Below are 224,531 nucleotides of genomic sequence, written 5' to 3'. Positions count from 1 at the left end.
GAACAGCGCGTCAGCGTCCGGCAGGCGCGGCGTCTGGCGCTCGACCATCAGCTCGGCGAGCCGCTTCTGCAGCTGCTCCACTTCGCACTGGAGCATTTCCAGCTTCTGCTTTTCCGGGTCGAAACAGTCGGAACAGGGGGTGCCATAGGGCACGAACTCGCGCTGATAGGCGGTGACGTCGACCAGCATCTGGCGCGCGGGGATGCCGACCATGGTCGCGCCTTCGGGCACGTTCTTAGTCACCACCGCATTGGCGCCGACGCGGGCGCGCGCGCCGACCTGCACCGGCCCCAGAACCTGCGCGCCCGACCCGACGATCACGCCGTCATGCAGCGTCGGGTGGCGCTTGCCCGCGATGCCGTTGGCGGGATCGGTGCCGCCCAGCGTGACATTCTGGTAGAGGGTGACGTCGTCGCCGATTTCCGCCGTCTCGCCGATCACTGTGAAGCCATGGTCGATGAAAAAGCGCCGGCCGATCCGCGCGCCGGGGTGAATGTCGTTGCCGGTCAGGAAGCGGGCCAGATGATTGACCGCTCGCGCCAGGAAGAACAGCCGCGCGCGATACAGCCGATGAGCGATACGGTGGAAAGCCAGAGCCCAGACGCCCGGATAGAGCAGGATTTCGGCGCGAGACCGGGGCGCGGGGTCCCGCGCTTTCACCGAATCGAGATAGCCGATAAGATTGCGCAGCATGCCGCGTCCCTGAAATCCTGAACCCTGTTCGCGTCTACATAAGCGTCTGGCGGCCATTTTTCCAGTGCAGCGCCAGTTCCCGCTTTCGCGCTATAAAGGGAAACTTGCTTTGCACCGCGAGCTATGACTATCAATAAAGTAGACAATCAAACCTCAGGACAATGGATGATTGACGCTCTGATGGCCAATTTCAGCGATATTCTGCCTTTCATCCTCATCGGATTCGGCGCGCAGATGATCGATGGCGCGCTGGGCATGGCCTATGGCGTCATTTCCAGCACGCTGCTGCTGGCGATGGGGGTGCCGCCCAGCCGCGCCTCGGCCAGCGTCCATGCCGCCGAAACCTTCACCACCGGCGTTTCCGCGATCAGTCATATCCTGCACCGGAATGTCGACTGGCGGCTTTTCGCCCGGCTGATTGTGCCGGGCGTGATCGGGGGCGTGACCGGGGCCTATCTGCTGTCCAACATCGACGGCGCGGTCATCAAGCCGTTCGTTCAGGCCTATCTGGCGGCGATCGGCCTGTATCTCATCTGGCGCGGCTTCCACCTGCCGCCCAAGCCGCGCGATCCCAAATGGGTGACGCCGCTGGGCCTGGTCGGCGGCTTCATGGATGCGAGCGGCGGCGGCGGCTGGGGGCCGATCGTCACGTCCAACCTGCTGCTGCAGGGGGCCAGCCCGCGCCACACCATCGGCACGGTCAACAGCGTCGAATTCGCGCTGACCCTGTCGATCAGCCTCACCTTCCTCATCCATCTCGGCTGGGAAACCTTCACCACCTACACGATCGGGCTGCTGATCGGCGGCGTCGTGGCCGCACCCTTCGGCGCGATGCTGGCGCGGCGGATCGCCCCGCGATTCCTGTTCACCGCCGTGGGCATCATCCTGACGATCACTTCGGCGTTCGGCATCGCCAAATGGCTTGGATTTATCGGCTGAACCGCTTATATTCTGCTTTCTGATCGAGGAAGCCGATAAATGTCCAGTTACCTGCCTACGCTCAAACAGTTGCAATATCTGGTCGCGCTCAAGGAGCAGGGGCATTTCGGCAAGGCCGCCGATGCCTGTTTCGTGACCCAGTCGACCCTGTCCGCCGGCATCCGCGAGCTGGAGTCTCTGATCGGCGTGACCCTGGTGGAGCGGACCCGGCGCGTGGTGCGCTTCACCGCGCTGGGCGACCGGATCGTGGAAAAGGCGCATCGCGTGCTGCGCGAGGCGGAGGAACTGGCGGCGATCGCCGAAGCGTCGGGCAAGCCGCTGACGGGCGAGCTGCGGATGAGCGTCATCCCGACGATCGCCCCCTTCCTGCTGCCGCGCCTGCTGCCGCGCCTGCGTGCCGACCGGCCCGAACTCAAACTCTATCTGCGCGAGGAGACGACGCAGGCGGCGATCGAATCGCTGCGCCATGGCAATGTGGATTGCGTACTGCTGGCCCTGCCTTTCCCGATGGGCGAGCTGGACAGCGAAATCCTGTTCGCCGACCGCCTCTATGTCGCCTTCCCGCAGGACGAGCCCACCAACCCGCCCGAATGGATCAAGCCGGGCATGATCGACGAAAGCAAGCTGCTGCTGCTGGAGGACGGCCATTGCCTGAAGGATCATGCGCTGGCTGCGTGCAATCGCCCCGACCTGCGCGCCAGCGCGACGATGATGGGCACGTCGCTGCACACGCTCATCCAGATGGTCGACAATGGGCTGGGCGTCACCATGATCCCGGAAATGGCGATCGCCGGCGGCATATTGGACCATACCCGCATCACCGCGCGGCCGCTGGAATCCGAACGCTCATCGCGCGATATCGCGCTGGTCTGGCGCCGCAACAGCCCGCGCGAAAAGGAATTCCGCCTGCTCGCCGGCATATTGCGCGACGCCGCAGCGCAGAGCTGCCGCTTGCCCGAGGCGGCGTGAGGGGGAGGCGCACGGGTTGAAGGCAGGCTTTAAGAGCTGAAAGGGTGGATTGCGGACTGGCGGCGCCAAGAGCCTAAGACTGGAAGAAGCTATGTCTTTATGTTGACAGACCTCAAGAGAAACTATGTGATAATTTAGCATCGGTGCATTGTTGGTGGAGGATCATCAGATGATGGCGTTCGCATTAGCAGGTTATGCGTTTGCCATTGGCACTGCGGCAACTCCCTCCCAGCACCCGCCTAACAGTTTGATGGGACATTGGATTTCCAAATGCCAGCCAATCGGGAAAGACGGGAGGCACGGCATCATCACTCACATAAATCTCGCTGACGGCCAAATAGACGCCGAAACTCGGATGTTCGCGACGAGCAAGTGCGAGACGCCTGTGTTAAAGGTGAAATATCACGGCACTGCCATGATCCAACATACAGACTCCGGCTCATTTTCCATCGACCATATCCTCCGTCAGATTGATTTGACCCCCCAAGCGTCGGACGTTGTCGCTCAATATAATCTCGGTGATGACCATGGCTGCGGCTTGGACGGATGGCAAATCGACGTACCGAAATCAGTCGCAGGGAGGCGTTGCAATCCTTTTTCTTTCCCTGTGACGGGCACCGTTCTTTTCGATTCTGCTTGGATGGATGGTGATGAGTTGCGCTTAGGTGCGTTTCCAATGATCTGGACGAACACTACGGCGGACAATCGTCCTGACGAGGCGCTACCGATCATCTACCATCGTATCAAAGATTAAGCATTCTTCGGTCGGATCACGGAGAACAGGCGAAAGCCTTCAGCAATCGCTTCGGTATTCGGGAACTTCCAGAATTAGCGTCTCCAAATGGACGTAGTCAGCCATCCTCCCCTAGCAGGGGAGGTGGCAGCACGAAGTGCTGACGGAGGGGTGTCCCGCCATCGTGAGGGTGACACCCCTCCATCCCGCGCTCCGCGCGCGACACCTCTCCTGCCAGGGGAGGACGATAAGGGCCGCGCATCGCCGACAGCGGTGCCACGCCTGCGCCCAAATCTGCTACGCCCTGTCGAGCGCGAGTTCGGCATCGCCGCTATGTTCCTAGGTGCCGGATCGCGTGCGCCTCGGCTGGAGACGGACGACGAATTCATCGCCCACCCTCGACTTGCACACTATCCGGGCGCCTTCCATCCTGCCTCTGCCGCTACGCAGCTCATCCCTCTATAAATGTAGGAGAATCTCTGATCTATCCGGTGGTATGACTGCTTTGCCCTTTCATGCCGGTTTGCCGCCCCCTCGATCCTGCGTCCCGTCACGGTCGCGCGACCGGCGCGTCTCCGTGCCCTCGGCGATGCGTCGCAGGCGCTTCGCTGTCGCGTCCCAGGCGCGTCCTTGTCGCTTCGGTGGCGCGTCCGCCCGCGATTCCGGGGATTTTGCGGTTCAACGACGGTGTGAACTTCGCCGCTGTGACTTCGTTGTGACCTTGCGATGGGCATGGCCATGCCCACATCATCCCCGAATCATCTCATCCGGAGCCAAGCATGAAGAGCATCAACCCCGCCACCGGAGAAGAGATCGCCACGCATGAGGAGCTGACCCAGGCGCAGATCGATGCCGCGCTCGATCGGGCGACGGCGACCTTCGCGACCTGGCGGAATTCCGCGATGGAGGAGCGCACCGCCTTGCTGTCCGCGCTCGCCGACGCCTATCACGGCCATCGCGACCGGCTGGCGCGCATGGCGACGCTGGAAATGGGCAAGACGCTCAAATCCGCGCTGGCGGAGGTCGACAAATGCGTCGCCGCCTTCCGTCATTATGCCAAGGAAGGCCCGGCCATGCTGGAGGGCGGCAGCATCGCCTTGTCGTCGGGCGGCAAGGCCGACCTGGTCTGGCTGCCGATCGGGCCGGTGCTGGCGGTGATGCCGTGGAATTTCCCCTATTGGCAGGTGGTCCGCTTCCTCGCGCCCTGCATCCTCGCGGGCAATGTCGGGCTGCTCAAACATGCCAGCAACGTGCAGGGCGTCGCCGCGCTGATGCAGGAGATGATGGGCGTGGCCGGCGCGCCGGAGGGGCTGTTCCAGAATCTGCCGATCCGGTCCGACGCCGTGGCGGGCATCATCGCCGACGACCGGGTCGCCGCCGTAACCCTGACCGGCAGCGAGGGCGCAGGCCGCGCGGTGGCCGAGCAGGCGGGCCGGGCGCTCAAGAAGGTGGTGCTGGAACTGGGCGGCTCCGACCCCTTCATCGTCATGCCCTCGGCCGATCTGGACGCGGCGGTGAAGCAGGCAGTGACGGCGCGGGTGCAGAATAGCGGCCAGTCCTGCATCTGCGGCAAGCGAATGATCGTCCATGCCGACATTTATGACGCCTTCCTGGAGCGCTATGCCGCCGCGATGGCGGCGGTGAAGGCAGGCGATCCGTTCGATGCGGAGAGCGACATGGGGCCGCTCTCCAGCGCGGAGCAACGGCAGACCGTGCAGGACCAGATCGAGACGATGAAGGCGGCCGGCGCGACGCTGATCGGCGGCGAGATCATGCCGGGGCCGGGCGCCTATATGCGGGCCGGTATCCTGACCGAAGTTCCCGTCGATCCGGCGCTGATGGGCGAGGAAATCTTCGGGCCGATCGCGATGCTGTTCAAGGCGGCCGACATCGACGACGCCATCGCCATCGCCAACGCCATACCCTTCGGCCTTGGTTCGTCGGTCTGGACCGAGGACGCGGCCGAGGAAGCGCGCTTCGTGCGCGACGTGCAGGCCGGCATGACCGCGGTGAACCAGATGCTCGCCTCTGCGCCCGAAGCCCCGTTCGGCGGCGTGAAGCGCTCCGGCCATGGCCGCGAACTGGGGCCGTTCGGGCTGCATGAATTCATGAACTTGAAGAGCGTCTATCGGACATAATCTCACCTTCACGGCCGGTGGGTGTGAGCCTGCCGAAGCGCTCTACTGCCTTGGAGGCAAAGTGGCGCGCCGTGCGACTGGCGGATTGCAGCCGTCGCTCGGGATGGGCGTCGACAGGCTCGGGGCCGAACGGTTGAGAGGCGGGGCGTCACGGACTAGAGACAGGACCCATGCCTCATCTCTCCACCCTCGCCATTGTCTGCGCCGTGCGCGCGCATGGCGAACATGGGGCGATCGCCCGGCTGCTGACGCCCGACCATGGGTTGACGCCGGGCTATGTGCGCGGCGGGCGGTCGCGGGCGATGCGGCCGGTGCTGCTGCCCGGCAATGTCGTGAAGGCTGAGTTTCGCGCCCGCACCGAGGAGCAGCTGGCCGGGCTGACGGTCGAACTCGCCCACAGCCGCGCGCCATTGCATGGCGAGCCGCTGCCCGCAGCGGCGATCGACTGGAGCTGCGCGCTCACCGCCGCGTCGCTGCCGGAGGCCACGCCCTATCCGGCGCTGCACCAGGCGCTGGCTGGGCTGCTCGACGCGGTGGAGGCGGCCCCGGCGGCGCGCGGCTGGGCGGTGGCGCTGGTGCGCTATGAGCTGCTGCTGCTCGCGGAACTGGGCTTCGGCCTTGATCTTGGCCGCTGCGTCGCGCTGGGCGATGCCGAGGACCTGGCCTATGTCAGCCCGCGCAGCGCGGCGGCGGTCAGCCGCGCGGGCGCGCTCGGATATGAGCAGCGCCTGCTGCCGCTGCCGCCCTTCCTGATCGAAGGCGGCATGGGGGACTGGGGCCAGATACTCGACGGGCTGCGCCTGACCGGCTTCTTCCTGGAGCGGTCGGTGCTGACCGATCGCCGCGCCGACGTGCTGGCGGCGCGCGAACGACTGGTGGAGCGGCTCAAAAGGGCGGTTGCGTGAAACCTCCTGTCTCCATAAGGCGCTGCCACGCAAGATAAGGAGTGTAGCCATGTTGATCGCCCTGTTCCCCGGAGACGGCATCGGACCCGAGATCGTGGCCGAGGCGAAGCGCGTGCTCGACGCGCTGGCGATCGAGGACCTCACCTATGAGGACGGGCTGGTGGGCGGCGCGGCCTACAAGGCGGTGGGGCATCCGCTGCCGCCCGAAACGCTCGACATCGCCCGGCGCGCCGACGCGATCCTGTTCGGCGCGGTGGGCGACCCGGATTGCGACGCGCTGGAGCGGCACCTGCGGCCCGAACAGGCGATCCTGGGGCTGCGCAAGGAACTGGGCCTCTTTTCCAACCTGCGCCCGGCCAGGGTCTTTCCCGAGCTGGCGCATGAAAGCGCGCTCAAGCCCGAAGTGGCCGGGGCGATCGACCTGTTGATCGTGCGCGAAACCAATGGCGACGTCTATTTTGGCGAGAAGGGCTTTCGCACCACGGCCGAGGGCTATCGCGAAGGCTATGACATCATGTCCTATAACGAAGCCGAGGTGCGGCGCATCGCCCATGCCGGTTTCCAGGCCGCACGCGCGCGGCGGGGCAAGCTTTGTTCGGTGGACAAGGCCAATGTGCTGGAAACCAGCCAGCTGTGGCGCGACGTGGTGATCGCGGTGTCGGCCGACTATCCCGACGTCGCGCTCAGCCACATGTATGTCGACAATGCCGCGATGCAGCTGGTGCGCAATCCGGGCCAGTTCGACGTCATCGTGACCGGCAACCTGTTCGGCGACATCCTGTCGGACCAGGCCAGCATGTGCGTGGGATCGATCGGCATGCTGGCGTCCGCGACGCTCAATGGCAGCGGCCAGGGCCTGTACGAGCCGATCCATGGTTCGGCGCCCGACATCGCCGGGGAGGGCAGGGCCAACCCGCTGGCGACGATCCTGTCGGCGGCGATGATGCTGCGCTATTCACTTGCCCTGCCAGAGCAGGCGGACCGCATCGAGGCGGCGGTGGCGCAGGCTCTGCGCGACGGCGCGCGCTCGGCGGATCTGGGCGGCGCGATGACCACGGTGGAAATGGGCTACGCGGTGCTGGCGGCGCTGCGTTAACCCTCCTTTCGTCGCAAAAGCAGCCCATTGGCTTAAGTTTGGCGGCCCCATGCCGATTTAAGGATAAAATGGGGTCGCTGAACATGATGATGGATTTACGGCACGACCATGATGGTCTGCGCCGACAGATGCAGGAATTCGCCCAGCTGATGGCGGGCGCAGGGCCAAAGGACATGCCCGACCTCGCGCGCCGGCGGATCGCCTTCGCCCAGGCGTTTCGCGAACATATGGGCCGCGAGGACGAGGCGGTGCAGCAACTGCGCCGCCGTCCGCTCACGCCTGAGGCGAACCAGGCGCTGCGCGAGCATGGCCGCGCGATCGTCGCGCTGTTCCTGCGCTACAGCGACCATATCAAGCAATGGACCCCGGCGCAGATCGATGCGGACTGGCCCGGCTACCGGACCGCCGTGTTGGCCTTGCAGGACGGTTTGCGCGAACGCATGGCGTGGGAGGAAAAGCATCTGCACCCGCTGCTGGCCGGCGACGTGCGCAAGGCGGCCTGACAGGGCCATTCTCTGCCCATCGGTTCTGTCCTATCCCGCGCCGACCCCATAAGCGCGCTGGATGACCGATCTCTCGCTTCCCTCGCTCCGTTCGGCCGCGGCCATGGTCCATGCGCAGATGCCGCCGACGCCGCAATATGCCTGGCCCCTGCTGGCGGCGCGCACCGGCTGCACGGTCTGGGTGAAGCATGAAAACCACACGCCGACGGGCGCGTTCAAGGCGCGCGGCGCCATTCCCTATATCGACTGGCTGCGGCGCACCCATCCGGACGTGATCGGCATCATCACGGCGACGCGCGGCAACCATGGCCAGGCGCAGGCGCGCGCCGCGCGCGCGGCGGGCCTGTCCGTCACCATCGTCGTGCCGCATGGCAATGCGCTGGAGAAAAATGCGGCGATGCGCGCCTTTGGCGCGACGTTGATCGAGCATGGCCATGACTTCGACAGCGCAAAGGCGGAGGCGCTGCGCCTGGCGGATGAACAGGGGCTCTACATGGTGCCCGCCTATCATGGCGAACTGGTGCGGGGCGTTGCGAGCTATGGACTGGAACTGTTCGAGGCGGTGCCGGACCTCGACACCGTCTATGTGCCGGTCGGCTGCGGATCGGGCCTGTGCGGGACGATCGCGGCGCGCGACGCGCTGGGCCTTCGCACACGCGTCGTCGGCGTCGTGTCCGCGCATGTCGACGCCGCTAAACGCTCGTTCGAGGCAGGCAAGCTGCTGGCCAGCCCCACCGCCCACACATTTGCCGATGGCGTGGCGGTCTGCACCCCGGTGCAGGCGGCGCTCGACTATTTCGGGCCGCGCGCCGACCGGTTCGTGGCGGTGACCGATGATGAAGTGGCGCAGGCGGTGCGCATATATTGGGAGGATACGCACAATCTGGCCGAAGGCGCGGGCGCGGTGGCGCTGGCGGCGCTGATCCAAGAAAAGGACCGAATGCGCGGCAAGACGGTTGCGGTAATCCTGTCGGGCGGTAATGGCGACAGGAGCCAGATGGCCGAGATATTGAGCGGCGCGACGCCGCGCGTTCAGCAGGATATGCGAAGGGCGATATGAAGCGGAAAAGCGGGCAGGATCCGGAAATCACGAAGAGTTGGAAGCCGGCAACGCTGGCCGTGCGCGGCGGCACCGTCCGCAGCGAATATGGCGAGACGTCCGAAGCGCTCTTCCTGACGAGCGGCTATTGCTATGACCGGGCCGAGGACGCCGCTGCGCGTTTTGCCGGCGAACAGGTCGGCATGACCTACAGCCGCCTGCAGAACCCCACGGTCGAAATGCTGGAGCAGCGCATCGCCCTGCTGGAAGGGGCCGAGGCCTGCCGCGCGACCGCCACCGGCATGGCGGCGATGACGGCGGCGCTGCTGTGCCAGCTGTCCGCGGGCGATCATGTCGTCGCGGCCAAGGCGGCGTTCGGCTCCTGCCGCTGGCTGGTCGATACGCTGCTGCCCAAGTTCGGCATTGAGACGACCACGATCGACGGCCGGGACAACGCCGCCTGGGAAGCCGCGCTGCGGCCCAACACAAAGGTGTTTTTCTTTGAGACGCCGGCCAACCCCACCATGGACGTGGTGGACATCGCCGCCGTCTGCGCCATCGCCAGGGCGCATGGCGTCACCACCGTCGTCGACAATGCCTTCGCTTCGCCCGCGCTGCAGCGGCCGATGGCGTTCGGCGCCGATGTCGTCGCCTATAGCGCGACCAAGATGATGGACGGGCAGGGCCGCGTGCTTGCCGGCGCCATTTGCGGCACACGCGAATGGATCGACGGGGTGCTGCTGCCCTTCCACCGCAATACCGGCCCGACGCTGAGCGCCTTCAACGCCTGGGTGGTGCTCAAGGGGCTGGAGACGCTGGACCTGCGCATCCGGCGGCAGAGCGACAATGCGCTCAAGGTCGCGCGCTTTCTGGAAACGCGCCTGCCCAAGGTATTGTATCCCGGCCTTGAAAGCCATCCGCAGCATGGCCTGGCCATGCAGCAGATGGAAGCGGCGGGGCCGATCTTCTCCCTCTATGTCGGCGGTGGCCGCGCCGAGGCGCATGGGCTGCTGAACGCGCTGCAACTGGTTGATATCAGCAACAATATCGGCGACTCCCGGTCGTTGATGACGCATCCGGCTTCCACCACCCATTATGGCATGGCGGAGGAAGCGCGGCTGGAAGTGGGCATCACAGAGGACATGCTGCGGCTGAACGTCGGCCTGGAGGATCCCGATGATGTCATTGCGGATTTCGACCAGGCGCTGCGCGCGATAGGCCGTTGACCTTGCCAGGTGCAGGGCGCATCTGTCACCCATGATGACCAGCTTCGCGCTCTTCCCATTTCATGCGACGACGCGCGACATCGGCGTGCACGTGGCGGTCACCTACCTGCCCGAACAGTCGGAACCCGACCGTGGCCGCTGGTTCTGGGCCTATCATATCCGCATCGAAAATATGGGCGACCATCCGGTGCAGCTGCTGACGCGGCACTGGATCATCACCGACGGGCGCGGCAACCAGCATAGCGTCGATGGCGACGGCGTGGTGGGGGAACAGCCGGTGGTGCAGCCAGGCAGAAGCTACGACTACGTCTCCGGCTGCCCGCTGGGCACGCCGACGGGTTCGATGAAGGGCACTTATCGCATGATCGGCCTGGATGGCGAGACGTTCGACGTGAAGATCCCGCATTTCGCCCTGATCGCGCCGGCGGTGGCCGAATGAAGCGGACGCATTTGCCGCTCAACGGGCTGCGCGTGCTGGATGCGGCGGCGCGGCACCTGTCCTTCACGCGCGCGGCGGACGAACTGGCGGTGACGCCGGCGGCGGTCGGCCAGCAGATCCGCGCGCTGGAGGACATGCTCGGCGTGGTGCTGTTTCGACGTACGCCCAAAGGGCTGGAGCTGACCCCGGAAACGGAAGCAGGGCTGGAGGCGCTGCGCGCGGGCTTCCTGCAGTTCGAGGAAGCGGTGCGGGCGATGCAGGCGGGGCAGTCGAGCAGCGCGCTCACCATCGCCGCGGCGCGCGACATCACCGCCAAATGGCTGCAGCCGCGGCTCGCCGCTTATGCGGCGAGCCAGCGCGACCTGACGTTCCAGCTGGTCGCGGCGGACGAAGCGCTCGATTTCACCGAGGCCAATCTGGACATCGCGCTGCGGCTGGCCGACGGACCGGGCGAACATGAAGGCGTCAAGATCGGCGAATCCGCTTATGTGACGGTGGAGGCCGCCGCAGGCGGTCCCGATCTGCGGATCGACTGGCCGGGCTGCCCCGCCGGCGATCGGCCCGCGGCGATCCGCGTCGCCGATGGCGGCCTGGCCATCGAGGCAGCGGCGAACGGCTTTGGTCGCGCGCGCGTGCCGCAGCTGCTGGCGCAGGCCGACATCGCCGCAGGCCGCGTGCGGCAGGTGGGCGACACGACGCCGACCCTTCTGGCCTATTGGCTGATCGCGCCACTGCCGCAATGGCGGCAGAAGAAGGTCAGGGCGCTGGTGGAGGCGCTGACCGCATGAGGTAGAGCCGTGCGAGGGCACGAAGTGGAGCAGAGCAAGCCTAGACTGGCCGCGTGCGCCACATGGCGATGGGGATCATCGTCATCACCGGTTCGTCATGCTGGTTGAAGATGGTGACCTTGTTGCGGACGATGCCCATCTCCGGCCGACTCTTCGAGATTTTGGTGTCGATCACTTCATTGGTGCCGCGCAGCGTGTCGCCGGGGCGAACGGGGCGGAGCCAGCGCAGTTCGTCGACGCCCATCGCGCCCAGGCTCGCGGCCTGACGCGCGGGGTTCTTCTGCATTTCGGCGACGAACATCTTCATGAACAGCGCGGTCGTGTGCCAGCCGCTTGCCGAAATGGTGCCGAAATGTGTCTGCGCCGCCGCTTCGTCCGAAAGATGAAAGGGCTGGGCGTCGAATTCCGATGCGAAAGCGATCACTTCGTCGCGCGTGACGGTGAGCGGTCCGAAGGCGAAGCTGTCGCCGACCTGCAGATCCTCGAAATAGAGTATGTCCTGCGCCATCATCCGTCTCCTTGTTCGATGATGATGGCGTAGAACCGCTTTCCGTTTACGTCAATGTCAGGCGATGGTGAGCGAGGGCTGGCCGCGCGGCACGGTGATGCTGGCGCGCGTGGCGATCGTCCCGCCGGGGGCCGAGACCTGATCCATGACGCGGAACCGAGTCGTCCAGGCGTCGGGCGTGACGTCGCAGACCAGATAGCCGCGCTGGTCATTGATGAACTTGAGCTGCGGGTTGTTGCGCAGGAGCATGTCGCTGCCCGCGCGCAGATCCGACCCGTCTCCGCCCGAGGAAATGGAGGTGGAGACGAACTCGGCCGCCACCGGCCTGCCTTCGCTTTCCAGCAGCCCCGCATAATTTTGATGCTCGTCGCCGGTCAGGACGACGACATTGTCGAGCCCGCGCATCTTCGCCAGCAGGCGGTCGCGCTGGACGCGATAGCCGGCCCAACTGTCGAGATTGTAGATGGTTTCCTTTTCGTCGGCATAGCGCCGGCGATCGAGCGACATCATCATCACCTGCTGCGCCAGGCAGTTCCACTTTGCCTGGCCGCGCGTCAGGTTGCGCGTCAGCCAGCTTTCCTCCTCGGGCGAGAGGACCTGCGCCTTGCCGTCACCGATGCCCGGGCAATAGGGCTTGAAGCCGTCGCCGCAGGGCTGGTTGGTGCGGAAGGACCGCGTGTCGAGGAAATCGATGGCGAGCAGGTCGCCGAAGCGCGCTTCGCGATACATGTCGGTGATGATGCCGTTGCGCGGCAGCATCGCGGCGCGGACGGGCATATATTCATACCAGGCCTGGAGCCCGGCCTGCCGGCGCAGGCGGAAGATCTCGGCCGGCGACTGGTCGCGGCCGTCATTGTCGCTGACCCAGTTATTCTGGACCTCATGATCGTCGAAGGTCGGGAACCAGCTGTGCCGGGCGCGCGCGGCCTGCAGGTCGTAATCGCTCAGATATTGGGCGTAGCGCAGGCGATAGTCCGCCAGGTCGTAGCAATCGAGGCCGACATGGTGGCGCACCTGATCCACCGGCAGGCCGTCCTTGTCATAGTCCGGCCCCCGCTGCTTATATTCGTAGATGAAGTCGCCATAATGATAGACGAAGGCGAGATCATCCTCGTTCGCCAGATGGCGGAAGGCGGTGAACAGGCCATCCTCGTAATTCTGGCAGCCTGCGACGCCGAACTTCAGGCGCGCAGGGCTGGCGGAGGCGAGCGGCAGGGTGCGGGCGCGGCCGCGCGTCGACTGATCGCTGCCAAGCGCGAAGCGATACCAATAGGGACGATCGGGCTGGAGGCCAGTCACCTCGACATGGACGCTGTGGCCAAGCTCCGGTCGGGCAGTCGCTTCGCCGGTCGCCACGATGGTCTTGAAGCGGTCATCGCTCGCGACCTCCCATGTCACCGGCAGCGCGACCATCGGCATGCCGCCATGCGGCTCGAACGGCTTGGGCGCAAGCTTGGTCCAGATGACGAAGCCGTCGGGCGCGGGATCGCCCGAGGTGACGCCAAGTGCGAAGGGATAGCCGGCGAACCAGCTTTGCGCGCGGACAATGGCGGGCGCGCCGATCAGCGGCGTTGCGGTGGCGGCGGTCAGGATTTGGCGGCGCGTGAACATGATGGGCCCCTTCATTGCGCGACAATGCCGGAAAGCGTGGCGGGATTGCCGTCCGACGGCCGCGGCGCGATGGCGAGCAGCCGCGCGAGCAGCGGATAGACATCGACATTGGCGAAGTCGGGCGCGGGTTTGGCGCCGGGCGTGAAGGCCGGGCCGTTTGCGATGAACAGCGCCTGCATTTCGGGCGCGCGGTCATCCCAGCCATGGCTGCCGCCGCTGATCGACTTGGTGGGCGCGGTCGGCTGGATTTCCCATCCGGTTTCGCCAAGGCACAGATAGGGCGGGATGCGCCGGTGCGTGCCATAGTGGAAGCGGGCAGGAATATCGCCCTTGCGCCAACATTGCATATGGGCGTGGGGCTTGAGCAGCGCGGCTTCCAGCGCCTTCTCGCGACCCGGCGCGGCGGCGAGCGTCGCATAGGGGCCGGATTCGACCACGCGGTAATTGGCCGGATCGGCGACCTTGTCCAGCGCCACGACTCGTTCGCTGGAACTGGCGGCCATGCCATGGTCCGCCACGATGACGAGATTGGCGGGCTGGCCCATCGCCTTCAGGCCGGCGACCAGATTGCCGATATGCCCGTCCACTCCGGCCAGCGCCTTTGTCGTTTCCGGCGCATCGGGGCCATATATATGGCCGGCGGTGTCGACCATGTCGAAATAGAGCGTCACGAATGCCGGCCGGATGTCGGCCGGGCGGCGCAGCACGTCCAGCACCATGTTGACGCGCTGCGCGCCGCTGATCGCCTGGTTGAACTGCGCCCAGTCGCTCGGCCGCGTGCCGCCGGTGATGGCGTAGGGCCAGCTGGACGCCTTCGTCCCGCCCCAGGGCACGTTGGATCCCGGCCAGAACATGGTGGCGGTGCGCACGCCCGCCTTTTCCGCGGTCACCCAGATGGGCTCGGCCTCATTCCACCAATAAGGGTCGTCGCTCGCCATGGTGAATTTTTCGTCCGGGCGGCTGGCGTCCTCCATGCTGTTGGCGACGATGCCGTTGCGGTCGGGCCGGTCGCCCGTGACGATCGCCCAGTGATTGGGGAAGGTCTTGGAGGGGAAGGAGGGACGCATGGGCGCTTCGACCCCGTTGGCGGCCAGCGCTGCGAGCTGCGGCGTCACGCCGCGCTGCAAATAGTCGGCGCGGAAGCCGTCGATCGAGACGAGGATGGTGACGGGCGCGCGCTGTTGCTCCTGGGCCATCGGCGCGGACGGCTGGGCGGGCAGGGTGGCGCAGGCGCCCAGGCACAGGAGGGCAGGAAGGAGGAAGGGGAGGCGAAGCATGGCGACTCTGTTCTTTGTCTTTGAGGCGATGCGTCGCGCTTAGCAGCAAGCATGTGACGGTAAAGTGACGTTATGTCCCAGGGGATGACGCCAGATGCTCGCGCAGCGTCATCCAGTGCTGGCGCTTCGCCTCGCGCGAAAGGCTGGCATAGGCGCCCGAGGTCGAGGGGAGGTCGATAAGCGTCAGGTCGGACCGGGCGTTGAGCTGGCGCCGGCCATGAATCGCGGCGGTTTTCCCGTTGAAGGCGATCGCGCGGAGCGCCGGCAGGCGGGCGGCGAACAGGCCAAGGTCGCGCAGTTCCGCGCCGCGGATGCGGCTGTCGAGGCTGCCTTCGCGCTCCGCTCTCTCCATCACGTCCCACAGGCCGACGCCCCGCGCCCGCAGCCGCTTGAGCCGCAAGGGGTAGGGCTGGCCGCGCAGATCCTCCTCCAGCACATCGCCGATCAGATGCCAGAAGGCATTGCCGCGATGGGCATAATATTCGCCCTGCCGGATCGAGGCGTCGCCAGGAAGGCTGCCCAGGATCAGCAGCCGTGTGTCAGCATCGACGCTAGGCGGGAAGGCGGATTTGAGCGCCATGCGATCTCACTCCGGGCGCGTCACTGGCGCAAGAAGGACCAATGGCCAATCGAACGCCAGAAGGCCGAAGCTGAACCGGGTTCCATCCTTGGCAGGAGCCCGGTCCGGCCAATCGCCATGTCAGACGTTGAACCGGAACAGCATGATGTCGCCATCCTGGGTGACATAATCCTTGCCTTCGGAGCGCCACTTGCCCGCTTCCTTGGCTCCAGCCTCGCCATTATACTGCACATAGTCGGCATAGGCCATGGTTTCGGCGCGGATGAAGCCCTTTTCGAAATCGGTGTGGATCGCGCCGGCGGCCTGGGGCGCCTTGCTGCCCTTGGCGACGGTCCAGGCGCGCGCTTCCTTGGGGCCAACGGTGAAGAAGGTGATGAGGCCGAGCAGTTCGTAGCCGGCGCGGATGATGCGGGCGAGGCCCGCTTCGGTCAGGCCCAGCGCCTCCAGATATTCGGCGCGCTCCTCGACCGGCATGGTGACCAGTTCGGCCTCGATCGCGGCGGATACGATGACCGCCTTGGCATTTTCGGCCGCCGCTTTCTCGAACACGCGGGCGCTGTGGGCGTTTCCGGTGGCGGCGCTTTCTTCCTCGACATTGCAGACATAGAGGACAGGCTTCGACGTCAGCAGTTGCGCCTGCGCGAAAAGACGTTCCTCCTCCGGATCCCGGGGCACGGTGAGCCGGGCGGGCTTGCCGTCGCGCAGCAGATCGAGCGCCTGGCCAAGGACCGACGCGGCGGCCTTCGCCTCCTTGTCGCCCTGCGCCGCCTTCTTGGCGAAATTGGGAACGCGCTTTTCGAGGCTTTCCAGGTCCGCGAGCATCAGTTCGGTCTCGACCGTCTCGGCGTCGGCGATCGGATCGACCTTGCCCTCGACATGCGTGATGTCGTCATCCTCGAAGCAGCGCAGCACATGGACGATGGCGTCGACTTCGCGGATATTGGCGAGGAACTGGTTGCCGAGCCCCTCACCCTTGGACGCACCGCGCACCAGGCCGGCGATGTCGACGAAGCTCAGTTGCGTTTCGATGATCTTGGCGCTGCCGCCGATCCTGGCGATGGTCTGCAGCCGATCGTCGGGCACCGCCACGCGGCCCTCATTGGGTTCGATCGTGCAGAAGGGATAGTTCGCCGCCTGCGCCGCCTGCGTTTCGGTGAGCGCATTGAACAGGGTGGACTTGCCCACATTGGGAAGGCCGACGATACCGCAACGAAAACCCATTGGAATGCCTTATACGATCAAAGTGATGGACGCGCCGATAGCGCCTTGCGCGCGCAAAGGCCAGCCTTGGGCAAAAGGCGCAGTCGACAGCGGCGAAGGCGCAGGCGATAGGGGAGCGATGACACAGGACAGCAGCGATCAGGATGAGGCCTTCTGGACCGACGGCCATGGCGGGCGCTGGCCCAAGCGGCCGCCGCACGAGACGGGCCTGCGCGGCCGCTGCCCGCGCTGCGGCGAAGGGCATATGTTTCGCGGCTTCCTGACGATCCGCGATCATTGCGAGGTATGCGGGCTGGACTATGGCTTCGCCGATCCGGCCGACGGGCCGGCGGTTTTCGTGCAGCTTTTCGCCTGCGTGCCGGGCGTCATCTTCATCCTGATGCTGGAGATCATGGCGCGGCCGCCCTGGTGGGTGCATCTGGCGGTCGGCCTGCCGGTGGTGATGCTGACCACGGTGCTGCCGTTGCGCCCGATCAAGGGCTGGCTCGTCGCCGCGCAATTCACCACCCGCGCGCAGGAAGCGGGCACGGCCGATCTGTGGGCGAAGCTGCACCGGAGCGATCGTCCCTGATATTCCCGGCTCAGCCGATCCAGTAGGGAACGATCTGGCGATTGTCGGGATCGACATGGATCGGGCGGTCGGCGGGCGGGAAGGCGCGCTGGTCGCAGCTCTGGCGCGGACAGAGGCGGCAGGTGATGCCAATCGGCGTCGCGGCGCCTTCCTCGGCCAGATGGAGCCCATCGGCATAGACGAAATTCGCGGCATGGGCGACTTCGCAGCCCAGGACGACGGCATAGCGGCGCGGCGTGCGCTTGTAGCTCCCCGACGGCTTCACCAGACCCTTCGCCATCGAAACATACCGCACGCCATCGGGTGTTTCGCCGAGCTGGACATTGATGCGGTCGGGCACCGCGACGGCTTCATGCACGTTCCACAAGGGGCAGGCGCCGCCGAAGCGGGCGAATTGCAGGCGCGTGGCGCTGTGGCGCTTGGTGATGTTCCCGGCCATGTCGACGCGGCAGAAGAAGAAGGGGATGCCGCGCAGCCCCGGCCGCTGCAGGGTCGACAGTCGGTGGCAGGCCTGTTCGAAGCTGACGCCGAAGGTGCGGGCGAGCCGGTCGATATCGTGTCGCATCGTGCGCGCGGCTTCCCGAAAGGCAGCATAGGGCATCAGCAGCGCGCCGGCGGCATAATTGCCAAGGCCGATCGCCAGCAGCCGATCCGCGCCCGGCACGGGTAGTGCGGCGTTGCGCACGACATCGGCGATCACGGCCTGGCCTTCCAGCATCATGAGCTGGTGCCCGAGCATGAACTTGCGGCTTTCGGTCGGCAGCGCGGCATTGATGAACAGGCGGCGGTCGGCGGCGCGATAGGCGCGCAGCGCGCTGTCGGGCGTTTCGGCGATCAGCGTCTCGATGCCGTGCCGCCGCGCCAGCGCCTCGACCAGCATGCCTTCGTCCAGCACCTGACCGGCGGTGAAGCTTTCGGCCATGTCTTCGGCCAGGCAGTCGAGCGCATGGACATAGTTGCCGGATTCGTGGAACCAGTCGCGTGCCGCTTCCCAGGGGAGTCGGGCCTGAACCTCATGATCGTTGGCGATCGCCTCCTCGATCATGTTGATCCGTTCATTGGCCCGCATATGCGCGTTGTAGAGATCGACATATCGGGCGGCGAACTCAGGGAACTGCAGGTGCAGCTTCTCGATCCGCTCGGGCTCCATCGGCGTGCCCGGCAATTCGGGATGCGCCAGCGCATAGGTGAAGGCGCCCAGAAGCTGTTCCTCCTGCCGGCTGTCGAAACTCGCCCAGTCGGTCGGAAAAGCGCTGGCGACGGCGGCCTTCACCTTGGCGGTGAGGGGGCGATCGTCATTCTCAAGCTGACTGAGATAGGATACGGAGATGCCCAGCGCCTGCGCCATCGTCGCCTGGTCCATCCGGTGGTCCAGGCGAAGCTGACGCAGGCGCGGACCTGCGAAGATACGGTTGCCGCGTGCCATGATCCCGTCCCTAATTTGCGAAGTCGTGATTTGCAAATTGGCAAATTCGCATTTGCGGAAGTGGGGACGAGCTGGCTAGGGATGGGGCAACCGGTCAGAGCCGCCTTTTGGAGAGATGCCTATGTCGAAGCTCGCCATCATCGAACAGCTGGAAGCCAAGCGCGACGCAGCCCGCCTGGGCGGCGGCCAGCGCCGCATCGACGCGCAGCATGCCAAGGGCAAGCTGACCGCGCGCGAACGGCTCGAAGTGCTGCTGGATGAAGGCAGTTTCGAGGAAGTCGACATGTATGTCGAACATAATTGCGTCGATTTCGGCATGGACGATGCGCATGTGCCGGGCGATGGCGTCGTCACTGGATCGGGCACGATCAACGGCCGGCTGGTCTTCGTCTTCAGCCAGGATTTCACCGTCTATGGCGGCGCGGTGTCGGAACGGCACGCCATGAAGATCTGCAAGATCATGGACATGGCGATGAAGGTCGGGGCGCCGGTCATCGGCCTCAATGACAGCGGCGGCGCGCGTATCCAGGAAGGCGTCGCGTCGCTGGCCGGCTATGCGGAGATTTTCCAGCGCAACGTGCTGGCAAGCGGGGTCGTCCCGCAGATCAGCGTCATCATGGGGCCGTGCGCGGGCGGCGCGGTCTATTCGCCCGCCATGACCGACTTCATCTTCATGGTGAAGGACAGCAGCTTCATGTTCGTGACCGGCCCCGACGTGGTGAAGACCGTCACCAACGAAGTGGTGACGCAGGAGGAACTGGGCGGGGCGATTGCGCATACGACCAAGTCGGGCGTGGCGGACATGGCGTTCGAAAACGACATCGAGGCCCTGCTGGCGGTGCGCGATTTCGTCGACTTCCTGCCCGCATCGAACCGGGAGCCGGTGCCGGAGCGGCCGAGCGCGGACCCGTGGGACCGCATGGAAGAAAGCCTGGACACGCTGATCCCGGCCAACGCCAACCAGCCCTACGACATGCACGAACTGATCCGCAAGGTCGTGGACGAAGGCGATTTCTTCGAGGTGCAGCCGGCCCATGCCGCGAACATCATCTGCGGTTTCGGCCGGGTGGAGGGTCGCACCGTAGGCATCATCGCCAACCAGCCGATGGTGCTGGCCGGCGTGCTGGACATCAACTCGTCCAAAAAGGCGGGGCGGTTCGTGCGCTTCTGCGACGCGTTCGAAATTCCGATCGTCACCTTTGTCGACGTGCCAGGCTTCCTGCCGGGCACGGCGCAGGAGCATAACGGCATCATCAAGCATGGCGCCAAGCTGCTCTTCGCCTATGCCGAGGCGACGGTGCCCAAGATCACCGTCATCACGCGCAAGGCCTATGGCGGCGCCTATGACGTCATGTCGTCCAAGCATTTGCGCGGCGACCTCAACTATGCCTGGCCCACCGCCGAGATCGCGGTGATGGGCGCGAAGGGCGCAGTCGAGATCATCTTCCGCGGTCGCACGGCCGAGGAGATCGCCGAGCGGACCAGGGAATATGAGGATCGCTTCGCCAACCCCTTCGTCGCGGCGAGCAAGGGCTTCATCGACGAGGTGATCCAGCCGCATTCAACGCGCCGGCGCATCGCCCTGGGGCTGCGCAAGCTGCGCAACAAGGCGCTGGAGAACCCGTGGAAGAAGCACGACAATATTCCGCTGTGACTGAAAGTTCCCCTCCCGCTTGCAGGAGGGTTAGGGGAGGGCTTGTCTCTCCCGACCATTGATACCGCTGCAGGATCGGACAGGCCATCCCCCGTCCCCTCCGCAAGCGGGAGGGGTGACAAAGTTATGAAACTCGGCCGTCTCAACCATATCGGCATCGCGACGCCCTCGCTGGAAGCCTCGCTCGCCTACTATCGCGACGTCATGGGCGCGACGCTGACGCATGAACCCTTCGACCTGCCGGCGCAGGGGGTGAAAGTGTGTTTCGTCGACACACCGGGCGAGGACGGCACCGCTGGCACGCAGATCGAACTGATCGAGCCGCTGGGCGAGAACTCGCCCATTCACGGCTTCATCGCCAAGAACCCGGCGGGCGGGCAACATCATATGTGTTATGAAGTGCCCGACATTCATGCGGCCAAGGCCTGGTTCGAAGGACTGGGCAAGAAGGTTCTGGGTGAGCCCCGCATCGGCGCGCATGGCACGCCGATCTTCTTCGTGCATCCCAAGGATATGAACGGGGTGCTGACCGAGATCATGGAAACGCCCAAGTGCGGGCATTGAGACTTATAGGCCGTTCGTTTCGAGCAGCTTCGAGCGAAGGCGAGAAGCGTTGGTCGAGTAAGGTCTCGACTGGCTCGAACCGAACGGAGGTGGGTGACAAGGACTGGACTGCATGACCGAGAAGCCAACGCTGGACCAGTGGGCCGCCGCTGCCGCCAAGGAAGTCAAGGGCAGGGACCTCAACTGGGATACCCCCGAGGGTATTCGGGTGAAGCCGCTCTACACTGCCGAGGATGTGACCGTCGATCCGGGCCTGCCGGGCTTCGCGCCATTCACGCGGGGCGTGCGCGCATCCATGTATGCAGGCCGGCCCTGGACGATCCGTCAATATGCGGGCTTTTCGACCGCAGAGGAATCCAACGCCTTCTATCGCCGCAACCTGGCGGCGGGACAAAAGGGGCTTTCCGTTGCCTTCGACCTGGCTACCCACAGGGGCTATGACAGCGATCATCCCCGGGTTGTCGGCGATGTCGGCAAGGCGGGCGTGGCGATCGACACGATCGAGGACATGAAGATCCTGTTCGACGGCATTCCGCTCGACCAGATGTCGGTGTCCATGACGATGAACGGCGCGGTGATTCCGATCCTGGCCTTCTTCATCGTCGCCGGGGAGGAACAGGGGGTCGAGCGCAAACTGCTCGACGGGACCATCCAGAACGACATTCTCAAGGAGTTCATGGTCCGCAACACCTATATCTACCCGCCCGAACCCTCGATGCGGATCATCAGCGACATCTTCGGCTACACCTCGCGCGAGATGCCCAAGTTCAACAGCATCTCCATTTCCGGCTATCATATGCAGGAAGCCGGGGCGACGCAGGTGCAGGAACTGGCCTTCACCATCGCGGACGGCGCGGAATATGTGCGCTATGGCGTGGCGAGCGGGCTCGATATCGACACATTCGCCGGGCGGCTCAGCTTCTTTTTCGCCATCGGCATGAACTTCTTCATGGAAATTGCCAAGCTGCGCGCCGCGCGCGTGCTATGGCACCGGGTGATGACGAAGCTGGGCGCGAAGGACGAGCGATCCAAGATGCTGCGCACTCACTGCCAGACATCGGGCGTCTCGCTGACCGAGCAGGACCCTTATAATAACGTCATGCGCACCACGATCGAGGCGATGGCGGCGATGCTGGGCGGCACCCAGTCGCTGCACACCAACGCGCTGGACGAAGCGATCGCGCTGCCCACCGACTTTTCCGCCCGGATCGCGCGCAACACGCAGATCGTCATCCAGGAAGAGACAGGCATGTGCAATGTCGTCGATCCGCTGGGCGGCAGCTATTATGTCGAGGCGCTGACGCAGCAACTGGTCGACGCCGCGCAGGAGATCATCGACCGCGTCGAGTCCGAAGGCGGCATGGCCAAGGCCGTGGCGGCCGGCTGGCCCAAGGCGATGATCGAGACGGCCGCCGCCGCCCGTCAGGCCCGCGTCGACCGGGGCGAGGACGTGATCGTCGGCGTCAACAAATATCGACTGGCGAACGAGGATCTGCTCGAAACGCTGGAAGTCGACAATAGCAAGGTGCGCGAGGCGCAGATTGCGCGGATAAACCGGGTGAAGGCGGACCGGGACGAGGCGAAGTGCCAGGCCGCGCTGCAATCGCTCCGCGATGCCGCTGCTGCGCCGCAGTCGATCGAGACGAACCTCCTCGCCCATGCCGTCGAGTGCGCCCGTGCGCGCGCCACGCTGGGCGAGATTTCCGCCGCCATGGAGGATAGTTTCGATCGCTACGGCACGCAACCGACGCCGGTGAAGGGCGTCTATGGCGCGCCCTACAAGGATGACAGTCGCTGGAAACAGGTTCTCGATGGCGTGCAGGCCGTCGAACGGCGCCTCGGTCGCAAGCCTAAACTGCTCGTCGCCAAGATGGGACAGGACGGTCACGACCGGGGCGCCAACATCATCGCGTCGGCCTTTGGCGACATGGGTTTCGATGTCGTGTCCGGGCCGCTGTTCCAGACGCCGGAGGAAACGGTGGTGCTGGCGCTCGACAGCGGCGTCGATGTGGTGGGCGTATCGTCGCTCGCCGCCGGGCACAAGACGCTGATCCCCGAGCTCATCCAGAGACTGCGGGAAAAGGGGCGCAGCGATATCAAGGTGATCGCGGGCGGTGTGATCCCGCCGCAGGATTATGACTTCCTCCGTGACGCGGGCGTTCAGGGCATTTATGGACCGGGATCCAATGTCGTGGAATGCGCCGCCGATGTGCTGCGCCTCCTCGGTCACAACATGCCCCCGCTGGAGGAAGCCGCGTAAATGAATGCCCCCTGCACCCTGACCGCCCGCACCGACTGGACGCGCGAGGAGATCGCTGCGCTGTTCGACCTGCCGTTCAACGACCTAATGTTCGAGGCGCAGTCGATCCATCGTGCGAACTTCCCGCGCAATGAGGTGCAACTGTCCACTTTGCTGTCAATCAAGACGGGAGGCTGCCCGGAGGATTGCGGTTACTGCAACCAGTCGGCTTCGGCGGAAAGCGGCCTCAAGGCGGAAAAGCTGATGAGCGTGCAGGCGGTGATGCAGGCAGCGGCGCAGGCGAAGGACGCCGGTTCCTCGCGTTTCTGCATGGGCGCGGCCTGGCGCAACCCCAAGGATCGCGACATGCCCGCCATCGTCGAGATGGTGAAGGGCGTGCGCCAGATGGGCATGGAAACCTGCATGACGCTGGGGATGCTCAGCGAAAGTCAGGCGGAGATGCTCGCCGATGCGGGGCTCGACTATTACAACCATAATATCGACACCTCGCCCGAACATTATGAGAAGGTCATCACGACGCGGACCTTTGACGACCGGCTGGTGACGCTGGAAAATGTTCGCAATTCGGGCATCAACGTGTGCAGCGGCGGTATCGTCGGCATGGGCGAGACGCGCGAGGACCGCGTCGGCTTCCTCCACGCGCTCGCCGTACTGCCGCGCCATCCGGAAAGCGTGCCGATCAACGCGCTGGTCCCGGTCAAGGGCACAGTGCTGGGCAACATGCTGGCCGACACCCCGCTCGCTAAGATCGACGAAATCGAGTTCGTACGGACCGTTGCCGTCGCGCGGATCGTGATGCCGCAGAGCATGGTGCGGTTGAGCGCTGGCCGCGAGAGCATGTCGGAAGCGTGCCAAGCGCTCTGCTTCATGGCTGGCGCGAACAGCATCTTCACCGGCGACAAGCTGCTCACCACCGCCAATGCCGGCGAAAACGCCGATGCGGCGCTGTTCGCCAAGCTGGGCGTTGTGCCGATGCAAGCGGAAGTCAAGGTCGAGTTGGAGGCAGCGGAGTGACATTCGCGCCCACCCTCGTCGCCCCGGCCTTGAGCCGAGGTCCCGCTTCTTCGCCATCTTGCGGAAAGAAAGTGGGATGCCGGATCAAGTCCGGCATGACGAAAGTAGGTGAGGAGAGTGCATGACTGGCGGTACAGTCATCGCTCTTTCGTGGCTGACATTCGCTGCGCTTATCCTGAGTTGGGGATCAGCCTGGCTTGGTTGGTGTTGCTCGCCTGCTCTTGTCGAAGGGCCTTACTTCTTTTTGAGAGGAAGAAGGGGGCTTGGACAGGCTCAGCCCGAACGGGGTGAGAGGAACTGAAGGACTGGGACAGGAAACAGAATGGCAATCACCAAGATCCTGATCGCGAACCGGGGCGAAATTGCGTGCCGCGTCATGCGCACGGCCAAGAAGATGGGCATCAAGACCGTGGCGGTCTATTCCGATGCCGACGCCCGCGCGCCGCATGTGCGACTAGCCGACGAGGCTTTCCATATCGGCCCGTCGCCCGCCGCCCAATCCTATCTGCTGGCCGACAAGATCATCGAGGCGTGCAGGGCGACGGGCGCCGATGCGGTCCATCCCGGCTATGGCTTCCTCTCTGAACGCGAAAGCTTCCGCGAGGCGCTCGACGCCGAAGGGATCATCTTCGTCGGCCCGCCCGCCAATGCCATCGCCGCGATGGGCGACAAGATCGAGTCCAAAAAGCTCGCCAAGGAAGCCGGCGTCAATGTCGTTCCGGGCTATGTCGGCGTGATCGACGATACCGAGCATGCCGTCCGCATCTCCAACGAGATCGGCTATCCGGTGATGATGAAGGCATCGGCCGGTGGCGGCGGCAAGGGCATGCGGCTGGCCTATAGCGAACAGGATGTCCGCGAAGGCTTTGAAGCGACGAAGCGCGAGGGCCTCAACAGCTTCGGCGACGACCGGGTCTTCATCGAGAAGTTCATCGAAAGCCCGCGCCATATCGAAATCCAGATACTGGGCGACCAGCATGGCAACATCGTCTACTTGAACGAGCGCGAATGCTCGATCCAGCGCCGCCACCAGAAAGTGGTCGAAGAAGCGCCGTCCCCTTTCGTCAGCCCAGACATGCGCCGCAAGATGGGCGAGCAGTGCGTCGCCCTGGCCCGCGCGGTTGGCTATTTCAGCGCCGGCACGGTCGAATTGATCGTCAGCGGCGAGGACAAGACTGGCGAGAGCTTCTACTTCCTGGAAATGAATACCCGCTTGCAGGTCGAGCATCCCGTTACCGAGGAAATCACCGGCGTCGACCTGGTCGAACAGATGATCCGCGTCGCCAATGGTGAGAGGCTTGCCTTCACGCAGGACAATGTGAAGATCAACGGCTGGGCGATCGAGAACCGCGTCTATGCCGAAGACCCTTATCGCGGCTTCCTGCCATCCACCGGCCGGCTCGTTCGCTACAATCCGCCGCAGGAAGGCACGGACGAAACCGGCGCGAAGGTGCGCGTGGACGATGGCGTCACCGAAGGCGGCGAAGTCTCCATGTTCTACGACCCCATGATCGCCAAGCTGGTCACCTGGGCGCCGACCCGGCTGGAGGCCATCGACAAGCAGATCGAGGCGCTCGACCAGTTCGAGATCGAGGGGCCGGGCCATAACATCGATTTCCTCTCCGCGCTGATGCAGCATGAGCGGTTCCGGTCCGGCAACATCACCACCGGCTTCATTGCCGAGGAATATCCCGATGGCTTCCAGGGTGCGCCCGCGTCGGCGCAACTGCTCCAGCGGCTCTCCGCCGTGGGCGCCTTCGCCGCCATGGCCCAGGCCGACCGGGCGCGCCGGATCGACGGCCAATTGAGCAAGCGGCTCAGCCCACCGACCGGCTGGCAAGTCAAGATCGGTGATGTCGTGCATGACGTCGTGATCGACGGCGACGATGTGACGGTGGATGGCGCGCCCATCGACATGGCGCTGGAATATACGCCGGGCGACCGCCTGATCGAGGCGGAGTTTGGCGACGATCTGCTGAGCATGCGGATCGCGCCCTCGCGGTCCAGCTTCGTGCTGACCTGCCACGGCGCGAGCCATCGCTTGCGCATCCTGCCGGCCCATGCGGCACCCTATGCGGCGCACATGATCGACAAGGTTCCGCCCGACCTGTCCAAATATCTGATCTGTCCGATGCCGGGCCTGCTCGTCGCGCTGCACGTCAAGCAAGGCGACAAGGTCGAGGTCGGCCAGCCGCTCGCGGTCATCGAAGCAATGAAGATGGAGAATATCCTGCGCGCCGGAAAGGCGGGCACGGTCAAGAGCGTGTCGGCGGCGCAGGGCGAAAGCCTGCCAGTGGATGCGGTGATCTTGGAACTGGCGTAACCATTCCTCCCCATTAGCGGGAGGGGGACCACGAAGTGGTGGAGGGGGCCTGCCTCTGGACGCGGGCTTGCGTTTGCGGCAAGCCCCCTCCGTCGTCTTCGCCGACACCTCCCCGCAAGCGGGGAGGAACAGGAGTCCCCGCATGCACCTGACCCACGACCCCAGCGCCCCCGCCGCTGATCCGATCAGCTTCGATGATTTCCTGAAGGTCGATATCCGGGTCGGCACGATCGTCAGCGCCGAACCCTATCCCGAAGCCCGCAAGCCCGCCTATAAGCTGCTGATCGATTTCGGACCGGGGATCGGCACCAAAAAATCGAGCGCGCAGATTACCGAAAATCATGCGTTGGCGGATTTGCCGGGGCGGCAGATCGCTGCGGTCGTCAACTTCCCGCCTCGCCAGATCGGCAAGTTCATCTCCGAAGTGCTGACACTGGGGTTTGCCGACTCCACGGGCGCGGTCACGCTCTTCGCGCCCGACAAGCCGGTGCCGAACGGATCGCGGCTGTTCTGACCGCAGCCACAGCCCTCTCGACGGGGGAAGCGCGGGGCGCTATCCGCGTCGCGATGCACGGCTATACCGCACCGCTGCGCCTGCGCCTGGACGGCGACGCGCTCGTTTCCAACTGGCGCTGGCTGGCGCGCGAGAGCGGCGCCGCCGCCTGTGGCGCGGCGATCAAGGCGGACGGTTACGGCCTTGGCGCAGCCGAGGTGATGCGCCGGCTGACCCGCGCGGGATGCCGCGACTTCTTCGTATCCAATTGGGGCGAGGCGGCGGGATTGGAACCGCTGCTGGAGCAGGGCGTCAGCCTGTCCGTCCTGCATGGCGTGCGAACGGAGGACATGACCCAGGCATTGCAGTCCCGCGCGCGGCCGGTTCTCTCCACGCCGGAGCAGGTGGCGCGCTGGCGGGCAGCGGGCGGTGGCGCCTGCGACCTGATGGTCGATACCGGCATGAACCGGCTGGGGTTGGACTGGCGCGATGATCTGTCCGCCTTGGTAGCGGAGCTGGACCTCGTCACGCTGATGAGCCATCTGGCATCGGCGGATGAGGATGTAACGCTCAACGCCGTCCAATGCGCGCGCTTCCGCGACATCCGGCAGGCCATTCCGGCGCGGCGTTACAGCCTGGCGAACAGCGCCGGCATCTGTCGCGGCGCGGATTTCCACTTCGACCTGACCCGGCCCGGCCTCGCGCTTTATGGTGGTATCCCGCACCCGGCTGCGGCGGAAAGGATCCTTCCCGTGGTCTCGCCCCAGGCGCAGACCCTGCAACGGCGGCGGCTCTTCGCCGGGGACAGCATCGGCTACAACGCCACTTTCACCGCTGAACGCGACCATGAGGTGGCCATCCTGAACCTGGGCTATGCGGATGGGTATCTGCGCGGTTTTTCGGGTCGAGGCGCGGCGTTGGTCGGAGGGGTGCGGCTGCCCGTGCTCGGGCGCGTGTCGATGGACCTGGTCGCGATTGACGTTAGCGCGAGGCGCGAAGTAGCCGAAGGCGACTGGGTGACGATCGACTATGCGCTGCCGGCCGCCGCGAGCCTGTCGGGCCTGTCGCAATATGAACTGCTGACGGGCCTCGGCGCGCGCTTCGATCGCGTCTGGCACTGAACCATCGCTGGCCTCTACGGGCCATGAAAAAGGCCGCCGATTTTGCGATCGACGGCCTTTTGCGAAAGCGCGCCTGGCTTTAGCGTTCGATGCACATGGCGACGCCCATGCCGCCGCCGATGCACAAAGTGGCGAGGCCCTTCTTCGCGTCGCGCTTGTCCATTTCGTAGAGCAGCGTCGTCAGCACGCGGGCGCCCGACGCGCCGATCGGGTGGCCGATCGCGATGGCGCCGCCGTTCACATTGACCTTGTCGGGATCGAAGCCCAGTTCCTGGCTGACCGACAGCGCCTGCGCGGCGAAGGCCTCATTGGCTTCGATCAGGTCCAGGTCGCCGACCGACCAACCCGCCTTTGCCAACGCCTTCCGGCTGGCGGGTGCCGGGCCGATGCCCATGATCGACGGATCGACGCCGCAGGTAGCGAAGCCGGCGATGCGGCCCAGCACGGTTGCGCCGCGCTTGGCGGCTTCGTCAGCGCTCATCAGCACCAACGCCGCCGCGCCATCATTAAGCCCGCTGGCGTTGCCGGCGGTCACGGTGCCATCCTTCTTGAAGGCGGGCTTGAGGCCGCCCATCGCCTCGATCGTGGCGCCGTCGCGGATATATTCGTCGGCATCGACAATGGTGTCGCCCTTGCGGCCCTTGACCGTGACGGGGACGATTTCATCCTTGAAGCGACCGGAAGACCGCGCGGCCGACGCCTTGTTCTGGCTGCCGACGGCGAAGGCGTCCTGCGCCTCGCGGCTGATCTGATATTTCTCGGCCAGATTTTCGGCGGTGATGCCCATATGATAGGCATTGAAGGCGTCGGTCAGACCATCGACGATCATCGTGTCGACCAGGCTGACATTGCCCATCTTCTGCCCGGCGCGCAGGAACTGGGCGTGTGGGGCGAGCGACATATTCTCCTGCCCGCCAGCGACCATGATGCGCGCGTCGCCCAAGGCGATCGCCTGCGCGGCCAGCGCGACGGCGCGCAGGCCCGATCCGCAGACCTGATTGATGGCGAAGGCGGTACGATCCACCGGCACGCCGGCGCCGACGGCGGCCTGACGAGCGGGGTTCTGCCCAAGGCCGGCGGTCAGCACATGGCCCAGGATGACTTCATCCACCTCTTCGGCCGAAACGCCCGCCTGCTCCAATGCGGCGACGATCGCGGTCTGGCCCAGGACATGCGCCGGCGTGGTGCTGAAGGCGCCCAGGAAGCTGCCGACCGGGGTGCGCTTGGCGGCGGTAATGACGATGTCAGACAAAGCCTTGATCCTCTTTCGATGGTGGACAGGTTTTTTTTCGCGGCCGCAATAGCATCAGCCGCCATGGGTGGAAAGCCAAAGGGACAGCGGCTCCCACAGCGATGCGCGTGCGCGCCCGCTCACGACCATCCCGACATGGCCAAGGGACAGGCTGCGCTTCTCCCGCAGGTCGGGACTTGCTACTGCGGGCACGATGCGGTCCGTGGTGGAGCGGATGGAGAGGGAGGGGCAGGCCAGGCGCGCGGGGTCGATGATCATGTCTCCAACACGCCATTGCGCGCGGCCCGGCGCATCGGCGGCGTAGAAGGTTTCGAACAGGTCGCGCCCCGCCGCGAAGGTGAGCGGCGCGCCCTCATTGGCCCAATCCTCCACCGCCAGAAAGGCGCGCTCCGCTTCCGACCCCGGATCGGCATCGGCGAAGGCCGCGAATTTGCGGATGGTGCGTGCGGGATCCATCGCCCAGAAGCCCGATTGCAGCACCTCCATCGGCACATAGCCGATCCGCGCGCACATGGCTTTCGCGCCGCGCCAGAGGGAACCGATCAGTTCCAGGTCAGCGGCCGGAAAGCGACTGAAGCGCCAGGGCGCCGCGATGGTCGCCACTGCGGACATGGGGGAGAGGGCCGCCGCGCCCAGCGCCAGGCTGCCGCCCAGGCAATAGCCGACCAGGATCGGCGGACGCGGCAGCGCGGCGAGCAGCGGCAGCAGCCGGTCGGTCACATGCGCGTCCAGGCCGAGCATCGCATCCTCGGCGCGCGGCATGCCCCAATCCACCAGATGGGCGTCATGTCCTGCTGCGGCCATGTGGCGCAGCAAGGAACGCTCCTCCGACAAGTCCAGGACGCGCGGCGGATTGATCAGCGACGGGATGAAGACGACCGGAAAGCGGGCGTTTGCCGCGCCATGCTGCAGCAATCGCGCCGGGCCCGCCGTGGCGACGCAGCGTCCGGATGGCAGCGGCACGGGCCGCTGCGCGGTCTGGTATTTGCGCAGGCCCTGAAAGGCGCGGCGACGAAGCTCTGGATCACCCTCTGTCTCGCGCCATAAAATATTGAGAAAAAGGGGCAAAGGGCGGGGGCCATGTTGCGGTGCGGCAATGCCCTGTGCTATTGCGGAAGGTGCAGGTGTGGGAGAGGTATCCATGTCCAAATCAAAGGCCGCCAACAGTTCGGAACCGGTCGTCATCAAGAAGTACGCCAACAGGCGGCTCTATAACACTGAAACATCCAGTTACATCACGCTCGACCTTTTGTCGCAGATGACGCGCGAGGGGCGGGAGTTCGTCGTGGTCGACGCCAAGACCGGCGAGGACATCACGCACAATGTGCTGACCCAGATCATCATGGAGGAGGAGCAGCGCGGCAAGAATATGCTGCCCGTCAACTTCCTGCGCCAGCTGATCGCCATGTATGGCGATTCGATGCAATCCATGGTGCCGCAATATCTGGAAGCGTCCATGGACGCTTTCCGCAAGAACCAGCAGCAGTTCCAGGAAGCGATGAAGGGCGCGTTCGGCGGCGGTCCGCTGGCCGAGATCGCCAAGCGCAACATGCAGATGTTCGAAGCAGCCGCCAGCGCGTTCGGCACCGGCGTTCCGGGGATGCCGGGGGCGACGCCAGGCGCGCAGCCGACGCCGGGCAGTATGTCGGAAGGCGCGAAGGATGACGAGATTGCGGAACTGAAGGCGCAGCTCGCCGCGCTCAACGCGAAGATCGACAAGCTGAGCTGATCGGCATGGCCAGGGCGGATCGGCTGGAACGGCTCGACGCGCATCGGACCGAGCTGGAAGCGAAGTATCGCGCGGCGCTGATCGCGGCGCTGCGCGTGACCGCCGCCGGGCGATGGGGGCTGTTCGGCCACCAGAAGGACAAGGCCGCAATCGCGCGAACTGCGCCTGTCCTTGCTGCCCTGACGGACCTGGCGGACGAGATAGACGGCATGCGCGACGCTCTGGGTATGGCGCCATTCGATCTGCATCAGCAATTCATGGAGGCGCGGGGCCCTGCCGCGGCCGATGCCGTCGGCGAACCCCGGCAGGCGCAGGCCTGGCTCCAGAAGATGGATGCTGGAGACTGATCGCGGGTCGGACCGCCGGTTGCGAGGGGGTCGACAGGCACGGCGGGTCTGGCCTATGGCGCGCCATTCCCAACTGACTAGCCAAGGCCAGCCCTCGTGAAGCACGCTCTTTCCGTTACCCGCGAACAGGATTTCGCCGCCTGGTATCAGGCCGTCATCGCCGAAGCCGACATGGCCGAGGAAAGCGGCGTGCGCGGCTGCATGGTCATCCGGCCATGGGGCTATGGCATCTGGGAGCGGATGCAGAAGCTGCTGGACGCGCAGATCAAGGCGACCGGCCATGAAAATTGCTATTTCCCGCTGTTCATCCCGCTGTCCTATTTCGAGAAGGAAGCCGAGCATGTCGATGGCTTCGCCAAGGAAATGGCGGTCGTCACTCATCACCGGCTGATCCAGCAGGATGGCAAGCTGGTGCCCGATCCCGAAGCGAAGCTGGAGGAGCCGCTGGTGGTGCGGCCGACGTCGGAAACGGTGATCGGCGCGGCGTTCAGCCGCTGGGTGCAGAGCTGGCGCGACCTGCCCGTGTTGATCAACCAGTGGGCCAATGTCGTGCGCTGGGAAATGCGCACCCGCATGTTCCTGCGCACCGCCGAATTCCTCTGGCAGGAAGGCCATACCGCACATGCCACCGTCGAGGAGGCAATGGAAGAGACGCTCAAGATGCTGGAAGTCTACCGCGCCTTCGCCGAAGATTGCGTGGCGATGCCGGTCGTCGCGGGTGAAAAGCCCGAGAATGAGCGCTTCCCCGGAGCCGTCGCCACCTATTCGATCGAAGCGATGATGCAGGATGGCAAGGCGTTGCAAGCCGGTACGTCGCACTTCCTGGGCACCACCTTCAGCCAGGCGCAGAATATCCGTTTCCAGAATGCCGAAGGCAGCCAGGAACTGGCGCAGACGACCAGCTGGGGCGTGTCGACCCGCATGATCGGCGGGCTCATCATGACCCATGGCGATGATGACGGCCTGCGCGTCCCGCCGCGCGTCGCGCCCCATCAGATCGTGATCGTGCCGATGCTGCGCGACACCGAAGAGGATGCGGCGATCGTCGATTATTGCTTGGACCTGGTCGACCAGCTGAACGGTCTCGATGCGTTCCGCGAGCCGGTGCGAGCCCTGCTCGACAAGCGGCCTACCAAGGCTGCGAACAAGCGCTGGGGCTGGGTAAAGAAGGGCGCTCCCATCGTGATCGAGGTCGGCGGGCGCGATGTCGCCGGCGCCAATGTGTCCGTCATCCGTCGCGATCGGCTTTATCGGGAAGACGGCAAGCTCGACAGCCGGATCATCGCCAAGAGCGATCTGGTGGCGACGGCCGTGACGATGCTGGAGGAAATTCAGGCGGGGCTGTTCGCAGATGCGAAAGCCCGACTGGACGGCGCGATCGACGCGTCCATTACCGACCTGGAGGCGCTCAAGGCCTATTTCAACGCGAGCAAGAAGCCGGGCTGGGCACTGGTGCAGTGGGCCAAGCCCACTGGTGCGGAGCTGGACAAGGTCGTCCAGTGGCTGAAGGGCGAGAAGCTGACGCTGCGCAACGTGCCGGGCGATGCGTCGGCGGCGGATGGCGCCTGCATCTTCACCGGCAGCCCGGCCGTCGAGCGCGTGCTGGTCGGCCGCAGTTACTGACCCTCAATCCGCTGTCCCTTCGGAGCGGGCGAGGTCGAACATTCCGTCTCGACCTCGCCCGCCCCAATGGCGTCACAGCACATATTTGCTGAGATCGGTGTCGCGGGCGACGGCGCTCAGCTGCTTTTCCACATAGGCGGCGTCGATAACCAGCGTTTCGCCGCGCCGGTCCTCCGCGTCGAAGCTGACATCCTCCAGCAGCTTCTCCATCACCGTCTGCAGCCGGCGGGCGCCGATATTCTCGACTTCGCTATTCACTTCGGCAGCGATCTTCGCCACTGCGCTGATGCCATCGGGCGTCAGGTCGATCGTCACCTCCTCGGTCGCCAGCAGTGCGCGATATTGCGCAACAAGGCTCGCCTTGGTGTCGGACAGGATGGCCACGAAATCGGCTTCGGTCAGCGCCTTCAACTCGACGCGGATCGGCAGGCGGCCCTGCAATTCGGGCAGCAGATCGCTGGGCTTGGCGACGTGGAAGGCGCCGGACGCGATGAACAGAATGTGGTCGGTCTTGAGCGGACCATATTTGGTCGCGACGGTGGTCCCCTCGATCAGCGGCAACAGGTCGCGTTGCACGCCTTCGCGGCTGACCGACCCGCCGCGCACGTCGCTGACGGCGATCTTGTCGATCTCGTCGAGGAAGACGATGCCATTCTGCTCGGCGCTGGCGATGGCGACCCGCGCAACATCGTCCTGATCCAGCCGCTTGTCCTGTTCCTCCTCGACCAGCTTGTCCCAGGCATCGGCGACGCGCATCTTGCGGCGCTTCTTCTGGGCCTGGCCAAACGCCTTGGACATCATGTCGCTCAGGTTGATCATGCCCACCTGGCCGCCCATGCCGGGGATTTCCATCGGCATGGACGGGCTGTCGGCCACTTCCACCTCGACCTCGACATCGTTCAGCTGGTCATTCTCGATCTTCTGGCGGAAGGAGAGGCGCGTGGCTTCGCTCGCTTCCTTGCCGGTGAGTGCATCGAGCAATCGGGCCATCGCAGCCTCCGAAGCGGCTTCGCGCACGGCTTCGCGGCGGCGGTCCTTTTCCAGCCGCACTGCTTCCTCGACCAGGTCGCGCACGATCTGCTCGACATCGCGGCCGACATAGCCGACCTCGGTGAACTTGGTCGCTTCGACCTTCACGAAGGGCGCGTCGGCGAGCTTCGCCAGCCGGCGGCTGATCTCCGTCTTGCCGCATCCGGTGGGGCCGATCATCAGGATATTCTTGGGCGTCACTTCGTCGCGCAGATCCGCGGAAAGTCGCTGCCGGCGCCAGCGGTTGCGCAGTGCGACCGCAACAGCGCGCTTGGCGTCCTGCTGCCCGATGATGTGCGCGTCCAGCGCAGCGACGATGGCTTTAGGCGTAAGATTGTCGTTCATGATCTCTTCTTGGCAAACAGGGAGGTCAAGCGGCGCTGTCGAGCGTCTCGATCGTCAACTTGTCGTTGGTGTAGACGCAGATGTCGGCCGCGACGGCCATGGCCTTGCGCGCCAGCGTTTCGGCGTCCTGCTCATAGTCGACCAGCGCACGCGCGGCGGCGAGCGCGAAATTGCCGCCCGATCCGATCGCGGCGACCCCGTTCAACGGCTCCAGCACATCGCCATTGCCGGTCAGGATCAAGGTGACGTCCTTGTCGGCGACGATCATCATCGCTTCCAGATTGCGCAGATACTTGTCCGTTCGCCAATCCTTGGCCAATTCGACAGCGGCCCGCATCAACTGACCGTTATGCCGTTCCAGCTTGGCTTCCAGGCGTTCGAACAAGGTGAAGGCGTCCGCCGTGGCGCCGGCGAAACCGCCGATCACGCTTCCGTCATGCAGGCGGCGGACCTTCCGGGCGTTGGGCTTCATCACGGTCTGCCCCATGGAGACCTGTCCATCGCCGGCGATGACGACTTTGCCATTCTTGCGGACGGACATGATGGTGGTGCCATGCCAGACGGGCATGGATGATGCGCGAGAGTGGTCGTTCATGGCGCGGCATATGGGACGCAGGGCCTGAGCGCGCAAGGGAGGCCAGCCCCGGCGAGTTGTGTCATTTTAGTGACGATATCCTTGCGATGGCGCGAAGGAACAAATCTGCGTCAATTGACATTGTGCATCGCACAACGAATGATCGTCGATGATGCGACAGGGAGCGAAGTGCATGACTCTCAAGGCCAGAGCCAGGGAGAAGGTGGAGCGAGCGGGAATATCCAACTATTCCTTCGACCAGGACATTTTGGTCATGTGCGGCGTGCGCTATACCGTGGAAGCCTGTGACTGCGGCGAGCCTGATTGCGACGGCGTGCGCCTGACCAAGCATCTGAACGCCATCAATCGCAACTTCCAATGAGCGCCGCCGCCGCTGTTTCCGATCAGTGCATCGCCTCCTTGCCGGCGCGGCCGACCGATTCGATGTCCCGGCCGACACCCTGCACCGTATTGCAGGCAGCGAGCAGCGACAGAAGCAAACCGCCCAGAACAAGCGCGCGAATGGAAGGCATCGAGGGAACTCCAGCAGACAGAGGGCTCGCTATAAGCGGCGAGGCGGGCGCGGAAAAGCATTTTGAGGCAAATGCGCGCCGAGGCGGTTGACAGTACGCGCCCGCGATGTCAAAGGCCGCCTCCTCCTTACAGGGGGCGCGTAGCTCAGCGGTAGAGCACACCCTTCACACGGGTGGGGTCACAGGTTCAATCCCTGTCGCGCCCACCATCATCCGACGGATGATGGCAGGACAGTTTGTTTCCCGGCATTGATCTTTTCTTGTTCGCCGCGCTAAGTCCGCGGCATGAAGCGGTGCGTAAGCGCGCCGACCGGAAAGGACGACCATGCCCCCTTATCTGAAACTCGGCGCCGCCTTGGGTGCTCTCCTGTCGGTTCACGGCGTGCCTGCCCGGGCGCAGGCGGCTGGCGGCGAGACGCTCACGCTGAAGCGGGTATTCGCCAGTCCGGACCTTGCCGGCCTGCAACCGCGCGCGCTCAAATTGTCGCCGGACGGAACGCTCGTCACGCTGCTGAAGCCGCGCGCCGACGAAAAGGAGCGGCTCGACCTCTGGGCGATCGACACGCGCACCGGCGCGGAGCGGCTGCTGGTCGATTCGAAGAAAACGGGCAGCGGCGCGGAACTGAGCGAAGCGGAAAAGATGCAGCGGGAGCGTGACCGCTCCGTCGCCGGCAGCACCGGCATCACCAGCTATGACTGGTCGCCCGACGGCAAGTCTATCCTGGTGCCGGTCGATGGCGACCTCTATCTCGCGGCGCTCGATGGGCAGGTGAGGAGGTTGACCGATACGCCCGGCGGCGAACTCAATGGCGTCGTCAGTCCCAAGGGCGGCTTCGTGTCCTTCGTGCGCGATGGCAATCTCTTCGTCCAACCTGTTGCGGGCGCGGAGCGGCAAGTGACGCAGGGGGCCAGCGACACGGTCAGCTGGGGCGTCGCGGAATTCGTCGCGCAGGAGGAGATGGATCGCCGTACGGGCTATTGGTGGTCGCCCGATGACCGGATGATCGCCGTGGCGCGGGTCGATGAGAGCCCGGTCGGCATCGTCACTCGTACCGCCATTGGCGGCGAAGGGACGAAAGTCTATCAGCAGCGCTATCCGGCAGCCGGCACGCCCAATGCGATCGTCGACCTGTTCGTGATGAAGCCGGACGGATCGGGCCGGGTTAAGGTGGATCTGGGCGTAGACAAGGATATCTATCTCGCACGAGTGGACTGGTCGAAGGACGGGCGCACGCTCTACGTCCAGCGCGAAAGCCGCGACCAGAAGCGGCTCGACCTGCTGGCGGTGGACCCCGCCACCGGCAAGGCCAGGGTCGTGCTGCGCGAGACCGCGAAAAGCTGGATCAACCTGTCCAACAATTTCCACCCGCTCAAGGATGGCAGCTTCCTCTGGTGGTCGGAGCGGTCCGGCCATGGCCATCTCTATCGCGTGAGCGGCGACACTTGGACAGCCCTCACCAGCGGGGACTGGGAAGTGCGCGACGTCGTGGGCGTCGACGAGGATAAGGGCCTCGTCTATTTCACGGGGAATCGCGAGACGCCGCTGGAGCAGCAGCTTTATGTCACCGCGCTTGCCAAGCCCGGTAAGGCCCGGGCGCTCACCAGCGCGGGTTGGTGGAATGATGTGGTCATGGACGATGCGGCCAGCAGGATCGTCGTGTCGCGCCAGAATAGCGACCAGCCCAAGCAACTCTATCTCGCCGACGCCGATGGAAAACAGTTGCAATGGCTGTCGCAAAACGCGCTGAGCGGTGATCATCCCTATGCACCCTATGTCGCCAGCCATGTGAAAACGCAGTTCGGCATGGTCAAGGCGGCGGACGGCACGACGCTTTATACCAAGATGCTGACGCCGCCGCTGGAACCGAGGAAACGCTACCCGGTCTTCATGATCCATTATGGTGGGCCGGGTGGCGGGCGGCAGGTGACCAACACATGGTCGGGCGCGCTCAACCAATATCTGGTGGATCGCGGCTGGATCGTCTTCGCCATCGACAATCGCGGCACGCCCGATCGCGGCAAGGCGTTCGAGGATCACCTTTACCGCGCCATGGGCACGGTAGAGGTGCAGGATCAACTGACCGGCGTCGAATGGCTGAAGAAGCAGCCCTTCGTCGATGCCGATCGCATCGCCACCTATGGCTGGTCCTATGGCGGCTATATGTCGCTCAAGCTGCTGGAGAAGGCGCCGGGGGTCTTCGCTGCTGCGGTCGCTGGCGCGCCGGTGACGAAGTGGGAGCTCTACGACACCCATTATACCGAGCGCTATCTCGGCCAGCCGCAGGGCAAGCCGAGCGCCTATCCCGCGTCGGGCGCAGTGGAGGAGGCAGTGAAGATCCGCGATCCGCTGCTGCTGATCCATGGCATGTCGGACGACAATGTCGTGTTCGACAACGCAACCGCCCTGATGGCCAGGATGCAGGGGGCGGCGGTGCCGTTCGAGATGATGGCTTATCCGGGCCAGACGCACCGTGTCGGCGGGCCGGGCATCAGCGTGCATCTGTGGCGCACGATCGAGCAGTTCCTGGCCAAACATGCCGGCGGCCCGGCCCCGGAATGAGGATGGGCGCTATCGCCAGGCGTGGAAGACCGCCCGGCGGTAGCGGTCTTCACACGAATGACGGGGCGCGGTGCCTAATCTGACGCGGCAGCGCGCACTATCGGATCGAAAAGCCCGGTAGTGTCTCAGTTTGAATTTTGATCGCGTTTTGCAAACCCATCCGCAAACCTATATGCTTAGCGGTATGCAAAACGAGACGCCCCATGCCTAAAGGCCCACACGGAGAGAAGCGCCCCGCCGATGTGATCGGCAACGCCATCAAGATCGCCCGGATCGCTACAGGCGAGGAAGAGGATGATCGCGAGCCGACCAAATCAACCGCCGCTGAGCTTGGCAGCAAGGGTGGCAAGGCGCGGGCGCGATCCCTGAACGAAGCGGAGCGCAGCGCAATCGCGAAGAAGGCTGCATCTGCTAGGTGGAAAAAAGATTCCCCTGCTCCGGTTGAGAAAGAGCGTTCATAGCGTCCTCGGAAAGGAAACCATCTGTAATTCCGCGCATAATGACGTAAGGCTGCATCGCAGGATTGCGAAAGCGATAGCGATGGGTTCGCGCGCCGCCCTGTTGAGTTAACACGTTGCCTCTTTTGGCACTCGCCAATTCTTTTAGATTATCGTTAAAATACTCAACTTTAGTCTCTTTCTTGAGAACAGATGACAGCGGAATTTCAACTTCCTTCGGCGTAAAGTAACCTACCTCATCAGACTGCGCCATCGCACACGCCATTAGAATCTGTCTATATCTTGCACGTGCATGATTGCTGTGAGTAGCCACTTGATATTCTGTCTTTAGGCTATTTTGGTTACTATTCACGACAGCATCAATTGCGGCGTCTGCATCGGCCTCACTAATTCTTAGCGACCTGCGATTTATCGCAGATAGAACAGCTTCCCGGCCTAAGCCATGAGCAAAGGCTGGCAAGCCTTTGGTGAGATTGATGATCTTCCATTTCGCATCGCCTTCAATCGTCATTCCCAGTTGCCGAATGCGACCTTCCACAATGTCTCTGGTTTCTTCGGTGTCCATGCGGGGCATAAGCACCTCCTCTGTGCACCGAGTTATGGATTGATGGCCTTCAATGAGATCGGCAACGCTATCACTGATGCCGACTATAATGACGGTGGCTTTGATGCCATCATCCGATAAAGCCTTGACAGTTTCTGCCATCAATCGTGATGTATCTTTGTCTTGAACAAGATTAAACTCATCTATTACGATAATAGGAATATCATTATCATTAAATAATGATAATTCACGCACGACATCTGATGGCTTAACCCCTTCTGAATAAAGGTCAGATACAGTGTGCATTCTCTGGCCATCGTCAGTATCTGCGATGAACTTTATTTCTCTAAAAACTTCCATCCATATTGATGAAAATGTATCTGATGAGAATGCTGCCTTTCTAATATAACGCACTACAGAGGTTCGAACCGGCACCATTAGTTTGATAATTTGGGATATGGAGGTTTTACCAACGCCCGGTTCGCCATAAATAATGGCGTGGCGACCGCGTTCTCCAATCACATCAAGTAGCTTTATTATCTGTTCACGACGCCCGGCGAACATATCAGCCAGGGTGATCGGGGCAGACGGCGTGAATAGCTCCGACGCCTCAAAACGCTTCGCTCGCCAATCATCCTCGGTCATCGTCTGCTTTGCCATATAAATACCCTTACTTCTCTTAGTAAGGTGCATACTAAGGGAAGTGACGGTTGAAAAGGGTGAAATATGCTTGCAAATTTGCAATAAGTTCAGTATGAAATTCATATGAACAAACTTCCTCACGCCAAGCGCACCCAAATCCTTGCAATGCTCTGCGAAGGCTCGTCCATGCGCTCGATCAGCCGCGTTGCGGACGTGTCGATCAACACGGTTTCAAAGCTGCTGGTGGAAGCCGGGGAAGCCTGCCTTGCTATCCATGATGAGATGGTCCGCAATGTGAAGGCATCGCGTATCCAGTGCGATGAAATCTGGTCGTTCTGCCATGCCAAGGAAAAGAACGTCGCCACGGCGAAGGCTGCGCCGGAAGGCGCTGGCGACGTATGGACGTGGACCGCGATTGACGCCGATACGAAGTTGATCGTCGCCTACCATGTCGGCAATCGTTCGGGCGAGGATGCTATGTATCTCATGGATGATCTGCGCGGTCGGCTCGCCAATCGCGTCCAACTCACCACGGACGGGCATCGCGCCTATCTGGAAGCCGTGGAAGTCGCTTTCGGCGCGGACGTGGACTTTGCCCAGCTCGTGAAGCTCTACGGCCCCACGATTGCCGCGCCGGGCCGCTACAGCCCCGCTGAGTGCATTGGCGCGAAGAAGGTCCGCGTTGAAGGCAATCCTGACATTGCCCACGTCTCGACCAGCTACGTCGAGCGCCAGAACCTCACCATGCGTATGTCCATGCGCCGGTTCACCCGCCTGACTAATGCCTTCTCAAAGAAGCTGGACAACCATATTCACGCGTTGGCGCTCTACTTCGTGTTCTACAACTTCACCCGCGTTCACAAAACGCTACGCATGTCGCCCGCGATGGCTGCTGGCGTCACTGATCGCCTGTGGTCGCTGGATGACGTTGTTGCTAAGATTGATGCAATGGCTCACACCCCCGCAAAGCGCGGCCCCTATAAAAAGCGCGCGTTAAATTCAAACTGAGACACTACCAAAAGCCCTTCTTTCTGGACAAACGCCCCAGTATCGTTATGCCGCCCACTCCGCAATATGTGCATTGGAGTGGAGTTTTCAGTCATGGGTTATAAGGTCGTCGTCGTCGGAGCCACCGGGAATGTGGGCCGCGAAATGCTGACCATTCTCGCCGAGCGCGAGTTCCCGATTGACGAGATTGCGGCGGTCGCCTCGTCGCGGTCGCAGGGCACCGAAATCGAATTCGGTGAAACCGGCAAGATGCTCAAATGCAAGAATATCGAACATTTCGACTTCACCGGTTGGGACATCGCATTGTTCGCCGCGGGCTCGGGCCCGACGGCTGAATATGCGCCCAAGGCGGCGGCGGCGGGCTGCATCGTGATCGACAACAGCTCGCTCTACCGCATGGACCCCGACGTGCCGCTGATCGTGCCCGAAGTGAACCCGGATGCGATCGACGGCTATACGAAGAAGAACATCATCGCCAACCCCAACTGCTCAACCGCGCAGATGGTCGTGGCGCTCAAGCCGCTGCATGATGCAGCGACGATCAAGCGCGTCGTCGTCGCCACCTACCAATCGGTATCGGGCGCGGGCAAGGCGGGCATGGACGAGCTGTTCGAACAGAGCCGCAACATCTTCGTGGGCGATTCCGCCGAGCCCAAGAAGTTCACCAAGCAGATCGCGTTCAACGTGATCCCGCATATCGACGTGTTCCTGGACGATGGTTCGACCAAGGAAGAATGGAAGATGGTCGCGGAAACCAAGAAGATCCTCGATCCCAAGGTGAAGGTGACCGCGACCTGTGTGCGCGTGCCGGTGTTCGTCGGCCATAGCGAGGCGCTGAACATCGAGTTCGAGAAGGAGATTTCGGCCCAGGAAGCGCAGGATCTGCTGCGCGAAGCGCCTGGCATCATGCTCGTCGACAAGCGTGAGGATGGCGGCTACGTAACCCCGGTCGAATGCGTCGGCGACTATGCGACCTTCATCAGCCGCGTCCGCGAGGACTCGACGGTAGAAAACGGTCTCAACATCTGGTGCGTCAGCGACAATCTGCGCAAGGGCGCGGCGCTGAACGCTGTCCAGATTGCCGAACTGCTGGGCCGCCGCCACCTCAAGAAGGGCTGAACCGCCCGATGCTCTCCGGCGCTGTCGCGGCGTGGTTTCAGGTGCCACGCCCGCAGCGCCGGATGATCCTGTTGCTGCTGGCCGCCGTCGCGCTCGCCAATGTGGCGCAGCCCTATCCCGATCTCGCGCCGCTTCAGCATGGCCCGACGATCGCCTTGGCGTTTGCCGCGCCGGCACTGCTGCGCCGCTGGCCGCTGTCCGATCGCGCCGTCGCCTGCATCTGGCTCTTCCTGCTGCTCCACACATTCGCCGCGCGGTGGATCTACAGCTATGTGCCCTATGACGACTGGGCGCGGGCGCTGACCGGCCATGATCTTTCCAGCAGCCTGGGCCTGCGTCGCAACGGGTTCGACCGCCTCGTCCATTGCGCCTTTGGCACGCTGCTGACAGCGCCGCTGGCGGAGATTGCGCGCCGCCACGGAGGTCTTTCTCGCTGCTGGAGCCTCGGCTTCGCCTTTGCGGCCGTTGCCCTTGGCAGCGCTCTGTATGAAATCTTCGAATGGCTTCTGACCATTGCCCCGGCGGGCGACATGGCCGACTATTATAACGGCCAGCAGGGAGACCCTTGGGATGCGCAGAAGGACATGGCGATCGCGCAAGGGGGCGCTGCGCTGGCGCTCATCGCGCTCTTGCGCCGGGGGCATCGACGCCATATCGGCATGTCGTCCCCGCCGCACAAGGAACAGCCCTGATGACCGACCTGCCGATCGAACGCCGTGATATCGCAGGGTTCGACGGCTTGCCGATCGCCGTGCATATGGTGGGGCAGGGGCGGGACCTGGTGCTGATCCACGGCTATTTCTCCAACGCCTGGACCAACTGGATACGCTATGGCCATGCCGCCAGGCTGGTGGAGGCGGGCTTCCGCCTGATCCTGCCGGACTTGCGTGGCCATGGCGACAGCGCCAAGCCGCATGATGCCGCCGCTTATCCCGCCGACGCGCTGACCGACGACAATCTGGGGCTGATCGAACAGCTCGGCCTGAGCGATTATGATCTGGGAGGCTATTCGCTGGGCGCCCGCACCACTGTGCGCATGCTGGCGCGCGGCGCGACGCCGCGGCGGGTGATCCTGAGCGGCATGGGCCTGCGCGGCCTTACCCAGACGCTCGACAATGGCGGCTATTACACCAATGTCCTCACCAATCTCGGCAGCTTCGCGCGCGGCACGTCCGAATGGATGACCGAAGCGTTCCTGAAGACCACCAAGGGCGATCCGGTCGCGCTGCTCCACATCCTCAAGACCTTTGTCGATACGCCCGCTGACGTGATTGCAGGCTTTGCGCAGCCGACCGCCGTCATCTGCGGCGCGGATGACGACAGCAACGGCAGCGCGCCTGAACTAGCCGACATATTGCGCGACGGCCGCTATTATGAAGTGCCGGGCAATCACATGAACGCCGTCACCCGCAAGGAGCTGGCGCAGGCGATGGTGGACTTCCTGACTGCTTGACTGGATCGGCCGACCGGGCCACCTTTCCCGCCATAAAATGATCAGGGGACCATCCATGAAAATCGCGATTTCGCTGGCCGCGCTTGCGGCCGCCCTCGTTGCTTCGCCGGTCATGGCGCAGCAGGCGCCCGCCGCCGCGCCTACGGCGGCGCAAGCGGAAGCCTTCCTGGCCAAGGCCGAAAAGGCGCTGTTCGACCAGTCGATCATCAGCGGCCGCGCCGCCTGGGTCAACGCCACCTACATCACGGACGACACGGACGCGCTCGCTTCCTATTTCGGAGCGATCGACACGAAGCAGCGCGTGGATTATGCGCTGGAGGCCGCGAAATATGCCGCCGCCCACGGTCTGTCGGCTGAAACGAAGCGGCGCCTCAACCTGTTGCAGACGGCGCTGACGCTGCCCGCGCCGACCACGCCGGGCGCGGCCGAGGAACTCAACCAGCTCGCGACCAAGCTTCAGTCCGCCTATGGCAAGGGCAAGGGCACGCTCAAGGGGCAGCCGATCAACGGCAGCGACATCGAAGAGCAGATGGGGATTAACCGTAATCCCGCAGAGCTGAAGGAAATGTGGGTCAGCTGGCACGACAATGTCGGCGCCCCGATGCGCGAGGATTATGCCAAGCTGGTCGGCATTGCCAATGCAGGGTCGAAGGAGCTGGGCTTTGCCGACACCGGCGCGATGTGGCGGTCCAAATATGACATGCCTGCCGACGATTTCGCCGAGCTGACCGACAAGATCTGGGCCGAGGTGAAGCCGCTATATGACGAACTGCATTGCTATACCCGCGCCAAGCTGAACGAGAAATATGGCGACGCCGTCCAGCCCGCCGCCGGCCCGATCCGCGCGGACCTGCTCGGCAATATGTGGGCGCAGGAATGGGGCAATATCTATGACATCGTCGCTCCGGCCGGCGCAGGCGACCTGGGCTATGACGTCACGGAACTGCTGACCGCCAAGGGCTATGACCCGGTCAAGATGGTAAAGGCGGGCGAGGGCTTCTACAGCTCGCTCGGCTTCGATCCCCTGCCTCAGACCTTCTGGGAACGATCGCAGATCGTCAAGCCCCGGGACCGGGAAGTCGTGTGCCATGCCTCGGCCTGGGACATCGACAACAAGAACGACATTCGCATCAAAATGTGCACCAAGGTCAATGGGGACGATTTCGTCACCATCCATCATGAACTAGGCCATAATTATTATCAGCGCGCCTATCAGATTCAGAAGCCGCTCTACCTCGATGGCGCCAATGACGGCTTCCATGAAGCGATCGGCGACTTCATCGCGCTGTCGATCACGCCCGACTATCTGGTGAAGATCGGCCTGCTCGATCCCGCCAAGGTGCCGGGCGCGGACAAGGATCTGGGCCTGCTGCTGCGCCAGGCGATGGACAAGGTCGCCTTCCTGCCCTTCGGCCTGCTGATCGACAAATGGCGCTGGGGGGTGTTCGACGGGTCGATCCCACAGGGCCAGTATGAAAAGGGCTGGAACGACCTGCGCCTGCAATATCAAGGCATCGTCCCCCCGGTGCCGCGCGACGAAGCCAAATTCGATCCGGGCGGCAAATATCATATCCCCGGCAACACGCCCTATACGCGCTATTTCCTTGCCCGGGTGCTTCAATTCCAGTTCTACGAAGCCGCCTGCCGCCAGGCTGGCTGGAAGGGGCCGCTGCATCGCTGCTCCTTCTACGGCAACAAGCAGGTCGGGGAAAAGCTGAATGCGATGCTGGAAATGGGCGCGTCCAAGCCCTGGCCGGACGCGCTCCAGACCTTTACCGGCAGCCGGGAGATGTCGGGCAAGGCGCTGGTCAGCTATTTCGCTCCGCTGCAGAAGTGGTTGATCGAACAGAATAAAGGCAAGTCCTGCGGCTGGTAAGACAGAGTAAAAGTTGGTAAACGGCCGGCCCATGAGTGGGCCAGCCATCCTTCTTTCGCTGCTGTTCGGGACCGCCGCCGTGATGACGGTGGCCCTGGCGATCGCCTGGGCCCATTTCGGGCGGCGCAAGCATGTCCTCACCTGGACGGCGTCCTACGGCGTCGGCGTTCTGCAGTGGCTGGCCAATGCCGCCGGCTTTTTCCTGCAGAGCCCGGCGCTGTATATCGTCACCGGCATCGGCCTGATCACCAGCGGATCGCTGCTGGCGATCGGCATTCGTCAACGATCGGGACGGCCGCTGCACGTGGCTGCCTTCGCCATTCCCGCGGCGGTCGTCAGCCTGATGATGGCGCTCGCGATCGGATCGTTGGGCAACCAGATCATGCAGGGTATGATCATCCCGACTTATGTGGGGACGCTCCTGCTGGTCAGCGCCAAGTCGCTATGGCCGCGCGGGCGACCGCTGACCCCGCCGGAAAAAGCGCTGTTCGCTTGCCTTGTCGTCTTTGCCCTATGTCAGTTGGCCCTTGCCATCTCGGCAACCTTCATCCGCAGCCCGACTGAAGGCAAGGAGCTGTATCGCAGCATATTGGGGCTCTTCATGCCCACTATCTACGTGGGCACGGCCGTGTCGGCCGTGCTGGTGGTGGCGGGCGATCTGGCGCAGCAACTGCGCAGCCAGATGCGGCATGATCCGCTGACCGAAGTGTTGAACCGCCGCGGCCTGGAGGAGGCGGCCGCCACGGCCATCGCGCAGGCACGGCGTCATGATCGGCCGCTTGCGCTGGTCATCTGCGATCTCGACGGGTTCAAGGCGCTCAATGACGATTTCGGCCATATCGCAGGGGACCAGGCGCTGAAGGGCTTCGCGCGGCTGTTGATCCTGGCGGTGCGGCGCGGCGACATCGTCGGGCGGATGGGCGGCGACGAATTCGGCCTGCTGCTGCAGGACAGCGACGCGCAGGCGGCCGCCGATGTGATGGAGCGGGTCCGCCTGGAAGTCGCGCATCTCGCCTTGCCGCGCGTGCCGGATGGCGCCCTGCGCGCCAGTTTCGGCGTCGCCGCGCTGCAGCCGACCGATCGCACGCTGGAGGACATGGTCCACCGTGCGGACGAAGCGCTCTACGCCGCCAAGAAGGATGGCAAGAACCGGGTCAGCATCGCGCGCGCGATCGCCTGATCCCGGCCTCAGCGGAAGGGCGGCTCGTTGAACGCCCGCAACTTGCGGCTGTGCAGCTTCGCCCCCTCCTGCCGCAGCAATTCGCAGGTCATGATCCCGACGCGCAGATGCCCGCCGATCGCTTCCTCATAGAAGCGGTTGGCCTGTCCCGGCAGCTTGAGTTCACCATGGATCGGCTTGTCGGATACGCAAAGCAACGTGCCATAGGGCACGCGGAAGCGGTATCCCTGCGCCGCGATTGTGGCCGATTCCATGTCGATGCCGACGGCGCGCGAAAGGCTGAAGCGCAGCGCCGAATGGGAATAGCGCAGTTCCCAGTTGCGATCGTCGGTGGTAACGACCGTGCCGGTGCGCAGCCGCCGCTTGAAATCCTCCGGGTCATTGCCGCCCAGCACCGTCTCGGCGGCTTTCGCCATCGCCACCTGCACCTCGGCGATGGCGGGGACGGGGATTTCCGGCGGCAGCATGGCGTCCAGCACCTTGTCGTCGCGCAGATAGGCGTGCGCCAGCACATAGTCGCCGATCCGCTGACTGGGGCGCAGCCCGCCGCAATGTCCGATCATCAGCCAGGCCTCGGGGCGAACGACCGCCAGATGATCGCAGATCGTCTTGGCGTTCGCGGGGCCGACGCCAATATTCACCAGCGTGATCCCGCTGCGATCGGGCGCGATCAGATGATAGGCCGGCATCTGATGCTTGCGCCACGCCCCCTCGGCGATAGCCGCATGCGGATTGGCGGTGTCCTTCGTCACATAGACGCCGCCCGCGCCGGACAAGGCGGTGAAGCGGCTGCCTTCGCGTTGCAACTCGCCGCACGCCCAGGCGACGAATTCATCGACATAGCGGTGATAGTTGGTGAAGAGGATGTAGCGCTGCACATGCTCGGCCGGCGTGCCGGTATAATGTTTCAGCCGCGCCAGCGAGAAATCGGTGCGCAGCCCGTCGAACAACGCCAGCGGCCGGTCGCCGGCCAGGTCGGGGATGAACAGTCCGTCCGCGATCTCGTCGCCGATCTCGGCCAGTTCGGTCGCGGGAAAATAGCGCGCCAGCTCCGTCGGCGGCGTGCCGTCCAGCGCACTGATGTCCAGGCCATCGAGCACGTAGGGGAAGGGGATTTGCTGGTCGCTGGCCCCGACATCGACATCCACGCCATAATCGCGCACCAGCAGGTCGATCTGTTCGGCCAGGTAATCGGCGAACATGGCGGGCCGGGTGATCGTCGTCACATAACGGCCGGGCTTCGACAGGCGCGCGAAGGAACGGCCGAGCGGCGGAACGTCGCTGTCGCGGCGATAGGTGATGCGCAGTTCGGGATAGCAGAAGCGCCGGTCGCTACGCGCTTCGGGGGGTGGCACGCTGCCATCGCGGGCATAGGCGCGCATCGCTTCGCGCAGGGTTTCGATGGCGGTCTGGTAGATCTGGTCGAGTTGTTCGACCGTGGCTTTGCCGATGCTCTGAGTCATCGCCCCTTGTTATCGTCTTTCGATGACGGAAGGAAGACGGGGAATGGATCGCACGCCAGCCGCCGGGCGCGGCGCGCGATCCGTCAGATCAGAGCTGTTCCAGCATATGTTCGGCCGACGAAACCTTGAAGTCGCCCGGCTGCTCGACATTGAGTTCCTCGACCACGCCATCCTTGACGATCATGGAGAAACGCTGGCCGCGCGTGCCCAGGCCGAACTTGCTGCCGTCCATGGTCAGGCCCACGGCGCGCGCGAAATCGCCATTGCCGTCGGCCAGCATCGTCACCTTGCCGTCGGCGCCGGCCGACTTGCCCCAGGCGTTCATAACGAACACGTCGTTGACCGCGGTGCAGGCGATCTCGTCCACGCCCTTGGCCTTGAGCGCCTCGGCCTTTTCAATGAAGCCGGGCAGATGCTTGGCCGAACAGGTCGGGGTGAAGGCGCCCGGAACGGAGAAGATGGCCACGGTCTTGCCGCTGAACAGCGTGTCGGAAGCCACCGGCTCGGGGCCGTTTTCCGTCATCGTTGTGAAGGTCGTGGTCGGAACGCGGTCACCCTTGGAAATCGTCATGCTCTGTCTCCTGGCCTTGTAACGGGGCGGGAGGTCGGTTGCGGCGCTCGCGATGTCAAGGCGCAGCCGGCCGAATATGATGCGCTGCCCGGCGCGCAGGGCCGGGCGTGCTTGGCAAGAGGCGCGCACCGTCTATATTCAGGGCATGACGCAAGCCCAATATTATGGCGGCAACTTCCTGCTTGCCCTGCCTGGCATGGAGGACGTGCGCTTCGATCACTCCGTCGTAGCGCTGTGCGTGCATGACGGCGACGGCGCGCTCGGCATTACCGTGGGCGAGGAGATGGACGGGCTTGGCCTGCGCGAATTGCTCGGCAGTTTCGATATCGACGGCAGCCAGGTGCCCGATACGCCGGTGCTGCGCGGCGGCCCGGTAGAGCCGCGCCGCGGCTTCGTGCTGCATTCGCTCGACTGGGCCGGACAGGACATGGTCCAGGTGAACCGGCAATGGGGCCTTTCGGGCTCGCTCGACATATTGAAGGCGATCGCGCAGCAGCGCGGGCCGAGCCGCTATCTGGTCGCGCTGGGCTATGCCGGCTGGGGCCCGGGTCAGCTGGAAGCGGAAATGACAGGCGAAAGCTGGTTCCTCGCGCCGGGTGACACGAACCTGCTGTTCGACACGCCGGCGCGGCGCAAATGGACTGCGATCTTCGCGGCGTCGGGTGTCGATTCGGCTCATCTGGTCGGCGGCGCAGGCTCCGCCTGACCCGGCATCGCCACGCTACATAAAGAAAACTTTATATCGAGTTGCCTTGCCGCCTGCCCATTGGTAAGGCGCTTCCCATCCCGTCGTCGGATCGGCCGGCGGCGCGCAACTCTGACATCAGCAACGGAGACACGCTCGTGGCCACCGCACCCGCCGCCCAGGCTCAGGACTATGTGATTGCCGACATCGGCCTTGCCGGCTTCGGCCGCAAGGAAATCGAGATCGCCGAAACCGAAATGCCCGGCCTGATGGCGCTGCGCCAGGAATTCGGCGCGGACAAGCCGCTGAAGGGCGCGCGCATCACCGGTTCGCTGCACATGACCATCCAGACCGCCGTGCTGATCGAGACGCTGGCCGAGCTGGGCGCGGAACTGCGCTGGGCGTCGTGCAACATCTTTTCGACCCAGGATCATGCCGCCGCCGCCATCGCCGCGCGCGGCATCCCCGTCTTCGCCGTCAAGGGCGAGACGCTGGAGGAATATTGGGACTATGTCGTCAAGATCTTCGACTGGGGTCAGGATACGACCTGCAACATGATCCTGGACGATGGCGGCGACGCCACCATGTTCGCGCTGTGGGGCGCGCGCGTCGAAGCCGGGGAAGCGCTGTTCACCCCGGCCAATGAGGAAGAGGAAATCTTCGTCGCGACGCTGAAGCGCTTCCTGGCGGAACGCCCCGGCTATCTGACCCGGACGGTGCAGGCCATCAAGGGTGTGTCGGAAGAAACCACCACCGGCGTGCATCGCCTCTATGAACTGGCGAAGAAGGGCAAGCTGCCTTTTCCCGCGATCAACGTGAACGACAGCGTCACCAAGTCGAAATTCGACAATCTCTACGGCTGCAAGGAAAGCCTGGTCGACGCTATCCGCCGCGCCACGGACGTGATGCTGGCTGGCAAGGTTGCGGTCGTCGCGGGCTTTGGCGACGTCGGCAAGGGCTCGGCCGCTTCGCTGCGCAATGGCGGCGCACGCGTGCTGGTGACCGAAGTCGATCCCATCTGCGCGCTGCAGGCCGCGATGGAAGGCTATGAAGTCGTGACGATGGAGGAAGCCGCGCCGCGCGCCGACATCTTCGTCACCGCGACCGGCAATGCCGATGTCATCACCATCGACCATATGCGCGCGATGAAGAATATGGCGATCGTCTGCAACATCGGCCATTTCGACAGCGAGATTCAGATCGCCGCGCTCAACAACCTCAAATGGACGGAGATCAAGCCGCAGGTCGATGAAGTAGAATTCGCCGACGGCAAGAAGATCATCGTCCTGGCAAAGGGCCGCCTGGTCAATCTGGGCTGCGCCACCGGCCACCCCAGCTTCGTCATGTCGTCCAGCTTCACCAACCAGGTGTTGGCCCAGATCGAGCTGTGGACCAAGGCGGACGACTATCAGAATGAAGTCTATGTGCTGCCCAAGCATCTGGACGAAAAGGTCGCCGCGCTGCACCTTGAAAAGCTGGGCGTGAAGCTCTCGAAGCTCAGCCAGAAGCAGGCCGATTATATCGGTGTTCCGGTGGAAGGGCCCTTCAAGCCCGATCATTACCGCTACTAAGAGCGGGACCTGAAAAAGGGGGAGGCGGCGACGCCTTCCCCTTTTTCGTTCAGGGTTCGGCGCGATGCGCGAAACTTTTGCGCCGCCCGCTTCCCGCTGCGCCTGAACTGGGATAGGTCGGTCGCGACTATGACAAGGGACGGGCAGGTTCGGCGGATAAGGGACGGTCGCCTATGACGGCGCTGTCGCCTGTTGCCGCCATCATCTTGGGCGTCGTTCTGGCGCTCTGGCTGGGCGCTGCGATCTGGGCGCTGATGAGCGGCCAGCGCATGCGGCGCGAAGGCACGCATTCACAGGGCAGGCTCGATCGGCTGACCGCGCTGCTCGCCTCCGCGCCTGCCGCTCCGGTCATCGTCCATCCCGATGGCCGGCTGGAAGCCGCCGACCGGCTCGCCAAATGGCTGGGCAAGTCCCGCGCCCCCAACTTCCTGTCGGAACTCACGGCCGAGGACGGCGGGATCGAGCCGGAGGACGCGCAGGCGCTCGCGCGCGAAATCGCCGCCGCGCAGCGAGCGGGAAAAAGCTTCGCCTTGCCGATCCGGGGTCTTGGCTCCACTCGCCTGCTGCTGGTGCGCGGCGCGCCGGCGGGGCCCGATCTTGCGGAAAGCGGCGGCGTCCTGCTGTGGATTTTCGACGCGACCGACAGCCAGGCGGAAATACAGTCGCTGCGCGCCCAGGTGGAGCAGTTGCGGGAGGCGCTGGAGGCGCTGGCGGGACTGGTCGAAGCCGCGCCCTTTCCGATGTGGCATCGCACGCCCGACCTGCGGCTCAGCCTGGTCAACAGCGCCTATGTCCGCGCGGTCGATGCGCAGGATGCGCGGGATGTCATCACCCAGGGTATCGAACTGGTCGAATCGGTGGGCGGCGTGCCGCCCGAGGCCGCAGCCGCCGACGCGATGGCGCGTGACGAACTGGTCGAACGCATGGTTCCCGCCACCATTGACGGGGAACGGCGCATGATGCGCGTGGTCGACGTGCCGTTGGGCGAGGCGGGGATAGCCGGCTATGCGGTCGACCAGCATGAACTGGAGCAGGCGCGGGTCGAGCGCCGCCGGCTCGAAGCGGCCCAGCGCGATCTGCTCGATCGCCTCTCCGCCGGTGTCGCCCGCTTCGGCTCCGACCGGACGCTGCGTTTCTGGAACCAGCCCTTCATCAGCCTTTTTGGCCTGCGTCAGGACGCTCTGGCCGACGCGCCATTGTTCGAACGCGTGCTCGACCAGATGCGTGATGCGCGCCGTCTGCCCGAACATCGCGATTTCCCAGCCTGGCGGGCGGAGCGGCGCGACTGGTTCCTGTCGCCTGAGCCCCTGGAGGAGAATTGGCTGCTGCAGGACGGCACGCATCTACGCATCTACGCCCAGCCGCTGCCCGATGGCGGATTGCTGCTGATCTTCGAGGATCGCACCGAACAGGTCCAGCTGTCGAGCGCGCGCGACACGCTGCTGCGCGTGCGCACCGCGACCTTCGACAATCTGTTCGAATCGATCGGCGTGTTCGCGGCCGATGGTCGGCTGCAGATGTGGAACAGCCGCTTCCGCACGGTCTGGGGCGCCAGCGAGGAACTGCTCGCCACCCATCCGCGCATCGATGACCTGATGCGCGACGTGCAATCTTGCCTGGCAAAGCCCCAGCAGAGCAATCTGGTCCGCGAACTGGTGCGCGCCGCGACCCTGGAGCGCAAGCAGCGCATGGGCCATGTCGGCTTCGCCGATGGGCGCATCTTCGAATTCGCCGCTATCCCTCTGCCCGACGGCAATGCCCTTTTCACCATGCTGGACGTCACCGACAGCCGGCGGGTCGAACAGGTGCTGCGCGACCGCAACGAGGCGCTGGAGCAGGCGGACAAGATCAAGACCGCCTTCGTCACCAATATGAGCTATGAGCTGCGCACGCCGCTCACCACCATCGCCGGTTTCGCCGAGATGATGAGCGCGGGCTATGCCGGCGAATTGTCGGATTCGGCCAGGGATTATGTCGACGGCATCCTGCAGAGCACGGGCCGGCTGGCGATGCTGATCGACAATGTACTCGACCTGACGCAGAGCGAGGCGGGGACGTTGCCGATCGAGCGGTTGCCGGTCGATCTCGCCTCGCTGGCGCGCGCGCGGGTCGATCGGCTGCGCGGCGACGCGGCGGCGAAGGGCATGGAGCTGGCGGTGGAACTGGCGCCGACGGTCGGTATCGTGCGGGGTGACGAACGGCGGATCGGCCAGTGCATCGACCATCTGCTCGAAAATGCGCTCAACTATTGCAGCCGCGGCGCGCGCATCCTGCTCCATGGCGACGGCACGGCGGAACAGGCGCGTATCGTCATTTCCGACAATGGTCCCGGTATTCCCGCCGAACGGCAACAGGCGATCTTCGAGCCGCTGGTCCGCGCCGAACAGGCCCGCAGCGGCGCGAAGGCGGGCATGGGGCTGCCGCTCGCCCGCCAGCTGGTGCAGGCGCATGGCGGTACGCTGCAGCTCGTGTCGAAGAAGGGGCAAGGCACCATGATCCTGATCGAATTACCGCGTGGCTGACCGGGTTCTGGACCTGCCCGATGAAGCGGCGATGCTGGACCTTGGCCGTCGCATCGCGCGGCAGGCGCGGATCGGCGACGTCATCGCGCTGGAAGGCGGGCTGGGCGCCGGCAAGACGACGCTGGCGCGGGGCTTACTGGAAGCGCTGGGCCTGGAAGGCGAAGCGCCCAGCCCCAGTTTCGCCATCGTCCAGCCCTATGACGTGCCGGAGGTCAGCCTGCCGGTGACGCATGTCGATCTCTATCGGCTGGACGATGCCGCCGAAGCGCAGGAACTGGCGCTCGGTGATTATCTGATGGACGGGCTGCTCCTGATCGAATGGCCCGACCGGCTGGGCGACGCGCTGTGGCCGCACAGCCTGCGCCTCACCATAGAGATATTGGAGGATGGCGCGCGACGCTTGACAGCGGACGTGCCGGAGGCTTGGACGGATCGATGGTCCCAGATTTGATCCCGCCCGCCGCTGCCCCTGCTTTCCTCGCCCAGGCCGGGTGGGGAGAGGCCGCGATCCTGCCGCTCGCATGCGATGCCTCCTTCCGTCGCTACTTCCGCGTCGTCGGCCGGGAAGGGCAGGCCGTGCTGATGGACGCGCCGCCGCCGCAGGAGGATCCGCGCCCCTTCATCGCCATCGCCGAACGATTGCGGCAGGACGGCTTTGCCGCGCCGCGTATCCTGGCGCGCGACCTGACGCAGGGCCTGGTCCTGATCGAGGATTTCGGCGATCTGCGGGTCAAAGAGCATCTGGACGCGCATCCTGGCGAGGAATTGTCGGTCTATGCCCGCGCAGTCGATCTGCTGGCGGAACTGCACAGGCTGCCGCCCGCTGACCTGCCGCCCTATGATCGCGGCGTCTATCAGCGCGAAGTCGGTTTGCTGACCGAATATTATTGCCCTGCCGTCGATCTTGCCGTGGATGTCGACGCCTATGTCGGCGCATGGGATCAGGTATTGCCGCTGGTCGAGCAGTCGGCCAGCGCGCCGGTGACGGTGCTGCGCGACTATCATGCCGAAAATATCATGCTGATCGACGATCCGACCTCGCATGGCCTTGGCCTGCTCGATTTCCAGGACGCGCTGATCGGCCATCCCGCCTACGACCTGGTCTCGCTGCTCCAGGATGCGCGGCGCGACGTGCCGGTGGCGGTGGAGGCGGCGATGCTGGCCCATTATCGCGCGATCGCCGCGCCGCCCGCGGATTTCGACGCGGTCTATGCCGTGCTCGGCGCTCAGCGCAACGCCAAGATCATCGGCATCTTCACCCGCCTGTGGAAGCGCGACGGCAAGCCGCGCTATCTGTCCTACCTGCCGCGCATGTGGAGCCTGCTGGAGCGCGACCTCGCGCATCCCGCGCTCACGCCCGTGGCAGACTGGTTCGCGCAGAATATACCCGCGGAAAAGCGTCACCAGGCGCTGCAGGCTTTCGCCCTAGCATGAGGGGAGTGGCATGAGGGCGCGCGCATGATCGACACGGCGATGCTGATGGCGGCCGGCCTTGGCAAGCGGATGCGGCCGCTCACCGCGACGCGACCCAAGCCGCTGGTCAAGGTGGCGGGCAAGCCGCTGATGGATCATGCGCTCGACCGGCTGGAGGCCGGCGGCGTGCGCAAGGTGGTGGTCAATGTCCATTATCTCGCCGACACGGTCGAAGCGCATCTCAAGGCGCGGCGGTGCGGGCTGGAATTCACCGTCTCGGACGAACGCGCGAAGCTGCTGGAGACGGGCGGCGGCCTGATGCAGGCAAAGCCGCTGCTGGGTGACAAGCCCTTCTTCTGCGTCAACAGCGACAATTTCTGGGTCGATGGCCCGGCCGAAACCTTCGCCATGATGCGCAGCGTCTGGGACCCGGAGCGGATGGACGCGCTGCTGCTGCTCGTCCCGCAGGCGCGCGCCTACTGCCACAGCGGCATGGGCGACTTCCGGATGGACGCCAATGGCCGCCTGACCCGGCGCAAGCAGGGGCATGTTGCGCCCTTCGTCTATATCGGCATCCAGATCCTTTCGCCGACGCTGCTGGTCGATCCGCCCGGCGACGTCTTTTCGACCAACATCTTCTGGAACCGCGCGATCGCGGCGGGGCGCCTCTATGGCGTGTCGCACCAGGGGCTGTGGTTCGATGTCGGCACGCCAGCGGCGATCCCCGTCGTGGAGTCGATGCTCGCCCATGGGTGAGCGGGCGCGCCCGTCGCTGTTCACCATTCCCGCGCACCGCGCCTTCGCCGATGCGCTGGTGACCGGCCTGCTGGCGCAGCATCGCGGCGATCCCATGGCGCTGGCGCAGGGCATGGTGCTGCTGCCCAACAACCGCGCCATCCGGGCGGTGCGCGACGCATTCGTGCGCCAGTCGGGCGGCGGCCTGCTGCTGCCGCGCCTCGTCGCGATCGGCGATCCGGATCTGGGCGAGCAAGTGGGCGGCGCGCTCGACCCGCTGGGCGAGGAAGCGCCGATCCTGCCTGCGGTCGCGCCGATGCGGCGGCAGATGATGCTGGCGCGCATGGTGCAGGACATCCGGCCCGACATCGACGCGGGGCAGGCGCTGCAACTGGCGCAGGCGCTGGGCGCGGTGCTGGACCAGATGCAGGTGGAGCGCGTGCCGCTACGCGCGCTGCGCGAGCTGGACCTATCCGCCGACCTTTCGCGCCATTGGCAGGTGTCGCTGACCCTGTTCGAGATACTGATCGCGCGCTGGCCCGATGAATTGGCGCGGATCGGCTGCATCGACCTTGCCGACCGCCGCAACCGCTTGTTCGATCGGCTGGCCGATCGGTGGGGCGCGCATCCGCCGCCCGGCTTCGTCGCGGCGGCAGGCATCTCGACAACCGCGCCCGCCGTCGCGCGCCTGCTCCGCCGGGTGTCCGAAATGCCGCGCGGGCTGGTGGTGTTTGCCGGGCTCGACCAGCATATGGACGCCGACGCCTGGGACGCGATCGGCCCGTTCGATCCTGATCCGGTCACCGGCCAGCGGCCGCCCGGGCATGAGAGTCATCCGCAATATGCGCTCAAGCGCCTGCTCGACCGCATGAGCGCGACGCGCGAGGATGTCGCCCAATGGCGCTGGGGCAGCGAGCATGATGCGCGCGCCGTGCGGGGGCGCAATATCTCCAACGCCATGCTGCCGCCGCGGCTCACCAGCCGCTGGCGCGACCTCAAGACCGCCGACCGTTCGCTCGCCGGGGTGGAGGCGCTGGAAGTCGCGACCCCTGGCGAGGAGGCGCAGGCCATCGCCATAGCCCTGCGCGAGGCGCTGGAAACGCCGGGCCGCACCGCTGCGCTGGTGACGCCGGACCGGCAGCTGGCGACGCGCGTGTCCGCGCATCTGCGCCGGTGGGGGATCGAGGCGGACGACAGCGCGGGCCAGCCCTTGTCGCGCCTGCCGCCCGGCACTCTGCTGATCGCGATGGCAGAAGCGGTGGCCGAACGATTCGCGCCGGTGCCGCTGTTGACGCTGCTCAAGCATCCGCTGGTGATGCGCGGTGAAGCGCGGCTTTCCTGGCTGGAGGGCGTGCGCGGCCTGGACCTGCTGCTGCGCGGCCCGCGCCCGCAGGCCGGGCTGCACGGCATCGACCTGCTGCTGCTGCCGCAGGACGACGACCGGCACCGCGGCCTGCGGGATCGGGTGCGCGCCTGGTGGCCGACCGCGCGCGCCGTTCTGGAGCCGCTGGAAACCGCCTTCGCCGACGCCACCGGCCTGGCCGCGCAACTGGCGGCGCTGCGGGAACAAGCGAGCGCGCTGTCGGCGGATGCGATCTGGGCCGGGCATCAGGGGCATGCCGCCGCCGACCTTTTCACCGAGATGGAGGCCGCCGCCCCCGAAGGCCCGCGCCAGGCTGACCCGCGCGCGTTGCCGGCCTTGCTCGACCATATGCTTGGCGGCCTTGCCGTGCGTCCGCCGCAGGGCGGTCACCCGCGCCTGTCGATCCTGGGCCTGATCGAGGCGCGCCTGACCCAGGCCGATCTCATGATCCTGGGCGGCTTGAACGAAGGCACCTGGCCCGGCCTGCCGGCGCCCGATCCATGGCTGGCCCCGCGCATTCGCCGCGAACTGGGGCTGCCGGGACTAGAGACACGCATCGGTCTCGCCGCGCACGATTTCGCTGGCGCACTGGGCGCGCCGCGCGTGCTGATCACGCGCGCCCGGCGCGGCAGCGGCGGCCCGGCGGTCGCTTCGCGCCTGTGGCTGCGCCTGAAGGCGATGGCGGGGCCGCAGTGGAAATCCGCCGACCGTTATGCCCTGCTGGCGCGGGCGATCGACGCGCCGTCGGCCTATGGCCCGGCGCGGCGACCCGCGCCCGTGCCGCCGGTCGCAGCGCGGCCGCGCGTCATTCCGGTGACCGATGTCGATCGGTTGAAGGCCGATCCCTTCGCTTTCTACGCGCGGCGCATCCTGCGACTGGCGCGGCTCGACCCGGTTGACGCCGATGCCGGGCCCGCCTGGCGCGGCACCGCGGTGCATGACGTCCTGCAACGCTGGGCCGAAGCGGGCACGCTCGATCCCGCCGATCTGGAGGCGCGTGCCCGCGCGATGTTCGACCAGCCGCAGGTCCACCCGCTGCTCAAGGCGCTGTGGCAGCCCCGCCTGATCGAATCGATCCGCTGGATCGCGGCAGAGGTCGCACGCGACAAGGCCGAGGGGCGCACCATCCTCTCGGTGGAGCAGGAGGGACGAGGGGACGTCGCGGGCGTCACGCTCATGGGCAAGGCGGATCGGCTGGACCGGCTGGCCGACGGTCGCATCGGCATCATCGACTACAAGACCGGCAAGCCGCCGAGCGCGCGGCAGGTGAAGGCGGGCTTCTCGCTGCAGCTTGGCCTGCTGGGGGTGCTGGCCGAACTGGGCGGGTTCGACGGGCTGGGGCCCTCGCCCAAGGCAGGCGACTTCGAATATTGGTCGCTCGCCAAGAAGGGCGATCAGTTCGGCTATCGCGAACGGCCGGTCGATCCGATGGGCAAGCGCGACAAGATCGTGACCGACGAATTCACCGCCCATGCCCACGCCCATTTCGAAACGCTGGCGAATGACTATCTGTTGGGCAATGCGCCCTTCGTGGCGCAACTGAACCCCGAACTCGCCAATTATGGCGATTATGACCAACTGATGCGGCTGGAGGAATGGTATGGCCGCGACGATGGCTAAGGCGCGCGCGCTTCAGAAATTGCTGGGCGATCAGGCGCGCGCCGCGGCGCCGGACGCGCATGTGTGGCTTTCGGCCTCCGCCGGCACGGGCAAGACGCATGTGCTGACGGCGCGCGTGTTCCGCCTGCTGCTGCAGGGGGTGCGCCCCGAACAGATCCTCTGCCTCACCTTCACCAAGGCGGGCGCGGCGGAAATGGCCGATCGCATCCATGACCGGCTGGCCGCCTGGGTGCAGATGGACGGCCCCGGCCTTGCCGCCGACCTGATCGCGCTGGGCGAGGATCATGGGCCGCAGATGCAGGACCATGCCCGGCGTCTGTTCGCGGAGGTGCTGGAATCGACCGGTGGCCTGCGCATCCAGACTATCCATGGGTTCTGCCAGCAACTGCTCACCGCCTTTCCGCTGGAAGCCGAGCTGGCGCCGGGTTTTCGCCCGCTCGACCAGCGCGAGCAATCGACTCTGGCGCGCCAGACGCTGGCCGACCTGGTGGTGGGCGCGCAGGAAGAGGGCGATGACGCGCTGATGGCGGCGCTTCAGGCGCTCAGCCTGCGGCTGGGCGAGGGCGGGGCGGAAGGCTTTCTGCTGCGCTGCGCCGCGCGGGGGGACGCGCTGGATGCGCTGCCGGCCGACATCGCCCCCTGGCTGAACCAGGCGCTGGGCCTGCCGGAAGGCAATATCGATCAATGGCTTGCCGACCAGTGCTGCGACGACATGTTCGATCTGCGTTCGCTCGAATGGGTCGTCCGCGCCAATGCGGATTGGGGCAAGGGCCGGGGACTGGAGCGATGCGAGCGGATCGCCGCCTGGCGCGCGCTCGATCCTGCCGGCCGAGCCGCGGGCCTCATCGATCTCCATCGCGCCTGGGCCAAGGCGGATGGCGACATGATCGACGCCAAAGGGTGGGTGCCGCCGGTCGATGGCTATGGCGAGATGGCGGCGCGGCTGCACAGCCGCTGCGCCGAACTGATCGCGCTCAAGCTGCGCGCCGACTATGCCGCGTTGCTGGGACAGGCGCTGCACGCCGGCCGCGCCTATGCCCGCGCCTATGCGCGCGCCAAGCGGCTCGCCGGCGCGGTCGACTTCGACGATCTGATCGGCCGCACCGCCAGCCTGCTGGAGCAGCCGGGCATTGCCGAGTGGATCCGCTACAAGCTCGACCAGCGGATCGACCATATCCTGGTCGACGAGGCGCAGGACACCAATGCCGCCCAGTGGCGCATCGTCCGCACGCTGGCGGAGGAGTTCTTCAGCGGCGAAGGCGCGAAAGGGGAGCGGGTCCGCACCATCTTCACCGTCGGCGACTTCAAGCAGGCGATTTTCGGATTCCAGGGCACCAGCCCGCAGAATTTCGCCGCCGCGCAACTGCTGTTCCAGCGCGATGCGGACGGGGCTGGCCACGACTTCTTCAACCTTTCGCTCGACCGCAGTTTCCGCTCGACGCCGGCCGTGCTGGATGTCGTCGATCGCACCATCGCGACGCTGCGGGCCGAGCGGCTGGGGCTGGACAGCGGCGACGTGCGTCATGACAGCGCCAATCGCCATCCGGGCGAAGTGCTGCTCTGGAAGCCGGTCATCGCCAATCTGACCGAAGACGCCGAGGGCGAGGAGGATTGGGTCGACGATCAGGAGCGCGTCCTCGCCCAGCGCATCGCGCGGCAGGTGCGGCAGTGGATCGACGACGGAGTGATGCTGGAAAGCCGCGGCCGCCCGGTGCGCGCTGGCGACATCATGATCCTGGTGCGCCGCCGCAGCGAGCTGGCGCGGCTGATCGTCGCGCGCCTGTATGAGGAGCAGGTCGCCGTGGCGGGCATCGACCGCCTGCGGCTCAATGCGCCGCTCGCGGTGCGCGACCTGCTGGCGGCGCTGCGCTTCGCGGTCCAGCCCGAGGATGAGCTGAACCTCGCCGCTTTGCTGGTGTCGCCGCTGATCGGGTGGACGCAGGACGATCTGATGATGCGCCTGATCGGGCGGAAGACGGGGCTGTGGCGGCATCTGAACCAGACGCTGGACGAGGACCTGCTGAAGCCGCTTCGCGATCTCTTGTCCGTGGCGGATTTCTCGACCCCCTACCGCTATCTGGAGGCGATCCTGTCGGGGGCGGTTGACGGGCGGCGCAAGCTGATCGAGCGGCTGGGCGCGGAAGCAGCCGATCCGATCGAGGAATTGCTGAACGCGGCGCTTGCTTTCGAAAGCGACGATCATCCCTCGCTGCAGCGCTTCATCGACTGGTTCGACCGCGGCGAGGTGGAGATTGTCCGCGACGCCGCGGCGCAGGGCGACATGCTGCGGCTGCTGACGGTCCATGGCGCCAAGGGATTGCAGGCGCCGATCGTCATCCTGGCGGACGCCTGCCTTGATCCCGATGCCGGCAATCGCGCGGACATGCTGGAGTGGAACGGCTTGCCGATCCTGCCGCCGCGCAAGGCCGAGCGGCAGGGGCCGATCGGCGAGGTGGCCGAAGCGGCTGCGGCGGTCGAGCGGGAGGAGCATTGGCGGCTTCTCTACGTGGCGCTGACCCGGGCCGAGGAAAAGCTGGTCGTGGCCGGGTCGCTGGGGCCGCGCGCCAAGGGCGAGGTGAAGCCCGAAAGCTGGTTCGCCGCGGTCGAAGGCGCGATGGTCTCGCTGGGCGCGGAGTGGGAGGCCGATCCGCTATGGGGAGCGGCGCGGCGCTGGCGCGGGGCGGAACAACTGCCCGCCAAGGAGGCGGCGTCGGAGGAAGTGGTGGCCGAGGCGCCGGTCGACGCGCCCGCCTGGCTGCGGCAAGCCGCGCCGGCCGAGGCGCGGCCGCCACGGCCGCTGGCCCCATCGGCTCAGGTCGAGGATGATGTGCCCTATCCCCCGCCTACGCCAGCGATGCGCGCCGCGGCCGAGCGAGGCCGCTGGCTGCATGCCCTGTTCGAGCGGCTGCCCGCGCTCGCGCCGTCGCAGCGGGACGCGGCGGCCGATCGCTGGCTGGCGCAGCAGGGGCTCGACGATGCTGGCGGGCGGCGCGACCTGATCGCCCAGGCGCTGCGCGTCATCGACGCGCCCGACTTTGCGGGCCTGTTCGGTCCCGATGCGCTCGCCGAAGCGCCGATCGCCGCCGTGGTGGGGGAGGCGGTGATCGCCGGCACCGTCGATCGCCTCTGCGTCGGGCCGGACGTGGTGCAGTTCGTGGATTTCAAGACCGGGCGAGTCGCGCCGCTGACGCTGGCCGACGTGCCGTCCTCCCATATTCGGCAGATGGCCGCCTATGCCGCCGCGCTCGCCGTGATCTTTCCCGATCGGCGGATCGAGGCGGGCCTGCTCTACACCAGCGCGCCGCGGCTCATCACCCTGCCGGCGGCCTTGCTGACGGCGCACAAGCCGGGCTTTGTCCCCGCGCAGGAGAATTTGCCGCTCCCGCCCGTTGAGCGACACGCGCCATCATCCTAGATATTGCGCCAAGCAAAGGAGATTTACCCATGGCCACCAAGGCAGTTACCGATGTCAGCTTCCAGGAAGACGTGATCGCCGCCGACAAGCCGGTGCTCGTCGATTTCTGGGCGGAATGGTGCGGCCCGTGCAAGATGATCGGCCCGGCCCTGGAGGAAATCTCCGAGGAACTGGCCGACAAGGTCACGATCGCCAAGATCAACATCGACGAAAATCCCGACGCGCCGGGGAAATATGGCGTGCGCGGCATTCCGACAATGATCCTGTTCAAGAATGGCGAGGTCAGCGCGACCAAGGTCGGCGCGGCGCCCAAGAGCGCGCTCAAGGGCTGGATCGAAAGCGTCCTCTGACGCCACATGGCGGCGGTGCGAAGCAAGGTCATGGACCTTGCCTCGGCCGTCGCTCCGTCGCACCGGCCAAGTCGTTGTCGATGCGCGCCTTTTCGCCATACTCCGACAGCGAAAGCGACAAGTGCGCGGGTTTGCGTTTGGGCGGGACCAAACGCTTCCACTTGTCGTGTTCGCTGTCGGGCTTTGCCGTTCAGCTGAACAGTTGCTGCGCCGCCCGTTCCCACAGCCGCGGCGAGGATGCGCCCAGCAGCCCGCGGCGTATGTCGCCCACCAGATAGGGGCTGCCGTCCAGCCGCTGGCAACACCCGCCCGCTTCATTGACGAACAGCGTGCCCGCCGCATGATCCCAGGGCAGGGTGCGCGCGAAGACCGACACGTCATTCTGACCCAGCACCAGCCGCGGATATTGCTCCGCGGCGCAGCGGGGAATGTCGACCAGTGCGAATTGGCCGTCCGCGCGCCGCTGAATATCGGCGCGCTCGTCTTCGCTCATGAAATAGACCGCCAGCGCCGCGATCGGCAGGTCGCCGCCGCTTTCGCGCGCCTGCACCTGCTCCCCATCAATATGGCTGCCGCCACCCAGCAGCGCATGGCAGAGCCGCCCGGTCATCGGATCGAGGATCCAGCCCGCCAGCGTGGCGCCAGCGTCCACCAGCGCGATCATGATGCCGAAGGGCGGATTGCCCGACGCGAAATTGCCGGTCCCGTCGATCGGGTCGATGATCCAGTTCAATCCGTCGCCAGCGCGTTCCAGGATCGTCGGGTCGGCGGCGCAGGCTTCCTCGCCGATGATGCCGGCCTCCGGCAGGATGGCTTCCAGTCCTTCGGCCAGGCGCAGTTCGCTTTCCTTGTCGGCGATGGTGACGAAATCATTCGCCGCCTTCTCGCTGATTTCATGCGCGGCAAGGTTGCGGAATCGGGGCATCACCACGTCGCGCGCCACTTGCCGCATCAGCGCGACGACGGCTTCGTGCAGGGCGAGCATCATCAGCTGCGATAGTCCGCATTGATCGAAATATAGCCATGCGTCAGGTCGCAGGTCCAGATGGTGGCGCGGCCATCACCCAGCCCGAGATCGACGCCAATCTCTATCTCCTGCCCCTTGAGATGCGCTGCCACTGGCGCTTCGTCATAGCCTTCTACCGCGAGGCCCCCGGTGGCGACCTGCGTGGCGCCGAAGCGGATCGACAGCGTGTCGCGATCGGCGGGTTCGCCCGCCTTGCCGATGGCGGCGACGACGCGGCCCCAATTGGCGTCTTCGCCGGCAATCGCGGTCTTGACCAGGGGCGAATTGGCGATCGACAGGCCGATGCGGTGCGCGCTCGCGTCGCTGCTTGCCCCTTCGACCCGAATTTCCACGAATTTGGTCGCGCCTTCGCCATCGCGGACGACCAGATGCGCCAGCTGGCGGCAGAGATCGGCGAGCGCGGCGGCAAAGGCGTCCGCGCCCGGATCGTCCATCGATCGCAGCGGCGCATTGCCCGCCTTGCCCGTCGCAAAGGCGAGCACGGTGTCGCTGGTCGAGGTATCGCTATCCACGGTGATACAGGAAAAGGTCCGCTTGTTCGCGGCCGAAAGCATCTGCTGCAACAGCGCCGGTTCGATCGCGGCGTCGGTGAAGATATAGCCAAGCATCGTCGCCATGTCCGGCGCGATCATGCCCGACCCCTTGATGATGCCAACCAGATCGACGCGCGTCTCTCCGATCAGTGCGCTGGCGCAGGCGCCCTTGGGATAGGTGTCGGTGGTGCCGATCGTGATCGCCGCTTCCTCCCAACCGCAGGGGGTGCCGTTGAAGGCCGCCTCCAGCCCCGCCTCGGCCTTGTCGACGGGCAGCGGCACGCCGATGACTCCGGTCGAGGAGATGAAGATGTCCGACGGCAGGCAGGCGAGGTGATTGGCGACCCTGGCCGCGATCGCTTCTACCGCCGCCCGGCCCCGGTGCCCGGTGAAGGCATTGGCATTGCCGGCATTGACCACCAGCGCGCGCGCGGCGCCCAGCGGAATGGCGTCGCGGCACCATTCGACTTCGGGTGAGGGGCATTTGCTCTGCGTCGTGACGCCGGCGACCGCCGTTCCTTCGTCGAGCTCGACATAGGTGAGGTCGCAGCGGTCCCACGCCTTGTAGCCGGCGCGCGCGGTGCGCAGCGTGACCCCGGCAATGGCGGGAAGGGACGGGAAGGCGGCGGGGGCGAGGGGCGATCTGTCCATGGCCTCGCCATAGGATGGGCAGCGCGCGAAAGCCAGCCCGTGCCGAACGGGCGACGCGGAATATGGGGCGGGCTTGCGCGGTTCGCGGCGTCATGCTGATAAGGGCAGCATAAATAAGGTCGCTGATGATGATGGACTTGGGCGGGGGCCGGTTCGCCTTTTATGCCAAACGCTATTCGCCCCGGAAGGCGAGCATCCGGCTTCGCGTGCTGGAGCCGATGGCCGCGCTGCGCGACGCCGGATTGCGGATCGCGCGCTATCCGCGCTTGCGCCGTGCGCCCGCCTACGATGCCGTCGTCATTTCCAAGGCGTTCGGCCGGGGCGCGATGAAGGTCGCGCGGGCGGCAGCGGCGGCGCAATCCAGCCTGATCTTCGATATCTGCGACAATCGCTTCGCCAATAATCGCTGCCAGCGTTCCGCCCGCCACGGCATGCGGACCAATCACCTGCTGTGCCGGGCGGACCTGGTGACGGTGCCGACCGAACGCATGGGCCAGTTGCTGATCCAGTCGGTGCCGGACATCAGCGACCGGGTGCGGGTCGTCCCCGATATGCTGGACGACATGTCGGCCAAGGGCGCCCGCCGGCTGCCGCTGCTGGATCGCTGGCGGCTGGGCCAGCTGGAGCGGTTCCATGCGCGGCACGGCGGTGCGCTGCATTGCGTCTGGTTCGGCAACAACATGCCGGGCGTCGCCGGGCTGTGCCAGCTGCGGGACAGCGTCGCGGAACTGGAGCGCTTCGCCGCCCGCCATCCCGTGACGTTGACGATCATCAGCAACAAGCCCGCTCTTTATCGCACGGCGTCGGCGGAGTGGGGCATCCCCCATCATTATCTGCCCTGGTCGCTGGCAAGCTTCTCGCGCGCGCTGCGCGCCCATCGCGTCGCCATCATCCCGGTGCCGCGCAACGACTATACGCTGGGCAAATCGATCAACCGCCCGGCAACGGCGATGATGGCGGGCCTGGGCGTGATCGCGGATTCAATCGAGTCCTATGAGGAATTGCGGCCCTATATCGTGCTCGACGATTGGCAGGGCGGGCTCGCGCGCTACGCCTTTGGCTGGGAAGGGGAGCAGGAGCGGCTGGCGGCGGGGCGGGCCCATCTCGATCGCCATTACGGCCGCGACCGCATCGCCCAGCGCTGGACCGAGGTGCTGCGCGAAGCCGAAGCGCGCAGGATCGCGCAAGCCTGACAGGCTTTTAGCGCCGCGTCGCCCCGCGCTGAATTGACGCGCGCCCGACCGATGCCTATTTGCCGCTCAATTGTTTGCGGCGTGGCTTGTTGCGCCTTCTAGTCCTTTCGCTCAGGGAGAGCTCATGTTCGGCGCACTCGCCAAGTCCATCTTCGGATCGTCCAACGAACGTTATGTCAAGTCGCTGGGCAAGGTGGTCGAACGGATCGCTTCCTTCGAGCCTTCGATTCAGGCGCTGAGTGATGAGGAACTGGCGGCGCAGACGGTTCGGTTCCGCGAACGGCTGGCGGCGGGAGAGACGCTGGACGATTTGCTGCCGGAAGCCTTCGCCACAGTGCGCGAAGCGTCCAAGCGTGTCCTGGGCATGCGTCATTTCGACGTGCAGATGGTGGGCGGCATCGTCCTGCATCGTGGCGAGATCGCCGAAATGCGCACCGGCGAGGGCAAGACGCTGGTCGCGACGCTGGCCACTTACTTGAACGCGCTGGAGGGCAAGGGCGTTCATGTCGTCACGGTGAACGACTATCTCGCCAGCCGCGACTGCGACTGGATGGGCCAGGTCTACCGCTTCCTGGGGCTGACCACGGGCGTCATCGTCCCCAACCTGTCGGAAGACCAGCGGCGCGCCGCCTATAATGCCGACATCACCTATGCGACGAACAATGAGCTCGGCTTCGATTATCTGCGCGACAATATGAAGTTCGATCGCGGGTCGATGGTGCAGCGCCCGTTCAACTACGCGATCGTCGATGAGGTCGATTCGATCCTGATCGACGAAGCGCGCACGCCGCTAATCATTTCGGGTCCCACCGACGACAAGTCGGAACTCTATGTCGCCGTCGACGCGATCGTGAAGCAGGTGACCGAAGCGGATTACGAGAAGGACGAAAAGCAGCGCACCGTCACCCTGACCGAGGACGGCACCGAGAAGATCGAGCGGCTGCTGGAGCAGGCGGGCTTGCTGCAGGGCGCGAACCTCTATGATTTCGAGAATACCGCCGTCGTCCACCATGTGAATCAGGCGCTGCGCGCTAACGTCATGTTCCGCCGCGACATCGACTATATCGTCAAGGACGGCAAGGTCGTCATCATCGACGAGTTCACCGGCCGCATGATGGACGGACGTCGCTGGTCCGACGGCCTGCACCAGGCTGTCGAGGCCAAGGAAGGCGTCAACATCGAGCCCGAGAACCAGACGCTCGCGTCGATCACCTTCCAGAATTATTTCCGCATGTACCCCAAGCTGTCGGGCATGACCGGGACGGCCGCGACCGAAGCGACCGAATTCTACGAAATCTACAAGATGAACGTCGTCACCATTCCGACCAACCGGCCGGTCCAGCGCGTCGACGAGGAAGACACATTCTACAAGAGCCTGGAGGACAAGTTCCGCGGCATCGCCAAGACCATCAAGGTCCATGCCGAAAAGGGGCAGCCGGTGCTGGTCGGCACGGTGTCGATCGAAAAGTCCGAAATGCTGTCGGAATTCCTGAACCAGGAAGGCGTCAAGCATGCCGTGCTGAACGCGCGCTTCCATGAAAGCGAAGCGCATATCGTGGCGCAGGCCGGCCGCAAGGGCGCGGTGACGATCGCCACCAACATGGCCGGCCGCGGCACCGACATCAAGCTGGGCGGCAATCTGGAAATGCGGGTCGAGGACGAGCTGCGCGACATGCCCGATGGCCCCGAGCGCGAGGCGGCGATCGCCCGGATCGAAGCCGAGATCGAAGCGGAGAAGCAGGAAGTGCTGGCCGCCGGCGGCCTGTTCGTGCTGGCGACCGAGCGGCACGAAAGCCGCCGCATCGACAATCAGCTGCGCGGCCGTTCGGGCCGTCAGGGCGACCCGGGCCTCTCGCGCTTCTACCTCAGCCTCGACGATGACCTGATGCGCATTTTCGGCCCGGACACGATGTTCGCCAAGATGATCCGGTCCAACCTGGAGGATGGCGAGGCGCTGCCGCCGTCCAAATGGCTGAGCAAGGCCATCGAGACCGCGCAGAAGAAGGTCGAGGCGCGCAACTATGACATCCGCAAGCAGGTCGTCGAATATGACGACGTAATGAACGACCAGCGCAAGGTCATCTACGAACAGCGCAGCGACATAATGGACGCCGACACGGTGGACGATGTCGTGACCGACATGCGGCACGAGACGGTCAACGACCTGGTGGGCGCATCCTGCCCGCCCGGCACCTATCCCGAACAATGGGATATGGAGCGGCTGAAGGCGCGCACTGCCGAGATACTGGGCCTGGAGCCCGACTTCGACGCCTGGCTGGCCGAAGACGCGGTCGACCCCGAAATGATCGAGGAACGGCTGGTGGCACTGGCCGACGCTGCGGTGGCCGAGAAGGTCAAGGAGATCGATGCGGCCGACTGGCACATGATCGAGAAGTCGATCCTGCTCCAGAGCCTGGACCATCACTGGAAGGAACATCTCTCGACGCTCGACGCGCTGCGCCAGGTGGTGCATCTGCGCGCCTATGCGCAGAAGACGCCGATCAACGAATATAAGCAGGAAGCCTTCGCCCTGTTCGAACGCATGCTGGAAAATATCCGCGAGGATGTGACCGGATCGATCGCGCGGGTGCAGTTCCGCATGGAGCAGCCGCCGCTGGAGGATTATGGGCTGCCCGTGCTGCCCGATTTCATCACGACGCATATCGACCCGTTTTCCGGCGAGGACAACAGCGGCGATATCGACGCGGGGCAGCTGGGCGGCATCACGACCACCATCCCCCGCGCTCCTGCGCCGGCGGCACCGGGTGAGGACTTCTCCAATCTCGACATCAGCCGCAATGCGCCGTGCCCCTGCGGATCGGGCCAGAAATACAAGCATTGCCACGGCGCGCTCGCCTGACGCATCCGGGCGCGCTGCTCGGCCGGCGCGCCCCTGATCGCCGCCGGTAACCTTTTTTCAAGATTTGAGGCGGACTCTGTGTGTCTTAACCCCGGGGGGCAAACCGGGAGAGAGGCGATGGAACAGACGGTTTGCCGGGCGCGGGCGGAACGCAGGCGCGAACAACGCTTCGCCGCCCAGATACCCGCGATGCTGAGCTGGAACGGCACCAGCCAGCCGGTGGAGGTGCGAAACATCTCCATCTATGGCGCGCTGGTCGTGGGCGCATGGCTCCCGATCGTGGGCGAGCGCGTGACGCTGATTGCCGATCATCTGGAAGTGTGCGGCACGGTGATCTGGAATGGCCCGGACCGCTGCGGCCTGCTGCTGAGCCACGCCATCGACCCCCGCGCGATCATTGGCGAGGCGCATGTCGCTGACGCACAGGACGCACCGATCACCCTGCGCGAGGTGTCGCCCGGACAATATGCGTAAAGACGATCTCTATGGGGATAGTGGCGGAGGCAGACGACTCTTCGGCAAACTCGCTCGAAGTATGCCCCACATCGCGCCAGCATGCCCTCGTATTCGTAGGTGAATCTTCGCTTTCGAGGAACTTCTCTGCTCAAGACGAGATGCAGCAAAACCCCGGTTTTGAGGCTTCCGCCAGTATTAACTTGATAGTGTTTTCCGGCCACGCCTTCGTTGTGTCGCAGTCAAACGGGCCTGAGCGAAAGGAAACGGAAATGAAGGCAGCACACATGAACCAAATGGAGTTGGCCGCACGCTGGCGGATTAGCCCTCGTACTCTTGAGCGATGGCGGTGGATTGGGGACGGGCCACGTTTCGTCAAACTCGGCGGCCGGGTCGTCTACCGCTTGTGTGACATCGAGGAGTACGAGCAGGCGATGATCCGGTCGAGCACCTCGGACCACGTTCCTACCGAGCAAGCGGGCGCGTGACCATAGCCCCAGTATGGCGGTTGGCCGAGGCGCAGCCGCCATTCCGCCCTCTCCCTTGCTTGCAGACCCTACCAATTTCGATTGAACCCACACCGCTTCTCAGATAGCTTGATCGAAAATCCAGAAACTGGGCTGGCCTAGTTTCGGGACGGATCATGTCACTGGGAGTGCATGGTGGTAACAGAGAAGGCTGATCTTCGGTGGGGCGTCGAGCGACGGCTCGAATTCATCGAGTTCCGCCTGTTTTGGGAGGGGCATGTGAATCGGGGGGATCTGATGGATGCGTTCGGCGTGTCGGTGAACCAGGCGTCCACCGACCTGAACCGCTACATCGGCATGGCTCCGAACAACATGGTCTACGACAAGAGCGCCCGAACCTACATCCGAGGCAGCAAGTTCGACCCCCTGTTTTTGAAGCCGGACGCCAGCCGTTACCTCTCTCAGCTTCGTTCCGTTGCCGACGGTATCCTCGACCTGGCTGATGCTTGGATCGGGCAGTTTCCGTCCTACGACTCCGCGCCGACGCCAGTGCGGGGGGTCAACGCCAAAACGCTACGTTCGGTGGTCGCCGCAATTCGCCGATCAGAAGCCATCGAGGTCAAATACCAGTCCCTGTCCCGGCCGGAGCCGCGCTGGCGCTGGATTGCGCCACACGCGATCGGGTTCGACGGTTTCCGCTGGCATACACGGGCCTTCTGTCTCACCGACCAGAGCTTCAAGGACTTCCTTCTCTCGCGGATCATCGAGACCCGTAACACCAAGCCGAGCGAGATCAGCGCTGAAGGGGATGCCGACTGGAACGAGCATGTCACTTTGGAGATCGGACCGCATCCTGAACTGTCTGAGACGCAGCAAAAGGTCATCGCGCTCGATTGTCAAACGGCGTTCAAAAGGGACCCCCGATCGGCGTCGAAGAGGGACCCCCTTTTCAGATAATATGATGCTGGTTTGTTGAAGATGGCCTTGCGCTGCGTGCGGCGGAGGGCGGGCGTAGCCCGACCGGAGGCGCGCGCAGCGCAAGATAGATTTTTGAAGGCGCCGAAGGTGGCTGTCAGCTGCGGTTTTTGAAGCGCCAGCTGTCGTTGCCCGTCTCGACGATATCGCAGTGGTGGGTGACGCGGTCGAGCAGCGCCGTGGTCATCTTGGGATCGCCGAACACGGTCGGCCATTCGCCGAAGGCGAGGTTCGTGGTGATGATGACGCTGGTCCGCTCATAAAGCTTGCTGATGAGGTGGAACAGCAACTGCCCTCCCGAGCGGGCGAACGGCAGATAACCGAGCTCGTCGAGAACGATCAGGTCGAGCCGCGACAGCTGCGCCGCCAGGGTCCCGCCTTTGCCGATCCGGGTCTCCTCTTCGAGGCGTGTCACCAGATCGACGGTGTTGAAGTAGCGGGCGCGAGCGCCCCTTCGCACGACATTGGCGGTGATCGCGATGGCGAGGTGGGTCTTGCCTGTCCCCGTGCCGCCGACCAGCACGATATTGCGGCGAGGCGGGAGGAAGGAGCCATCGTGAAGGGAGCGGATCATCTCCTCATTGATCGGTGTGCCCTCGAAGCTGAACCGCTCCAGGTCCTTCACCACGGGCAGCCTCGCAGCCGTCATCCGATAGCGGATGGAGGCTGCATCCCGGTGGGTCGCCTCAGCACGGAGCAGGTCGGTCAGTATCTCCATGGTGGTGCGCTTGCGCTGGAGGCCGGTGGTGACCGCCTCGTCGAACGCCGCCGCCATGCCCTTGAGTCCGAGGCCGCGCATCGTGTCGATCATATCATGCCGCTGCATCATAGCCTCGCAGCAGATCATAGCGGGCACAGTCGGCGAGCGGAGGATGCTGCAGCATCCGGTCTTCCGAAGTGACGATGCTGTGGGGTGTCGCCGGCTCGCGGCGCCGGGAGAGGATGTTGAGGATCAGCTCGTCGCTGGCCGTTCCGTTCGCCAACGCTTCGCGCACGGCAGCCTCTACCGGCTCCAGGCCATCGGTGAGCACCGCCGAGAGGACCCGCACGAACCTGCGATCGGCCTCGTCCCCGGTGCCGAGCCTTCGCCGTAATCGGTGCAGGGCGGGCGGCAGATCCCAGTCCTGGAACGGTGCGCCGTTACGCAGCGCGCCGGGCTTGTGCGCGAGGACCGGCAGATAATGCCAGGGATCGTATATCGTGCGGTTCCGACCGAAGTGGCGCTCATGCTCCCCGACGATCGCATCGCCGCAGCGTATGACGATGCGATCGGCATAGGAGCGCACCTGAACGGTCCGGCGTGCGGCCGTCGACATGACCGAGTAGCGGTTGCGATCGAAGCTGATGAGGCAGGTGCCGGTGACGGCATGCTCGCTCTCATGGAAGCCGTCGAACGGTGCCAGGATCGGCTGCAGGGCCGGTCGCTCCATATCCAGCGCCTCGGCGACGGTAATATCCCCGCGTTCGGGATGGGCATGATGCTCGGCCCAGCGCCGGCACTCGGCCTCCAGCCACCCGTTGAGCTCGGCCAGGCTGGCGAACCGGAGCCGCGGCTGGAAGAAGCGGCCTCGGATTGTCTGGACCTGCTGCTCGACCTGGCCCTTCTCCCATCCCGCCGCCGGCGAGCAGGCGGTCGGCTCGACCATGTAATGATCGGTCATGATCAGGAAGCGGCGGTTGAACACACGCTCCTTGCCGGTGAACACGGCCGTCACCGCCGTCTTCATATTATCGTAGATACCGCGTCGCGGCACACCGCCGAAGAACGCGAACGCCCGGGCATGGGCATCGAACAGCATCTCCTGGCCCTCGCGCGGATAGGCCCGGACATAGGGTGCGCGCGAGTCGCAGAGACGCATATGCGCCACCTTCACCCGCATCGGCTTGCCGGCGATCTCCACATCCTCGTGGCTCCAGTCGAACTGGTAGGCCTCACCCGGCTGGAAGGTCATCGGGATGAACGCCGGTGCGCCTTCGCCAGCATCCTTCCGCCGCGCAGCACGCCAGCGCGCCGCATAGCGGCGCACCGCATCATAGGATCCATCGAACCCCTCGCGCACCAGCAGGTCATGGATACGCGTCATCCGTAGCCGATCGCGGCGGCCGCGACCTTCGTTCTCCTCAAGCAGCGCATCGAGACGATCCTGATAAGGACCGATCCGCGGCAGCGGCTGGACTTTGCGCTGATAGTTGAACGCCGCCTCCGGCGACCGGATCGCTTTGCGGACGACCTTCCGCGACAAACGAAGGTCACGAGCGATCGCCTTGATCGCCTTACCCGCTGCATGCTCACGCCGAATCCGAACCACTGTCTCCACGATCAACATCCCGTTCTCGCCAACTGATCAAAACCAGTCGGCCGACTAAATCCCCGGGATGAAGGGGTCCTTTTTGCACGCCGATCACCCCACGAAGGGGGTGCCTATTGCACGCTGATCCTCACCCGGCACAGATTCCTGCCTCCTCAACGCGGCCCATCGGGGGCGGCGCAAGACAGCAGGAGGAATCCATGTTCAAAATGACGAAAGACGATCTGGCCAAAAAAACCGACGCGCAGCTTGCAGCACTATTTCAGGAGGCGAGCAAGGGCCTTGCCAGCGGCAAGCCAGACCTTGCATCGGCTCAATCCCTCGTCGTGATGATCAACAACGAGCTTGCCGCCCGAGCGCCGCGCTGAGAGCACCCCCGAAGGGGCTCCATGCGCACTCTTCCTTTTTGTCTGCTATCATTGCAACGACTATCCATTGACCGAACGACGCGCAGAGACAGGGCCTCAGCAACGGTGCAAGAGGCCAATGTGCTACGTCATTTCCCGAACTGTTTGACGAGGAACTCCAACGTCATATTATCAGAAACCGCATCATGCGGGATCAGGACATAGCGCCAAGGCTTGCCTCCATAAGAGCGGGCGTGCTCGGAGGCCCATGAGCACCATTGCACAGCGACATCTGCTTTCGACAACACGTCTTTGTCGGACATTTGCGTCGCCATCTTCGGCTCCAGCATCAGGATCGTGTCGCTTGTCTCGGCAACGAAGTCTGGCTGGTACTCAAGGTGATCTGAACCGCTGCGATAATACATCTGGAACTGGCCCTTGGCAGGACGAAGCCATTTCAGAGCTTCCCGCTCTAGGATGACGGCAAGGCGGCGTTCGGTGTCTGAGTGGAACTTGGTGACGTCGGACAAGCATTTGGCAAAACCTCCGAAGAGGTAGCGCGCCATGTTGCTCTTGTCGGCGGGCGGAGTGCGGTAATCCAGTGGCGGCTCGGTTAGCGCGGTGTAAGCCGTCTCCTTGAGGTCAGTGAAGCCCTGACGCACTTCATGATGATACTCGACAGTATCATCTTTCCAGAAGTGGTCTTGCATCTGGGCGTGAACCGCGCGTGCAATCTCACGCTGATGCAGTGATAAGACCTGACCGACTTCGTCGTCGGACAGATAGGTCCGGAGATGATTCACCATTTGCTCGGCGAGATCGTAAAGTAGATCGGCGTGGTCGTCGTAAGCGATATCAGGGAAGTCAATCAGGCCGCTGACGACGTAGTCTTCGAGACGGGTTTCGAGAAGGTTGCCTTGCGAGAGCCCGATGATGTCAACCTGATCGGTGCGGAGATGCTTGGCCCATAGCTCTTCGCTCGGTGCGGGATATCGTATACCGGAAAGATCGAGTTTGAATGGTTTGAAGCCAGCTCTGACTTCCCCCTTCGGCATCACGGTGATGCGCGGGATGTCGATAGTGCGCTCGGCTATCAACTGCGCAGTTGCTGCGATTACTGCTGCGATGTCGGGCTCGGGCTTGGTAATGCCCTCAAGCTCCAGTTGCGGCGGTTGATACTGGCTGCGAACTTCCTTGAGCACTTTCTCCTGAATTTCGGGACGCGAAAGGAAGCTTGTGCTCGGCACTTTTTCAGGCTGACGGGATAGCTTGCGGAACGCTTCATAGGCAAGCTGTGCGACGCGCACTTCTGCGGGGTCTGTGAACACTGGTGCCTGTACAGGTGCGCCCGACGGAATTGTACTGCCATCTGCCTGCGCGGTCTGTAATCCGAGTCCCGTCAAGATCGTCGGCGAAGAGATGACGGTCTTGGTCTTTCGCTCAAAGTCAGCTTCCTCAAGGATAAGCTGCTTGAGGCGGATCGGCGAATTCGGATTGTTCGCCTCATCCACAATCTCCTGAAACCGATCATGCGCGACGATGTTCAGGCGGTCCACGGCAGTAACCCCCGTCCGCTTACCGTAGGGTAAACGAAGACCGCGACCGATGCTCTGCTCGATCAACGTACGCGCGTTCGCGGCGCGAAGCGGAATGATCGTGTAAAGGTTGGTGACGTCCCAGCCTTCTTTCAGCATGTTGACGTGAATGACAATCTCGACCGGATTGTCATTGCGCTCGACTGTCAAAAGCTTCTCGACGGTTTCCTCCTCCTTCACGCTGGAATCGACCTGGATGACCTTTCCGGCGTAGCGGCCCTTGTAGAAATCATCGGACTGGATGAAGGCCATCAGGTCAGCTGCGTGCGAAGTGTCGCGTGCGATTACCAACACAAACGGCTTGACGATGTTCACGCCATTTTCGCGGGCGTAGGTTTCCAGCTCGACCTTGACGGTTTCATGAAGGCGGATGCCATCATTGAGTTTCATCTCTTCGATAGCTTTGGCAGACTTGCCAGCGGGGTTGAAATCCTTGCGTGTGACGACGGCAGGTTCCTTCACGAAGCCGTCTTCCATCGCCCGGGCAAGAGGATAGTCGAACACGACGTTCTGAAACGCGACGGGGCCGCGCGTGCCTTCTGTGAATGGGGTTGCCGTCAACTCAAGGCCCAGAACAGGCTTCAGCTCGTTGATCGCTCGCATCCCTGCGGTCGCACGATAGCGATGCGATTCATCCATCAGGAGCACTAGGTCGGGAAGGCTGGCGAGATAGTCGAAATAGCTCTCGCCGATTTCCTCGCGGAAGGAGCGAATGCGCGGGCTCTTTCCTCCGCGAACCTCAGACGCAATTTTCGCGATGTTGAAAATGTTGATCGTCGTCGGGAAGAGCTGCCCCCCCGAAGCAATCTGCCGTTCATAGGTCTCGCCGGTCGTGAGCACGGGAGGCGAGATCGCAAACTCGGCGACGCCTTTGAACACATATTTCGGGGTGTTGGGAGTGAAGTCGTGGATCAATTTGTTGTAGATCGTGAGGTTTGGGGCGAGGACAAAGAAATTGTCGATGCCATGCGCGATCTTCAAATAGGTGATGAACGCGCCCATCAAGCGCGTCTTGCCGACGCCCGTTGCGAGTGCAAAGCAAAGTGACGGGAAGTCTCGCTCAAAGCCGCTGATCGTCGGGTATTCGCTGTGGATCACCTCAAGGGCTGCATCGATATCCGCTGCTTTCGAAGGCGGCGCGATCTCAGTTACGCGGTTGAGGATTTCCAGACTTCGGCGCTGCGGCGGACGAAGGCTTAGACGCGCTGCAATGGCGTTGACGTGGCGGAGATTGCTCATGCTTCATCTCCTTCGTCAAAAAGGCCCGTTTGGGAAGGAGCGGCTACCGGCTCCTGCTCTGCCATCGGCAGGTTTGCGACATTGAGGCTGTAGTCATCATGCCCCCATTCGCACTTGCTGCGGATGTGGTTGGGAATCTTTCGTAGCGTCAGATTTGGCCATTGATCAGCATTACCGCGCCAGGCCGCACAAAGGATCATCAAGGTGCGTTCTACACCAACCTCACTGCTCAGTGTTGCTAACTCCTCAGCACCGAGCGTCTGCGTGGTGACAAAGATGAAGTCTGATTCAGACGAACGGCCTTGCTGCCAATAGACCTCTGGGCTTGGTCCATAGGCAAACCCTTCCAGCTTGCAGACGGCCTGTGCAAGCATCTCGGCGTTGTATTCGCTGGAGATGACTTCGCGACCCCATTTGTCTTTCGTTAGAAGTGAAGGGGCGAGTTCAACGAACCGGAACCCGCCGCCGCCTTTCCACTCTAGCATGCCCGTCACGCCACCATTATCCTTGCCATCAACGATCATCTTCAAGCGGGGAAGGATATGAGTTTGGCAATGATCGCCTAACTCGATCATGATCCAGCGTCGCCCCATCTTGTGAGCGACGGCCCCTGTGGTTCCCGATCCGGCGAACGAGTCCAGAACAAGGTCACCAGGCTGGGTGCAAATATCAAGTATCCGCTTCAAGAGTTTTTCGGGCTTGGGCGTCCCAAACCACTCGGACTTGCTCCATTGAGGGAAAAGCTTCTTCTGCTCGAACTTTGCCTGTCGATTGTGGCCAGTCTCGTCTAGGTCGATCCATAGCGATGATGGAGGCAGTCCACCTTGTTCCCACAGGTAGGTTCTGCGACGAATTCCTTTGCCATCAGGACTGAAGCGGATTTCTCCGGTTGCCATTTTCTCTGCCAAGGTTTCCTTGGACCAACGCCAACCGTTGGCGGGCGGCTTGATGGTGTGTCCTTGGGGAGACTTGAGATTAAAGATTAAATTTTCCCGATATGCAGGCGATCCAAGCGGGTTCCCGTCGAACCACGGTCCCCGAGGGTCGTTATCGGGATTTTTGAAATGGCCGGACTTTTTGTCGTTGCCCCGCGTTTTATTGGATAGCCACCCCTCACATTTTGAATACACTAAAATGTGATTATGATCCAAAGAGAATTGCTTTGCATCATTGTTGCTATTGTCGGATGATTTCCAAATAACGTCTGCCACGAAACACTTGCGCCCAAAAATTTCGTCGCACATGACTTTCAGATAGTGGGCCTCGTTGTCATCAATCGTGATCCACAATGAGCCGTCGTCGGAAAGAAGCCGACGCAAAATTTCCAACCGATCTCGCATTAACCCAAGCCAGATGCTGTGCTCTAGGCCATCGTCGTAGTGTTCAAATGCACTTCCCGTATTGTACGGAGGGTCGATGAAAACACATTTCACTTTGCCAGCATAGTCAGCCTCAAGCGCCTTCAGCGCGAGCAAGTTGTCGCCATGAATCAGAACATTGTCGAAGATGTCGGCGTCACTAACGCGCTTTGCCGCATGATAGCTCTTCGAAGGGGCGTCGATGAGAATACGTGGCTCAATCCTTGGCCGGTTTTCCTTGCCCACCCAGGTCAATTCGAGTTTCTGTTTTTTTGTCATGCTAGATTACCAACTTGGGGAGCTTGGGTTGAGAGAAAGTTGAACAGGCCTACCGGATACGGGTCATTGCCGATAGGCAACGCGAGTAGCGGGGGCAGAGCCGGATTGTGTTGAAGGCCGTAATGTTCAGTCATCATAGTGCGGATGACGGTACTGACATCGGCTTGGGTTTTGAATAGGTTGAGAGGATTCCGTCCGACCGTCAAGGGCTGCGTCTCGGCCCAAAGTCTCTGACGGAGATTGTCGAGTTCCGGACCGACGGAGGCGGCGAGTTTCTGGGGGTCTAAGGCGGGATCGGCAGCGATTACGACCCTTAGCCGCTTCATCATTACGAAGGCAGTAGCATAGGAGCCATGCCGGTAGGTCAGGCGTTCCTGTTCGCTGCCAGCGCCTGACGCTTCTTCGCTCATGCGTGTTGCGATGTACCGAAATGCGAGGACGGCGTTGCGCAGCTCAAAGGCAGTCAGAGCTGGCGCGAAGATTTCTGAATATGGGTATTGACCCACTTTCTGGAGACTGGCGGCATTGCGCTTTGCCATTACCGGCAAGCGCGGATCAGGGCGAAGCATGGCTAAAGCGAAGGCAGCCTCTTCCGCACGAATGATGGTCTGGTCAGCAGGGTCGAGAGCCTCGGCCTGGTAGGCGTAGCGATAGCCCAGCAATGCCAGCTCACGGCGAATGCGTTCCTGTTCGCCATCGAGCGCGATGAAGTCGGCTTTAGCCACATCGTTCTGATGATTACGCGCGCGTGTGACCGATTGGCCAAACGTATTTTCCGCATCGGCTGCGATCACCGTTACCAACACGCGGGCATTGGATATGCTTCCTGAACCTGCCGCACTCATGCGGCGCGCCGCCGTCGCGACGGTCTGAGCTCCATTGACGATGGACAACTTGGTGATCTGAAAGCTTTTCCCTTCTCGGCTACCGGATCGGCCTTGCACCGTACTGCAAAGTGCGGTCACGCCGTTGTTGAAGAATTCGAAGTCAGCGGGATTGGCTTGGAGGCTCGCGTCGATTGCTCGGTTCACATCCGTGCGATGGCCGAGCGACGCCCGAATATTTCTTGCGTAGAGCGCCCGCCCATATCGAAGGTGGAGACGGGCAAGCTCTTCAAGCTTCACCATCCCGATATAAGCCGTGCGCGGGCCTGCCAGCTTTGCCCAATCAAAGAGCTTGAGTTTGCAATTAACCTGTTCGTACGCATTCACGGCGCGCATGGCCGTGATGACATCTTGTTCCGCGAAATCAACGACGGGCACCGTGAACCGTTCTTCGCCGTGCGCTGGATCAGCGATCATATCGATCAAGGCTTGATTAGGATATTGCCCGAGTTGATTGCCCGTGTGCGCGACAACAAGCTGTATATGCTCGCAATCTTCCAAAGCTATATCGATCTCACCTTGGCGGTCGATGACGTTCTGGTTGAAGCCGACATAGTCCGAGACGATCAGCTTCCTGATCCCGTGAACGAAGCTGTTGGCCTCTTCCTGCGTGAATTGCTGGGAAGCCTTGAGCTTGCTCTGGATCAGGAACAGAGTTTTGATGTCGGCTTGATAGTAGATGGCATCGATACCCAGATCGCCGAAATCATCGACGACTGATGCGCACGCATCCGCGATACTCGCGCCACAATGGTGGTGCACGAAAAACGCGCTGAGCGAACGGGCAAGATTTTTCTGATCGTTCTGCGCCGCGTCCGGTGATGGAAGCAGCAGTGGCGGCAAATTACCTGCATAGACCTCGGAGAGATGGCGCTTGAGAAGTATAAGCTGAGCGGCGTCCATGTCTCTCCTAGCTCGGCTTCTTCAGCGGATGCAGGCGACGTGAATCGCCGTTGTTCCGCCAATAGCTGCCGGATTTATCACTACTCGGCCAACCGTGTTCCGGATGGGTCAGCGCATAAACGAGTTGTACGACCTGTTTGGCAAAGCCAATCGCGTCGGTATCCAATAGCTCAAACGAGATAGCCTTGAAGTGGGCGCCAAACGCATTGCGGGCCTGCGCAATACGCTGAAGTTCATCAAGGATCGGCTTGAGCGGGATCGTCTCGTGCGGGGCAGCGTTCGCGTCAGTCAGCCCGTCCCGCAATTCAACTTTCAAGGCATCGCGGAGCTTTCCGTCGATAGCGAGGAGAAACTCGCCGAGCGTGTATGCGCCGCTTTGGCGGCGCGGCACACGGCATTCATATTTCTGGGTGAGGTAATCGAGCACTGCTTCAAGAATCACGCCTGCCTTGCTGCAAATTGCCTGCGGATCGACAGGCGATTCATTGAGCAAATTTTTGAGACGGTCGATCTCAGGAAGCGAACTGATCAGGCGAATGCCGTCATCGATGCCCCATCCGGCCAGTTCGACAAATTGGCAGGCCTGTCCAGCCTTCAACCAACCCCAGCGGTATTTTTCCCGCCATGGACGGTAATGCGTGGTCACGATGGTATGGCGAAAATTTTTGCTAACCTCGTAAATCATGCCGATGACACGTTCGACGTGCGGCTCGTCCACGCTGCCAAGCACGTCGTCAAGGATCAGCACTGTCTCATCAGCCCGGTCGCGGGCGGCAAGCACGAGAAAGACGCAGAGGCCAAGCGTATCGAGGTGCGACTGGCTGAAATAAGCCTGCGGGGGTACGTCTTGGCCCGCGAAGTCGGCTTTAAGCTTAATCGAAGCGCGCCTGTTCGGGTCAAGCTCAAGGGCAATGGTATCAAGCCCTTCACCTGGGTGGACCAATTCGTAGAGCTTACCAACGTCCTGCGCGATTTCCGAGATAATGGTATCGGTGAATTTCTGCCGCTCATCAACGCACTGAGACAACGCATCTTCGACCTTCGGAATGAGCGCAGTCAGTTCCAGCACTTTCGCGGCGTTCGCGTCGTAGCGATCGGACGCTGCTTGGAGCTGACCGAGAAACTTGCTTTCGTCGCGCCAGCCTGCCTCGATTGCAGCCCATTTTGCTGCGGCGTCATCATTGGTGGCCAGCCACGCCAAGAGCGCTGCCGCATCACTCGGCGGCGCAGTCGTCAAAAGTGCAACCTGCGAATTCCAGCTGTATCCCGTCTGCGCAATGCCAAAAGTAGAAATTGCCTTGGCAAGATCGTCGGTCGTCTGCTGCAAAGCTTTTTCTGCGTCTTTCAAGGCAGAATGCTGCTTGCGCCATTCGGCGGTCGCAAGGCGCAATGCCTCCAACTGTTCCAGCCGCGATTTAATTAAGGCATGGAGGCCTTCTGCATTCTCCTCACTTTCACAAAGGGGGCAAACTCCCGTATCGGGGTGCGTCGTAAGGTAGGTGTCACCGGCTGACAAAAGCGCGAGCGTGTCGCCCGCTCTGTCGCCTGCGGCACTGATCGCTGCAAGTTGCGCTTGATCTGAATCGTCAGCCTTGGCCTTTGCTGAGAAGACAGCGTCCTGTTTGGTGGTCAGGTTCGCCGGATATGGTCGCAAGGCTTCATAGGCTGAACGAAGCTTGGATATCGCGGCGATATCGGCGTCCAACCCAGTGGTGGGCTGCGCCAATTTCTGTTTGGCCCATGTGACGGGATTGAGGCCTACGGGACTTCCTGCTGCTTCATAGAAGCCTTGCAACGCGGCGAGATTTTCATCTTCTGCCGTTTTGGCGAGCTTCTTTTCAGCAATCAGAGATTTGCCGAGCTGACGAAGCGCTTCCTCGGATCGTTCGAACGCTTCGATGTCGATAAAGCGCTTGATCGCTTCGTAGCGTTCGGCGGCTTGCGCCTGGATCAAGTTCAATATCTGCTGGTGTCGCAGAATCTCGATTCGCGGCCGCGCGCTTGATGGCGAAACCGAAACTTTCTTGTCGGAGATGACGCCCGTGCAATTGGCAGCAGTCGTTTCGAGGACGACAGATAGGTCGGCAACAGTCTTACCTGCTGTCGGCCAGTATTTTTCGAGACCTTTGCCCATGCCGCGATTTTCGAGAGAACCAATCCGCTCGAACGCTAGAAACTCAAATGCATCACAAATGGTGGTCTTGCCGGTTCCGTTCTCGCCATAAATCAGCGTAAGCTTTTTGCTCTTTTCGAATGGCAGCTTGAACGTCTTGGCTGATCCACGGAATGCCGTGAGTGTCAGTGATTTCAATGGCGCTGGCGGGCTCATGAGCCATCTCCCTTCGCCGCGCTTAGCTCGATTTCGAGCCGCCAATCGTCGGATTTCAATCCACCAGAGGCCATCTTGGCTATAAGTGCATCGCGTTTCTCCGCGCGAAGGTGACCGGCGACGATCAGTCGATCAATTACCTGGCACGCAAGGGTATCCGAGGGAGTTTTAGCGTCGCTCATACAAGGCTCCACCGGATTGCGAACATTTTAGACATCTCAATGCTCTGCTGAAGTCGCTCTTCAACATCACCGATCAAAGATGACTTGCGTTCATCGATTTCATCTTGAGCATCGAAGAGTAACTTGCGCTTGCTGTTGCGCTGCGATTCCAACTCCTTGATGCGCCTCTGACACGCGAGTTTTTCTTCGAGTGTGGCCGCCAAGGCAGATGTTCGACGCGCTTCTTTGATCGTTCGGTCGAGTTCCTTGATATCGAATTCCAAGGCGGACTTCATATCGTCGGCCCATCCTTCGAGCTTGTCTAGTTCCTCATCAAACCATTTCGCCTGGCGCGTCGCTAAAGACTCCAAGATGGATTGCCGCTCTAAATCCACGGCAGCTGAGATCACGGCGGGGATGGCGAGGTCAGTAGCGCCCAGATTCCTAGCCGGAAGGTCGAAGAGGCGCATCGCAGCTTTGCCATCGATGCGACGTCCATCGTCGGCGATAGCCGAAATAATCAGATGATCCTGATCGTCCGCTCCACGAATAGACATTTTATGCGCAGTGAGTATGCCGCTTGAACCAACGAACGGCTCTAGCGCCACGGATTTCTGCGCCCATGAGCTGTAGTCGAAAACGAATTCTGCGCCGTGGAGTTCACGTGAAGCAGCGTCGGCAAGAATATGCTGTGCAAGCGGATGACCAAGACGGTAGCGATGGCCATCTAGCCCTTGCTTGGTCATGTAATATTGACCGGATGAAGCCTTGGCGCCGGACGGAATGGATGCCAGAGTGAAACTCAGATAGTCGTCATCGAACTTGGCAAGCTTCGCAAGTTCATGCTTCGTCACATACCAGAGCATCCGCGCGTACCGGTCGAGATACTCACGGCTCTTGTCCATGTTCATTTTCAGCCGGTCGTGAACCTCAGCGTCAAAATTTTCGAGGAGCTTGCGACGGGTGTCCTCCATGGTGACGTTTATGTTCTCATCCATGTCGTAGCGTAGTTGCTCGAACTGAGTTTCGATGTCTTCGGTCGTGCGGCAAGTCTGATAGATCGAGACAATCCGCTTTTCGAATTCGACGCCGGATTCAATCGCGCCCAGCACTTCATCCGATGCGCCAAATACACCATCAAAGAGCTTGAACTTCTCGGCGAGAAGCTGATAGACGCGCTGGTCGGCAGCGTTATTCTTGTTGAGGAAATTTACCACCACAACGTCGAAGCGCTGGCCATATCGGTGGCAGCGTCCGATACGCTGCTCGATCCGTTGGGGATTCCAAGGGAGGTCGTAATTCACGACCATCGAGCAGAATTGGAGATTAATGCCCTCGGCTGCGGCCTCGGTGGCAATCATAATTGACGCCTTATCACGGAAATATTCCACGAGCGCGGCCCGCATATCGGCGGTGCGTGATCCGGTGACTTTATCTGTGCCTTTGTGATGTTCGATCCACGCTGCATAGATGGCCTTGGATTGGGCGTCCGCATTGGACCCGTTGAAGAGGACCATTTCGTCGGCGTATTCGCTCTCGGACAGAAGGCGGACAAGATACTCCTGCGTCCGGCGGGATTCGGTAAAGATGATGGCCTTGCGGGGGCCGCCAAGCTCCTTCGATTTTGCAAAACCCGCCTTCAATGCGCTGAGAAGAGCTTGTCCCTTGGCGTTCTCAGTGACGGATACAGCCAGGTCGCGGAACATCCGGAGATCCAATATCTCGGCGTCGATGGCGGCGATGTCATCGGCGGTGAGCAGTTCGGCCTCATCCACGCCTTCTGACCATTCGTCGACCATCTCATCAAATTCTTCAAAATCGTCCGACAGCTCCTCCTCAAGCTGCTTCCGCGCAGATTTGTCATCGCGTATCTGGGTTTCCAGCTTGCGGGCCAATGTGTCGAGCGCACCCGCAATTGCAAAGGTCGAAGAGGCCAGCAGCTTACGCATGATGAGGGTCATCAAGGTTCGCTGGCTGGAGGGGAGCGCTTGCAGCGACGGGCGGCGAAGGTAATCCGACACCATGTCGTACAGGGCCTGCTCTGTATCGGTCGGAACAAATTCCTGCGTAATCGGAATGCGGTTCGTGTACCGGATGTATTCCAAGACCTGACGGCGAAGGGTGCGGTGGCAGATGGGCTGTAATCTGGTTTTCAGCTCATCAAATTGCCCGTCCGTGAGACGGGCATACTGGGCACGAAAGCTCTTCGCATCGCCAAAGGTATAATCGTCGATCAGGCTGACGAGGCCGTACAATTCCATCAAAGAGTTTTGCAGCGGCGTGGCGGTGAGCAAAATCTTTGGCGCATTGGCTAGGGCGGTCTTCAACGTGCGCCCGATACGGTTGTCTGGCCGATAGACATTACGCAAGCGGTGCGCTTCGTCGATCACCACCAAATCCCAAGGGATGACCATCAACTCGTCAGCATGACGAGCGGCGAACTGGTAAGAGCAAATCACGATATGATTCTGCTCAAACGGGCGGCGCACGCCGTCCTTCGCCATCTTGTTGTAGTTTCGGGCTTCAAGGATTCCGGTGGGCAGGAAAAATTTTTCCTCCACCTCCTGCGACCACTGCTTGCGGAGGTTGGCAGGGCTAATGACGAGAATGCGCCGCTTACCCTCGGTCCACTTCTGGGCGAGGACGAGGCCTGCCTCGATGGTTTTTCCCAAGCCGACTTCATCGGCTAGGATCGCACCCTTGGACAAAGGAGATTTGAAGGCGAACAAGGCGGCTTCGACCTGATGAGGATTCAGGTCCACTTGTGCGTCCAGCAATGCGCCCGCCAACTTTTCGTCGTCGGCCACGGAATGCCGCCTGTTCAGCTCATGAGCGAACAGCTTGGCATGATAGTCCGTTGTAGAAGCGAAATTCTCCTGCACGCTTGCCCCTTATTATGTGCGGACGGGGTCGCTTGATGGGCGACCTTCATCTGCGTTCTTGTTCTTCTCAGCCGAGCGAGCGACATACTCCCGCATGAATTCCCGTATGACCTGCGCGGCAGGTCGATCCTGCGCGTGGCAGGCCTCCAAGAATTCGTTGCGAAGGGCTTTTTCGACGCGGACGCGAAGCCCTGAATCCTTCCCCGACATGGCAGGGAGTGTAGCCAACGGATACACAAACCGGAAGGTCTATTTGCAGGGCGCTCACAAGGAAAGCTTCACTTTCCGATGATTTCGCCGTGTTTTAAGGAGTTCAGGGCGCGAAACTGCCGCGCATCCAATCCGCGCAGGGTTGGTCATGGGTTCAAAGGGAGCAGGAACGGTACTTTGCCGCGCCGGAGGCGGCCGGGTTCCAGAGGGGCAGGCACGCCCCTTGGTCGATGGGGTTTGGGGAGCGCCGAAGGCTCCCCAGTGGTGCGGAAAGGCTCGATGCCGATTTCCGCACCATGGCTAGAGGGATGCAACGGGAGAGCGCCAGCGTCTCCCTTGCCAAGATAGGCGTGGTACTACCACGCACATCTTGCGGTCAGCGTAAGCCCGTTCTTTCTTGCTTTTGAACTGAGCCTTTCGCTTCCTGCCTTATGGGGCTTCGGCGTCCCCAACGGGCATTGCCAACGTGTAGCTGGTGCTTCTTCCTCCTGCTTCACTGCGGACAAGGATGCCGCGTTTCACAAGGTCGTCGATGTCGCGGGCGGCTGTGTCCTGCGAGCATTTCGCCAGCTTCGCCCACTTGGAAGAGGTGAGCTTGCCCTCGAAGCCGTCCAGCAATCTGTTGATGACAAGGCGCTGTCTTTCGCTGATGGGTTGCCCCTTGATGGCATCCCACAGGCGCGCTTTTTCCATGACTGAGGCGAGCGTTTCCTCGGCCCGGTCAATGGCGCGCTCGAGGCATTCCAGAAACCATCGCAGCCATCCTGTCACGTCGAGGCCACCCTTTTGCGTGGCCTCCAGCATGTCGTAGTAGCGATTGCGCTCGGCCCTGATCTGGGACGACATGCTGTAAAATCTTTGCTGGCTTTGCTCGGAACGGGCCAGATAGAGGTCGGCAATGGCACGGGCTATCCGCCCGTTTCCGTCTTCGAATGGGTGGATAGTCACAAACCATAGATGGGCAAGGCCTGCTTTGATGACGGGATCAATCCCGGCATCGCGTTCCATCCATTCGAGAAGCGCCGTCATTTCGTCGGGTAGGCGCGGCGCGGCTGGAGCTTCATAATGAACCCGCTCGCGTCCGATGGGGCCAGATACAACCTGCATCGCACCGTTGGCATCATCGCGCCATCCGCCGACGATGATCTTGGTCATGCCGCTTCGGCCAGTCGGGAAGAGGGAAGCGTGCCAAGCGAAGAGGCGTTCCTCTGTTAGCGACTCGCTATAATTCTGCGTGGCGTCTAGCATCATCTCGACGACACCCTCGACATTGCGCTCGGCTGGGACCAATCCGGCGATGTCCATGCCAAGGCGGCGCGCGATAGAGGATCGCACCTGTTCCTTATCCAGTTGCTCGCCTTCGATTTCGCTGGATTTCAGAACGTCTTCGGTGAGGGTATGGAGGACGGCTTCCTTGCGGAGCGAGAAGCCCAGACCTTCCATGCGGCCTATCAGTCGGCCTTGCCGATGGCGGACATTCGCTAGCGTTGCCGCCAGTTCATCGGCGTTCCATTCGAATTTCGGCCATTCGGGCCGCTCATGGATATATGTCATAATCTCCGCACCTCTTGCGGAGATTATAGCCCATATTTTCCGCAAAGGGCAATTACATTCTCCGCATACGGTGCGGAGAATAGGGGAGACAATCTCCGCATGGCACAGGATAAGTTGTGATTTGCCCTATTGAGGCAGGTTGCGATGATATAGCCTCGTTCTCATGTCCGATGATCTTGATCTAAATACGACCTATCAAGCCATTCTCGCCGCAGCAAAAAGGCGGGAATTTTTAAGTTATGGCGACATCGCCAAAGCGCATGACGCCGAATGGTCCAAGGTCCGCTATGCGATGAACAGGCACCTCGAAGAATTGGTGCAGGAAGCTGCCGTGCGGGACTGGCCTCTTATCACCTCCATTGTCGTCGATAAGGACGGTTTGCGCACAGGACGCATGAAAGATGGGGCAATCGAGGGGTTCGTGAATGCGGCGAAGCGTCACGGGCGCAGTGTCACGTCTCCCGACACATTCGTGCAAGAGGAACAGCAGCGCACTTTCGATTGGGCGCAGACGGCACCAGCTGATCCCGCCTTTCCCGAGAAACCACAGAAGAAAGCCAGCAAGGCGGCGGGTCCGAAATTCGTACGGTATTTTCCCGTTGTTCTCGACGCGCTCCGCGCTCTTGGCGGATCGGCGGAAGCAAAGGAAGTTTATGCGGGCGTGCTCGACCGTGCCGAAGTGCCTGACGAGGAACTTCATAGGCAGACCAAGGGCGGGCAATCCAAATTCGAGAACAAGGTCGGCTGGGCGCGTTTTTACCTCGCCAAAGCAGGCTTGCTGGACAGCAAGAAGCGCGGCGTGTGGGCACTGACCACGGAGGGGCGTGAAACTTACCTCGACCATGACGCGGCACTCGCCTTGTTCAAGGACGTGCAATCGCGCTTCAAGGTCAAAAACGGCAGCGATGATGCCGATGACGACACACCCGCACCCCATGTCACCGACGACAGCGACCTTTTCGGCGATCCGAACAGGCGCTTTTGGTTTGTCGGTGCGGTCTGGGGGGACGGGACGGAAGACCAGACGGACAGGTTTGTCGAAGAAGGTATCTGGCAGAACGGCTACGACGACAAATTCTCGGACCATGTGAGCCGTATGCAGGTGGGCGACCGCATCGCGATCAAGGCCTCCTACACCCAGAAATACAACCTGCCCTTCGATAGTCAGGGGCAGGTCGTTTCCTGTATGCGGATCAAGGCCATCGGGACCATCACCGAAACCTCCAAAGATGCAAAGAGCGTCAAGGTGGATTGGGAAAAGCTCGATCCGCCCAAGGAGTGGTTCTTCTACACCTACCGCGTCACCGTCGTGGAAGCGGATGCTTCCGATGATCTGGCTCGCCGCCTCATTCAGTTCACCTTTGGCGATCACAAGCAGGACTACGCATTCTGGCTGCGGGTGCCATACTTCGCGAAGAAGTATCGGCCCCAGACGACCGCAACGCTCGAACCGTTTTTCGAGGACGGCGACGAGGACATCGAGGTCGAGGGGGATGAAGCTGCATTCGAGACCTACGACCTTGCCAGTATCGTGACGGATGGCTGCTTTCTGGAAGATGCCGAACTCGGCGATGCGCTGGAACGCTTGAAGCAGAAGAAGAACATGATCCTGCAAGGTCCGCCTGGCACAGGCAAAACGTGGCTGGCTAAGAGGCTGGGCTACGCACTCATTGGAACCCGCGACGGCAAGGTCACGAAAAAGCGCGTACGGTCGATCCAGTTTCACCCCTCGCTATCGTATGAAGATTTCGTGCGCGGATGGCGGCCTGACGGAAACGGCCAACTGTCACTCGTTGACGGGCTGTTTCTGGAAGCGGTCGAGGCCGCGAGAGCCGAGCGTGACCGCCCGTTTGTCGTGGTCATCGAGGAAATCAATCGGGGCAACCCCGCGCAGATTTTCGGCGAGATGCTGACGCTTTTGGAGCGCGACAAGCGGAACAAGGACGAGGCCATCGAGCTGGCCTACAGGCAGGTGCAGGGAGAGCGGGTCTTCATCCCCGACAATCTCTATGTGATCGGCACGATGAACATCGCGGATCGCTCGCTCGCCCTTGTCGATCTTGCACTTCGCCGCCGATTTGCCTTCGTCACCCTTGAGCCGCGATTGAATGACCGTTGGAAATCATGGTGCGGCGAACAGGCCGGAATTGACGATGATGCGGTTGCCCTGATCCAGAGGCTTTTCGGGGAACTGAACGACGAGATCGCCGGCGACCGCTCGCTCGGACCGCAATTCCGTATCGGTCACAGCTATGTAACACCTGCGAAGGCGGAGAAGATCGACAATCCGCGTGAATGGTTGCGGCAAATTATCTCGACCGAGATCGCGCCGCTGCTCGAAGAATATTGGTACGACAATCCCGACCGCGCCAGAAAGCTCACGGGGCGGCTGCTGGACGCGCTGTGATGCTGGATGCGGCGCTCGACATTCCCGATGCGGACGCGGACGAGAGCCTTGTCGGCAAAATTCCGATCAGGAATGTCTGGCTGCTCTTTCTCTACGCGTCGGGATTAGCCCAGTTTTCCGAGCGCTTCGAGGCCGAAGTCGAGGAATCTCCCGACCTCAAATCCCTGATTGCACGCCTGCTGTGTTTTGCGGTCGAGAAGCGGCTGCGGCGCAACCTTAGCTTCGGCTATCGCCGTCGCAATGAGGTGTTGAAGCGCATTCGCGGCAGGATCGACATCCTAAAGACGGTATCCGAAGACCTATTTCGGCGGGGCGAAGTCGCCTGCCGCTTCGATGAGCTGACCATCGACACTCCCCGAAACAGGTTGGTGCGTGCAGCCCTCGCCAGACTGTCGTCGATAATCCTCGATGATGCCGATCTTTCCCATCATTGCCGCACGCTGGCGAATGACCTCGGGCGCGTCGGCGTGTCAGGCAAGGAACCGACACGCTCGGAAATGGCCGCAGACCAAATCGCCCGCCACGAAGGCGATGACCGTCTCATGGTCTCTCTGGCCCGCGCCGTGTTCGATCTCGTGCTGCCTATGGAAGCGGTGGGATCGCGGAGCATCCCGAAGGCGCAGCGGGAGGAAGCCAAGTTTCGGAAACTGTTCGAGAAGGCCATTAGCAACTTCTTTGCGAGCGAATTGTCGCGCGACGACGGTTGGAGGGTCTATCCGGGCAAACAATTTAGTTGGCCCATCACATCGTCATCCCGTGGTTTTTCAACCTTTATGCCGATCATGATTACCGACATCATTCTTGAGAACGAGCAAGTTGGGCGACGAATAATCATCGATACCAAATTTACGGGTATTCTCGCTAAATCGAAATTTGAAACCGAACGATTTAAGACGGACCACCTTTATCAGCTATATACTTACCTTCGCAGCCAAGAAAAAATAAATGACCCGCTTTCGGAAAATTGTGAAGGCTGGTTAATTTACCCTTCTATGGGAATAAACATTGACGAGACCGCAAAAATCCAAGGGCACAATCTGAGAATGGTGACAATTGACCTATCACTTCCGAGTGACGATATTATCAGAAATCTTCAGAGGCTACCATTCATTAGTCGTTTGTTGCAAAATGACGATGTTGGATCATAGGCGAATGTCCTCCCGCCAACTCTATTCCCCCGCTTAATTTTATACTGAGTGCGAGGTCGTCCTCCTTCATTAAAAGGAGGCAGTGCGATGATGATCGAAGTGACCAAGGTTGGCGATCTCACCTTCGAAATTCGGTTTGATGAAAGCGTCCGTGAAGACCTGACCCTGATCGCGGGATGGGGAACAGAAGAATGGGCTATCGGATGCATTCTCTCTGACATTCTGCTGGGCAACGGCATCGAAGATGATGATGACTTCGTGGAACGCCACTATCCCGAAATGCTCAATTACGACCCGGAAAGCGACGGTGATCTGGATGGCGAAATTCCATTCTAATCGCCTATCCCCCCGAACGGTTCTGATCGGACCTTATCGCTTCGTGAAGCCGCAGAGTTCCTGCGGCTTCATTTGCATAGGAGGCGATTTTGCAAATCAATCCGCCCGAACTCCCGTCGATGAAGCCTGTTGGCGAAACCAATCCCCCTCCAAAGATGTCCGCGCCATCGCCATCACCGCGTGCCGAATTTCAAGGTCCACGGCACATGCGGCGGATCATGACTGCACTGGCGAGTGGCGGGCTGATCCTCGTCGCTGGCGTGGCACTCGGGGAGCTGGCCTTGCGGCCCGGCATCCGCCCAACGGACATTCTCGCAACCATCGAAGCCCGGACGGAAACGGGCATCTTCAATCAGAAGATGGGCGCAGCTCCGGGCGAGATGACTCTGACCGAAGATCAGTACCGCGCGAAGATCGCGGAAGCCGAACGCACTGGGCAGGCCAAGGCAGAAATCGCCTTTCAGCGTGAACTGGCCGACGTGCAGGCCGACAAGGAAATCCTCGTCGGTGCGTATCAGACGCTTTACCAGCGAACGAACGTGATAGCGCAGGAAGGCCTCCGCATGGAAAACTTAGCGCAACAGTTTCGCCAACAATTGCTCCAGCAGACGAATGGCGGTCGCGCGACGGTCATTGCCGTTTACGATATGCTTTGCGCCATCGGCGATCAGCAATCCTGCGAGAAGGCGCGTCAGACTCGCGCAGGTATGATCCAAGAAGCATCCGAACTGACGCAGGGTGATCTGGCAAAGAAGATCAATAACCTGATGGCAGGCGTTCCCGATTGTGGATCGGCGTGCAAAAAGGACCCCGTTAGCGGGGTGATCGGCGTCTAAAAGGGACCCCTCATTTCGATAGCTTACACAGCCGCGTGGAAGTTCATGCGGCGAGATCGGGATGTTGGTTTTGGAGACAGTGGTTCGTATCCGGCGTGAGTATGCCGGCGGGAAGGCGATCAAGGCGATCGCGCGTGATCTGCATGTGTCGCGGAAGGTAATCCGCAAGGCGATCCGGGCGCCGGAAGGCGCATTTGATTATCGACGCAAGGTTCAGCCGCTGCCGCGGATCGGTCCGTTTCAGGATCGGCTGGATGTGCTGCTGGAAGAGAACGAGGTACGGGGCCGACGTGACCGGCTTCGGATGACCCGTATCCACGACCTTCTGGTGCGTGAGGGTTTCGAGGGCTCTTACGATGCCGTGCGCCGCTATGCGGCGCGGTGGAAGATCGAGCGGCGCAGGGATGTCGGCGACGGGACGACGGCCTTCATTCCGATGCTGTTCCAGCCCGGCGAGGCCTACCAGTTCGATTGGAGCCACGAGGATGTCGAGATCGCCGGCAAGCCGATGCGGGTAAAGGTCGCGCACATGAGGCTGTGCGCATCGCGGGCTGTGTATGTCCGGGCCTATCCACGCGAGACCCAGGAGATGCTGTTCGACGCGCATGCGCGCGGCTTTGCCTTCTTCGGCGGCGTGCCCCGGCGCGGCATCTACGATAATATGAAGACGGCGGTGACGAGCGTGTTCACCGGCAAGGACCGGGTGTTCAACCGGCGGTTCCTGATCATGGCCGACCATTATATGGTCGAGCCCACGGCCTGCTCGCCGGCGGCGGGATGGGAGAAGGGTCAGGTCGAGAACCAGGTGCAGACGATCCGGGGACGCTTCTTCCAGCCCCGTCTGCGGTTCGCCAGCCTCGAGGAGCTCAATGGCTGGCTGGAAGCTGAGTGCCGACGCTGGGCCGAACGGCAGGCCCATCCTGAGCAGGGCGACCAGACCGTGGCGCAGATGCTGGAGATGGAACGTCCTGCATTACAGTCGATGCTGGGGCCGTTCGACGGCTTCAACGAGAGCGAGCACGGCGTGTCGGGCACCTGCCTGATCAGCTACGATCGCAACCGTTACTCGGTCCTCTCGACGGTGGCGCGGCGCACGGTGCAGGTTCGGGCCTATGCCGACCGCATTGTCGTGCGATGCGGCGATGAGGTCGTCGCTGAGCATCCCCGCTTCTTCGGGCGGAACCGCACCATCTATGATCCCTGGCACTATCTGCCGGTGCTGGCCCGCAAGCCCGGCGCTTTACGCAACGGCGCACCCTTCCAGGACTGGGAACTGCCGCCGGCGCTCGCCCGGTTGCGACGCAAGCTGGGCAACGGCGATGATGCCGATCGGCGGTTCGTGCGCGTGCTGGCGGCCGTGCTGACCGATGGCCTGGAACTCGTCGAAGCCGCCGTGCGGGAGGCACTGGCAACCGGCACGGCGAGCGACGACTTGATCCTCAATATCCTGGCACGGCGCCGCGAACCGCCGCGACCGCTGACGATCGTCACGTCGGAGGACAATGCCCTGCGGCATCCGCCGATCGCCGACTGTTCCCGTTACGACCAACTGAGGAACTTCCATGCAGCGGCATGACATGATCGACGCGATGCGCGGGCTCGGACTCAAGGGGATGGCCGGCGCGTTCGATGAGGCCGTCACCACAGGGCTTCAGCGCCAGCGCACGACGATGGAGATACTGACCGATCTGCTGCGTGCGGAGGCAACGCACCGCCACGCCGCCTCGATCCGATACCGGATGGCGGCCGCCAAGCTACCGGTGGTGAAGGACATTGATGCCTTCCACTTCGAGGGGACGCCGATCAACGAGGGGCTGGTCCGTTCGCTGCACGGCGGGGCGTTCCTGCCCGCACGGCGCAATGTCGTCCTGGTCGGTGGCACCGGCACCGGCAAAACCCATCTGGCCATCGCCATCACCGCCAATGTCGTCCGCGCTGGAGCGCGGGGGCGTTACTTCAACACCGTGGATCTGGTGACCCGCCTCGAAGAGGAAGCCCGGATCGGAAAAAGCGGCGCGCTTGCCGCCCAGCTCTCTCGCCTCGACCTCGTCGTGCTCGATGAGCTTGGCTATCTTCCCTTCGCCCGTTCAGGCGGGCAGTTGCTGTTCCATCTGGTCAGCAAACTTTACGAGCAAACCAGCGTCATCATCACGACCAACCTGGCGTTCGGGGAATGGCCGACGGTGTTCGGCGACCCCAAGATGACCACCGCTCTCCTCGATCGCGTCACCCACCATTGCGACATCATCGAGACCGGCAATGACAGCTGGCGCTTCAAGAACCGAAACTGATCCCCCGCCGCACGCCGGGATTAAGATGCTTTGCGCTGCGCGCGCCTCCGGTCGGGCTCCGCCCTCCCTACGCCGCGCGCAGCGCAAGGCGCGTTCCTCGACCGTCGTGGCATCCTTGAAAGGGGGTCCCTTTTGCGCGCCGATCGGGGGTCCCGTTTGCACGCCGATTGACAGCTACGACGACGCCGACCCGCGCTATCAGCGGCTGAACGCGATCTGCAATGCCTTCCTTGGCCCGCTGCTGGCCGACGAACAGGCTTGCCGCGATGGCCGCACCTTGGCCGCTGGCGTCCTCGATAGCGTGGATCGCGTGATCGACGCGGTGTCCGCCAAGCCGGCGATTTTCAACCTGAACGATGAAGCTGACCGGGCCGAATACGACCGGCTGCGCTGGGAAATTCTTGCCGACCCGCAAGCCAACCGCCCCGCGTCGATCGCCGCCTGATCGCCCAGCAGAAGGAGATTTGAGATGGATAATCCACATCAGGCTTTGAGCGATGTTGTTGAAGCGGCCCGCCGTGACATGGCGCGGACCCAAACTGATTTTCTCGGACGCATGGCGCAATGCCTTTGCGAATATCAGGAAATTTTTGACGAGCATCCTGATGGCGATCTAGGCAGTGATGCCCGCAAGGATGCCGACGATGCAATCCTTTCGTTGGCCGGATTGGCGCTGGCCCAGCTGTTGATGCTGCGTGGCTTTAATGGCCATGATGTAGTCTGCCTGGCCGTCCCGACCGACCTCGAACCCATCGATACCAGCGTGGGAGTGGCGCAATGAACGCCATCGCCCAAGTTCACGCCGCCTGCGAAAACGCATCGGCCATGAACCTCATGCTGGCCCTGCGCACCGTGTCGGAGGCCGAACGCGCGCTCAGGGAGCATCGCAGCGGCTTTGAGGAACGTCAGCGGCTGGAGCGCAGCTGGAAGGCGTCCGTCCAAAATGCGCGCATCGCCCTCAATGCCGCTCAGGTCGATCCTGAGATGCTGTGGAGGGCGCTGCTGTGAGCAATCAGATTACGCCATGCCCGTTTTGCGGACACGACGCTGCAATAGGGTCAGTGCGCTATAACCCGCCGCTTGACCGCGAGTATACCTGTTGGGCGGACGGTTCAGCCGTCAGTGTCGCCTACAGCGTGAACTGCATAAGCTGCGGGGCAACCAACCGCTCGACGGTAGTGGGTGGATACCAGACGGAGGCGGAAGCCATCCGGCATTGGAACCGCCGCCAGCCTGACCCTGAGATGATCGACGCGCTGCGGGAAGTGTCGGATGAGGCTGGTGAAGCTGGCCATGATGGCTGGCACTCCGATCCCCTGCATTCCGAAACTGTCGCCAAAGTCCGCGCCCTCCTCTCCAAGCTGGAGGCTCCCCATGGCTGACCGCATCCCTGATCGCGCCGCCTACGAAGGCGCTGGAGGCTGGAAAGATGGCCGGTTCGGTCAAGCCTACGACCTGATTGCCGAGGCTCTGAAAGCGCGAGGCGTCGAAATTCGTCGGCACCCGATCCTGACCCTGATTGAGCAAGAGGACGACAATTTCGATCCGGATGCAGAGCCGGAATGCCCGGCATCGCATGATGGTCGCCACCACGTCGACACCTCGATGGAAAGCGGCCCGAACAATTGCTTCCACTGCGAAAGGTCAATGAAATGACCCATTACCTCAACGGCTTCGTGCCCGATGTCGAATGCACGACCTGCAATGGTCACGGCGAAGTGTGCGGCGTCAATCCCAACCGCCGCTCGCGCTTTGTCGGGATGGACGATCTTTCGCCTGACGACTTCACGGTCGATTGCCCCGACTGCGCAGGCCACGGCTGGCGCCCGATGACGCAGGACGAGATTGACGACGCTGCGGCGGACGCATTCTCCGACATGTGTGAAGGCGAACCACCCGTCACGATGGCAGAGCAATATCAGCGCGCCGCCGAAGAAAAGCGGAGGCTCTCATGACCCGCATCCTCTCCGCGCTCCGCTGCTCTGGTTCGCATATCCGACTGTCTACAGGGGAGGCTATCGCAACGGCGGTGATCGTTTTTGCGATGGCTTGGGTGTGCGTGTTGTGAGGGAACGCCTCGACTACAGCGCTCGCCGCGACGCGAAGGCCGATGGCTTCGATCCTGATCGCCCGATCGCCGGCTTCTACCGGATGCGTCTTCGCTCTGGCGCTGCCTATTGCGGCATTCGCATCTGGCACGGCGCGCCGATGGACCCGGTAACGGGCGAGGAACTTGATCGGTCACACCGCTGGCAGGCGCAGGCGAATGGCGCAGCGATCGAGCTTGAACGGGTCTGGCCCAAGTGTGCAGCCGCCCCGATCGACGCCGACGAATACCGCCATCTTTGCGCAGTCCAGGATTGGGCGCGCGATCATGCGCCGACAAGCCCGCTGGCGAACCCGCATCGCCGGGCCGACCCGCTTTCATCCCCGATTTTATTCTGAAGGAGCCGACATGACGACGATTGCCGCGCCTCGGCGCACCGACACCGAAAACCCCCGCGCCGTCATTGGCGGCAACCGTCCGCCCATGGACGTGGAGGCAAAGCACGCTTTCGATGAAGCGCTAGAGGCCGCCAAGCCGGGGCTGCGCGACCGTATCGACCAGCTTCTTGCCGCCGCCGATCGCGCGACTGCGACCGACGAAGAAAGCGCCGGCCGCTGTGGTGAGCTGGTCAAGCAGATCCGCGCCGCTTCCAAGGTGGTCGATGACGCGCATACCACGACGAAGGCACCGTATCTGGCGGCCGGTCGCGCTGTCGATGCGGCGAAGAACGAACTGCGCGGCCCGCTCGATACCGCCAAGAGCAAGGTCGAAGCCAAGCAGACGCAATTCCTGCGCGAACAGGAGGCAATCCGCCAGGCTGAGTTGCGCCGCCAGCGCGAGGCAGAGGAAGCCGCATGGCGCGCCGAACAGGAGCGGCTTGCTGCCGAGCGCGCCGCCAGCGAACCGGAAGCGCCAGTCGAAGCTGCGCCACCTCCACCCCCGCCGCCTGCGCCCGAACCGGAACGTCAGATCATTCGCGGCGACTATGGTGCGGCGGTGAGCGGCACGCGCGTCTGGCTGTCGCAGGTCGAAGATTATGAACTCGCCTTCATGGCCGTCGCCAACAACAGCAAGGTTCGTGATGCGATCGACACCGCCATCAAGAACATGGTTCGCGGCGGCGTCCATGAAATCCCCGGCGTCCGCATCTGGTCGGACGTGAAGGCGAGCAACCGCTGATGTTCAAGCCGCGCCCATATGATCCTGACCGAGCAAGCAAGCAAACGCCTGCCCAGCAAGCAGCGACCATCCGCAACTTCAACATCTTCAAACTGCACGGCCTACACGCGCAGATGGGGATGCTGACGGGACCGCGCAGGGAATTGGCCAGAATGCTGGTCGATCAGGAATTGCAGGCGATGGGTGCGGCTACTGTCGAGCAAAGCCAGGAAATGCAGCGAGAAAAACGCGCAGCGAAGCGTCGCCGCCAACTCGATCAACAAATCTGCCCTGACTGCAAAAGCAAATTTCTCGAATGCGACTGCATTCCTTTCTGAGGAGCATCCCCCATGAACGCCGTTTCCCATCGCCCCGCTCGCGCCGCCGCAATTGCCCGGCAGGACGAGCAGATCAATCAAAATGTCGCCAATATCGAAGCGCAGAAGCGCCGGCCGCCGAGCGCGCTGGCCCTCATGGCTAGCCGCCTTGGCGTCTCCGAAGCGAACCTGTCGAACACGCTGAAATCCACCGTGTTCAAGAATTGCTCCGACGCCGAGTTCGTCGCGCTGGTCATCGTCGCCAACGAATACAAGCTGAACCCCCTGACCAAGGAAATCTACGCCTTTTCGGCGAAGGGCGGCGGCATCGTTCCGCTGGTCTCGATCGATGGCTGGGTGAAGATCATGAACGATCACCCGCAGTTCGACGGCATCGAGTTCAACGACCTGCCGGACGCAGAGGGCAAGCTGTATGGCATCGAAGCAGTGATCTATCGCAAGGATCGCAGCCGGCCCATCCGCGTCACCGAATATCTGGACGAGTGCAAGCGCAACACCGACCCGTGGAACAAGACGCCCTGCCGGATGCTGCGCCACCGTGCGCTGATCCAGGGCGCGCGCTACGCATTCGGATTTTCCGGCATCTACGCTGATGACGAAACCGAGGTCATCCAAAATGCCCCCATGGTGGATGCACGCAATGTCACGCCGCCGCCGACCCGGCAGCAGACGGCGCAGATCGCGCATGATCCTGCGACTGCCGAAATCGCCGACGACGAAGAAACCGCGCGCGCGCTCGATGCGCAGACCAGTGGCTGGCAGGAAGGTCCCGCCGACGCCGACCGTGGCGAACGCCTGACGCTCGACCAGGCCATGGCGGAAATCGACCGCTGCGAGACGGTGATCGACATCAACGCCAAGCTGGAAGCCGCGCTGCCCGATCTGACCGACGAAGAATATGATGAACTGCGCGACCATGCCGGCGTCCGCAAGACCGAGCTGGGCGCGAAGTAATGCCCACCGAAGCCCCATTCCCCCGCCAGCGCCGCGCCCGTCGCAAGCAGACCTATCGCCGCCGCGCGATCATCCTCGCGATGCTCCGGGGCGGCAAGTGGGTCCACGGCGCGAAACTGCGCGAGGCAGCGTGCATCGGGCACAAGTCGGCGCTCGACCTGGTGATGCATGGCCTGCGTGAAGATGGCTACGTGATCGAAGGCAAGGGCGGCGGCCACCGCGCGCTCGGCTTCCGGCTGATTTCGGAGCCTTATCCCGATGAAATCGCAGCATAAGGAGACAGCAGATGTTCGTAACGAAGAAGCGGTTCGACCAGATGATGGCGTCGGGGAATGACCTGATCGCCCAGCGCGAGAAACAGGCCGCGCGCGATGCCGAGACGATCGGACGATTGCAGCGGGAAAATACGCAGTTGCTGGCCCAACTCGCCAACTGGCGCGCCAACGGCCAGCTTCGCGACCCCAAGACGGGGCGGCTGATCCCGAAGGCGAAGCAGGGCGGGGAGGCGGTGTCGTGAGGCGGCATGCTGTGATGTCCCTCGTTGGCTTGGCTTGCGCCTCGATGGGCATGTCGGTTGTTCCTGAGGGTGAAAACCTCACACCGCGTGATCCCGAACCCAAGCCAGAGCCGAAGCAGCACGCGCACGCTCGCGAAATAGCTCGTCGCCGCAAACAGCAGGAGCGAGCGGCTGAGAAAGCGCGCGCTAAATCCGCCCAGTCTTAACCCGCCGCCAGAGCGCACATTCCCTCGCCATTCTGGCTTTATTTGGTGAGGGGAAAGGGATTGATAGGATGGCCGACAAAATTGGCATCACCATGTCTAACGGCAACGATCTGAAGTTGGCGGATGTCATGGACATTTGCTCCCGCTTTGATCGCGCCCTTGCGGAAGATGGCGAAGCTTCCGCTGATCCTGAGCGCCAATCGACGGCGCTAACAGCATCCGCGATTTATGCGGGCATCATATTCGCAAGGATGATGTTCTTTGACCTGGCGCGCCAAGGCGACACCGCTCGCGCAGCCAAACTTGTCGGCATAAACTTTCGCAATGGGATCAAGATTGGCCTGATGCATGCCAATCGCTGCGCAGCTGAGCAAGGCTATGGAGGCAACGCATGACCCCGCGCCCCGACCGCGAGCGCGAGCAACTGCGCGCCAAGACGCTGGCCCTGATGACCAACCCGCCGCGTCCGCATGTCGAGCGCCCGAAAGGCCATCGGGAGTGGTTCAGCCCTGTTGTGGGGAGGCGGTGATGGATAGCGCTATGCTGCTCCTTGTCGTCCCGTTTGGCTGCTGGTTCTGGAGGGATGAGATCGTCAGCCTCGTGGCCGACTGCATTTCCGAAGGCATCAAGAAGTCGCGGAAATGACCCAGCGCACCACTTGGTTCCGCAGTTGCATGGAGTGCGAGTCCACCGCGCCGAACCGCTCCGGCATCTGCCCGTCGTGCGAAGTCCAGCACGGCTATCGCGATCGGCTCGTGGATGACGTCCAGCCCGACCAGCGCCCGCCATTGCCCCTCAGATTATTGGAGAACCCCCATGCAGAATGACAAGCTGGTTGAGGCGCTGGAGCCGTGTCCGTTTTGCGGAAGTCCCGCGAAACTCATAAGCCGCCCGGAATATTGGATCGAATGCACCAAGCGGGGCGTCTGCATTGCAAACGGCGCGTTGCAGCCCGGTGGCTGCACATCGAAAGACGATGCCATAAAGCTATGGAACCGCCGCGCCACCCTCTCGCGATCCGATGACGGGGCGGGGGAGGCGGTGGCTTGGTTGTATGAGCGGGGCGATCAATACAAAATTAGCAGAGAACGAAGCGAAGACATGGCGGTAACTTGGGTTGAGCATCCCCTCTACGCCCACCCGCCCGCTGCTGTTGCTGGTGAGGGGGATCACAAGGCCGAAATCCTTAAAAAGCGCTTTCCCTACATCGATCAGCAAGAAGTCAACCGACCCGTAACGGTGCATTGGTTCGATGTTCTTCGTGCCGTTGAAAGCGCCCTCTCCCAACCCGCCGCCGATGCAGCCCACCCGCCCGCCGATGCTGCGGCTGTTGCGGGGGAGGGCTTCTATTACGTTATTGACATGCCGCTCAATGCCGAGGGTCTTGGGCCGGCAACCATCGGCAAAGATGCTGTCAAAATGACATATCAGGTGTGGGATCAATACTGTGACACCCACGGCGAATTTGATTTGCTATCGAATGCAATCCGCCATGCCCAGCAATTGAACACCCTATCCCACCCTGCGCCCGCCGAGCCGGTTGGGCTGCGGGAGGAAATAGCCGACATCATCGCGGATAATGTTTCTGGGCCGGGAAGGCTCTATGATGGGATCGTAGACGATCATCGCAAGGATCAGTTGGCCGCTGCCGACAAGATCATCGCCGCCCTCACCCGCACGGATGAGGCCAGCACGGATGGAGGGGCGGTCGTGAGCAACCATATCGGACCCAGGCCGGACGAATATCATAGGCGCGAATTACCCGGCGATGCATGGGTGAAGTGCCAAGGCTGTCCGGCATTCCGCGTCCATGATTGGCACTATTTTTATTGCCGCCACCTTGGCGACCAGACCAAGCCAGATGCCTGGAGTGAAGGCTGGAAGCGCCTCGCAACCCCAATCTATAAGCGCGCCGACTTAGCACCCTGCGGTCTGCCAGAACAGGAGCCATCCCAATGACCCAGCCAGTGGACATAGAGGCGCTGCGGGCGCTGATGGAGCGGGCGACGGCAGGGCCGTGGGCGTATCGCCCGCAAGAGCATGATGATTGGGGTTTCATCCGCACAATGATCGCCACAGAGGATGGATGGCATCCGGTTGTCGCCAGGGCAAATGATGTATCTGTCCATGAAGATCATGACGCTCACCGCGCTGCAAAGACAGACCCTGCGGAGGGCAATGCGAGGCTCATCGTCGCCGCCGTCAACGCGCTCCCCTCCCTCCTTCCTAACCGAACTGGAGGCTCTACGGGCAGAGCGGGGGCGGATGATGGAGGGATTGCAAGATGCGCGGGCCGGATTTGAGGCGTCGCAGGTGCTCATTTCGGCGCTGTCTAATGGCCACCCCTCGGTAATGATTGAGACATTCATAGAGCGCATCGACGCCGCCCTCAAGGAGCCATCCCAATGAAGATCATCATGCACTGTGAGCCAAATGAGGCGGCCGAGCTGGCAGCGCTTATTGTTCGCGAGATACCCACGTTCGAGCGCAGCTGCCGGGGCATAGGATGGGGCTGGCACTATTTGGTCGGCGGAAGAACCTTCTTCCTGCGCCAGATCAAGAACGGCATTTCGGCAAGCCCCTGCCGTCCGGAGGAGCCATCCCAATGACCACGACACCCAGCGCGCGGGCGAGGGAGGCGGCGGCCGAATATATCGCCCTCATGCAGTATCCCGGATCACCCTATGCTGGCCAAAAGGCGCATATCGGAATGCATGTGGTCCAAGCCTTCGCCCGCTTCGAAGCCGAGATACGCGCGGATGAGCAGAGGGGTCGCACCGAAGCAACCCGCGCCCTGACGGCAGAGGTGGAGGCGTTGGTCACAGCGCTACGCCGAGCGCGTCGGATCATCGATGACATCGACGGATATATGAAGCGCCCGGGGCGGGGCGATTGGGGCGAAGAGTGCGCCTGCTGCATGGGAGAGTTGCTGGACGATGACCGGGCAACGCTCATCACGATAGATGCCACACTCACTAAGTATCCTGAAGCCCTCCAGCACAAGGAACCCAAGCCATGAATTGGCCAATGCTGATCATCGGCATCCTTATCGGCCTATGCTTCGGACTCGAATTGGCAAGGCGGGCCTATCGGGACACTGCTGGTCATCTGGATCGATCATCGCAGTTGCTGGCAGAGCAGCGCCGCGTTCTTGCCGAACATTTCGCCATGATCCGCAAGGCGAAGGAGGGGTGATGGGACGCCAGGTTCGCATCCGTCAGCACGAAGTCGACCAGATCGCCCGTCTGATCGACAGCGCCGGCATCCAAAAGGGCAGGGTGATTTTCGACCTCGCTAACAGCCGGATTGAGCTTGTGCTAGGCGACGATGAGAAAAGCACGATCAACCCATGGGATGAAAATGACGCGGCGTAGCTGGCTCCCTGACGGCGTTACCGAATATAAGGACCGGCATGGGAAGCCTCGCTATCGGTTTCGCAAGGCGGGCTATGAGCCGCACCATTTCAAAAGTCAGCCAGGCACTGAGGACTTCCGCGCCGAATATGCGGCCGCGCTGGAAGCGAAGACGGTCAAGTCGATCATCACCGCCAAGCCCATCATCAAGGGGTCGATCGATGATCTTTGCATCCGCTATTACCAGTCGCCGGGATGGAAGAAGATGGCGGCGAACAGCCAAGCCACCTATCGCGGCATCATAGAGCGGTTCCGCGACCGCAGGAAGGCGTCGGGCAAGCGCTACGGGGACCTGCCGGCCGCGTCGATGACCACCGCGCATATAGACGATCTGCTGGGCAGCATGAGCGAAACCCCGGCAGCAGCGAACAATCTCCGGAAGGTTCTCAAGCGGCTGTTTCGCATCGCCGTCAAGGCCGGGATAAGGCAGGACAACCCCGTTGCGGAGACGGACACCTACAAGCCCGGCAAAGGCTTCCATACGTGGACCGAGGACGAGATAGCGCAGTATCGCGCGCGCTGGCCCGTTGGAACGATGGCCCGCGCCGCTCTTGAAATTGCGCTCAACACTGCCGCCCGCCGTTGCAATGTCGCCACCCTGCGCCGCGATCAGCTTATAGACGGCAAGTTTCATATCGCGCACGCCAAGGGCAACAATCCCGCGATCATCGAATGCCTGAGCGAAACGAGGGAAGCGATCGAGGCGCTGCCTGTCGCGGGGATGGAATATTTCCTGCTGACCAGCTTCGGCAAGCCCTATTCCGTCGCGGGCTTTGGCAACAAGGTGCGCGAATGGTGCGACAAGGCAGGGCTTCCTCATTGCTCGCTCCATGGCCTGCGTAAGGCCATGAGCCGCCGCCTGGCAGAGTCCGGCGCGACCGATGCAGAGGGCAGGGCGATCACCGGACATAAGAAGAACGCCACGTTCATCTATTACGCCGCAATGGCGAACAGCGAAATATTGTCATCGTCGGCCTTGGCGAACCTGAAAAACCGAGGGCTGGCGAACCGCGACGAAGGAGGCGAAAATGCCTAGAGAAACTGCCGTTTCTGGCTTGACAGGTGGCGGACAGGGTGGGATTCGAACCCACGGTGGGCGTGAACCCACGGCGGTTTTCAAGACCGCTGCCTTAAACCACTCGGCCACCTGTCCCTGGCCCGCTTCCTAGCGTCGATTGCGCGGTTGCCAAGCGCAAAATCGACCGGCTCGGTTCATCGTCTTCTTGGCGCAGCGGCTTCGATAGGGGGTTTCATGGCCGCCATGGCCTATGCAACAACAGGGTCATGGGAGATTCTTTGCGCTCAATTCTGTCGGCATTTTGGGTCACGACCGCGACGGCTTTCGTGGGCGCGGCGACGCCCGCGCCGGCGATCGCGCAGACCAGCGGCGATTTTCAATCCTATCTGGAAAGCCTGCGGCCCAAGGCGCGGGCGATGGGCATCAGCGACGCGACGCTGAACGCCGTGCTGCCGGAACTGACGCCCAATCCCCGCGTCATCGAATTGGACCAGAACCAGCCGGGCGGCGGCGCTTATGCGCCGATTCCCAATTTCGAGCCCTATCGCGTCAAGCATGTCGATGCCGCGCGGATCAGCCGCGGCCGGATCGCTTATCAGGCAAATCGCGCGCGGCTGGCTCGGATCGAGGCGGAAACGGGCGTTCCCGAGGAGATCATGGTCGCGATCTTCGGCCATGAAACCAACTATGGGTCCTACACTGGCGATTTCGACCTGATCCGGTCGCTGGCGACGCTGGCCTGGGAAGGGCGCAGACGCAGCCTGTTCGAACCCGAATTGCTCGCCACGCTCAAGATGCTGGACAATGGCGTGCCGCGCAGCCGGCTGGTGGGCAGCTGGGCCGGCGCCACGGGCTATCCGCAATTCCTGCCGAGCGTCTATCTGCGCCTGGCCAAGGATGGCGATGGCGACGGCAAGGCCGACATATGGACCAGCGAGGCCGATGCGCTGGCGTCGATCGCCAATTATTTCGTGCATTCCGGCTGGCGGCGCGGCGAGCCCTGGGGCGTCGCGGTGTCGGTGCCCTCTGGACTGAACCGCGCGTCGCTGTCCGCCCGCACCAACCCGCCCCGCTGCCCGCGCGTGTTCAACCGGCATAGCCGCTGGATGACGATGGCGGAATGGCGCCGGCTTGGGCTGGTGCCCGAAAGCGGGCGCTGGCCGGCCGACAGCATGATGGCGACGTTGCTGGAGCCCGATGGGCCAGGCAAGACCGCTTACCTGCTGACCAGCAATTATCGCGCGATTCTCGATTATAACTGCTCGAACTTCTACGCCTTGTCGGTGGGATTGCTGGCGGATGCGGTCAGGCAATAAGGCGGTCTTCGCCGCGCTGGCGGCGACGTTCGGCACAGGCATGACGCTTGCCCAAGGCCCCGCCGCCATGGTGGAGGACCGCCCGGTGCTGCTGGGAGAGCCCTATAGCGTCGCGGGCGTGACATATCGCCCCGCCGATCCAGCATCTTATGATGAACTGGGCTATGCCGAGCCGATAGACGCTGGCAGCAGAGGCGCCACGACCGCCTATGGAGAGACCTTCGTGGCGAGCGCGATCACTGCCGCGCACAAGAGCCTGCCGCTGCCCAGCTATGTCGAAGTGACGGCGCTCGACAGCGGACGCACGATCCTGGTGCGGATCAATGACCGCGGGCCGATGCGCAATGATCGGATCATCGGTCTGTCGCCCGGTGCGATGGCGCAGTTGGGGCTCGCAGGCGGCCCTGCGCCCGTGCGCGTCCGGCGCGTCAATCCGCCCGATCAGGATCAGGTGGCGCTGCGCCGTCATGAACGCGCCGCCGAGCGGCTGGAAAGCCCACCGGCCCTGCTGAAGGTGCTGCGCGAGAGAATGCCCAGGAAAGCTGCATCACCAGCCACGACGCCGACGGTCGCTTCGACGCCCACCCCCGCGCCGCTCGTGCGGGCAGGCGCGTCATTCGACACGCCAGCAAAACCCACCGCGCCGCGCGGCAAAACTCCTACGCCCCCGGCTACGCCCGCCATGACGAAAGGCGGCTATGTCGTGCAGGTCGGCGCTTTCTCCTCGCGCGCGAACGCCGATGCCTTGGCCAAGCGGATCGGCGCGCAGGTGCATGGTGGCCAGGGACTGTGGCGCGTGCGCTTCGGGCCATATCCCACGCGGCAGGCGGCGCAGGCCGGCGTCCGCGCCGCAGCGGCGCAAGGTCTTGCGAACATGCCGATCATGGCTAATGACGAGCGATAGCCGACAAGCCCCGAAGCGAATCCATCCAGTCGAAGGCAGTTTCCGATGAAGAAAACCCTTGCAGTCCTCCTGGCCACCGGGCTGCTCGCCCAGCCGCTGATCGCCGCCGCGCCGCCCTACACCAGCGAAGCGCCGATCGCCTATATGAAGGATCTGTCCTCGGGCGCGGTGTTGTATGACAAGGGCGGGCAGACGCGCATTCCGCCTGCATCGATGGCGAAGATGATGACGGCGCATGTCGCCTTTCGCCTGATCCAGAAGGGCGACCTGAAGCTCGACACCAAATTCACCGTCCGCCCGGAAACCTGGCGGCAATGGCATGGGCCGCAGGCGGGATCGACCATGTTCCTGTCGGCGGGCGAACAGGTGTCGGTCGAAAATCTGCTGCACGGCATCGTCACTTTGTCGGGCAATGATGCCTGCGTCGTGCTGGCGGAAGGCATTGCCGGCACCGAGCAGGCGTTTGTCGCCCTGATGAACGAGGAGGGCAAGCGGCTCGGCCTCAAGAACAGCCATTTCGGCACGAGCAATGGCTGGCCCGATGAGGGCGTCACTTATGTGACGGCCGAGGATCTGGCGGCGCTGGCGCAGGCGACGATCGAGGAGACGCCCGACCTCTACAAGCGTTTCTACGCCACCAAGTCCTTCACCTGGGGGCAGACGATGGGCGGGTCGGCGATCGAGCAGGCCAATCGCAATCCCATTTTGGGCAAGATCAGCGGCGCCGATGGCCTCAAGACCGGCCATACCCAGGAAGCGGGCTATGGCTTCACCGGCTCGGCCGAGCAGGATGGTCGCCGTCTGGTGATGGTGGTCGCGGGGTTGGACAGCTTCAACGGCCGCATCTCCGAATCGGTGCGCTTCATGGACTGGGGCTTCAAGGCGTGGAAGGCGCAGCCGCTGTTCAAGAAGGGCCAGACCGTCGAGACCGCAGAAGTGCAATTGGGCAGCGCCACCAGCGTGCCCCTGGTCGCGCCGCAAAATCTGGCGGTGACGCTGCCGCGCACCGCGTCGGCGGACGTGCAGGTGAAGGTCGTCTATACCGGGCCGATCAAGGCGCCGATCGCCAAGGGCCAGCAGATCGCGCAGCTGATCGTCCAGACCCATGATACCGCGCCGCAGGTGATGCCACTGGTGGCGGGCGAGGATGTGGCCGAGGCCGGCATGTTCGGTCGGCTCTGGAACGGCCTGAAGTCGCTGTTCGGGTGACGCGCGGCCGGTTCATCACGCTGGAAGGCGGGGAGGGGGCAGGCAAGTCGACGCAGTTGCGCGCCCTGGCCCAGGCGCTGCGAAGCCGCGGCCTGGATGTCGTTGAAACGCGTGAGCCGGGCGGGAGCGAGGGCGCGGAAGCGATCCGCGCGCTGCTGCTGACCGGCGGCGCCGACCGCTGGAGCCCGCGCGCCGAAGCGCTGCTGTTCGCGGCGGCGCGCGCGGATCATGTCGAAAAGACGATCCGGCCGGCATTGCAGCGCGGCGCCTGGGTCCTGTCCGACCGCTTCCTCGATTCGAGCCGCGCCTATCAGGGGCAGGGGGCGCTCAGCGATGCCGACATCGTGGCGCTGCACCGTCTGGGCAGCGAGGGTTTCCTGCCTGACCGCACGCTGCTCCTGACGCTGCCCGACAATGAAGCGGCGCTGCGCGCGCGCAGGCGCGACGGCGACCAGAGCGATCGAATCGGCGGGCGCGACAGCGACTTTCACCGTGCGGTCGCCGACGCCTTTGCCCGCTTCGCGGCGGACGAACCCGATCGCGTGCGCGCCGTCGATGCATCGGGCGCGGCGGAGGATGTGACCGATCGGCTGATCGCCGCCCTGTCTGACCTGCTGCCATGACAATGCTGATCGGCCACGACACGCAGACGCGCGCGCTATTGCAGGCGGCGCGAAGCGGTCGGATGCACCATGCCTGGATCCTTGCTGGAACGAAGGGCATCGGGAAAGCGAGTGTCGCGCGCGCCGTAGCGCTGCGGCTGCTGGCAGAGGCGGCAGGTCCGCCGATCGAAACCGATGGGCTGGCCGTGCCGGAGAGCCATCCGATCCGTCGCCTGATCGAAGCGGCGGCGCATCCCGATTATGCCGAGCTGTCGCCGATCGAGAAGGATGGCGTCACCGCGCGCAATATCAGCGTCGATCAGGTGCGCGGGCTCCAGCGGCTGCTCCAGTCCGCCCCGTCGCTGTCCACCCGTCGCATCGTGGTGATCGACAGCGCCGACGATCTGGAGCGCGGGGCGGCCAATGCCCTGCTCAAGACGCTGGAAGAGCCGCCGGCCGACATGCTGTTCCTGCTGGTCAGCCATGCGCCGGGCCGGTTGCTGCCGACGATCCGGTCCCGCTGCCGCACCCTGGGCTTCGATGCGCTGGACGAAGCGGCGATGCGGCGGGTGCTGACCGATGTGCAGCCGGGCCTGCCGGATGCGGAGCTGGCGGCGCTGGTGCGCGCGGGCGAGGGGTCGCCGGGCCAGGCGCTGCGCTTTGCGGGCCTCAACCTGTCGGAGATCGAGCAGGCGCTGAGCGACCTGGCGGCGGGACCCGACGAGGGCAATGGCAAGCGGCTGGCGCTGGCCAAGGCGCTGGCGACCAAGTCCGCCAAGCCCCGCTACGAAGCCTTTCTGGAACGCGCGCCCGCCTTCATCGCGCAGGCGGCGCGCCACCGGCAGGGGGCGGCGCTGGGGCAGGCGCTCGACCATTGGGAGCAGGCGCGGCATCTGGCGGGCGGCGCGGTGATCCTGTCGCTGGACCCGGCCGCAGTGGTGTTCGAGCTGGCCGGCCATGTCGCGGCGCTGGCGCCGCAGCCCTGAAAAGCGGCTTTGCGCCAGCGCGAACAGCGGGTAGGGAAGCGCCATGTCGACGCCCTTCACCATCACCACCGCCATTTCCTACCCCAATGGCCGCCCGCATATCGGCCATGCCTATGAAGTGATCGCCACCGATGCGATTGCGCGGTTCCAGCGGATGATGGGCCGCGACGTCTTCTTTCAGACCGGCACCGACGAACATGGGCTGAAAATGGCGCAGACCGCGCGCGGCCGGGGGATCGAGCCGCGCGAGCTGGCGGACGAAATGGCCGGCTATTTCCAGGCGATGAACGACGGCCTGAATATCAGCCATGATCGTTTCATCCGCACCAGCGAGCCCGATCATCATCGCGCCAGCCAGGCGATATGGCAGGCGATGGCGGCCAATGGTGACCTGTATCTGGGCCGCTACGAAGGCTGGTATTCGGTGCGCGACGAAGCCTTTTACGATGAGAAGGAACTGGTCGAGGGGGAAGGGGGCGCGAAGCTCTCGCCCCAGGGCACGCCGGTGGAATGGACCGTCGAGGAAAGCTGGTTCTTCCGCCTGTCCGCCTATCAGGATCGGCTACTTGCGCTGTACGAAAGCCAGCCGGACTTCATCCAGCCTGACAGCCGCCGCAACGAGATCATGCGCTTCGTCGAAGGCGGCCTGTCCGACCTCAGCGTATCGCGGACCAGCTTCGACTGGGGCGTGAAGGTGCCCGGCGCCGACGGTCATGTCATGTATGTGTGGGTCGATGCGCTGACCAATTATCTGACCGGTTGCGGCTATCCCGACGATGCCGCCCGCATGGCGCGCTATTGGGCGGAAGGCGGCGATATCACGCACATCATCGGCAAGGATATCGTGCGTTTTCATGCGGTTTATTGGCCGGCCTTCCTGATGAGCGCGAAGCTGCCGCTGCCCAAGCGGATTTTCGGCCACGGCTTCCTGCTGAACCGCGGCGAGAAAATGTCCAAGTCGCTGGGCAATGTCGCCGATCCGATGGAGCTGGCCGACCGGTTCGGCGTCGATCAGCTGCGCTATTTCCTGCTGTCGGAAGTCACGTTCGGCAATGACGGCAGCTATAGCGCGGAGGCGATCGTCGCGCGATCGAACAGCGACCTCGCCAACAGCTTCGGCAACCTCGCCCAGCGAACGCTGAGCTTTATCGCCAAGAATCTGGAGGGCCGCCTGCCGGAACCCGCGGCGCAGGATGTCGACACGGCCCTGCTCGGCGCGGTGGCGGAGGCGTCCGGCAGCTTTCAGAGCGCGATGAACGAGCTGGCGCCGTCGGTCGCGATCGAGGCCTGGATGCGCGCCGTCTTCGCCTGCAACGCCTATATCGATGCGCAAGCGCCCTGGGCGCTGCGCAAGACCGATCCGGCGCGAATGGAAGCGGTGCTGGCGACGCTTTATGAGGCGATCGCAAGCCTGGCCGTCATGATCCAGCCCGTCATTCCGGCCAGCGCCACCGCCCTGCTTGACCAGATGGGGATTGGCAGCGACCAGCGCAGCTACGCCCTGGTCGGCAGCGACTTCTATGCGGCATTGCGCGCGTCCGGCTTTACGCTCAGCCCGCCCAGGCCGCTGTTCCCGCGGCTCGAAGTGGTGGAGGCGGAGGGCTGAAGCCATGTTGATCGACAGCCATTGTCACCTCAATTACAAGGGCTTGGTCGAGGATCAGGCCAATGTGCTGGACCGGTCGCGCGCGGCGGGCGTCGACCTGATGCTCAACATCGCGACGCGGGAAAGCGAATGGGACGCGGTGCTCGATACCGCGGTGCGCGAGAGCGATGTGTGGGCGACGGTTGGCATCCATCCGCACGAAGCGGACGAGCATCCCCATGTCGATACCGCCAAGCTGATCGAGCGCGCGGCGCACCCGCGCGTCGTCGGCATCGGCGAAACCGGGCTGGACTATTATTACGACCATAGCGACCGCAAACGGCAGCAGAAGAGCTTCCGGTCGCATATCGCCGCCTGCCGCGAGACCGGCCTGCCGCTGATCGTCCATACAAGGGACGCGGAGGAGGACACGATCCGCATCATGCGCGAGGAGATGGAGCAGGGGGCCTATTGCGGCGTGATCCATTGCTTCACCGCCAGCGGGGTCTTTGCCGATGCGGCGATGGCGCTGGGTTTCTACATCAGCATTTCGGGAATCGTCACCTTCAAGAATGCCAGGGACCTGCAGGAAACGGCGGCGCGGCTGCCGCTCGACCGGCTGCTGGTCGAGACGGACTCGCCCTTTCTCGCCCCCGTGCCGCACCGGGGCAAGCCGTGCGAGCCGGCCTATGTTGCCGACACGGCGCGTTTTCTCGCCAGCTTGCGCGGCGAAAGCGTCGAACAGCTGGCGGCGGCGACGTCCGCAAATTTTCGCACCCTCTTCGCCAAGGTCGCATGAGCCTGAAGCTCACCATGCTGGGCAGCGGGACATCCTCTGGGGTGCCGCGCATCGGCAATGACTGGGGCGCCTGCGATCCGCACGAGCCGAAGAACCGGCGGACTCGCGTATCCATCCTGGTCGAAAGCGCGACCACGCGCATCCTGGTCGATACGTCGCCCGACATGCGGGCGCAACTGCTGACCGCCGACGTCGTCCATATCGATGCGATACTGTGGACACATGACCATGCCGATCACAGCCATGGCCTGGACGATGTGCGCCAGCTTTATCATCATCGCGGCACGCCGGTTCCCGGCTATGCGCGGGCGCAGACGCTGAAACTGCTGAGGCAGCGCTTCGCCTACGCGTTTGAGGGACGGCATAGCTATCATCCCACGATCGCGGCGGAGGTCCTGCCCGACCGGCTGCGGATCGGCGACATCGACATCGACTGCGTCGACCAACCCCATGGGGAAATCTACTCGACCGGATTCCGCTTCAGCCATGGCGGCAAGTCCATCGGCTATGCCACGGATTTTCATGCGCTGACGCCGGAGATGCTGGCGCTGTATCACGGGCTGGACCTGTGGGTGGTCGATGCCTTGCGCGAAAAGCCGCATCCCACGCACGCGCACCTGGCGCTGACGCTGGACGGCATAGAAGCGGCCCGGCCCGGCCGCGCGATCCTGACGCATATGGACCAGAGCATGGATTATGCGACGCTGTGCCGCGCGCTGCCCGGAGGCGTAGAACCGGGCTATGACGGCCTGGTCGTGGATCTGGGCCGAGACGCGCGAGGGGACGCGCGAGTGGACGCACAGGGGGGCTGATGAACGGAACGGATCAGGCGGCATCGACCATCTGGTATCTGCTGGCGCTGGTGCTGGTCGGATCGGCGCTGGTCGGCCGGCAGCTGGCGTGGAGCAGCCTGTGGCGGATGGTGCTGCTGTGGGTGGCGATCTTCGCGGCGTTGCTCGGCCTTTTCAAATTCGCGCAAGGCCAGGGCTTTCTGACCGGACGCTGGGCGGAGGAGGGCGAGGTCGCCGCGCCCGTGGATGCGCCGGCCGAAACGCCCGAAGCCCGCGCGGAGGGGCAGGTGCTGCGCATCCCGGTCGCGCCCGACGGCCATTATTGGGTCGAGGGGCGGGTCAACGGCACGCCCGCGCGCTTCCTGATCGACAGCGGCGCGTCCGTCACCGCCCTGTCGGAAAACAGCGCCCGCGCTGCGGGGCTCAACTATGATGTCGGCGCACCGGGCGTCGTGATGACCACGGCCAACGGCCGGATCGAAGCGCGCCGGTCCAGCATCGCGACGCTCGCCATCGGGCCGATCCGCGCCAGCGACCTGCCTGTCGTCGTCTCCCCAGCCTTTGGCGATGTCAATGTGATCGGCATGAACATGCTGTCCCGCCTGGACAGCTGGGGCGTGCAGGGCGGCGAGATGGTGCTGAAGCCATGACGGACAGCGGCACCGCGCCGACCCAGCGCCAGCGGCTCAAGGCCATCATCGGCGGCTCCACCGGCAATCTGGTCGAATGGTATGACTGGTATGCCTATGCCGCCTTCACCCTCTATTTCGCGCCGCACTTCTTCCCCAGCGAAGACCGCACCGCCCAGTTGCTGAGCGCTGCGGGCATTTTCGCGGTCGGGTTCCTGATGCGGCCGATCGGCGCCTGGCTGATGGGCGTCTACGCCGACCGGCATGGGCGCAAGAGCGGGCTCACCCTGTCGGTGGCGCTGATGTGCGCGGGATCGCTGCTGATCGGGGTGACGCCGGGATATGAGACGATCGGCGTCGCCGCGCCGTTGCTGCTGGTGCTGGCGCGGTTGATGCAAGGGCTGTCGATCGGCGGCGAATATGGGGCGAGCGCCACCTATCTGTCGGAAATGGCTGGCCGCAGCCGGCGCGGCTTCTTCTCCAGCTTCCAATATGTGACGCTGATCGCAGGGCAGCTGGTCGCGATCTGCGTGCTGTTGCTGCTTCAGGCGACGTTGACCGAGGCGCAGCTCGACGCCTGGGGCTGGCGCATTCCCTTCTTCATCGGCGGAGCACTGGCGATCATCGTCTTCTGGCTGCGGCGCGGGCTGGCGGAGACGCAGAGCTTCGCCAATGCGCGGGCCGAGGGTGGGCCGCGATCGGGCTTCGTCGAGCTGGTCACGCGCCATCCGCGCGAAACGCTGACGGTGATGCTGCTGACCGCGGGCGGGACGATCGCCTTCTATGCCTACAGCATCTACATGCAGAAATTCCTGGTGAACACAAGCGGCCTCAGCCGCGAGGCCGCGTCGCAGATCAATGCTGTGACGCTGTTCCTGTTCATGCTGCTTCAGCCCGTAGCGGGGGCCTTGTCCGACCGGATCGGGCGCAAGCCGCTGATGATCGGCTTCGGGGTTCTGGGTGTGATCTGCACCTATCCGATCTTTTCCACGCTGGCGCGGACCACCGATCCCGTCATCGCCGGCCTGCTGGTGATGGCCGGGCTGGTGATCGTCACGGGCTACACGTCGATCAACGCGGTGGTGAAGGCCGAGCTGTTCCCGGCGCATATCCGGGCCCTCGGCGTCGCGCTGCCTTATGCGCTGGCCAATACGCTGTTTGGCGGGACGGCGGAATTCGTCGCCTTGTGGTTCAAGCAGGCCGGGATGGAACAGGCCTTCTATATCTATGTGACGGTAATGATCGGGCTTTCGCTCGGCGTTTATGTGCGGATGCGCGACACGGCCAAGCACAGCCTGATTCACGAGGATTGACGCGTGAAGCAGACAGCGAAAGCGACAAGTGCGCGGCATAGTCGCATGGTCGGGTGTTTTACATAATATATATTATCGGACTTCTTCTTGGGGCTGGTCAGGTGTGCGCCGGCCGCTTATTCCCGCCGCATGATTTCCCTCCTTTCACTCCGGAACCCTGGATGACACGACCTAGCCCTGCCGACATCATGCCGCTGGCCAACGTGATGGCGCGGCTGCGCGATCCGGACATTGGATGTCCGTGGGACATCGCGCAGGATTTCGCGTCGATCGCGCCCTACACGATCGAGGAGGCCTATGAGGTCGTGGACGCGATCGAGCGGCGCGACATGGAGGCGCTGCGCGATGAACTGGGCGACCTGCTGCTTCAGGTGGCCTTTCACAGCCGCATGGCCGAACAGGCCGGGCATTTCTCGCTTCAGGACGTGATTGACGGCATCACTCGCAAGATGATCCGCCGCCATCCGCATGTCTTTGGCGAAGGTGTCCGGCACGAAGACGGGCATGCGCAATGGGAGGCGATCAAGGCGGCCGAACGTGCGGAAAAGGAGCCTGATCCTAGCGCTCTGGCGGGCGTAGCCTTGGCCCTGCCCGCGCTGCTTCGCGCCGAGAAATTGCAGAAGCGGGCGGCGCGCACGGGGTTCGACTGGCCCGATACGGACGGCGTAGTCGCAAAGATCGAGGAGGAACTGGCGGAAGTCGCCGCCGCCTCGACCGATGCGGAACGGACGGAGGAAGTCGGCGACCTGCTCTTCGCCGTGGTCAACCTGGCCCGCCATCTCAAAGTCGATCCCGAAGCCGCGCTGCGCCAGGCCAACAGCAAGTTCGACCGCCGCTTCCGGGCAATGGAGCATATGGCGGGCGACGACTTCACCGCCCTGTCGCTGGACGCCAAGGAGGCGCTGTGGAGCCGGGCGAAGACGGAAGAACGACGCTGAGGCGGACCTCCGCCCTCACCCCTCGCCGCGCTTGGTGAAGCGGGCGAAGGCGGCGTCGGAGAGGCGGACGTCGATGCGGGTTTCCTCGCCTTCGACCGTCGTCGACAGAACCTCGCCATGTTCATGCAGCCAGGCGAGCGCCACGCCGTCCGACACGGGAATGCGCAAGCCGTAGATTTTCGCGCCGCGCGTCATCCGATCGCTGATGGTGCGCTGAAGCAGGTCGACGCCCTCGCCGGTCAGAGCCGACAGGATCACGACATCGTCGCGCCGGGACGCCTGTTCGCGTACGAGCGCGGCCGTCTCCGCATCCAGCAGGTCGAGCTTGTTCCACGCCTCGATGATCGGCGGCGGCTCCGGGTCCCCCTCCCCGCGCTCCAGCGCCGCTTCGCCGGTGACGCCGAGTTCGCCGAGCACGTCCAGCACATCGTCGCGCTGCGCTTCGCTGTCGGGATGCGCGATGTCGCGGACATGGACGATGAGGTCGGCGGACAGCACTTCCTCCAGCGTTGCGCGAAACGCGGCGATCAGCTGGGTCGGCAGGTCGGAGACGAAACCGACCGTGTCCGACAGGATCGCCTTGTCGAGGCCCGGCAGCGTGATCTGCCGCATGGTGGGGTCGAGCGTGGCGAAAAGAAGATCCTCCGCCATGACGTCAGCACCCGTCAAGCGATTAAATAAAGTCGATTTTCCGGCATTGGTGTAGCCGACCAGCGCAATCACCGGCCAGGGCGCGCGCTGGCGGCGGGCTCGGTGAAGCCCGCGGGTGCGCGTCACCTGGTCCAGCTCGCGCCGGATCTTGGCCATGCGATCGCGGATCATGCGGCGGTCCGCCTCGATCTGGGTTTCGCCCGGACCGCCCAGGAAGCCGAAGCCGCCTCGCTGCCGTTCGAGGTGCGTCCAGCTGCGCACCAGACGCCCAGCCTGATAGTCGAGATGCGCCAGCTCGACCTGCAGCCGCCCTTCATTGGTGGCGGCGCGCTCGCCGAAGATTTCGAGGATCAGGCCGGTGCGGTCGATGACCTTGGCCTCGCAGGATTTCTCCAGATTGCTTTGCTGCACCGGCGACAGGCTGTTGTCGACGATGATCAGTTCGGCCTCTTCCTGCCGCGCGAGCGTCGCGATCTGGTCCACCTGGCCGCTGCCGAACAGGGTCGCGGGCTTGCGGTCGCGCACGCGAAAAGCCTGGGCGGCGCGGACGTCGATGCCGATGGCCAGCGCAAGACCGCGCGCCTCCTCCAGCCGCGCCTCGCTGTCGCGCCGGTCGGCGCCATGGGTTTCGGCATGGACAACGATCGCGCGCGCGCCGCGCGAGACTTCGTCCTGAGAGTCACGGTTGAAGACGGCCATGGAAGGTTCAACGCCTCAAAATGCAGCATGCTCCCGAACCGGCTGCATCCAGCCCATCAGACTGGAGCGCCGCCCGTTCGGGAGCATGACATTGTCAGTGGAGCGGATCGGAAGGATCAGTCGTCCTGCTCATTCTCGCCAGTGAGGTCGAGCGCATGGAGCGGCTGAACCGTCGAAATGGCGTGCTTGTAGACCAACTGGACCATGCCGTCGCGCTCCAGCAGCATGCAGAACAGGTCGAAGGCCGCGATCTCGCCCTGAAGCATGACGCCGTTCACCAGGAACATCGTCACCGGGCTGCCGGACTTGCGCACCGCTGACAGGAAGATTTCCTGCAGCAGCCGGGGCTTGCCGTTGCCGTCGCTCGATTTGCGCAGATCGGTAAGGTCCATAGACTGGGCCGGCATCACCGTGGAAATGGCGTGCTTGTAGACCAGCTGCGACTGGCCATCGCGGCGCAGCAGCACGGAGAAATTGTCGAACCAGGTGATGATGCCCTGAAGCTTCACGCCCTTGACCAGGAACATGGTCACCGGGGTCTTGCTCTTGCGCAGGCTGTTCAGGAAGATGTCCTGAAGATTATTTACTTTGTCGGCCATGGTCGTCGCCAGTCCTATATTCTTGGCGGGACGTTACCCGCTCTTCGCACCCTTAAGCAGGGCGTCTTGCCTGCCCCCGCGCACCGGAGGCCGAGCGGTTCTACCGCAATTGCGAAGAGGCGTCCACCGGCAAAGGGCAGCGCCCTAGTCCTTGTCCTCAGTGATGCCCAGCAGCTTGAGCTTGCGGTGGAGCGCCGAGCGTTCCATGCCGATGAAGGTCGCGGTGCGCGAAATATTGCCGGAAAAGCGCCGGATCTGGATGCGCAGATATTCGCGCTCGAAGCTTTCCCGCGCTTCGCGCAGCGGCGCGCCCATGATGGCGGACTGGCCAATTCCCTCCCCGCCGCCGCTGCTGGTGAGTTCGGACGGCAGCATGTCCAGCTCGATCCGGCCGATGCGGTCGCCCGGCGCCAGGATCATCGTGCGTTCGATGACGTTGCGCAGCTGGCGGACATTCCCGGGCCACTCATTGGCCTGCAGCGCGGCCATGGCGTCGCTGGCGATTTCGGGCGGCGGCACGCGACGGTCGGCGGCGAAGCGGGCGAGATAATGTTCGACCAGCGGCGGGATGTCGTCGCGTCGTTCCGACAGCGGCGGGATGGCGAGCGGCACGACATTGAGGCGATAGAAGAGATCTTCGCGGAAGCGGCGCTCCTCAATCTCGCTGGCGAGGTTGCGCGCGGTCGAGGAAATGACGCGCACATCCACCTTGACCTGGCGCTGGCCGCCGACGCGCGTGAAGCTCTGGTCGGTCAGCACGCGCAGGATCTTGCCCTGGGTGGTAAGCGGCATGTCGGCGATCTCGTCAAGGTAGAGGGTGCCGCCATGAGCCTGTTCCAGGAATCCGGGGCGGACCAGGCCGCTCGGATCCTCGATGCCGAACAATTCCTCCTCGACGCGGTCCGGGTCCATGCGGGCTGCGGCGACGATGATGAAGGGCGCGTCGGCCCGGCCGCTCCAGCTGTGGAGCATGCGCGCAGCGACTTCCTTGCCGACGCCGGCGGGGCCGGAAATGAGGACGCGGCTGCCGGTGCCCGCCACTTTCTTGATCGTGGCGCGCACGCCGTTGATCGCGGCCGAGGTCCCGGTGAGTTCGTCATCCTGGCCGAAGCGGGCGCGCAGCACCTGATTTTCGCGCCGCAGCCGTTCCGTTTCGGTGGCGCGGGCGACGAGGTGGAGCAGGCGGTCGGCCTCGAACGGCTTTTCGATGAAGTCGGCCGCGCCCTTGCGGATGGCGGCGACCGCCGTGTCGATATTGCCGTGGCCCGAAATCATCAGCACGGGCACGGTCGGGTCCCGACGCTTGATCTCTTCGAGCAATTCCAGCCCGTCCATGCGCGATCCCTGAAGCCAGACATCGAGCAGCACAAGCGAGGGACGGCGCGTGTCGAGCGCATCGATCGCGCTGTCGCTGTTGGCCGCCGTCCGGGTCGTGAACCCCTCATCCTCCAGCACACCCGCGACCAGATCGCGAATATCCTCTTCATCGTCGACAATCAGAATATCAAGCGCCATGGGCCGTCACTTTTCCCTTGGGCAGCGGTAATGGCTGCCCCTCTTCCAGTTTTTCCAATGCTCTCGCGGCGAACCGCAGGGTCACGCACGCGCCGCCGCCTTCGGCATCATCGAAGCGGATTTCCCCCAGATGTTCCTCCACGATCTTCTTGACGATGGCGAGGCCCAGACCCGTCCCCTTGGACCGCGTGGTCATATAGGGTTCGAGGATGCGATCCCGCTCGGGCGGCAGGCCGATGCCATCGTCGCGCACCGTGATGACGATGTCCTCGCCATCCTGCGCCAGCGCCATGCGGACATGGCCGCGCGGGCCGCCTTCATCGGGATCGGCTTTGGGTTCAATGGCTTCGACGGCATTCTTGACGATGTTCGTCAGCGCCTGCCCCAGCTGGCGGCGATCGCACACCATCTCCAGGTCGCTCGTTTCCGCCGCATATTCGAAGCGGATATCGGGATGGGCGACCTCGTGCAGAAACAAGGCATGGCGCGCAATGTCGCCGATCGCCTCGCGCCGGAAAACGGGCTTTGGCATGCGCGCGAAGGACGAGAATTCATCGACGATACGGCGCAGGTCACCCACCTGGCGCACGATAGTGCCAGTGAGGCGGCTGAAGGTCGCCTTGTCGCTCGTCACTTCCTCGGCATAGCGGCGCTGGAGCCGTTCGGCGGCAAGCTGGATCGGCGTCAGCGGGTTCTTGATCTCATGCGCGATGCGGCGCGCGACATCGGACCAGGCGGCGCGACGCTGGTCGGACAACTGCTGGGTGATGTCATCGAAGGTCAGGATGTGGCGCGAGGCGTCGCGCGCCAGCTTGACCGCCAGCGTGCGCAGATCGCCATGGGCGCGCACCTGGACGATGCCCGCATCCTCGTCCGACGCGACGAAGTCGGCCAGTTCGGGCGAAATATCCGCCAGCCGCCGGCCGACCGGATCATCCCCCTCCTCCACCAGGATCGCCGCCGCCGAGCTGTTGAGCAGCAGCACGACGCCCTCCAGGTCGACGGAGAGCACGCCAGCGGTCACGCCCGACAGGATGGCCTCGATAAAGGCGCGGCGTTCGTCGAGTTGGCTGTTGGCGGCGACGAGCGCGCCGGTCTGGGCTTCTAGCCGCTGGGTCATGCGGTTGAAGGCGGACGCCAGCGTGCCGATTTCGTCCCGGCTGAGCGGGCTGGTGACGCGCGCGGACAGGTCGCCCGCGGTGATGCGCCGCGCCGCCGTCACCAGTTCATTCACCGGCCGCACCATCCAGTCGGCCACGGCCAGCGCGATATAGACCGCGATCCCGACCAGCAGCAGCGATCCCACGAACAGCGCGACGTTGAAGCGCAGTTGCAGCGCGCGCGACTGGGCGGCGAAGATGTCGTAGTCGGCGATCACCTTCTGCGCTCGCTCGACATTGGAGAAGGAGGACGTGCCGGCGTTGCGGGTGGCGTAGAGATAGATTTTGGATTTGGGGTAGAGCAGCGTCACCGCCTCGACCTGGTTCGGTCTCGCCTGCACGACGATATCCTCGCCGGCCGCGAGCCGCCGGACGACATCGGGCGAAAGCATGTCGGACACGGGGCGGTTTTCGGGGTCGACGGTGGCGGCGGTGCGCGCGATGCCGTCTTTCCCGACCTCGATAATGGCGGAGCGGTTGAGTTTCCGCGTCACCACCTGATAGATGTAACCCTCGGCGAAGCGCGGGCTCGATACCTCGCTCTGGCTGAGATAATCGCGCAGATCGCCGGCCATGGTCAGTGTTTCGTCGCGCACCTCGCGCAAATTCTGCTCATAATAGCCGCGCGCCAGGTCGCTCGCATTTTGCAGCATGCCGCGCGCGCTGTCCGAGAACCAGAATTGCACGCCATATTGGAACAGCAGCGACGCAAAGATCACCACCAGCAGCATCGGCACGCTGGCGACGATCGAGAAGATCGCGACCAGGCGCACATGCAACTGCCCGTCGCTGCCGATGGCGGAGGCAGCGGCGCGGCGCTTGGCCACGCGCCGGCCGAGCAGCACCAGCAGCGCGATCGCCGGCACGAGATTCGCGACCAGCAGCAACGCCACGATCGGCGGCGTCAGCAGGGTGTAGGATTGGCCATTTCCCGACAGGAGATAATAGGTGAGGCCCGCCATGCCGAGGAAAAGCGCGAGCGTGACGCCTTCCACCAGCGCGGCCAGACGTCCCCCGCGCAGGAAAGGCGGTATCAGCCTCCGCCATGCGGGGGCCCGCCTGGGGAGGGTAGTCGCGCCGTTCATAGTGGCATTGTTACAACAAGCCCGTGCCCGTTCAAACACAGTATTTTCAGCGAAACCTGTCGCTGGTCGAGCCAGCCTGTCACTTCGTCCTGATTTGCCACCTATCGCCGTCAGTCGCCGATGCGCAATTGCAGCGGGTCGAGGCCATGTTCGGTCAGCTTCTTGCGCAGCGTGTTGCGGTTGATGCCCAAGAGCCCGGCGGCGCGGATCTGGTTGCCATCGACGCTGGACAGCACCTCTTCCAGCAGGACCGGCTCGATCACCGCCAGCAGATCGTCATGCAGCGCGCGCTGCGGCTGGCCGATGCCGATGCCCAGCTGCCGCTTGGCCCAATCGCGCACGGCGTGGACCAGCTGATCGGCCGGCGCGGCATAGTCGGCAGGCACCGCATCCATGGGGAGCATGTTCCTCAGCATGTCGGCCGTGATGATATTTTCCCGGCTAAGCACCGACAGGCGCTGCATCATATTCTGAAGCTCGCGCACATTGCCGGGCCAGTGCCACGCCATGAGCAGTTGTGCGGCGTCATCCGCCAGCGCCTTGCGCGGCAGCCCATCCTGCGCGGCGCGCTCCAGGAAATGGCGCGCGAGCAGGATCACATCCTCGCGCCGTTCGCGCAGCGGCGGCAGCGCGACCGGCACGACGTTGAGGCGATAATAGAGATCCTGACGGAAGCGCCCTTCGTCGATCAGCAGCGGCAGATGCTTGTTGGTCGCGGCGATGATGCGGACATTGACCCGCACCGGCTTTGATCCGCCCACCGTCGTGACTTCACCCGACTGGAGTACGCGCAGCAGGCGCGTCTGCGCTTCCATCGGCATGTCGCCAATTTCGTCGAGGAACAGTGTGCCGCCCTGCGCCTGTTCGAACTTGCCGGCGGTGCGGGCATGGGCTCCGGTGAAAGCGCCCTTTTCATAACCGAACAGTTCCGCTTCGATCAGTTCGCGCGGTATGGCGGCCATGTTGATCGCGACGAAGGGCTTGGTGCGGCGCTGGCCCAGGCTGTGGATCGCTTCTGCAACCAGCTCCTTGCCCGTGCCCGATTCCCCCAGCACCAGGATGGACAGGTCGTTGGACAGCACGCGGGCGATGGTGCGATAGACTTCCTGCATCGCCGGCGACCGGCCGACCAGCGGCAGCCCGTCATGGGGCAGGCCGCCCTCCCCCTCCAGCCCTTCGACGCTGTCGCGCGTGCCGAGCGCGTCGGATACGGCGCGTGTCAGTTCGTTGAGGTCGAACGGCTTGGGCAGATATTCGAACGCGCCCTTCTCGGTCGCGCGGATCGCGGTATTAAGCGTATTCTGCGCCGACAGGATGATGACGTTGAGGCCCGGCTGGCGCTCCAATATGTCGGCCACGCCGTCCAGCCCATCGCCATCGGGCAGCATCACGTCGGTGATGAGCACGTCCGGCGCGAAGCTGTCCATCAGCGCCGTGCGCTCGCGGATGGACGCCGCGGTTTTGACCTTGTGCCCCTGCCGCCGCAGCGCTTCGCCCACGACGACGCAGATGGCGGGATCGTCATCGACGACCAGAATGGCGCCCGTCGCCGCCATCAGGCCATGCCCATCGGCAGCAGGATGCGGAAGGTGGACTCGCCGGCCTCGGCATCGCGGGCATATTGGACGAAGCCGTTCATGTCGCGCACCAGCTTGTCGACCAGCGCCAGACCCAGGCCCTGCCCGTCGCGCTTTCCGGTGATGAAGGGATTGAAGAGATGGTCGAGAATATGGTCTGGCACGCCCGGGCCATTGTCGATCACCAATATCTCGATCGGCAGCACCGCGCTGCCCTTGCCGCCGCCCATCATCACCGAGACGCCATGCCGAAACGCGGTTTCGACCCGGATGAGCGGGCTTGGCACATGCTCCAGCGCTTCGGCGGCGTTTTTCAACAGGTTGATCATCACCTGCACCAGCGCATCATCGTTGATCGTAGCGAATGGCAGCGATGGATCATAATGTTTTATGATCTTTATGTTTTTTGCAAATCCTGCCGATGCGATGCCGGCTGCGCGATCAATCAGCGGGTAGATATTGCCGGGCCGGCATTCCAAGGTCCGGTCGGTGGTGAAATCCTGCATCCGGTCGATCAGCGCGGCGATGCGATCCACTTCGTTGCAGATGAGCTGGGTCAGTGCAGCGTCACGGCCGCCATGGCTGGATTCGAGAAGTTGCGCCGCGCCACGAATGCCCGACAAGGGATTCTTGATCTCATGCGCCAGGATGGCCGCTGCGCCCATGGCCGAACGCGCGCCGCCAGCCGACCCGCGATGGCCGATCTTGCGCGCCTGACTTTGCGCATGAACGGACACGACGCGCCAGCCATCATGATCGACGATCGGCGCGATCATCAGGTCCACCTCCATTTCCGCCGTGCGGCCGGCATGGACCTTGATGTCATAAGCGGCGACGGCCTTGTTGCTGTGCCAGATGTCGAAGCGCGCGCCCGCTTCGGCGATGCGGATGGTCCGCGCCACGTCGCTGCCGATGATCGCCGATCGCGCCATGTTGAGCAGCGTTTCCGCCCGGACATTGGCATCGGCGATGCTGTTGTCGGGCTTGACGATCAGCGTCGCCACCGGCAGCGCCGTCATCTGTTCGCCCAGCGAGGGTCCGTCCTGCACCATCCGAAGCGGCGGGACGGACGTCAGCGCGCCGGTCATGCCGCCTTGCGCAGCTCCGCAACATCGAGGCCGCTGGCAATCAGCGGCTCATAGAAGCGCGCCAGCATGTCGAGCACGGTGTCGGCGTCAGGCTCCTTATTAACGGCATTGCGGAACTCTGCCGATCCGGTCAGCCCCTTGGTGTACCAGCCGATATGCTTGCGCGCCATGTTGACGCCAGTGTGCCTGTCATAATGATCGAGCATCGCGTGATAATGCTCGACGATCACACGATATTGTTCCTCGAGCGAAGGATCGGGCAAGCGGGTGCCATCGGTCAGCCAGGCCATGACCTGGCCGATCAGCCAGGGCCGGCCATAGGCGCCGCGACCGATCATCACGCCATCCGCGCCGCTTTGCTCCAGCGCCATGTCGGCATCCTCGATCGAGCAGATGTCGCCATTGACGATGACCGGCAGCGCGACCGCATCCTTGACCTTGCGCACGAAGGCCCAGTCGGCCGAGCCCTTGTACATCTGGTTGCGGGTGCGACCATGCACGGTGATCAGCTTGGCGCCGAGATCCTCGGCGATATGGGCGAGTTCCGGCGCGTTCAGGCTGGCATGGTCCCATCCCATGCGCATCTTGACCGTGACGGGCACGTCGACCGCTTCGACCGTCGCCTTGATCAGCGAGGCGGCGAGCGGCAGGTCGCGCATCAGCGCGCTGCCCGCGTCGCCGTTCACCACCTTCTTGACCGGGCAGCCCATGTTGATGTCGATGATGGCGGCGCCGCGATCGGCATTGAGCTTGGCGGCTTCCGCCATTTCCACCGGCGAGCAGCCGGCCAGCTGCATCGACACCGGTTCCTCCAGCGGATGCCAGGCGGCCTTCTGCAGCGACTGGCGCGTTTCGCGGATCATCGCGGCCGATGCGATCATCTCCGTCACATTGAGGCCCGAGCCATAGCGCCGCACCAGCGTGCGGAACGGCATGTCGGTGACGCCGGTCATCGGCGCCAGCACGACGGGCATGTCGATGGTCACCGGACCAATGGAGATGGGAGAAAGCCTGCGCATGATCGTTACTTTGAAAGCTGCCTAAAAAACAGGCAGCCCTTAGCCGAAAAGGACCGCGCCGGCAAGCGGCCGCCCTGCCCCCTTCCGGACGAGCCCGCGAGCCGCTATGCGCCGGGCATGACCTTTCCCCTAAAGACCGTCGCGCTGATCGTCGCCGCAGGCCAGGGCAGCCGCGCCGGCGGTGATGTGCCGAAACAATATCGCACTATCGCCGGCAAGGCCGTGCTGGCCCATGCGCATGAGGCGATCGCGGTGCATGACGCGATCGACGCCGTTTTCGTGGTCGTCGCGGACGGCCAGCAGCATGTCGCGCGCGCACTGCTTGGCGACGAGGTGCAAGTGGTTGCAGGCGCGGACAGCCGGCGCGGGTCGGTGCGCGCGGGGCTGGAGGCGATCGACGCGGCGGGCGGGGCCGACATCGTGCTGATCCACGATGCAGCGCGCCCTTTCCTGCCTGCCGCGGTGGTGGACCGGCTACTGGAGGCTCTGACCGAGAGCGAGGGCGCGATTCCCACCCTGCCGGTCGCCGACACGCTGGTGCGGCAAGAGGGCGGAGCCATGGCCGATACGGTGGAGCGCGCGCAGCTGCATCGGGTGCAGACGCCGCAGGCTTTCCGCTTCGCCACCATCCTTGCCGCCCACCGCGCCTGGAACGAAGCGCGCGATGCGACCGACGACGCGCAGATCCTGCGCGCCTTCGGTCATGACGTCATGTTGGTGCAGGGCGACGAAAGGCTCGAAAAATTGACCTACAGGCAGGATTTCGCCCGTGTCGAGGCGCTGCTGGCGCCCGCTCATGTGACGCGAGTGGGCATGGGCTATGACGTGCATCGGCTGGCGCCGGGCGAACCCCTGTGGTTGGGCGGCGTGCTGGTGCCGCATGACCGGGGCCTCGCCGGACACAGTGACGCGGACGTGGCGCTCCACGCCATTGTCGACGCCATGCTGGGCGCGCTGGCGGAAGGTGACATTGGCAGCCATTTCCCGCCATCCGATCCGCAATGGCGTGGTGCTTCATCCGATCGGTTTCTCGCTTATGCGCGCGATCGGGTGATCGCGCGCGGCGGGCGGATCGACCATGTCGACCTCACCATCATCTGCGAAGCGCCCAAGATCGGCCCGCACCGCGACGCCATGCGCGCCCGGATCGCCGCGATCCTGGACGTCCCGAACGAACGCGTCAGCGTCAAGGCGACGACGACGGAAAGGCTGGGCTTTGCCGGGCGGCGTGAAGGCATTGCCGCGCAGGCGGTTGCCACCCTCTCCCTCCCCGCGCTATCCTGACGCCATGCCCGATACCGTTCTTCCGACCCAATTGGTCGAACTCGCCCAGAAGGTCATCCTCGCCAACCGCCGCGCCGGTCGCACGGTCGCGGTGGCGGAAAGCTGCACCGGCGGCCTCGTGTCCGCCGCGCTCACCGAGATCGCTGGCTCATCAGACGTGTTCGAGGCCGGTTTCGTCACCTATTCCAATGACATGAAGGCGGAGCTTCTGAAGGTGTCGCATGATGTGCTCGACACGTTCGGCGCCGTCTCGATCGCCACCGCCTGGGCAATGGCACAAGGTGCGCTGACCAAGAGCCACGCGCATGTCGCCGTCGCCATCACGGGCATCGCCGGACCTGGCGGCGGCAGCGAGCAGAAGCCCGTCGGCACGGTCGTCTTCGCCCGCGCCGAACGCGGCGCCAGCCCCGACAAGGTTGTCGCCGACATGCGGCATTTCGAGGATAATGGTCGGGGCGGCGTGCGGCTTCAGGCGGCGCTGTGCGCGCTCGAACTGCTATTGCCCGAGGACGCGTAAAGCTCCGCCGCGCGGGTTTCGAACGCGCCGATCATCTTGCGCAGCGCCTTGTCGAAAAACTGGCCGGCGAGCATTTCGAAGATGCGGTTCTTGAATTCGAACTCCACTTCGAAATCCACCAGCACCCCGCCCTGCCCGTCGTCGCGAAACTGCCATTCATTGTGCAGATGCTTGAGCGGCCCGTCGAGATAGTCGACGCGCACATGATCGGGACGCTCCTTGAGGACGCGCGAGGTGAAGCTTTCCTTGATCCCCTTGAAACCCACGATCATGTCGGCGACCATCTCGGTCTCGCTGTCCTGGCGGACGCGGATCGCGCTCACCCAGGGCAGGAATTCGGGATAGGCCGCGACGTTCGATACCAGGTCGAACATCTGCGCGGGCGTATAGGGGAGATGGCGAGTCTCGGTATGACGGGGCATCGAACGGTCAGGCCTTCGCCGCAGCCTTGGCGAGTTGCGCCTCGCGCGCGGCCTTCATCTCGGCGAAATCCTTGCCGGCATGATAGCTCGAGCGCGTCAGCGGGCTGGACGCCACCTGCAGGAAGCCCTTGGCTCGCGCGATCGCGGCATAGGCGTTGAAGGCGGCGGGCGTCACGAACTCCATCACCTTGGCATGTTTGGGCGTGGGCTGGAGATATTGCCCCATGGTGAGGAAATCGATGTCGGCCGAGCGCATGTCGTCCATCACCTGATGCACTTCCAGCCGCTCCTCGCCCAGGCCCAGCATGATGCCGGATTTGGTGAAGATCGACGGGTCGAGCTTCTTCACCGTTTCGAGCAGGCGCAGCGATGCATAATAGCGCGCGCCCGGTCGGATCGTGGGATAGAGGCGCGGGACAGTCTCCAGATTATGATTGTAGACGTCCGGACGCGCGGCGACGATCATCTCGACTGCGCGCTCATGCTTGTTGCGGAAATCCGGCGTCAGGATTTCGACGGTCGTGTTCGGCGTCGTGCGGCGCAGCGCCTCGATCACCTTCACGAACTGAGTCGCGCCGCCATCGGGCAGATCGTCGCGATCGACCGAGGTGATGACGATATGTTCCAGCCCCATTTCGGCGCAGGCGTCGGCCAGGTTCTGCGGCTCATTGGGATCGACCTTGCGCGGCATCCCGGTCTTGACGTTGCAGAAGGCGCAGGCGCGGGTGCACACGTCGCCCAGGATCATCACCGTGGCGTGCTTCTTGGTCCAGCATTCGCCGATATTGGGGCATGCCGCCTCCTCGCACACCGTCGCCAGCTTCTTGTCCCGCATCAACTGGCGCGTTTCATTATAGCCCTTGCTGGTCGGGGCCTTGACGCGGATCCAGTCGGGCTTGCGGGCGCGTTCGGGCTTGGCCGGCGCCGTTATGGGGGAAAGCTCGTTCATGGGCACCAGATAGCGATGCCGGGCCGCTCTTGCCAGTGCAGAGTTTGTCAGGCACATCGGCCCCATGATCGACTTTGCCGAAATGCTGGCGGGCTATCGCCGCTTCCGCGAAACCGGCTGGGCGCAGCAGCGCGAACGCTGGGATGAACTCAATGAGGGGCAGAGCCCCCGGGTGATGGTGATCGCCTGTTCCGACAGCCGGGTCGACCCTGCGCAGATATTCGACACCAGCCCCGGCGAGATCTTCGTCGTGCGCAACGTCGCCGCGCTGGTCCCGCCGTTCGAAACGACGCCCGGCCGCCATGGCGTGTCGGCCGCGCTCGAATTCGCGGTGCAGGTGCTCAAGGTGGGTGAGATCGTGGTGATGGGCCATGGCAAGTGCGGCGGCTGCAAGGCGGCGCTTAGCCACGACCTCAAGGACGCGCCTCCGGGCGAAGGCGGCTTCATCCACAACTGGATCGAGCTGCTGGACGATGCGCGCGAAACGGTGGTCAGCCGCTATGGCGAGCGCCGCGACCGCGATGTCGAACGCGCGATGGAGCAGGAGGGCGTCAAGGTCAGCCTCGCCAATCTGCGCAGCTTCCCCTGCGTTCGCGCCAAGGAAAAGGCCGGCGAGCTGAAGCTGATCGGCAGCTTCTTCGCGATTGCCGACGGCCAGTTGCACATATTGGATGAAACGAGCGGCGCCTTTTCGCCCGCCGCCTGACCGAAGGAACCATTATGGCGACTCGGCAGGAAGGGCGCGGCAACATCGCGCTGCTGATCGACGCCGACAATGCATCGGCCGCGCATTTCGACTCCGTCATGACGGTGCTGGCGGAGCTTGGCACGGTCAACATCCGCCGGGCCTATGGCAATTGGAGCAAGGCGACGCTCAAGGCCTGGGCTACTTTGTCCATCACCCAGGCGATCGAGCCGCAGCAGCAGTTCGACCTCACCAAGGGCAAGAACGCCACCGACATGAAGATGACGATCGACGCGATGGACCTGCTGGCAAGCGGGCGCGTCGATGGCTTCGGCCTCATGTCGAGCGACAGCGATTTCACGCCACTGGTGACGCGCATCCGGCAGGACGGCATTTCTGTCTATGGCTTTGGCAACGCCAACACGCCCGAAGGCTTTCGCCGCGCCTGCACTCGCTTCATCGACGTGGCAGCGCTGGAGCCGGCCGACGTGCCGGTTGCCAAGCCCCCGCGCAAGCGGAGCGCCAAGGCGACCACGGCGGCAAAGCCGGCGCCGGCCGGGGACGAGGAGCCCAAGGCCAAGCCGATCGATGACGAAGTCGTAAAGCTGCTGATCGACGCCTATGACGCGGTGAAACGCGACGAGCGCGGTTTTGCGGCGCTGGGCAGCGTGGGCCAGCGGGCGGGCAACCGGTCCAGCTTCGACACGCGCAACTATGGCTATAAGCGGCTGTCGGACCTGATCCGCGTCGTGCCGAACTTCATTGTCGAACTGCGCGAAGGCGGCCAGACCTGGATCAAGCGCGTGCACTGATGCCCCGGATCGCGCGCCGTCTGACCATCACCGGCAAGGTGCAGGGCGTCTGGTACCGGGCATGGACGGTCGAAACCGCGCGGTCGCTGGGCCTTGCGGGCTGGGTGCGCAACCGGACGGACGGCAGCGTCGAAGCCGTGGTCGAAGGCGATGAGAACGCTGTCGATCAGTTCCTTGCCCTGGCCCAGGACGGGCCGGCTGCCGCTCGGGTCGCCGCTGTCGAAACCGAGGATGTCGCCGTCCAATATATGAGCGACTTCCAGAAGCGGCCGACAGCTTGAACATCGGTCCCGAGGCCTAGAGCCCCCCGAGCCGCCCTGCGCTGGTGCACCACCGAGAAGAAAAAAGGGCCGGTCCGAAGACCAGCCCTGAAAGTTTTTAGGAGAGGATGCCTGAAAGGCCTCTCCTCAATGCAATGTTAGCGCGACCATCGTAATTGCGAAACGCTGGGCGGCGATTGCAAAAACTGCAATCGTCGCCTCCAATGGCGGATCAGCGCGTCAGCTTCTTGTAAGCGAGGCGCGTGGGGCGATCGGCGGCGTCGCCCAAGCGGCGGCGCTTGTCTTCCTCATAGGCCTCGAAATTGCCTTCGAACCATTCAACATGGCTGTCGCCTTCGAAGGCGAGGATGTGGGTGGCGAGACGGTCGAGGAAGAAGCGGTCGTGGCTGATGACCACGGCGCAGCCCGCGAAATTCTCGATCGCCTCTTCCAGCGCCGCCAGCGTTTCGACGTCCAGATCGTTGGTCGGTTCGTCGAGCAGCAGCACATTGCCGCCGCGCTTCAACATCTTGGCGATGTGGACGCGGTTGCGCTCACCACCCGACAGCTTGCCGACATTCTTCTGCTGGTCCTGCCCCTTGAAGTTGAAGGCGCCGACATAGGCGCGCGTCGACATGTCATGGCCGTTGACTTTGACGTAATCGAGGCCGTCCGACACTTCTTCCCAGACATTCTTCGACGGGTCGAGATGGTCGCGGCTCTGGTCGACATAGCCCAGGCGGACGGTCGAACCGATGTCGATTTCGCCTGAATCCGGAGTTTCCTGCCCCGTGATGATGCGGAACAGGGTCGACTTGCCCGCGCCGTTGGGACCGATGACGCCGACGATGCCGCCGGGCGGCAGCATGAAGGACAAATCCTCGAACAGCAGCTTGTCGCCATAGGCTTTCGAAATGCCCTTGGCCTCGATCACCTTGCCGCCCAGGCGCTCGGGCACCTGGATGACGATCTGCGCCTTGCCGGGCGCGCGATTTTCCTGAGATGCGACCAGTTGCTCGAACTTGGCGATACGCGCCTTCGACTTGGTCTGGCGGCCCTTGGGACCCTGGCGAATCCATTCCAGCTCGTCATTGATCGCCTTCTGGCGGCCCGTGGCTTCGCGGTCCTCCTGCTCCAGGCGCTTGGCCTTCTTCTCCAGATAGGTGGAGTAGTTGCCTTCGTAAGGGAAATATTTGCCGCGATCGAGCTCCAAGATCCAGCCCACGACATTGTCGAGGAAATAGCGATCGTGAGTGATCATCAGCACCGCGCCGGCATATTCCTTCAGGTGATTTTCCAGCCAGGTGACGCTTTCGGCGTCGAGATGGTTGGTCGGTTCGTCGAGCAGCAGGATGTCCGGCTTCTGGATCAGCAGGCGGGTGAGCGCGATGCGGCGCTTTTCACCGCCCGACAGATTCTCGACCGACCAGTCGGACGGCGGGCAGCGCAGCGCTTCCATCGCGATTTCGAGCTGGTTGTCGAGCGTCCACCCGTCGGCGGCGTCGATCTGCTCCTGCAACGTGCCCATTTCCTCCATCAGGGCGTCGAAATCGACGTCCTCCGGCGGATCGGCCATGATCATGCTGATCTCGTTGAAGCGGTCCAGCTTGTCCGCCATCTCGCGCGCGCCATCCTTGACATTTTCCAGGACGGTCTTGCTCGCGTCGAGCTGCGGCTCCTGCGGCAGGTAGCCGACGGTGATATTCTCGCCCGGCCAGGCTTCGCCGCTATAATCGGTGTCGATGCCGGCCATGATCTTCATCAGGGTCGATTTGCCCGCGCCGTTGGGGCCGACGATGCCGATCTTGGCGCCGCGATAGAATTGCAGGTTGATCTGGTTGAGCACCGGCTTCGCCGCGCCGGGGAAACTCTTGGTCATGCTCTTCATGACATAGGCATATTGCGATGAGGCGGACATGGGTACGCGCTGCTCCGAAAGTCTGGGTAGGGAAATCTGGTCGAAATTTCCGGTCGGGTTAGCGGACGCGGAACATATTGGCAAATGGGTGATGGCTCGCTACCCCTTGAGCCATGCAGAAAATCCGATCGGGCACGCTGGCCGCCCTGCTCCTTGGCAGCATCTTCACCCCCGCCCTCTCCCTTGCCGCGCCTGCCGATAGCGGTACGATTCGGGAAGCCGCCCTGAAGGACGACGTCGCGTGGGACTTCACCGAGGGGTTGACGACCGAAGTGGGCCCCCGGCCCGCCGGCACGCCCCAGGAAGCGCGGGCGCGCGACTGGGCAGTGGCGAAGCTGAAGGCGCTGGGCTTTTCCAATGTCCGGGCCGAGCCCTATCGGATGCCGGTCTGGGTTCGTGGCGAGGAAGCGGGGCGCATCCTGTCGCCTTTCCCGCAAAATCTGGTGCTCGCCGCACTCGGCAACAGCGGTTCGACGCCCGCGAAGGGCATTGAGGGCGAGGTCGTCTACTTCCCCAGCATCGATGCTCTGGAAGCGGCGCCCGCCGCCACCGTGAAGGGCAAGATCGCCTTCGTCGATCATGGCATGAGGGCGACGCAGGATGGATCGTCCTACGGCTATTTTGGCGCCGCGCGGCGGCAGGGCCCCAGCATCGCATCGCAGAAGGGCGCCATCGCCATCCTGATCCGATCGATCGGCACCGATCATCATCGCGTGCCCCATACCGGTGTCCAGATGTGGGCCGATGGCGCGACGCCGATCCCGGCCGCTGCCCTGTCCGTCCCCGACGCCGAGCAGCTGGCGCGGGTGGTGGCGCGCGGCCAGCCGGTGAAGGTCCACCTGACGCTGACATCCAGGATGCTGAAGGACCAGCCTTCGGGGAATGTCATCGCCGAAATTCCGGGCAGCGATCCCGGCGCCGGCGTGGTGGTGGCCGCTTGCCACCTCGACAGCTGGGACCAGGGCACCGGCGCGATCGACGATGCGACCGGCTGCGGCATCGCCGCCGCATCGGCATTGCAGGTCGCTAAGGCGGGGCAGCCGCGTCGCACCATCCGCGTGCTGATGGCGGGCGCGGAAGAAGTGGGCGGCGACGGCGCGCGCGCCTATTTCAACGCCCATGGCACCGAGCGCCATGCGCTGGCGATGGAATCCGACTTCGGCGCCGACCGTGTGTGGCGGGTCGACTTCAAGCTGCCGCAGGGCCATGACGATCTGGCCAAGCGCATCGCGGCCGCGCTGGCGCCGCTGGGCGTGGGTGCGAGCACGCAGGAAGCGGGCGGCGGCGCCGACATTGCGCCGCTGGTGAAGGCGGGCGTGTCGGTCATCGACTTGCAGCAGGACGGCACCCGCTATTTCGATCTGCACCACACGCCCGACGATACGCTGGACAAGGTCGACCCCGCGCAGCTGCGGCAGAATGTCGCCGCCTGGGCGGTGACGCTGAACCTTGTGGCGAATGCCGCAGAAACAATGAGCGCTAACTGAACTTTTATAGTAGACAACGCCCCGTCGCGTGATTCTGCCGCTTCACCGACGCTAGAAAAGCATTGATTTGTGCAGCGCACACGTTAATGCGGGTCGCTCGCGTAGGGCCACATCTGTAACGTGCCAGACGCGGCATAATGCTATGGGAGCCGTACACAATGAAGAAGATCGCTGTTGTTTTCGCTTCGGCCAGCCTGATGGCCCTCGCCGCTTGCGGTGAGAAGCCGGCCAACGAGACCGCGAACGCTTCGAACGCTGTCGTCGAGAACGTCGTCGAAAACGCCATGAACGCTTCGGACAATGCGATGAACGCCGCGAACGTCGCCGACAACGCTGCGATGAACGCCGCGAACGTCACGAACGCGATGTAATCTTCGCATTAGCGAGATTTCGGAAAGGGCGGGTCCTTCGGGGCCCGCCCTTTTTCGTGCCCGGGAACATCCGCCGTGCCCGCGCGCTTCCTGCCTGCAATCAAGGAGATGATCGATGGGCAAGGGCATATTATTGTGGCTTCTGGGCGTGCCAATCCCCATCATTCTGCTCTTGTGGCTGTTCTTTCATTGATGGCCGATTGACGGGGCGCCCGTCCCCCCGCTAAGGCCCGCCCAGTCGGGGAGTGGCGCAGTCTGGTAGCGCGCCTGCTTTGGGAGCAGGATGTCGCAGGTTCGAATCCTGTCTCCCCGACCATTTTATCGCTTTTCGCGAAGGAAATCCGCCTCTTAGCATGGGCCGGACATGGGCGTTGTGACCACGACCAACACACACAACGCCTACACATGATCCTGCACATGCGGAAAGGCGAACACCTTGTCCCGCATTCCCCACGTCCACCGTTTCGGCGCCCGCTATGCGTATCGGCGCCGCATCCATTTCCGAAATATTATCTCTCGTCCGATTACCGTGTCGTTGCGGACCGCCGACCCGGTGGTGGCCCGCAGGCGCGCCGCGATGCTCTCGGCCTGCTTCGTGATCGTGAAGGCGAAGGTTGATAGCATGCTGGAGACAGGCCCCGCGCTGACGGGCCAGCAGATTGACGAGATTTTCCGGGTGGCGCTCGAGAACGAGCTGAACAGCCTGCTGGACGACGCCTACCGGAATGCGCCGTGGTCCGAATCTGTGACAGACGTTGCCGCAGAAATTGCAGCGGCATGCCGGAACCTTCGTCGGCCGAACCGACCGCTGAGCCCCGCCACTTCGTGGCGCGAGGTGCCGCCTGATCCATCCGAGCACCGCGATCTCGACGGGGCAGACTTCTATGCCGCCCAGATCGTCGCCAACCTCGGCGACGATCAGGTCGCTGCCATTTTGCAGGCAGTCGGCGCGCCCGTGCATACCGGCATTCTTGAGCTGGCCCGGATGCATATCATTCGCGGGATGGGCAAAGGCGCAGAGTTGGCCCAGCGCGCTTTCGACGACGACGTGCTCGCCGCGCCGGATCCAGCTCTCGCGCTTGTCGCGGCGACCTACGGACGATCGCCAGATGAGCAAATTCTTCTCAGCCGCCCGAACTTAGCCCCACCTCCGGTTCAGGTTCCGGCTGCGCCGCCGCAGCCCGACAGCTACTTTTTCGAGTACGAGCCCCGCCGATTTTCGGAGGTTATTGATGAGGTGATCGCCGAGCTCCGGGCCGACAAAATCTGGAAAGTCGACACCAGTCAGCAGCGACGCATCATGATGTGCTTTGCCTGGGTCACCGGGGACCGTCCGCTGGGTGCTTACAACCATCTCGACGCAGGTCATTTCAAGAAATGCCTGCAGAAGATTCCGAAGGATTTTCAGTTCGGCACCTTCGAGGAAGGGCCGATGTCTCGTCCATTTGACGAGGTGCTTGCCGCTATGCCTCCGCTCACCCCCCAGGTTACGCGCAGCAACAAGACAGTGAACCGAGACCTGTCCTTTATGGGCACTGTCAGCAAGAGGCTCGCGACGTCCTATTGGAGGCCAAAGTTCCCAGGCGCTCTCGTTCTGGATTTCGCGGCCGAACGCGTGAAAATCACGGAGTCCGAAAAAGACGATCTGCGACCGCCATGGAAGCGCGAGCACATGGATTGCCTCTTTCGCTCTCCGCTATACCTCGGTGGGGGGCGCGACCTCCACCGGCTGCGCGATGATGGCCGAGCATTACGCATCTGGCATGACGCGGCCTATTTCGCGCCATTGATCTGGTATTACTCCAGCGCCTGTCGCGAGGAGATCTGCGGTTTGGAGTTGGCCGACATTACCGTCGATCACCCCACACCGCATTTCGAAATCCGCGACAACCTGACGCGCGGGCGGGACGGTGAAATGCGGGGGCTCAAACGGGCTGCTCGTCACCGACACCTGCCAATCCATCCGGAACTCATCCGGCTCGGATTTCTCGACTATGTCGAAGCGATCCGGAAGGAGCGCCACGTGGCGCTCTTTCCGGAATTGTATCGGCAATCGGAAAAGCGTGGCGGCGCGTTCTTCTATGAACGCGCCTGGCAGCATATGGCCGACTATATCGGCGACCGCCTGCCGGTCCGCGTGAATAAGCGGGGCAAGGGTCCGGACATCCATTCGATCCGTTCGTTGGGCTCCAGCTTCTATGAGGTCGAGGGTGCCAACGAAAATATCCGCGCAGACGTGATGGGCCACGCTCGAAAATCGGTGAACGGCATCTCTTACTCGAAGCGGATTGAAACCGAGGGCCTGGATGTGGTTCTCGCGGAGCGTCAGGCGTTCATCCTGAAATACGTTCCCGTCCTGACGGAGCACATTCCAGCTGCGCCTATCAATCTGCTGCCGCTCGATCAGCGATCCCGGGTTGGTTCGTCCCGGAATCGCAAGACTCGCAGCGATGCGGGGACGAAGTAGCGCTGATTCATCGGGTGATGCGGCGGGATCTCGCCGCATCACCCAGCCCACACCGGTTCTTTCAGCAGATGCCCGGCCAGCGGTCGTTGACCGTGAACCCGGCGCTTTCGATATCGCGCAGGTTTGCACAGCGCCGTCGCCAGGCGAACTCCATCCTTTTCTGTTGCGCCCAACTGGCGATCCAGTTCGGATGGCGGCGTCCCCGCCGATAGTCGTGGCGCCAGTGCCGGCCCGTTACGATCAGGTGGGCATGCGGCGGGATGAGCCAGTCGCCGTCTTCAGCTTCGATCGCATGGATCGCCCACGCCACTGCCGCCCCCTTTGCGACGAACTGCGAGTGCACGAAGCCTTCGACCATCCAGCGCCAATGCTCGGGGCGGATGCGTGTGGGAATTTCCATCATCACGTGCCAGCCAGCCAGATCGGCCGGGTCGCCTGACGCTGCCGTGGCCCGATCTGCCTCCTCCCAAATCTGATAGGGGTTGGCCGCGGCCCAGAGCGGCGCACTCGCGGGCAGCGCGAGGCCGGCGCCCTTCAACTCGAACCGGCGTTCGGCGAAGCGCGCAGGCATCGGACCGAACCTGTCGACCGGCGCGCTGTCGCGCCAGATATAGGCGACGTTGGCGGTCATCGTCCGATACGCAGGGACGCGCCCGACGTATCGCCATTCCTCGGATACCGGGCGGATCTTGAAATCCGGCCACTCAGCGCGCGAGATCGCACGCGGCCTGACGACGAGTTCGCGCCGGGCGGCCTTCAGTTGTTCGTGTTCAATGAACATTCTTGTCTCCGAAAACGCCGACGCCGCCCACAAGGGGCGGCGTCGGAGGGCATTGTGTGATGGGAAAAGTTGCGCTCAGGCGGCAACCTGAAGGTCGGCGACATCATGGGCATCCTGGTAGCTGCCCCCCAGCATGACGAACTTTCCGCCCGTCAACTCGAGACCGTCCAGCGCCGCCGCCATCTTGCGCAGCCGCTGCCATGCGACCTGCTCGCCGCGCGTCAGGAGATGTCGCGCCGGCAGCTTGTAGCTGACGAGCTGATTGCGCTCGTCGATCCGCCACCTCTTGTCGCCATGGAGCATCTCGAGCGGCGCCCTTTCGCTGGCGGCGAACAAGCGGGCTTTCGGCAGCCAGTGGACCCCGTGGTGACCCAGCACGGCCAACCCGATCTCGGACGGCTCCGGCGCGTCGATGTCGACGAACGTCAGGTGGACGAAATCTCGCTGCATCTCGATCGCGATGTCAGCGAGGTGTCGATCCTTCTCGAGATCCCGCGGGCCGCTGGTGGAGAATGCGACCGTGTGCCGCGCCGGCGCAAAAACCGGATAGCCGAGCAAGGTCCGCAGGGCGAAGGCCCATGACTGACCGTTTTTGATGTAAGGATGCGTCATCTCGTACTCCTTTTGATGGACGGCCTCTCGGCCTGGGATTTTTCCGCTCACCTGCGGCTCCCGCTTTCTCTGGCTTGTGATCAGAACCTGCTGTCGGCGCGGGTGACGACCCGCATCCGCTTGCGCCGCCGCATCCAGTCATCCGTCGCGGCCTCGGCACCGATGCCGGCCAGACCGGCTGTTCGGACGAAGACCCGCCAGATCGCCAGCGCCTCGTCGGCGAGATCGTGGCCGAGCTGATCGGTGCGGCCGGTGGCCCAGGCGCTGAGGACGATCTCGCGATCGAGCTTGGGCGAACGGATCGCCATCTCTTCGGCCACCGTCGCCAGCGGTGGCGCTCCGGCGCCGCCGTGGGGCAGGCTCAGATCGACAATCCCTCCGCGCAGCAGGCGATGGAGGCGAGCGAGAAAGTGATGCGCGATCATCGGCGGTGCGGTCTCGGCTGCATCGAGCAACAGCGGGACCAGCGCATGATCCACGTTCCAGCCGATCAGTATCGCGTCCGCGGGCAGCAGATCTGCTACCCATTCGAGCAGGGGCGCTTCAGATTCCCCGGCAAGGACCATCCGGCCGTGATGGGCGAAGCGCCAGCGCTCGAAATCATACTGCGTGGCGACGAAAAGCGAGAGGCCGACAAGTGAGCGGCCCGGCGGATAGGCGCCACCAGCCGATGGCGGGATCGCCACCATGACGGCGGTCATGGCGACATAGGTCGTAACGGTCATTTTCATACTGTCCTCAGGACGCGCGCCGCCACGCCGCCGGTTCGACGGCGACGTGGTGGCGATGGTGATGTTGGAGGTGAAGCCGGGCAGTCGCCCGGGTCGGTCAAAACGGGCTGGTGTCGCTGGCTGCGAACGCCGCCTCATCCCGTTCCTGGGTGACGCGCCGTTCCGCGTCGGCAAGGGCAGCGGCCACCCGCAGCGCTGGCGCCCTCTTCAGCGCGAGCTGGGCCGGCCGGCATTCTGCGAAGGGTTTCAGATGGGCCAGCCCCGGCTCCGATTGAATCCAGGTGACCAGTTCCGCGAGCGGGAGGGTAAGCAACCTCTCGTCCGACTTCTGGAACGCGATGTAATGCCACCAGAGCATGGCAGTGCCGATCACGTCCTGGGCAACATATTCGCGAACGGCCTGGCGCTGGCCGGTTCGCCAAAGCACCCCAACCTGACTGCCCGCCACGTCGATCTTGCAGGGAATGTCGAGCGCCTTGCAAAGTTCGACCATGGCGACCGAGCGTGTGCCGCCGAACCCCGAATACACGTCGGCGAGATCACAGTGCGCGCCATCGAACCGTCCTGACGCGGCCTGCCGCGCCAGGTTCGGCAATTTCAGGTCCGGCACCCAGCGGCTCGCCTGGAGAGCGAGGCATCGGACGTCGAATCCTCTCCCGTTATATGTGATTGCCGTAGCGCCAGCGGGCAGGAGTTCGTCGACCTTTCGGTAGAACGCCTCCTCCGTGCCGGGCGCGCATGAAAGCGTATCGAGAGCGAACGCGTGCCCGTTCGGCGTCCATTTCGCTGTCAGGAATGACGCCGCGACGGGTCGGTGCCTCGGCCAAGGCGGGAAATACCCGTCAGCGGGTTCGTCATCGACGATGGTTTCAATGTCATAGGCAACGATCGCGTGTTCGTTGAACGCGTCGCGTTGGGGCTGCTGCCCTCGGCGCATGGCCAGTCTCCATTTGGAAGACGTGCCGCCGGGTGGCGGTCACGGACCGGAAGCGCAGGGGCGCTGACGCTATTTTCCCCTTTCATCTTCCGATCACGATGGTCGCCCACAGCCAGAGGTCTGACAGGCCCTATTCTCACTCCGGGTCATCCGGCAGCCGATAGGCGTTCCAGAACGGATGGAGCCGGCCATCCGGCGTTCGCGTCTCCGCCGCCGTCCGAAGCGGTGGTAGGTCCGTGAGACGCTGGTCAACCTTGCGCCGGATATAGCGTGCGATCGCATCGACCTCGACGGGGGTCAGCACCGTGTAATTTCCCCGAGCGACGCCAGCCTCGTGCAGGGCATCGATCAGGGGTCCGTATTCAGCGCTCACCTTCTCTTGGCGCTGTGCCTCGCTCTGCTCCTCCAGCCGTCGCTGCTCGGCTGCATTCACTTCCTCGATCATCTGCTCGCCGAGTTCGATGGTGATGATGTGGCCCAGAGCCTCGGCAAGTGGCTTGCCGAGTTTTCGCTTTGCGTTCGCCACATCCGTCCTCAGCCGCTCCCGTGTGTCGTCGACATAGGTCTGCACCCGAAAGGCGTTCGCCAGCATCCGGCGAGCCGGTTCGCCCGGTGTGTTACGCCCTTCACCGTCGCTGGCGTGAATCCTATCGAGGGCGTCATCAATCGCGCTCCAGCGACTGTTGTAGCGGCGGGCGAGATGCTTGAGCGCGGCGTAAACATCCTTCACGAGTATTCTCCGGCAGTGTCGGTTATTATAGGCCAGCCAGCCGGTCGCCCAAAGGCGACTGGCCAAGGCCCGGTGCGGTTTCACCCGCACCGGGCCGCCCGAGGACGCTGAGCGTCCGATCAACGCACCGGGGTGCCTTTCGAGCGAGCCATGCGAGCGAAACGCCCAGACAGGGCATGCGCAGCAAACGTAAGTGCTATGCCGACGTTTGCGGTTTTGCGCCTGAATAATTTCTCGCCAAGGAAGCGTTAGAAATTACGAATAGGAAGGAGTTTGAATCGCTTTTCCAACGCTTTCGTCAGAGAAAACTCGCCAATCGGGTTTTCCTCTGATACGTTAAAAATAAGGCTTTACCCAAAGCAATGTCGCATTTTGAACGGATTTAACATGCGAAGGTCGAATGCTTGGCACGCAACCCGAGAGGCGCAGGCGGCCTGGCAGCTGCACTCGTCGTTCGAAGGGCTCTTCGAAGCCGCAGCCGCGTGGCGGGACGGCGGAGATTTCGACGCGATGGAGATCGCGCTGGACGCCCTTTCCGTTAATCCAGAATATACGGGCTTCCCGCCGCTGGATAAGCAGATGCCGCGCGACAAGCGGATCGCAGCGCTCGCTGCCCGCTATGTCAGCGTGAGCCAGTTCACCAACCGGATGAGAGAGACCGCCGACAAGATCGACGCCGTGCGGCGGGAGATTGGCGACGAACTCCGCTTCACCATCGCCGAACGTAACGATGTACCGGAATATGCCCAGTTGCTGCTCAAGGGACTTCAGGCCGAGGGCATCCGGCAGCCGGACCTGCACCCGCCGTCGCGCGCTCTCGCCCGCGTCGTTGCCGAGGCCATTCGCGATTATAATGCGGGTCGCCGCAACCCGAAGGGTGAGGATGCCCCGAACGATTATTCGGACCGGCCCGTCAGCGAATGGGTATCACTGCCCCGCTCTTTCGGTGGAGTGGAGTTGGTCGACTTGCATCTGAAAGAGGATCAATGGGCGGAACCGTTTCCGTTGCCGCCGGCGACGGACATGGCGGCGTTCATGCCAGACCGGAAACGCCCGGAGCTCGGTCCGGATCTACGGCAGACGATCATCGCATGGGCCCACCTTATTGGAGAGTGGGCGGCACGCACTGGAAAAAACGTGCCGGGAATGCAGGCGGCGGCATGGGCATTGCTGCTGGCGCATCATATGCCATGGGACGAGTCCGATCTGAGCCGGCTTCACGGGCTCTTGCTGGAATCCCCCTGGAAGCGCGGTGGCATCGTTCGGATCGACGTTCTGAGTGAACCGCCTGACGACGTGCCCTGGTGATCATCACTATCGGCGAATGGTGCAAGCCTCGCAGTCCGCGGCTCCAGGCGACCTGGTCAATCACGTAACGTCGAAGGGGGCATTCAGATCAGATCGTCGAGAAACTCTGATCCCGGGCTCACGCCAGACAGCATCAACCTGTCCCGTGCCCTTGTCGCGGCGACATACAGCAGGTGCCGCTCCGCATCCTGAATTGCCTCAAGATCGGCCATATCTCCGATCCCGGCCAGGCGCTCCGGATCCGGAAGGACGTCTTCGTCCAGCGCCATCACGGCGACGGCACGGAACTCTAGGCCCTTCGCGTCGTGCATCGTCAGGACGGAGATGCCGTCACCAATCGGCTTGATGGCAGCGCGCCCGCGATCCAGTTGCGCTTGTCCGCGTACCAGCACCGCGATCTCGGCTTCCGGCATAGCTTCAGCCAGTCGAGCACTCAGCCATTTGCCCACGCCGACCGCTTCCGAGTTGGCATCGTCGAATAGTTCGACGACCGGATCAGGGCCGTCGAACACGGAGACGGTGCCGCGCCGGCTTTCCTCGATCCCGTCCTGATCGGCGATCTCGCCGGCGAGCAGCCGATCGGCAGCGCGGCGGATCTGGTGCGAGGTGCGGTAGCAGACCTTCAGCACCTGCGCTCGTCCACGCACGTCGAGGCCGAGCTTCGCCCACGAAAATGGCAGGTGGAAGATGCGCTGACCGAGATCGCCGGTGAAGAACAGCGCATCCGCCGTGCCCGCACGACCGACCGCCGCCAGGAAACGGGCCTGGGCCACCGACAGATCCTGCGCTTCATCGACGACGACATGGGTGAACGGAAGTTGCCCGCCATCTTCGACCCACTGGGTCAGGCGACCATAGATGTCGGCCGTCGTCACGACACCGCGCGTCGCCAGCCGTTCGCGCACGAATGCGAATACGGCCCACGCGCTTTCCCGCTGCTTCGGCCCCAGTCGGGTGCGGCGGCCGATGCGCGGAACGGCCGCATAGGCTTCGGCGTCGTGAAGCCCCCAGGCATCGACCAGTTCGTCCCATTCCTCATACAGGAAAGCCGGACTGTGGCCGGCGCCCAGTCCGCTATCCGTCGCCGCCTTGATTGCCGCCCGCACCTGAGAGGCCGTCGCCATGTTCGGCTGGCTGAAGGCGCGGGCGTAGAGTTCATAGGCCGCCTGATCGATGGCGCGCACGGTCAACCGGGCGCGCACGTCCGGCGTCGCCTCGGTCATCAACTCGGCCTTGCCGGCGAGACTGGCGGCGAGTGGCTTCGAGAAGGTGGTGAGCAGCACCTGCGCGCCCACCCGGCCCGCAAGATGGACAGCGCGGTGGAGGGCGACGATGGTCTTGCCGGTGCCGGCCGATCCCGACACGCGCGCCGGCCCCTTCCAGTCGCGCGATACCGGCGCGCGCTGCGCGGGGTGCAGGAACACCGCCCATTGGGCGAAGGGCGCGTCCAGCGCGGCCTTGAGTTCCTCGACCCCATCAACCGCGCGGAAGCGGCGCTGCGCGTCCGGATGCGCGAACGGATCGGCGCCGGGCCCGGCCTGAAGCGCGACATGATCCTGCAGCCGCCCGCCGGTCGCGAAGTCCAGCAGCGCCTCGGCCGCTTCGTCCGGGAGCGAACCGAACAGGCCGTCGACGCTGGCCTCATCGACCGATCGGACCACATCCAGCCAGTCGCGCGGCACGCCGACGTTCAGCAGGTCGTCGTCGGAAAGCTGCGCGAACGGGCGATGTACCGCGACCGGCGCAGGCGCCGCTTCCTCGACCGTCTCGGTGTAAACGAGACGCTCTTCGGTTCGCTCGACGATCTCGACCAACTGCATCGCGCCGGTGCGCTCATGCGGCACAAGCCGGCGCCGTTCCGCCCAATGATAGGCGTCATCATGATGCCCTACCCACGCCAGCAGCGTATGCTCGCCATCCTTGTGCAGGACGATCCGAATGTCCTGACTGACCCGCGCCGTCCAGAAGCCGGGCGTCGCCTCGACGCGGTGGAGCGACAGACCATTGCCGCTCTCGTCCTGCGCCAGGTCGAATGCGGTGATCTTCACCTGCTTCTGCTCGGCGGTCGTCAGGCGATCGAGCGCCTTGGTAAAGGTCGAGGCGTATAGGAGGGTCATGCAGCTTTCAGACTGCCGTTACGAACTGTGAGCCTGTGCACAGTAATGGCACCAGCCGCTTGGCGGATCTTTTCTTCGAATGCTTTGTCGATCCGTGAACCCAATATAACTCGCCGAATGCTGTGCGGCTGTAACGGGTAAAATTGGCCCGGGTGCAGCAAGCGAGCCTCTTTCTCCCTATCCCAATCACGGTGCTTCTTGGTCAGGATATCGCAGGCGATCTCATATGGATTTGCTCTATCCGCCCATGACTGGACACGACTTCCGGAACAATAATCAACATCTCTCAACACGCTATCAGGAAATTCAATCTCGATCGCAACACCTCGGTAATCCGAAGCATAATAAGCCCACATGCAATGTGTTTTATAACTGCGAGAAAGAGAGCAGATTCTGAGCTTTACCTTCTCCCGATATATTCGTTCGATAGCACTCGATCGCTTTCCCTCATCCGCGATCAGCAACGTATCATAGGTTCCTTCCATTGGATCGTTAAGCGCTCCCCATTCAGCGCAGAATAGGCGGCGATTTTGAAGGATATCAATCGTGAAGTCGGGGCTGTTATCGCCCCGAAAGCGATAAGCGACCTGTGTCACGAAACCCCCACCACCTTCATCACCTCGTCGCCGAGGTGGTTGATGACTTTCACCGCCACCTTGCCGCTGGCGGGCTTGGGGAACGGGCGGGAGCGGGTGCGCTTCAGGCTTTCCCAGGCGTCCGCGTCGATCTCCGCCTTCAGCGTGGTCTTGAGCGCCTTGTATGGATCGTTCGCGCCGGGGAAATAGGCGTGGCGGACGAAAAAGCTCTCGTAATTATAATCGGTGTCGATGAACCAGACCGCGATGTCATCCGCGTCGCTGCCGACGATCTCGCCGCCCTTGTACATGTCGATGCCGGCCACCTCGATGCTGATGCACGGATGCCCGTCCGCATTGGGGGCCTCGTCATGTACCTGAATGTCCGGCTCGCCGAAGACGGTGAACAGGTTGCCCGCGCCGGTGTTGGCGAGGTCCGGCATGTGCAGGTCCGGATTGATCCGCGCCTGCAACACGGTGAGCGCGCCCATCCGGTCGAACTCGGACGCATGGGCGTCGAAGTTGAACGAGGCGGCAATCAGCAGGTCGAAGCCCGCCTCCATCGCCTCGCGCGCGGCGGCGGTCAGGTCGGCGCGGGCGACGGTGCCATATTCCGGGCCGACGAAGATCGCGGCGCGGCGCGTGGGGCTGTCGGACAGCGTGTCGCTCTCGCCCTCGGACGCCTGGCGCACCGCGCCCTCGGCGCAGATGTAGCGGCCGGGCCAAGGCTTCAGCGAGGAGAAGACCAGCCGGTCGACCTTGTCGCGCTGCTGCACGCCGGAGCGCTTGAGATTTTCCAGCACCATCTCGGCGAAATCGGCGCTTTCGGCGGCGGCACCTGCCTGACGCCGACCCTCAGCCGCCTCCATCTCGTCGAACAGGCTGTCGTCCACGTCCATCGCGGGAACGCGGTGCGGCGACAGGCTCTCGACCGTGAAGGGGCCTGCGACGCGAACGCGGCTTTTGTCCTCATAGGGCTGGTCATAGAGATATTCGGTCTCCGCCTTTGCGGCGATCGAGGCGTCGATTTCCTTCTGGCGGGCGATGCGCGCCTGCCACCATGCGGCATGGGGCTCGGCCGCAGCCGATTGCTGCACGGTCAGTTCTCGTGGGATTTCCCATTCCTGCCATTGGGTGCCAAGCGCGGCGTTGATCGCCTCGCGCAGCGGCTCCAGCTTCGCCTGATAGCTCTCCCAGATCGTATCGATCTCGGCATTGTTGGCGATCGACTTGAGCGTGATGTGCGGCACGCGCTTGTAGACGAAGCCCTGGCGCAGGCGGCCATAGGTGGGCGTGTCGGCGGGGACGGCGCGCGTCACCTCCCCCTCCTTCACCTGCCCCTCGCGGCTGTCGGCCAGCAGATACCAGGGATAGCGCGCACCCATGATCCGCGCGCGGGCGAGAGCCAGCGCGACGCGGCTGGTGTCCATCGTGATCCAGCGGCGTCCCCATTGCTCGGCGACATAGGCGGTGGTCCCCGATCCGCAGGTGGGATCTAGGACAAGGTCGCCGGGATCCGTGGTCATGAGGATGCAGCGTTCGATGACTTTTGTGCCCGTCTGAACAACATAGACCTTGTCGAGAACAAAGCTCCCCGTCTCGGTGTCGGTCCACATATTCCCCAATGATGTGGTCGAAGTATGAGATAGGAAACGGCGATATCTCAAATTTTCACCTACGGGCTGTAGCCATCCCGCGCGCGACGCACGTGTCATCCCAGCAAGATTGGTCTTCCACTGACGGGTCGAAGTCGGGTGAAAACTGACGCCTTGATAGTCGAACGGGAACGTAGCCGTCCGGCTGAACCCGGCTCGTTTGAGGTCGGCAACCGTGAAAGGCTGACGTGCGCTATCGACCGTATAGCTCTTGCCCAGATCAGCTTCGCCGACTCGGTCAATCGATCCGGTCGTATTATCCAGCACTAAATTATACTGAGCACCGGCACCTTCTCCGAGAACCTTGGGAATTAGCGGAGCGCGATACTTCACGCCCTTCTTATTCCTAGCATACCATAGAATAATATCACCCATGGTAGGCATAAGGATGCTGGTATCCCCGGCAGTTTTCTTGAAGAAAATCTCAGAGCAAAAGTTTTCTTCACCGAAGACTTCATCGAGCAGGATACGCACGCGATGCACATTCTCATCGCCGATTTGCACGAACACCGATCCGCTCTCGGTCAGCAGATCGCGCGCCACCGTCAGCCGGTCCCGCAGATAGGTCAGGTAGCTGTGGATGCCGTCCGCCCAGGTGTCGCGGAAAGCCTTCACCTGCTCGGGCTCGCGGCTGAAATGGTCGGCCTTGCCGTCCTTCACGTCGCGACTGGTGGTGCTCCACTGGAAGTTGGAGTTGAATTTGATGCCATAGGGTGGGTCGATATAGATGCACTGGACCTGCCCCTTGAGCCCCTCACGCTCGGCCAGGCTCGCCATCACCTTCAGGCCGTCGCCCAGGATCATGCGGTTCGACCAATGCTGGTCATGCTCGTAGAATTCTGTGCGCTGGTCCGGTTCGATCCCGTTGAAATCGGCGAACAGGTCCGGCGCGTCCTCCGGCTCGGCGCGACGCTGGGTGGCGCGCTTGAGGTCTTCGACCAGCGCCTTGGGGTGGATCTTCTCCTGGATGTAGAGCGGCGGCGCCTCGACGATCAGGTCGGACCAGTCGGCCATATCCTTGCCGCGCCAGACGAGCTGCGGGTCCAGATCCGGGTTGCGCCGCTCATAGGCGGCGCGGATGGGTGTCTTCACCTCCGGCGGCACGAACGCCTCCAGCTCCGCCGTCGGCGCATTGCGCCGCGTCGCCTCGTCATGGGTGAGCGTTTCGACGGTGAGCGGTTTCTTGGCCATCAGGCGACTTCCTCAGTCTGGCACACGTGCTTCAAGTGCCGAATTTCATGACGGGCCGCGAGCTCGGCGAGGCGCGATGGAAGGTCGCGTTCGGTCAGCAGGACGGCGTGGATCGGGCGGTTCGGCCCATTGTATTGATCCACCGCTTTCGCGACGGCACGATATTTGATGCATTGATAGATGCCGCGCTCAAGGTCGGCATCCCCTGATCGCCGGGATTTCGCTTCGATCAGCCAAAGCCCATCGGCCGTCTCGTGAACGGCATCGACCCGATCCCCGGACGGCAACGGCCATTCCGTTTCTCCGGCAGGGTTGTCTTGTCCGGTAAACGGCTGGGAGTTTGCCTGTGCCCACAAACGCAGCGCGCGATGCTCGTCGCTCTCGGCGACTGAGCTATGGCCACTGGGTGATCCTCCATCGTCGATTTCGATGCCCGGCAGCGTGACCGGCTCGACGATCAAAGGCCGGTCGAGGCGCGATGTATCGCGAAGCGGCGGCAATATCCGCCTGACCCAGTCGGCCATGGTCGTGCGGGACGCACGCTGGTCGGCGCTGTCCAACGGATTGTCTTCACCGGCAGCGAAATAGAGACCGGCCGTTTTGATCCGGTGCCCACGTGGCAGGATCAGGCCATCCCGATCCTCAGCGTTGGCAACAAAGGCCTTGGCCGCCACCGCGCTGAAGATGAACCGTTCGCCGGGACGGACTTCGGGGAAGGTGGGATCGAAACCGTATTCGGGACGAGTACGATACCCCCCGATGACGGCGTCTTCATACCAGCCAACCACACGGAGCAGATCGGCTTCGCGCGGCTTCGAGATGAACACGATCGTCCAGAGGCGATCGCTGCGCTCCGCCAGTCGCTCTCCGCTACGGATATATCCGTAGAACAAACCGTCGCGGCACGGCGAGAAGTTGTAGGCTTCGGCGCCGGTGCCGTGCTCGGCGACATATGCCATCGCGCTGCTGACCCGCTCCCCCTCATATGTTGGAGACCAGCCGATATTCGCGACGATGATGTTTTCGAGGCTCATGCGACCTCCGCCGCCGTAATGGCGTCGAGCCATGCCTCCACTTTCGCGGCGAACTCGGTGGCGATGGTCCAGACGTCTGTGAACTCGGCGAATCCCCAGCGGCCATGCTCGCCCAGCGCGTTGACGCCCGGCACCCACAGGGTGCGCATGGTTTCCGCCTTGTCCTTATCATCCTCGTCGCGCGCGCCCTTGATCTCGACCACAAGGTTGAGCGGGTTCTCGTCCCCGTGGCCGTCATCGATCCGCAGGATGAAGTCCGGACGGTAGCGTCGCGCCTCGCCGCCGGCGCTGTAGGGCACCTCGAAGCCGAGATTGTGGTTCTTCACCCAGGCGAGGACACGCGGGTGCTTGTCCGCGACGCGGCAGAATTCCGCCTCCCATTCGCTGTCGATAACCGCATAATTGATATGGCAGCGCTCGCCCGTCTCGTAGCGATCCTTGCTCGTCATGAAGCTGACGTGCCGGGTGCTGCCCTCCCGATTATAGGGATCGAGCATGGCGATGACGCGGCCGCCGCCCTCCTGACCGCGCGTGATCGCGTTCATGATCCGATCGGCGACGCGATCGGCGATATTGTAATAGAGCAGCTGCGCCGGCTGGGTGCCGCCCGCGAGTACGAGATGGTCGGCCATCCAGGCGCGCACGATTGACTTCGCCTGGATGATGAGGCCGACATTGGGGCGATCCCCGGCGTTGGTCATGCGCCGCTTCACGATCCATTCGGCGAGTTTCAGGTGGATCGTCGCGGCGCGCGTGTCCGCCAGATGCTCGATCGTCAGATCGGCGGATTCGCCGATTATGCCCGAGTTCACCGTCTCCGTGGCACCGACCAGTTCCGGCGTCAGCTCCAGCGTCGAGTCCTCGGAGAAGGACGCGGACAGACGCTCGCTCGGCAGCTCGGTGCGATAGCCCTCGACGCGTGGATAGCGGATTTCGGACATATCGCGCGCCGGGCTGATCGCGTGAACGCGCTCCATATTCTCCGGCGGCGACGGCTTCGAGATAACCGGCTGGGCGGTGAAGTCGAACGGGATGCCGAGCACATCGGCATATTCGACCTTGAACTTGCCCGCGTCCGGCCCCTCGGTCTGGAGCTGGTAAGACTGGCGCCGCAGGGCGCGACCGATCACCTGTTCGCACAGCAGCTGCGTGCCGAAGGCGCGGATGCCGAGAACGTGGGTGACGGTATTCGCGTCCCACCCCTCGGTCAGCATCGACACCGAGACGACGCAGCGGATCCCCTCGCCAAGCTGCCCCTTTCGGCCGACCGTATTCATCACCTCGCGCAGGATGGCGGCATCGTCGACCTTCTCGGCCGCAGCGCGGTCGCCGGTGCGCTGGATCAGCTCGTCCTTGAAGCGGGCGATCTCGTCCTTGGCCGCATCGCGGAAGTCGGCGCTGATCGCCTCGCCGCTCTCGAGCTGGAGGCTGTCGATCAGCAGCGTCCGCATCCGCGGGAGCGCCGAGCCGTCCGGATCGAAGTTGCGGAACAGCGGGCATTTGCCCTTCATCGGCGTGACGTTGCCGTCATCGTCAGTGATCTCATATCCGGCGATGTAATCGTGGACGAGCTTCGACGTGGCGGTGTTGTTGCACACCACGATGAAGACGGGATCGACGCCGACGCCCGCCTCGCGCCAGAGCGCATGGGTCTTTTCGTAATGGCCATACAGCGCATCGATGGCGGTCAGCAGTTCATTGGGCAGCTTCTGGGGATCGAGCCCCTTGGCGCTGCCGCGCCCTTTCTTGGGCAGTTGCTTGCCGACATGATCCCACAGATTGCGGAACATCGGCGTATCGCCACCGGGGACATTGTCCATCACCGGCACGCGCGGCAGCTTAACGATTCCGCACTCGATGGCGTCCATCAGGCTGAAGTCCGACATCACCCAGCCGAACAGCGAACCTTCGCGATAGCCGGAGCCGCGCAGGAAGAACGGGGTGGCCGACAGGTCATAGACCATCGACACGCCCAGCTCGCGCTTCACCGCCTCGATGCCGGCGATCCACAGGCGGGCGGCTTCGTTCGCTTCCTTCGCCTCGGCCAGTTCGTCGCCCTTGAGTGCCTTCTGTTCCTCCTCGGACAGAGGGCGCTCACGATAGCAATGATGCGCCTCGTCATTGAGTACGACGATGTTCTTGAGGCCCATCAGTTCGCCGGCGACGCGGCGGATCATCGCCCCGTCGCTCTCGGGCTTCGGCGTCGTGCGAAGCGCGGCCTGCTGGACCTTGTTGAGCGGTAGCTCGTCTTTCTTTTTGAAGGCGTGGTAATTCGTGATGACGATCTTCGCCCGGCCGAGATCGAGCAGCATGTCCTCGGGCACGATCTCCCGGCTCTTGTAATAGCTCTCGGGATCGTTGGGCTGGAGTACGCGCAGCCGGTCCTTGATCGTGATGCCAGGCGCGACGACCAGGAAGCCCTTCGAGAATCGCTTCGCATTGGGATGGCGCACGGCATTGAGCGTCTGCCATGCGATCAGCATCGCCATCACGGTGGTCTTGCCCGCGCCCGTCGCCAGCTTCAGCGCCATGCGCATCAGTTCCGGGTTCGATGCGGCGTTCGCCGCTTCGAGGTGGGTCCAGAATCGCCGGCCCTGCGAGGACGAGCGGGGCGCGACCTCGGTCAGCCAGATCACGGTCTCCACCGCCTCGACTTGGCAGAAGAACGGGCGTTGGTTCGCGAACGGGTGCGTGCGCCAGTGACGAAGCAGCCGCGCCGTCGTCGGCGTGACCTGCCACTGGCTCTCCGGCAACGTCCGCCAGCTCTCGACGGCCGAACGGATGCCGTTGATCACCTCGGTCGGATTATATTCCTGCCCGGATTCGTCTGCCAGAAGGTCCGCCTGCACGGCCTTGCCCCGGACCTTCTTCGCCTTAGGAATGGGTGAAACCAAAGCACTTTGGCGCCGGCGCGGAACTATAACGCTGGTCGGCTGCCCATTTGGGTCCAGTTCCCAATGCTTGTTTGGTTCTTCGTAAGGTGAATTCAGGATCGGCGACTGAAAAAACGCATCACTCATCCGCCATCACCCCACACGTCGCGATTCTTGCCAGCCCCATTTCGCGTTCTGGAATGGTTCCGCGAGCGGGGTGGCGTCAAGCGTTTGATGCCACCTGGGCATAATAGCTGCAGGATCGAGGCATCTGCTTTGATTATGTGGGTTTTCTAATGTTCCGCCCGCGCGTGGCGTCGACGAGAGAATCTCTCTTCCCCTTGCGGGCATGCACCGCCATGTCTGCATAGAATATGATCTCAAATAGGTTCAGATTTTGATCGAGGATTTGAAGGCCGCCAGGCGAGCGGCGGGCTGCTCGCAACGCACATTGGCGGAAAAGATCGGCACGGATGCCCAAGCCATCAAAAGGCTGGAGATGGGCGTGGGTTCGGTCGCGACCATAGTGGCCGTGATGGAGGTGTTGGACTTCCGCCTCACCGGCTTACCTCCCGGCACAACGTTGGCCGAACAGTTGCGTGCTGGTCGAAAGCGGAAATTCCTTTCGCTGGAGCAGGCAGCCGCGCGTTCCGGTTTATCGCGAGCAACGATCTCCGGATTGGAACGTGGTGGCGGAACCGTGGCCAGCCTGTTGCGGCTTCTGCCAGTGGTCGCGCCTAGAGTTCGGCGACGCGCGCCGGAACGGTCTTATTGGGGAAAGGACAATAAGGTCGACCGGGATAGCCGGTTCACCCCCGAGGATTTCATGGCAAACATCTACGCGGCCTTCGGTGAAATAGACGTGGATCCGTGTGCCCACCCGTCAAGCCCTGTCATTGCACGCCACCGCATCATCCCGAACGAAGGGGGAGATGGACTGATTGACGAATGGATGGGCCGGCTTGCGTTTGTGAACCCTCCGTACTCGGCGCTTCTTATATGGCTCCGGCGAGCGCACGCCCAATGGATGGCCGGTAATATCGAGACGGTCGTCTGTCTTGTCCCGGTCAGAACCGACTCGGGATGGTTCCATGAAACGCTGAGCGCTGACGCCGAGATCTATCTGCTTAGGGGACGTGTGCGATTCCTGAACACTCGGGGACAAGCGCAACACACACCATTCTCATTAATGCTGCTGGCGCTCGGGGCGAGCGATGAGCAGAAATCACGATATGCCGAGCTAGTGCCCGGATTTTGGCTCTCGCGGACATAGCAAGAAGACAGAGCTACTGCCGTCGAAAAATCGATCGGCCAAGGATGAAAAAGCGGCGGTCAAACATCCACTGATTAAGCGATGCCCGTTAGCCGATGTCGCGGGCCGACAGAGGTGTGGTTAGATCTGTCAGACCTGCGCGGACACGCGCCGGAAGACTTAGGCACAGCCGCACTCTGTCGGGTCCGAGGCAGTCGCAAACCTCATCGAGGAGATGGTCGGGAACCCGCATGCGCGCCTGCGTAAGCGAGGCGAACAGCGTCGCGGCAAGCGTTTCAGTATCGAGTACGGTGCGGGCATGTGCGCTCAGAAGGAAATCGGTGGTCGTCGCGACGGTCAAGTCAGGAAAGCGCTCTGCAGCGATGCCGATCGCCTTGCGCTCGTCGATCAAGGCGGTCGCCCCTAGATGAAGTGCAAGCGCAAGCGTTGCGGCCTCTCCGTCATCGAGCGTCTGGCTGGCACGTCCCGCCACCAGGCTCAGATACGTGTCCTCCATTGATTCCGGGAGATCGACCACAGCGACGTAGCCAGCCGCGATTAGCGGCGTGATGCCAGAGTATGCGGTACGCCCTTTATCACGGCCACGTTCAAGTTCACCAAGCGCGATGCTCGGGATGATGGTGGGACTGGCCAAGGTGCGTAGCACATCGACCGCGCGGCCTCCGGCGACAAGGTTGATCCAAACACTAGCGTCGGCGACGAGCGGCGGCTCAGGCCGAAAACGAACGGGATCCATCCGTCTCAGCTCCTTCCGCTTCGAACTCGTCGATAAGGGTCCGGGCATCAACGCGGTCGATGTGGAGGAGCCGGGCAATCTGGCCTTCGCTTAGCAGCGCTTGGCGCCAGGCTTCACTGGCCATCACGCCCATGCGCATAGAGATCTGCCGCCGAGCATCGACCTTAGCATCGTCCGGCGGAACTAGGTCGCCCAGAACCTCCCGTACCTGCGCGTCGGTGATCCCGCCCTGCTGGACGAACCAGTCCCAGGTGCCTGGCCTTGAAAGCCCCAGCTCTTCGAGCCGGCGGACCATCGCCTCACGCGATATACCGAACATATGGGCGAGAAGGATGATGTGCCGGCGGGTCAGTTTGGAAGCACCGGCAGTCAGCTCCTGAAATTTTACGTTCACGGCCCGCGCTGGAGCGAGAAAGCAGCGCGCGAAAGTATTCGCGTAGCGCTCCTCGCGGGTCGATTCGGGTGTGCCATCGTGAAGCGTGTCCGGCGCGTGGCGGGTCGAGATGAAATGTCCTAATTCGTGGGCGCCGGTTTGGGTGCGCCGATCGCGGGGATGGTCGGCATTGAGGAGGATGCAGGCGCCCGCGCGCTCGTCGAAGGCGTAGAGTCCGGAAATCTTCGGGTCGAGCTTGCGAATATAAACGCGCGCGCCGAGTTGCAGTTCGAGCAGGCTCACGATGTCATGAACCGGCGACAAGCCAAGTCCCAGCCATTGCCGCAATTCGGCAGCATCCTGTTCGGCTTGAAGCCCAACATTGCCAGGCAGCAGCGGACGCTCGGGTGGATCGAAACGCGCGCGCTGGATTCCTAGTAGATCCTCGAACTCTATCTCAGCCTGGACGAGACGGTTTAGCAGTTCGATCGCGGTTTGCAGCTTTTCACTCTGCTCCCCGGTGTGTCGGAAGCGCGGCCGCAGATCGACGCGAATGCTGTCCTGGCGGAGCAGTTCATTAAGCGACAGACCGTAGAGAAGAGCTAGCTTCTGCAATTCGTCGACACGTGGCCGGCGCTGCCCCTGTTCCATGGCGACCAGAGTAGTACGTGCGACATCGAGCGCAGCAGCAGCACCAGCCTGCGTGATCTTAGCGTTTTCACGGGCCTGACGGAGCAAATCTCCCAGATCCTTGGGTGATAGGCCGCCCGGAATCAGTGCCATGGCGACACCATCGCCACTCGGGCGACAAAAGAACGACTGCCGAGACTGGCGAGGAAGCCTAGCCACTCCGCCCGGTGCCGTTCAAGCAATCCCGCAAGAGCACGCTCACCTTCGGCCATTTCGATCCCGAGCGCATCAGCCGTTTCACGCGCGACGCGGCGGACCGTCCGTTCATGCAGGGCAGAACCACTGAGTGCCGCAAGATGATCGAGGTGCAGGATACCGGCGAGCCCATACTCGCGAAATGCGGGTGACATGCCGGAGAAGCCTGCCACGACGCCATCTTCCATTTCGGCAGCGCCGAGATCTTCCCAAATGTACCGTGAGGCCGGTTCTTCAATTCCAGCGTGATGAATGCTCATGCGCCGCAACAGACAGGCCGCACAGACGCCGCACTGGCGGCGCTCACCATCGAAGCTGACGCGACGCGAATCCTGCCAGCACGAACGTGTATCATGCCAAGTGGGCGGGCTGGCGAGTGAATTCGCCAAAGCGAGCGTTTCGCCCTTGGTATTCCAGATACGGGGATATTCATAGGTTGGGGCCTTATCGGTAAGGGCGAAGAACAGCCGCTCGATACGTCGGGTGAACGCGGGATGGACGCGATAATCAGGGTAGCTTTGGCCAGACGAGGCTAGAATAGGCCCAAGTGCGCCTTGCCCGCTCTCGGTGACAACAATGCGGTCGACGGGCGCGAGTTGGGCAGCAATTCCCGTGATGACCGCGAACTTGAACCCGCGCGAGCGCGCAGAGGATTCCACTCGCTGACGCTTGCCGAGCTTCACGTCGAACGGGACCGTAGCGAACCGACGCTTCTTGCGGGGGACCTTCGCGCTATCGACACCCTTAGAGCCGAGACGGACCCGAACGAGGCCACCTTTCTCCTCGTCCTCGACGATCGCGGCGACCGCCCGGGAGTCGAGCCCGTCGCTATAAGGCATGATCACCTTGTCGGGCGTGTCGAGATCAAGGCGGCGTGGCGTAATCTTCACGACAGGATCTTGGCGCTTGATGAAGCTGACATTCCATCGATCGCCAGTGAGAAAGGCAAGTGCTTCCTCCAGTGCGCCTCGCACCGGCGGCGTACTCCATTTCTCGTCCTCATGTACCGCAACGAGCAGATCAAACGACCGCGCCCAGCCCCAGGCCGGCCGCCGGACGCTCAGATCACAATATTCAACGGCGGCGGCGATCACGAGCAGATCAATCAGGTCATACCGCCAGCTGGCGAAGAAGAAGTCCTTCAGCCCTTCGATCGACAAGTTGATGGTTTTGCCGAGCGTCGCCACGCGCGCGCCATCGCGCGCCGTTTCGCCAGCCTCGATGGCATCGACACGGTGCGGTACCGTGTCCGCCACATGATAAGCCTTCATAATCACAACGGAACTCCGTCATCCAAGCCGGAATAGACGGCGGTAGTGGTTCGAGCCGGCGCATCAGGCGCACGCAACAGCATCCGCGCGACACCGGACAGATCGACGCCACTATGCGCCTCCTCGAGCCGCGAGCGAGTGGCCCGCGCCCGGTGGTCGGACGCTTCGCGGTACATATGCTCCTCGATCTGACGGCCGCCGGCGAGAAGGCGATCCGTCACGCTGGCCTCTGCAGCCCACTGGAGCGCTGCCTCGCTGCGAAGGCCTTCCTGCAGCGCATCGATCGCGTTGTTCAGGAACCCATGCTCCATGGTTGAAGAACAGTCGCGATGAAGCGCGTTCAGATCCGTCATCGGCAGATCATGGAAAAGGCCCGGTTCGTCTGGGCCAAGGATCAGCGACGTCACCCTGCGCACAAGGCCAGCAGAAAGCTCGGCGCGACAGTCGCGCTCGGCCGCCTGCTGAAGTGCCGTAGAAACTTCAGAAATCGAGAACGACGGCAAGTAGGCACACTTGGCAGCCTGCTTCCATTTCGGCGACATCGGCAACGAACGGTATGGACCATCGCTCATGTGAAGCCCTCCTGTCAGGATACATGGAAGATCAATCTGACATTGTCAACAGTTTTGGCGGAAAAACCTGTCACGCAAGGCAATTTGCGCCACCGCACCCCATTGCGTCTTTCACAACGAGAGAGGCATCTGCCTAAGCGATACCAAAAACCAAAAAAACTTCTTATCGTCCCTTTATGGACGTTTTCATCGACATTCAGAGGGCAATAGTCCATATAAGGACTATGATGGAGACACCGCTCGAGCTAGCGACCCTCATAGGGCAGCGGATCAGACGCCGCCGGCTCGACATGGGGCTCACCCAAACCAACGCGGCAGCGCGCGCCGGCATCGCGTATCGAACTTGGCGCCGGCTCGAGGCCGAAGGCAAGGCCTCAATCGAAGACCTCGTCCGCGCTGCGGTCGCGTTGCGCTGCGAACAGGATCTGGCCGGGCTGTTTCCTGCGCCGCCGGCGACATCAATGGACGCGCTGCTTGAGCAGCAAAAGGCAGCGGCCAAACCGAAGCCGCGCATGCGCGCACCTGCATCGCGGGCGTCATGAAGCTAGCGCCCGGGACGCCACTCGAAATTGGCCTGCTGCTCGACGAAGGCAAAGCCGCGAACACCGTAGGCCGTCTGGCGATGGCGGATGGTCTGGCACAGGTCGAGTGGTCGGCGGCTGTCGTCGATCAACAACGCCGGATCGACCCGCTGCTCTATCCGCCGGAGCCCGGGCTTCACGCGGCGCGGGGGCGCAATTTCGACGGCCTTCACGGCTTCCTGTCCGACAGTCTGCCCGATGCCTGGGGGCAGATGCTGATGAAGCGAAAGCTGGAGAAGTTGGGCGTCCGTATCGATACGCTCAACGCGGTCGATCGGCTCGCTCTTGTGGGCGAGACCGGCCGCGGCGCACTGGTCTATCAACCGGCGACGACCCCGGCCGAGGATATCGGGACGATCGATCTCGATGCGCTGGCCGAAGAGTCGCGCATTCTCCTGCTCGGCGATGATCCCGGTCAGATCGACACGCTAGCCCGGCTCGGTGGCGCATCCGGCGGTGCGCGGCCCAAAGTGCATCTGGGCATCGCGCCGGACGGGGCGCTGGGGGGCGAAGGCGACGCCGGGCACGAAGACTGGATCATCAAGTTTCGCGCCACCGTCGACCCCATCGATATTGGCCCGGTCGAAGAGGCCTATGCCCGCATGGCGCGCGCCGCAGGCATCGACATGGCGGCATCCCGGCTGCTTCCGGCTCAGGCTGGACCGGGCTATTTCGCTACGCGGCGGTTCGATCGGCCCGCGCCAGGGCGACGTCTTCATATGATCTCGCTGGCCGGCGCGCTGGAGGCACGGGCCGACATGCCGTCGATCGATTACGATACATTCCTCCGCGCGACGATAGCGATCACCCGCCATGCCGCCGACGTCGAGGAAGCGTTCCGCCGGATGGTTTTCAACATCCTTGCACACAATCGCGACGACCATACCCGCCAGCACAGCTTCCTGCAGGATGAGGCGGGCGAGTGGCGCCTCGCGCCGGCTTATGACCTGACTTTCTCCAACGGACCTGGTGGAGAACATTATTTGGCGATCGAGGGCGAAGGGCGAGCGCCGACCCGCGCGCAGGTGATGACGCTGGGGCGCCGGCACGGCCTGTCCGACCGGACGATCGCGACGATCATCGACGAAGTACGAGCCTCGCTCAGCGATTGGCCCCGGATCGCAGCCGAAGCCGGGGCAACGGTGTCGGTTGCGGAGATCGCCAAGCGCAATGCCGAAGTCGCAGCCCATTTCGGTGATCGATAACGCACCCCGCAATCGATCATTTGTGACCGCGGACCATGATTTATAGCGGTCCGGGATCGAATTTGGCTCTGCCGCTGCACACGGTCGCCGGAAACCAAGCCGAGACGTGGTTCGGCGGGGTCGGCGCTGCCTGTTCCGTGCCACCCGCAAGCGCGCGTATTCGCATAACTTATCGCGAGACGCGGGCGTCATTCGAGGGGCATCGCCGACCGGTTTCAGGATAGCACTTGACCAACACACACAACCCACACACAAGGGCTTGGCGATCCCGCAAAAACTGCGGATTTCCGTGGGTCGAAGGGGCAGGTATTTCGGTCTGGAATCCTGTCTCCCCGACCACCTACCGCAGCAATTGGGCCGCGAGCAGCCAGCCCGGCAGGGCCGCCAGCGCGAGGAAGGTGCCGAGCGGCGCGCGGGCCGCCGCGTGCGATGCCCGGCCGCTCGCCAGCATGACGACCAGCCCCAGCATCGATGCGCACAGCAGGATGAAGGGCAAAGCCTGCAACCCCATCCACGCGCCGAGCGCACCAAGCAACTTGGCATCGCCCAGGCCCAGCCCCTCGCGCCCGCGCACCGCCCGATAGGCGAGCGCGATGACCAGCAGCGCGCCATAGCCCGCCGCCGCGCCGATCACGCGATCAGTCAGGCTTGCATCGGTCGCGTAGAAGCCCAGGGTGAAGCCGAGAAACGCCAGGGGCCAGGTAAGCGCATCGGGCAGCCAGAAATGCCGCCAGTCGAGGACCGCGAGTGTAAGCAGCAGCCAGCCGAGCAGCGCCCAGGCGACCCCGCCAGGACCGGGCGCAAAGCCCAGCGCCAGCGCGCCGATGATGGCGCAGCCCGCCTCGACCCGACCGTGCAGCGGATCGATGCGCGCGCCGCAACTGCGGCATCGGCCGCGGCTCGCAAGCGCGCTCAGCATCGGGACGAGGTCGCGGGGGCCGAGCGTCCTGCCGCAGCTGTCGCAGGCCGATCGCCCACGCAGCACCCCCCGCCCCTGCGGCCAGCGCAGGATCAGCGTGGCGAGGAAGCTGCCCAGGATCGCTCCGGCCAGCGCGCCGACCAGCGCCGCCACCGGGTGGATCACAGCGTGCCTTCGACCTTCAGCAACTGGGCATCGCCAGCTGCGACGAAACCGGCCTGGCCCAGCGTGCCGGCGAGCGTCGCATCCGTCGTCTCGATCCGCATTTCCGCCACATAGCGGCCCGAGCGCCAGACGCGCAGGGTGATCTTCTCCAGCCCGGACTGGCTGACCAGCGGCAGCACCAGCGCATCGCCGTCGCACGCGGCCACGCCCGACAGGCCCTGCGACAGGTTGAGACCCGGGAACTGCCCGGCCAGGCGCGCGCGCACGCGCCCTTCGGCATGGCCGCAGCGATCGCCGCTGAAATAGCCGCTGACATCCTCCATCATCAGGCTGCTGACCGGCAGCGGCGCGAAGGTGCGGCCGAGTGGCACTGGGCCCGTGACATCATCTATGCCGATGCGGCCGAAGCCCACGGTGATGGCGCCGCTTATGTCGTCGGACAAGCCGTTGGTCCGTGCGACGTCGAAGCGCGCCCGACCCATCAGCAGCGAAATGGGCGACAGGCCCGCGCGCACGCTGCCCAGCGGCATGTTGCCCAGCATCAGCTGGTCGATGCCGCCGCTCCAGACAGTGCCCCGCACGTCGCGGGCGGCAACGCCCAGCCGCTCCAGCCCAGCGAGGCCCAGCGCGACGCGCATCGGCAGGAACAGCAGCAATCCCAGCAGCAGGACGAGGATGAGCAGGATGCGCATCCGGCGCGACAGCGTCAGGCCCATCATTGCCCCTCTCCCCGTTCCAGCACGGCCTGCACCGACACGCTGCCGGCCGTGGGAGATGGTCGCGCGCTCATGGTGACGACGCGGACGCCCTGCGCCTCCAGGCCCGAGAGCCAGGAAAAGAGCGCGATCGGCCGGACGGACGCGATCGCGATGTCCATCCGGTCATTGCCCTGCGCCTGCGCGCGCTCCAGCGTAAGCCCCGCTTCGCCCGCGCTTTGGCCGACATATTGGTCGAGCAGAACGCCCGATCCGCCGCTCGCGGGGTCGCGCGGCAGCGCCTTGAGCTGATCGGTCGCGGCGCGGATGGCGGCGTTGCGATCGGTCGCTTCGACCAGGGCGGCGCGCGCGTCGCGCTGCGCCCGGTCGAGCGGCAAGGCGATGCCGAACCAGAGGATCACGATTGCCAGCAGCGCGAACATCACGCCCAGCATCCATTGTTCCCGGGTCGATCGTTCCGCCCAGTAAGTGGCCAGCCTGTTCATCATGCGCGCACCGTGATTTCCGCCAGCGTTCGCCCGCCCGGATCCTGGGACGGGGTCGCCGTGATCGTGAAGCCCGCCGCCTGGAGCGCGAGCAGCACGATGTTGATGTCTTCCGCCTTGGCCGACGCCAATGTCGCGCGCACCATGCCGTCGGGATCCCGCGACAGGCTGGTCAGCGCGACGCCCGGCGCATCCTGCATCGCGGCGAGCAGGGCGGCGACGGGCGCGGTGAAGGCGCGCCCGCCCGCACCCCGCGCGGCCAGCCGGCTTTCCAGTTCCACCTGCGCCTGCGCGGCGTCGGTCGCGCTCGGCAGGACCTGCTGCGCCAGCGCCAGGCTTTCGCGATCGAGCCGGCTCGCCTCCATATGCTGGCGCGCCACGCTGACCAGCGCCGTCAGCAGCAGGATCAGCAGGATGCAGCCGGTCCAGAGCGCGATCCGCTGCACCGCGCGGCGGTCGAGGACGGGGTGCACCCGCTTGGCGAAGTCGCCCTGCCGCAGATCGAGCGGCGGCTGGTCCAACGCCGCGATTGCGCGCCCTTCGATGATGCCGGGCGCGACATCGCTGATCGGGGCGTCGGCGACCAGTTCGGGTAACGCCAGATCCTCGGGCAGCGCCAGATCGACGCCGCGCAGCACGCTCGTGCCGCAGATGAGGGCGCGATGGAAGCCGGCCTCGGGGGCCTCCAGCAGCAGCGGCGCGGGCACGATGATGTCCGGGTCCAGCCCGTGATGCTGCGCCCAGAGCAGCCAATGCTGCATGTCGTTGCGGCTGGCGAGCGCGATCACATGCGGCGTGGCGGGATCCTGATTTTCGTCGGCGGCGGCGAACAGCTGGTCGGCGGGCAGCAGGCCGCTTGCCAGCACCGCCAGCCGCGCCGCCGCGCGCCCCTGCCGCGCCGGAAGGTCCGGGTAGGAGGCCCAATGCAATGTCACCAGCGCGGCGGGCGGCACCAGCAGCACACGCGTCTGTTCGGGCAAGGCGGCAATACCGCAGGCGGCCAGCCAGTTGGCGCCTTCGCCCGATTGCACCAGCGCGCCATCGATCACCCGCATCCAGCGCGGGGCGAGTTCCGCCGCTTCGGGCAGAAACAGGATCAGGGCATCGCGGCTGCTCACGCGCCCGCGCCCCAACTGCGCCGCACCAGTTGCGCCGGGCTTTGCCGCGCATCGATCAGCGCGCGCTCCACCACCTGCGTTCCCCCGACATCCACCGAAACCGTCACTCCAAAAAATCCAGTCCTCAACTTCACTTGTTCGGCGACCTCGGCCGCGGGCGACAGGCCGACGAGCGAGGGCAGCTTCCAGAAGCCCGGCACGCTGCCGTAGCCGTCCGCCGGCCGCTGCGCCAGCAATTGCCGCGCCTGACCGACGCTCAGCTCCCCGGGCAGGAGCATCGCGAACAGGGGCGCCTGTTCGGGCAGCAGCGTATTGATGTTGATCGGCGACAGGTCCGTGACAGGCAGCGCGCAAATCCACGGCTTGGCCAGATCATAGATGGCGGGCGTGATGCCCGCGACCGCGCGCAGCTCGCTCGGGTCGATCATCATGCGGTTGGCGGCGCGATAGGGCCGGTCCATCGCCGCATAGGTCTCGTCCTCCGCGCCGCCGGGCTGGGGTGCGCTGTCGCTGTCGATCCAGTCGGCCAGGCTGGACGCCGCCGCCGCCGCCTGGCGCGCATCGACGCCCAGCGCCTCCAGCAGGCCCTGGAACTGCGCGACGCCGATGGGCCTTGCCTTCAGCACCGCCTCGCTCTTGCCGCTCACCACGCTGTTGAGGTTGAAGCAATTGCCGTCATCGGTCACTTGCGCCGTGGCGATCCCGCCGGGCACCGGAATGGCCTGCGGCGTCCCCATCCATCCGCCCGCCAGCGTGATCTTCGCGGGATTGGATTCGACCAGATCGTTGATGCGCAGCCGCGCCATCTCGGTGCCGGCATCGGCGAAGGCGCGCCCCTGGTCGACCGCTCCGCCATTGCCTGTCATGCGGGTGGCGAGCGCCACGCGCTCCAGCGCGGTGGAGGCGACCACCGCCATCACCGCCACCAGCAGCAGCACGGTCAGCAACGCCGCGCCGCGTTCGCTCGGCTTGCCAGCATCAGGCACCGGCCGCTCCCTCCACGCCTTGCAGCTTCTCGACCGGACCCGGCGCAACCAGGAAGCGCATCATGACCGGCGGCTCGCCGGTGCGCGTCACCGTCATCTCGACCGCCTTGGGCAGCAGGTCGGGCTGGCTCGGCGTCCAATCCTCGCGCCATTGCCCCTCGGCATCGCGGAAGCGCAGCGTCACCGCCTCGACATTGTCGAGCAGCGCGGCGGGATCATCGCCGGCCGCGCCGTCGAGTTGCGCATAGGTGCGCCGCTCCAGCCGGCCCTGCCGGACCCAATATTCGACCTTCTGCAGCGACGGGCGCGGCAGATCGCCCAGATTGTCCCAGCCGCCGCGCACGAACTGCATCACCGGCTGCGCCTCACCACCGTCATGCGCCCAGAAGGCGGGGGCCAACGTGCCCGCCTCCGTCCGGGTGATGCGCGGCACCGCCTGCCCCAGGTCGCCCGCCAGCGCGCCGCCCGCCCGCTGCACCGCCGCCATGTCGTCCAGCCGCGCCTTCACCTGCGCCTGCGCCGACACGCTATTCCCCAGCAGCAGCACGCCCGCGCTGGCCAGCATCGCGAAGATCATCAGCGCGACCAGCAGCTCGATCAGCGTGAAGCCCTGTTGGGCGGAACGCCCATCAGACGTGAAGCCCTGTTGGGCGGAACGCTCATCAGACGTGAAGCCCTGTTGGGCGGAACGCCGATCCGATCGAAAGTCCCCCTCCCCGCGCCCTTGTCCGTCCCGCGCCATCATTCCACCACGCGCACGAAGCTGAGCGCGACTGGCGACGCGCCGGGCTGGCCATCGACGGTCAGGTCGACCTGGAGCAGGCGACGATCGTCGGTCGGCTTGACGACGCGGCTCCAATGCCAGCGCCGCCCACCATTGGTGACATCGCCATCCGCCTCGCCGATCGAGGGCGGCAGGGGATCGGTCTGAACCTCGACCATCAGGTTGCGGGCGACGATCTGGCCCAGCGCCTTGCTGTCGAGGTCCGCCGCCGTGCGCAGCGTCACGCCCTGAAGCCGGACCAGCGCGAGCGCGGCCAGGCTGAAGACGGCCAGCGCCACCAGCATTTCCAGCAGGGTGAAGCCCCGTTCGGCGCGGCGCACGCGATCAGCCATCGACCATCACCTTGCCCGCCATGTCGATGCTGACGGACACCCGCTCGCCCTCACGCGCCAGCGTGACGGTCATGGCGTCGGTCGGCAGGCCAGTGCCATCGAACCCGATCTGAAGGCGCCCGTCCCGCCCGACCTGCGCACGCGTGCCTGGCTTCCAGTTGGTGGTGACGAAGGGCTTTTCCTCCAGCGGCGCCCACTGGCCGCCCTCGCGGCGCTGGAAGCCATAGCCGGAGGCGGACACCCACAGCCCGACCGGGCGCGCTGTTACGACCGCTTCGTCGCGCGCGGCGGCAACGCGCGCGGCGAAGCGGTCGGCATCCTCGATCACGCGACCGCGCGGATCGGGGATGGCGAGCACGACGGCAGCCGAAATGAAGCCGATGATCGTCAACACGACCATCAGCTCCAACAGCGTGAAGCCCTGCTGGGCGGAACGCGCAGAGAACGTGAAGCCGTGTTGGGCGGAACGGTTCACTGATGTGAGGCGCGCTTCGCGCCTTACGTCACAGTTCGCTGGAGTAGATGTCCGCATTTTCCTGTTCTCCGCCCGGCTGGCCGTCAGCGCCCAGCGAGCTGATGTCGAACGCGCCGCGGCGACCCGGCACGGTGTAGATATAAGCGCGACCCCACGGGTCATCGGGCAGCTTCTTGATATAGCCGCCGCGGCGGTAGCGCTGCGGCTGAGCGAGCGATGCGGGTGGACTGAGCAGCGCCTGCAGCCCGTCCGATCCCGACGGATAGGTCAGGTTGTCGAGCCGATATTGCTCCAGCGCCTGCTCGATCGTGGCGATGTCGGCCTTGGCCTTTTCGATGCGGGCGGTGTCCGTGGCGGGGATCACGTTGATCGCCACGATCGTTGCCAGCAGGCCGATGATGACGATGACGACCATCAATTCCACGAGGGTGAACCCTTCTTCTGCGGACCTCTGGCGCCCGTTCGTCCTGGACCTAGCGGCCTTGGAGGAAAAGAGCAGGGCCGTGGCGAGCCCGGTCCCGACGGATTTCAGTCTATGCATATTCACTCCTTCAAGCCCCGGTAAGGCTTTGCAGCTGCAGGATCGGCAGCAGGATGGACAGGATGATGACGGCGACGATGCCGCCCATCAAGATGATGATGACCGGCTCCAGCATCGCCAGGGCGGCGGACGTGAAGCTGTCGAACTCGCGCTCCAGATAGTCGGCGGCCCGTTCCAGCATCGTGTCGAGCCGTCCGGCGCTTTCGCCGCTCGCCGCCAGATAGACCAGCAGGGGCGGGAACACGCCGGCGCGACGCAGCGCTGCGGACAGGCTGCCGCCGCCGCGGATCGCCTCGACAATATCGTCCGAGGCGCGGCGCAGCACCCGGTTGTGGACGGTGTTCGCCGTGAGCGACAGCCCCTCCATCAGCGGCAGCCGGCTCGCCACCATGGTCGAGAGCGTGCGCGCCATGCGCGCGGCATGGAGATCGCGGATCAGCCGCCCGAGCAGCGGCAGGCCGAGCAGCGTTGCATCGAACCGATAGCGAACGCTTTCCACCTTCAGCGCGCGCCAGAAGATCACGCCGGCAAGCGCGATCAGCAGCAGCAGCAGCCACCAATAGCCGGCCAGGAAGGCGGAGAGGCCCATCACCATGCGCGTGAGCAGCGGCAATTCCTGCCCTACCGTGTCGAACTGCTCCACCACCTTGGGCACGACGAAGATCATGAGCGCGGCGACCACGCAGACGGCGAAGGCGGCCAGGACCGAGGGATAGGCGATGGCGGTCAGCACTTTGGAGCGGATCACCGCCTGGCGCTCCATCAGGTCCGACAGGCGCTCCATGATGGTCGGCAAGCTGCCCGAGCTTTCGCCCGCAGACACCATCGCGCGATAGAGTGGCGGGAAGCTGCGGGGCTCCGCGCCCAGCGCATCGGCCAGCCGCCGCCCCTCCAGCACGCCGCCATGCACCGTGCCAACGATCGCGCGGACATGCTCCTGCTCGCTCTGGCGGCCGATGGTGCGCAGCGATTCCTCCAGCGGGCTGACCTGGATCAGCGTGGAGAGCTGGCGCGTGAAGAGCGTCAATTCCTTGGCGCTCAGCCGCGGCGCGCGTAGCGACAGGCCCGCGCGCTTGCGCGCCTTGGTAGCCGCGCCCGGCTCCAGCCGCACGATGAACAGCTTGCGCGCATCCAGCCGGGCGCGCGCATCGTCGACCGTGTCGGCCTTGACCTTGCCCGTCCGCTCGCGGCCCGCCGGGTCGATCGCCACATAGTCGTAATCAGCCATCGGCGATGGTTTCTACCTCGGTCGCGTCGCGCCGGGACACGCGGATCGCTTCTTCCGCCGTGGTCTGGCCGTCGCGCACCAGTGCGCGAGCCGCCGACCCCAGATTGGGCGCGTTGAGGAAGGCGTGGCGCGCGATCAGCGATTCGTCGCCGCCATCGTTGATGAGGCGGCGGATGGTGTCGTCCACGCGGATCGCCTCGAACACGCCGATCCGGCCCTTATAGCCCGACCCGCTGCATTCCTCGCAGCCGCGCGCCTTGTAGATGATGGTGCCGGGGTCGAAGCCCAGCAGCGCGCTGGCCGACTTGTCCGCCTGCACCGGCTCGCGGCAATGCTGGCACAGGCGGCGCACCAGGCGCTGGGCGATGACCGCTCGCAGCGTGGAGGCGAGCAGGAAGGGTTCGACTCGCATGTCGCGCATGCGGGTGATCGCGCCGACCGCGTCGTTGGTGTGGACGGTCGAGAGCACGAGGTGCCCGGTCAGCGACGCCTGCACCGCGATTTCCGCCGTTTCGCGGTCCCGGATTTCGCCGACCATGACGACATCGGGGTCCTGGCGCAGGATCGCGCGCAGGCCGGCCGCGAAGGTCAGGCCGACCTTGGCGTTGACCTGCGTCTGGCCGACGCCCTCGATCGCATATTCGACCGGGTCTTCCACCGTCAGGATATTGCGGCTGCCGTCATTGAGCTGGCGCAGCCCTGCATAGAGCGTCGTCGTCTTGCCCGAACCGGTAGGGCCGGTGACCAGGATGATGCCGTTGGGCTCGCTCAGCCCTTCGCGGAAGATGCGGTCGGGCGCGCCGGTCATGCCGAGCAGGTCGAGATTCATGCCCGCATTCTCCTTGTCGAGAATACGCAGCACCACGCGCTCGCCCGCGCGGCTGGGCAGCGTCGACACGCGCACGTCAAGCAGCTTGCCACCCAGCGTCAGGCCGATGCGGCCATCCTGCGGCACGCGCCGCTCGGCGATGTCGAGGCGCGCCATCACCTTGATGCGGCTGACCACGACAGGCGCGACATGCGGCGGCATCCGCAGCGTCTCGCGCAGCACGCCATCGACGCGCATGCGCACGATCAGGCCGGTTTCATAAGGCTCGATATGGATGTCCGACACGCCCTGGCGCGCGGCTTCGGCGATGATGCCGTTGATCAGGCGGATCGCCGGCGCATCGTCCGCACTGTCGAGCAGGTCGTCGGCGGTCGGGATGTCCGCGGCCAGGATGTCCAGTTCGTCGGCCCCGACCTCCAGCGATCCCGCCATCGCGGCGGCGCTGCCCTCCATCGCATAATGGTTGGACAGGTGCCGGTCGAACTCGGTGGGCTCGACGAAGCGCACGTCGAAGCTGCGCGCCAGATGCCGCCGCACTTCCAACAGCACGCGCGGGTCGCTGCCTTCGCGCACGGCGATAGTCAGCCGGTCGCCCTCCTGCGGCAGCAGGACGACGCCATTTTTGCGGGCGAAGGCATAGGGAATGTCGATCGGGCGCGGCGGCATGGCGACGCCTGCTTCTGCCCTCACCGTTTCGCTCATCGCTGCTCTCCGCTCGCGGGAATGTCGACCGGACGCACCACGCCGCTCGATTCGCGAACAATGGGCTCGATCACCTCGGGCTGGGCGCCGGCCTGCGGCTGGACCGTCACGTCGCCGGGCTGGGGCGGCGCGATCGGCGGCGCTGCGCCCATATAGTCGCGCACCAGTTCGTCGATGGTCGGCTCCGCCTCGGGATCGCGCTGCAACTGCATGCCGCGGATATAGCCGTAGCGCTGCTGCGTCAGCTTCTGCGCATCCGCCTTCGACCGCAGGATCGTCGGACGGATGAAAACCATGAGGTTTGTCTTTGTCCGGCTGCGGCTGCGCGACTTGAACAATTCGCCCAGGCCCGGAATGTCCGAGAGCAGCGGGATGCGCTCGATCGTCTTGCGCTCATTATCGTCCAGCAGACCGCCCAGCGCCAGGATTTCGCCATCATCGACGGTGACGGTCGTCTCGATCTCGCGCTTGTTGATGATGAGGTCGCTATTGTCGTTGCTGACCGGGCCGGCAACGCTCGACACTTCCTGGCGCAGGAACAGCTTGATCGCGCCGCCGGTGTTGATCTGGGGCTTCACTTCCAGCTTGATGCCGACATCCTGCCGCTGGACCGTGCGGAACTGGTTGTCGAAATTCTGGCTGAGCGCCTCGCCGGTGGTGACGGGCACTTGCTGGCCGACCAGGATCGACGCCTTCTGGTTGTCCAGCGTCATCACCGACGGCGTGGACAGCAGGTTGCTTTCCGTGTCGGATTTCACCGCGTTGATGATGGCGCCGAAAATGCCATTGCTGCCGATGCTGCCGCCCAGCCCCGCAATCGCGCCGGTTGCGCTCTGCAGGCTCGACACCGCTGCTTGTTGCAAGGTGCTGGCAAGATCGCTGTTGGTCTGCGTTTCGGTCGTGGTCGTCGACCCGTCGGCAGCCACCACGGTGGTGGTGGTGGTGCCCAGGCGATCGGCGGCATAGGCGCCGGCCAGCGTCAGCAGATTGGGCGATGCGTTGCTGTAGTTGGTCGCGGCAAAGCCGGTCTTGGTGCTGCCGATCAGGAACTGGACGCCCAGCTTCTTGGCGGCGGCGTCGCTGATCTCCACGATGATCGCTTCCACCAGCACCTGTTCGCGGCGCGTGTCGATCTGGCGAATGGTTTCGCCCAGCATCCGCTGCACGTCGCTGTTGGCCGCGACGATGATGGCGTTCGCGCCCTCATATCGCGTGACGATCGCCGGGCCGCGCGTGCTGATCCCGCCGCTGGAGGAGGAAGAGGCGGATGCCGCCGCGACCTGCGCGGCCGCCTGCGATGCGGGCGCCCCGCCCTGCCCGCCGCCCGATGCCGGCGTGGAGGATGTCACCGGCTCGCTGGTCGACTGGCCGACCAGTTGCTGCAGCACCGGCAGCAGCTTTTCGGCGTCGGCATGCTCCAGCCAGTAGACGCGGATTTCGGTGCCGCTCGCCGCCTGCCGATCCAGTTCGCGCGCCATGTTGGCGAGGCGCGCGACGGTGCCGGCATCGCCGCGGATCGCGACCGAATTGCTACTGTCGATCGGCACCACCGTCGCAGAAGCGGGCGCGGCATTCTCGCCCCCGCCGCCGTTCGTCACCAGCGCCTGGAGCGAGGTCGCGATTTCGCGCGCGCCGGCATTTTTGAGCGCCACCATCTGCGTCGCCGCCGTATCGCGGTCGATGCGCGCGATCACCTGGCGGATGCGCGAGACATTGTCGGCATAATCGGCGACCACCACGCTGTTGCCGGCACGATTGGCAGTGACCGACCCTTCCTTGCTGACCAGCGGCCGCAGCGTTTCCAGCGCGCTCGCCGCGTCGATCGACCGCAGGCGGAACACTTCGGTCACGAAGCTGTTGCGATTGGCCGCCCGGCCCACGCCGCTCGGCTGGCCCGCCGCGCCGTCGACGGGCTGGATGCGATAGGCGCCGCCCGGCGCCGGCACGGCGACCAGGCCGTTGGCGCGCAGCGTCGACAGGAAAATCTCGAAATATTCCGATCGGCTGAGCGGCCGATCGGTCACGACCGACACCTTGCCCTGCACCTTGTTGTCGATGATGAAGGTGCGGCCGGTTACCCGCGCCGCATCCTGGATGAAGGCGCGGATGTCGGCGTCGCGCACATTGAGCGTCTGCTGCGCCCGGACCGATGCGGTCGGGGTCGCCAGCGCGAGCGCCATGGCGGCGGAAAGGAGCAATTTGCGGGTCATTGGCCTTGCACTATGAGATTGACCGAGGCGACGGCGGCGCCGCGCTCTACGGTCAGGGAAAGGCGCGCACCGGGCGCGATCTGGTTCTGGAGGCTTTGCAGGTCGCCGACCGGCTGGCCGTTGACCTGAGTCACGATGTCGCCGGGGCGAAAGCCGGCCGTGGCGAAGCCGGGGCCCCTGGCCGCGACGACCAGGCCCGTGACACGGCCGTCCTGCAACCGGGGCGCAAAGCCGATGTCGCGCTTCAGCATATCGGCGGTGACGCCGCCACCCCCCGGGGGGGCCGGAGGCGGCGGCGCGGCGCTGTTCCACCCCTCGCCTGCGACGGGCGCTGGCTCCGCATCAGACGCGGGCGTGGACTGATCGAGGAAGGCTTGTTCCTCCACCCCGCCACGGTCGATCGTCACATGGTCGAAGGCGACGGCCTTCAGCACGACGCCCGGCAATATCTCGTCGCCCACCGCATAGCTGTTCTGGACGCCGTCGGGCGTGGCGATGATCGCCGATCCCAGCCCAGATCCTTCGTTCAGGCGGATGCCATAAACGGTCAGCGCCAGCGACGTGACGACGCCACCGGCCTTCTGCGGCGTATCGGCGCGAAAGAAGGGATCGAAGCTGGCGAACAGGGCCTGGCGCGCGCTCGGCGAGAGGATCTGCGCCTGGCGGCCCTCCCAGGGTCCGAAACTGCCGACCGGCGTGACGATCGCCCAGATGAGCCGGACCAGCAGCAGCGCCAGCAGGACCAGCAGGCCCTTTTCCAGCAGGCCGAGCCAGTTCAATCCCCGCATGGGCATCCGCTGCCCGCGCCGCCACCGGTCTACCCTGTCGCCAAATGGCACTCGCATGATGCTGAACACGCCCCCCAAACTCGCCAGCCTGCTAAGGTCAGGTTTTTACCCGCAGATGACGTTTATATTTCGGTAATATGACATGCTTGCAAGCGCGGCTTTTCTTCGGCTGAAAGGGCGCGACTGCGACGTCTAAGCCGCATCATGATGCGAGGACCCATGACCGTTCAGACCGCCTACTCATCCGCGCCCGCGGGACTCGACGCCGATCCCGCCTGGATCGCCGCTCACCCCCGCGTGCAGCGCGTGCCGAGCAAGGATCTCACCCTCTTCATCCGCCGCGATTTCCTCTCGGCCGAGGAATGCGCCGGGCTGATCGACCGGATCGACGCCAAGCGCCGGCCCTCGACCATCGCCGATGACAATGGCGACGGCTATTTCCGCACCAGCGAGACATGCGATCTCGACCATGACGATCCCTTCGTCGCCGCCATCAATGCGCGACTCGACGCCTTTGCCGGCATCGCGACCGCCCATGGCGAACCGATCCAGGGCCAGCGCTATTCTGTGGGTCAGGAGTTCAAGGCGCACACCGACTATTTCGATCCCAAGGGCGCAGACTTTGCGCGCTATTGCGCGGTGGCGGGCAATCGCACCTGGACGCTGATGGTCTATCTCGACCAGCCGGCGGCAGGCGGGGCCACCCGCTTCACCAGGATCGGCAAGACGGTGCAGCCGGAAACCGGCAAGCTGCTCGCCTGGAACAATCGGCTTTCATCGGGCCAGCCAAATCCCGCCAGCATCCATCATGGCATGAAGGTGCGCAGCGGCGTCAAGCATGTCATCACCAAACGGTATCGCGAGCGTCGCTGGGGCTGACCTTTACCGCCAGAAACGCGGGGCCTGCGCCAAGGTGTCATGCGCCTTTTCCGCCTTGCGGAGCAGCTGCCTTTCGGATTTGAGGCCCAACGGCGTGTCTTCGGCCAGATGATAGCGCGCGAACAGCGATGGCGCAGTGGCCAGATCGTTGAGGTCGCCAAGCTTGTCCTGCAATGTCTCCAGCGCGCCGACATATTCGCCATGGGCCTTGCGCGACTTCTTCGCGCTGTAAAGGCCGGCAAAGAATTCAGACCCATAGCGCAGCTTCTTCGCATCCTTGCGGATCTTGTGCCGCGTGTCCGGCGGCAGCTGCGCCAGGTCATCGCCGCCCTTTACGACACGCTTGTGCAGCTTTTGCAGGCGACCGGCCGCGAAGTCCGCGACCGGCTCGTCCGCCGCGCCGCCGCACCCGGCGCCCAGCGCCAGCCATTCGGCGATGTCCAGCAGCAGACCGCGCACTCGCGCCGACTCCAGCCATTCGCGCACCCGCGCGTGGCTTTGCGCCCGCGCCTGCCCGATCGCCGCCTGCGCATCATCCGCCAGCCGCCCGTGCAGCACGTCCAGATCGCGCGCCTCGCCTAGCACCCCCGCCAGCCAGCGCAACGCCTGCTGGAACCGCGCCACATCCGCCTCCAGCAGCACGGGCTTGAACAGGGTGAGCGCGCTGCGCAGCCGGCGGATCGCCACGCGCGCCTGATGCAGGGCGCGTTCCTCATAGTGGACGAGCAGAAGCGCCTCGTTCCGTCGATAATGGCGCAGGCACGCGCCCGCGATCGTCAGGAACGCCGCGCGGATCGACTTGGCGGGATCGAGCGCCACCGGCTCGGCCTTCACCGCTTGCGTCAATTCTCCGCGCAGCAGATAGCCGCGCTCCGCCTTGCTGAGCACTGCCGGGCGCACCGGCACCTCGCCATCGATGCGGCGCGCGATCGCGAACAGGGCGGCCGGCGCGCCGGCGACCAGCTCCAGTTCGACTTCGCACAGGGCCGCCTCGCGCGCGCCGGCGCGCACTGCGCCGCGGTCCAGCGCTACTTCGATTTGCGCCTCGCCTTCGCGGATCAGCCAGCGGGTACGCTCGACATCGGTTTCGAACAATGGCTCGATCTGGTCGACCGCGTCTCCGAGCGCCTCCTGCACCGGCGTCTGCGCGTCCAGCACCGGCATGTGCGATCGCACGGGCCGCTCCCATTCCTGTCGCGCGAACAGGCCGCCAGCGGCGGAGCCGTCGCCCTTGACGGTCTGCACCTTGCGTCGCCCGGACTGGCGGATGCGCAGGCTCATACCCTTGCGCGCCAGCAGCGCGTCGGGCGTGTCGAAATAGGTGGCGCGCAGGTGCGCGACATCCGCGCGCTCGGGAAGCCCATCCCATTGCGCCAGGCGACTGGCGGCATCCTCCGACAGATCGAGCTTCAGTTCGATCTCGCGTCCCATAAACCCTCCATCCTGCTGCGGGCGAAGCCGATCACAGCAGGACGCGCGGGAGCAACGCATCGTTCCAGAATCGGAACGGCCGGCCCGTCACAGGACAGGCCGGCCGCGCGATCAAGAGCGTCCCGAAAGACGCTTACGTGTCAGATCAGAAGGCTACGGTCAGCGACGCCGCGATGGTCGTGCCGATCTTGTAGCGATTGTAATAGACCTTGTTGCCGTCCGCTTCCTGGAATTCCTGATATTTGCGGCCGGTGATGTTGCGGGCTTCGAACTTGAACTCGCTGTTGATGCCGCCCGGCAGGGTGACACCCTGGCGCGCGACGAAGTCCAGCGTCAGGCCCGGCTTTTCCTTGATGTCCGGCTGCAGGTTCGGACCGCGGCTGGTGACGCGGGGGCTCGCATAGGTCAGCAGCAGCGTCTGCTGCGACAGCTTGTCCGTGTCCTCCAGGCCAATCTGGAAGTTGACCAGATGGTCCGACTGGCCGGTCAGCGGCGCGCCGTCCATGAAATAGTCGGACGCGGCCGGCAGGTTCCCGGTCGTGTAGGTGTAGGGGATGGTCGTGTCGCCATCGCTCACCTTCAGTTCCGACTGGGTGTAGGTGTAGTTGCCGATCAGCACCACGCGGCGGGTCTGGAAGAAGTTCGAATCCATCCGGTCGAGCGGGATATATTTCTGCGCTTCGACTTCAAAGCCGTACAGCGTCGCTTCCGGAGCGTTGGCGAAGCTGGTCGTCACCGCATAAGTGTCGGTGATGGTGGTGTAGGTTTCGATCGGATTGTCGATCTTCTTGTAGAAGGCCGACGCGGTCAGCCGCTCGTCCCGACCCATATACCATTCCGCTCGGATATCCGCATTCCACAGCTCGCTGTCCTGCAGGAACGGGTTGCCGCGATAGAAGCGGTTGGATTCGGTGTCGATGAAGGGCTGGGCGATCAATTCGCGGAACTGCGGACGGGCGATCGTCTTGGAGCCCGACGCACGGAACTGCAGGCCGCCGCCGGCGTCGTAGGTCAGCGTGACGGCGGGCAGCCAATAGTCGTTCTTGATCTGGTTGAACGGCGTTTCGCCCGTCGAATAGACGTCCACGCCGGTTACCGACTGGCGGCCGCTTTCGTAGCGGACGCCGGCGTCGATGCTGAGGCCCGGGAACAGTTCGGCCTTCACCTGGCCATAGCCGGCATGGACGCGCAGCGCCGCGTCATAGACCGGATAATTGCCCGAAAAGTCCAGCAGACCCAGATCATAAAGCTGGATGGTGGCGTCCGACAGCAAATAGTCGGGGCGCAGCTGCTGCACGGCGATCGGCAGGTTAGTGGCGTCGAAATGCAACTCGTAGCGCGAGGAGGTGCGCTTCGTGTCGGTATAGGCGTAGCCGGCTGTCACGGTGAAGCTGGGCGCGATCTTGTAGCTGAGGTCGGCGCCGCCCGACCACAGGTCTTCGTTCAGGTCGCTGAAGGTCACCGAAGCGTCGCCGCGCTGACGGTTCAGCGCATTGATGAAGCGGTCACCGACCGGGTCGATCGCGAGATCGCGGTTGGAGCGGACATAGACGAATTCGCGCTCATAAGGCGCTTCGCGCTGCGAATTGGCATAGCCGCCGCGCACGTCCAGGCTGAGCGCGTCATCGAACTTGAACTCGCCGACCAACTGCGTGTCGATCAGCTGACGCTCATACCAGGCGGTCTGCTGCGTCATATAGTCGGCGCCCTGAATCTGGCCGTCATTCTGGCCGACCGACAGTGCCGCGCGCTTCAGCGTGTCGCGAATGTAGAGGTTGGTCCAGCGCAGCTTCTGCTCGCCCCATTCCAGGCCCAGGCCGAGCAGGCCGTTCACCGTCACCTGATTGTCGGTGATGACCTGGTTGTAGCTCTTGCCCGCGCCTTCCGACACGGTGAGCGAAGCCTGTTGCAGGTTTTCGCGCGTGCGCCACTTGTTGCTGTAGCCCGCGGTGGCGATGATGCCCAGGCGCCCGTCACTGCCAATGTCGAAGGCCGTGCCGCCATTGAGCGAGCCGGAGAAGTTGAACGGCAGGCTGTTGGTGCGCTGAAGCACCGACGTCTTGCTGTTCAGGAACTGCATCATGATCGCCTGCTGGTCCGAGCGATCGATATTGGCGAAAGGCACGCCCGAGCCGAAGGCGTTCTGGAGCAGCGGCGGAACGTCGCGCGAGCCATCGTCGAAGCCGGTCCAATCGGACTTGCTGCCATAATAGGTGTAGCCCATCTGGCCCGAGGTTTCGGTATTGGCCGAGCTGCCGACGCCGATTTCCAGATAGGATTCGGTCGGAATCGCCTTCGTCGTGAGGTTGATCACGCCGCCGCCAAATTCACCGGGGAAGTTGGCCGAAAAGCTCTTCTGCACCAAAGTCGATGCGATGACGCTGGTCGGGAAGATATCGAGGGGGACCACGCGCTTGAGCGGTTCGGGGCTGGGCAGCGGCGAACCGTTGAGCAACGCGAGCGAATAGCGATCGCCAAGGCCGCGGACATAGACATAGCCGCCCGAGACGACCGACAGGCCGGTGACGCGCTGCAGCGAACCGGCGATGTCGCCTTCGCCCGTGCGCTTGATGTCGGCCGCCGACAGGACGTTCACGACCTGCGGTGCGGACTGCGAGATGTTGCTGGTTCGGCGGCCGGTGACGACAATGTCGGAGCCGGGGATGGAGACATCGACGTCGCCCGACTGAGCGGCGGCTTCGTCGGCGGCGCTGGGCGTCGTCGACAGGCCGGCATCGCCCGCGGGCGCGGCACTGGTGTCGGTCTGCGCCATCGCCACGGGAGCGACCAGCGCGGTGGAAATCAGGAGCAGGCGCGCCAAGGTCAGCGGCTTCGACATGCTAGGGGTCCCCCTTTGGGAAATTCGGAGCAAGAAGGCGGGGAAGCGTCGGTAAACGCTCCCCCGCCCCTATTGAGGTCAGGCGCCGGTCAGGCGGTCGGGATGGCGGTGCAGTTGCGGGCCGAAGCGCCGAAGCTCGCGCTTGCCGAATTGCAGGTCCAGCCGGCATACCAGGTGTCGCTGCTGTCCTTCACCGCACCGATATAGTTGGTGGTGGTGAAGGCGCTGTCGATCGTCTTGGGATCGGTGGCGGTCACGGCCGTCTCCGTGGCGCCGTTGATGAACAGGCTGGTCAGCGACGGAGTGTAGCTGATGCTGCTGTTCGGACCGGCTTGGAAGATCGACTGGACGACCGAAACGTCCACGCCGCCAGTGCCCTTGAAGGGGGTGCTGTTGCACTGCATCACCACCGAAATGTAGCGCGGCTTGCCGGCGTCCTGCAGGGTAGTGTCGGCATCGCGAACGGTGGCGGCGCTGTTGATGCGCAGGCAGCTCTGGTCGGGGCTGACGATGATGCCGTTGACCAGCGCCAGGTCGGCGCCGCCGCGCAGCAGCATGGATGCGCCATCGTCGCCGGTGTTCGAACGCTGGATATGCGTGAAGTTGGCGACCTTCAGATACTGGCGCGGCAGCGCATCTTCACTGGCGTTGCTGTTGCTGGTCGAACCGTTCGAATCGGTTTCGAGGAAGGTATCGCCGATATTGTTGTTGGCGCGCTGGGCCGAGATGACGAACTGGGCCGTGCCGCGGAAGCCAACGTCGGTGTCGAGATTATCGTCCTCGTTGCCGGTGAACACCAGATACTTCATATGGGCCGAGCCGCCGAAGGCTTCGATGCCGTCGTCCGAGCTGTTGTGGACCTGGATATGGTCGATCACGGTGCCGGTGCCTACGCCCGAGGGGGTCAGGCCCTGCAGTTCCTTGCCGTCGGCCAGGACGAAGCCGGAATAGCGGATCTGGACATAGGACAGGCGGCCCGAGCTGTCGGCGTCATTGGCGCCGCCGTACAGGGCATTGCTGGTGCCTTCGGTGTCACGCTCGCACGCCGTGGTGCCCGGCGCGGCAGCCGGCGCCTGGCAGTCAGTGATGCGGCCGCGACCCAGCAGCACGATGCCGCCCCACTGGCCCGACGACTGATCGGTCGCGGCGCCGGTGACATTTTCGCGGCTGGTGAAGATGATCGGAGACGTGGCGGTGCCAACGGCGTTGATCTTGTTGCCGCGGTTGACGGCCAGATAAGCGTTACCGGTGCTCGCGAAGACGACCACGCCCGGATCGATGTTCAGCGTCACGTCGGTGTTGGTGGTGGCGGCGCCTTGGTCGGTGCCGACATCGACGCGGCCGGGCAGCGAATAGATCACGCCCGCAACCTTCGCGATCGCGGTGGTCGAGGTGAAGCGCGCCGGGAAGCCGCAATTGCGCCATGTGTTGGTGCCGTCGGTGATGGTGCCGAGGTCGCTGAGCTGGTTCGAACCGGCAATCGACGGGCAGCTGGCCGCAGGGGTGACCGCGGTCGGCGTCGGCGTCGGCGTGGGGGTCGGCGTGGGGGTGGGAGTCGGCGTGGGCGCCGGGATGACGATGGTGCCTTCGCCCGGCGAAGCGATGTCGTCCGCACCGCAGGCGCTCAGGCCTACGCAGGCGCAGCTCGCCATCAGGATCGTATGGATACGGTTAATCTTGGCCATGTCATCTCCGCTCCGGTCGTGCCGGCGTTGTTGAACTGCGGAGCGCAGGGGAATTTACGAATCGGACAACGCCCCCTGTCGCCCTCTTCGGGGGGCACTAGGCTTGGGAAATGACAGGGACATTCCGCTGCTATGACGTTGGAGCGTCACTGAAATGACGGTAATGTGACAGTCGTGTCGGGCAGGTGACATGATATGAAAGAAGGCGCCGCCTTCAGTCGGCGACGCCCTCCTATCGTGCTTAACAGAACCGTGCCTCGGATCAGCGCGCGGCGAAAGCCGGGTTGAGCCGATCCATGGCGCGGCGCGCAACCATTCGTGACGATTCCTCCTGCCCATTGGCAAGCACCAACGTCATTTCCGGTGCGAAACGCGCAGACCGATAGGCTTCCCGCGCCTGGGCAATCCGCCCCGCTCCCGCATAGGCATGGCCAAGGTTGATGAGCCGCGCGGGATCATTGGCGCCATAGGGCCACATCGGTTCCAGCCGGTCGATTGCCGCTTTGAACTGCCCCGAAGCCAGCGCCTTGGCAGCAAGGTTGCCATCGGGCACACCCAGCACGACGAGGCTCTCGGGCGCGCTCTGCGCCAAAGCAGGCGTCGATACAGCCAGCGCCAGACCCATGATAGCGACGACGCTCTTCATCTTCCCATCTCCCGATAAAAACCCTCCAACATAGCCACGAGTATTTCATTTAGATGACATGCACACAATATCGCGCATCATCGCCGTCGCCGCTTTTGTTTTTCCCTAAATCAGCCACTTATGAATTTTACGCAGATATGTCATAAAATCGTCATCGAACGGAGAACGCCATAGAGCGCGAATCACGTGCGCCATGCGGCCGGCGAGTCGCGCCCCCCACGCCGCAGTTGCGGCGGTCGAAATCAAGCTATGGGGAAAGTCCGGAGGCTTCTGTTGCCCGGCGCCTCCGGGGGCCGCTGAATTCCCTTCTGTTGCCCGGTGGGTTCAACCGCGTTCTTTTTGGGTAATGTCAGGCCGTGAGGCCATCAATTACGCAGCAAGAGCAAGAGCCTCGTTATCGTTGGCACTTGTGAGTTTTGAACATTTTTACGGCTTACTCAGGCCGGGTGAAGGCACCGCTTTTCAACACACGTCGATCCTAGTTCGGCCCCGTCAGAAACCCCGATCCTGATTGGAGCGGGATATGTGGTGGAGCCGCCGGGTACTGCCCCCGGGTCCGCTGCGCCTATTGCACGATACAGTTTATCACCATAGCCGGGCGAACCCGGCACGCTCCATATGGCCGCTCGCTAGCGATATTTCAAGCCGCGCGCCTCGCTTCATGCCGCGATCAGGTTGACGACGCTCGGCTTGGCGGCAGGCAGACCGCTTGCCTTCGCCTGCGCCATCAATTCGGTCTTGCGCGCAAGCATCTGGTCGCGCAGCGCCACCAGGTCCACGTCCGTCCTGCGGCACTGAGCGAACATGCCCTTCGATGGCATTTCCTCCTCATGCACATGATGCTTGATCTCTTCCGACAGCACGGTGACCTTAGCGTCGTAAAAGTCATCGTCCGGCGATCCGGCTTCGATGTCGTTCACCAGCAGCTTGGCGCCATCATGCTCGACATAGGCTTCGTCGAGCGTGTCATCCTCGATCTTGCCGCGGAAGGCGGGGTAGAAAATCTCCTCCTCGATCATCGTATGGATCTTGAGCTCCAGGCAGATTTTCTGCGCGATGTCCCGCTTGCGCGCGGTCGCGGTCGCGGTCGCTTTCTCATATGCCTCGAACAGATCCTCGACCGTCCGGTGATCGGCCTTCAGCAGGGCGATCGCATCGCTATATTCGTCCTTCGCCATGTTTTCCTCCTCGTCCACAGGGCGCAGAAAGGAAGCCGCCAGAAGGCCGCCGGTTCCACGGGCCCATGCGAAAGACGCCAAGCCGCCTTCCCACCGCCTCGCGGCCGCGCTAGAAGCCGATCATGATCCTCGTCATCGACAATTATGACAGCTTTACCTGGAACCTCGTCCATTATCTGATGGAGCTGGGCGCCAAGGTGGAGGTCGTCCGCAACGACGCCATTTCGGCAGGCCAGGCACTCTCCAGCGGAGCCAAGGCCTTCCTGCTCTCGCCCGGCCCCTGCACGCCCAACGAAGCGGGCGTCAGCCTGGACCTGGTCGCCGCCTGCGCCGACGCGGGCGCGCCGCTGCTGGGCGTGTGCCTGGGTCATCAGGCGATCGGCCAGCATTTCGGCGGCAAGGTGGTGCGCGGCGGCCTGATGCACGGCAAGACCTCGCCGGTCGAACATGACGGCACCGGCCTGTTCGAAGGCCTGCCCTCCCCCTTCACCGCAACCCGCTATCATTCGCTGATCGTGGAGGATATTCCCCAGAGCCTGATCGTCAACGCGCGCAGCGAGGACGGATCGGTCATGGGCTTCCGCCACGCCACGCTGCCGATCCATTCGGTCCAGTTCCATCCCGAAAGCATCGCCACCGAACATGGCCATGCGATGCTGGCGAACTTCCTGACGCTGGCGGGCCTGCCGGTGCGCACGCGCGAAGCCGCCTGAAGGGGCTTCGCGTTCCGAAAAGCAGGCCTTCGCGCCCTTCCCTCTCGACTCGTCGTGCTCAGGCCGATTAAGGCGAGGCACGATGACCCGCCTGCCCGATCCGTCCGCCCCGCTGTCCAGCGATGCCGCAGCCAACGCGTTCGACCTGCTGTTCGACGCGGACCTTGGTGATGAGGACATCGCCACCTTCCTCGTCACCATGGCCAGGCGCGGCGAAACCGCGACGGAAATCGCCGCCGCCGCCCGCGCCATGCGCGCGCGCATGATCTCGGTCGCCGCGCCGCCGGGCGCGATCGACGTGTGCGGCACCGGGGGCGACGGCCATCACACGCTCAACGTCTCGACCGCGGTCAGCCTGGTGGTCGCCGCCGCTGGCGTGCCGGTCGCCAAACATGGCAATCGCGCCGCCTCTTCGAAAGCCGGCGCGGCCGATACGCTCGAAGCGCTGGGCCTCGACCTCGACCGGGCGGCCGCCACTGCCGAAGCGACGCTGGCCGATCTTGGCATCTGCTTCCTGTTCGCGCAAAATTATCATCCCGCGCTCAAGCGGCTGGGGCCCATCCGCCGCGCGATCGGCGAACGCACCATCTTCAACCTGATGGGCCCGCTCGCCAATCCCGCCAATGTGCGGCGGCAACTGGTCGGCATCGCGCGCCCCGCCTACGTCCCCATCTATGCCCAGGCGCTCGCCGAACTGGGCGTCGACCGGGCGATGATCGTCTCGGGCGACGAAGGGCTGGACGAATTGTCGCTCGACGGCGGCAATGACATGGCGGAGGTGAAGGGCAATGCGCTCGTCGCCATGCACCGCCTCCATGGAAGCGATCTCGACCTGCCCAGCCGCCCCGTGTCCGCCATTCGGGGCGGCGACGCGGCGCACAATGCCGCCGCGCTCCGCGCCCTGCTGCAGGGCGAACAGGGCGCCTATCGCGACGCCGTGCTGCTCAACGCCGCGGTCGCGCTGGTCGTGGCCGATGCGGCCGCTGATTTGCGCGAAGGCATCGAGGAAGCGGCCGAAACCATCGACCGCGGCCTTGCCAATGTGCTTCTGAATTGCTGGATTGCCTATTCATGACCAACAAGCTGATCGAAATTTGCGACGTCAAGCGCGAGGATGTCGCCCGTCGCAAGGCGGCAAGCAGCGTCGCGACGCTCCACGCCCGCGCCGCCGCGCAGACGCCGCCACGGGGGTTCCGCCGCGCGCTTGATGCCGCGGCCGCATCGGGCTTCGGCCTCATCGCGGAGGTCAAGAAGGCGAGCCCGTCCAAGGGGCTGATCCGCGCCGATTTCGACCCGCCGGCCCATGCCGCCGCCTATGCGGCCGGCGGCGCGGCCTGCCTGTCGGTCCTGACCGACGAGCCCTATTTCCAGGGCCGGGACGATTATCTGGTCGCGGCCCGCGCAGCCTGCGCCTTGCCGGTGCTGCGCAAGGATTTCATGGTCGACCCGTGGCAGGTGCTGGAAAGCCGGGCCCTGGGGGCCGACGCCATCCTGATCATCGTCGCCGCGCTGGACGACGGACAGATGCGCGAGATCGAGGATGCGGCGCTCGGGCTTGGCATGGACGCCCTGATCGAAGTGCATGACGAGGCCGAACTGGAGCGCGCGCTTCAGTTGCGCTCGCGTCTCATCGGCGTCAACAATCGCGACCTGCGCGATTTCAGCGTCGACTTCGCGCGCACCTACGAACTGGTGGGCAGAGCGCCCGAAGGCTGCACCTTCGTCGCCGAAAGCGGGCTGCGCGACCATGCGGACCTGACGGCGATGGCCGATCATGGCGTGCGCTGCTTCCTGGTGGGCGAGACATTGATGCGGCAGGCCGATGTCGAGAGCGCGACCCGCGCTTTGTTGACCGGCGCATGAGCGGCCTCACCCATCTCGACGCCGACGGCGCGGCGCGCATGGTCGATGTGTCGGCCAAGGCCGTGACGGCACGCGAAGCGATCGCCGCCGGCCGGATCGACATGAGCGCGCAGGCGGCGCAGGCGATCGCCGATGGCCTCGTCAAGAAAGGCGACGTGCTCGCCGTCGCGCGGGTTGCAGGCATCATGGCCGCCAAGAAGGCCGCCGACATCATCCCCCTCTGCCACCCGATCGCGCTCAGCGCCGTGACGGTCGATTTCGATCTGGATGGCGACGGTGTGGCCGTCACCGCGACCGCGCGGACCGCCGGGCAGACCGGGGTGGAAATGGAGGCGCTGACCGCCGCCACCGCCGCGCTGCTCACCATCTATGACATGGCCAAGGCGCTCGACAAGGCGATGATCATCCGCGACGTCCGCCTGATCGCCAAGACCGGCGGCAAGTCGGGCGACTGGCGGCGCCCGGCATGAGCCTGCTGCCGGTCGCACAGGCGCAGGCGCGCCTGTTTGCCCTGGCGCGCCCCCTGCCCGCCGAAACGGTCGCAGTCGGCGCGGCGGTCGGCCGCTGGCTGGCCGACGATGTTGCGGCGCTGCGCGACCAGCCCTGGACCGACCTGTCGGCGATGGACGGCTATGCGGTACGCGCCGCCGAACATCCCGGCCCCTGGCGCATCGTCGGCGAAAGCGCGGCGGGCAGCGCCACCCTGGCGCCGGTTGCGCCCGGCGAAGCCTGCCGCATCTTCACCGGCGCGCCCGTGCCGCCCGGCGCCGACAGCATCCTCATCCAGGAAAATGCCGCCGTCGATGGCGATCGGCTGACGGCAAGCGCCGATCCCCTGCCGGCGGGCCGCCATGTGCGTCGCCACGCCTCGGACTTCGCCTCCGGCGCGCCTTTGCTGCGCCGGGGCAGCCGGCTCGGCCCGGCGCAAATCGCGCTGGCGGTGCTGGGCGGCCGCGGGGAACTGCCGGTCGGTCGCCGTCCGCGCGTTGCGCTGCTGTCGACCGGCAACGAGCTGGTGCCGCCCGGCGCGCCGACGCCTTCCGGTTTTCTGCCGTCATCCAACGCGCCGATGCTGGCCGCCATGCTGGCGGGCCTGCCCTGCGACGTGACCGATCTGGGCATCATCCCCGATGATCTTGACGCCATGGTCGCCGCATTCGAAAGCGCGGCGCAGGCCGACATCATCGTGTCGACTGGCGGCGCGTCGGTCGGCGACCATGATCTGGTGCGGCCCGCCTTCGCCAAAGCGGGCGGCGCGCTCGATTTCTGGAAGGTCAGGATGCGGCCGGGCAAGCCGCTGATGGCGGGAACGCTGGGCGAAGCACTGTTTCTCGGTCTGCCCGGCAACCCTGTGTCCGCCTTCGTCACCGGCACGCTCTTCCTGGCGCCGCTGGTCCGCCATCTCGGCGGGGCCGCCAATCCTCTGCCGCCCACGGCCGATGCGATCCTGGCCTCGCCCCTACCGGCGACGGGCGATCGCGACGATTATCTGCGCGCCTGGCGCGGCGCCGATGGCGTCGTCTCGGTCACATCGCAGGACAGCGCGGCGACGGCCGCCATGGCGATGGCGGATTGCCTGATCCTGCGACCAGCGGCGTCTCCGCCCGCGTCGTCCGGGGATCGGGTGACCATCCTGCCGCTGACATGAAAAAGGGGCCGTCCTGCGGCCCCTTCTCCATGATATACAAAGGATGATCAGCGCTGCTGACGGTTGCCCGGCGCCTGATCCTGGCGCCGTTCGTCGCCCATCTGGTCCTGCCGGTTTTCCTGCTGCTGCTGGCGGTCCCGCTGGTCGCGATCGCCGCCCTGCTGGTCACGGCGCTGGTCATTGTCCTGCTGGTTCTGGTTAGCCATTGTCACTCTCCTATTGCCTTCCATGGAAAGGCATGGCGGACAACCCGCCAGTGCCGGCCCATGTTCCGCAATCTGCGACGAACGGCTGGGCGCTTGACTAATCTCCATGTGTTTCCTATGCGTTCCTTATACGTTCCACGGAAGGATCGCAGTGATGTTGACGCCCAAGCAGCAGGAATTGCTGAGCTTCATTCACAACCGGCTGGAGGAAGGCGGCGTGTCGCCTTCTTTCGAGGAGATGAAGGATGCGCTCGACCTGCGCTCCAAGTCGGGCATTCATCGCCTGATCAACGCACTGGAGGAGCGCGGCTTCATTCGTCGCCTGCCCAATCGCGCCCGCGCGCTGGAGGTGCTGAAGCTGCCCGACGCGATGCACCGCGCGCCGGCGCCCAGCGTCGCGCCCAAGCCGAAGATGCCTGCGACCCTGCCGATCGCGGCCAATGACGTCATCGAAATCCCGCTGCACGGCCGCATCGCCGCGGGCGTGCCGATTGAGGCGATGGAGGGGCAGACGATGCTGCCCGTGCCCGCCGCGCTGCTGGGATCGGGCGATCATTATGCGCTGGAAGTGTCGGGCGATTCGATGGTTGAGGCCGGCATCCTCGATGGCGACTTCGCGCTGATCCAGCGCACCGACGTCGCGCGCGAGGGGCAAATCGTCGTCGCCCTGATCGACGAGAATGAAGCCACGCTCAAATATTTCCGCCGCGAAGGCAGCCGGGTGCGGCTCGACCCCGCCAATCCGGCCTATGAACCGCAGGTCTATGATCCGCGCCAGGTGCGTATCCAGGGCAAGCTTGCAGGACTGCTGCGCCGCTACAACTGAGGGGCCGGCCGCGTTCTTTTTCGGACCGGCGGACGCGCAATCCAGGGGTGCGCGTCGCCAGGGCGATGGACGGTGTGAACTTCGCCTTTGTTCAGGGTGATGGCCAGGCCGCCGGTGCGCGCCAGCAACCATCGATCGATCCTGATCCAGCGTGGTCGACACCAGCGCGGCATGCGCCGGTCGCTGAGGACGATGTCCGCGGCCGCGCAATCCCTCTGGAAGGCGGGGCGGTCGATCAGCATGTCGCTGCGCGTCAGCAGCAGGCGCCAGGTCCGTCCCCCGCCATCCTTGAGGCGCAGCGCGCACAGGTCGGACGAACAGCGCGCTTCGGGAAGATCGGCGATAGCGCTTAGTTCGCCTTCATAGCCCGCGCTCTCCGACAGGGTATCGCGCACATAATCGCCCGCGCGATCGCGCAGGATCGCCATGCCGGCGCTGGTCCGCACCGCCACATGCCGGCCATCGCCCGTCACCAGAAGATCGGGCGGCGGCGCGAGCAGGACCAGCGCCACGCCGCCCACGACCGGCGGCAGGCCCAGCCAGCGCAGGCGGCTCCGCCACAATAGGCACCAGAGGAGGCCCAGGATGACGCAGCCGAACAGCGCCGGCCGCATCGCCGGGGCCAGCAGCGTCGCCATCGGGCTGGCCGCGACCCCGTGCGCGATCCAGAGCAGCAGGCCGAGCGCCTGCCCCGTCAGCCACCAGAAGGGCGCGCCAAGGCCGATCAGGTCGAACAGCAGCGCCAGCACTTCCAGCGGCATGACGACGAAGGTCGTGAGCGGAATGGCGATCAGATTGGCGAACGCGCCCAGCATTCCCGCCTTGTGGAAATGGAACAGCGCGATGGGCATCAGCACCAGCTCCACCACGAAGCCGGTCGCCAGAGTCACCACCAGTCCGCGCCCGATCTTGCGCGGCCATGCCTCGTCCCGCGCTGCGGCAAAGGCGCGGAAGCGGGGATGTTCGGCCAGCGCGACGATCGCGGTGACGGCGGCGAAGCTCATCTGGAAACTGGGGCCGACCAATGCTTCGGGCCAGAGGATCAACACCAGTAGCGCGCCGCTCGCCACGAGCCGCAGGGTGATCGCGTCGCGCCCCAGCGCCAAACCACCAAGCACCAGCAAAGCCGCGATGCACGACCGCACGGTCGGCACTTCCGCGCCGGTCAGCCAGGTATAGCCGATCCCGACCAGTGCGCCGCCCGCCGCCGCGATCAGCATCAGCGGCCAGTCGAGCGCAGCGCGGCGGCTGAGCGCCATCAGCCGCATCAGCAGGAAAATGGTCGCGCCGATCAGCGCCGTCACATGCAGTCCGCTGATCGAGAGCAGATGCGCAAGCCCGCTGCGGCGCATCGCCTCGGCATCAGGTTCGGCGATCGCGCCCTGATCGCCGGTCGCGAGCGCGGCCGCGATCCCTTCTGCGGGGCCATCGACCCGCCCCACGATATGCGCGAACAGCCGGGCGCGAAGCGGCAGCGCTTCCTGCGACGGGCGCTGCACTTCGATCGGGCGCAACGCCTTGCCCGTGGCCCCGATGCCCTGGAAATAGGCGCGCGCCGCGAAATCATAGGCGCCCGGCACAGCGGGCGGCGCTGGCGGCATCAGCCGCGTGCGCAGGCGAATGATCGCGCCTTCCCCCAGGCCGGGCGGCACATCGTCGGTCGCGATGTTGACGCGGATGGTGCGCGGCAGGGTCGGCGCATCGATCAGCCGCAGCATCGCGCGAACCATGTCCTGCGCCGGGACCGCTCGGACCGATCGCACTTCCGCCGTCACTCGCACGAAGACGGCCCGCGCGAGCGGCGGCTTGCCCAGCATCTCCGCCTTGCCCCAGATGAGCAGGCACCCCATCGTCGCCAGCAGCGCCCCGATCATCAGCATGTGGCGCAGTCGGCCATGACCCGGCAGTATCGCCGCCAGGCAGGCGAGGCCCAGTGCGCCGCAACAAAAGCCCAGCCACTGCGCTGGATCGAGCAGCAGGAACCACGCCGCTATGCCCGCGCCGATGCCCACCGGCGCCCACAGCGCGATCTGTTCGCGCTCCGCCTCCAGCCACGCCTCGATCGCCGTAAAGCACCGGCCGACAGCCGTCCTGACGCTTCCGTCATGGGGCGTTTGTCGTGGCTCGAAAGCCATGCTAGGGGGCGTCGGATTCATGGATCAGATAAGGCGAATGTCAAAGAATATGACGGCGAGCGCAACGGGAAAGAACAAGCAGGTGGTGACCCGTTTCGCCCCGTCCCCCACCGGCTTCCTGCACATCGGCGGCGCGCGCACCGCGCTGTTCAACTGGCTGTTCGCGCGGCATCATGGCGGCAAGTTCCTGCTGCGGGTCGAGGATACCGATCGCGCGCGCTCAACCGAGGAAGCAGTGGCCGCAATCTTCGACGGGCTGGAATGGCTGGGCCTGGGCGGTGATGAACCGGCGGTTTTCCAGTTCGAGCGCACGCCGCGCCATGCCGAGGTCGCGAACCAGCTGCTCGCCGCCGGCCACGCCTATAAATGTTTCGCGACGCCGGAGGAACTGGCGGAGCTGCGCGAGCAGCAGCGCGCGGCCAAGCAGCCGATGCGCTATGACGGTCGCTGGCGCGATCGCGATCCGGCCGAAGCGCCCGCGGGCACGCCCTATGTCATCCGCATCAAGGCGCCGCGCGAAGGCGAAACGGTGATCGAGGATGCGGTGCAGGGCCGCGTCGTCGTGCAGAATGCCGAACTGGACGACATGATCCTGCTGCGGTCGGACGGCACGCCCACCTATATGCTGGCCGTGGTGGTGGACGATCATGACATGGGCGTCACCCATGTCATTCGCGGTGATGATCACCTCAACAACGCCTTCCGCCAGCTCGCCATCATCAAGGCGATGGGCTGGGAAGAGCCGGTCTACGCGCATATCCCGCTGATCCACGGATCGGATGGCGCCAAATTGTCGAAGCGCCATGGCGCGCTGGGCGTCGACGCCTATCGCGACGACATGGGTATGTTGCCGGAGGCGGTGCTCAACTATCTGCTGCGCCTGGGCTGGGGCCATGGCGACGAGGAGATCATCCCGATCGACCGCGCGATCGAGTTGTTCGACATCGCAGGGGTCGGCCGCTCGCCCTCCCGCTTCGACATCAAGAAGCTGGAAAATCTCAACGGCCATTATCTGCGTGAGGCGGACGATGCGCGGCTCGCAGCGCTGGTCGCGCCGCGGCTTGAGTCGCGTCTCGATACGCAACTGAACGATCGGCAGCGCGATATTTTGGCGCAGGCGATGGCTTCGCTCAAACCCAGAGCCAAAACCCTTAATGAAATTGCGGAGGGGGCCGAGTTCCTGTTCAAATCTTGCCCGCTCGACTTTGACGAAAAGGCCTCCGCTCTGCTAGATGAGCCCGCGCGCGCGCTGCTGATAAAGACAGCCGACGCTCTCCAGTCCGTTCCGTCCTGGACGGTCGAAGCGATCGAAGACGTTATACGCCGCGTGGCAGAGGATGCCGGCCTTGGCCTCGGCAAGGTGGCGCAGCCGCTTCGCGCTGCGCTGACCGGCCGCACGGTCTCGCCGGGCATTTTTGATGTCCTCTTCCTGCTCGGGAAAGAGGAGAGCTTGGAACGACTGACTGCGGCAGGGCACGCCGCGGCCGGTTGATGGCACACAAGGAGAAAAACATGTCGGATAACAAAGCCACTTTGACAGTCGGGGGCGACACCCAGGATTATGCCATCATGGATGGCACCGTCGGGCCCCAGGTCATCGACGTTCGCAAGCTCTACGCCAACACCGGCATGTTCACCTATGACCCGGGCTTTACCTCCACCGCCAGCTGCGATTCGGGCCTGACCTATATCGATGGCGACGAAGGCGTGCTGCTGCACCGCGGCTACCCGATCGGCCAGCTGGCCGAACAGTCCAGCTTCATGGAAGTCAGCTATCTGCTGCTGAACGGCGAACTGCCGTCGGCCAAGGAGCTGGACGAGTTCACGCGCACCATCACGCGTCACACGATGATCCATGAACAGCTGACCACCTTCTATCGCGGCTTCCGTCGCGACGCGCACCCCATGGCGATCATGTGCGGCGTGGTGGGCGCGCTGTCGGCCTTCTACCATGACTCGACCGACATCAACGATCCCGAACAGCGCCGCATCGCCAGCCATCGCCTGATCGCGAAGATGCCGACGATCGCCGCCATGGCGTATAAATATTCCGTCGGTCAGCCCTTCGTCTATCCGCGCAACGACCTCAGCTACACCGCCAATTTCCTGCGCATGACCTTCTCGGTCCCGGCCGAGGAATATGAGGTCGATCCCGTCGTCGTCGACGCGATGGACAAGATCTTCATCCTGCACGCTGATCATGAGCAGAACGCGTCGACCTCGACCGTGCGTCTCGCGGGTTCGTCGGGCGCCAATCCCTTCGCCTGCATCGCTGCTGGCATCGCCTGCCTGTGGGGCCCGGCGCATGGCGGCGCGAACGAGGCCGCGCTCAACATGCTGCGGGAAATCGGCACGGTCGATCGCATTCCGGAATATATCGCCCGCGCGAAGAACAAGGACGATCCGTTCCGCCTGATGGGCTTTGGCCACCGCGTGTACAAAAATTACGACCCGCGCGCGACGGTCATGCAGAAGACCGCCAAGGACGTGCTGGAAAAGCTGGGCGTCGATGATCCGATCTTCGACGTCGCCAAGGAACTGGAGCAGATCGCCCTCAACGATCCCTACTTCATCGAAAAGAAGCTCTACCCGAATGTGGACTTCTATTCGGGCGTGATCCTCTCGGCCATCGGCTTCCCGACCGAGATGTTCACCGTGCTCTTCGCCCTCGCCCGCACCGTCGGCTGGGTCGCGCAGTGGAACGAAATGATTTCGGACCCAGCGCAGAAGATCGGTCGTCCGCGCCAGCTCTACACCGGCCCGACGCAGCGTGACTATGTGCCCGTCGACAAGCGCTGATCGGCGCACAGCCTGACAAAGAGAAACGGCGTCCCGATCGGGGCGCCGTTTCTGCTTGTGCGCATGTTCCCGGGTTCAGCCAGCGGCGGGCAAGGTCAGGATGAAGCGCGCGCCTTCGCCGGGCGCGCCGCCGATGTCAATGTCGCCGCCCATCGCTCGCGCGAGCCGGCGGGAGATATAGAGGCCAAGGCCACTGCCCCCGGCGTCGTCGCGGCCCAACCGCTCGAACTTCTCGAAAATGCGCTCGCGATCGGCGACGGCGATGCCAGGCCCCTTGTCGATCACCATGATCCGCGCCTCGCCCCGCGCCTGCTCGGTCACGATCCGCACCATGCTGCCCTCGGGCGAATAGCGGATCGCATTGCCGACCAGATTGACGAGGATCTGCAGCACGCGGCGAAACTCGCCGGTTGCGGGCGCGCGCGCCTCCTCGGCCGGGGGCACGATTAGTATCTGCCGATCGAGCGCCTTGACCCGCAGCAGTCCCGCCGCCCGACGGCCAAGATCGGCCAGGTCGATGTCTTCGGGAATGACGGTGAAGTCGGGCCGGTCGATCGCCTGCAGATCGGCGAGATCGTCGACCAGCGCCATCAAATGCCGTCCGGCCGATGCTATGTCGTTGGCGTAACCGGCATAGTCGGCGCGCAGCGGCCCTTCCATCTGCGCGCTGATCGTATCGGCATTGGCGATGATCCGTCCCAGTGGCTGCCGCAGCGACCGGTCCAGCCGCTTGCCGAACTCGGCGGGATAGAGCGTGACCATGCTGTCCTGCGCCAACGGCGCCAGGACCATATGGTCCATCGGGAAGGCCGAACCCCGATAGCCGATCAACTGCCCGGCCAGATCGAACAGCGGGAAGCCAGACAAGCGGAACAGCCGCCCCGGATCGCTCGCCTGCGCGGCGATCTGGTTACGAAAGGCGCGGCGTTGAGCCAGCGCGCGCAGCAACGGCATGTCGCCGTCATCATCGGCGCGAAGATCGAAATAGGCCGAAAAGCGCGAGCCAGGCGCCGGCGCGCTGGCTGGCAGCATCCCCTGCGGCCCGTTGCCGCCGGCGGCGAGTTCGAACCGCATGTCGACGTCGATCTGCCAAGTCCATCCTTCCGCCAGGGCGGCTAGATCGGCCTCCCGCCGGTGCATTTCGGCAGGGTCCGGGGCAGCGGCGCGCTCATGCCAGTCGATCACGGCCAGCGCGATCCCGCCCGCTTCGGGTCGGGCGCGCACCCACATGTCGATGAGCCCCCGCTCCGCCGCCGCGACAACGGGGCGCGAGATCGGCGCGCCGAGCCGCTGCGTCGATCGTACTACCGCCGCCAGTTGCGGCACGGCCAGCGCAGTGCCCAAATCGCCACCCGCTTCCCGCTGCAGATCGAGCAGCGGCGGATCGGCGCTGAGCAGTCGGCCTTCACCCGATACGGCGGCCCGCAAAATCGTGGGATTGGGGGATGGAGTCATGCCGGGACGCCCACCCGCCAAGACCGGTGGCAGCGGGTCAGCGGCCTGGCTTCTCCAAGCTCTGAAAGAACGAAATGCCCCGGCTTCTGGGCGCGCAGGACAGGCACGACAGACATGCCGCCCGAGACACAAATCATCGGCCGGCAGTCCGCCATCATCGATCCAGCAAGGGACGAAGGGCCGTTCATGCGCTGCAGCATAGCTGCACGTCGTTAAAATGCACTAAACCGTGGGCTTAAAAACGTCAGGCGCGCGGACGCAAAATGACGGCTGCGACCGATGCGATCGTGGCAAGCATCGCCACCCGATACCCCTCGCCCAACAGCCCCAGCGCCCCGGCGATCAACAGCAGGATCAACACGCTGGCCGGGGTCAGCATCATCCAGGGCGCCGCGGCCCCGCTTCTGCGCCAGCGATCCGCCACCATCAGCACGCCCGACAGCAGCGCGAGATCGACAGCGGTCGTCGTGCCGCCCGCCAGCACGATGCCGACCAGCGCTAGACCCGGCGGCACGAAGGCGGTCCACCCCTGTGGCGGACGCCGCAGTGCCAGCTCGTCCAGTCGATCGGCCGACTCGGCTAGAAGCAACGCGAGCAACAGCAGGCAGAAACCGGTCAGGACCCAAGCCAGCTCGATCGGCACCAGAGCGATTGCCGCCAGCGCCATCGCGCCGATCCGTACCTGAAGCGCCGGCACCTGCAGGCGCATCAGCATCGATCCCGCAGATCGCGCGAGCGGAACGAAGAGATACTGTTCGATGCCGCCGCGCGTATCGGCCCGGACTGTCCCTGCCGAAGCCACCGCCTGCGCCACAAGATCGGCCTGCTGCTGGCTTTCCACCAGCGCGGCTCGCCCTTCCAGCAGATCGGCCTCCGGCACGGTAACGCGGCGCGCCCCTTTCTGCACCGCGCTGCGCACCAGCGTGAGCGCAAGATCCCAGTCGCCGATCATGTCCAGCGTGCCGAACAGCAAGCCGGGGGTGATCCGCGCAAGGCCGGCCCAGCGCTGCCCCGCGTCGATGCGCTCCAGCGGGGCGCTGGCGCGGCTGTCGTCGGCCACCAGCAGCGTGTCGCCTTCCGCCGCGCCCAGGCTGTCGACATGCGCCTGGCTGACGATGGCGCCGTCCGCCATCAGCAGCGCATCGACGTCACGCGGCGCATCGCGCACCATCGACACCATGTCGCGCACCAGTGCGACCGCGATGCCGTCCGCACTCAGGCGGTCCACCGCCTGCGACAGTGCCGGCGTAATGACGCTGACCATGATGAAGATGCGGTCGGCACCCGCGCGCGCCGCTTGCCGCGCCTGATATTCGACCAAGGTTTGTCCCGCGAAATGCAGGCAGGCGCGCAAGCCGCCCGACGAATCGGCCGACGCGCGGCTGGCGCTCAAAATTGCGGCAAAACCCATATTGTTACGTATTCGACCCGCTCATGACTGCCGACCTTTTCGCAAGCGCGGCGACCGGACGCAAGCCCGGCGTCAGCTCTGTTCCAGCGTCGCCAAGGTCGCCTGCAGCTGGCGCAGGATACGGGGATCGCCGGGCGCGGATTGGGCCGCTTCATCCGCCAGCGCCATCAGCGACGTCATCCCGAAGCTCGCCGCCAGTCCCTTCAGCCGCCACGCCGCCAGATGCCAGTTGGCGTCGCAGCGAGCACGGCCCAGCAAGTCCACCTGCCGCGCCGCGCTTTCGAGGAAGGCCACGCGCAGATCGGCGATCAGCGCACTGTCATCGCCAACGGCGGCGGCCAATGCCGCATCGAGAGCGCCAGGATCATAGGACATGGAGACCAACGCTATCTGGCTTGCGTTAAGTTTTGGTAACGGGGCATTTGCCTGCGCGGAAAAGCTGTTAAGATGGTGAAATGACAGGGGGCAGCACAATCGTCGAATTCTGGCGCGATGAACCGATCGCGACGGAAACGCAGGCGCAATCCGATGACATCTTGCTGTTGAAGCAAGCGGTTCTCGACATTGACGAGACAGCGGCGGACGATCGCCCCACCGAGTTGTGGGTCAAGCGTCTGGGCATCGCCTTGCTGGTCGTGTCGCTCGGGTGGATCGGTTTTGCGGTCTGGAGCATGGCTGCGTCGGGCGCATGGCGCGGAGGCCCCGGAGCCTGGGCCGACGCCATCGCGACGATCGCCGCGCCGCTCATCCTGCTTGGCCTTCTCTACATGCTGCTGGTGCGCAGCAGCCGCACCGAATCGCGCCGCTATATGGAAACGGCCCGAGCGCTGCGCACCGAGGCTGATCTGCTCGAACTGCGTCTGGGGCGGATCGCGGCTCAACTCGAATCCGCCCGGCAGACGATGCAGGACCAGGCCGAACTGCTCGACAGCTATGGCGCTGCGGCCAGCAGCAATATGGAAGCGTCTGCCGAACTGATTGCGAGCCGCGCGCAGGTGACCGCAGATCGCGCCGAAGCCGCCGAGCGGGCCGGCGCCGCCCTGATCGCGCGGATGGACGCGCTGGTCGCGTCGATTCCGGCACTCGAAGAACGCAGCGCGCGCATGGCCGCGCAGATCATGGACAATGGCCACGCGCTTGGCGAACGCATCGACACGTTGGAAGCACGGTTGCACGCGCTCACTGAGATGTCGGACGAAGCCCGCGCCCGCACGCTGGCCGCGACCAAGAGCCTGACGAGTCAGTTGAGCCAGTTGCAGGAAGCGACCCGCGCCACCACGGACGAGGTGTCCGGCATGGCCGACATCGCCGCCAACCGGATCGAGGCTACCGCCGCCGGCGCGCGCCAGATGATGGATCGCAGTCGATCGGACCTGGAGGCGCAATCCTCCGCCCTCGCGGCCTTGATCGACGCTGCCCAGGCCGGGGTCGCCAGCAGCAGTGAAAGCGTTCGCGCCGCGCTGGTGCGCGATCTCGACAGCGCGCAGGCCGATATGGACAGCCGCCTCGACGGGCTGCTGCACAAGGCGCGGGAGACGGTGGCGAGCATCGATGACAGCCTGACTCGCCGCGCGGGCTCGCTGCAGGCGCTGGTGGCGGCAGCCCAGGCGGGCATCGGCAGCAGCAGCGAGGACGCGCTGGCGACGCTCAGCCGCGACATGGACCAGATCGAAAACGACCTGCGCGCCCGGTTGGGCGCTGCGCTGGACCAGGCGCAGGAGGCGCTGGCGCTGAGCGATGGTCGACTGAGCCGCCAGTCGGAGGCGCTGACAGCGCTGATCACCCGGTCGCGCGAGCATCTGGATGCGATCGGCAGCGACACGGTGGCCGGGCTGACCGATGCGATCGGCGATGTCGAAGGGCGGCTGCATCAGATCAACGACATGGTCGAGGGCCAGCGCACGCTGATCGCCAGCCTGCATGGCGGCCTGCAGGACAGCGTCAGCACGACTGAAGCCCGCTTCGAAGCACTGGAACAAGCGGCGCTCGCGCGCAGTCAGCGGCTGACGCTGGCGCTGGAGCAACTGACGGCCGAAACGCGGCGGATCGACGAGGCGCTGAGCGCCGGGGGCGCCACCGCCGAAAAGCTGATCGGCAGCGCGGAAACATTGCTCGTCGCGCTCGATTCGAGCGTTCGCGAGTTGGACGAGACCTACCCGGCCGCGCTGACCCGCTTCGACGCCCGGCTGGAGCAGAGCCGCGCGCTGCTGGGCAGCGCCGCACCGGAAATGGAGCGGTTGGAAGCCATATCCGAAGCGCTGGTGGGCCGCGCCGAGGAAGCCGAGGCGCTGCTGCGCGGCCAGGGGAGCCGCCTCACCGAATGGCTGGAAAGCACGCAGGGCGGACTGGAGGCCAATCGCGACCTCGTCAATCGGCTGCGCTCCGCACTCGATGCCGCGCATCAGGATGCGAACCGCATCACCGAAGGCGCCGGCCCGCTGCTCGTCACCGCGCTGCTGCGCGTCAAGGACACCGCCGAACAGGCGGCGGAGCGCGCCCGGCAAGCGCTGGGCCGCGCCATTCCCGACGCGGCTCAGCAACTGGCCGAAGCGAGCGAGCAAGCGGTCCAGAGCGTCGTCAGCGACAAGGTCTCCGCCCAGATTGCCCAGATCGCCCATGTCGCCGATGAAGCGGTGAAGGCCGCGCATCAGGCGTCCGAGCGGCTGACGCGCCAGTTGCTGACCATCGCCGACACCAGCGCCAGCATCGACCAGCGGATCGAGGAAGCGCGGCAAGCGACCGAGGATCGCGACCGCGACCATTTCGCGCGGCGATCGGCGCTGCTGATCGAATCACTCAACAGCACGGCGATCGACGTGGCGAAGATCCTGTCGAACGACGTCACCGATTCGGCCTGGTCAGCCTATCTGAAGGGCGATCGCGGCGTCTTCACCCGGCGCGCGGTCAAGCTGCTTGATGCAGGTGAATCGCGGGAAATCGCGCTGCACTATGACAATGACGCAGAATTTCGCGATCATGTGAACCGCTACATCCACGATTTCGAAGCGATGCTGCGCGTCATCCTGTCGGCGCGCGATGGCAATGCGCTGGGCGTGGCGATCCTGTCCTCCGACATGGGCAAGCTCTATGTCGCGCTGGCGCAGGCGATCGAGCGGCTGCGGCAATAGTCGGTCTACTGGCGGAAAAAGACCAGGCTCCGCGACAGCCAGACCAGCAAGCGCTCACCCCGCACTGCCGGGTGGGACATATCGCCCAACAGGGACTTGGCCGGGTTGGTGTCGCACCCACTGACATCATCCCGGCACGGCGCCACCGAGCCTTTTGCATGGCAAGGCTGAGCCTGCACCATGCCCGGCCGAGGTGGCTTCAAGATCCGGCGCGATAGCCGGGCAGCATGTCGACCGTCACCCAGCCTTCGACATAATTGGCATAATAAAGCCCGAACAAGAGCCCGGAGAGAATCGTGGCGCGCAGCACGACCATCATGGGCCGAAAATTGCTGGGCGCGCTGTCCGCCTGCCCCTTCAGCAGCGCCTCACCCGTCTCATCAGGCGTGCGCAGGCCTAAGGGCAGCATGATGAAGGCGCAGATCACCCACATCAGGAAATAAATGGCAAAGACGGCGTACCAATTCATGCCTGTTGATTAGGCGCGAATGACGAGCACGTCCACCAGCGGCTTCTTGCCCGTCCAGCGCGTTGCCGTCCGCCGCACGGCAAGCCGCACGCGTTCCCGCAGCGCCTCTTCCTCCTGCGATCCCTTGGGCACCACGGCGGCAGCCTCCTCGGCCGCTTCCTCCAGAAAGGCCAGCTTGTCCTCTTCCACCGGAACGCCCTGCGTCCGGAGCGCCGGCGCGCCCATCAGCTTGCCCTTGCGATCCAGCGCAATGGCGACGCTGATCTGCCCGTGCAGGCCCAACTTGCGCCGCTCGTTCATCGTCGCGCCATCCGCCGGCAGGATGACGTCCCCGTCCAGGACCAGGCGTCCGGTATCCTCCCGGCCGATAATCTCCGGCGCGCCCGGCGCCAGGCGCAGCAGGTCGCCATTGGACTGAACCGGTGCGTGCCGGATGCCGCTTGCAAAGCCCACTCGCGCCTGCTCCGCCATATGGCGACGCTCGCCATGGACAGGCAGCAGGATTTCGGGGCGGATCCAGCGATACATGGCCTCCAGCTCGGGCCGGCCGGGATGCCCCGACACATGGACCTCGGCCTGGCGATCAGTGACCATCAGAATGCCGGCTTTGGCCAGCGCATTCTGGATCCGGCCGATCGCGATCTCGTTACCGGGTATCTGCTTGGAGGAGAAGACGACCAGGTCGCCTTCCGCCAGCTTGATCGGATGGCTGTCGAACGCGATGCGCGACAGGGCTGCCCGCGCTTCACCCTGGCCGCCGGTGGCGATGATCATCACCTCATTGCGCGGCAGCGCCATCGCATCGTCCCAGTCGACCGTCGGTGGAAAGTCCTTGAGATAGCCCGCCGCCTTGGCCGTGCCGATGATCCGGTCGAGCGAGCGCCCGGCCACGCAGAGCTTGCGCCCGGTCGCAGTGGCCACTTCGCCCAGCGTCTGCAGCCGCGCCGCGTTGGAGGCGAAGGTGGTGACGAGCACGCGCCCCTTGGCTCCCATGATCGTCTGCATCAGCCCTTCGCGCACATCGCCTTCCGACCCGCTCGCCTGCGGATTGAAGACGTTGGTGCTGTCGCACACCAGCGCTAGCACGCCTTCGTCGCCGATCGCCGTCAGTTCCTCGGGCGTAGAGGGCTGGCCCAGCAACGGGCGCTCGTCGAGCTTCCAGTCGCCGGTGTGGAAGATGCGGCCAAAGGGCGTGTCGATCAGCACGGCATTGCCCTCGGGGATCGAATGGGCCAGCGGCACATAGCGAAAGCCGAAGGGGCCGAGCGCGAAGCTGCCTTCATTGTCGATGACGTTGAGCTCGACCTCCTGGGTCAGCCCCTCTTCCTCCAGCTTCAACCGGATCAGCCCGGCAGTGAAGGGCGTCGCATAAAGCGGCACACCCAGATCAGCGGCCAGATAGGGGATCGCGCCGATATGATCCTCATGCCCATGGGTGAGGACGATGCCGAGCAGATCGTCGCGCCGCTCCTCGATGAAGCTCAGGTCAGGCAGGATCAGCTCCACGCCCGGATAGGCCGGATCGGCAAAGGTGAGGCCGAGATCGACCATCACCCACTTGCCCTGGCATCCGTACAGATTCACATTCATGCCGATCTCCCCCGACCCGCCGAGGGCCAGGAAGAGCAGCTCATTTCCAGGTGTCATTCTTTATTCAAACTCCGTTCGTGCAGCAACGCCAGTCCCTGGATCGTCAGGTCGGGCGCGATCGCATCGAAAATATCGCTATTGTCATTGAAGAGGACCGCCAGGCCCCCGGTCGAAATCACTTTGGCGGGTCGGCCGATTTCCGCGCGGATGCGCGCGACCAGTCCCTCCATCATCGCCACATAGCCCCAGAAGACGCCGATATGCATCTGCGCTTCGGTGGTGCGGCCGATCACCGAGCGATTTTCCGGCGGCGCGATCGCGATCTTGGGCAGCTTCGCCGCCGCCGCGACCAGCGCGTCCAGCGACAGGTTGATGCCCGGTGCGATGATGCCGCCCTTGTACGCGCCCTTGTAATCAACGACGTCGAAGGTCGTCGCGGTGCCGAAATCGATGACGATCAAATCTCCGGCATGAAGATGGTGGGCGGCGATGGCGTTTACAACCCGGTCCGCACCGACGGACGCCGGTTCGGCAACGTCCAGCTCGATCCCCCATTCGACCGGTCCCTGCCCCGCGATCAACGCCGTGGTCTTGAAATATTTCTCGGCCAGAACCTGAAGATTGTGGAGCGCGCGCGGCACGACCGTGGCGATGATGACCGCATCGACATCGGCGATGCCAAAACCTTCCAGCATCAGCAGTTGGTTCAGCCATACCGCATATTCGTCCGCGGTCCGGCGCGGGTCGGTCGCGATGCGCCAGCGCGCGCGGATGGTCCCGGCATCGAGCAGCGCGAAAACGACATTGGTGTTGCCCGCGTCGATCGCGAGAAGCATGGCCCGACCCTTTAGTTGAGGATGATGTCGCCCGCGTGAATGGCACGGCTCTCGCCATTCGCCAAGCGGAGGATCAGCATGCCCTGGCGATCGAGCGTGTCGAAAGTCCCGTCCACCTGCTCGCCATCGGGCTGAAGCACGCGCATGGCGGTTCCTTTGGGATGGGCATTAAGCAGCCAGTGGGTCCGGACCGGATCAAGACCCTGCGCGCGCCAGATCGCCAGCCAGTGCGCGAACAGAGCCGCCAGCCGCTCCAGCAGAGCGCCGGCCTCGGCATCGCTGGCGCCCTGGGCCATCAGGCTGGTGACGGGCCGATCCAGTCCTTTGGGATGGTCCGCAACATTGACACCGATCCCGACAACAACGGCGTCACCCACGCGCTCCAGCAAGATGCCCGCGATCTTCGCGCCGTCGATCAATATGTCGTTGGGCCATTTGATCCGCGCGCTGCCTGCGCACAGCGGGGCGACCAGCGCATGGACAGCATTGGCCGCGACCAGCGCCAATGTATGGGCCGGGGGATCCTCGGCCGTCACGCGGACCAGGGTGGAACAATAGAGGTTGCCGACGGGACTTTCCCAGGCCCGGCCCATGCGACCCCGGCCGCCGGTCTGCCGCCCCGCGCGCAGCCAGCTGCCCTCGAGCGCGCCCTGCTCCGCCAACGCCAGCATGTCGGCGTTGGTGGAGCCGGTTTCGGGAACGAAGCGGATCAGCGTCAGAAGAGCGCCGCTGCAGCGGCGGCGCTGACCGCGTCCAGCGCAGGGTTCAGCAGATAGCCAAAGACGATCACCACCGCACAGGCCGTCAGGATGATATTCTCGATCACCCCGCCCTTCGCTTCATAGGCGGCGGCCGGTTCGTCGAAATAGATCGTCTTGATGACCTTCAGATAATAGAAGGCGCCGATCACCGAAGCCGCAATGCCGAAGGCAGCGAGCGCGGTCAGGTTGGCGGCGACCGCGGCATCGAACACCAGGAATTTCGCCCAGAAGCCGAACAGCGGCGGGATGCCGGCCATCGAGAACATGAAGATGGCGAAGGCGGCGGCCAGCCCCTTGCGCGACTGCGACAGGCCGGCCAGGCTGGCGATCGTTTCGACCGGACGACCCTGGCCATCGCGCATCTGCAGGATGCAGGCAAAGGCGCCGACGGTCATGACGACATAGATCGCCATGTAGCTCATCGTCGCGGCGACGCCGGCAGGCGTCCCGGCGGCAAGGCCGATCAGCGCGAAGCCGACATTGTTGATCGACGAATAGGCCATCAGACGCTTGATGTTCGTCTGGCCGACGGCCGCGACCGCGCCCAGGATGATCGAGGCCAGCGCCACGAAGATCACGACCTGCTGCCAGTCGAGGCCAGCCGGTCCCAACGCTTCGATCGCGACACGCACCGACAGGCCCATGGCCGCAACCTTGGGCGCGCTGCCGAAGAAGGTGGTGACCGGGGTCGGCGCGCCTTCATAGACGTCGGGCGTCCACATATGGAACGGCACCGCGCTCATCTTGAAGGCCAGGCCCGCAAGCAGGAACACCATGCCGAACAGCTCGCCGTTCGACACGCCGTCGCCCATCGCGACCGCAATGCCATCGAACGCCGTGGTGCCGGTGAAGCCGTACAGCAGCGCCGCGCCATAGAGCAGGATGCCGCTCGCCAGCGAACCCAGCACGAAATATTTGAGGCCCGCTTCGGACGAGCGCACATCCTGGCGCATGAAGCTCGCCAGCACATAGGCGGCCAGGCTCTGCATTTCGAGGCCGACATAGAGCGTCAGCAGGTCGCCTGCCGACACCATCATGCCCATGCCGATGGCGCTGAACAGGATCAGCACCGGATATTCGGGACGCTCCTTGCCATCGGTCCGGAAATAGCGCGGCGCGAGCAGGATCGCGGCGGCTGCGGCGGCGTAGATCATCGCCTTGGCGAAGGCCGAGAAGGCGTCCGCGCGCACCAGCCCGTCAAAGGCGACAGGGCCATTGGCGAGCGAGGTGGACAGCGCGATGCCGGCCAGCGCCAGCGTCAGCACCGACAGCCAGTTGACGACGCGGCTGATCGCCTCGCCACCCCAGGCTGCGATCAGCATCAGCACCAGGCCGCCCGCGGTCAGGATCAGTTCCGGCAATACCGCCAGAAGGGAAGCGGATTCAATCATCAGTGCGCCTCCCCGTGCGCGGCAGCTTCTTCATGATGGCCCTCGCCCGCAGGCTTGGGCGCACCCATCTTGATCTGGGAATCTCCTGCGGGAGCCGCAGGGGCGAGGCGCGCTTCAAGCGCGCGAATGTCGGACCGCATCGGAGCGAGGAAGCTTTCGGGATAGACGCCCATCCACAGCACCGCCGCCGCGATCGGCGCCAGCAAAGCGATCTCGCGCGCCGACAGGTCGGGCATGGCCGCCGCGTCGGCATTGACCTGCTCGCCATAGGCGATGCGGCGATAGAGGTAGAGCATATAGGCCGCGCCCAGAATGATGCCCGTGGTGCAGACCAGAGCGACCCAGCTCGACGCCTGGTAAATGCCCATCAGCGACAGGAACTCGCCCACGAAGTTGGACGTGCCGGGCAGGCCGACCGAGGCCATGGTGAACAGCAGGAACAGCACCGCATATTTGGGCATGTTGATGCTGAGGCCGCCATAGCGATTGATCTCACGGGTGTGCAGCCGGTCGTAGATCACCCCGACGCACAGGAACAGCGCGCCCGACACCAGGCCGTGGCCAAGCATCACCATCATCGCGCCTTCGATACCCGCCTGGTTGAAGGCGAACAGGCCGACCGTCACGATCGCCATGTGCGCGACCGACGAATAAGCGATCAGCTTCTTCATGTCCGACTGAACCAGCGCGACGAGGCTTGTATAGACGACCGCGACCATCGAGAGGCCCCAGACCAGCCAGGCCAGCTGCGCCGATGCTTCGGGGAACATCGGCAGCGAGAAGCGGATGAAGCCGTAGCCGCCCATCTTGAGCAGCACGCCCGCCAGGATGACCGACCCCGCGGTCGGCGCCTGAACGTGCGCATCGGGCAGCCAGGTGTGGACGGGCCACATCGGCATCTTGACCGCGAAGCTGGCGAAGAAGGCCAGGAACAGCCAGGTCTGGACCTGCGGATCGAAATCATAGGCCATCAGCGCCGGGATTTCGGTCGTGCCCGCTTCATGCACCATCCACATCATCGCGATCAGCATCAGCACCGATCCGAGCAGCGTGTAGAGGAAGAATTTGTAGGAGGCGTAGATGCGGTCGGCGCCGCCCCAGATGCCGATGATCAGATACATCGGAATGAGGCCGGCTTCGAACATCACGTAGAAAAGGTAAAGATCCTGCGCCGCGAAGACGCCGATCATCAGCACCTCCATAAACAGGAAGGCCGCCATATATTCGCCGACGCGCTTGGTGATCGCCTGCCAGCTGGCGCCGATGCAGATCGGCATCAGGAAGACGGTGAGCGCGATCAGCATCAGCGCAATGCCGTCGATGCCCAGCGCCCAGGCGAAGCGACCGAAGATCGGATGATATTCCTGGAACTGCCACTGCAGCCCGCCCTGGTCGAAATTCGCCCAAAGCGCGATGCCCAGCACCAGATCGACCAGCGTGGCGATCAGCGCGATCCAGCGCGCGCCATTGGCGCCCGCGAAGAGACAGGCGATGGCCCCCGCCATCGGCACTGCCATCATCAGGGAAAGGATGGGGAAGCCGTCCATTATCGTGTCATCGCCCAGGTTGCGGCTGCGGCGAGGCCAATCAGCATCACCAGCGCGTAGGTGTAGAGGTAGCCGGACTGGATCCGACGGGTGATCTTGTTGCCCTGCACGACCAGCGCGGCCAGCCCGTTGGGGCCGAAGCGGTCAATGAAGCCGACATCCCCGAACTTCCAGAAGAAGCGGCCCAGGGCGAAAGCAGGCTTGACGAACAGGAAATGGTACAGCTCGTCAAAATACCATTTGTTCAGCAGGAACTGGTAGAGCGCGCCGAAGGTGGCGACGAAGCGCTGCGGCCAGTCGGTGTTCCTGATATAGGCGAGCCACGCGATCAGCAGGCCGATCGCCATCACCGTGAACGGCCCGAACTTGACCCAGGTCGGCACTTCGTGTGCGGCGTGCATGAGATGGCTGTCGAACGCGAGCGCGCCATTCCAGAATTCGATGCCGCCTTCGGCGCCGATGAACTGGTCGTGGAACAGGAAGCCGGCGAAGACGGCGCCCAGGCTCAGCATGATCAGCGGGATGAGCATGACCAGCCCGCTTTCATGCGGATGATAGCCGCCGGTGCCGGTCGGCAGGGCATGAGCATCATGGCCGTGGCGATGCGGTTCATCGCCCGCATCTTCCTGCGCCGGGGCATTGTCATGCTCCGACCCGTGGCCATGCGTTTCATGGTCGTCATGGTCATGCGCATCGTGCCCATGGGCATCATGAAGCGCATGCTGGATATGTTCGGACGCGGCCCAGCGCGGCTTGCCGAAGAAGGTGAGGAACACCAGGCGCCAGCTGTAGAAGCTGGTCAGCAGCGCGGCGAACACGCCGACATAATAGGCGCCGACGCCCGCTCCGCCAGCCGCGAAGGCCGCCTCCAGAATGCCATCCTTCGAATAGAAGCCGGCGAAACCAACGCCCACCAGCGGGATGCCGACGCCGGTGATCGCCAGCGTGCCGAGCGTCATCGTCCAGAAGGTGACGGGGATGCTTTTGCGCAGGCCGCCATAATAGCGCATGTCCTGCTCATGGTGCATCGCATGGATGACCGAGCCCGCGCCCAGGAACAGCAGCGCCTTGAAGAAGGCGTGGGTGAACAGGTGGAACATCGCCGCGCCATAGGCGCCGACGCCCGCGGCGAAGAACATGTAGCCCAGCTGCGAACAGGTCGAATAGGCGATGACGCGCTTGATGTCGGTCTGCACCGTCCCGACGGTCGCAGCGAACAGGCAGGTCGCCGCGCCGATGAAGGTGACGAAGCCCAGCGCCGTGGGCGAGGTTTCGAACATTGGCGACAGGCGGCAAACCATGAAGACGCCGGCGGTGACCATGGTGGCCGCGTGGATCAGCGCCGACACCGGGGTCGGGCCTTCCATCGCGTCCGGCAGCCAGGTGTGGAGGCCAAGCTGCGCCGACTTGCCCATCGCGCCTATGAACAGCAGCAGGCAGAGCACGGTCATCGTGTCGAAGCGATGGCCGAGGAACCCGATGGTCGATCCGGCCATGGCGGGCGCGGCTTCCAGAATTTCCGGGATCGAGATGGTGTTGAACACCAGATAGGTCCCAAAAATCCCCATCATGAAACCGAGGTCGCCCACACGGTTGACGACGAACGCCTTGATCGCGGCCGCATTGGCCGACGGCTTGCGGAACCAGAAGCCGATGAGGAGGTAGGACGCCAGGCCCACGCCTTCCCAACCGAAGAACATCTGCAGCAGGTTGTTCGCCGTCACCAGCATCAGCATCGCGAAGGTGAAGAGCGAGAGATAGGCGAAGAAGCGCGGCTGATCCGGCTCCTCGTCCATATAGCCCCAGCTATAGAGGTGGACGAGGCTGGACACGCTGGTGATCACCACCAGCATCACCGCCGTCATCGTGTCGACGCGCAGCGCCCACTGGGCGTCGAAGCTGCCGCTTTCGATCCAGGTGAAGAGCGGCTGGACATAGGGTTCGCCGCTGCCGGTCAGGAAGCTGATGAAGATCGGCCAGCTCATGGCGCAGCTGGCGAACAGCGCGCCGGTAGTGACGATCTTGGCGGGCAGCTTGCCCAGGGCCTTGTTACCAAGGCCGGCAATGGCAGCCGCCAGCAGCGGGAGAAGGACGATAAGCTGGATCATGAAACGGCTCAGCCCTTCATCTGGTTGATGTCATCGACGGCGATGGTGCCGCGACCGCGGAAATAGATGACGAGGATGGCAAGGCCGATGGCCGCCTCACCCGCCGCGACGGTCAGCACGAACATGCTGAACACCTGCCCCACCAGATCACCCAGGAAGGCGCTGAAGGCGACGAGGTTGATGTTGACGCTGAGCAGGATCAGCTCGATCGCCATCAGGATGATGATGACATTCTTGCGGTTGATGAAGATGCCCAGCACCCCCATCACGAACAGGATCGCGCTGACCACCATATAATGTTGCAAGCCGATCACAGCTCCACCCCCTGCCCCACGGGCTGATTGATGTTACGCGTCGCATCCTGCGGACGGCGCTGGTTCTGGCGCGCGATATTCTGGGGCCGCACGCCGCCACGGGCCCGATGGGTCAGGACGATCGCGCCGATCATCGCGACCAGCAGGACGATGCCCGCCGCTTCGAACAGGAATATGTAGCGCGTGTAGAGCAAGCCACCGATCGCCTGGATGTTGCTGAGTTCCGGATTTACCGGGCCGGCGCGCTGCGCCAGTTCGATGGGGCCAGCGCTCCAGAGGCCGATGCCCAGGACGATCTCCGCCAGCAGCACCAGCGCGATGAGCAGGCCGAAGGGCAGATAGCTGACGAAGCCCGCGCGCAGTTCGGCGAAGTCGATGTCGAGCATCATGACCACGAACAGGAACAGCACCGCGACCGCGCCGACATAAACGATGACCAGCAGCATCGCGATGAATTCGGCGCCCAGCAGGATCATGAGACCGGCGGCATTGAAGAAGGCCAGGATCAGCCACAGGACCGAATGGACCGGGTTGCGCGACAGGATCGTCAGCGCGCCGCTGCACACCACCAAGGTGGCGAACAGATAAAAGGCAAGCACGTGAATCACAGGATCATATTCCCCTTGGCGCGCGCGGCTTAACGATAGGGTGCATCGGCGGCAAGGTTCGCGGCGATCGCGCGCTCCCATTTGTCGCCATTTTCAAGAAGCTTGGCCTTGTCGTAGATCAGCTCCTCGCGGGTTTCGGTCGCGAATTCGAAATTCGGGCCTTCCACAACCGCGTCCACCGGGCAGGCTTCCTGGCAGAAGCCGCAATAAATGCACTTGGTCATGTCGATGTCGTAGCGCGTGGTGCGGCGGCTGCCGTCCTCGCGCGGCTGCGCCTCGATGGTGATCGCCTGCGCCGGGCAGACCGCTTCGCACAGCTTGCACGCGATGCAGCGTTCTTCGCCATTGGGATAGCGGCGCAGCGCATGTTCGCCTCGGAAGCGCGGCGAGATTGGGTTTTTCTCATAGGGATAGTTGATCGTCGCCTTGGGCTTGAAAAAATATTTCAAGGTCAGGGCATGCGCCTTCACAAACTCCCAGAGGGTGAACGACTTGACGTAATAACCGAGGCTCATTGTGCGCCTCCATAGCGCGTCAGCATGAGGAAGCCCGACACCAGGAACACGAACAGCAGCGAGGTCGGCAGGAAGATCTTCCAGCCCAGCCGCATCAGCTGGTCATAACGGTAGCGAGGCACCGTCGCCTTCACCCAGGAGAAGACGAAGAAGAAGAACAGGATCTTGGCGAACAGCCAGAGGATGCCGGGCACATAGTAAAGCGGCGCCCAGTCGAACGGCGGCAGATAGCCACCCCAGAAAAGCACGGCGTTGAGCGCGCACATCAGGATGACGTTGGCATATTCGCCCAGCCAGAAGAGGGCGAAGGCCATGGACGAATATTCGGTCTGATAGCCCGCGACCAGTTCGCTTTCCGCTTCAGTGAGGTCGAAGGGCGCGCGCGCCGTTTCCGCCATCGCCGAAATCAGGAACATGATCGCCATCGGGAAGAGCAGCGGATTGAAGCCGTTGCCGTTCAGGAAGCCATAATAGCCCTTCTGGCTTTCCACGATCGCAGTCAGGTTGAAGCTGCCGGCCCACAGCACGACGCAGATCAGGATGAAGCCGATCGAGACTTCATAGCTGATCATCTGCGCGCTGGCGCGGATCGCGGAATAGAACGGATATTTGGAGTTGGACGCCCAGCCCGACAGCACCACGCCGTAGACGCCCAGCGAGGAGATGGCGAGGATGTAGAGCAGGCCGACATTGATGTCCGCCAGCACCACGCCCACCTGGAACGGCACCACCGCCCAGGCCATCAGCGCCACGGTGAAGGTGATGATCGGCGCGATCAGGAACAGCGCCTTGTTCGACGCCGAAGGGACGATGGTTTCCTGAAGAAAGACCTTCAGGCCGTCCGCGAAGGATTGAAGCAGGCCGAAGGGCCCGACGACATTGGGGCCGCGGCGCAGCGCCATCGCTGCCCAGATCTTGCGGTCGGCATAAATGATCATCGCCACCGCCAGCATGACCGGCAGCGCGATCAGCAGGATGCCGATGATGGTGGCAAGGAACCAGGCGCCTTCGAATGGCAGGCCCAGATTTTGGAAAAAGGCGGTCATGTCAGAACAATCCCCCCTTCCCGTTCGCTTCGAGCAGCTTCGAGCGAAGTCGAGAAGCGTCTGTCGAGAAGTCGGCGAACAGTTCTCGACAAGCTCGAACCGAACGGCTGTGGGTCAGTGCGGCGGGGTGCATCATTCCGCGGCCTCGGCAAAGCTTTCACCATGGATCAACTCGGCCGAGCATTGCTGCATCGTCGGACTGGCGCGGCAGATCGCGTTGGTGAGGTAGAAATCCTTGATCGGCGATCCGAATTCGCCGGTCGCACCGGTCGGCAGGCTGGGCCTGGACCAGCCGAAATCGACCAGCCCTTCCTGGCCCAGTGCCGGGACGGCCCGGGCCATTTCGGCGCGCAGCTGCGCGAAGTTGTCGAAGGGCAGCGTCGCGCCCATCACTTCGGACAGGGCGCGCAGGATCGACCAATCCTCGCGCGCGTCGCCCGGCGCGAACACGGCCTTTTCACCGCGCTGCACCCGGCCTTCCAGATTGACATAGGTGCCCGGCTTTTCGGCATAGCTCGCACCCGGCAGGATCACATCCGCCGCATGGGCGCCCTTGTCGCCATGATGGCCGACATAGACCTTGAAGCTGGCTGGGAAAGCCGAATAGTCCACTTCGTCCGCGCCGAGCGAGAAGAGCAGCTTGGGCGCGGCCTGCGCCATTGCCTTGATGCCGCCGTCCATCGCATAGCCCAGCATCAGCCCGCCCATGCGCGATGCCGCGAAGTGCAGGACGTTGTAGCCGTTCCAGCCCTCTTTCACGAGGCCCAGCGTTTCGACGAGCGCCAGCGTGTCGCCATGCGCGCCGTCCTTGGCGAGCACGCCACCGCCGACGATCATCGCCGGACGCGCAGCCTTGCCGAAGGCTTCGAGAACGACGTCGGGCAGCTTGGCCAGCAGCGACGCATCATTACCCAGCCATTCGACCTTGTAGGTCAGGTCCACTTCCGGCCCGACCGCGAACAGCTTGGCCCCGCGCTTGATCGCCTTGCGGATGCGGGTGTTCACCAGCGGCGCTTCCCAGCGCAGGTTGGTGCCGACCAGCAGGATGACGTCCGCCGTCTCCAGATCGGCGAGCGGCGTGTTGAACACGACCGACGACAGGCTCGACACGTCATAGGCAAGGCCGGTCTGACGACCTTCCAGCATCGTGCCGCCCAGCTTCTCGACCAGCAGCTTGCCAGCGAACATCGTCTCACAATCGAGCAGGTCACCGGCGATCGCCGCAACGCTGCCGCCATGCTGGACAGCGGCAATCGCCTTGAACGCCTCTTCCCAGGTCGCCGGCACCAGCTTGCCATCCTTGCGCACGAACGGCTTGTCGAGCCGCTTGCGCACCAGGCCGTCGACATTGTGCCGGGTCTTGTCCGACGCCCATTCCTCGTTCACGTCATCATTGATGCGCGGCACGGCGCGCAGCACCTGGCGACCACGGCTGTCGAGGCGGATGTTGGTGCCGACCGCATCCATCACGTCGATCGCGTGAGTCTTCTTCAGTTCCCAGGGCCGCGCTTCGAACGCATAGGGCTTGGACGTCAACGCGCCGACGGGGCAGAGATCGACCACGTTGCCCGACAGCTCGCTCTTGGCAGCCTGCTCGAGATAGGTCGTGATCTGCATATTCTCGCCGCGATAGATGGCGCCGATTTCCGGCACGCCCGCGACTTCTTCGGCAAAGCGCACGCAGCGGGTGCACTGGATGCAGCGGGTCATGACCGTCTTGACGATCGGACCCATATATTTCTCGGTGACGGCGCGCTTGTTTTCCTCGAAGCGGCTACCGCCCCGGCCATAGGCGATCGACTGGTCCTGCAGGTCGCATTCGCCACCCTGGTCGCAGATGGGACAGTCGAGCGGGTGGTTGATGAGCAGGAACTCCATCACCCCTTCGCGCGCCTTCTTCACCATTTCGGTCTGGGTGAAGATTTCCTGATTGTCGGCGGCCGGCAGCGCGCAGCTGGCCTGCGGCTTGGGCGGTCCGGGCTTCACCTCGACCAGGCACATGCGGCAATTGCCGGCGATGGACAGGCGCTCATGATAGCAGAAGCGGGGGATTTCCTTCCCCGCCAGCTCGCAGGCCTGCAGGACGGTCGCGCCCGCCGGCACCTCGAGTTCTACGCCGTCGACTTTGACTTTAGGCATTGGGACGACCCCGGAATAGATTCCAGTTCGGCGCGACGACCGCGACGAACATCACAAGAAACAGGGCATAGCCCCAGGTAAAGCCCCATGTCTGGGACAGAAAGAAGCCTTTGACGACCTGAATTGCCGCACCGGCGACGTAAAGATAGACACCGATTGCCTTGGCCAGTCCGGCCAAATAGGCCCCAAACATCGCCATGAGCATCCCGACAAGCGTCGCGATCACGATCGGTTCGCCATAGAGACGCGGCGCATCGGCCAGCGCGAACACCAGCGTGACGAAGAAGGCCGTCCAGATGAGGTCAAAGCCCCATCCGAACACCCGCAGCGTCTTGTAGCCGGTGACGGGCTGCTGGATCACTCGGCAGCCTCCATCACCGGAGCGCCGCGTTCGGCGATCCGCCGCTCAATTTCCGGACGGAAGTGGCGGATCAGACCCTGGATCGGCCAGGCCGCCGCGTCGCCCAGCGCGCAGATGGTATGGCCCTCGACCTGCTTGGTCACCTGAAACAGCATGTCGATCTCGCTCTGGTCGGCGTCGCCGGTGCGCAGCCGCTCCATCACGCGCCACATCCAGCCGGTGCCTTCGCGGCATGGCGTGCACTGGCCGCAGCTTTCATGCTTGTAGAAATAGGACAGGCGCGAAATGGCGCGGACGATGTCGGTCGACTTGTCCATGACGATGACGGCCGCCGTGCCAAGGCCGGACCCCAGGGCCTTGAGCCCGTCAAAGTCCATCGGCGCGTCCATGATCTCCTTCGCCGGCACCAGCGGCACCGACGACCCGCCGGGGATCACCGCCAGCAGATTGTCCCAGCCGCCGCGAATGCCGCCGCAATGGCGGTCGATCAGCTCGCGGAACGGAATGCCCATGGCCTCTTCGACCACGCAGGGCTTGTTCACATGACCGCTGATCTGGAACAGCTTGGTGCCCAGATTATTGGGACGCCCGATCGAGGCGAACCATTCGGGCGAACGGCGCAAAATGGTCGGCGCAACCGCGATCGATTCCACATTGTTGACCGTCGTGGGGCAGCCATACAGACCCGCGCCCGCCGGGAAAGGCGGCTTCAGCCGGGGCTGGCCCTTCTTGCCCTCGATGCTTTCGATCTGCGCGGTTTCCTCACCGCAGATATAAGCGCCGGCGCCGCGATGGACGAAAACGTCGAAATCATAGCCCGACCCGCAGGCATTCTTGCCCAGGAAGCCCTTGGCATAGGCCTGCTCGACCGCCGCGAACAGCACCTTGGCTTCGTAGATGAACTCGCCGCGGATATAGATATAGGCTGCGCGCGCCCGCATCGCGAAGCCGGCGACCAGCGCGCCTTCGATCAGCTTGTGCGGATCGTGCCGGATGATCTCGCGGTCCTTGCACGAACCGGGTTCGGATTCGTCGGCGTTGATAACCAGGAAGCTGGGACGGCCGTCCTTGCTTTCCTTGGGCATGAAGCTCCATTTCATGCCGGTGGGGAAACCGGCGCCGCCGCGACCGCGCAGGCCCGAAGCCTTGATGCGGTTGATGATCTCGTCCTGGCCGATTTCCAGCAGCTTCTTGGTATCGTCCCAGTCGCCGCGCTTCATCGCCGCGTCGATGCCCCAGTCTTGGAAGCCATAGACGTTGGTGAAGATGCGGTCCTTGTCGTCCAGCGGACCGACGAAGGGCGGCGGCGCGGGAGGCGCGGTGTCTTCGGCCATTATCGGCCCTTTCCGATCAGTTTTTCAGCAACGAAATAGGCGAGCACGGCAACCGCAAGACCCAGGACCAGCCCCAGCACCGCGCCCAACATCTTGAGCGCGACGATGAAGACGATGATCGCCAGGATGATGGAGACGAGCGCGCTCATGCAGCGGTGGTCCCCCATTCGCCGCGGTAGTCGTGATTTTCGCCGACCATCTCTCTCAGGCTGGTCGGACCGCCTTCGGGGCAACTGGTCTGGCGGTCGATCTGCGGGCCGATCCTGGGCTGCTTGCCGGCGGCCAGATCGTCCAGGATCGCGCTCATGCTGTCATAGGTCAGATCTTCGAAATTATCGTCGTTGATCTGGACCATCGGCGCATTGGCGCAGGCGCCCAGGCACTCGACCTCGGTCAGCGTGAACAGGCCGTCGGGCGTGGTCGATCCCTTCACCAGCCCCTTGTTCTTGCAGGCCGAGAACACATCGTCCGATCCGCGCAGCATGCAGGGCGTCGTGCCGCACACCTGCACATGATAGCGGCCGACGGGCGCCAGATTATACATGGTGTAGAAGGTCGCGACCTCATACACGCGCATGTACGGCATATCGAGCTGACGCCCGATATATTCCATCACCGGCACCGGCAGCCATCCTTGCGTCTGCGTTTCCGCGCCGACCTGCCGCTGGGCAAGATCGAGCAGCGGCATCACCGCCGACTGCTGCCGGCCGGCGGGATAGCGGGCAATGACCTTCTTGGCCTGTTCGGCATTTTCGGCGGTCCACTCGAACGCGCCCCAGCGCGCACGGGTTTCTGCCTCGTCGGGAATATGGGGTGCGTCAGCCATTATCGGTCACATTCTCCGAACACGATGTCCATCGCGCCCAGTACAGCGGTTGTGTCGGCGAGCATGTGGCCCTTCATCATGAAGTCCATCGCCTGCAGGTGCGAGAAGGCGGTCGGGCGAATCTTGCAGCGATAGGGCTTGTTGCTGCCGTCGCTGACCAGATAGACGCCGAATTCGCCCTTGGGGCTTTCCGTCGCCACATAGACTTCGCCCGCGGGGACGTGGAAGCCCTCGGTATAGAGCTTGAAATGGTGGATCAGCGCTTCCATCGAGCGCTTCATCTCGCCGCGCTTGGGCGGCACGACCTTGCGGTCGAAGCTCGCCACCGGACCTTCGGGCATGTCGTTGAGGCACTGCTTCATGATGCGCGCGGACTGGCGCACTTCCTCGACGCGCACCATGAACCGGTCATAGCAGTCGAAGTTGGTGCCGACCGGAACGTCGAAGTCCATGCGATCATAGACGTCGTAGGGCTGCGCCTTGCGAATGTCCCAGGGAATGCCGGAGCCGCGGATCATCGGGCCGGAAAAGCCCCATTTCAGCGCGTCTTCCTTGCTGACCACGGCGATGTCGACGTTGCGCTGCTTGAAGATGCGGTTGTCGACCACCAGGCTCATCGCATCCTCGAACAGGCGCGGCAGGCGGGTGTCGAGCCAGTCGGCGATGTCGGTCAGCAGCTTGAGCGGCACATCCTGATGCACGCCGCCGGGCCGGAAATAGGCCGCATGCATGCGCGCGCCCGATGCGCGTTCGAAGAAGTTGAGGCAATCCTCGCGAATTTCGAACAGCCACAGGTTGGGCGTCATCGCGCCCACGTCCATCACATGGCTGCCAAGGTTCAGCATGTGATTGCAGATGCGCGTGAGCTCCGCGAAGAACACGCGCAGATATTGCGCGCGCAGCGGCACTTCCAGGTTCAGCAGCTTTTCGACCGCCAGGACATAGCTATGCTCCATGCCGAGCGGCGAGCAATAGTCCAGCCGGTCGAAATAGGGCAGCGCCTGCAGATAGGTCTTATACTCGATCAGCTTTTCGGTGCCGCGGTGCAGCAGGCCGACATGCGGGTCGCAACGCTCGACGATTTCGCCGTCCAGCTCCATGACGAGGCGCAGAACGCCGTGCGCCGCGGGGTGCTGCGGACCGAAGTTGATCGTGTAATTCTGGATCTCGGTGTCACCATAGGCCGGATCGGCCGCGTCGGTGCGATGGTCCAGTTCGTCCAGATAGTCGGCCATTACGCCTTGTCCTCCGGCTTGGCTGCGCCCTTGCCTTCGTCGGTATGATGTTCGGGCTTCACCGGCGCACCGGGCGACTTGTCAGCCGCCTTGGCGTCGGCCGGCGCGCCAGCGCCCGTGTCGCTCGTCTTCTCGGTCGTCTTGGGCGTGTCGCCCTTCGCGTCCCCCTTGGGCGCGGCGGGCGGCGGGGGCGGCGCAGGCACGGGGGTCGGCGCGCCGGGCGCCTGACCGGCCTTCTCGTCGCCCGGCAGCACATATTGCGCGCCTTCCCATGGGCTCATGAAGTCGAAGCTGCGGAAGTCCTGGGCCAGCTTCACCGGCTTGTAGACGACGCGCTTGTCCTCCTCGCTATACCACATTTCGACATAGCCGGTCAGCGGGAAGTCCTTGCGCTGCGGATGTCCCTTGAAGCCATAGTCGGTCAGGATACGGCGCAGGTCGGTATTGCCTTCGAACACCACACCATACATGTCGAACACCTCGCGCTCCAGCCAGCCGGCGACCGGCCAGATGTGCGTGACGGTGGGCACCGGCATATTCTCGTCGGTGCTGACCTTGACGCGGATGCGATGGTTGCGGGTGACGCTCAGCAGATGATAGCAGACCTCGAACCGCTCGGCCCGGTCGGGATAGTCGACCCCGGCGATCTCCATCAGCTGCTGATAGTGCGCCATGTCGCGCAGCGCGACCATGGCGTTCGCCAGGTCCTCGCGCACGACCGTGAAGCTCAGCTCATCGGCATGATCGACGGTTTCGACCAGCATCGAGCCCAGCAGGGCGCCGATTTCGTCCGCGATGCCTTCGACGGTCGCGATCCTGGGTGCGGAATGGCCCATATTAACGCTCGATCGTCCCGATGCGGCGGATTTTCCGCTGCAGCTGCATGATGCCGTAAAGCAGCGCTTCGGCGGTCGGCGGGCAACCGGGGACATAGATGTCCACCGGCACGATGCGATCGCACCCGCGCACCACCGAATAGCTGTAGTGATAATAGCCACCGCCATTGGCGCAGCTGCCCATCGAAATCACATATTTCGGGTTGGACATCTGATCATAGACCTTGCGGAGCGCCGGAGCCATCTTGTTGCACAGCGTGCCGGCGACGATCATCACGTCCGACTGGCGCGGGGACGCGCGCGGCGCGGCGCCAAAGCGCTCCATGTCGTAGCGCGGCATGTTGACGTGGATCATCTCGACCGCGCAGCAGGCAAGGCCGAAAGTCATCCACCACAGCGAGCCGGTGCGGGCCCACTGGAACAGCTCCTCGGTCGAGGTGACAAGGAAACCCTTGTCGCTGACTTCGCTGCTCAGCGCGTTGAAGAAGTCCTGGTCGGGCTGGGTCCCCACCGGCGGCATGGTGCCGGGGATGGGCCGCTCAAGTTCTACTCCCAATCGAGTGCTCCCTTCTTCCACGCATAGACGAGGCCGAGCACCAGCTCCGCTATGAAGATCATCATCGTCGCCCAGCCGGCCCAGCCGATCTGGTCCAGGCTGACCGCCCAGGGAAAGAGGAACGCCGCTTCAAGATCGAAGATGATGAAGAGAATGGCGACCAGATAGAAGCGCACGTCGAACTGGCTGCGCGGCTCCTCGAACGCGGGGAAGCCGCATTCATATTCGCTGAGCTTGGCCGGGTCAGGCTGATGCACGCCGGTCAGGCGGCCGACCAGCATCGGCAGGAACACGAAGGTGCCGGAAAGCAGCAAGGCAATCCCGAGAAAGATCAGGATCGGCAGATATTGGGCAAGATCGACCAACGGATTCCCCTGGGCGAAAAGGTTATGGGCGCGCTTTAGGCCCGCTGCATATGCGAAGCAAGGGGCCAAGGGCATGAGAATGAATCGCAAAATGGCCAAGTCATTGAAGCGCTTGGCCTGCTTGGACTTTAGCGCAGCGCCCCGGCAACCAGCTTATGCAGCTTGCTGTGGATGGCGTCGTTGCCCGCGATCACTTCCCGGCGTTCGATCATCTGTTCGCCGCCGCGAAAATCGCTGACGAAGCCCCCGGCCTCACGCACCAGCAACATGCCGGCAGCGACGTCCCAGGGCTGAAGCCCGCTTTCCCAATAGCCGTCATAACGGCCCGAAGCGACATGGGCGAGGTCGAGCGCCGCCGCGCCGAACCGGCGGATGCCAGCGACAGAGGGCGCGACCGCGCCGAAGATGCGCGTCCATTGCGCCATGTCGCCATGACCCATGAAGGGGATGCCCGTCGCGATCACGCAATCGGCCATGTCGCGCCGCGCCGACACGCGCAGTCGCTGGTCATGACGCCAGGCCCCCCGGCTCTTTTCCGCCCAATAGCTTTCGTCCGTGACCGGCTGATAGATCAGCCCCGTCGTCACCTCGCGCTTGTTGCCGCCATAGAGCGGCTCCTCGACCGCGATCGAGATGGCGAAATGCGGAATGCCGTGCAGGAAGTTGGTCGTGCCGTCGAGCGGATCGATGATCCAGCGCGGCTTGGTCGGATCGCCCGCGATCTCCCCGCCTTCCTCGAGCAGGAAGCCCCAGTCCGGCCGGGCCTTCTGCAATTCCTCGACCAGCGTGCGTTCGGCCTGCTGGTCCGCCTTGGACACGAAGTCGGCCGGGCCCTTGCGGCTGACCTGCAGATGCTCGACCTCGCCGAAGTCGCGACGCAGTTTCGAACCCGCCTTGCGCGCCGCGCGCTCCATGACGGTGAGAAGGCCGGAATGCGATACCATGATGAATCTCCGCCGCCCGTGCCGGCGGCATGCTGGGTTACTTCTTCGGGGCGGACTTGGGCGCGGCGGCGGGGCGATAGCCACAGGCGCCGGCGATCACCGCCAGCATCTGCGAGGCATCCTTGCGATCCACCTTGCCCGGATTGGCGGCGATCACCTTGTCCACGGCGCCGCTGATCTGCGACACCGAGTTGCTGTAGAGGCATTCGAACAGCTTGTTCTTCACAGGCTGCTCGACCTCATCGGACTGGAGCGCGCTGCTGATGACGCGAAGGACGAACGCCGCATTGGCGAGCTGCGCCTTGGACGGTCCGGCCTGCGCATGAAGCGCGGCCGGAAACAGGCCCATCGCCAGCGCGCCCGCCAGCAGCATCCCGCGCCCCGCCCGCATCAGTCGGCCCGCTTCACATATTCGCGTTCATAGACATCAACGACGATGCGCGTGCCGGTGACGATATGCGGCGGCACCATGACGCGCACGCCATTGTCCAGGATCGCGGGCTTGTAGCTGGCGGAGGCCGTCTGGCCCTTCACCACCGCATCCGCCTCGACCACGGTCGCTTCGACCGTTTCGGGCAGCTGGACGCTGATCGGGCGCTCCTCATACATTTCCAGCATGACCATCATGCCGTCCTGCAGGAAGGCGGCGGCGTCGCCGACCAGATCCTGCGGCAGATTGATCTGCTCATAGGTCTCGGTGTCCATGAAGACGAGCATGTCGCCTTCAGCATAGAGATACTGGAAATCCTTGGTGTCGAGGCGAATGCGCTCGACGGTTTCGGCCGACCGGAAACGGACATTATTCTTGCGGCCGTCGATCAGGTTCTTCAGTTCCACCTGCATATAGGCGCCACCCTTGCCGGGCTGGGTATGCTGGATCTTCACGGCGCGCCACAGGCTGCCGTCATATTCGATGTTGTTGCCGGGACGAATCTCGACGCCGCTGATCTTCATGGGAAGAGCCTGCCTATATGTCTGGATGGATAAAGAGCCGGCCTCGCTGGAGGCTGCGCGCGCCTTTACCCGCGGATCGGGCCGAGAGCAAGGGGGACGGCACGAACCACGCGTAGCCGCGCGATCGGCCGCCACTCATGGGCGGACGAGCAGTGGATAGGGGTTGATCGGCCGCCCGCCATACCATGGCTCGCCCGGCCGCATGACGTGCACGGCGAAATGCAGATGCGGTGCGGCGTCATCGGCATTGCCAGTGCTGCCGACCGCCGCGATCGTCTGCCCGCGCCGCAGCGCCTGGCCCTCGCTCAGGCCCGGTGCATAGCTGTCGAGATGCGCGTAATAATAGACGAGACGTCCGTCCGCCGACCGCTGATAGAGGGTGCGTCCGCCCTCCTCGCTCCAGAACAGCTTTTCCACTCGACCATCGGCGGCGGCCAGCACGGCGCGTCCACGCGCCGCCATGATGTCGATCGCATCGTGCGGCCGCGCTCCGCCGGCGCGCGCCTGCGTGAAGGTGTCGACCAATGCGGATGGCGGAATGCCCTGGACCGGGATGAGCAGCGCGCCAGTCGCGATCCGAGGGTGGGCGCGCGGCTCGGGCGGCGCGGACGCGCGCGGCGGCGCATCGGCCGGCACGATCCGCACGCAGTAATGAGCAAAGGCGGCGCAGAGCAGCAGCGCGGCTACGCCCCCGCCCCACGCCCGGCGGTTCATGCCTGGAACTTCGCCTTGACCCCGCTCTTCACCATCTGCGCCAGCCGCGCCGCATCCCAGTTGGTGAGGCGGATGCAGCCATGGCTTTCGGCCCGGCCGATGGTCTGCGGCTCGGGCGTGCCGTGGATGCCGTAATGATCCTTGGACAGGTCGATCCACACCACGCCCACCGGGCCGTTGGGCCCCGGCTTCAGCACGGCCTTCTCATCGTTGGACGACGCGTCCCAGAACAGGTCGGGATTATAGTGGAAGTCGGGATTGCGGCTGACGCCCTTGATCGTCCATTCGCCGATCGGCAGCGGATCATGCTGCGACCCGGTCGTTACCGGAAACTGGGCGATCATCCGGTTCTGCGCATTATAGACTTTCAGCAGACCCTCGGACTTGTCGACCACGATATGGTCGGCCTGCGGCTGTTCCTTTGCGACGCCCAGGCTCGCGAGCGTTTCGCCCCAGCCGCGTTCGTCGCCCTCGATCTGCGCGACCGGCTGATTGTCGATCGCCGGCACGCGGATGGTGGCGCCCGCGCCGACCTTCGTCGTGGGCGAATTGAGCGCCACCAGCGCCTCCGGCGTGGTGTGGAACCGTTCCGCCAGCTTTTCCATCAGGTTGCGATAGGTGAGCGCGGGCAGGCTGGCCTGCTCATTCAGGCCCTTGGGGATAGTGAAGAAGGGGCCGCGCGCAAAATCCGCCGGTATTTTCACCAGATAGGTGGTCGGACGCGCCTCCCCCTCCAGCAGCATGTTGGCGGTCTTCTGGTCGAACTGACCCGTGACCGGCAGGTCATGCGCCTGCTGGAAGCCGCGCAGCGCCGCCTTGTAGCTCATGCCGTCCTTGCCATCGAGCACGCCGGGCGAGAATCCCCAGCGGTCGAGCGCGACCTGCGCCATCAGGATGCGGTTGGGCTGCTGCGGATTCTGCTCCTGCACCACCTCGAAATCATAGGCGGCCTTTTTCGCTGCCGCCTGAGCCGCGACGTCATTGCCGGGCTGCGCTGCGTTGCCTGCCGGCTGGCTCTCATTGGCGTCGGTGACGCTCACATTGCAGGCGCTGCACAGCAGGGCGGCAAGCAACAGATGGTTTTTCAAGGCGTATCTCTCCGTTTCGGTGGAGGGACAACGTCCGGACGGCCAAAGGGATGCGCGGCCCTGATGGGCGTAACCGCTACGGATCACATCAATCCCTTGTCCTTCCGTTCAGGCGCGCGGCGGCGGCGGATTGCTCGCCAGGGCGTCCGCGAACGCCGCCACGCCAGCGCGCGGCCCGTCGGCATGGTTCCACACCGCGCCGCTCACCGCCAGGAAGTCCGCGCCCGCCGCCACCAAAGGCGCGGCATTGTCCGCCGTGATCCCGCCGATGGCTACGCAGGGCAGTTCGAACAGCGTCGTCCACCATCCCAGGATCGACGGGTCCGGGCGATGCGCCGTGTCCTTGGTCGTGGTCGGATAGAAGGCGCCGAAGGCGACATAATCCGCCCCCGCCTCGCCCGCTTCCATCGCCAGATGACGGCTGTCATGGCAGGTGACGCCGATCTGGACCTTGGGGCCCAGCAGCTTGCGCGCCGCTTTCGGGTCGCCATCGCCCTGCCCCAGATGCACGCCGTCCGCGCCGAGCCGCTGCGCCAGCGCGGCGCTGTCATTGATGATGAAAGCGACGTCGCGGTCGGCGCACAGCCGTTGCAGCGGCTCCGCCGCGCGCGCGATCGCGTCCTCGTCAACGCCCTTCAGCCGCAGCTGGAACGCCGCCACGCTGCCGCCGTCGAACGCGGCGGCGAGCTGCTCGACGAACGCCGCTTCGATGGCGGGAGGGGAAATGAGGTAGAGCTGGCACGCGGGGCGAAAGCCCGGTTCGAACTGGGCGGCGAACTGTGGGTCGAGCGCCAGTTCTTCGTCTGTGAAATCGGTCATGGCCGCCTTATAGCCGCTCCGCCGCGCGCGCCAAGGCCAGCTATGGCCGCGCCGGCGCGCCGCTGGTACAGCCGGCGCAGGTCATGAGAGGGATAAATTATGCGCCGCGCCTTCGCCTTGCTGCTCCTGCTGTCCGCCGACCCGCTGCTGGCGCAGGGCGACGCGCGGCCTCGCGCGCGGGAGGCGGGCGTGACGGTCGGCATCCTGCAGCCCGGCCCCCTCAACGCGATCACCGATGTCGCTGGCGTGACGGTCGGCCAGGTCACGCTGCCGCGCAGCCGCGCCGTCAATACCGGCGTCACCGCGATCCTGCCGCATGGCGGCAATCTCTTCCAGGACAAGGTGCCGGCCGGCTTCGTCGCCTATAATGCGTTCGGCAAGTTCATGGGATCGACCCAGATCGTCGAACTGGGGGAGGTCGAAACGCCGATCCTGCTCACCAACACGCTCAATGTCGCCGAAGCCGGCGCCGCCGCCGTCGACTGGACGCTCGCCCAGCCGGGCAATGAGGATGTCCGCTCGGTAAACGCCGTCGTCGGCGAAACCAATGACGGCCTGCTGAACGACATCCGCGGGCGCCATGTGACCATCGCCGACGCACGCCGCGCGATCGACAGCGCCAGGGGCGGCCCCGTCGCGGAAGGGGCGGTCGGCGCGGGCGCCGGCACGGTCGCCTTCGGCTTCAAGGCCGGGATCGGCACGGCTTCGCGCAAGCTGCCCGCGGCGCTGGGGGGCTGGACCCTGGGCGTCCTCGTCCAGGCCAATTATGGCGGCGTGCTGACGGTCGCGGGGGTGCCGGTGGGCGTGCAGCTTGGCCGCTACGACTATCGCCAGCAGGTCGAGGACAGGAAAGCCGATGGCTCGGTGGTCATCGTCATCGCTACCGATGCGCCGCTGTCCGACCGCAATCTGCGCCGCGTCGCCGAGCGCGCCTTCGCCGGCATCGCGCGCACCGGCTCCAGCTTCTCCAACGGGTCGGGCGACTATGCCCTCGCCTTCTCGACGGCGCAGGCGGTGCGGCGGACCGCCGACAGGCGCAAGGATGTGGCGAGCGTTCAGGACCTGCCCAACGACCGCATCTCGCCCCTGTTCCAGGCGACCATCGAAGCGACCGAGGAAGCCGTGCTCAACGCCCTGTTCAAGGCGCACACCGTCGAGGGCCACCGCGGCACCGCGGACGCTCTGCCGCTCGACACGGTGCTGCCGATGCTGAAGAAAGCGCGGTGACGCTCAAAACCGCAAACGACTGTTTGGACCTTAGTCGTTCGCTTCGGGCGAAGTCGATAAGCCGCTGCGCATAGCCTCTGTCCAGGTGGAAAATAGGGCCGCAAAGGCGGAGGGCTCATCCAGCCGATGCGCCAGGGAAGGGATCGACCCTCGCCCGGCTTGGACAGGCGGATCGAGCGCGACGACGATGTTGGGATGGGCGACCAGCGCGCCATTGAACACTCCGGCCGCCCGAAGCTCCTTCAGCGTCCAGTCCACGCGCAATCCGGCGACTTGCCGCCACGGAACTGTCAGGCTGCGCAAAGACCCAATGGGCCAGGTCAGGCCCTCGGCATCCACCCGCACCGGATGGCGGCGCAGCGAGCGAATGAAGAGACTGAACCAGCCGACGAGCGCCAGGGTCAGCATCGAAAGGATCAGCGCAGCCCATGGGTGCCACAACGCGACCAGCAGGTGGACCACCATGGCTTCGATGATCATGAGAGCCAACAGGACCCAGAGCATCGGCGCGACCGCGCGATGATAGGAGAAGGCGGCGCCGGCGGGATCACGTCCCTGCTCGGCGCCGTTCCTCATCAGGTCAGGCCGCGACCGGCTGCTTGGCGGTGGAGGCGGCGTGGATTTCGTCGATCGCTTCGCCCAGCGCTTCGTTGAACTCCGCATCGCTCATCTGATGGCGCAGGTCGTTCAGCAGCGCGCGGCTGAAGCTGGCGATGATGCCGCGGTTCTTCGCCAGTTCGGCGCAAGCCTCGGTGCGGCTGAAGCCGCCGGACAGGGCGACGACCCGCAGCACCTTGGGATGATCCACCAGCGGGTCAAACAGGCCCGGCGTGGCCGGCAGCGACAGCTTCAGCATCACCTGCTCGCCCTCGGGCAGCGCGTCCAGATTCTCGAGGATTTCCTCCAGCAGGATCTGATCGGCCTCGGCGCGCTCGGTGGACTTGATGTTCACTTCGGGCTCGATGATCGGCATCAGTCCACCGGCGAGCACCTGGCGGCCGATGTCGAACTGCTGTGCGACCACGGCGGCGATGCCTTCGCGATTGGCGAGGTTGATGACCGATCGCTCCTTGGTGCCGAACACGCCCAGCCCCTTGGCGCGAGCGAGCAGGGCGTCGAGTTCGGGCATCGGCTTCATCATCTGGACGCCGTTCGCCTCGTCCTCCAGGCCCTTGTCGATCTTGATGAAGGGAACGACGCCGCGCTCGATCAGCGCGGTCGGGGTGGGCTTGCCATCGACGGTGCCGTCCATGGTGCGTTCGAACAGAATCGCGCCCAGCACCTTCTCTCCACTGAAGGCCGGCGCGGTGATGATGCGGCTGCGCATCGCGTGGATCAGGCCGAACATCTCCTCGTCGTTCGACCAGGCGCCTTCCTCGATGCCATAGCCCTTGAGCGCCTTGGGCGTTGAACCGCCGCTCTGGTCGAGCGCGGCGATGAAGCCGTTACCCTCGGCGATCTTCTGCTTCATATCCTGATCCAGCATCTGCACATACCTTCTCTCATGGCGCCGCCGCTGCGGCAGCGCAAAAATCCGATCGGGCGACGGCATGGGCCGCGGCACCGACATGGCGCGGGGCATCGCCCGCTGCTTCAGGCTGTTAGCGACGCCCCTGCCGCACCGCAAGAATGATCGGCGTCGGCAGGCTTTCCGTCACAGATGTGGTCCCTTGGGGACTGGACAACCTCTTGAGGAAGAGCAAACAGCGAAGGACACCGGCGCTTGCGCCGTTGCAGCGCACAATTATTTACCTCCGCGCTGGTTGAAAGGTTGCGGTTGAGAACCCATTAGGCCCGCATGACCACCGCGACACTTCCCGCCCGCTCCGACCTGAGCCGTCCGATCATCCTGCTGATGGCAGCGGCGTGCGGGGTGATCGTCGCCAATCTCTATTATGCGCAAACGCTGATCGACGTCATCGGGCCGGAAATCGGCATGTCGGCCAGTGTCGCGGGGCTGATCACGACGCTGACGCAACTCGGCTACGGCCTCGGGCTCTTCCTCATCGTGCCGGTGGCCGACCTGTTCGAAAACCGGCGTATCGTGCTGGGCTCCATCCTGGTGACGGTGATCGGCTGCCTCGCCATCGCCGCGTCGCAGGGCCCGACCAGCTTCCTGGTCGCCTCGATCCTGACCGGCGTCGGCGCGACCGGCGCGCAGGTGCTCGTCCCCCTCGCCTCGCATCTGGCCGCGCCCGAAAAGCAGGGGCGCGTGGTCGGCACGGTGATGAGCGGCCTGCTCTTCGGCATCATGCTCGCTCGCCCGGTCGCCAATTTCCTCGCAGGCTCGTTCGGCTGGCGCTCCACCTTCCTGGTGTCGGCGGCCGCCATGGCGCTGATCGGCATCGTGCTGCTGCTTGCCTGCCCGCAGCGCCGCCCGCGCGGGGGCATGCGCTATGGCGAGGCGCTCGCCTCGACCTTCGCGCAGTTGCGCCAGCACCGCGTCGTGCGGATGCGCGCCTTCTACCAGTCGCTGATGTTCGCCGCCTTCAACCTGTTCTGGACCGCGGCGCCCCTGGCGCTGATCCGGCAATTCCACCTTGGCCATGCGGGCGTCGGCGCCTTCGCGCTGGCCGGCGCCGGCGGCGCGCTGGTCGCGCCGGTGGCGGGCTGGCTGGCCGACCGACGCCTGACACGGCCGACCTCGCTCGCGGGACTCGCGGGCCTTTCGGTCGGGTTCCTGCTGGCCGACTGGACCGTCGCCGCCGGCAGCCTCATCGGCTTCACCATCATGGCGGTGCTGATCGACGCCGCGGTGCAGCTGAGCCAGATCACCGGGCAGAAACTGATCTTCTCGATCGATCCGGATGCGCGCGGACGGATCAACGCCGCCTATATGACCGTCATGTTCGTGGTCGGCGCGTTGGGATCCGTGATCGGGTCCGCCACCTACGAAGCCGGCGGCTGGTCGGCCAGCGCGATCGCCGGGGCTGCGATCGGTGGCGTTGCGACGCTGGGCTTCCTGCTGTTCGACCGAGGCGCCAGCGCACCGCGCTGACGCCCCTGCCCGGTCAGCCCATCAGCGCCTTGACGCCTGGCAGGTCCTTGCCTTCCATCCACTCCAGGAAAGCGCCGCCCGCCGTCGACACGAAGCTGAATTCGCTCGCCACGCCGGCATGGTTGAGCGCCGCGACGGTATCGCCGCCGCCGGCGACCGATGTCAGCTGCCCTTCCTTGGTCAGCGCCGCCGCCGTCTTGGCCAGCGCGACCGTCGCCGTATCGAAAGGCGCGATCTCGAACGCGCCGAGCGGGCCGTTCCACACCAGCGTGCGGCAATTTTTGAGCGCGTCGCCCAGCGCCTCGACCGCGGCCGGGCCGACGTCCAGGATCATTTCGTCCTCGGCGACCTCATGCACGTTGCAGGTGCGCACCGACGGCGGATTGGCCGCGAATTCCTTGGCCACCACTACGTCATAGGGCAGGTGAATGGTGCAGCCGGCCGCTTCCGCTCGGTCGAAGATCGTGTCGACCGTGTCGCTCAGCTCCTTTTCGCACAGCGACTTGCCGACATCCACGCCGCGGGCATAGAGGAAGGTGTTGGCCATGCCGCCACCGATGATCAAATGATCGACCTTGGCGACGAGGTTGTTGAGCACGTCCAGCTTGGTCGACACCTTCGCGCCGCCCACGACCGCCGCAACCGGCGTCACCGGCTCACCGAGCGCCGCCTGCAGCGCATCCAGCTCCTTCTCCATCGACCGCCCGGCATAGGCCGGCAGCTTGTGCGCCAGCCCCTCGGTCGAGGCATGGGCGCGGTGTGCGGCGGAAAAGGCGTCGTTGACATACAGGTCGCCGATCGCGGCGATCGCCTCGACCAGCGCCGGATCGTTGCTCTCTTCCCCGCCATGGAAACGCGTGTTTTCCAGAATGGCGATGTCGCCGTTGCGCATCACCTTGATGCCGTCGGTCGCCGCTTCGCCCTGGCAGTCGGGAATGAACTGCACCTCGCGCCCCAGCACCTGCGTCAGCGGGCGCGTGATCTTGCTGAGCGAATATTCGGGGTTCTTCTGGCCCTTGGGGCGGCCGAAATGCGCCAGGATCAGCACCTTGGCGCCGCGATCGGCCAATTCCAGCACCGTCGGCATGGCCGCGCGCAGGCGCGTGTCGTCGGTCACCGCGCCGTCCTGCATCGGTACGTTCAGATCTTCGCGCACCAGCACCCGCTTGCCGGCAATGTCCCCCATGTCGTCGAGGGTCTTAAAGGGCTTGGTCATGCTTGTTCCCCTGTCAACGCGCTCGACCGTTCGCCCGGGATAGGGGCTGAGCTTGTCGAACACCCGGATCGAAGGGTATCCTGCAAGTTCAGCCTTTCGATACGCCACTTCGACATGCGCAGTGGCGCCTCAGGACGAACGGCCTGTTCTTGGTCTCGCTTGGATTACAGGAACTTCGCCATGACACCGGTGGTGTCGATCATGCGGTTGGAAAAGCCCCATTCATTGTCGTACCAGCTGAGCACCCGGACCAGCGATCCGTCGATCACCGCGGTTTCCAGGCTGTCGACGGTGGAGCTGCGCGGATCGCCATTATAGTCGATCGACACCAGCGGCTCGTCGGAATAGCCCAGCACGCCCTTGAGCGGGCCGTCTTGCGACGCGGCCTTGAGCAGCTGGTTGACCTCGTCCTTGCTCGTCTCGCGCTTGGCGATGAACTTCAGGTCCACGACCGACACGTTCGGAGTCGGCACACGCACCGACGATCCGTCCAGCTTGCCCTTCAGCTCGGGCAGCACTTCGCCGACCGCGCGGGCCGCGCCGGTGGTGGTCGGGATCATCGACAGGGCGGCGGCGCGGGCGCGGCGCATGTCCTTGTGGATCTGGTCCAGCGTATTCTGGTCGTTGGTGTAGCTGTGGATCGTGGTCATGAAGCCCTTGTCGATGCCGATGGCGTCGTTCAGGACCTTGGCCAGCGGCGCCAGGCAGTTGGTAGTGCAGCTGGCGTTGGAGATCACGATGTCGTCGGCCGACAGCTGGTCATGGTTGACGCCGAACACGATCGTCTTGTCGACATTGGTGCCGGGCGCGGAAATGACGACGCGCTTGGCGCCGGCGGTCAGATGCGCGCTGGCCTTGTCCTTGCTGGTGAAGATCCCCGTGCATTCCAGCGCGATTTCGACGCCCAGTTCCGCATGCGGCAGGTTGGCGGGGTCGCGCTCGGCCGTCACCTTGATCTTCTTGCCGTCGATGACCAGGAAATCGCCATCGACGCTCACGTCGCCGGCCCAGTTGCCGTGTACGGAATCGCGCTTGAACAGCAGGGCATTGGCCTTGGCATCGCCCAGATCGTTGATGCTGACCAGTTCCAGGTCATGGTCGGTGCGCGACAGGATGGCGCGCGCCACCAGGCGGCCGATACGTCCGAAACCGTTAATTGCTACCTTCGTTGCCACTGCACTAGCCTCCTGGATGTTGTTGACGGTTAGGAATTGAGGGCCGCAACGATCTGCGGAGCGATCTTGGCGGCGGTCAGGCCGAAATAGTCGTAGAGTGCAGGCGCCGGCGCCGAGGCGCCGAAGCTGTCGATGCCGAAGCGCAGGCCCGCAATGCCGGTATAGCGTTCCCAGCCGAAGGTGGTTCCTGCCTCGATCGACGCGCGCAGCACATGATGGGGCAGAAGATCATCCTTATAGGCTTGCGGCTGCGCCTCGAAATGCGCCCAGCTCGGCATGGAGATGACGTCCGCGCCGATGCCCTGCTCCTCCAGCGCCTTGGCGGTGGCGACGGCGATCTCGACTTCCGATCCGGTCGCGATCAGCACGACCTTGCGCTCGACGGTCGCGGCGACCAGGCGATAGCCGCCCTTGGCCGACAGATTCTCGCTCGCCTTCTGCGTGCGCAGCTGCGGCAGGTTCTGGCGGGTGAGCGCCAGCACCGACGGACCGCCGGCATCCTTGAGCGCCAGTTCCCAGCATTCCGCCGTTTCGACGATGTCGGCCGGGCGATAGACGTCCAGGTTGGGGATCATGCGCAGCGACATCACATGCTCGATCGGCTGGTGGGTCGGGCCATCCTCGCCCAGACCGATGCTGTCATGCGTCAGCACATGGATGACGCGCTGCTGCTGCAGCGCGGCCAGGCGGATGCCCGCGCGCATATAGTCGGAAAAGACCAGGAAGGTGCCGCCATAGGGGATCACCCCGCCATGCAGCGCCATGCCGTTCATCGCGCAGGCCATGCCGAACTCGCGAATGCCGTAATAGACGTAGCGACCTGCGTAATCATCGCGGGTCAGCGGCCCTGTCGACTTGGTCTTGGTGTTGTTGGAGCCGGTCAGGTCCGCCGATCCGCCCAGCGTTTCGGGCAGCAGGTCGTTGATCGCGCCCAGCGCCAACTCGCTCGCCTTGCGCGTGGCGACCTTTTGCGGATTGGCGATCAGGCTGTCAATAAAGGTATCAAGCGAGAAGTCGTCCGGCAGCCTCCCGGCCATGCGACGGGAAAATTCCGCGCCGTGCGCGTGGCTTGCCAGCCGCTCTTCCCAGGCGGCGCGGACGTCCCGGCCCTTGGCGCCGATCGCCTTCCAGGCGTCGGCAATGTCGGCGGGAATGACGAAGGGGGCGTCGGCCCAGCCCAGATAGTCGCGCGCGGCAGCAACTTCGCTCGCACCAAGCGCGGAGCCGTGCACGCCCGACGTGCCGGCCTTGTTCGGCGCGCCATAGCCGATCTTGGTCGCGCAGCCGACGATCGACGGGCGCGGATCGTCCACCGCTTCGGCCAGCGCGCGGCGCACGTCGGCGACGTCATGGCCATCGCACGAAACCACATGCCAGCCCGTGGCCGCGTAGCGCGCCAGCACGTCCTCGCTG

General features: G+C 64.2%; 214 protein-coding genes, 3 tRNA genes, 1 other RNA gene and 1 pseudogene (2 of these 219 cut by a window edge). 112 read left to right on the top strand and 107 right to left on the bottom strand.

Features of this window, described 5'->3' with window-relative positions:
• On the bottom strand, positions 1-693 hold the 5' portion of the coding sequence (gene epsC, locus ACGGKE_RS04165; RefSeq protein WP_394440289.1) for a serine O-acetyltransferase EpsC. 21 nt of this gene lie to the left of the window's left edge; the window shows 693 of its 714 coding nt (coding positions 1-693); its start codon is at positions 691-693; its stop codon lies off the left edge, out of view.
• A gap of 165 nt (positions 694-858) precedes the next feature.
• Between epsC and ACGGKE_RS04160 the strand changes: the two genes are divergently transcribed.
• The 11 genes from ACGGKE_RS04160 to ACGGKE_RS04110 all read left to right on the top strand — a co-directional run bounded on the left by ACGGKE_RS04160 (position 859) and on the right by ACGGKE_RS04110 (position 11,468).
• Positions 859-1,632 carry a sulfite exporter TauE/SafE family protein gene (locus ACGGKE_RS04160; RefSeq protein WP_394440287.1) on the top strand — a complete coding sequence of 258 codons (774 nt, stop codon included), beginning with the start codon at positions 859-861 and terminating at the stop codon, positions 1,630-1,632.
• Positions 1,633-1,671: 39 nt separating this feature from the next.
• On the top strand, positions 1,672-2,601 hold the full coding sequence (locus ACGGKE_RS04155; protein ID WP_394440285.1) for a hydrogen peroxide-inducible genes activator: 930 nt from the start codon (positions 1,672-1,674) through the stop codon (positions 2,599-2,601).
• Positions 2,602-2,770: 169 nt separating this feature from the next.
• Positions 2,771-3,355 (top strand): hypothetical protein, encoded by a 585-nt coding sequence (locus ACGGKE_RS04150; RefSeq protein WP_394440283.1) that lies wholly within the window; start codon positions 2,771-2,773, stop codon positions 3,353-3,355.
• Positions 3,356-4,113: 758 nt separating this feature from the next.
• Complete coding sequence (locus tag ACGGKE_RS04145) at positions 4,114-5,472, top strand: NAD-dependent succinate-semialdehyde dehydrogenase (RefSeq protein WP_394440281.1); 1,359 nt, start codon at positions 4,114-4,116, stop codon at positions 5,470-5,472.
• 170 nt (positions 5,473-5,642) lie between these two features.
• On the top strand, positions 5,643-6,377 hold the full coding sequence (recO, locus tag ACGGKE_RS04140; protein WP_394440279.1) for a DNA repair protein RecO: 735 nt from the start codon (positions 5,643-5,645) through the stop codon (positions 6,375-6,377).
• 49 nt (positions 6,378-6,426) lie between these two features.
• Positions 6,427-7,473, top strand: a complete 1,047-nt coding sequence (gene leuB / locus ACGGKE_RS04135; protein ID WP_394440277.1) for a 3-isopropylmalate dehydrogenase — start codon at positions 6,427-6,429, stop codon at positions 7,471-7,473.
• A gap of 68 nt (positions 7,474-7,541) precedes the next feature.
• Positions 7,542-7,976 carry a hemerythrin domain-containing protein gene (locus ACGGKE_RS04130; protein ID WP_394440275.1) on the top strand — a complete coding sequence of 145 codons (435 nt, stop codon included), beginning with the start codon at positions 7,542-7,544 and terminating at the stop codon, positions 7,974-7,976.
• Positions 7,977-8,037: 61 nt separating this feature from the next.
• Positions 8,038-9,036 (top strand): threonine dehydratase, encoded by a 999-nt coding sequence (locus ACGGKE_RS04125; RefSeq protein WP_394440273.1) that lies wholly within the window; start codon positions 8,038-8,040, stop codon positions 9,034-9,036.
• Positions 9,033-10,241 (top strand): trans-sulfuration enzyme family protein, encoded by a 1,209-nt coding sequence (locus tag ACGGKE_RS04120; protein WP_394440271.1) that lies wholly within the window; start codon positions 9,033-9,035, stop codon positions 10,239-10,241. Before ACGGKE_RS04125 ends, ACGGKE_RS04120 begins: the two co-directional genes overlap by 4 nt.
• Positions 10,242-10,272: 31 nt before the next feature.
• Positions 10,273-10,680, top strand: coding sequence for a Co2+/Mg2+ efflux protein ApaG (apaG, locus tag ACGGKE_RS04115; RefSeq protein ID WP_394440269.1), 408 nt, complete (start codon positions 10,273-10,275; stop codon positions 10,678-10,680).
• Positions 10,677-11,468 (top strand): LysR family transcriptional regulator, encoded by a 792-nt coding sequence (locus tag ACGGKE_RS04110; RefSeq protein WP_394440267.1) that lies wholly within the window; start codon positions 10,677-10,679, stop codon positions 11,466-11,468. The genes apaG and ACGGKE_RS04110 overlap by 4 nt, the downstream gene beginning before the upstream one ends.
• Before the next feature lie 40 nt (positions 11,469-11,508).
• Here ACGGKE_RS04110 and ACGGKE_RS04105 read toward each other — a convergent pair whose 3' ends face one another.
• The 5 genes from ACGGKE_RS04105 to ychF form a co-directional block, all read right to left on the bottom strand.
• Positions 11,509-11,976, bottom strand: a complete 468-nt coding sequence (locus tag ACGGKE_RS04105; protein ID WP_394441719.1) for a MaoC family dehydratase — start codon at positions 11,974-11,976, stop codon at positions 11,509-11,511.
• A 57-nt stretch (positions 11,977-12,033) separates the two neighbouring features.
• A complete protein-coding gene (locus tag ACGGKE_RS04100; RefSeq protein WP_394440265.1) occupies positions 12,034-13,587 on the bottom strand; it encodes an alkaline phosphatase D family protein in 1,554 nt (517 codons plus the stop codon).
• 11 nt (positions 13,588-13,598) lie between these two features.
• The gene (locus ACGGKE_RS04095; RefSeq protein WP_394440263.1) at positions 13,599-14,864 is read right to left on the bottom strand and encodes an ectonucleotide pyrophosphatase/phosphodiesterase; all 1,266 of its coding nucleotides are present in this window, start codon (positions 14,862-14,864) and stop codon (positions 13,599-13,601) included.
• Between the two features lie 70 nt (positions 14,865-14,934).
• Positions 14,935-15,444, bottom strand: coding sequence for a DNA-deoxyinosine glycosylase (locus ACGGKE_RS04090; protein ID WP_394440261.1), 510 nt, complete (start codon positions 15,442-15,444; stop codon positions 14,935-14,937).
• Between the two features lie 120 nt (positions 15,445-15,564).
• Entirely contained in the window at positions 15,565-16,665 is a 1,101-nt protein-coding gene (ychF, locus tag ACGGKE_RS04085) for a redox-regulated ATPase YchF (protein WP_317515650.1), read from the bottom strand.
• A gap of 118 nt (positions 16,666-16,783) precedes the next feature.
• On the opposite strand from ychF, the gene ACGGKE_RS04080 reads away from it, so the two are divergent.
• Positions 16,784-17,236, top strand: coding sequence for a DUF983 domain-containing protein (locus ACGGKE_RS04080; protein WP_394440259.1), 453 nt, complete (start codon positions 16,784-16,786; stop codon positions 17,234-17,236).
• A gap of 10 nt (positions 17,237-17,246) precedes the next feature.
• On the opposite strand, the gene ACGGKE_RS04075 is transcribed toward ACGGKE_RS04080, so the two are convergent.
• Positions 17,247-18,662: a short-chain fatty acyl-CoA regulator family protein gene (locus ACGGKE_RS04075; RefSeq protein WP_228166424.1), complete on the bottom strand. Its 1,416-nt coding sequence runs from the start codon at positions 18,660-18,662 to the stop codon at positions 17,247-17,249.
• A 121-nt stretch (positions 18,663-18,783) separates the two neighbouring features.
• On the opposite strand from ACGGKE_RS04075, the gene ACGGKE_RS04070 reads away from it, so the two are divergent.
• From ACGGKE_RS04070 to alr, 7 genes are all read left to right on the top strand, one after another.
• Positions 18,784-20,316: an acyl-CoA carboxylase subunit beta gene (locus tag ACGGKE_RS04070; protein ID WP_394440256.1), complete on the top strand. Its 1,533-nt coding sequence runs from the start codon at positions 18,784-18,786 to the stop codon at positions 20,314-20,316.
• A 126-nt stretch (positions 20,317-20,442) separates the two neighbouring features.
• Complete coding sequence (gene mce / locus ACGGKE_RS04065) at positions 20,443-20,880, top strand: methylmalonyl-CoA epimerase (protein WP_394440254.1); 438 nt, start codon at positions 20,443-20,445, stop codon at positions 20,878-20,880.
• Between the two features lie 112 nt (positions 20,881-20,992).
• Entirely contained in the window at positions 20,993-23,140 is a 2,148-nt protein-coding gene (scpA, locus tag ACGGKE_RS04060) for a methylmalonyl-CoA mutase (protein ID WP_394440252.1), read from the top strand.
• On the top strand, positions 23,141-24,154 hold the full coding sequence (gene bioB / locus ACGGKE_RS04055) for a biotin synthase BioB (protein WP_394440251.1): 1,014 nt from the start codon (positions 23,141-23,143) through the stop codon (positions 24,152-24,154).
• 322 nt (positions 24,155-24,476) lie between these two features.
• Positions 24,477-26,477: a biotin carboxylase N-terminal domain-containing protein gene (locus tag ACGGKE_RS04050; protein ID WP_394440250.1), complete on the top strand. Its 2,001-nt coding sequence runs from the start codon at positions 24,477-24,479 to the stop codon at positions 26,475-26,477.
• A 142-nt stretch (positions 26,478-26,619) separates the two neighbouring features.
• Complete coding sequence (locus ACGGKE_RS04045; RefSeq protein ID WP_394440248.1) at positions 26,620-26,991, top strand: tRNA-binding protein; 372 nt, start codon at positions 26,620-26,622, stop codon at positions 26,989-26,991.
• Positions 26,992-27,044: 53 nt separating this feature from the next.
• Complete coding sequence (alr, locus tag ACGGKE_RS04040; RefSeq protein WP_394440246.1) at positions 27,045-28,091, top strand: alanine racemase; 1,047 nt, start codon at positions 27,045-27,047, stop codon at positions 28,089-28,091.
• Between the two features lie 79 nt (positions 28,092-28,170).
• On the opposite strand, the gene ACGGKE_RS04035 is transcribed toward alr, so the two are convergent.
• Positions 28,171-29,343: an acetyl-CoA C-acetyltransferase gene (locus ACGGKE_RS04035; RefSeq protein ID WP_317515640.1), complete on the bottom strand. Its 1,173-nt coding sequence runs from the start codon at positions 29,341-29,343 to the stop codon at positions 28,171-28,173.
• Positions 29,344-29,397: 54 nt separating this feature from the next.
• The gene (locus ACGGKE_RS04030; RefSeq protein WP_394440244.1) at positions 29,398-30,486 is read right to left on the bottom strand and encodes an alpha/beta hydrolase; all 1,089 of its coding nucleotides are present in this window, start codon (positions 30,484-30,486) and stop codon (positions 29,398-29,400) included.
• On the opposite strand from ACGGKE_RS04030, the gene phaR reads away from it, so the two are divergent.
• The 3 genes from phaR to proS all read left to right on the top strand — a co-directional run bounded on the left by phaR (position 30,485) and on the right by proS (position 33,042).
• Entirely contained in the window at positions 30,485-31,072 is a 588-nt protein-coding gene (gene phaR, locus ACGGKE_RS04025) for a polyhydroxyalkanoate synthesis repressor PhaR (protein WP_394440242.1), read from the top strand. The two genes, ACGGKE_RS04030 and phaR, sit on opposite strands and share 2 nt — an antisense overlap.
• Before the next feature lie 5 nt (positions 31,073-31,077).
• Positions 31,078-31,419 carry a hypothetical protein gene (locus ACGGKE_RS04020; protein ID WP_394440240.1) on the top strand — a complete coding sequence of 114 codons (342 nt, stop codon included), beginning with the start codon at positions 31,078-31,080 and terminating at the stop codon, positions 31,417-31,419.
• Positions 31,420-31,515: 96 nt separating this feature from the next.
• A complete protein-coding gene (gene proS / locus ACGGKE_RS04015; protein ID WP_394440238.1) occupies positions 31,516-33,042 on the top strand; it encodes a proline--tRNA ligase in 1,527 nt (508 codons plus the stop codon).
• A gap of 72 nt (positions 33,043-33,114) precedes the next feature.
• Here proS and hslU read toward each other — a convergent pair whose 3' ends face one another.
• Together hslU and hslV are read right to left on the bottom strand one after the other, a co-directional pair.
• The gene (gene hslU, locus ACGGKE_RS04010) at positions 33,115-34,416 is read right to left on the bottom strand and encodes an ATP-dependent protease ATPase subunit HslU (RefSeq protein ID WP_394440236.1); all 1,302 of its coding nucleotides are present in this window, start codon (positions 34,414-34,416) and stop codon (positions 33,115-33,117) included.
• Positions 34,417-34,441: 25 nt separating this feature from the next.
• Positions 34,442-35,011: an ATP-dependent protease subunit HslV gene (gene hslV, locus ACGGKE_RS04005; RefSeq protein ID WP_394440234.1), complete on the bottom strand. Its 570-nt coding sequence runs from the start codon at positions 35,009-35,011 to the stop codon at positions 34,442-34,444.
• A 172-nt stretch (positions 35,012-35,183) separates the two neighbouring features.
• Here hslV and ACGGKE_RS04000 point away from each other — a divergent pair, with 172 nt between their 5' ends.
• Positions 35,184-35,372 carry a hypothetical protein gene (locus ACGGKE_RS04000; RefSeq protein WP_228166440.1) on the top strand — a complete coding sequence of 63 codons (189 nt, stop codon included), beginning with the start codon at positions 35,184-35,186 and terminating at the stop codon, positions 35,370-35,372.
• A 22-nt stretch (positions 35,373-35,394) separates the two neighbouring features.
• Here ACGGKE_RS04000 and ACGGKE_RS03995 read toward each other — a convergent pair whose 3' ends face one another.
• On the bottom strand, positions 35,395-35,523 hold the full coding sequence (locus ACGGKE_RS03995) for an entericidin A/B family lipoprotein (protein WP_394440232.1): 129 nt from the start codon (positions 35,521-35,523) through the stop codon (positions 35,395-35,397).
• Between the two features lie 134 nt (positions 35,524-35,657).
• On the opposite strand from ACGGKE_RS03995, the gene ACGGKE_RS03990 reads away from it, so the two are divergent.
• The 3 genes from ACGGKE_RS03990 to ACGGKE_RS03980 all read left to right on the top strand — a co-directional run bounded on the left by ACGGKE_RS03990 (position 35,658) and on the right by ACGGKE_RS03980 (position 38,544).
• A tRNA-Val gene (locus ACGGKE_RS03990) sits at positions 35,658-35,732 on the top strand.
• A 116-nt stretch (positions 35,733-35,848) separates the two neighbouring features.
• Positions 35,849-38,083: an alpha/beta fold hydrolase gene (locus ACGGKE_RS03985; RefSeq protein ID WP_394440230.1), complete on the top strand. Its 2,235-nt coding sequence runs from the start codon at positions 35,849-35,851 to the stop codon at positions 38,081-38,083.
• Positions 38,084-38,286: 203 nt separating this feature from the next.
• The gene (locus tag ACGGKE_RS03980; protein WP_394438143.1) at positions 38,287-38,544 is read left to right on the top strand and encodes a hypothetical protein; all 258 of its coding nucleotides are present in this window, start codon (positions 38,287-38,289) and stop codon (positions 38,542-38,544) included.
• Here ACGGKE_RS03980 and ACGGKE_RS03975 read toward each other — a convergent pair.
• The gene (locus tag ACGGKE_RS03975) at positions 38,495-39,745 is read right to left on the bottom strand and encodes an AAA family ATPase (protein ID WP_394438141.1); all 1,251 of its coding nucleotides are present in this window, start codon (positions 39,743-39,745) and stop codon (positions 38,495-38,497) included. The genes ACGGKE_RS03980 and ACGGKE_RS03975 overlap by 50 nt on opposite strands.
• Before the next feature lie 105 nt (positions 39,746-39,850).
• Between ACGGKE_RS03975 and ACGGKE_RS03970 the strand changes: the two genes are divergently transcribed.
• From ACGGKE_RS03970 to ACGGKE_RS03945, 6 genes are all read left to right on the top strand, one after another.
• The gene (locus ACGGKE_RS03970; RefSeq protein WP_394438139.1) at positions 39,851-40,735 is read left to right on the top strand and encodes an IS1 family transposase; all 885 of its coding nucleotides are present in this window, start codon (positions 39,851-39,853) and stop codon (positions 40,733-40,735) included.
• Positions 40,736-40,828: 93 nt separating this feature from the next.
• Positions 40,829-41,854: an aspartate-semialdehyde dehydrogenase gene (locus ACGGKE_RS03965; RefSeq protein WP_394440228.1), complete on the top strand. Its 1,026-nt coding sequence runs from the start codon at positions 40,829-40,831 to the stop codon at positions 41,852-41,854.
• Positions 41,855-41,862: 8 nt separating this feature from the next.
• A complete protein-coding gene (locus ACGGKE_RS03960) occupies positions 41,863-42,546 on the top strand; it encodes a DUF2238 domain-containing protein (protein WP_394440226.1) in 684 nt (227 codons plus the stop codon).
• Complete coding sequence (locus ACGGKE_RS03955) at positions 42,546-43,307, top strand: alpha/beta fold hydrolase (RefSeq protein ID WP_394440224.1); 762 nt, start codon at positions 42,546-42,548, stop codon at positions 43,305-43,307. Before ACGGKE_RS03960 ends, ACGGKE_RS03955 begins: the two co-directional genes overlap by 1 nt.
• 55 nt (positions 43,308-43,362) lie before the next feature.
• On the top strand, positions 43,363-45,183 hold the full coding sequence (locus ACGGKE_RS03950) for a M2 family metallopeptidase (RefSeq protein ID WP_394440222.1): 1,821 nt from the start codon (positions 43,363-43,365) through the stop codon (positions 45,181-45,183).
• Between the two features lie 31 nt (positions 45,184-45,214).
• A complete protein-coding gene (locus ACGGKE_RS03945; RefSeq protein WP_394440220.1) occupies positions 45,215-46,363 on the top strand; it encodes a diguanylate cyclase in 1,149 nt (382 codons plus the stop codon).
• A gap of 8 nt (positions 46,364-46,371) precedes the next feature.
• On the opposite strand, the gene ACGGKE_RS03940 is transcribed toward ACGGKE_RS03945, so the two are convergent.
• Entirely contained in the window at positions 46,372-47,826 is a 1,455-nt protein-coding gene (locus ACGGKE_RS03940) for an AMP nucleosidase (RefSeq protein ID WP_394440218.1), read from the bottom strand.
• Positions 47,827-47,914: 88 nt separating this feature from the next.
• Positions 47,915-48,397: a peroxiredoxin gene (locus ACGGKE_RS03935; protein ID WP_394440216.1), complete on the bottom strand. Its 483-nt coding sequence runs from the start codon at positions 48,395-48,397 to the stop codon at positions 47,915-47,917.
• 145 nt (positions 48,398-48,542) lie between these two features.
• Here ACGGKE_RS03935 and ACGGKE_RS03930 point away from each other — a divergent pair, with 145 nt between their 5' ends.
• The 9 genes from ACGGKE_RS03930 (at position 48,543) to trxA (ending at position 62,071) form a co-directional block, all read left to right on the top strand.
• Positions 48,543-49,103 carry a YqgE/AlgH family protein gene (locus ACGGKE_RS03930; RefSeq protein WP_394440214.1) on the top strand — a complete coding sequence of 187 codons (561 nt, stop codon included), beginning with the start codon at positions 48,543-48,545 and terminating at the stop codon, positions 49,101-49,103.
• Between the two features lie 137 nt (positions 49,104-49,240).
• The gene (gene ahcY / locus ACGGKE_RS03925) at positions 49,241-50,653 is read left to right on the top strand and encodes an adenosylhomocysteinase (protein WP_394440212.1); all 1,413 of its coding nucleotides are present in this window, start codon (positions 49,241-49,243) and stop codon (positions 50,651-50,653) included.
• Between the two features lie 173 nt (positions 50,654-50,826).
• A complete protein-coding gene (locus ACGGKE_RS03920) occupies positions 50,827-53,175 on the top strand; it encodes a PAS-domain containing protein (RefSeq protein WP_394440210.1) in 2,349 nt (782 codons plus the stop codon).
• Positions 53,168-53,626 (top strand): tRNA (adenosine(37)-N6)-threonylcarbamoyltransferase complex ATPase subunit type 1 TsaE, encoded by a 459-nt coding sequence (tsaE, locus tag ACGGKE_RS03915; protein ID WP_394440208.1) that lies wholly within the window; start codon positions 53,168-53,170, stop codon positions 53,624-53,626. The genes ACGGKE_RS03920 and tsaE overlap by 8 nt, the downstream gene beginning before the upstream one ends.
• A complete protein-coding gene (locus tag ACGGKE_RS03910; protein WP_394441716.1) occupies positions 53,623-54,609 on the top strand; it encodes an aminoglycoside phosphotransferase family protein in 987 nt (328 codons plus the stop codon). Before tsaE ends, ACGGKE_RS03910 begins: the two co-directional genes overlap by 4 nt.
• 24 nt (positions 54,610-54,633) lie before the next feature.
• Complete coding sequence (locus ACGGKE_RS03905; RefSeq protein ID WP_394440206.1) at positions 54,634-55,344, top strand: nucleotidyltransferase family protein; 711 nt, start codon at positions 54,634-54,636, stop codon at positions 55,342-55,344.
• Positions 55,337-58,306 carry a double-strand break repair protein AddB gene (addB, locus tag ACGGKE_RS03900; RefSeq protein WP_394440204.1) on the top strand — a complete coding sequence of 990 codons (2,970 nt, stop codon included), beginning with the start codon at positions 55,337-55,339 and terminating at the stop codon, positions 58,304-58,306. The genes ACGGKE_RS03905 and addB overlap by 8 nt, the downstream gene beginning before the upstream one ends.
• Positions 58,287-61,721 (top strand): double-strand break repair helicase AddA, encoded by a 3,435-nt coding sequence (gene addA / locus ACGGKE_RS03895; RefSeq protein WP_394440202.1) that lies wholly within the window; start codon positions 58,287-58,289, stop codon positions 61,719-61,721. The genes addB and addA overlap by 20 nt, the downstream gene beginning before the upstream one ends.
• 29 nt (positions 61,722-61,750) lie before the next feature.
• A complete protein-coding gene (gene trxA / locus ACGGKE_RS03890) occupies positions 61,751-62,071 on the top strand; it encodes a thioredoxin TrxA (protein ID WP_228166457.1) in 321 nt (106 codons plus the stop codon).
• Positions 62,072-62,261: 190 nt separating this feature from the next.
• On the opposite strand, the gene ACGGKE_RS03885 is transcribed toward trxA, so the two are convergent.
• Positions 62,262-63,059: an inositol monophosphatase family protein gene (locus ACGGKE_RS03885; RefSeq protein ID WP_394440200.1), complete on the bottom strand. Its 798-nt coding sequence runs from the start codon at positions 63,057-63,059 to the stop codon at positions 62,262-62,264.
• Entirely contained in the window at positions 63,059-64,282 is a 1,224-nt protein-coding gene (gene argJ / locus ACGGKE_RS03880) for a bifunctional glutamate N-acetyltransferase/amino-acid acetyltransferase ArgJ (RefSeq protein ID WP_394440198.1), read from the bottom strand. Before argJ ends, ACGGKE_RS03885 begins: the two co-directional genes overlap by 1 nt.
• A 125-nt stretch (positions 64,283-64,407) precedes the next feature.
• On the opposite strand from argJ, the gene ACGGKE_RS03875 reads away from it, so the two are divergent.
• The 5 genes from ACGGKE_RS03875 to ACGGKE_RS03855 all read left to right on the top strand — a co-directional run bounded on the left by ACGGKE_RS03875 (position 64,408) and on the right by ACGGKE_RS03855 (position 70,212).
• On the top strand, positions 64,408-65,475 hold the full coding sequence (locus ACGGKE_RS03875; protein ID WP_394440196.1) for a hypothetical protein: 1,068 nt from the start codon (positions 64,408-64,410) through the stop codon (positions 65,473-65,475).
• A 124-nt stretch (positions 65,476-65,599) separates the two neighbouring features.
• Positions 65,600-68,335 carry a preprotein translocase subunit SecA gene (gene secA / locus ACGGKE_RS03870; RefSeq protein WP_394440194.1) on the top strand — a complete coding sequence of 912 codons (2,736 nt, stop codon included), beginning with the start codon at positions 65,600-65,602 and terminating at the stop codon, positions 68,333-68,335.
• Positions 68,336-68,452: 117 nt separating this feature from the next.
• Entirely contained in the window at positions 68,453-68,809 is a 357-nt protein-coding gene (locus ACGGKE_RS03865) for a PilZ domain-containing protein (protein ID WP_394440192.1), read from the top strand.
• 20 nt (positions 68,810-68,829) lie between these two features.
• The gene (locus tag ACGGKE_RS03860) at positions 68,830-69,276 is read left to right on the top strand and encodes a helix-turn-helix transcriptional regulator (RefSeq protein ID WP_394440190.1); all 447 of its coding nucleotides are present in this window, start codon (positions 68,830-68,832) and stop codon (positions 69,274-69,276) included.
• 171 nt (positions 69,277-69,447) lie between these two features.
• Positions 69,448-70,212, top strand: coding sequence for a WYL domain-containing protein (locus tag ACGGKE_RS03855; RefSeq protein WP_394440188.1), 765 nt, complete (start codon positions 69,448-69,450; stop codon positions 70,210-70,212).
• Between the two features lie 115 nt (positions 70,213-70,327).
• On the opposite strand, the gene istB (ACGGKE_RS03850) is transcribed toward ACGGKE_RS03855, so the two are convergent.
• A complete protein-coding gene (gene istB, locus ACGGKE_RS03850; protein WP_031304487.1) occupies positions 70,328-71,056 on the bottom strand; it encodes an IS21-like element helper ATPase IstB in 729 nt (242 codons plus the stop codon).
• A complete protein-coding gene (gene istA, locus ACGGKE_RS03845; protein WP_021238707.1) occupies positions 71,043-72,557 on the bottom strand; it encodes an IS21 family transposase in 1,515 nt (504 codons plus the stop codon). The genes istB (ACGGKE_RS03850) and istA (ACGGKE_RS03845) overlap by 14 nt, the downstream gene beginning before the upstream one ends.
• A 182-nt stretch (positions 72,558-72,739) precedes the next feature.
• Here istA (ACGGKE_RS03845) and ACGGKE_RS03840 point away from each other — a divergent pair, with 182 nt between their 5' ends.
• On the top strand, positions 72,740-72,907 hold the full coding sequence (locus tag ACGGKE_RS03840) for a hypothetical protein (RefSeq protein WP_394440186.1): 168 nt from the start codon (positions 72,740-72,742) through the stop codon (positions 72,905-72,907).
• A 128-nt stretch (positions 72,908-73,035) separates the two neighbouring features.
• On the opposite strand, the gene ACGGKE_RS03835 is transcribed toward ACGGKE_RS03840, so the two are convergent.
• The 8 genes from ACGGKE_RS03835 to ACGGKE_RS03800 all read right to left on the bottom strand — a co-directional run bounded on the left by ACGGKE_RS03835 (position 73,036) and on the right by ACGGKE_RS03800 (position 86,280).
• Entirely contained in the window at positions 73,036-75,720 is a 2,685-nt protein-coding gene (locus ACGGKE_RS03835) for a DEAD/DEAH box helicase (RefSeq protein ID WP_394440184.1), read from the bottom strand.
• The gene (locus tag ACGGKE_RS03830; RefSeq protein WP_394440182.1) at positions 75,717-77,357 is read right to left on the bottom strand and encodes a site-specific DNA-methyltransferase; all 1,641 of its coding nucleotides are present in this window, start codon (positions 77,355-77,357) and stop codon (positions 75,717-75,719) included. Before ACGGKE_RS03830 ends, ACGGKE_RS03835 begins: the two co-directional genes overlap by 4 nt.
• Positions 77,354-79,144, bottom strand: coding sequence for an AIPR family protein (locus tag ACGGKE_RS03825; protein WP_394440180.1), 1,791 nt, complete (start codon positions 79,142-79,144; stop codon positions 77,354-77,356). Before ACGGKE_RS03825 ends, ACGGKE_RS03830 begins: the two co-directional genes overlap by 4 nt.
• 7 nt (positions 79,145-79,151) lie before the next feature.
• Positions 79,152-81,473 (bottom strand): AAA family ATPase, encoded by a 2,322-nt coding sequence (locus ACGGKE_RS03820; RefSeq protein WP_394440178.1) that lies wholly within the window; start codon positions 81,471-81,473, stop codon positions 79,152-79,154.
• Positions 81,470-81,655 carry a hypothetical protein gene (locus tag ACGGKE_RS03815; RefSeq protein ID WP_394440176.1) on the bottom strand — a complete coding sequence of 62 codons (186 nt, stop codon included), beginning with the start codon at positions 81,653-81,655 and terminating at the stop codon, positions 81,470-81,472. Before ACGGKE_RS03815 ends, ACGGKE_RS03820 begins: the two co-directional genes overlap by 4 nt.
• Positions 81,652-84,516, bottom strand: a complete 2,865-nt coding sequence (locus ACGGKE_RS03810) for an SNF2-related protein (protein WP_394440174.1) — start codon at positions 84,514-84,516, stop codon at positions 81,652-81,654. The genes ACGGKE_RS03815 and ACGGKE_RS03810 overlap by 4 nt, the downstream gene beginning before the upstream one ends.
• 12 nt (positions 84,517-84,528) lie before the next feature.
• Positions 84,529-84,726 (bottom strand): plasmid-related protein, encoded by a 198-nt coding sequence (locus tag ACGGKE_RS03805; RefSeq protein WP_394440172.1) that lies wholly within the window; start codon positions 84,724-84,726, stop codon positions 84,529-84,531.
• Between the two features lie 429 nt (positions 84,727-85,155).
• A complete protein-coding gene (locus ACGGKE_RS03800) occupies positions 85,156-86,280 on the bottom strand; it encodes a Fic family protein (RefSeq protein WP_394440170.1) in 1,125 nt (374 codons plus the stop codon).
• A gap of 163 nt (positions 86,281-86,443) precedes the next feature.
• Here ACGGKE_RS03800 and ACGGKE_RS03795 point away from each other — a divergent pair, with 163 nt between their 5' ends.
• The 29 genes and pseudogenes from ACGGKE_RS03795 (at position 86,444) to ACGGKE_RS03655 (ending at position 102,967) form a co-directional block, all read left to right on the top strand.
• On the top strand, positions 86,444-88,687 hold the full coding sequence (locus tag ACGGKE_RS03795) for an AAA family ATPase (protein WP_394440168.1): 2,244 nt from the start codon (positions 86,444-86,446) through the stop codon (positions 88,685-88,687).
• The gene (gene mcrC, locus ACGGKE_RS03790) at positions 88,687-89,835 is read left to right on the top strand and encodes a 5-methylcytosine-specific restriction endonuclease system specificity protein McrC (protein ID WP_394440166.1); all 1,149 of its coding nucleotides are present in this window, start codon (positions 88,687-88,689) and stop codon (positions 89,833-89,835) included. The genes ACGGKE_RS03795 and mcrC overlap by 1 nt, the downstream gene beginning before the upstream one ends.
• 87 nt (positions 89,836-89,922) lie before the next feature.
• Positions 89,923-90,171 carry a hypothetical protein gene (locus ACGGKE_RS03785; protein ID WP_394440164.1) on the top strand — a complete coding sequence of 83 codons (249 nt, stop codon included), beginning with the start codon at positions 89,923-89,925 and terminating at the stop codon, positions 90,169-90,171.
• 89 nt (positions 90,172-90,260) lie between these two features.
• Positions 90,261-91,007, top strand: coding sequence for a hypothetical protein (locus tag ACGGKE_RS03780; protein ID WP_394440162.1), 747 nt, complete (start codon positions 90,261-90,263; stop codon positions 91,005-91,007).
• A 61-nt stretch (positions 91,008-91,068) separates the two neighbouring features.
• The gene (istA, locus tag ACGGKE_RS03775) at positions 91,069-92,583 is read left to right on the top strand and encodes an IS21 family transposase (RefSeq protein WP_394436753.1); all 1,515 of its coding nucleotides are present in this window, start codon (positions 91,069-91,071) and stop codon (positions 92,581-92,583) included.
• Complete coding sequence (istB, locus tag ACGGKE_RS03770) at positions 92,570-93,298, top strand: IS21-like element helper ATPase IstB (RefSeq protein ID WP_037482228.1); 729 nt, start codon at positions 92,570-92,572, stop codon at positions 93,296-93,298. The genes istA (ACGGKE_RS03775) and istB (ACGGKE_RS03770) overlap by 14 nt, the downstream gene beginning before the upstream one ends.
• Before the next feature lie 25 nt (positions 93,299-93,323).
• Positions 93,324-93,743 carry a hypothetical protein gene (locus tag ACGGKE_RS03765; protein WP_394440160.1) on the top strand — a complete coding sequence of 140 codons (420 nt, stop codon included), beginning with the start codon at positions 93,324-93,326 and terminating at the stop codon, positions 93,741-93,743.
• A gap of 24 nt (positions 93,744-93,767) precedes the next feature.
• The gene (locus ACGGKE_RS03760; RefSeq protein ID WP_394440158.1) at positions 93,768-94,079 is read left to right on the top strand and encodes a hypothetical protein; all 312 of its coding nucleotides are present in this window, start codon (positions 93,768-93,770) and stop codon (positions 94,077-94,079) included.
• Complete coding sequence (locus ACGGKE_RS03755; RefSeq protein ID WP_394440156.1) at positions 94,076-94,306, top strand: hypothetical protein; 231 nt, start codon at positions 94,076-94,078, stop codon at positions 94,304-94,306. The genes ACGGKE_RS03760 and ACGGKE_RS03755 overlap by 4 nt, the downstream gene beginning before the upstream one ends.
• Positions 94,288-94,515 (top strand): annotated as a pseudogene (locus ACGGKE_RS03750) (hypothetical protein); the annotation flags it as partial. The gene ACGGKE_RS03755 and the pseudogene ACGGKE_RS03750, both read left to right, overlap by 19 nt.
• Positions 94,516-94,542: 27 nt before the next feature.
• The gene (locus ACGGKE_RS03745) at positions 94,543-94,680 is read left to right on the top strand and encodes a hypothetical protein (protein ID WP_394442099.1); all 138 of its coding nucleotides are present in this window, start codon (positions 94,543-94,545) and stop codon (positions 94,678-94,680) included.
• Entirely contained in the window at positions 94,673-94,954 is a 282-nt protein-coding gene (locus ACGGKE_RS03740) for a hypothetical protein (protein WP_394440154.1), read from the top strand. Before ACGGKE_RS03745 ends, ACGGKE_RS03740 begins: the two co-directional genes overlap by 8 nt.
• Positions 94,951-95,253 carry a hypothetical protein gene (locus ACGGKE_RS03735; protein WP_394440152.1) on the top strand — a complete coding sequence of 101 codons (303 nt, stop codon included), beginning with the start codon at positions 94,951-94,953 and terminating at the stop codon, positions 95,251-95,253. The genes ACGGKE_RS03740 and ACGGKE_RS03735 overlap by 4 nt, the downstream gene beginning before the upstream one ends.
• 94 nt (positions 95,254-95,347) lie before the next feature.
• Positions 95,348-95,743, top strand: a complete 396-nt coding sequence (locus ACGGKE_RS03730; RefSeq protein ID WP_394440150.1) for a hypothetical protein — start codon at positions 95,348-95,350, stop codon at positions 95,741-95,743.
• A 10-nt stretch (positions 95,744-95,753) separates the two neighbouring features.
• Entirely contained in the window at positions 95,754-96,524 is a 771-nt protein-coding gene (locus tag ACGGKE_RS03725; protein ID WP_394440148.1) for a hypothetical protein, read from the top strand.
• Positions 96,524-96,841, top strand: a complete 318-nt coding sequence (locus ACGGKE_RS03720; RefSeq protein ID WP_394440146.1) for a hypothetical protein — start codon at positions 96,524-96,526, stop codon at positions 96,839-96,841. Before ACGGKE_RS03725 ends, ACGGKE_RS03720 begins: the two co-directional genes overlap by 1 nt.
• Before the next feature lie 12 nt (positions 96,842-96,853).
• A complete protein-coding gene (locus ACGGKE_RS03715) occupies positions 96,854-97,795 on the top strand; it encodes a RecT family recombinase (RefSeq protein WP_394440144.1) in 942 nt (313 codons plus the stop codon).
• Complete coding sequence (locus tag ACGGKE_RS03710) at positions 97,795-98,070, top strand: hypothetical protein (RefSeq protein ID WP_394440142.1); 276 nt, start codon at positions 97,795-97,797, stop codon at positions 98,068-98,070. Before ACGGKE_RS03715 ends, ACGGKE_RS03710 begins: the two co-directional genes overlap by 1 nt.
• A gap of 11 nt (positions 98,071-98,081) precedes the next feature.
• The gene (locus ACGGKE_RS03705; protein WP_394440140.1) at positions 98,082-98,312 is read left to right on the top strand and encodes a hypothetical protein; all 231 of its coding nucleotides are present in this window, start codon (positions 98,082-98,084) and stop codon (positions 98,310-98,312) included.
• Between the two features lie 274 nt (positions 98,313-98,586).
• The gene (locus ACGGKE_RS03700) at positions 98,587-98,913 is read left to right on the top strand and encodes a hypothetical protein (RefSeq protein WP_394440138.1); all 327 of its coding nucleotides are present in this window, start codon (positions 98,587-98,589) and stop codon (positions 98,911-98,913) included.
• Complete coding sequence (locus ACGGKE_RS03695; RefSeq protein WP_394440136.1) at positions 98,910-99,047, top strand: hypothetical protein; 138 nt, start codon at positions 98,910-98,912, stop codon at positions 99,045-99,047. Before ACGGKE_RS03700 ends, ACGGKE_RS03695 begins: the two co-directional genes overlap by 4 nt.
• A 112-nt stretch (positions 99,048-99,159) precedes the next feature.
• A complete protein-coding gene (locus ACGGKE_RS03690; RefSeq protein ID WP_394440134.1) occupies positions 99,160-99,345 on the top strand; it encodes a hypothetical protein in 186 nt (61 codons plus the stop codon).
• A complete protein-coding gene (locus ACGGKE_RS03685; RefSeq protein ID WP_394440132.1) occupies positions 99,335-100,477 on the top strand; it encodes a Lar family restriction alleviation protein in 1,143 nt (380 codons plus the stop codon). Before ACGGKE_RS03690 ends, ACGGKE_RS03685 begins: the two co-directional genes overlap by 11 nt.
• A gap of 168 nt (positions 100,478-100,645) precedes the next feature.
• Positions 100,646-100,927: a hypothetical protein gene (locus ACGGKE_RS03680; RefSeq protein ID WP_394440130.1), complete on the top strand. Its 282-nt coding sequence runs from the start codon at positions 100,646-100,648 to the stop codon at positions 100,925-100,927.
• A complete protein-coding gene (locus ACGGKE_RS03675; protein ID WP_394440128.1) occupies positions 100,924-101,127 on the top strand; it encodes a hypothetical protein in 204 nt (67 codons plus the stop codon). Before ACGGKE_RS03680 ends, ACGGKE_RS03675 begins: the two co-directional genes overlap by 4 nt.
• The gene (locus tag ACGGKE_RS03670) at positions 101,124-101,537 is read left to right on the top strand and encodes a hypothetical protein (protein WP_394440126.1); all 414 of its coding nucleotides are present in this window, start codon (positions 101,124-101,126) and stop codon (positions 101,535-101,537) included. The genes ACGGKE_RS03675 and ACGGKE_RS03670 overlap by 4 nt, the downstream gene beginning before the upstream one ends.
• Before the next feature lie 8 nt (positions 101,538-101,545).
• A complete protein-coding gene (locus ACGGKE_RS03665) occupies positions 101,546-101,713 on the top strand; it encodes a hypothetical protein (RefSeq protein ID WP_394440124.1) in 168 nt (55 codons plus the stop codon).
• Positions 101,713-101,892 carry a hypothetical protein gene (locus ACGGKE_RS03660; RefSeq protein ID WP_394440122.1) on the top strand — a complete coding sequence of 60 codons (180 nt, stop codon included), beginning with the start codon at positions 101,713-101,715 and terminating at the stop codon, positions 101,890-101,892. Before ACGGKE_RS03665 ends, ACGGKE_RS03660 begins: the two co-directional genes overlap by 1 nt.
• Positions 101,879-102,967, top strand: coding sequence for a tyrosine-type recombinase/integrase (locus tag ACGGKE_RS03655; RefSeq protein ID WP_394440120.1), 1,089 nt, complete (start codon positions 101,879-101,881; stop codon positions 102,965-102,967). The genes ACGGKE_RS03660 and ACGGKE_RS03655 overlap by 14 nt, the downstream gene beginning before the upstream one ends.
• A 27-nt stretch (positions 102,968-102,994) precedes the next feature.
• Here ACGGKE_RS03655 and ACGGKE_RS03650 read toward each other — a convergent pair.
• Positions 102,995-103,084 (bottom strand) — tRNA-Ser (locus ACGGKE_RS03650).
• A 131-nt stretch (positions 103,085-103,215) separates the two neighbouring features.
• Between ACGGKE_RS03650 and ACGGKE_RS03645 the strand changes: the two genes are divergently transcribed.
• The 11 genes from ACGGKE_RS03645 to mazG all read left to right on the top strand — a co-directional run bounded on the left by ACGGKE_RS03645 (position 103,216) and on the right by mazG (position 114,021).
• On the top strand, positions 103,216-104,265 hold the full coding sequence (locus tag ACGGKE_RS03645; protein WP_394440118.1) for a lytic transglycosylase domain-containing protein: 1,050 nt from the start codon (positions 103,216-103,218) through the stop codon (positions 104,263-104,265).
• A complete protein-coding gene (locus ACGGKE_RS03640; protein ID WP_394440116.1) occupies positions 104,249-105,169 on the top strand; it encodes an SPOR domain-containing protein in 921 nt (306 codons plus the stop codon). Before ACGGKE_RS03645 ends, ACGGKE_RS03640 begins: the two co-directional genes overlap by 17 nt.
• 45 nt (positions 105,170-105,214) lie before the next feature.
• Entirely contained in the window at positions 105,215-106,378 is a 1,164-nt protein-coding gene (locus ACGGKE_RS03635; protein WP_394440114.1) for a D-alanyl-D-alanine carboxypeptidase family protein, read from the top strand.
• Positions 106,375-107,001, top strand: a complete 627-nt coding sequence (tmk, locus tag ACGGKE_RS03630) for a dTMP kinase (protein ID WP_394440112.1) — start codon at positions 106,375-106,377, stop codon at positions 106,999-107,001. The genes ACGGKE_RS03635 and tmk overlap by 4 nt, the downstream gene beginning before the upstream one ends.
• Positions 106,998-107,966 carry an AAA family ATPase gene (locus tag ACGGKE_RS03625; protein WP_394440110.1) on the top strand — a complete coding sequence of 323 codons (969 nt, stop codon included), beginning with the start codon at positions 106,998-107,000 and terminating at the stop codon, positions 107,964-107,966. Before tmk ends, ACGGKE_RS03625 begins: the two co-directional genes overlap by 4 nt.
• Before the next feature lie 43 nt (positions 107,967-108,009).
• Positions 108,010-109,572: a methionine--tRNA ligase gene (gene metG / locus ACGGKE_RS03620; RefSeq protein WP_394440108.1), complete on the top strand. Its 1,563-nt coding sequence runs from the start codon at positions 108,010-108,012 to the stop codon at positions 109,570-109,572.
• A 4-nt stretch (positions 109,573-109,576) separates the two neighbouring features.
• Positions 109,577-110,350 (top strand): TatD family hydrolase, encoded by a 774-nt coding sequence (locus ACGGKE_RS03615; protein ID WP_394440106.1) that lies wholly within the window; start codon positions 109,577-109,579, stop codon positions 110,348-110,350.
• Entirely contained in the window at positions 110,347-111,162 is an 816-nt protein-coding gene (locus tag ACGGKE_RS03610) for an MBL fold metallo-hydrolase (RefSeq protein WP_394440104.1), read from the top strand. The genes ACGGKE_RS03615 and ACGGKE_RS03610 overlap by 4 nt, the downstream gene beginning before the upstream one ends.
• Positions 111,162-111,791 (top strand): TIGR02281 family clan AA aspartic protease, encoded by a 630-nt coding sequence (locus ACGGKE_RS03605; protein ID WP_394440102.1) that lies wholly within the window; start codon positions 111,162-111,164, stop codon positions 111,789-111,791. The genes ACGGKE_RS03610 and ACGGKE_RS03605 overlap by 1 nt, the downstream gene beginning before the upstream one ends.
• Positions 111,788-113,083, top strand: coding sequence for an MFS transporter (locus ACGGKE_RS03600; RefSeq protein WP_394440100.1), 1,296 nt, complete (start codon positions 111,788-111,790; stop codon positions 113,081-113,083). The genes ACGGKE_RS03605 and ACGGKE_RS03600 overlap by 4 nt, the downstream gene beginning before the upstream one ends.
• A 161-nt stretch (positions 113,084-113,244) precedes the next feature.
• Complete coding sequence (gene mazG, locus ACGGKE_RS03595) at positions 113,245-114,021, top strand: nucleoside triphosphate pyrophosphohydrolase (RefSeq protein ID WP_394440098.1); 777 nt, start codon at positions 113,245-113,247, stop codon at positions 114,019-114,021.
• A 15-nt stretch (positions 114,022-114,036) separates the two neighbouring features.
• Here the strand turns inward: mazG and hflX are convergent, their stop codons facing one another.
• From hflX to dusB, 7 genes are all read right to left on the bottom strand, one after another.
• The gene (gene hflX / locus ACGGKE_RS03590) at positions 114,037-115,371 is read right to left on the bottom strand and encodes a GTPase HflX (RefSeq protein WP_394440096.1); all 1,335 of its coding nucleotides are present in this window, start codon (positions 115,369-115,371) and stop codon (positions 114,037-114,039) included.
• Between the two features lie 116 nt (positions 115,372-115,487).
• Entirely contained in the window at positions 115,488-115,970 is a 483-nt protein-coding gene (hfq, locus tag ACGGKE_RS03585) for an RNA chaperone Hfq (protein ID WP_228166475.1), read from the bottom strand.
• A 144-nt stretch (positions 115,971-116,114) separates the two neighbouring features.
• Positions 116,115-117,485 (bottom strand): sigma-54-dependent transcriptional regulator, encoded by a 1,371-nt coding sequence (locus tag ACGGKE_RS03580; protein ID WP_394440093.1) that lies wholly within the window; start codon positions 117,483-117,485, stop codon positions 116,115-116,117.
• Positions 117,475-119,730, bottom strand: coding sequence for an ATP-binding protein (locus ACGGKE_RS03575; protein ID WP_394440091.1), 2,256 nt, complete (start codon positions 119,728-119,730; stop codon positions 117,475-117,477). Before ACGGKE_RS03575 ends, ACGGKE_RS03580 begins: the two co-directional genes overlap by 11 nt.
• Before the next feature lie 110 nt (positions 119,731-119,840).
• On the bottom strand, positions 119,841-121,286 hold the full coding sequence (gene ntrC / locus ACGGKE_RS03570) for a nitrogen regulation protein NR(I) (protein WP_394440089.1): 1,446 nt from the start codon (positions 121,284-121,286) through the stop codon (positions 119,841-119,843).
• A complete protein-coding gene (locus tag ACGGKE_RS03565) occupies positions 121,286-122,395 on the bottom strand; it encodes a nitrogen regulation protein NR(II) (RefSeq protein ID WP_394440087.1) in 1,110 nt (369 codons plus the stop codon). Before ACGGKE_RS03565 ends, ntrC begins: the two co-directional genes overlap by 1 nt.
• On the bottom strand, positions 122,392-123,414 hold the full coding sequence (gene dusB, locus ACGGKE_RS03560; RefSeq protein WP_394440085.1) for a tRNA dihydrouridine synthase DusB: 1,023 nt from the start codon (positions 123,412-123,414) through the stop codon (positions 122,392-122,394). Before dusB ends, ACGGKE_RS03565 begins: the two co-directional genes overlap by 4 nt.
• A gap of 117 nt (positions 123,415-123,531) precedes the next feature.
• Between dusB and ACGGKE_RS03555 the strand changes: the two genes are divergently transcribed.
• Together ACGGKE_RS03555 and ACGGKE_RS03550 are read left to right on the top strand one after the other, a co-directional pair.
• Entirely contained in the window at positions 123,532-124,698 is a 1,167-nt protein-coding gene (locus ACGGKE_RS03555) for a bifunctional 2-C-methyl-D-erythritol 4-phosphate cytidylyltransferase/2-C-methyl-D-erythritol 2,4-cyclodiphosphate synthase (protein WP_394440083.1), read from the top strand.
• Positions 124,699-124,702: 4 nt separating this feature from the next.
• Positions 124,703-125,215, top strand: coding sequence for a CinA family protein (locus tag ACGGKE_RS03550; protein WP_228166482.1), 513 nt, complete (start codon positions 124,703-124,705; stop codon positions 125,213-125,215).
• Here ACGGKE_RS03550 and ACGGKE_RS03545 read toward each other — a convergent pair.
• Both ACGGKE_RS03545 and lipA read right to left on the bottom strand, forming a co-directional pair.
• Positions 125,167-125,637 carry a type II toxin-antitoxin system RatA family toxin gene (locus tag ACGGKE_RS03545; RefSeq protein WP_317515598.1) on the bottom strand — a complete coding sequence of 157 codons (471 nt, stop codon included), beginning with the start codon at positions 125,635-125,637 and terminating at the stop codon, positions 125,167-125,169. The two genes, ACGGKE_RS03550 and ACGGKE_RS03545, sit on opposite strands and share 49 nt — an antisense overlap.
• Before the next feature lie 7 nt (positions 125,638-125,644).
• Positions 125,645-126,643: a lipoyl synthase gene (lipA, locus tag ACGGKE_RS03540; protein WP_228166484.1), complete on the bottom strand. Its 999-nt coding sequence runs from the start codon at positions 126,641-126,643 to the stop codon at positions 125,645-125,647.
• Between the two features lie 7 nt (positions 126,644-126,650).
• On the opposite strand from lipA, the gene ACGGKE_RS03535 reads away from it, so the two are divergent.
• Genes ACGGKE_RS03535 through ACGGKE_RS03525 form a run of 3 tightly spaced genes read left to right on the top strand, consistent with a single transcriptional unit; the run spans position 126,651 to position 128,364 of the window.
• Entirely contained in the window at positions 126,651-127,292 is a 642-nt protein-coding gene (locus ACGGKE_RS03535; RefSeq protein ID WP_394440080.1) for a carbonic anhydrase, read from the top strand.
• 14 nt (positions 127,293-127,306) lie between these two features.
• Positions 127,307-128,083 carry an NYN domain-containing protein gene (locus ACGGKE_RS03530; RefSeq protein WP_394440078.1) on the top strand — a complete coding sequence of 259 codons (777 nt, stop codon included), beginning with the start codon at positions 127,307-127,309 and terminating at the stop codon, positions 128,081-128,083.
• On the top strand, positions 128,083-128,364 hold the full coding sequence (locus tag ACGGKE_RS03525; RefSeq protein ID WP_394440076.1) for an acylphosphatase: 282 nt from the start codon (positions 128,083-128,085) through the stop codon (positions 128,362-128,364). Before ACGGKE_RS03530 ends, ACGGKE_RS03525 begins: the two co-directional genes overlap by 1 nt.
• Positions 128,365-128,575: 211 nt before the next feature.
• On the opposite strand, the gene ettA is transcribed toward ACGGKE_RS03525, so the two are convergent.
• Entirely contained in the window at positions 128,576-130,261 is a 1,686-nt protein-coding gene (gene ettA, locus ACGGKE_RS03520; protein WP_394440074.1) for an energy-dependent translational throttle protein EttA, read from the bottom strand.
• Positions 130,262-130,374: 113 nt separating this feature from the next.
• Here ettA and ACGGKE_RS03515 point away from each other — a divergent pair, with 113 nt between their 5' ends.
• The 4 genes from ACGGKE_RS03515 to ACGGKE_RS03500 all read left to right on the top strand — a co-directional run bounded on the left by ACGGKE_RS03515 (position 130,375) and on the right by ACGGKE_RS03500 (position 134,586).
• On the top strand, positions 130,375-131,748 hold the full coding sequence (locus ACGGKE_RS03515; protein WP_394440072.1) for a M28 family peptidase: 1,374 nt from the start codon (positions 130,375-130,377) through the stop codon (positions 131,746-131,748).
• Positions 131,749-131,906: 158 nt separating this feature from the next.
• Positions 131,907-132,119: a hypothetical protein gene (locus ACGGKE_RS03510; RefSeq protein WP_228166490.1), complete on the top strand. Its 213-nt coding sequence runs from the start codon at positions 131,907-131,909 to the stop codon at positions 132,117-132,119.
• Between the two features lie 239 nt (positions 132,120-132,358).
• Positions 132,359-132,435, top strand: a tRNA-Pro gene (locus ACGGKE_RS03505).
• Between the two features lie 120 nt (positions 132,436-132,555).
• On the top strand, positions 132,556-134,586 hold the full coding sequence (locus tag ACGGKE_RS03500; protein ID WP_394440070.1) for a hypothetical protein: 2,031 nt from the start codon (positions 132,556-132,558) through the stop codon (positions 134,584-134,586).
• Positions 134,587-134,647: 61 nt separating this feature from the next.
• On the opposite strand, the gene ACGGKE_RS03495 is transcribed toward ACGGKE_RS03500, so the two are convergent.
• From ACGGKE_RS03495 to ACGGKE_RS03475, 5 genes are all read right to left on the bottom strand, one after another.
• Positions 134,648-135,367 carry a MobA/MobL family protein gene (locus tag ACGGKE_RS03495; RefSeq protein ID WP_394440068.1) on the bottom strand — a complete coding sequence of 240 codons (720 nt, stop codon included), beginning with the start codon at positions 135,365-135,367 and terminating at the stop codon, positions 134,648-134,650.
• Between the two features lie 75 nt (positions 135,368-135,442).
• A complete protein-coding gene (locus ACGGKE_RS03490) occupies positions 135,443-135,979 on the bottom strand; it encodes a hypothetical protein (protein ID WP_394440066.1) in 537 nt (178 codons plus the stop codon).
• Between the two features lie 80 nt (positions 135,980-136,059).
• A complete protein-coding gene (locus ACGGKE_RS03485; RefSeq protein ID WP_394440064.1) occupies positions 136,060-136,704 on the bottom strand; it encodes a hypothetical protein in 645 nt (214 codons plus the stop codon).
• 103 nt (positions 136,705-136,807) lie between these two features.
• Complete coding sequence (locus ACGGKE_RS03480) at positions 136,808-137,647, bottom strand: hypothetical protein (RefSeq protein ID WP_394440062.1); 840 nt, start codon at positions 137,645-137,647, stop codon at positions 136,808-136,810.
• A 136-nt stretch (positions 137,648-137,783) separates the two neighbouring features.
• A complete protein-coding gene (locus ACGGKE_RS03475; protein ID WP_394440060.1) occupies positions 137,784-138,377 on the bottom strand; it encodes a hypothetical protein in 594 nt (197 codons plus the stop codon).
• Positions 138,378-138,650: 273 nt separating this feature from the next.
• Here ACGGKE_RS03475 and ACGGKE_RS03470 point away from each other — a divergent pair, with 273 nt between their 5' ends.
• Entirely contained in the window at positions 138,651-139,685 is a 1,035-nt protein-coding gene (locus ACGGKE_RS03470) for a hypothetical protein (RefSeq protein ID WP_394440058.1), read from the top strand.
• A gap of 83 nt (positions 139,686-139,768) precedes the next feature.
• Here ACGGKE_RS03470 and ACGGKE_RS03465 read toward each other — a convergent pair whose 3' ends face one another.
• Genes ACGGKE_RS03465 through ACGGKE_RS03445 form a run of 5 tightly spaced genes read right to left on the bottom strand, consistent with a single transcriptional unit; the run spans position 139,769 to position 149,277 of the window.
• Entirely contained in the window at positions 139,769-141,802 is a 2,034-nt protein-coding gene (locus ACGGKE_RS03465) for a 3'-5' exonuclease (RefSeq protein ID WP_394440056.1), read from the bottom strand.
• Positions 141,799-142,398, bottom strand: coding sequence for a hypothetical protein (locus tag ACGGKE_RS03460; protein ID WP_394440054.1), 600 nt, complete (start codon positions 142,396-142,398; stop codon positions 141,799-141,801). Before ACGGKE_RS03460 ends, ACGGKE_RS03465 begins: the two co-directional genes overlap by 4 nt.
• Positions 142,395-145,223: a site-specific DNA-methyltransferase gene (locus ACGGKE_RS03455; protein WP_394440052.1), complete on the bottom strand. Its 2,829-nt coding sequence runs from the start codon at positions 145,221-145,223 to the stop codon at positions 142,395-142,397. The genes ACGGKE_RS03460 and ACGGKE_RS03455 overlap by 4 nt, the downstream gene beginning before the upstream one ends.
• Complete coding sequence (locus ACGGKE_RS03450) at positions 145,223-146,257, bottom strand: hypothetical protein (RefSeq protein ID WP_394440050.1); 1,035 nt, start codon at positions 146,255-146,257, stop codon at positions 145,223-145,225. The genes ACGGKE_RS03455 and ACGGKE_RS03450 overlap by 1 nt, the downstream gene beginning before the upstream one ends.
• Positions 146,254-149,277, bottom strand: coding sequence for a BPTD_3080 family restriction endonuclease (locus ACGGKE_RS03445; RefSeq protein WP_394440048.1), 3,024 nt, complete (start codon positions 149,275-149,277; stop codon positions 146,254-146,256). The genes ACGGKE_RS03450 and ACGGKE_RS03445 overlap by 4 nt, the downstream gene beginning before the upstream one ends.
• Positions 149,278-149,527: 250 nt before the next feature.
• Here ACGGKE_RS03445 and ACGGKE_RS03440 point away from each other — a divergent pair, with 250 nt between their 5' ends.
• Positions 149,528-150,403 (top strand): DNA N-6-adenine-methyltransferase, encoded by an 876-nt coding sequence (locus ACGGKE_RS03440; protein WP_394440046.1) that lies wholly within the window; start codon positions 149,528-149,530, stop codon positions 150,401-150,403.
• 88 nt (positions 150,404-150,491) lie between these two features.
• On the opposite strand, the gene ACGGKE_RS03435 is transcribed toward ACGGKE_RS03440, so the two are convergent.
• Genes ACGGKE_RS03435 through ACGGKE_RS03420 form a run of 4 tightly spaced genes read right to left on the bottom strand, consistent with a single transcriptional unit; the run spans position 150,492 to position 154,240 of the window.
• Positions 150,492-151,139, bottom strand: a complete 648-nt coding sequence (locus tag ACGGKE_RS03435; protein WP_394440044.1) for a hypothetical protein — start codon at positions 151,137-151,139, stop codon at positions 150,492-150,494.
• Entirely contained in the window at positions 151,114-152,295 is a 1,182-nt protein-coding gene (locus ACGGKE_RS03430; RefSeq protein ID WP_394440042.1) for a helix-turn-helix domain-containing protein, read from the bottom strand. The genes ACGGKE_RS03435 and ACGGKE_RS03430 overlap by 26 nt, the downstream gene beginning before the upstream one ends.
• Positions 152,286-153,668 (bottom strand): 7-cyano-7-deazaguanine synthase, encoded by a 1,383-nt coding sequence (locus ACGGKE_RS03425; protein ID WP_394440040.1) that lies wholly within the window; start codon positions 153,666-153,668, stop codon positions 152,286-152,288. The genes ACGGKE_RS03430 and ACGGKE_RS03425 overlap by 10 nt, the downstream gene beginning before the upstream one ends.
• A gap of 2 nt (positions 153,669-153,670) precedes the next feature.
• Positions 153,671-154,240, bottom strand: a complete 570-nt coding sequence (locus ACGGKE_RS03420) for a hypothetical protein (protein WP_394440038.1) — start codon at positions 154,238-154,240, stop codon at positions 153,671-153,673.
• Positions 154,241-154,464: 224 nt separating this feature from the next.
• On the opposite strand from ACGGKE_RS03420, the gene ACGGKE_RS03415 reads away from it, so the two are divergent.
• Both ACGGKE_RS03415 and ACGGKE_RS03410 read left to right on the top strand, forming a co-directional pair.
• The gene (locus tag ACGGKE_RS03415) at positions 154,465-154,782 is read left to right on the top strand and encodes a helix-turn-helix domain-containing protein (RefSeq protein WP_394440036.1); all 318 of its coding nucleotides are present in this window, start codon (positions 154,465-154,467) and stop codon (positions 154,780-154,782) included.
• Positions 154,779-156,026: a type II toxin-antitoxin system HipA family toxin gene (locus ACGGKE_RS03410; RefSeq protein WP_394440034.1), complete on the top strand. Its 1,248-nt coding sequence runs from the start codon at positions 154,779-154,781 to the stop codon at positions 156,024-156,026. Before ACGGKE_RS03415 ends, ACGGKE_RS03410 begins: the two co-directional genes overlap by 4 nt.
• Before the next feature lie 340 nt (positions 156,027-156,366).
• Here ACGGKE_RS03410 and ACGGKE_RS03405 read toward each other — a convergent pair whose 3' ends face one another.
• Genes ACGGKE_RS03405 through ACGGKE_RS03345 form a run of 13 tightly spaced genes read right to left on the bottom strand, consistent with a single transcriptional unit; the run spans position 156,367 to position 168,361 of the window.
• Positions 156,367-157,110, bottom strand: coding sequence for a prepilin peptidase (locus ACGGKE_RS03405; RefSeq protein ID WP_394440032.1), 744 nt, complete (start codon positions 157,108-157,110; stop codon positions 156,367-156,369).
• Positions 157,107-157,829 carry a type II secretion system protein N gene (gspN, locus tag ACGGKE_RS03400; RefSeq protein WP_394440030.1) on the bottom strand — a complete coding sequence of 241 codons (723 nt, stop codon included), beginning with the start codon at positions 157,827-157,829 and terminating at the stop codon, positions 157,107-157,109. The genes ACGGKE_RS03405 and gspN overlap by 4 nt, the downstream gene beginning before the upstream one ends.
• Entirely contained in the window at positions 157,826-158,314 is a 489-nt protein-coding gene (gene gspM, locus ACGGKE_RS03395; RefSeq protein WP_394440028.1) for a type II secretion system protein GspM, read from the bottom strand. Before gspM ends, gspN begins: the two co-directional genes overlap by 4 nt.
• Entirely contained in the window at positions 158,311-159,429 is a 1,119-nt protein-coding gene (gene gspL / locus ACGGKE_RS03390; protein ID WP_394440026.1) for a type II secretion system protein GspL, read from the bottom strand. Before gspL ends, gspM begins: the two co-directional genes overlap by 4 nt.
• A complete protein-coding gene (gene gspK, locus ACGGKE_RS03385; protein ID WP_394440024.1) occupies positions 159,426-160,415 on the bottom strand; it encodes a type II secretion system minor pseudopilin GspK in 990 nt (329 codons plus the stop codon). The genes gspL and gspK overlap by 4 nt, the downstream gene beginning before the upstream one ends.
• A complete protein-coding gene (gspJ, locus tag ACGGKE_RS03380; RefSeq protein WP_394440022.1) occupies positions 160,408-161,160 on the bottom strand; it encodes a type II secretion system minor pseudopilin GspJ in 753 nt (250 codons plus the stop codon). Before gspJ ends, gspK begins: the two co-directional genes overlap by 8 nt.
• Positions 161,157-161,531, bottom strand: a complete 375-nt coding sequence (gene gspI / locus ACGGKE_RS03375) for a type II secretion system minor pseudopilin GspI (protein ID WP_317515574.1) — start codon at positions 161,529-161,531, stop codon at positions 161,157-161,159. The genes gspJ and gspI overlap by 4 nt, the downstream gene beginning before the upstream one ends.
• A complete protein-coding gene (locus ACGGKE_RS03370; protein WP_394440019.1) occupies positions 161,524-162,006 on the bottom strand; it encodes a GspH/FimT family pseudopilin in 483 nt (160 codons plus the stop codon). The genes gspI and ACGGKE_RS03370 overlap by 8 nt, the downstream gene beginning before the upstream one ends.
• Before the next feature lie 28 nt (positions 162,007-162,034).
• Positions 162,035-162,547 carry a type II secretion system major pseudopilin GspG gene (gene gspG, locus ACGGKE_RS03365; RefSeq protein WP_394440017.1) on the bottom strand — a complete coding sequence of 171 codons (513 nt, stop codon included), beginning with the start codon at positions 162,545-162,547 and terminating at the stop codon, positions 162,035-162,037.
• A 10-nt stretch (positions 162,548-162,557) separates the two neighbouring features.
• Positions 162,558-163,775 (bottom strand): type II secretion system inner membrane protein GspF, encoded by a 1,218-nt coding sequence (gene gspF, locus ACGGKE_RS03360; protein ID WP_394440015.1) that lies wholly within the window; start codon positions 163,773-163,775, stop codon positions 162,558-162,560.
• Positions 163,768-165,306 carry a type II secretion system ATPase GspE gene (gene gspE, locus ACGGKE_RS03355; RefSeq protein ID WP_394440012.1) on the bottom strand — a complete coding sequence of 513 codons (1,539 nt, stop codon included), beginning with the start codon at positions 165,304-165,306 and terminating at the stop codon, positions 163,768-163,770. Before gspE ends, gspF begins: the two co-directional genes overlap by 8 nt.
• Positions 165,303-167,516, bottom strand: a complete 2,214-nt coding sequence (gspD, locus tag ACGGKE_RS03350) for a type II secretion system secretin GspD (protein ID WP_394440010.1) — start codon at positions 167,514-167,516, stop codon at positions 165,303-165,305. The genes gspE and gspD overlap by 4 nt, the downstream gene beginning before the upstream one ends.
• Positions 167,513-168,361, bottom strand: coding sequence for a type II secretion system protein N (locus ACGGKE_RS03345; RefSeq protein WP_394440008.1), 849 nt, complete (start codon positions 168,359-168,361; stop codon positions 167,513-167,515). Before ACGGKE_RS03345 ends, gspD begins: the two co-directional genes overlap by 4 nt.
• Before the next feature lie 162 nt (positions 168,362-168,523).
• On the opposite strand from ACGGKE_RS03345, the gene ACGGKE_RS03340 reads away from it, so the two are divergent.
• Positions 168,524-169,183 carry a 2OG-Fe(II) oxygenase gene (locus tag ACGGKE_RS03340; protein WP_394440006.1) on the top strand — a complete coding sequence of 220 codons (660 nt, stop codon included), beginning with the start codon at positions 168,524-168,526 and terminating at the stop codon, positions 169,181-169,183.
• A 3-nt stretch (positions 169,184-169,186) separates the two neighbouring features.
• Here ACGGKE_RS03340 and ACGGKE_RS03335 read toward each other — a convergent pair whose 3' ends face one another.
• The 6 genes from ACGGKE_RS03335 to ACGGKE_RS03310 all read right to left on the bottom strand — a co-directional run bounded on the left by ACGGKE_RS03335 (position 169,187) and on the right by ACGGKE_RS03310 (position 176,962).
• On the bottom strand, positions 169,187-170,614 hold the full coding sequence (locus tag ACGGKE_RS03335) for a CHAD domain-containing protein (RefSeq protein ID WP_394440004.1): 1,428 nt from the start codon (positions 170,612-170,614) through the stop codon (positions 169,187-169,189).
• 145 nt (positions 170,615-170,759) lie between these two features.
• Positions 170,760-173,453, bottom strand: a complete 2,694-nt coding sequence (locus ACGGKE_RS03330) for a TonB-dependent receptor domain-containing protein (protein WP_394440002.1) — start codon at positions 173,451-173,453, stop codon at positions 170,760-170,762.
• An 89-nt stretch (positions 173,454-173,542) separates the two neighbouring features.
• A complete protein-coding gene (locus tag ACGGKE_RS03325) occupies positions 173,543-175,138 on the bottom strand; it encodes a hypothetical protein (RefSeq protein ID WP_394440000.1) in 1,596 nt (531 codons plus the stop codon).
• 262 nt (positions 175,139-175,400) lie between these two features.
• Entirely contained in the window at positions 175,401-175,784 is a 384-nt protein-coding gene (locus ACGGKE_RS03320) for a tetratricopeptide repeat protein (protein WP_394439998.1), read from the bottom strand.
• Positions 175,785-176,081: 297 nt separating this feature from the next.
• Positions 176,082-176,432: a transfer-messenger RNA gene (gene ssrA, locus ACGGKE_RS03315) on the bottom strand.
• Positions 176,433-176,443: 11 nt separating this feature from the next.
• Entirely contained in the window at positions 176,444-176,962 is a 519-nt protein-coding gene (locus ACGGKE_RS03310) for a hemerythrin domain-containing protein (protein WP_394439996.1), read from the bottom strand.
• A 122-nt stretch (positions 176,963-177,084) separates the two neighbouring features.
• Here ACGGKE_RS03310 and ACGGKE_RS03305 point away from each other — a divergent pair, with 122 nt between their 5' ends.
• The 5 genes from ACGGKE_RS03305 to glp all read left to right on the top strand — a co-directional run bounded on the left by ACGGKE_RS03305 (position 177,085) and on the right by glp (position 181,186).
• Positions 177,085-177,675, top strand: a complete 591-nt coding sequence (locus tag ACGGKE_RS03305; protein ID WP_394439994.1) for an anthranilate synthase component II — start codon at positions 177,085-177,087, stop codon at positions 177,673-177,675.
• An 82-nt stretch (positions 177,676-177,757) separates the two neighbouring features.
• Positions 177,758-178,750, top strand: coding sequence for an anthranilate phosphoribosyltransferase (trpD, locus tag ACGGKE_RS03300; protein ID WP_394439992.1), 993 nt, complete (start codon positions 177,758-177,760; stop codon positions 178,748-178,750).
• Positions 178,747-179,538: an indole-3-glycerol phosphate synthase TrpC gene (gene trpC, locus ACGGKE_RS03295; protein ID WP_394439990.1), complete on the top strand. Its 792-nt coding sequence runs from the start codon at positions 178,747-178,749 to the stop codon at positions 179,536-179,538. Before trpD ends, trpC begins: the two co-directional genes overlap by 4 nt.
• The gene (moaC, locus tag ACGGKE_RS03290; RefSeq protein ID WP_394439988.1) at positions 179,535-180,008 is read left to right on the top strand and encodes a cyclic pyranopterin monophosphate synthase MoaC; all 474 of its coding nucleotides are present in this window, start codon (positions 179,535-179,537) and stop codon (positions 180,006-180,008) included. The genes trpC and moaC overlap by 4 nt, the downstream gene beginning before the upstream one ends.
• Positions 180,005-181,186, top strand: coding sequence for a gephyrin-like molybdotransferase Glp (glp, locus tag ACGGKE_RS03285; RefSeq protein ID WP_394439986.1), 1,182 nt, complete (start codon positions 180,005-180,007; stop codon positions 181,184-181,186). Before moaC ends, glp begins: the two co-directional genes overlap by 4 nt.
• A 47-nt stretch (positions 181,187-181,233) precedes the next feature.
• Here glp and ACGGKE_RS03280 read toward each other — a convergent pair whose 3' ends face one another.
• Positions 181,234-181,392 (bottom strand): hypothetical protein, encoded by a 159-nt coding sequence (locus tag ACGGKE_RS03280; RefSeq protein ID WP_317515561.1) that lies wholly within the window; start codon positions 181,390-181,392, stop codon positions 181,234-181,236.
• Positions 181,393-181,546: 154 nt separating this feature from the next.
• Here ACGGKE_RS03280 and lexA point away from each other — a divergent pair, with 154 nt between their 5' ends.
• Positions 181,547-182,218 carry a transcriptional repressor LexA gene (lexA, locus tag ACGGKE_RS03275; protein WP_228166528.1) on the top strand — a complete coding sequence of 224 codons (672 nt, stop codon included), beginning with the start codon at positions 181,547-181,549 and terminating at the stop codon, positions 182,216-182,218.
• On the opposite strand, the gene ACGGKE_RS03270 is transcribed toward lexA, so the two are convergent.
• Positions 182,209-184,353, bottom strand: a complete 2,145-nt coding sequence (locus ACGGKE_RS03270) for a ComEC/Rec2 family competence protein (RefSeq protein ID WP_394439982.1) — start codon at positions 184,351-184,353, stop codon at positions 182,209-182,211. The two genes, lexA and ACGGKE_RS03270, sit on opposite strands and share 10 nt — an antisense overlap.
• Positions 184,354-184,402: 49 nt before the next feature.
• On the opposite strand from ACGGKE_RS03270, the gene gltX reads away from it, so the two are divergent.
• Complete coding sequence (gene gltX, locus ACGGKE_RS03265) at positions 184,403-185,845, top strand: glutamate--tRNA ligase (RefSeq protein WP_394439980.1); 1,443 nt, start codon at positions 184,403-184,405, stop codon at positions 185,843-185,845.
• Between the two features lie 20 nt (positions 185,846-185,865).
• A complete protein-coding gene (locus ACGGKE_RS03260; protein ID WP_228166531.1) occupies positions 185,866-187,152 on the top strand; it encodes a citrate synthase in 1,287 nt (428 codons plus the stop codon).
• A gap of 75 nt (positions 187,153-187,227) precedes the next feature.
• Here the strand turns inward: ACGGKE_RS03260 and ACGGKE_RS03255 are convergent, their stop codons facing one another.
• From ACGGKE_RS03255 to ACGGKE_RS03245, 3 genes are all read right to left on the bottom strand, one after another.
• The gene (locus ACGGKE_RS03255) at positions 187,228-188,607 is read right to left on the bottom strand and encodes a sensor histidine kinase (protein WP_394439978.1); all 1,380 of its coding nucleotides are present in this window, start codon (positions 188,605-188,607) and stop codon (positions 187,228-187,230) included.
• Positions 188,608-188,851: 244 nt separating this feature from the next.
• The gene (locus ACGGKE_RS03250; RefSeq protein WP_394439976.1) at positions 188,852-190,018 is read right to left on the bottom strand and encodes a hypothetical protein; all 1,167 of its coding nucleotides are present in this window, start codon (positions 190,016-190,018) and stop codon (positions 188,852-188,854) included.
• Positions 190,019-190,090: 72 nt separating this feature from the next.
• The gene (locus ACGGKE_RS03245; protein ID WP_228166534.1) at positions 190,091-190,393 is read right to left on the bottom strand and encodes an Hpt domain-containing protein; all 303 of its coding nucleotides are present in this window, start codon (positions 190,391-190,393) and stop codon (positions 190,091-190,093) included.
• A gap of 80 nt (positions 190,394-190,473) precedes the next feature.
• On the opposite strand from ACGGKE_RS03245, the gene ACGGKE_RS03240 reads away from it, so the two are divergent.
• Positions 190,474-193,146 carry a hypothetical protein gene (locus ACGGKE_RS03240; RefSeq protein ID WP_394439974.1) on the top strand — a complete coding sequence of 891 codons (2,673 nt, stop codon included), beginning with the start codon at positions 190,474-190,476 and terminating at the stop codon, positions 193,144-193,146.
• A gap of 199 nt (positions 193,147-193,345) precedes the next feature.
• Here the strand turns inward: ACGGKE_RS03240 and ACGGKE_RS03235 are convergent, their stop codons facing one another.
• From ACGGKE_RS03235 to thiE, 26 genes are all read right to left on the bottom strand, one after another.
• Entirely contained in the window at positions 193,346-193,615 is a 270-nt protein-coding gene (locus tag ACGGKE_RS03235) for a DUF1467 family protein (RefSeq protein ID WP_394439972.1), read from the bottom strand.
• 9 nt (positions 193,616-193,624) lie between these two features.
• Positions 193,625-195,262: a ribonuclease J gene (locus ACGGKE_RS03230; protein ID WP_394439970.1), complete on the bottom strand. Its 1,638-nt coding sequence runs from the start codon at positions 195,260-195,262 to the stop codon at positions 193,625-193,627.
• Positions 195,259-196,041 (bottom strand): type III pantothenate kinase, encoded by a 783-nt coding sequence (locus ACGGKE_RS03225; RefSeq protein ID WP_394439968.1) that lies wholly within the window; start codon positions 196,039-196,041, stop codon positions 195,259-195,261. The genes ACGGKE_RS03230 and ACGGKE_RS03225 overlap by 4 nt, the downstream gene beginning before the upstream one ends.
• 11 nt (positions 196,042-196,052) lie before the next feature.
• Entirely contained in the window at positions 196,053-196,754 is a 702-nt protein-coding gene (locus tag ACGGKE_RS03220; protein ID WP_394441714.1) for a biotin--[acetyl-CoA-carboxylase] ligase, read from the bottom strand.
• Between the two features lie 2 nt (positions 196,755-196,756).
• The gene (nuoN, locus tag ACGGKE_RS03215) at positions 196,757-198,193 is read right to left on the bottom strand and encodes an NADH-quinone oxidoreductase subunit NuoN (protein ID WP_394439966.1); all 1,437 of its coding nucleotides are present in this window, start codon (positions 198,191-198,193) and stop codon (positions 196,757-196,759) included.
• Entirely contained in the window at positions 198,193-199,740 is a 1,548-nt protein-coding gene (locus ACGGKE_RS03210) for an NADH-quinone oxidoreductase subunit M (RefSeq protein ID WP_394439964.1), read from the bottom strand. The genes nuoN and ACGGKE_RS03210 overlap by 1 nt, the downstream gene beginning before the upstream one ends.
• On the bottom strand, positions 199,740-201,848 hold the full coding sequence (gene nuoL / locus ACGGKE_RS03205) for an NADH-quinone oxidoreductase subunit L (protein ID WP_394439962.1): 2,109 nt from the start codon (positions 201,846-201,848) through the stop codon (positions 199,740-199,742). The genes ACGGKE_RS03210 and nuoL overlap by 1 nt, the downstream gene beginning before the upstream one ends.
• 8 nt (positions 201,849-201,856) lie before the next feature.
• A complete protein-coding gene (gene nuoK / locus ACGGKE_RS03200; RefSeq protein WP_066697213.1) occupies positions 201,857-202,162 on the bottom strand; it encodes an NADH-quinone oxidoreductase subunit NuoK in 306 nt (101 codons plus the stop codon).
• Positions 202,159-202,770 (bottom strand): NADH-quinone oxidoreductase subunit J, encoded by a 612-nt coding sequence (locus ACGGKE_RS03195; RefSeq protein ID WP_394439960.1) that lies wholly within the window; start codon positions 202,768-202,770, stop codon positions 202,159-202,161. Before ACGGKE_RS03195 ends, nuoK begins: the two co-directional genes overlap by 4 nt.
• A gap of 29 nt (positions 202,771-202,799) precedes the next feature.
• Complete coding sequence (gene nuoI / locus ACGGKE_RS03190) at positions 202,800-203,285, bottom strand: NADH-quinone oxidoreductase subunit NuoI (RefSeq protein WP_037473973.1); 486 nt, start codon at positions 203,283-203,285, stop codon at positions 202,800-202,802.
• On the bottom strand, positions 203,282-204,331 hold the full coding sequence (gene nuoH / locus ACGGKE_RS03185; RefSeq protein ID WP_394439957.1) for an NADH-quinone oxidoreductase subunit NuoH: 1,050 nt from the start codon (positions 204,329-204,331) through the stop codon (positions 203,282-203,284). Before nuoH ends, nuoI begins: the two co-directional genes overlap by 4 nt.
• A 132-nt stretch (positions 204,332-204,463) precedes the next feature.
• Positions 204,464-206,470 (bottom strand): NADH-quinone oxidoreductase subunit NuoG, encoded by a 2,007-nt coding sequence (gene nuoG, locus ACGGKE_RS03180; protein WP_394439955.1) that lies wholly within the window; start codon positions 206,468-206,470, stop codon positions 204,464-204,466.
• Positions 206,463-206,831, bottom strand: coding sequence for a hypothetical protein (locus ACGGKE_RS03175; protein ID WP_394439953.1), 369 nt, complete (start codon positions 206,829-206,831; stop codon positions 206,463-206,465). Before ACGGKE_RS03175 ends, nuoG begins: the two co-directional genes overlap by 8 nt.
• Entirely contained in the window at positions 206,828-208,165 is a 1,338-nt protein-coding gene (gene nuoF, locus ACGGKE_RS03170) for an NADH-quinone oxidoreductase subunit NuoF (RefSeq protein ID WP_394439951.1), read from the bottom strand. Before nuoF ends, ACGGKE_RS03175 begins: the two co-directional genes overlap by 4 nt.
• Positions 208,165-208,314, bottom strand: a complete 150-nt coding sequence (locus ACGGKE_RS03165) for a hypothetical protein (RefSeq protein ID WP_394439949.1) — start codon at positions 208,312-208,314, stop codon at positions 208,165-208,167. The genes nuoF and ACGGKE_RS03165 overlap by 1 nt, the downstream gene beginning before the upstream one ends.
• A complete protein-coding gene (locus ACGGKE_RS03160) occupies positions 208,311-208,991 on the bottom strand; it encodes a complex I 24 kDa subunit family protein (protein WP_394439947.1) in 681 nt (226 codons plus the stop codon). Before ACGGKE_RS03160 ends, ACGGKE_RS03165 begins: the two co-directional genes overlap by 4 nt.
• Positions 208,991-210,226 (bottom strand): NADH-quinone oxidoreductase subunit D, encoded by a 1,236-nt coding sequence (locus ACGGKE_RS03155; protein ID WP_394439945.1) that lies wholly within the window; start codon positions 210,224-210,226, stop codon positions 208,991-208,993. Before ACGGKE_RS03155 ends, ACGGKE_RS03160 begins: the two co-directional genes overlap by 1 nt.
• A complete protein-coding gene (locus tag ACGGKE_RS03150; protein WP_394439943.1) occupies positions 210,226-211,062 on the bottom strand; it encodes an NADH-quinone oxidoreductase subunit C in 837 nt (278 codons plus the stop codon). Before ACGGKE_RS03150 ends, ACGGKE_RS03155 begins: the two co-directional genes overlap by 1 nt.
• Position 211,063: 1 nt before the next feature.
• On the bottom strand, positions 211,064-211,582 hold the full coding sequence (locus tag ACGGKE_RS03145; RefSeq protein ID WP_024020175.1) for an NADH-quinone oxidoreductase subunit B family protein: 519 nt from the start codon (positions 211,580-211,582) through the stop codon (positions 211,064-211,066).
• Positions 211,583-211,608: 26 nt separating this feature from the next.
• The gene (locus tag ACGGKE_RS03140) at positions 211,609-211,983 is read right to left on the bottom strand and encodes an NADH-quinone oxidoreductase subunit A (protein ID WP_394439941.1); all 375 of its coding nucleotides are present in this window, start codon (positions 211,981-211,983) and stop codon (positions 211,609-211,611) included.
• Positions 211,984-212,111: 128 nt separating this feature from the next.
• Positions 212,112-212,927: an inositol monophosphatase family protein gene (locus ACGGKE_RS03135; RefSeq protein ID WP_394439939.1), complete on the bottom strand. Its 816-nt coding sequence runs from the start codon at positions 212,925-212,927 to the stop codon at positions 212,112-212,114.
• A gap of 37 nt (positions 212,928-212,964) precedes the next feature.
• Positions 212,965-213,318: a hypothetical protein gene (locus tag ACGGKE_RS03130; RefSeq protein ID WP_394439937.1), complete on the bottom strand. Its 354-nt coding sequence runs from the start codon at positions 213,316-213,318 to the stop codon at positions 212,965-212,967.
• A complete protein-coding gene (efp, locus tag ACGGKE_RS03125) occupies positions 213,318-213,881 on the bottom strand; it encodes an elongation factor P (RefSeq protein WP_228166819.1) in 564 nt (187 codons plus the stop codon). Before efp ends, ACGGKE_RS03130 begins: the two co-directional genes overlap by 1 nt.
• A gap of 135 nt (positions 213,882-214,016) precedes the next feature.
• Positions 214,017-214,595, bottom strand: coding sequence for a M23 family metallopeptidase (locus ACGGKE_RS03120; RefSeq protein ID WP_394439935.1), 579 nt, complete (start codon positions 214,593-214,595; stop codon positions 214,017-214,019).
• Positions 214,592-215,683, bottom strand: coding sequence for a L,D-transpeptidase (locus ACGGKE_RS03115; RefSeq protein ID WP_394439933.1), 1,092 nt, complete (start codon positions 215,681-215,683; stop codon positions 214,592-214,594). The genes ACGGKE_RS03120 and ACGGKE_RS03115 overlap by 4 nt, the downstream gene beginning before the upstream one ends.
• A gap of 108 nt (positions 215,684-215,791) precedes the next feature.
• Positions 215,792-216,502 carry a thiamine phosphate synthase gene (gene thiE, locus ACGGKE_RS03110; RefSeq protein WP_394439931.1) on the bottom strand — a complete coding sequence of 237 codons (711 nt, stop codon included), beginning with the start codon at positions 216,500-216,502 and terminating at the stop codon, positions 215,792-215,794.
• Positions 216,503-216,601: 99 nt separating this feature from the next.
• Here thiE and ACGGKE_RS03105 point away from each other — a divergent pair, with 99 nt between their 5' ends.
• Positions 216,602-217,729, top strand: a complete 1,128-nt coding sequence (locus tag ACGGKE_RS03105; protein WP_394439929.1) for a P1 family peptidase — start codon at positions 216,602-216,604, stop codon at positions 217,727-217,729.
• Between the two features lie 30 nt (positions 217,730-217,759).
• On the opposite strand, the gene ACGGKE_RS03100 is transcribed toward ACGGKE_RS03105, so the two are convergent.
• Both ACGGKE_RS03100 and ACGGKE_RS03095 read right to left on the bottom strand, forming a co-directional pair.
• The gene (locus tag ACGGKE_RS03100) at positions 217,760-218,209 is read right to left on the bottom strand and encodes a hypothetical protein (RefSeq protein ID WP_394439927.1); all 450 of its coding nucleotides are present in this window, start codon (positions 218,207-218,209) and stop codon (positions 217,760-217,762) included.
• A gap of 100 nt (positions 218,210-218,309) precedes the next feature.
• Positions 218,310-219,215 (bottom strand): fructose bisphosphate aldolase, encoded by a 906-nt coding sequence (locus ACGGKE_RS03095; protein WP_394441709.1) that lies wholly within the window; start codon positions 219,213-219,215, stop codon positions 218,310-218,312.
• A gap of 312 nt (positions 219,216-219,527) precedes the next feature.
• On the opposite strand from ACGGKE_RS03095, the gene ACGGKE_RS03090 reads away from it, so the two are divergent.
• A complete protein-coding gene (locus ACGGKE_RS03090; RefSeq protein WP_394439925.1) occupies positions 219,528-220,727 on the top strand; it encodes an MFS transporter in 1,200 nt (399 codons plus the stop codon).
• A 13-nt stretch (positions 220,728-220,740) separates the two neighbouring features.
• On the opposite strand, the gene ACGGKE_RS03085 is transcribed toward ACGGKE_RS03090, so the two are convergent.
• The 3 genes from ACGGKE_RS03085 to tkt form a co-directional block, all read right to left on the bottom strand.
• Positions 220,741-221,943 (bottom strand): phosphoglycerate kinase, encoded by a 1,203-nt coding sequence (locus ACGGKE_RS03085; protein WP_394439923.1) that lies wholly within the window; start codon positions 221,941-221,943, stop codon positions 220,741-220,743.
• A 164-nt stretch (positions 221,944-222,107) separates the two neighbouring features.
• A complete protein-coding gene (gap, locus tag ACGGKE_RS03080) occupies positions 222,108-223,118 on the bottom strand; it encodes a type I glyceraldehyde-3-phosphate dehydrogenase (protein WP_394439921.1) in 1,011 nt (336 codons plus the stop codon).
• 29 nt (positions 223,119-223,147) lie between these two features.
• Positions 223,148-224,531 carry the 3' portion of a transketolase gene (tkt, locus tag ACGGKE_RS03075; RefSeq protein ID WP_394439919.1) on the bottom strand. 587 nt of this gene lie beyond the right edge of the window, so 1,384 of the gene's 1,971 nt are visible here — the last part of the coding sequence; its start codon lies off the right edge, out of view; the stop codon is at positions 223,148-223,150.

This window comes from Sphingobium naphthae, assembly GCF_043589935.1.
In the GTDB taxonomy this organism is placed as follows: Bacteria; Pseudomonadota; Alphaproteobacteria; order Sphingomonadales; family Sphingomonadaceae; genus Sphingobium; species Sphingobium naphthae_A.
The sequence above is the reverse complement of the archived record's forward strand: the minus strand, read 5'-3'. Positions and strand labels throughout refer to the sequence as shown.

What these genes read in the sequence shown, in the direction of transcription:
- ACGGKE_RS03270 (WP_394439982.1), bottom strand. Translation starts at nt 184,353, where the DNA reads ATGGCTTTCGAGCCACGACAAACGCCCCATGACGGAAGCGTCAGGACG.
- ACGGKE_RS03095 (WP_394441709.1), bottom strand. Translation starts at nt 219,215, where the DNA reads ATGCTGGATCAGGATATGAAGCAGAAGATCGCCGAGGGTAACGGCTTC.
- apaG (WP_394440269.1), top strand. Translation starts at nt 10,273, where the DNA reads ATGATGACCAGCTTCGCGCTCTTCCCATTTCATGCGACGACGCGCGAC.
- gspD (WP_394440010.1), bottom strand. Translation starts at nt 167,516, where the DNA reads ATGACCCGCAAATTGCTCCTTTCCGCCGCCATGGCGCTCGCGCTGGCG.
- ACGGKE_RS03635 (WP_394440114.1), top strand. Translation starts at nt 105,215, where the DNA reads ATGAAGAAAACCCTTGCAGTCCTCCTGGCCACCGGGCTGCTCGCCCAG.
- ACGGKE_RS04045 (WP_394440248.1), top strand. Translation starts at nt 26,620, where the DNA reads ATGCACCTGACCCACGACCCCAGCGCCCCCGCCGCTGATCCGATCAGC.
- ACGGKE_RS04120 (WP_394440271.1), top strand. Translation starts at nt 9,033, where the DNA reads ATGAAGCGGAAAAGCGGGCAGGATCCGGAAATCACGAAGAGTTGGAAG.
- hslU (WP_394440236.1), bottom strand. Translation starts at nt 34,416, where the DNA reads ATGAACGACAATCTTACGCCTAAAGCCATCGTCGCTGCGCTGGACGCG.
- ACGGKE_RS03715 (WP_394440144.1), top strand. Translation starts at nt 96,854, where the DNA reads ATGAACGCCGTTTCCCATCGCCCCGCTCGCGCCGCCGCAATTGCCCGG.
- ACGGKE_RS03975 (WP_394438141.1), bottom strand. Translation starts at nt 39,745, where the DNA reads ATGGCAAAGCAGACGATGACCGAGGATGATTGGCGAGCGAAGCGTTTT.
- gspI (WP_317515574.1), bottom strand. Translation starts at nt 161,531, where the DNA reads ATGGCTGATCGCGTGCGCCGCGCCGAACGGGGCTTCACCCTGCTGGAA.
- ACGGKE_RS04130 (WP_394440275.1), top strand. Translation starts at nt 7,542, where the DNA reads ATGGGGTCGCTGAACATGATGATGGATTTACGGCACGACCATGATGGT.
- ACGGKE_RS03100 (WP_394439927.1), bottom strand. Translation starts at nt 218,209, where the DNA reads ATGATCATCGAAGCCATGGTGGTCCACCTGCTGGTCGCGTTGTGGCAC.
- hslV (WP_394440234.1), bottom strand. Translation starts at nt 35,011, where the DNA reads ATGAACGACCACTCTCGCGCATCATCCATGCCCGTCTGGCATGGCACC.
- mazG (WP_394440098.1), top strand. Translation starts at nt 113,245, where the DNA reads ATGACACGACCTAGCCCTGCCGACATCATGCCGCTGGCCAACGTGATG.
- ACGGKE_RS03940 (WP_394440218.1), bottom strand. Translation starts at nt 47,826, where the DNA reads ATGACTCAGAGCATCGGCAAAGCCACGGTCGAACAACTCGACCAGATC.
- ACGGKE_RS04000 (WP_228166440.1), top strand. Translation starts at nt 35,184, where the DNA reads ATGACTCTCAAGGCCAGAGCCAGGGAGAAGGTGGAGCGAGCGGGAATA.
- nuoG (WP_394439955.1), bottom strand. Translation starts at nt 206,470, where the DNA reads ATGCCTAAAGTCAAAGTCGACGGCGTAGAACTCGAGGTGCCGGCGGGC.
- ACGGKE_RS03825 (WP_394440180.1), bottom strand. Translation starts at nt 79,144, where the DNA reads ATGGACGCCGCTCAGCTTATACTTCTCAAGCGCCATCTCTCCGAGGTC.
- ACGGKE_RS04090 (WP_394440261.1), bottom strand. Translation starts at nt 15,444, where the DNA reads ATGGCGCTCAAATCCGCCTTCCCGCCTAGCGTCGATGCTGACACACGG.
- ACGGKE_RS03865 (WP_394440192.1), top strand. Translation starts at nt 68,453, where the DNA reads ATGGAACAGACGGTTTGCCGGGCGCGGGCGGAACGCAGGCGCGAACAA.
- ACGGKE_RS03445 (WP_394440048.1), bottom strand. Translation starts at nt 149,277, where the DNA reads ATGAGTGATGCGTTTTTTCAGTCGCCGATCCTGAATTCACCTTACGAA.
- ACGGKE_RS03320 (WP_394439998.1), bottom strand. Translation starts at nt 175,784, where the DNA reads ATGAAGAGCGTCGTCGCTATCATGGGTCTGGCGCTGGCTGTATCGACG.
- ACGGKE_RS03240 (WP_394439974.1), top strand. Translation starts at nt 190,474, where the DNA reads ATGACAGGGGGCAGCACAATCGTCGAATTCTGGCGCGATGAACCGATC.
- ACGGKE_RS03685 (WP_394440132.1), top strand. Translation starts at nt 99,335, where the DNA reads ATGCAGAATGACAAGCTGGTTGAGGCGCTGGAGCCGTGTCCGTTTTGC.
- addB (WP_394440204.1), top strand. Translation starts at nt 55,337, where the DNA reads ATGGGTGAGCGGGCGCGCCCGTCGCTGTTCACCATTCCCGCGCACCGC.
- ACGGKE_RS03655 (WP_394440120.1), top strand. Translation starts at nt 101,879, where the DNA reads ATGACGCGGCGTAGCTGGCTCCCTGACGGCGTTACCGAATATAAGGAC.
- ACGGKE_RS03950 (WP_394440222.1), top strand. Translation starts at nt 43,363, where the DNA reads ATGAAAATCGCGATTTCGCTGGCCGCGCTTGCGGCCGCCCTCGTTGCT.
- trxA (WP_228166457.1), top strand. Translation starts at nt 61,751, where the DNA reads ATGGCCACCAAGGCAGTTACCGATGTCAGCTTCCAGGAAGACGTGATC.
- ACGGKE_RS03830 (WP_394440182.1), bottom strand. Translation starts at nt 77,357, where the DNA reads ATGACAAAAAAACAGAAACTCGAATTGACCTGGGTGGGCAAGGAAAAC.
- ACGGKE_RS03805 (WP_394440172.1), bottom strand. Translation starts at nt 84,726, where the DNA reads ATGTCGGGGAAGGATTCAGGGCTTCGCGTCCGCGTCGAAAAAGCCCTT.
- ACGGKE_RS03695 (WP_394440136.1), top strand. Translation starts at nt 98,910, where the DNA reads ATGACCCCGCGCCCCGACCGCGAGCGCGAGCAACTGCGCGCCAAGACG.
- gspE (WP_394440012.1), bottom strand. Translation starts at nt 165,306, where the DNA reads ATGAGCGAAACGGTGAGGGCAGAAGCAGGCGTCGCCATGCCGCCGCGC.
- ACGGKE_RS03740 (WP_394440154.1), top strand. Translation starts at nt 94,673, where the DNA reads ATGGCTGACCGCATCCCTGATCGCGCCGCCTACGAAGGCGCTGGAGGC.
- ACGGKE_RS03935 (WP_394440216.1), bottom strand. Translation starts at nt 48,397, where the DNA reads ATGACGATTTCCAAGGGTGACCGCGTTCCGACCACGACCTTCACAACG.
- ACGGKE_RS03965 (WP_394440228.1), top strand. Translation starts at nt 40,829, where the DNA reads ATGGGTTATAAGGTCGTCGTCGTCGGAGCCACCGGGAATGTGGGCCGC.
- moaC (WP_394439988.1), top strand. Translation starts at nt 179,535, where the DNA reads ATGAGCGGCCTCACCCATCTCGACGCCGACGGCGCGGCGCGCATGGTC.
- hfq (WP_228166475.1), bottom strand. Translation starts at nt 115,970, where the DNA reads ATGGCCGACAAAGTAAATAATCTTCAGGACATCTTCCTGAACAGCCTG.
- ACGGKE_RS03600 (WP_394440100.1), top strand. Translation starts at nt 111,788, where the DNA reads ATGACGGACAGCGGCACCGCGCCGACCCAGCGCCAGCGGCTCAAGGCC.
- ychF (WP_317515650.1), bottom strand. Translation starts at nt 16,665, where the DNA reads ATGGGTTTTCGTTGCGGTATCGTCGGCCTTCCCAATGTGGGCAAGTCC.
- ACGGKE_RS03210 (WP_394439964.1), bottom strand. Translation starts at nt 199,740, where the DNA reads ATGGACGGCTTCCCCATCCTTTCCCTGATGATGGCAGTGCCGATGGCG.
- ACGGKE_RS03640 (WP_394440116.1), top strand. Translation starts at nt 104,249, where the DNA reads ATGCGGTCAGGCAATAAGGCGGTCTTCGCCGCGCTGGCGGCGACGTTC.
- ACGGKE_RS03250 (WP_394439976.1), bottom strand. Translation starts at nt 190,018, where the DNA reads ATGGGTTTTGCCGCAATTTTGAGCGCCAGCCGCGCGTCGGCCGATTCG.
- ACGGKE_RS03690 (WP_394440134.1), top strand. Translation starts at nt 99,160, where the DNA reads ATGACCCAGCGCACCACTTGGTTCCGCAGTTGCATGGAGTGCGAGTCC.
- ACGGKE_RS03155 (WP_394439945.1), bottom strand. Translation starts at nt 210,226, where the DNA reads ATGGCCGACTATCTGGACGAACTGGACCATCGCACCGACGCGGCCGAT.
- nuoN (WP_394439966.1), bottom strand. Translation starts at nt 198,193, where the DNA reads ATGATTGAATCCGCTTCCCTTCTGGCGGTATTGCCGGAACTGATCCTG.
- ACGGKE_RS04075 (WP_228166424.1), bottom strand. Translation starts at nt 18,662, where the DNA reads ATGGCACGCGGCAACCGTATCTTCGCAGGTCCGCGCCTGCGTCAGCTT.
- ACGGKE_RS03420 (WP_394440038.1), bottom strand. Translation starts at nt 154,240, where the DNA reads ATGAGCGATGGTCCATACCGTTCGTTGCCGATGTCGCCGAAATGGAAG.
- ACGGKE_RS03450 (WP_394440050.1), bottom strand. Translation starts at nt 146,257, where the DNA reads ATGAGCCTCGAAAACATCATCGTCGCGAATATCGGCTGGTCTCCAACA.
- ACGGKE_RS03235 (WP_394439972.1), bottom strand. Translation starts at nt 193,615, where the DNA reads ATGAATTGGTACGCCGTCTTTGCCATTTATTTCCTGATGTGGGTGATC.
- ACGGKE_RS03710 (WP_394440142.1), top strand. Translation starts at nt 97,795, where the DNA reads ATGCCCACCGAAGCCCCATTCCCCCGCCAGCGCCGCGCCCGTCGCAAG.
- ACGGKE_RS03625 (WP_394440110.1), top strand. Translation starts at nt 106,998, where the DNA reads ATGACAATGCTGATCGGCCACGACACGCAGACGCGCGCGCTATTGCAG.
- ACGGKE_RS03970 (WP_394438139.1), top strand. Translation starts at nt 39,851, where the DNA reads ATGAACAAACTTCCTCACGCCAAGCGCACCCAAATCCTTGCAATGCTC.
- ACGGKE_RS03855 (WP_394440188.1), top strand. Translation starts at nt 69,448, where the DNA reads ATGGTGGTAACAGAGAAGGCTGATCTTCGGTGGGGCGTCGAGCGACGG.
- ACGGKE_RS04080 (WP_394440259.1), top strand. Translation starts at nt 16,784, where the DNA reads ATGACACAGGACAGCAGCGATCAGGATGAGGCCTTCTGGACCGACGGC.
- lexA (WP_228166528.1), top strand. Translation starts at nt 181,547, where the DNA reads ATGTTGACGCCCAAGCAGCAGGAATTGCTGAGCTTCATTCACAACCGG.
- ACGGKE_RS03490 (WP_394440066.1), bottom strand. Translation starts at nt 135,979, where the DNA reads ATGACGCATCCTTACATCAAAAACGGTCAGTCATGGGCCTTCGCCCTG.
- ACGGKE_RS03815 (WP_394440176.1), bottom strand. Translation starts at nt 81,655, where the DNA reads ATGAGCGACGCTAAAACTCCCTCGGATACCCTTGCGTGCCAGGTAATT.
- nuoH (WP_394439957.1), bottom strand. Translation starts at nt 204,331, where the DNA reads ATGACCGCCTTTTTCCAAAATCTGGGCCTGCCATTCGAAGGCGCCTGG.
- ACGGKE_RS03130 (WP_394439937.1), bottom strand. Translation starts at nt 213,318, where the DNA reads ATGCGGGCGGGGCGCGGGATGCTGCTGGCGGGCGCGCTGGCGATGGGC.
- ACGGKE_RS03480 (WP_394440062.1), bottom strand. Translation starts at nt 137,647, where the DNA reads ATGCGCCGAGGGCAGCAGCCCCAACGCGACGCGTTCAACGAACACGCG.
- ACGGKE_RS03225 (WP_394439968.1), bottom strand. Translation starts at nt 196,041, where the DNA reads ATGCTTCTCGCGATCGACGCGGGCAACACCAATGTCGTTTTCGCGCTG.
- ACGGKE_RS03280 (WP_317515561.1), bottom strand. Translation starts at nt 181,392, where the DNA reads ATGGCTAACCAGAACCAGCAGGACAATGACCAGCGCCGTGACCAGCAG.
- ACGGKE_RS03545 (WP_317515598.1), bottom strand. Translation starts at nt 125,637, where the DNA reads ATGCCCCGTCATACCGAGACTCGCCATCTCCCCTATACGCCCGCGCAG.
- ACGGKE_RS03105 (WP_394439929.1), top strand. Translation starts at nt 216,602, where the DNA reads ATGCGCCGCGCCTTCGCCTTGCTGCTCCTGCTGTCCGCCGACCCGCTG.
- ACGGKE_RS03415 (WP_394440036.1), top strand. Translation starts at nt 154,465, where the DNA reads ATGATGGAGACACCGCTCGAGCTAGCGACCCTCATAGGGCAGCGGATC.
- bioB (WP_394440251.1), top strand. Translation starts at nt 23,141, where the DNA reads ATGAATGCCCCCTGCACCCTGACCGCCCGCACCGACTGGACGCGCGAG.
- ACGGKE_RS03335 (WP_394440004.1), bottom strand. Translation starts at nt 170,614, where the DNA reads ATGGGACGCGAGATCGAACTGAAGCTCGATCTGTCGGAGGATGCCGCC.
- gspM (WP_394440028.1), bottom strand. Translation starts at nt 158,314, where the DNA reads ATGATGAACAGGCTGGCCACTTACTGGGCGGAACGATCGACCCGGGAA.
- ACGGKE_RS03330 (WP_394440002.1), bottom strand. Translation starts at nt 173,453, where the DNA reads ATGTCGAAGCCGCTGACCTTGGCGCGCCTGCTCCTGATTTCCACCGCG.
- ACGGKE_RS03310 (WP_394439996.1), bottom strand. Translation starts at nt 176,962, where the DNA reads ATGGCGAAGGACGAATATAGCGATGCGATCGCCCTGCTGAAGGCCGAT.
- ACGGKE_RS03665 (WP_394440124.1), top strand. Translation starts at nt 101,546, where the DNA reads ATGCTGATCATCGGCATCCTTATCGGCCTATGCTTCGGACTCGAATTG.
- ACGGKE_RS03245 (WP_228166534.1), bottom strand. Translation starts at nt 190,393, where the DNA reads ATGTCCTATGATCCTGGCGCTCTCGATGCGGCATTGGCCGCCGCCGTT.
- ACGGKE_RS03660 (WP_394440122.1), top strand. Translation starts at nt 101,713, where the DNA reads ATGGGACGCCAGGTTCGCATCCGTCAGCACGAAGTCGACCAGATCGCC.
- ACGGKE_RS03615 (WP_394440106.1), top strand. Translation starts at nt 109,577, where the DNA reads ATGTTGATCGACAGCCATTGTCACCTCAATTACAAGGGCTTGGTCGAG.
- ACGGKE_RS03135 (WP_394439939.1), bottom strand. Translation starts at nt 212,927, where the DNA reads ATGGTATCGCATTCCGGCCTTCTCACCGTCATGGAGCGCGCGGCGCGC.
- ACGGKE_RS03930 (WP_394440214.1), top strand. Translation starts at nt 48,543, where the DNA reads ATGACGCAAGCCCAATATTATGGCGGCAACTTCCTGCTTGCCCTGCCT.
- ACGGKE_RS03605 (WP_394440102.1), top strand. Translation starts at nt 111,162, where the DNA reads ATGAACGGAACGGATCAGGCGGCATCGACCATCTGGTATCTGCTGGCG.
- ACGGKE_RS04105 (WP_394441719.1), bottom strand. Translation starts at nt 11,976, where the DNA reads ATGGCGCAGGACATACTCTATTTCGAGGATCTGCAGGTCGGCGACAGC.
- ACGGKE_RS03800 (WP_394440170.1), bottom strand. Translation starts at nt 86,280, where the DNA reads ATGACATATATCCATGAGCGGCCCGAATGGCCGAAATTCGAATGGAAC.
- ACGGKE_RS03430 (WP_394440042.1), bottom strand. Translation starts at nt 152,295, where the DNA reads ATGGCACTGATTCCGGGCGGCCTATCACCCAAGGATCTGGGAGATTTG.
- ACGGKE_RS03530 (WP_394440078.1), top strand. Translation starts at nt 127,307, where the DNA reads ATGGCGACTCGGCAGGAAGGGCGCGGCAACATCGCGCTGCTGATCGAC.
- addA (WP_394440202.1), top strand. Translation starts at nt 58,287, where the DNA reads ATGGCCGCGACGATGGCTAAGGCGCGCGCGCTTCAGAAATTGCTGGGC.
- phaR (WP_394440242.1), top strand. Translation starts at nt 30,485, where the DNA reads ATGTCCAAATCAAAGGCCGCCAACAGTTCGGAACCGGTCGTCATCAAG.
- ACGGKE_RS03610 (WP_394440104.1), top strand. Translation starts at nt 110,347, where the DNA reads ATGAGCCTGAAGCTCACCATGCTGGGCAGCGGGACATCCTCTGGGGTG.
- ACGGKE_RS03645 (WP_394440118.1), top strand. Translation starts at nt 103,216, where the DNA reads ATGGGAGATTCTTTGCGCTCAATTCTGTCGGCATTTTGGGTCACGACC.
- ACGGKE_RS03675 (WP_394440128.1), top strand. Translation starts at nt 100,924, where the DNA reads ATGAAGATCATCATGCACTGTGAGCCAAATGAGGCGGCCGAGCTGGCA.
- ACGGKE_RS03555 (WP_394440083.1), top strand. Translation starts at nt 123,532, where the DNA reads ATGACCTTTCCCCTAAAGACCGTCGCGCTGATCGTCGCCGCAGGCCAG.
- ACGGKE_RS03955 (WP_394440224.1), top strand. Translation starts at nt 42,546, where the DNA reads ATGACCGACCTGCCGATCGAACGCCGTGATATCGCAGGGTTCGACGGC.
- istA (WP_021238707.1), bottom strand. Translation starts at nt 72,557, where the DNA reads ATGTTGATCGTGGAGACAGTGGTTCGGATTCGGCGTGAGCATGCAGCG.
- metG (WP_394440108.1), top strand. Translation starts at nt 108,010, where the DNA reads ATGTCGACGCCCTTCACCATCACCACCGCCATTTCCTACCCCAATGGC.
- nuoL (WP_394439962.1), bottom strand. Translation starts at nt 201,848, where the DNA reads ATGATCCAGCTTATCGTCCTTCTCCCGCTGCTGGCGGCTGCCATTGCC.
- istA (WP_394436753.1), top strand. Translation starts at nt 91,069, where the DNA reads ATGTTGGTTTTGGAGACAGTGGTTCGTATCCGGCGTGAGTATGCCGGC.
- ACGGKE_RS03840 (WP_394440186.1), top strand. Translation starts at nt 72,740, where the DNA reads ATGTTCAAAATGACGAAAGACGATCTGGCCAAAAAAACCGACGCGCAG.
- ACGGKE_RS04100 (WP_394440265.1), bottom strand. Translation starts at nt 13,587, where the DNA reads ATGTTCACGCGCCGCCAAATCCTGACCGCCGCCACCGCAACGCCGCTG.
- ACGGKE_RS03995 (WP_394440232.1), bottom strand. Translation starts at nt 35,523, where the DNA reads ATGCCTTCCATTCGCGCGCTTGTTCTGGGCGGTTTGCTTCTGTCGCTG.
- glp (WP_394439986.1), top strand. Translation starts at nt 180,005, where the DNA reads ATGAGCCTGCTGCCGGTCGCACAGGCGCAGGCGCGCCTGTTTGCCCTG.
- ACGGKE_RS04070 (WP_394440256.1), top strand. Translation starts at nt 18,784, where the DNA reads ATGTCGAAGCTCGCCATCATCGAACAGCTGGAAGCCAAGCGCGACGCA.
- ACGGKE_RS03580 (WP_394440093.1), bottom strand. Translation starts at nt 117,485, where the DNA reads ATGGCGCTTGATATTCTGATTGTCGACGATGAAGAGGATATTCGCGAT.
- ACGGKE_RS03085 (WP_394439923.1), bottom strand. Translation starts at nt 221,943, where the DNA reads ATGACCAAGCCCTTTAAGACCCTCGACGACATGGGGGACATTGCCGGC.
- ACGGKE_RS03455 (WP_394440052.1), bottom strand. Translation starts at nt 145,223, where the DNA reads ATGGCCAAGAAACCGCTCACCGTCGAAACGCTCACCCATGACGAGGCG.
- ACGGKE_RS03525 (WP_394440076.1), top strand. Translation starts at nt 128,083, where the DNA reads ATGCCCCGGATCGCGCGCCGTCTGACCATCACCGGCAAGGTGCAGGGC.
- thiE (WP_394439931.1), bottom strand. Translation starts at nt 216,502, where the DNA reads ATGACCGATTTCACAGACGAAGAACTGGCGCTCGACCCACAGTTCGCC.
- ACGGKE_RS03515 (WP_394440072.1), top strand. Translation starts at nt 130,375, where the DNA reads ATGCAGAAAATCCGATCGGGCACGCTGGCCGCCCTGCTCCTTGGCAGC.
- alr (WP_394440246.1), top strand. Translation starts at nt 27,045, where the DNA reads ATGCACGGCTATACCGCACCGCTGCGCCTGCGCCTGGACGGCGACGCG.
- ACGGKE_RS04150 (WP_394440283.1), top strand. Translation starts at nt 2,771, where the DNA reads ATGATGGCGTTCGCATTAGCAGGTTATGCGTTTGCCATTGGCACTGCG.
- ACGGKE_RS03345 (WP_394440008.1), bottom strand. Translation starts at nt 168,361, where the DNA reads ATGCGAGTGCCATTTGGCGACAGGGTAGACCGGTGGCGGCGCGGGCAG.
- trpD (WP_394439992.1), top strand. Translation starts at nt 177,758, where the DNA reads ATGACCCGCCTGCCCGATCCGTCCGCCCCGCTGTCCAGCGATGCCGCA.
- secA (WP_394440194.1), top strand. Translation starts at nt 65,600, where the DNA reads ATGTTCGGCGCACTCGCCAAGTCCATCTTCGGATCGTCCAACGAACGT.
- ACGGKE_RS03785 (WP_394440164.1), top strand. Translation starts at nt 89,923, where the DNA reads ATGATGATCGAAGTGACCAAGGTTGGCGATCTCACCTTCGAAATTCGG.
- ACGGKE_RS04095 (WP_394440263.1), bottom strand. Translation starts at nt 14,864, where the DNA reads ATGCTTCGCCTCCCCTTCCTCCTTCCTGCCCTCCTGTGCCTGGGCGCC.
- ACGGKE_RS03960 (WP_394440226.1), top strand. Translation starts at nt 41,863, where the DNA reads ATGCTCTCCGGCGCTGTCGCGGCGTGGTTTCAGGTGCCACGCCCGCAG.
- ACGGKE_RS04020 (WP_394440240.1), top strand. Translation starts at nt 31,078, where the DNA reads ATGGCCAGGGCGGATCGGCTGGAACGGCTCGACGCGCATCGGACCGAG.
- argJ (WP_394440198.1), bottom strand. Translation starts at nt 64,282, where the DNA reads ATGGACAGATCGCCCCTCGCCCCCGCCGCCTTCCCGTCCCTTCCCGCC.
- trpC (WP_394439990.1), top strand. Translation starts at nt 178,747, where the DNA reads ATGACCAACAAGCTGATCGAAATTTGCGACGTCAAGCGCGAGGATGTC.
- ACGGKE_RS04030 (WP_394440244.1), bottom strand. Translation starts at nt 30,486, where the DNA reads ATGGATACCTCTCCCACACCTGCACCTTCCGCAATAGCACAGGGCATT.
- ACGGKE_RS04050 (WP_394440250.1), top strand. Translation starts at nt 24,477, where the DNA reads ATGGCAATCACCAAGATCCTGATCGCGAACCGGGGCGAAATTGCGTGC.
- ACGGKE_RS03835 (WP_394440184.1), bottom strand. Translation starts at nt 75,720, where the DNA reads ATGAGCAATCTCCGCCACGTCAACGCCATTGCAGCGCGTCTAAGCCTT.
- ACGGKE_RS03150 (WP_394439943.1), bottom strand. Translation starts at nt 211,062, where the DNA reads ATGGGCCATTCCGCACCCAGGATCGCGACCGTCGAAGGCATCGCGGAC.
- ACGGKE_RS03875 (WP_394440196.1), top strand. Translation starts at nt 64,408, where the DNA reads ATGATGATGGACTTGGGCGGGGGCCGGTTCGCCTTTTATGCCAAACGC.
- scpA (WP_394440252.1), top strand. Translation starts at nt 20,993, where the DNA reads ATGACCGAGAAGCCAACGCTGGACCAGTGGGCCGCCGCTGCCGCCAAG.
- ACGGKE_RS03535 (WP_394440080.1), top strand. Translation starts at nt 126,651, where the DNA reads ATGATCGACTTTGCCGAAATGCTGGCGGGCTATCGCCGCTTCCGCGAA.
- ACGGKE_RS03410 (WP_394440034.1), top strand. Translation starts at nt 154,779, where the DNA reads ATGAAGCTAGCGCCCGGGACGCCACTCGAAATTGGCCTGCTGCTCGAC.
- ACGGKE_RS03985 (WP_394440230.1), top strand. Translation starts at nt 35,849, where the DNA reads ATGCCCCCTTATCTGAAACTCGGCGCCGCCTTGGGTGCTCTCCTGTCG.
- hflX (WP_394440096.1), bottom strand. Translation starts at nt 115,371, where the DNA reads ATGGCCGTCTTCAACCGTGACTCTCAGGACGAAGTCTCGCGCGGCGCG.
- gspF (WP_394440015.1), bottom strand. Translation starts at nt 163,775, where the DNA reads ATGGCTGATTACGACTATGTGGCGATCGACCCGGCGGGCCGCGAGCGG.
- ACGGKE_RS03485 (WP_394440064.1), bottom strand. Translation starts at nt 136,704, where the DNA reads ATGACCGTTACGACCTATGTCGCCATGACCGCCGTCATGGTGGCGATC.
- ACGGKE_RS03980 (WP_394438143.1), top strand. Translation starts at nt 38,287, where the DNA reads ATGCCTAAAGGCCCACACGGAGAGAAGCGCCCCGCCGATGTGATCGGC.
- ACGGKE_RS03765 (WP_394440160.1), top strand. Translation starts at nt 93,324, where the DNA reads ATGCTTTGCGCTGCGCGCGCCTCCGGTCGGGCTCCGCCCTCCCTACGC.
- ACGGKE_RS03700 (WP_394440138.1), top strand. Translation starts at nt 98,587, where the DNA reads ATGGCCGACAAAATTGGCATCACCATGTCTAACGGCAACGATCTGAAG.
- ACGGKE_RS03705 (WP_394440140.1), top strand. Translation starts at nt 98,082, where the DNA reads ATGTTCGTAACGAAGAAGCGGTTCGACCAGATGATGGCGTCGGGGAAT.
- ACGGKE_RS03160 (WP_394439947.1), bottom strand. Translation starts at nt 208,991, where the DNA reads ATGGCTGACGCACCCCATATTCCCGACGAGGCAGAAACCCGTGCGCGC.
- gltX (WP_394439980.1), top strand. Translation starts at nt 184,403, where the DNA reads ATGACGGCGAGCGCAACGGGAAAGAACAAGCAGGTGGTGACCCGTTTC.
- ACGGKE_RS04110 (WP_394440267.1), top strand. Translation starts at nt 10,677, where the DNA reads ATGAAGCGGACGCATTTGCCGCTCAACGGGCTGCGCGTGCTGGATGCG.
- ACGGKE_RS04160 (WP_394440287.1), top strand. Translation starts at nt 859, where the DNA reads ATGATTGACGCTCTGATGGCCAATTTCAGCGATATTCTGCCTTTCATC.
- ACGGKE_RS03305 (WP_394439994.1), top strand. Translation starts at nt 177,085, where the DNA reads ATGATCCTCGTCATCGACAATTATGACAGCTTTACCTGGAACCTCGTC.
- nuoF (WP_394439951.1), bottom strand. Translation starts at nt 208,165, where the DNA reads ATGGCCGAAGACACCGCGCCTCCCGCGCCGCCGCCCTTCGTCGGTCCG.
- ACGGKE_RS03680 (WP_394440130.1), top strand. Translation starts at nt 100,646, where the DNA reads ATGAAGATCATGACGCTCACCGCGCTGCAAAGACAGACCCTGCGGAGG.
- ACGGKE_RS03755 (WP_394440156.1), top strand. Translation starts at nt 94,076, where the DNA reads ATGAACGCCATCGCCCAAGTTCACGCCGCCTGCGAAAACGCATCGGCC.
- ACGGKE_RS03820 (WP_394440178.1), bottom strand. Translation starts at nt 81,473, where the DNA reads ATGAGCCCGCCAGCGCCATTGAAATCACTGACACTCACGGCATTCCGT.
- nuoI (WP_037473973.1), bottom strand. Translation starts at nt 203,285, where the DNA reads ATGAGCCTCGGTTATTACGTCAAGTCGTTCACCCTCTGGGAGTTTGTG.
- leuB (WP_394440277.1), top strand. Translation starts at nt 6,427, where the DNA reads ATGTTGATCGCCCTGTTCCCCGGAGACGGCATCGGACCCGAGATCGTG.
- ACGGKE_RS03165 (WP_394439949.1), bottom strand. Translation starts at nt 208,314, where the DNA reads ATGAGCGCGCTCGTCTCCATCATCCTGGCGATCATCGTCTTCATCGTC.
- ACGGKE_RS03670 (WP_394440126.1), top strand. Translation starts at nt 101,124, where the DNA reads ATGACCACGACACCCAGCGCGCGGGCGAGGGAGGCGGCGGCCGAATAT.
- ACGGKE_RS03340 (WP_394440006.1), top strand. Translation starts at nt 168,524, where the DNA reads ATGACCGTTCAGACCGCCTACTCATCCGCGCCCGCGGGACTCGACGCC.
- ACGGKE_RS03090 (WP_394439925.1), top strand. Translation starts at nt 219,528, where the DNA reads ATGACCACCGCGACACTTCCCGCCCGCTCCGACCTGAGCCGTCCGATC.
- ACGGKE_RS03760 (WP_394440158.1), top strand. Translation starts at nt 93,768, where the DNA reads ATGGATAATCCACATCAGGCTTTGAGCGATGTTGTTGAAGCGGCCCGC.
- ACGGKE_RS03575 (WP_394440091.1), bottom strand. Translation starts at nt 119,730, where the DNA reads ATGAACGGCGCGACTACCCTCCCCAGGCGGGCCCCCGCATGGCGGAGG.
- ACGGKE_RS03260 (WP_228166531.1), top strand. Translation starts at nt 185,866, where the DNA reads ATGTCGGATAACAAAGCCACTTTGACAGTCGGGGGCGACACCCAGGAT.
- ACGGKE_RS03905 (WP_394440206.1), top strand. Translation starts at nt 54,634, where the DNA reads ATGATCGACACGGCGATGCTGATGGCGGCCGGCCTTGGCAAGCGGATG.
- ACGGKE_RS03495 (WP_394440068.1), bottom strand. Translation starts at nt 135,367, where the DNA reads ATGTTCATTGAACACGAACAACTGAAGGCCGCCCGGCGCGAACTCGTC.
- ACGGKE_RS03795 (WP_394440168.1), top strand. Translation starts at nt 86,444, where the DNA reads ATGTCCGATGATCTTGATCTAAATACGACCTATCAAGCCATTCTCGCC.
- ACGGKE_RS03255 (WP_394439978.1), bottom strand. Translation starts at nt 188,607, where the DNA reads ATGACTCCATCCCCCAATCCCACGATTTTGCGGGCCGCCGTATCGGGT.
- ACGGKE_RS03725 (WP_394440148.1), top strand. Translation starts at nt 95,754, where the DNA reads ATGACGACGATTGCCGCGCCTCGGCGCACCGACACCGAAAACCCCCGC.
- ACGGKE_RS03145 (WP_024020175.1), bottom strand. Translation starts at nt 211,582, where the DNA reads ATGCCGCCGGTGGGGACCCAGCCCGACCAGGACTTCTTCAACGCGCTG.
- istB (WP_031304487.1), bottom strand. Translation starts at nt 71,056, where the DNA reads ATGCAGCGGCATGATATGATCGACACGATGCGCGGCCTCGGACTCAAG.
- ettA (WP_394440074.1), bottom strand. Translation starts at nt 130,261, where the DNA reads ATGTCCGCCTCATCGCAATATGCCTATGTCATGAAGAGCATGACCAAG.
- ACGGKE_RS03435 (WP_394440044.1), bottom strand. Translation starts at nt 151,139, where the DNA reads ATGGATCCCGTTCGTTTTCGGCCTGAGCCGCCGCTCGTCGCCGACGCT.
- ACGGKE_RS03735 (WP_394440152.1), top strand. Translation starts at nt 94,951, where the DNA reads ATGACCCATTACCTCAACGGCTTCGTGCCCGATGTCGAATGCACGACC.
- ACGGKE_RS03565 (WP_394440087.1), bottom strand. Translation starts at nt 122,395, where the DNA reads ATGACCGGCGCGCTGACGTCCGTCCCGCCGCTTCGGATGGTGCAGGAC.
- ACGGKE_RS03465 (WP_394440056.1), bottom strand. Translation starts at nt 141,802, where the DNA reads ATGACCCTCCTATACGCCTCGACCTTTACCAAGGCGCTCGATCGCCTG.
- mcrC (WP_394440166.1), top strand. Translation starts at nt 88,687, where the DNA reads ATGCTGGATGCGGCGCTCGACATTCCCGATGCGGACGCGGACGAGAGC.
- ACGGKE_RS03510 (WP_228166490.1), top strand. Translation starts at nt 131,907, where the DNA reads ATGAAGAAGATCGCTGTTGTTTTCGCTTCGGCCAGCCTGATGGCCCTC.
- ACGGKE_RS04145 (WP_394440281.1), top strand. Translation starts at nt 4,114, where the DNA reads ATGAAGAGCATCAACCCCGCCACCGGAGAAGAGATCGCCACGCATGAG.
- dusB (WP_394440085.1), bottom strand. Translation starts at nt 123,414, where the DNA reads ATGCGCAGGCTTTCTCCCATCTCCATTGGTCCGGTGACCATCGACATG.
- ACGGKE_RS04155 (WP_394440285.1), top strand. Translation starts at nt 1,672, where the DNA reads ATGTCCAGTTACCTGCCTACGCTCAAACAGTTGCAATATCTGGTCGCG.
- ACGGKE_RS03425 (WP_394440040.1), bottom strand. Translation starts at nt 153,668, where the DNA reads ATGAAGGCTTATCATGTGGCGGACACGGTACCGCACCGTGTCGATGCC.
- lipA (WP_228166484.1), bottom strand. Translation starts at nt 126,643, where the DNA reads ATGTGCCTGACAAACTCTGCACTGGCAAGAGCGGCCCGGCATCGCTAT.
- ACGGKE_RS03120 (WP_394439935.1), bottom strand. Translation starts at nt 214,595, where the DNA reads ATGAACCGCCGGGCGTGGGGCGGGGGCGTAGCCGCGCTGCTGCTCTGC.
- ACGGKE_RS03550 (WP_228166482.1), top strand. Translation starts at nt 124,703, where the DNA reads ATGCCCGATACCGTTCTTCCGACCCAATTGGTCGAACTCGCCCAGAAG.
- mce (WP_394440254.1), top strand. Translation starts at nt 20,443, where the DNA reads ATGAAACTCGGCCGTCTCAACCATATCGGCATCGCGACGCCCTCGCTG.
- istB (WP_037482228.1), top strand. Translation starts at nt 92,570, where the DNA reads ATGCAGCGGCATGACATGATCGACGCGATGCGCGGGCTCGGACTCAAG.
- ACGGKE_RS04125 (WP_394440273.1), top strand. Translation starts at nt 8,038, where the DNA reads ATGACCGATCTCTCGCTTCCCTCGCTCCGTTCGGCCGCGGCCATGGTC.
- efp (WP_228166819.1), bottom strand. Translation starts at nt 213,881, where the DNA reads ATGAAGATCAGCGGCGTCGAGATTCGTCCCGGCAACAACATCGAATAT.
- ACGGKE_RS03745 (WP_394442099.1), top strand. Translation starts at nt 94,543, where the DNA reads ATGATCGACGCGCTGCGGGAAGTGTCGGATGAGGCTGGTGAAGCTGGC.
- ACGGKE_RS03230 (WP_394439970.1), bottom strand. Translation starts at nt 195,262, where the DNA reads ATGACACCTGGAAATGAGCTGCTCTTCCTGGCCCTCGGCGGGTCGGGG.
- ACGGKE_RS03945 (WP_394440220.1), top strand. Translation starts at nt 45,215, where the DNA reads ATGAGTGGGCCAGCCATCCTTCTTTCGCTGCTGTTCGGGACCGCCGCC.
- ACGGKE_RS03885 (WP_394440200.1), bottom strand. Translation starts at nt 63,059, where the DNA reads ATGATGCTCGCCCTGCACGAAGCCGTCGTCGCGCTGATGCGGCAAGTG.
- ACGGKE_RS03920 (WP_394440210.1), top strand. Translation starts at nt 50,827, where the DNA reads ATGACGGCGCTGTCGCCTGTTGCCGCCATCATCTTGGGCGTCGTTCTG.
- ACGGKE_RS03720 (WP_394440146.1), top strand. Translation starts at nt 96,524, where the DNA reads ATGTTCAAGCCGCGCCCATATGATCCTGACCGAGCAAGCAAGCAAACG.
- gspG (WP_394440017.1), bottom strand. Translation starts at nt 162,547, where the DNA reads ATGCATAGACTGAAATCCGTCGGGACCGGGCTCGCCACGGCCCTGCTC.
- ACGGKE_RS03325 (WP_394440000.1), bottom strand. Translation starts at nt 175,138, where the DNA reads ATGGCCAAGATTAACCGTATCCATACGATCCTGATGGCGAGCTGCGCC.
- gspN (WP_394440030.1), bottom strand. Translation starts at nt 157,829, where the DNA reads ATGATGGGCCTGACGCTGTCGCGCCGGATGCGCATCCTGCTCATCCTC.
- gspJ (WP_394440022.1), bottom strand. Translation starts at nt 161,160, where the DNA reads ATGATGGCGCGGGACGGACAAGGGCGCGGGGAGGGGGACTTTCGATCG.
- recO (WP_394440279.1), top strand. Translation starts at nt 5,643, where the DNA reads ATGCCTCATCTCTCCACCCTCGCCATTGTCTGCGCCGTGCGCGCGCAT.
- ntrC (WP_394440089.1), bottom strand. Translation starts at nt 121,286, where the DNA reads ATGGCGGCGACGGGCGCCATTCTGGTCGTCGATGACGATCCCGCCATC.